Genomic DNA, 225,406 nt, shown 5'->3' on the forward strand with positions numbered 1-225,406 from the left:
TCCTGGTCCCCGCCCTCAACCGCAGGGAACGGCTGTACGGCTTCGGCTTCTTCTTCACCGCCGTCCCGCTGTTCCTCGCCGGCTGCCTGGCCGGCTGGTTCGTGCTGCCGCACATGGTCGGCGTGCTCACCGGGTTCGCCCCGCAGCAGGATGCGGCGATCGTGCAGGCGAAGACCTACTTCGACTTCGTGCTCAAGCTCATCGTCGCGATCGGCGTGGCGTTCGTGCTGCCGATCGTGGTGGTGCTGCTCAACTTCGTCGGCGTGCTGCGCGCATCCACCATCGTCCGCTCCTGGCGGGTGGCCGTGATCGCCATCGCGCTCTTCACGGCCATCGCCACCCCGGCGGCCGACGTGCTCTCGATGGTGGGCCTGGCCGTGCCGATGGTCGCGCTGTTCTTCGCGGCGGCCGGGGTCGCCGCCCTGCACGACAGACGCGCGGATCGGAAGGCAGCCGCGATCCTCGCATCCACCGTCCCCGAACTGGGCTGACGCCCGGCTCTTACCCGAAACCCGACGCAGTACCTCACCTCACCCGGAACACATCGCAGTGCCAACAGGAAAGGAAGGAACGCTATGTCACGCCCAATTTCGGAGATCCGGCAGCATCCCCACCGCAGGAGAGCGGGGCTCGCCGCCCTGGCCGCGGCGGCCACCGCTGCCGCCATCGTCATGCCGATCGCACCGGCCGACGCCGCGCCCACCGATCCGCCTGGCGCCTTCAGCACCGCCGACATCTCGGGGAGCCCTGTCTCGCCGTTCGCCGCGTATCGCATCCCCGCGCTCGCATCCATCGGCGGCGGCGTCGTGCTCGCGGCGTGGGACGGCCGCCCAGGGAGCGCGGCCGACTCCCCCAACCCCAACTCGATCGTGCTGAAGCGCAGCACGGACGGAGGCCAGACCTGGGGTCCGCTCAGCACGGTGCGCGCCGGGGTGACGGCCTCGCCGAAGAGCGGTTACAGCGACCCGAGCTTCGTCTACGACGCCGTCGCCGGAAAGGTCTTCCTCTTCTCCGTCTATTCGAAGGACCAGGGCTTCGGCGGCAGCACGTTCGGCAACGACGACGCGAACCGCCAGGTCATCAGCGCCCAGGTGTCCGAGTCGGACGACGCGGGCGTCACCTGGAGCGGGCCACGGCTGATCACCTCGGTGGTCAAGCCGGGAACGAGCACCACGAGCCCTGTCGCCGGTGATGTGCGCAGCATGTTCGCGAGCTCGGGAGAGGGCATCCAGCTCCGCTACGGCGCCCACGCCGGCCGGCTGATCCAGCAGTTCGCCGGGGATGTGCGCCAGGCGGACGGCACCAACGCCATCCAGGCGTACAGCGTCTACTCGGACGACCACGGAGCGACCTGGCAGCGCGGCCAGTTCGCCGGGACGAAGATGGACGAGAACAAGGTGGTCGAGCTCTCAGACGGCCGCGTGCTTCTCAACTCCCGCGACAACGCGGGCGGCGGATACCGCAAGGTCGCCGTCTCGACCGATGGCGGCGTCACCTACGGTGCGGTCAGCCAGGACACCGAACTGCCGGACCCGACCAACAACGCGTCGATCACGCGGGTGTTCCCTGATGCGCCGTCCGGCAGTCCGGAGTCGAAGATGCTGCTGTTCACCAACACCGCATCGCAGTCCGCCCGCTCGAACCTCACAGCACGCGTCTCGTGCGACGACGGCGCGACCTGGCCGTTCGCCAGGCAGCTCAACGCCGGATTCTCCGGCTACTCGACGGCCACCAGGCTCAGCCCCGGCCAGTTCGGCGTGCTGTACGAGTCGAGCGCATCCACGGCGATGAACTTCGCCCGCTTCGACGACGCGTGGCTGAACGCGGCGTGCGACGGCGTCAGCACGCTCGCGAAGCTGACGATCGCCGGCGCGCGGACGGACACCGCGCGCGATCTCAGCGCGTCGCCGTACGTCGCAGGCGAGGCGCTGCCGTATGCGTTCACGGTCTCGAACCACGGCTCCGCAGCGTCGACGGTCGCACCGACGAGCGGCAATTTCTCGCCGCTGGTGCCGAGCGGCGCGGGAAACTGCCGGTACATCGGGCTCACCGGCGGCGGCGCATACACCTGCTCGACACCCCGGCACACCGTGACGGCTGCCGAGGTGTCGCAGGGCTACGTCGTGCCGGACACGACGTGGAACGCGTCGGGCGACTCCTCAGGCACCACGCGCGTCCTCGGTCTGCCGGTCGCTCTGCAGGACGGCATCCGATCGGGCACCGCGACGATCGGAACGGCGGCCATCTCCGGCGCGCGCTCCGACGGCGAACGCGACGTGACCAGCGCGCCGTACGCGACGGGCGACCAGGTCGGGTATACCTTCCACGTCACGAACACCGGCACGTCCACCGTCGCCGTTGTGCCGACAGCGGGAGCCTTCAGCCCGTTCCTGCCGAGCGGCGCCGGCAACTGCCGGTACACCGCGCTGGCGCCTGGCGCGTCGTACGTGTGCTCGACGCCGAAGCACACCGTCACCGCGGCGGAGGCCGCGCAGGGCTACTTCGTGCCGGACACGTCGTGGACGGTGACCGGCCCGTCCGGCAGCGCGAGCGGGCGTCTCCTCGGCGCGCCGGTGAAACTGTCCTGAGTCCGCACACTGGTTCGCGGGGCCGGGATGCGCATCCCGGCCCCGCGAACCCGGCCCCGCGAACCCCCAGCCCGCGCGCATCCGACCCCCAGCATCCCGGGCGTAGGCTGAACGGGTGACAGCAACAGCGACCACGCCCCGGACATCGAGCGCCACGGCTCTCCTGGTCGAAACCACCCCCATCGACGACGTCCGCCAGCTCATCCCGTTCCTCGACGCCAGGCACCCTCTGCTGTGGCTCCGCAAGGGAGAGGGGATCGCAGGGATCGGCGAGGCGCTCCGCCTGGAGTTCTCCGGCAACGACAGGATGCGGTCCGCCGCCGCCGCATGGCGCGAGGTCGTCTCGCAGGCGTCCGTCACCGACGGCATCGGCAAGCCAGGCACCGGCCTGGTGGCGTTCGGCACCTTCGCCTTCGACGACGACAGCGCCGCCCCGAGCGTGCTCATCGTTCCCGAGTTCGTCATCGGACGGCGCGACGGCCGGAGCTGGATCACCCGCATCCGCCCGGCCGACGACGCGGCCGCGACCGGGGCCGGGTCCGGTCCGTCCGCCCTGCCGCATCCGACCCCCTTCGGCGACGAGTACCGCCTCTCCCTCCTTCCCGGCACGCTCAGCAAAGACGGCTACAGGGCCGCCGTGCAAGCCGCCGTCGACCACGTCATGCGCGGCGACCTCCGCAAGGTCGTCGTCGCCCGCGATCTCACCGGCCACCTCCCCCACGAGTCCGATGTGCGCCGTGCGCTGGTGGAGCTGGCCCTCGGCTACCCGGAGTGCTGGACGTTCGCCGTCGACGGCCTCGTCGGCTCCTCGCCGGAGACACTGGTCCGCGTCGACCACGGCACCGTGAGCGCCCGCGTGCTCGCCGGCACCATCTCGCGCGGCGCCGACAGCGTGAGCGACCACGACGCCGCCGTCACCCTCGCGAGCAGCACCAAAGACCAGGACGAGCACCGCTATGCGGTCGCCAGCGTCGTCGACGCCCTGCGCGAGCACAGTGCCGACCTCGCGGCGAGCGACCTGCCGTTCACGCTCAAGCTCCCCAACCTCTGGCACCTCGCCACCGACGTCCAGGGCACCCTGAGCGACGGGTCGAGCTCGCTCGATCTCGTCGACGCCCTGCATCCGACCGCCGCTGTGGCCGGCACGCCGACCCGGGAGGCGATGGCCGTCATCCGCGAGCTGGAGCCGTTCGATCGTGGCAGGTACGCCGGTCCTGTCGGCTGGGTCGGCGGAGACGGCGACGGCGAGTGGGCCATCGCGCTGCGCTGCGCGCAGGTCTCCGAGTCGGGCGACATCACGGCATATGCCGGTGCGGGAATCGTTGCCGACTCGGACCCGGAACGCGAGCTCGCGGAGACCACGATGAAGTTCCGGCCGGTGGTCGAAGCCTTCGGGTAGTCAGCTCGGCACCTGGGTCAGGATGCGGCGAGCCTGGCCTTCTCGGCATCCACATCGTAGTCCGCGGGCGGCCAGTCGAGGTCCATGCCCTCCAGGGCATGGATGAGAAGGTGCTGCACAGCGAGCCGCGCGTACCATTTGCGGTCGGCCGGCACCACGAACCACGGTGCGTGCTTCGTCGAGGTCCTGTCGAAGACCACCTGGTATGCGGCCTGGTACTCGTCCCACAGCTCGCGCTCGTCCACATCCCCCGGGTTGTACTTCCAGTGCTTCTCCGGCCGCTCCAGGCGATCCGCGAGGCGTGCCCGCTGCTCGTCCTTGCCGAGATGCAGCATCACCTTGACGATCGTCGTCCCGCTCTCCGCCAGCTCCTTCTCGAACTGGTTGATCGCGCCGTACCTGCGCTCGATCTCGTCGGCGGGCGCGAGCTGCCGCACCCTCCCGATCAGCACGTCCTCGTAGTGCGAACGGTCGAACACGCCGAGCTGGCCAGCGGCGGGCACCTCGCGGTCCACACGCCAGAGGAAGTCGTGAGCCAGCTCCTCCTGGGTCGGCTTCTTGAAGCCCTTGTACCGCACACCGCCCGGGTTCACAGCGCCGACGACGTGCGAGACGATTCCGCCTTTGCCCGCTGTGTCCATGGCCTGGAGCACGAGCAGCAGCCGCCGGTCGTCGCCCACTGTCCCCGCCGCGTACAGGCGCTCCTGCAGGTCGGCGAGGATCGCAGCCCCCTCTGCGAGCGCGGCCACCCCCTCCGACTTGCCTCCGTCGAACCCCGGCTTGCCGCCCGTGTCCTGCTCATCCAGCCGGAAGCCTTCCCCGACGCCGAGCAACTCGACGGGCTCGGTGGTCCAGTACTTTTCACGTCCCACAGTGACCTCCTCGTTCGCGTGCGGTCCATCGTACGGTCACGGTGCGCGATACGGGCACGGCGCAGCCGAATCCCGCACTGCATCGTCCGTCAGCGACGGGATGCGGTGTCGACGACCGGCTCGAACGCCGACGCAGGATAGAACACCACCGCAGGCTCCGAGCCGCCGGGGAACGCGTGCTCGAACTCCGCCTCCGACGCGGCGTCGTCGAACGAGACGTCGAGGATCTCCCTCCACCGCCCGTCAGCCATCTGCTGCACCGTGGCCTCCCAGATCACTCCCGGTGTCTGCTTCGCCTGCAACCGGAAGTGGATGCCCACCGCGCGTCGACGCTTCAGCAGCGAGAGCAGACCGCGGTAGACCGCGAACCGCTCCACGGTGGCGAACCACGGCTCCAGGCTGTGCACGAGCACATCCGCGTTCCACAGGATCGTCGTCGCGAATCCCGCCCTCGACTGGTACACGTCGACCGCGATCACCCCGGCGATGCGCCGGAGTGTCTGCCGCAGCGTCCCCCGGGTGATGCCGTCCTGAACGGTGCTGTGCAGGTAGAACGGGACGCTCGGCTGTGGGCCGAGGCTGCCGGAGCGCAGCGCAGCATGGTCGACGATGGTCTGGCCTCCGCCGAGGTACGCGGCGAGCTCGTGCAGCAGCGCGGCGACGCGCGCATCCGGTGGCTCTGACTCGATCGCCTGCGCGGTGTCCGCGTACGCCGTCGACTGGTGCAGGGCGCCGAGTCGGAACCCGACGGGGAGCATCGGGCCGGCCTTCACGGTCACGAAGCCGTCTGCGCCGGACACGCGCCGCACCGGATTCTCCCTGCCGTCGATCCGAGGGACGATGTCGAGCACGTGCTCGATCGCCAGCACCCGGACCTCGTCGGGGATGCGCACCCGGCCGAGTGGCGTGCCTGCCACCACGAGATGCGACACGGTGAACCCGGCCCGTGCTGCGCGCACCGCAACCTGGGCGGCCACCATGCCGCCGAGGCTGAACCCGGCGAGCAGCACGGGCTCCCCCGGCCGGATGCCGGCCGCACGCATGGTCTCGATGGCGGCGCGGGTGACGGTCGGCTCCTGCTCAGCGCCGATCACCAGGTCGGCGGTGAGGTCGTTCGGAGCTGCGCCCTGTCGAGGGTGCCACGACTTGGTGCTGGGGAACTGCACGATCCAGTGGCGCAGCCCGTGCGCATCCACCCGGTGCACCACGCGGATGAGGGCGACATCGGCGCGGTCGTCGAGGTCGGGGTCGCACAGGTCGTCGATCTCGCGCTGGCTGAGGAAGATGTCGCGCAGGCTCCGGATACTGTGGCGACGCAGCGCGCCCGCCGCCAGCCCCGGATAGCCGAGTGGGTCTGGGTACGGTTCGAGCTGGAGGCCGAGGAGAGCCGCCGGCACGTCGACCAGGGTCGGCGACGGCGTGTACTCGTGCGGCGCGTGCGGATCGCGCCACCAGTCCAGGAAGTCGCGGATGTGCGGAAAGGCCGACGCGAGGAAGTCGTCGTAGCGGAGGAGATCCGCGTCGTGGCCGTCGCGCAGCAGGCCGCGGCGGCGGCCGAGGTTCACCACCTTGAGGAGCACGGCGCGCAGCGTGAACACGGCGACGTACGGCCGTGCACGCCAGCGCGCGGAGAAGAGGCCGGCCACGCTCGCCAGCAGCAGGAGCGGCCCGAACACGACGCCGGCCAGACGTGCTGTGCCGCCGACGATGCGCGGGGCGAGCGCCAGGTAGAGCGAGCTGCCGACCAGGCGACGCGCCCGCTTCCCCGCCGGAGGCCGGAGCACGAACGGATACGGGATGCGCTGCAGCCGCTCGATCGCGAACCACACCCAGGCGACCGCCGCCCACACCAGCCAGACGACGAGCACGACGACCGCCGCCAGCACACCGAGCGCGAGGAGCACGAGCGCGGCGACGACCGCGAGCGGGATCGCCACGATGAGCCAGAGGACGAACAGCGCCGTCCCCGCCGCGCTCCGTCCGCGCCACGTGTGCGGTGGGATCTGCGGCAGCATGGCGTCAGCCTAACCCGCACCCTCCGACAGGCCCGCTCGCAATGTATGCATTGGCGCGGTTTTGCTAGCGCAGCGCACGACCAGACCACTAGCGTGTGCTCTGACGCCGCACGGAGCGGCGCATTGGAAGGAATGTCGGACCATGTGGAACAACTTCTGGAACGTCATCTGGCTCATCTTCTGGGCTTTCGCGTTCGTCGCGTACCTGTTCGCGTTGTTCGCGATCATCGGTGACCTGTTCCGCGACCGCAAGCTCAACGGCTGGTGGAAGGCGCTCTGGATCATCTTCCTGATCTTCCTTCCGTTCCTCACCGCCCTCGTCTACCTGATCGCGCGGGGCCGTGGCATGGCTGAGCGCCAGGCACGGGATGTGCAGCAGGCGCAGTCGCAGGCCGACGACTACATCCGCACGGTCGCTTCCACCTCCCCCGCCGACGACATCGCCAAGGCGAAACAGCTCCTCGACCAGGGCGTCATCACGGCCGGCGAGTTCGACGCCCTCAAGGCGAAGGCCCTCGGCAACAAGTTCTGAAGAGCACCCCGTAACCGCGCGGAGGCGCGGCGTCCCGGCCAGCAGGGATGCCGCGCCTCTGTTGTTTTCAAGCCCGATACGCTATATTTGTATCTGACATAGCAGACTTCACAGCGGAAGCACCTGCATCCATCACCACAGCGCCCGGGGTTCCAGGCGCTCCGATCCCACATTCGCGACATTCGTGTTCTCGTTGGCTTGAATTCGTATCCGGCGGATGTAATATTCATGTATGCCTGTACCCATTACGGAGACCGTCAGCCCTCGACGGCTCATCAGAGACGAAGTTTTCCTTCGCCTGCTCGACGCGATCGTCGACGGCGATCTGACCCCCGGCGAGCAGCTCTACGACGCTGAGATCGAGAAGTGGGTCGGCGTCTCCCGCACTCCGGTGCGCGAGGCACTGAACCAGCTCGCATCCATGGGCCTCGTCGAGATCATGCCGCAGAAGCGCACGCGGGTCACCCCGATCGACTCCGTCCGCCTCCGCGGGCTCATCGAGACGGTCGGCACCCTCCTGCGCGGCGTCGTCCGCGACTCCGCCGACCTCCTCACCGCCGACGACAAGGAGACGCTGCGCGCGTTTGCCGCGAGGGCGAACAGCGGAGACGACCTCAGCGAACTCGTCAAGGACAACTCGTTCTCCACCGACTTCATCAACGTCTACGTGCGCAGGCTCGACAACAAGACCGTCGCCCGCCTGCTCAGCCGCCACCTGCCCGAGATCCGCCGCGCGCTCGTCGCCGCGCCGAGCACGAGCGCGTTCGAGGCCGGGCTGCCGTACCTCACGACCATCGTGGATGCGTCGATCGCCGGAAACGCCGACAAGGCCGCGGCCGCCGTCGACGACTACTGGAACAAAGCACTCTCTCAGCTCGTCGACGAGTTCGCCGCGCTCGAGAAGAAGGAGAACTGATGCCGCTCCCCGTCAAAGACACCGCACCTGTCGAGCGCCAGCTCCTCCGCGACGTCGTCTACAACCGTCTCTACGACGGCATCCTCGACGGAACCCTCGAGCCGGGTGAGACCCTGCTCGACGAGAAGCTGACCGCCTGGCTCGGCGTCTCCCGCACCCCGATCCGCGAAGCGCTGATGAAGCTCGCCGAAATCGGGCTGGTCGAGATGGCCCCCAACCGGTACACCCGTGTCGCGCCCATCGACATGCGCGCGATCGACGAAGCCGTCTACATCTCCGGACTCCTGCACGAGCAGGCGGCGCGCAGTGCCGTCCCGAACCTCAGCAGCGCAGCGGCAACCCGCCTCGACAAGCTGGCCAAGGATGCGAAGAAGCTCGCCAAGTCCGGCGACCACCCCGCGCTCGGGCACACGCTCAACGAGTTCTTCCTGGAGTTCGAGCGGAACACGGGCAACGACGTGCTGGTGAGCGTCAGCGAGGGCCTCAGCCCCCAGTTGCTGCGCTACATCACGGTGTGGCAGCGTCCGTTCGACACCGACGACCTCCCGGCACGCGTCGCGGAGATCGCCGCCGCCGCCAAGGAGCGCGACGGCGACAAGGCCGGCGACCTCGTCAAGGCGCTCTACGCCCCGTCCCACGCGCAGTTCCTCGCGGACTACCGCCGCACCGACGCCGAGATCGACGACACCCCCATCGTCTGACCCGCCGTCCGCATCCATCGAGTCCGGACCTGTTCACCCGAAACGCCGTGTCCAGGGGTGAACAGGTCCGGACTCGATCGCGTTAGACGCGGAAGTCGACCGCCGAGCGCCCGCCGACCACGGAACGGATGTACGCGGCGACGCGCTGGTGATCCGGATGCTCGACGTAGCGCTGCAAGGCGGCCTCGTCGGCGAAGTCGCTGATCAGCACGATGTCGAAGTTGTCGGCGCTCAGCGCATCCACTCCCACCTCGAGCGCGAGGATCTCCGGGATGGTCGCCGGCAGCGATTCGAGCCCCGCCTTGACGGCAGCGCGCTGCTCAGCACGCTCGGACTCGTCCGAGGTCGCAAGCTTCCACGACACGACATGGCGAATGGTCATCGGACCTCCAGGAGAGCGGTGCGGAGACGAGCCGGATCGACGCGCCAATAGGTGTGGACCCTGCCGTCGACGAGCACGACGGGGATGTCCTCGACGTACCGCGCGTGCAGCTCAGGGTCCTCCAGGATGTTCTGCTCGTCGACCACGACGGTCGGCGCGCCCTGCGGCAGGTCGCCGATCACGGCGCCGATCACCTCGCGGGCGTCGTCGCAGAGATGACAGCCCGGCTTGCCGATCAGGGTGAGAGAGACGCTGGACACGCATCCAACCCTAGCCGGATGCGCGGTGGCCGACGGAGACGCGTTCGTCGCGCGGGCAGCAAAAAGCGTCGGACCCGAGGGGACCGACGCTTGAGCTGCAGACTCGAGGTCTACTTCTTGTTGCGACGCTGGTGGCGCGTCTTGCGAAGAAGCTTGCGGTGCTTCTTCTTCGCCATACGCTTGCGACGCTTCTTGATAACGGAACCCACGTAGACCTCACAAAGTTAGGGGGCAGGCCGCGGAATGCGCGGCGACACAAGGCACTAGTCTACCCGACGTCACGCGGTGTCGGCGACGTGGTTCTCCAGAGCCTGGGTGACAGCCGATTCCGGAACCCGGAACGACCGCCCGAAACGGATGGCGGGCAGTTCGCCGGAGTGCACGAGACGGTACACGGTCATGCGGGAGACACGCATCATGTCGGCCACCTCTGCGACCGTCAGGAAGCGCACATCCGAGAGATCGCGTGCCATTCTGCCTAGTCCTTCTTCTGCTGTCATGGTACTCGTGTGACACGAGTGGTGACACGAACTCTAGAACCCGGCAGGGGTCGCAGACAAGTGGACGGCGAGCGGAGGTGCCGCCGGGCTCAGTCGCGGCGCCACTTGCGCGGCGTCACCCGCTCCACCGCGGTCGTCACCCGGTGGCCGGTGTCGGCGAGCACCTTGCCGACCGTGCTCGCGAACTCACGGGTCTCCTCGGCGAGCTGATCCTCGATCGCCGCGAGGTCCACATCGGATGCCGTGAACGGAATGACCCAGTCCTCCACGGCCTCGAGCGGTGCCGCATCCAGCCGGTAGTAGCGGTGCTGGCCCTCCTCGCGCACCGAGACGAGCCCGGCCTCGCGCAGGACTTTGAGGTGTTTCGACACGGTCGGCTGGCTCAATTCCAGGGTCGACACGATCTCGGAGACGGATATCTCCCCCGAGGAATGGACATCGTCGACGTGCCGGTCGAGAAGGACTCTCAGGATGTCGCGTCGCGTCGCATCCGCGATCACGTCAAAGATGTCGGCCATCACCCCAGGCTAGTCACTCGCCCAGCGGAGTACCATGTCCCAAGCTGTCGGCGGGAGGAACGGTCATGCGAGCGACACAGATGTCCGGGCGCATCGGCCTCGGGCCGGGCGGCCGCATCCGCGACGCTGTCAACGGCTTCGCCAGCAGGAGCCCGTCGCGATTCGCGATCCTCGTCTTCACGCTGCTGATCCTGGTCTTCACCCTCCTGTTCTCGCTGCCGATCGCGACGACGGAGCGCTCGACCACCCCGCTCGCCGACGCACTCTTCACCGCGGTCTCGGTGATCTGCGTCACCGGCCTCTCCACGGTCGACATGGCCACCCACTGGAGCGTCTTCGGCCACCTGCTGGTGTTCTTCGGCGTGCAGATCGGCGCGGTCGGCGTGCTGACGATGGCGAGCATCCTCGGCCTGGTCGTGTCTCGCAAACTCGGTCTCCGCGCGAAGCTGATGGCCGCGAGCGACAGCAACCCGCTGCGCATCCACGCGGGCCCGGTCGCCGAGGGCCAGGCGGTGCGACTGGGCGAGGTGGGCAAGCTGCTCATCACGGTGGCGCTCAGCATGGTGGTGATCGAGGGCGTCGTCGCGCTGCTGCTGTTCCCGCGGATGCTGATCGCCGGGGTCCCGTTCGGCACCGCGCTGTGGGAGAGCGTCTACTACTCGGCGATGGCCTTCACGAACACCGGGTTCTCGCCCAACGCGGAGGGTCTGACGCCATACGCGGAGGACTTCTGGTTCCTCGGCGCGCTGATGATCGGCGTCTTCCTCGGAGCGATCGGCTTCCCGGTGATCCTCGCCATCGCCACGAACCTGCGCAAGAAGCGCCGCCGCTGGTCCATCCACGTCAAGCTGACGCTGCTGACCTCGGTGATCCTGCTCGTGGCCGGCGCTGCGCTCTACATCGTCCTCGAAGCCGACAACCCCAAGACGTTCGGCCATCTGGATGCTGGCCACACAGTCTTCCAGTCGCTGTTCCTGTCGACCATGGCCAGATCGGGCGGGTTCTCGACCGTGCCCATCGACGACCTGCACGGGTCGAGCCTGCTGGTGACCGACATGCTGATGTTCATCGGCGGCGGGTCCGCATCCACTGCCGGCGGCATCAAGGTGACGACGCTCGCGGTGCTGTTCCTCGCTGCGTTCGCCGAGGCGCGCGGGGTGGAGTCGATGGATGCGTTCCGTCGCCGCATCCCGATCGACGTACTGCGGCTGTCGGTGGCGGTGGCGCTGTGGGGTGCGACGATCGTGGCGGTGTCGAGCATCCTGATCCTGCAGATCACGAAGGCGCCCCTCGACCATGTGCTGTTCGACGTGATCTCCGCGTTCGCCACCTGCGGCCTCTCCACCGGGCTCACCGAGAAACTGCCGGACGCCGGCGTCTACGTGATGGCGGCCACGATGTTCTGCGGACGCGTTGGTACAGTGACTCTCGCCGCGGCGCTCGCCCAGAGCCAGCGCAAGCAGCTGTACCAGAACCCGGAGGAGAGGCCGCTCGTTGGTTGACAGGATCAAGCACAACGCCCCCGTCCTGGTGATCGGTCTCGGTCGCTTCGGCGCCGCGACCGCCGGGGAGCTCGACCGTCTCGACCGCGAAGTGCTCGCCATCGACACGGACGCAGGGCTGGTGCAGAAGTGGGCGGACAGGGTCACGCACACGGTGCAGGCCGACGCGCGCTCGATCGAGACGCTGCGCCAGATCGGCGCGGAGGACTTCTCGATCGCGGTGGTCGCCGTCGGCTCGTCGATCGAGGCGAGCGTGCTGATCACGGCCAACCTGGTCGACCTCAAGGTGCCGCAGATCTGGGCGAAGGCGATCTCTCAGTCGCACGGCAAGATCCTGGAGCGCATCGGCGCCAACCACGTGATCTACCCGGAGGCGGAGGCCGGCGAGCGCGTCGCCCACCTGGTGTCCGGGCGGATGCTCGACTTCATCGAGTTCGACGACGACTTCGCCCTCGTGAAGATGTACCCGCCGAAGCCCATCCGCGGCCTCACGCTCACCGAGTCGGGCGTGCGCACCAAGCACAAGATCACGGTCGTCGGCGTCAAATCCCCCGGCAAGCCGTTCACATACGCGACGGCGGACACCGTGGTCTCCAACCACGACCTCATCATCGTCTCCGGCTCCTCCTCCGACATCGAGCGCTTCGCCGCCCTCGACTCCTGACCCGCGCCTCCCCCGCCTCCCCCGCTCGCGCCCCCGGCCCGCCCGCGCGCGCGCAGCAATCGAGCCCAGGCTTTTTCACCGCAAACTCCCTTCCAACGGTGAAAAACCCTGGGCTCGATAGCTGGGCTGTGGATAAGTGCGAAAAGGGTTCGGGGACGCGACAAGGTGGGTGGATGCGAGAGCCGAGAGAGATACGTCACCTGGTCCCGGATGCGGGGTTCACCGTTGCGCACGCACGTTCCGCGGGGGTCTCGCGCGGGCGGCTGTACCGGGGCGACCTGCAGCGGCCGTTCCACGGGGTGCGCAGTCGGTCAGCGGACTTCGACGACCATGTGCAACTCTGCGAAGCGTTCTCAGCGCGAATGCAGCCGGGCGAACACTTCAGCCACGCCTCAGCCGCCGTGCTCCACGAACTCCCACTCCCAGCGCACGCGGCGCCCGTCGACGTGGAGGTCTCGGTCTTTCTCCCACAGCGTCCACCGAAGATGCGCGGCGTCGTGTCGCACGAGCTCGCCGCCACTGGGCATCGGGTCGTTCGCGCGCAGGGGCTTCCCTGCATTGCGCCCGAAGACGTCTGGGCGCAACTGTCCGGGCGGCTCGCCATTCCGGATCTGGTGGTGATCGGCGATCTACTCGTCACTGGCGATGAGCCGTACTCCGGCATCCCGAGCAGCCTGAGTCGCAACGACCTCGAGCGGGCGGTGCGTCACCACGGGCGGAGGCGCGGAGTCCGGAATCTTCGTCAAGCGCTCGAACTCGTACGGTTCGGCTCGCTGTCACCGCAGGAATCGCGGTTGCGGGTTGCTATCGTCCAGGCGGGGCTCCCCGAGCCAGAGCTGAATTTCCGCGTGCGCGATGGCGCAGGACGGTTCGTCGCCATGGTTGATCTGGCTTACCCGGCCAAGCGGGTCGCAATCGAGTACCTGGGCGACATCCACCGCACCGACCGAGAGCTCTACCAGTCCGACATCGCGCGCAGGGAGCGCCTCTCCGAGGCAGGCTGGACGCCCATCTTCCTTACCTCCGCCGACCTGCATCCAGTGCACCCGCGCGCCGTCGCCACCCTCCGCGCGGCGCTCTCACGCAATCGAGCCCAGGCTTTCTCACCTTAAGAGCGCGATTTGCGGTGAAAAAGCCTGGGCTCGATTGCTGCGGGCTGCGGGGCGGGGGCGGGTCAGGAGGCGGCGAGCTCGCGGGAGCGGGCGAGGGCGGCGTCGGTTGCGCGCGTGAAGAGGCCGGCGAGGTCGGCGTCGGCGAGCACGGCGATCGCGCGCTCGGTGGTGCCGCCGGGGCTCGTGACGCGGCGGCGGAGCTCGGCCGGGTCCTCGCCGGAGGAGACGAGGAGTTCGGAGGCGCCGAGGAACGTACCGTTCACCAGCGTCGCCGCCTGCTCGGGCGTGAAGCCCTTGGCGATGGCCGCGGCGGTCAGTTGCTCGATGAGGAAGAACACGTACGCGGGGCCGGAGCCGGAGATGGTGCCGAGCGCATCCAACTGCGACTCCGGCACCTCGACCACCTCGCCGACCGTCTCGAACAGGGTGCGCACCAGGGCGAGGTCTTCCTGTCGCGTGCGGTTGCCGCCGCTGATGCCGGTCACGGCCTTGCCGACGACGGCCGGTGTGTTCGGCATCGAACGCACGACGGTCACCGTCTCGGGCAGCAGCGATTCGAACGTCGCCGTCGTCACGCCGGCCGCGACGCTCACGACCACGGCGCCAGGGGTGAGGGATGCGCCGATCTCGCGCAGCAGATCGGGCACCATCGCTGGCTTCACGGCCACGATCACGATCTCGGCGCCGTCGACGGCGAGGCGGTTCGCGTCCGCCTTCTCCTCCGTGGCGTATGCGGTCACGCCCGCGGTTCCGGAGAGCTCTGCGGCGCGCGCCGCGGAACGGTTGGTCACCCGGATGCCACCGTCGACGGTGACACCGGGCGCGAGGAGGCCGCTGAGGATGGCGCGACCCATGGAGCCCGCCCCGAGCATGGCGATCGTCGGAAGCGTGACGTTCTGCGTGTCGGTCATGCCGCCATCCTAGGATGTTGCCATGAGCGCATCGGGTGGAACCAGGGCAATCGTCGCGGCCTTCGCGGCCAACCTCGGAATCGCCATCACGAAGTTCATCGCGTGGGCGTTCTCCGGCTCGTCCTCGATGCTCGCGGAGGGCGTGCACTCGGTCGCCGACTCCGGAAACCAGTTGCTCCTGCTGCTCGGCGGACGCCAGGCGAAGAAGAAGGCGGACAAGGAGCACCCGTTCGGCTACGGCCGCGAGCGCTACGTCTATGCGTTCGTCGTCTCGATCATCCTGTTCTCGGTGGGTGGCGTTTTCTCGCTCTACGAGGGCTTCGAGAAGCTGACCCACCCGCATCCCCTGGAGAACTGGTGGCTGCCGCTGCTCGTGCTCGTCATCGCGATCGGTCTCGAATCATTCTCGCTGCGCACCGCCGTGCACGAGTCCCGCCCGCACAAGAAGAACCTGTCGTGGCCGCAGTTCATCCGCCGCGCCAAGGCGCCGGAGCTGCCCGTCGTTCTCCTCGAGGACGTCGCCGCCCTCACCGGCCTGGTGTTCGCGCTGCTCGGCGTCGGGCTCACGATCATCACGGGCAACGGCGTGTGGGATGCGATCGGCACCCTCCTCATCGGCGCGCTGCTGATCGTCGTCGCGATCGTCCTCGGCATCGAGACCAAGAGCCTCCTGGTCGGCGAGGGCGCCAGCGACGAAGACACCGCGGCAATCGAGAGGGCGATCCTCGACGGCGACGAGGCGGAGCGCATCATCCACATGAAGACGCTGTACCTCGGCCCGGACGAGCTCCTGGTCGGCGTGAAGCTCGCGATCTACGGCGAGCGCAGACTGTCCGACGTCGCCGCGGCGATCGACTCCGTCGAGCGGCGAATCCGTGCGGCCGTTCCAGCGGCGCGCGTCATCTACGTCGAACCGGACGTCTGGATCGACCCCAACGAGAAGCATCCAGCCACCGACACCATCGTCATCAAAGGACTCGAGTGACCAAGCGCGCCGTCGTTCTGCAGCACGACCCGACCATCCACCTCGGCAACATCGGGCCCGTCCTGGTGGAGCACGGCTACGAGGTCCGCGTGATCGACGCCACGACCGAAGACCTGTCGGCAGTGGATGCGGACGCAGCCGACCTTCTCGTCGTCCTCGGCGGCGAGATGGGCGCGTATCAGACCCGCGAGTTCCCTCATCTGGCGCACGAGCAGGCGCTGATCAGGCAGCGGCTCGACGCCGAGCGCCCGACGCTCGGGGTGTGTCTCGGTGCGCAACTGATGGCAGGGGCCCTCGGCGAGCGCGTCTACAAGGGCGGCACGAAGCAGGTCGGCTTCCGCCGGGTGGAGCCGACCGCCGCGGGAGCAGAGTCGCCGATCCGGCACTTCGACGGCGTCCCGGTGGTCGAGTGGCACGGCGACACGTTCGACCTCCCGGAGCGGGCGACGCTGCTGGCGTCGTCGAGCGACTACTCGAACGAGGCCTTCGCGATCGGTGACTTCGCGCTCGCTGTGCAGTTCCACCCGGAGGTCACGGACGAGATGCACGAGCGCTGGGTGTCCGACGGGTACAACGAGCTCGACGAGCTCGCCATCGACCCGGACGCGATGCGCCGCGACCGAGAGCAGTATTCGAGCGCGATGCAGGCGGCGTCGACGGCGGCGTTCTCGGAGTGGCTGGCGCGGCTGCCGTAGGCGGCGTGCGCGCTGGGCGGGATGCGGGCGGCGCGGGAAACGCCGGATGCTCGCTCAGCGCTTGGCGCGGAAGAAGTCCAGCAGCAGGTCGGCGCAGTCCTCCGCCAGCACCCCGGCGAACACCTCCACCCGGTGGTTGAGCCTGCGGTCGCGCAGCACGTCGTACACCGACCCCGCCGCCCCCGCCTTCTCGTCCCACGCGCCGAACACCACAGTCGGCACCCTGGCCGCGAGCACGGCGCCCGCGCACATCACGCACGGCTCGAGGGTGACGACGAGCGTGCATCCCTCGAGGTGCCAGTCGTCCCTGGATGCGGCCGCCTCGCGCAGGGCGAGCACCTCCGCGTGCGCGGTCGGATCGTGGTGCAGCTCTCGCTCGTTGCGGCCCGTGCCGATGACGGTTCCGTGCTCGTCGACGACCAGCGCGGCGACGGGAACGTCCCCCGTGTCGAAGGCGAGCCTGGCGTCGGAGATGGCGCGACGCATCCACTGCTCGTAGTCGTCGGGGACGGCCAGGCTCACGGGGGCTCCTCGCGGGGGAATCGTCGGTTAGCCTTGAGCCTATGCGAGTGCACGTTGCCGACCACCCCCTCATCACCCACAAGCTGACGGTGTTGCGCAACAAGCACACCCCGTCTCCGGTGTTCCGCGCCCTCACGGAGGAGCTCGTCACGCTGCTCGCGTACGAGGCGACCCGCGCCGTGAAGGTGGAGCCCGTCGAGATCGAGACGCCCGTGACCACGACCGTCGGCGTCACTCTCAGCGAGCCGCGTCCGCTCGTCGTGCCCATCCTGCGTGCCGGGCTCGGGATGCTCGAGGGCATGGTCCGCCTGATGCCGACCGCCGAGGTCGGCTTTCTCGGGATGGCCCGCAACGAGGTCACCTTCGAGCCGACCACGTATGCGGAGCGCCTGCCGGACGACCTCTCCGACCGCCAGTGCTTCGTGCTCGACCCGATGCTCGCCACGGGCGGGTCGCTCGGCGCGGCCATCGAGTTCCTGTTCAAGCGCGGCGCCGTCGACGTCACCGCCATCTGCATCCTGGCAGCTCCGGAGGGCATCGCCGCGCTGGAGAAGGCGACGGAGGGCCGCGACGTGACGATCGTGCTCGGCGCCCTCGACGAGCGCCTCAACGAGAACGGCTACATCGTTCCCGGCCTCGGCGACGCCGGAGACCGCCTCTACGGCACCGTCTGATCCCACGCAATCGAGCCCAGGCTTTTTCACCGTAAGAACGCGATTTGCGGTGAAAAAAGCTGGGCTCGATTGCTTCGGCACGGGGCGGAGGGGGCGGCGGGCGCGACAGGGTCAGCGCAATATTGCGTAATGATTTGACACGAGGCGACACGGGGCGCTTTACTTCAATGCATGACTGACAACTCGCGTACCCTGACCTCCTTCGAGGCCCCTGGGGATGCCGGCATGATGATGCCCGGCCGCGACTCGGTCATGTGTTGCCGAATGTGTCGCTAATCTGACGACCCTTCGCCGAGCCAGCCAGCCGCCGACCCACTGAGTCGGGACCGCGCTGACACGCTCCCCGGATGCGCCACACGCACGCATCCGCTCACCGCCCGCTCCAGGGCCGACACACACTCGCGAATCCTCGCACCCCGCCACCTACCTGTACACGTCGAACGCATCGACGCCACCGGGGACGCCGTATCCGGCAGGGGATTCACCGCATCATCGCAAAGGACTCATCCCATGTCTCTGGCAACCATCGACTCCGCTTACGCCCCCAGCCGTCACCTCGCCGCAGCGCCCGCTCCCGCCACCGCCATCCAGGCGCAGGCCGCAGCACCCGCAGCTCCCGCCGCCCAGATCCGCGCCGTGCCGAACGGCACTGAGGCCCGAGGATTCGTCCTCTACGTCGGCATCGACGAGGCCAAGGCCGCCGCAGCGGGCACCGACCTCGGCCGCATCGTCGACGCTCTGAAGCGCCTCACCGCCGAGATCGCCCCGTCCGCCGAGACGTACGCCGCCGTCGCCCTCGCTCCGGAGGGCGCAGGCGGACGCGACGTGGATGTGGTCCGCCTCGCCCTGCAGGACCCGGCCGCCATCGCCAAGCACCGCCACCAGGCGGCGCCGGACGAGGACGAGGACCGCGCATCCGGTGGCGTCGTGGTCGACATCTCGCGCAAGCGCCTCATCCTCGACAATCAGACCGCCGCGCTCACCTACAAGGAGTTCGAGCTGCTGCAGTACCTCGTCCTGCGCGAGGGACGCACCATTGAGCGCGCCGAGCTGATCTCGTCGCTGTGGGGCTCCGCCGACGACGAGGTGCCGAACGAGCGCACCATCGACGTGCACGTCCGCCGCTTGCGCTCCAAGCTCGGCCGCTATGAGGACATCGTGCGCACGGTTCGCGGTGTCGGCTACCGCTTCGACCGGCACGCCGACGTCTCCATCCGCCACGCCTCCGCCCCGTCGCCCGACCTCTTCTAGGCCGCGAAGCCATCGAGCCGGGACTTGTGCACGGCGCCACCCGGCGTGTCGCGTGCATAAGTCCCGGCTCGATTATTTGGGTCAGGCCGAGCGCTGGTAGGCGCGGAAGGCGGAGGTCGCGAGGGCGGCCATCACGACCGTGAGCGCTGCCAGCAGGCCGACGTGACCCCAGAGCGACGACCAGTCGGGATGCGCGCTGAGCGCCTGCCGACCGACGATCACCGCCCACTCGAACGGGTTGTACGCAGCGACGTTCTGCACCCACTCCGGTGACAGCTTGGTGTTCATGATCGCCGAGCTGAGGAACATCAGCGGCAGCGTGATGAGCTGCGAGATGCCGATCAGGGCCGTCTGCTCCCGCGCCAGCAGCGCGACGGCGTTCGACAGCGAGCAGAACACCGCGGTCAGCAGCACCACCGCGAGCAGCAGCAGCACGATCCCGACGAACCCGCCCTCGAACCGCGCACCGGCCCAGAACGCGATCCCGAGCACGACGAGCGACTGCACCACGGCGAGGATCGACTGGTAGACGAGCGTCGAGACGATCATCGCCGGCCGGCTCGTGGGCGAGGTGAGGAACCGGTCCATCACGCCGCGCTGCATGTCCTGGATGTACACCGTGCCTGACCAGGCGCTGCCGAACAGCGCCATCATCATCACGATGCCCGGCGTCAGGAACTCCAGGTAGCTCTGCCCGTTGCCGAAGCCGGGGATCTGCACGACCGCCTTGAAGAGCTGTCCGAACAGCAGCAGCCAGATGATCGGCTGCACCAGGTTCATCACCAGGAAGACGGGCATCCGCCACGCCGCCCGCAGCAGCCGTGCGGTCAGCACAGCGGTGTGGGTGAAGAACGACGGCCCCGACGCCGTGCGCTCCGAGTGGATGCTGGTGGGTGCGATAGCGGTCATGATGCGTTCTCCAATGCTGCGTCCTGCGCGGTCTCCTGAGCTTTCGTGAGGGTGCGGCCGGTGTGCCGCAGGTAGACGTCGTCGAGACTCGGCCTCGCGACGGTCGCCGACGCGACGGCGACGCCGGCCGCGTCGAGCGCGGCGAGCGCGTGCGGGAGCGTCGCGGCGCCGCTGTCGGCGCGGGCGCGCAGGGTGCGGCCGTCCCCGCCGATCTCGCTGAGCGCATCCACTCGCCGGAGGGCTTCGAGGGCGGCGAACGGGTCGCCGTCGCCGGTCAGCTCGACGATGATCGCGTCGCCGCGGAGGTCGTTCTTGAGCTCCTCCGGGGTGCCGGCGGTCACCACCGTTCCCCTGTCGACGATGGCGAGGCGCTTGGCGAGCCTGTCCGCCTCCTCCAGGTAGTGCGTCGTGAGCAGCACGGTCATGTTCTCGAACGCGGTCATCCGCTCGATCTCCGCCCACAGCTCTGCGCGGGCCTCTGGGTCGAGGCCGGTGGTCGGCTCGTCGAGGAACAGCACAGCGGGCCGGTGCATGAGGCCGATCGCCACGTCCAGCTTGCGGGACATGCCGCCGGAGTACGTCTTGACCTGACGCGTCGCGTGCTCGGTCAGCGCGAACCGGTCGAGCAGCTCGGCGGCCCTGGCACGCGCATCCCGAGCGGACAGGCCCTGCAGCCTGCCCGCGAGGACCAGATTCTCCGCGCCCGTGTCCATCGGGTCTGCGACCGACATCTGCGCCACGAAACCGATCGACCTGCGCACCCTGCCCGGATGCTTGACCACGTCGATTCCGGCGACGAGCGCGCGGCCGGAGTCGGCGCGCGTCAGCGTCGAGAGGATCTTGATGGTGGTGGACTTGCCTGCGCCGTTCGGGCCGAGCAGCCCGAAGACGGTTCCGGTCTCCGCGGTGAAGCTGAGGCCGTCGACGGCGTGCACGGGCGGCTTGCCCCTGCCGCCGCTGTAGGACTTCCTGAGGTCGTCGGCGATGAGCGCCGACGGGTATTCGGTTGCCACGATGGCTTCCTTTCTGAGTGAAGCCGTTCGTGAGAGACCTGCGCGATACCATTGGAGATGGACCCTCGGTGACTGTTGACGCAGGTTCCTCACGGAACGACTGGGGTTTGGATGGCCGGAGAGTTGCCGCTCTCCGGCCATCGGTTTTCGAATGCGATGGTGCGGTACTACGTGCCCAGCAGGTCGGCCACCTCCTGCCCGAAGTCGCCTGCCGACACCCTCTGCTGGATGTCGGCCATGCTGAGTCCTTGGTGGAGGAGCGCGTGCAGCCCCACCCACATCTCCAGGCCGCTGAGCGACCGGTCCCGGATGCGCGCGGCGAGGCCGGCGATGTACGCGCGTTCCGCATCCAGTACCGCCTGCCGGTAGTGGAACTCGACCATGAACAGCTCGGGGAGGTCGTCGCCGATCTCGTCGAGCTGACGGTGGCGGGATGCGATCTCGTCGTCGAGCCGTTCGACCCGCTTGTCGAGCAGCTCGAGGGCGGTCTGCGGCGGGAGCATCGGCAGCAGTGAGAGTCCTGTCTCGATCGCCGGGTACTCCTTCACCGGCGTGTCGATGAGCTCGCGCAGCCACTCGTCCGCCTCGCGGCGGCCGGACTCGGTGATCTCGTAGACGATGCGCTCCGGGCGGTTGCCCTCCCGCTCGGTCTGCGTCGCAACGATGAAGCCGTGCTTCTCCAGCGACTTGATGACCGCGTAGAGGGAGCCGAAATTGAGGCGGATGCTGTCTTCTTTACCGCGCTCGCGCATCGAGGTGGTCATCTCGTACGGGTACATCGGCCTCTCCCACAGGCAGGACAGCACCGCCAGGGCCAGCGGGTTCGAGATCGCTCGTTTGGTCATACTCACCTCCGAATACTTTGTTTAGAGTATTCGCTTTGGAGTGATCTGTCCAGAGCGTCTCGCGCAAACAAGAAAAGCGGACCTCCCCGACGAGGATGTCGGGGAGGTCCGCTGGTGCGCGCTGGGCTCAGGCCTTGCTGTTGCGCCTGATGAAACCGATGATCGCCGTGATCACGAAGAAGACGAGGCCGAGGATCGCGAGCCAGAGGAGACCCTTGATGGCGAAGCCGAGGAAGGCCAGAACGGCCCAGACGACGAGCAGAACGATGATAAGGGCGAGCATGTTGTACGGATTCCTTCTCTGTTGGGGGTTCGGGGATCAGCGCGCGGAGGACGCGCGGAACGTCCATCCGGCACGCGGGGCAGGTTCGGGGGCCGACCAGGTCCGGTAGACGGCGAGCTGCGCCTCAGCGAGGGTGTCGAAGACGCCGAGGTCGCGGCCGGTGCTGCTCGTGGCGACGAAGCCGTCCCGGCTGTGGTCGACCATCCCGAGGTAATCGGAGGGGGTCTCGGCGACCCACAGCCCGGCGGTGGGGATGCGCCAGCTCACGCACTCTGTGCCGGTGGCCGCGAGGGCGGGCTCGTCGGCGGATACCGAGCGTGTCGCCAGGGAGGGGCCTTCTGTCGCAATCGTCATCATCTGCCCTTTCGAGCGTTCTCGTAGTGGATAACTAGATCCTCTAGCTAGTTTGCTGACGAGACAAATTCGGGCAGGGGGGTTGATTCGCGGCCGCAGATACGCTATTAGCTCCGCTCATGGATATTTCAGCATGTGGGTAGCTAGACGATCTAGTAATACGCTAGCCTCGATCACGTCGCCGATCGGGCGCACGAAAGGACGGGGAGAGTCATGGGTGTGCTGGTGTACGACGGACAGGGCTTCGAGTTCGACGACCGCGCACTCGCGCACATCCAGGCGGTCATCACGGTCAAGCTCCGCCGCAGGGAGCCCTTCCTGCTGAGCTGGTCCACCGCCCAGTCGGCTCCGGCGCGACACTCGGTCTGGATCGACAACGCCATCCCCCTCCGCTACGAGTTCAACCGGGATGCCGGCGACCGCCTCGACGACGCCTGGCTCGGCCAGTTGATGGACATGGCGAGCCGTTCGGCCGGCGTCGTCGTGCCCCAGGACCTCGCGGAAGTCACCTCGCTGCCGCAGCACAGGCGCCGCCCGACGACGTCCAGAGCTGCCGCATCCCCTGCCGCGCGGACGACTACCGCGGTCGCCGTCTGATGTCCATCGCTAGATTGTCTAGCTTGTAGTTGGTCTATCATCTAGGGCATGACGACGAACAAACCGGGTTCGACGCCTCACTACTGGTACGGACAGGAGGCGGAACGGCAGCGCGCCGTGACCGTCCTCGAAGCGATGCGGGCATACGGCGCGGCCGACGCCGCCATGCAGCGGCGCTCGGAGCACGCGATGCGGATGAGCGAGAACGACATCACGGCGCTGCGCTACCTCCTCCGCGCCAACGAGCGCGGGGTGAGCGTCGGCCCCAAGGAACTCGCCGACTACCTGGGCGTCCAGAGCTCATCGATCACGATCCTCCTCGACCGGCTCGAGAAAGCGGGCCACGTCCGGCGTGAGCCGAGCCCGTTCGACAGGCGCGCGCTGATCATCGTCCCCACCGTGCCGACCGATGAACTGCACAAGGCCATCCTCGGCGACATCAGGGAAGAGCTGATCGACGTAGCCGGAACGCTCTCGGAGAAGGACGCTGACACGATCGTCGAGTTCATCGACCGCCTGCGCGACGCGATCGACCACATCGACACCGCCGCTCCGTCGAACGCCAGGGCGAAGCGCTGACACCGTGGCGACTTCGTCACGCGGACGCCGCCGACACGCCGGGTAAACTGGCGATCGTATGCCCGAACAACCCTGGTACGAAACGGCGCCGGCCAGTTCCGTTCGCCTCCTCCGCTCACTGCGCACCTATCGCGCCGCCGAGCAGGCGATGCGTCGCCGCACCCGCGAGTCCATGAAGATGGGCGAGGCCGACCTCCGCGCGCTGCGCTTCCTGCTCAGGACCGAGGCGGAGGGGAGGCTGGCGACCCCCAACGATCTGGCCGTGCTGCTCGGCATGAAATCCTCGTCGATCACGATCATGCTCGACCGGCTCACCGCATCCGGCCACATCCGTCGCTCCGCGCATCCAACCGACAGGCGGAGCATCGTCATCACGGCGACGCCGGGAGCGGATGAAGAAGTGCGAGAGACGCTCGGCGACATGCACCGCAGACTGCTGGCCGTAGCCGCTTCCCTCGACGAGGACGACGCCGGGGTCGTGACGGCGTTCCTCGGCAGAGTCACCGCATCCCTCGACCGGATGAACGAGCCGGGTGGCTCCACTGCGGGGCACATAGAAAACTCGCAGCAAAAATAACGAACAGATAACTAGATCCCGTTACCTCTTCGTTATATAGTTCAAGAGCGTTAGTTGTTTGCTGTGGCAGCCAACGCGGAATGTGATTGCAGGACACTCTTGGTGCAAGGGAGAGGGCCGGCCGCTAGCCTCTGCGGCCGGCCCTCAATCTCTTAACGAGAGGGCACGCATCCCGTGCTGGCACGGATGGAACTGTCACCGGTTGGTGGAAGGATGCGAATGCATCGAGCATTCGTCATCGAGGAGGCAGCAGCATCATGCGTACGGACGAGCGAGTAGGCACCGACGAACGCGACCGCGCCAGACGGGCCTCCGCCCGCGTCAACGCCGTGAGCGCGTGGGAGTCGCTGTTCCGCGCCCAGGTCGCCGTGATGCGCACGCTCGCCGCGGAGTTCCCGACCAGAGACATCTCCTTCAACGAGTACGACGTGCTGTTCAACCTGTCCAGGCAGCCCGACCGTTCGCTCCGGCTGCGCGACCTGAACAAGCACGTGCTCCTCACCCAGCCGAGCGTCAGTCGCCTGGTCGACCGCCTCGTCTCGCGCGGGCTGGTCGCGAAATGCCCAGAGCCGTCGGATGCGCGCGGCACGGTCATCCGCATGACGGACTCCGGCTTCGAGATGTTCAGACGGGTGGCGGTCGAGCACATGCGCACGATCACCGAGCGCGTCGGAGGGCGCCTCGACGCCGACGAGCTCGACCGTCTGGCCGAGCTCTGCGACAAGCTCCGCGCGGAGTGACGACAGCCGATCGACGCTCTCCACATTCCGAGACTGTCCACAACCTGACGAGTGTCCCGGGGAAACCGCCAATGACGCCGCGTATCATGACGCCATGAAATCTTCGGGTCGCAGCAGATGGGGATGGGCGCCCGCGCTCCTGGGGTTCGTGGCGCTCAGCGCTGTGGCCGGCGTGCTCGGCGCCGCCGCCGTCACACCGGCCGTGGCTCTCACCGGGTCGGCCGCCGACTCCACCATCGGCGTCTTCGACGGACTCCCCGAGTACATCAAGGTGGAGCCTCTCGCGCAGGCGTCGACCATGTACGCCAAGTCCGGCGGCAAGGACGTCCCGATCGCGACCTTCTACTCGCAGAACCGCGTCGAGGTCGGCTGGGACGACATTTCGCAGAACCTCAAAGACGCCGCCATCGCCACAGAAGACCCACGGTTCTACGAGCACGGCGGCGTCGACGTCACCGGCACGATCCGTGGCGCGATGCTCACCGCGCTGCACAAAGACGTCCAGGGCGGTTCGTCGATCACCCAGCAGTACGTCAAGAACATCCTGGTGCAGCGCTGCGAGAACAAGCAGCCGGACGTGACGGCCACGGCGGCCGTGCAGAAGAAGCAGCTCACCGCATACGAGTCCTGCTACAACGACGCCACAGAAGTCGACCCCGTGCGCAAGCTCAAGGAGATGCGGTACGCGATCGGCCTCGAGAAGGAATACACCAAGAACCAGATTCTGCAGAGCTACCTGAACATCGCACTGTTCGGCGGACGGACCTACGGGGTCCAGTCCGCGTCCGAGTACTACTTCGGCGTCTCTGCGAAAGCTCTCAACCTGCAGCAGGCCGCGACGCTCATCGCGATCCTCAACAACCCGGACAACCTGCGCATCGACCAGCCGAACAACAAGGAGAACGGCGCGGCCGACGGATACAAGGCCACCCTGGAGCGCCGCAACTACGTTCTCGACCGGATGCTCGCCAACGGCAAGATCACGAAGGCGGAGCACGACGCGGCCAAGGCTTCGAAGGTCGAGCCGAAGATCTCTCCCGTGCAGAACGGTTGCATGACCGCCCAGCAGTTCAACGCGGCGTTCTTCTGCGACTACGTCGAGCGCCAGATCGAGAACAACGCCATCTTCGGCAAGACGAGCGACGACCGCACCAGCTTCCTCAACCGCGGCGGGCTCAAGATCTACACCACCCTCAACCTCGACCTGCAGGGCGCTGCGCAGGCGTCGATCGCCGCGTACATCCCCCCGGCCAGCCCCTACCTCGACCTCGGATCGTCCAACGTCTCAGTCGAGGTGGGCACGGGACGCGTCGTCACGATGGTGCAGAACAGGCCGTACGACAACACCGCCGACCCTGCGCCGTCGACCACGGCCGTCAACTACAACACCGACTATGTCGACGGAGGCTCAGAGGGGTTCCAGACGGGATCGGCGTACAAGGCGTTCGACCTGCTCGAATGGCTCCAGGAGGGGCACTCCCTCTACGAGTCCGTCAACGGAACGCAGCACCTGTTCCCGCAGTCCGCGTTCCACTCCAGCGATCCGTGCAACGACATCGGCGGAGCGCCGTGGCCGGTCTCCAACGACGAGGGGGAGTCGGTCAGCAGCACGACGGTGATGAACGCGACAGCTCAGTCGATCAACACGATCTTCGCGCAGATGGCGACCAAGCTCGACCTCTGCGGCATCAAGCAGCGCGCGCAGGATCTCCTCGTGCACGGGGCGGACGAAGAAGCCAACCGATTCATGGCCAACCCGTCGTCGGTCCTCGGCACCAACTACATCGCTCCCCTCACGATGGCGACCGCGTACGCGGGCATCGCCAACAACGGCGTTGCGTGCAGCCCCATCGCGATCGACAAGATCCTGAACGCCGACGGCACCGAACACGCCGTGCCGAAGACGCAGTGCTCGACCACCCCGATCGACCCGAGCGTCGCGGCCGCGGCGATTTTCGCCCTGCAGGGCGTTCTGCGCGGCGGAACGGCCACCTCGGCCAACCCGAATGACGGCATCCCGATCTTCGGCAAGACCGGCACGACGGACGACTCGCTCGAGAACTGGCTCGTCACCTCGACCACGAAGGTCGCACAGGCCACCTGGGTCGGCAACGTGGAGGGGGCGGTCGCGCTCCGCAGCCAATCCTTCAACGGCATCGGAGGCGGAAACGTCAAATTCGCGATCGCGAAGCCGATCCTGCTCGCGCTCAACGCCGCGTACGGCGGCACCGCGTTCCCGTCGCCAGACGCGAAGTTCACCAAGGCGCCTGTCGCACCCAAGCCCCCGACGCCCACCGCTCCGGCCAACCCCGCCCCGCCGGCGACCGGAGGCAACGGCGGCGGCGCCGGGAACGGCGGGCAGGGGAACGGCGGAGCCAATCCCCCTGGGCGCGGCTGACGCATCCCGCGCTCGGATCGTCCCGGAATGATGCCGAGGACGCGCCCCGGAACTGATATTGGAATTCCGGTTTTTATACCCTGATTTGCCTTCCGCGACCACCGGCGCCTCACCTATGGTTATCGCGTGGGACGTACACCAGACCCCAGTCGAAAGCCAGAGCTTTTGGGCCGCATCATGGAATATGTTGCGACCGAGCCGCTCTCCCGCATGACCTTCCGCAGCCTGGCGAGCGCGCTCGGCGTCAGCACGTACTCGTTCATCTACCATTTCGGTTCCCGCCAGCAGATGGTCGACGCCATCCTGGAGGAGGCGGTCCGCCAGCAGTCGGAGCCCACCGTGGGCGTCGACATCGTCGCCTTCGACCGCGAGCAGTTCGCCGACTGGTATCGGGCGGCCTTCCGCCGCTCGCTCAGCGAAAGCAACCGCACCAGCCTCCGCCTGCAGTTCGAGGCTGGAGTCCTCGAGCCGATAGACCCTGACCTCGGCACGCGCATCACCAGTTCGTTCCGCGACTGGCTCGGCGTCGTGCAGCGCTGGCTCACCGCCAACGGCGTGGAGAAGAAGCGCGCAGCGGTGCTCGCCCGCTGGCTCGCCGACACGGCGACCGGACTCCGCTTCGGCTACTTGATGACCGGCGACCGGGAGAAGACGGAGTCTGCGTTCGATGTGTTCCTTGGCGCGTACCTGCGCGAGGCCGTCGGCGCGTAGCGCTGCGAACAGCGGCCTCGTCCGGCAGTCGCGTCAGCCCTCGCGCTCCGCTACCGCCTTCACACCGGCGAGCATCGTCGTCCAGTTCTCCCTGGCGTGCGTCGCCGCCTCCACCGTCGGGTTGTTGTCCTGATCGAGAGTGACGTGCGTGCCGTTCGGCGTCTCATCCAGCTCGAACCGGAGGGTGTGGTAATTCTCCGGCACGTCCTCCGCTCCGCTGAGCGGGCTGAAGTGCGTGAGCACGATCCGGCTCGGCTCCTGCAACTCGATCACGCGCCCGTGATCCTCGAAGCTCTTCCCCTGCCATTCGCCGCGCCAGACGATGCGGCTGCCGATGCGCCAGTCCGACTCGATGTCGGCGCCGAACATGATCTCGGGATGCGCACCGTTGGACGTGAGCACCCGCCACACCGCAGACCGCGGCGCACGCACATCCACTTCGGCTCGCGCGACATAGCTGCCCATGACCGTCTCCTCGGCTCTGCTCGCCCGGAGCGCCAGCGCGCCCTGGGCCGTTGGGCAACATCAGACACCCGCGGGAGACTTCTGGCAAGCTACGCGTCGCGGGAGAGCACGAGCGCCTGCCAGGGCGCGAAGGTGCCGGTGACGCCACCCTGCGCATCCGGGAGGTTGCTCAGCACGGTCGTGGCGGCGGCCCACTCGCGTGCATCCGGAAGCTCGAACTCCGCCCGCTCGCCGGTGAGGTTGACGAGCACGAGCAACTGCCGCTGCCCGAGCGTCCTCGTGTACGCGAAGACCTGTGGATGCTCGGGCAGCACCATCTCCAGCGTCCCGTTGGACACCCGGTCGTCGTCGTGCCGCAGGGCGATGAGGCTGCGGTAGTAGTTGAACACCGAGTCAGGGTCGCGACGCTCCGCCGCCGCGTTGACCTGACGGAAATTCGGGTTGACCGGAATCCACGGGGTGCCTGTGGTGAATCCGGCGTTCGGCGCATCCGACCACTGCACCGGGGTGCGGGCGTTGTCCCTGCTGGTGGTGCGCAGCGCGGCGAGCACCTCGTCGGCCGGGGTGCCGAGCACGTCGACCGCCTCGGCGTAGTGGTTGAGCGTCTCGATGTCGCGGAAGTCGCCGATGCCGCTGAACGGCACGTTCGTCATCCCGAGCTCTTCGCCCTGGTACACGTACGGCGTGCCCCGCTGGAGGTGCAGCACGGTCGCGAGCGCCTTGGCCGACGGGATGCGCGCCGCCCCGTCATCGCCGAACCGGCTGACGACGCGCGGCTGGTCGTGGTTGTTCCAGTAGAGGCTGTTCCAGCCGCTCTCGGCCAGCCCGTCCTGCCACTTGGCGAACGACCGCTTCAGGTCGAGCACGCTGGCCGGCCGGTGATCCCATTTGCCGCCCGGCCCGTGATCGAGGTCGACGTGCTCGAACTGGAACACCATGTCGAGCTCGCCACGCGCTGGGTCGGTGAAGAGCTGGGCCTGATCGATGGTCACGCCGGGCATCTCCCCCACGGTGAGGTACCGGTCGTCGCGCCCGGCGAACACCCGCTCGTGCATCTCGTGCAGGAACTCGTGGATGCGCGGCCCCTGCCCGTAGAACGGGTAGCCGTCGCCGTACAGCGCGCCGGGCGGGACGACGCCGTCCGGCAGGTCCTGCACCTTGGAGATCAGGTTGATGACGTCCATCCGGAACCCGTCGACGCCGCGGTCGAGCCACCAGTTCATCATGTCGTAGACCGCATCCCGGACCTCGGGGTTCTCCCAGTTGAGGTCGGGCTGCTTGCGCGAGAACAGGTGCAGGTAGTACTCACCGCTCGCCGGATCGAGCTGCCAGGCCGGACCGGAGAAGAACGACCCCCAGTTGTTCGGCTCGGCGCCCCGCTCCCCCGGCGCTTTGCCGTCGCGCGGCGGCCGCCACCAGTACCAGTCCCGCTTGGGGCTGTCCGGCCCCTGGGCGGACTCGACGAACCAGGCGTGCTCGTCGGAGGTGTGATTGACGACGAGGTCCATCACGAGCTTCATGCCGCGAGCGTGCATCTCCTGAAGCAGCTCGTCGAAGTCGGCGAACGTGCCGAACGCCGGATCGATGGCGCGGTAGTCGCTGATGTCGTAGCCGTTGTCGTCGTGTGGCGACGCGTAGATCGGCGACAGCCAGACCACATCCACGCCGAGCGCATCCAGATGGTCGAGGTGGTCGATGATGCCCCGCAGGTCGCCGATGCCGTCGCCGTTGCTGTCAGCGAAACTCCGGGGATACACCTGATAGACGACGGCGGACTGCCACCATTTCTCGCTCATCTGCTCACATTAGCCGGTGGATGCGATGGGTCGGGCGATCCAGGCTAGCACGATTCGACGTCGAGAAGAATACCAGTGATGAAATGTAAAGTTACCCATGCCAATTGACATCACTTTGGGAGCACACGTGAATCGAATACTCATACGCACGGCAGCCTTCGCCGCTTCAGCGCTGCTTTTGACCGGGCTGGCGACCGCCACCGGGGCGGCGGCCGCCCCGACGGTCGAGGTCCACGCTGCCGAATACGGCAAGGGATCGACCTGCACGGCGGCGGACACCTGCAGCATCCACACTGCTCTGAGCACAGCTGTGACGCTCGCGAAGAAGGGGCAGCGCCCGACGGTGCTGCTCCACAAGGGCACCTACCGACTCACGAAGGGCATCGAGCTCGGCCCAGAAGCGGCGGGCGTCAGCATCCAGGCGGCTGGAGACGGAGAGCCCATAATCGATGGCGGCCTCAAGGTCACGAACTGGAAGCCGGCACCCGAGGTGGGCGATGGCGTGTTCAAGGCGCAGCTTCCTGCCGACACCGCCGTGTTCCGTGAGCTGTACGACTACGGCGTGCGCGGCGTTCTCGCCCGCTACCCGAACCGGACGGACGAGGTGACAGCCGGACCGTACCTGCGGCTTCCTGCGCAGCCGGAGGCGACGTCGCCCGCAGCGTGCGAGGCATCGGGCAGGTTCGCCCCGTGCGAACTGACCATGCCCGCGATTCCCTCGGACAGCGTGTCCGGCGAGTGGTGGCACGGCGCGCAGTTGGTCAAGATCGACCACTGGCGCTACAAGGAACTGAACATCGCTTCGGTCGCTCCCGCCGGCGGGAACAACACCCGCGTCGGCTTCGCCGGAGAGACCAAGGCTGCTTACGCACAGGGCGACTTCCACCGCCTCTGGGACAACACCGAACCGGTCGGCAGCCCATACTACTTCCAGGATTCCCTCGCCTTGCTGGACGATGCGCGCGAGTGGTTCTACGACCAGGAATCGCGCGTGGTCTATTACAAGTCGGCCAAGGGCATCGCACCGGACAACGGCGATGTCATCGTTCCCCAGGTCGAGAAGCTGCTCGCGGTCTCGAACACCAGCGACATCACGGTCAGCGGGATCACTTTCCAGCACTCGAACTGGGCGGCACCGAAGACAGTGGGTTACGTAGCCTCGCAGGGGGCGCAGCCGCAGTGGACGCCGAAAGCCGAGACCCCCGTCCCCGGCGCGGTGAACGTCACCAGCGGCACGGACATCACGCTCAGCGGCAACTCGATCCGCCGCACCGGAGCACACGGCATCACGGTGGAGGGCACCAGCGCCACGCTCACCATTGCGGACAATCGGATCTCCGACACATCGAGCGGCGGCATTTCGCTCTACGCCGGCATCTCCCACGAGCTGCGGACCCATGACACCCTCAACACCGCCCGAGTGACAGGGAACGTCGTCCAGGACACCGGGAAGCACTACGCCGACGGCCCCGGAATCTTCGGCTCGCACGTGTGCGACACCCGCATCGAGAACAACGATGTCAGCTATACGAAGTTCTCGGGCATCACGGTGGGTCTCCTCGGCGCGACACTGAACGAGACGAAGAAGGACGGACGCTGCATGATGCCGGGGCAGCTCAGCAGCCCCGAGCACTACAACACGGTCAGCAAGAACCGCATCTCGAACTCCATGATGCTGCTCGACGACGGCGCCGGAATCTACCTGATGGCACGGAATCCCTTCATGCGCGTCGAGGAGAACTACATCTCCGGGGTCCAGCGCAGCGTCTACGCGGGCAACAACAACCTCCCCGGAATCTATCTCGACGGAACCAGTTGGGAGATGACGGTCGCCAAGAACGTTCTCGATATCGGCGACACCAACGGTTTCTACATCAAGCCGGAGAACACCCTCGGCAACGTCATCCGGGACAACTGGCACACCGGCCCGTCTGGGAAGCTGGACCAGGACGGTCTCACGGCCTCGGACAACGAGGCCGTTCCCGATGCCGCGTGGCCGGATGCGGCCCTCGAGGTGATCGCGCAGGCCGGACTCACCGGAGGGAGCGCCCTGCCGCGTCCGCTCACCGTCACGTCTCCCGCACCCGGTTTCCCGGTGTATGAGGACAAGCCCGTCTTTGCTGGGCAGGCTCAACCAGGGAACACCATCCAGCTTCGATCGAAGACGGACTACCTTTTGGGCGAGGCAACGGCTGACGAAGATGGACGCTGGTCGATACGTGTAAACGAGGCGCTCGGCGTGAACACCGAACAACATCGCGTGATCGTGAACGAGTGGCGGCCCGGCACTGACGTGAAGACGGAACTCCCGACCGATCAGCGCGTGGTGACGTTCACCCGGCTCGCTCCCGTTGTGATCACCTCGCCGGTTGACGGCCGCAACCAGTTCGCTCAGGCCACGTTCACGGGCACGGCGGCCCCCGATGCCACCATCGAGGTGCGCGGCGCGCGCGACAACAAGGTGCTCGCCACTGCCACGGTCGACGCTGCGGGCAACTGGTCCGCCCGTGTCCCTGACGTTTCCGTCGCACCGGGTCAGCCGTACTCGTACAGTGCGCTCGAATTCGTCGGTACGGCGCGGGTCAGCACGGACACGGTGTCGTACACACGTCTCAAGGCCGACCAGTTCCAGCCGTTGGTCTTCACCTCGCCCACCTCGACAACCGACAAGCGGCCAGTGATCACCGGCACGGGCGAACCGGGCTACACCGTGAAGGTCACTGGTTCGGCCGGCGGCCATATCGGCACGACGGTGGTCGGTGCCGACGGCACCTGGGCAGTGCAACCCTCCTTCGACCTCGGGGTGGGCGGGTACGACCTCCTCGCGTACCTGTGGATCGAGCGCGTCGTTGAGCAGAAGGTGCACTTCCTGTTCTCCGTCACGAAAGGCTGATTGAGTAGCTGACCACACGAGGCGGGAGTGGGGTGCGCCTGGCGCCCGGCCCCCGCTTCGTGCTGTCAGCGGTGTCGCAGGCCCATGAGGAACCGACTCGCCGCGAGTGAGAAAATGCACCCATGCATCCCACGGCCCGCGCCGGGCTCTCCGCCCTGATCACGGTCGCGGCTGCCGCGGGCGCCTGCGCGACCATGTGGTGGATCGCCGTAGCGGTGGGCGGCGGGTACGGGACGGCGGTGCTCGCGACCGTTGTCGCGCTGACGCTGTCGCGGCGCACGTTCACTTCGCGGGCGGAGTTCGCCAGGTCGTCTGCTCTGCTTCCGGTGATCGGGCTGGTCGCGGCCGGGGTCGGGTGGCTGCTGGTCGCGGTCCCTCCGGTGGGAGCGGCGGCGTTCGTGGCAGGGATGAGCGTGCCGATCTGGATGCGGCGGTTCGGCGACAGGGTCGCGCGGCTGGGCGCTCTGCTCACCCTGCCGTTCACCGCCATCCTCGTCGCGCCGGGCGCCGCGGTGCAGACGGGGCGGTGGTGGCTGGACCTGCTGGTGCTGGTGGGCGCATCGGTCGTCGCGATCGCGTGGGTGGCGGTGGCGCGGGAGGTCGGTGTGCTGGCAGGCGTGGCGGTGGCGAGGGATGCGCTCAGCCCCGCACCCACGCCGCCCGCTCCCGCCGCTCCCTCCGCTCCCGCCGATCCCTCCGCTCCCGCCGCTCCCTCCGCTCCCGCCGCTCCCTCCGCTTCCGCGCGCCGTCGCCGACTCCCCGCCAGCACACGCATGGCACTGCAGCTGGCCGTCGCTCTCGCCGCCGCCTTCATCGCCGGATGGCTGCTATTCCCCGATCACGCGATGTGGACCGTGCTGACGGCGTTCATCGTCTGCTCCGGGAACCGCGGGCGGGGCGACGTCCTCTACAAGAGCGCGCTGCGGGTGGCCGGAGCGCTCGCCGGAACGGCGGTCGCTGTCGCTCTCTCGTTGGTGGTCGAACCGACCGGGCTGCTCGCCGTGGTCGTCATCTTCGTCGCCCTGTTCGTCGGCACCTGGCTGCGCACGTACAGCTACGCGTTCTGGGCGCTCGCCGTCACACTCGCCGTCGCCCTCCTTCAGGGTGTCCTGGGGGTCACCCCGACCGGGCCGTCCGTCGGTGCCGTCCTCGGCGAGCGCATCCTCGCGATCGTCGCTGGCGCCGTGCTCGGCATCGCGGCGAGCTGGTTCGTGCTGCCCGTGCGCTCGGAAGACGTCGCGCGCAGGAGGTTCTCCGAGATGCTCATCGCGCTCGGAGCAGTGTTCTCAGCGGACCGTGCCGACGCGCCGGTGAGCGCGCGGGTGGCCGCATTCCGCGCATCCATCGGTCGCGTGGAACAGCTCGCGCCCGCCCATCGCGCCCACCGGATGGTCGCCGGGAAGCGGACGGCGAGGGTCATCGACTGCATCGAGGCGGCACGCGAGCTTCCGGCAGCCGTGGATGCACGACTCGCGTCCGCGGGCTCGAGCTCGGGCTCGAGTCCCGCCGATCCTGCGGCGTCGTCCCGGCTACGTGCGGCGATCGGCCAGGCCAGGCGGAGCCTCGCCGCCCCGACGGACTTCGCCGTCGTGCACGCCGCGCTCCGCGACCTCACCGCCGAACTCAGCGGACAGGGCCGCACCGGCCCCGGCGAGAGCGGCCCCGGCGGGCGCAGCCCGAACGCCGGACGGTAGCCTGAACCCATGCTCACGCCGCCGATCACGCCGAAGAAGCCGACAGAACGCATCCATCACGGGGACGTGTACATCGACGAGTACGAGTGGTTGCGCGAGAAAGACGACCCGGCCGTCGTCGCTCACTTGCACGAGGAGAACGCGTACACGAACGCGCGCACCGAGCACCTGTCGCTGCTGCAGGAGCAGATCTTCGAGGAGATCAAGGGGCGCACCCGCGAGACCGACCTGAGCGTGCCGACCCGCGAGGGCGACTGGTGGTACTACACGCGCACGGTCGAGGGGAAGCAGTACGGCATCCACTGCCGGGCGCCGATCGCGGCGGCGGACGACTGGGAGCCGCCCGCGCTCGACGAGGACGCGCAGCGCAACGGGCTGCCAGGGGAGCAGATCCTGCTCGACGACAACGAGCAGGCGGAAGGGCACGAGTTCTACTCGCTCGGCAGCTTCGACGTGAGCGCCGACGGCACGCGCCTGCTGTGGGCGGTCGACACGGAAGGCGACGAACGGTACACGATCCGGGTGCGTTCGCTCGTGGACGACGGGGTCGAGTTCCCCGACGAGATCGAGGACACCGCATCCGGTGCACTGTTCGACCAGAGCGGCGAGTACATCTTCTACACGACCGTCGACGACGCGTGGCGGCCGGACACCGTGTGGCGGCACAGGGTCGGCGACGAGCCCGGCGCGGACGACGCGCAGGTGTTCCACGAACCGGACGAGCGCTACTGGATCGGGGTCGGCCTGACCCGCAGCCGCGACTTCCTCGTCATCGAGGCGGGCTCCAACATCACCAGCGAGGCGTGGCTGCTGCGGTCGAGCGACCCCACCGGCGAGTTCGCCGTGGTCTGGCCGCGGAAGGAGGGCGTCGAGTACGACGTCGAGCACGCCGTGGTCGGCGGGCGCGACCGGCTGCTCATCGTCCACAACGACGACGCCGTCAACTTCGAGCTCGTGAGCGTGTCCGCCGACGACCCGCAGGGCACGCGCCGTGTCCTGCTCCCCCACAACCCGCAGGTGCGGCTCGAAGGAGTGGATGCGTTCCGCGACTTCGTTGCGGTCGAGTACCGCCGCGAAGGGCTCACCCGCGTTGCCGTCGCGTGCGTCCCGGAGGACGGCGCGGCGGCGGCCGATGGAACCGGCGACGACACCCTGCACGAACTGCACTTCGACGAAGAGCTCTTCACCGTCGGCGCAGGCGGCAACCCGGAGTGGACCCAGCCGACGCTGCGGCTCGGCTACGGCAGCTTCGTCACGCCGTCGACCGTGTACGACTACGACGTCCGCACCCGCGAGCTCCGGATGCGCAAACAGCAGGCCGTCCTCGGAGAGTTCGACCCAGCGCTGTTCGAGCAGAAGCGCGAGTGGGCGACGGCGAAGGACGGGACGCGCATCCCGATCTCGCTGGTGTACCGGCGCGACCTGGTGACACCGGGCGAGCCGGCGCCGCTCGTGCTGTACGGCTACGGGTCGTACGAGGCGAGCATGGACCCGTCGTTCGGCATCCCGCGCCTCAGCCTCCTCGACCGCGGCATCGTCTTCGCCATCGCCCACGTCCGCGGAGGCGGCGAACTCGGACGGCTCTGGTACGAGCACGGCAAGAAGCTCCACAAGAAGAACACCTTCACCGACTTCGTCGACAGCGCGCGCCACCTCATCGACACCGGCTGGACGTCGCCGGACCGGCTCGCGGCTCAGGGCGGAAGCGCGGGCGGGCTGCTGATGGGCGCGGTCGCGAACCTGGCGCCGAAGTACTTCTCCGGCATCCTGGCCGAAGTGCCGTTCGTCGACCCGCTCACGAGCATCCTGGACCCGTCGCTGCCGCTGACCGTGATCGAGTGGGACGAGTGGGGCGACCCGCTGCACGACGAAGAGGTGTACGCGTACATGAAGTCGTACTCGCCGCTCGAGAACGTGCACGAGACGCACTACCCGCGCATCCTCGCCGTCACCAGCCTCAACGACACCCGTGTGCTGTACGTCGAGCCGGCGAAGTGGGTGGCGAAGCTGCGCGAGGTCGGCGCGGACGCTCTGCTCAAGATCGAGATGGCCGCCGGTCACGGCGGGGTCTCCGGCCGTTACTCGGCCTGGCGAGAGCGCGCCTTCGCATACGCCTGGCTCGTCGACGCGGTCGGCGCCCACCCCTCCGGCGAGTAGCGACGCCATCGAGCCCAGGGTTTTTCACCGTATTCTCGCGTTTTGCGGTGAAAAAGCCTGGGCTCGATTGCGCGGCTAGCCGAGGTCGTCGGGGTCGCGGCCGGTGCGCTCGCCCGACTCGAGGGCGGCGATGACGGCGAGGTCGTCGGCGTCGAGAGCGAACGAGAAGACGTCGAGGTTCTGCCGGATGCGGTCGGGCGTGACCGACTTCGGGATGACGACGTTGCCGAGCTGGACCTGCCAGCGGATCACCACCTGCGCGGGCGTCACCCCGTGCTTCTCGGCGATGCGCGCCAGCGGCTCGTTGCCGAGGATGCGACCGCGGGCGAGCGGCGACCACGCCTCGGTCACGATGCCGTGCGCCTCGTCGTACGCGCGCACCTCGGCCTGCGGCAGCCACGGGTGCAGCTCCACCTGATTGACGGCGGGAACGGTGCCGGTCTCGCGGGCCAGCCGTTCGAGGTGGTGGATGTGGAAGTTGGCGACGCCGATCGACCTGGCTCGTCCCTCATCCCGGATCGTCTCGAGCGCACGCCAGGTGTCGACGTACTTGTCGTGCTTCGGCGCCGGCCAGTGGATGAGGAAGAGGTCCACCGTGTCGAAACCGAGCCGTTCGAGGCTCTGGTCGAAAGAGCGAAGGGTGCTGTCGTAGCCGTTCTGGTCCCACCACACCTTCGTGGTCACGAACACGTCGTCGCGGTCGAGTCCGCTGCGGCGCACGCCGTCGCCGACGCCGCGCTCGTTCGCGTAGAACGCGGCCGTGTCGATATGCCGGTATCCGGCGTCTAGGGCGGTGAGCACCGCATCCGCCGTCTCGGCCTCCGGGATCTTGTACACGCCGAACCCGAGCTGCGGGATGCGGTTGCCGTCGTTGAGAAGGAGGTCCGGGATGCTCGCCATGGGTTCATTCTCCCGCGTCTCAGGGGTACGAGTGGTGTCGAACGAAGGAGAGAGACATGGCAATGGACGGAAAAAGGGTCGCGTTCCTGGTGGCGTCGGAAGGCATCGAGCAGGCGGAACTGGTCGAGCCGTGGAAGGCGGTCGCCGACGGCGGAGGCACGCCGACCCTGATCTCGGAGAAGGCGGGCGAGGTGCAGGCGTTCAACCACTTGACCCCGGCCGACACGTTCCCGGTCGACGTGACGCTGGCCGACGCTTCGGCAGACGATTACGACGCTCTGATGCTGCCCGGCGGGGTGGCGAACGGCGACACCGTGCGCACACAACGGGATGCGGTCGCCCTGGTCGCGGCGTTCGCAGCGGCCGGCAAGCCGGTCGGCGTGATCTGTCACGGCGGCTGGGTGCTGGTGGAAGCGGGCGTGGTCGCCGACCGAACTCTCACGAGCTGGCCGAGCTTGCAGACCGACTACCGCAACGCGGGTGCCCGCTGGGTGGACGAAGAGGTGGTGGTGGACGACGGGCCGTTCACGATCGTTTCGTCGCGGAAGCCGGACGACCTGCCCGCGTTCAACCGGGAATTCCTGGGCGTGATCGGCGGGTAGCGCGGGGGGGCTCAGGTGCCGCGGGTAGCGCGCGGCGTCGTCAGGGCGCCGCGGGCGGGGTGACGGGCGCGGTCGGCGGAGTGACGGGGGCGGTCGGCTGGACCGGCTTCCAGGCGACCAGCCAGGTTGCGGCGATCGGGCCGAGGAGTAGTCCGAGGACGAACCACGTCCAGCCGGAACGGCCCCTCGACTGGGCGAGGCCGCCCGTGATGATGGCGAGCCACAACCAGACGACCGGTATCAACGATTCCATCCGGCGATGCTAGCGGACCTCCTAGGTGAGTGTTCCCTGGCAATGGCGGCGATTCCCCTTGCAGCATTGCGGAGGGTGCGGGAGCGTGGGCGACTCCTGGAACCAAACGGAAGGAGAGCACATGCTCACCCTGACAGAGAACGCCAGCACAATCGTCAAGACGCTCACCGAGCAGGCGCCGCAGGACGACGCGGGACTGCGCATCAGCAGCAGCAACCCGCAGCACACCTCGTTCGCGGCCGCCGTGGCACCCGCGCCGGAACCGGCGGATCAGGTGGTGGAGACGGGCGGGGCGCGCCTCTTCCTCGAAGAGGAAGCAGCCGTCGCGCTCGACGACAAGATCCTCGACGCTCAGGTGGATGACCAGGGCGCCGTCAGCTTCGCGATCGGCGCGCTCGCGTAGCGAGACGACACGCGCACGTGCCGCGAACGCGGTGCGCACGAAACGGCTCCCGGTGATGATGCGCCGGGAGCCGTTTCTGTGTCAGCGTGGCCGCGCCGGTCGTCAGGGTGATGGCGGGGTCGGCGGCGCCGGAGGTGCGGGCGGCTGCGTCGGCGGCGCCGGAGGTGCGGGCGGCTGCGTCGGCGGAGCAGGCGGCTGCGTCGGCGGAGCGGGCGGCTGCGTCGGAGCGGGCGGCTGCACCGGCTGCGTCGGCGGAGCGGGCGGCTGCGTCGGCGCGGCGGGCTGCGGTGGCGCGGGCGGCGCACCGGGCTCAGGGGCGGGCGTTGGCGGCACCGGAGCGGGCGTCGAGGGGGACGCGTACAGCGGTTGGCCGCCTGCCGGGCCTGCGTACGGCATCGGGGACTGGGGCCAGCCGTAGTCGCGGGGCGGAAGCCCTGGTCCGGGCACGACGGGGACGTATCCGGGCACCTCGGCGTCCGGGCGGTCGAAGCGGGCGCCGGCCGGGTTGGGCGGCAGCAGCGTCATGACGAGGATCGCGATTCCGCCGAGGCTCGGGATGAGGAGCAGCAGCAGGAGCCAGCCGCTCAGGTTCACGTCGTGGAGACGGCGCGCGGCGAGGGCGAGGCCGGGGATGATCACGGCAAGACCCCACGCCACGAACAGGATGATTCCGATGGCGATGCCAGGGCCAGGGACGCCTCGTCCGTTCTCGTCGATGCTCGACCCGACCGCAGCGCCGAGAAGAAGGATCACATAGAGCACGAGGCCGATGACGGCGTTTGCGAGGGCCCACCACCAGTACTCGCTGCGGCTCGCCCGTCCGTCGAAGCGGGCGTACTTCTTCCAGAACCGCGTGAAGGCGACGCCGAATGGTGCGCCGTAGTACGGGGCCCAGAGTGGAACGGTCGGATTCATGATCAAACCCCCTCCGACCGGCACCGTCACAGTGCCGGTCGGGGACAGCCTAGTGCCCGGCCGAACGGTCCTCTCCTGCGAGTTCGGCCACGTTCTCCGGGTTTCCGGATTCGTCGTCCTGCGGCTCCGCCGCGGCGGCGGGAGCCCCGCCCTGCACTCCGCCCGCTTCGAGGAGTTCGGCGTCGGCCTCAGCGTCCTCTCCGCGGAACTGGGTCATGTACAGGTCGTAGTACGCCCCTCGACGGGCGAGCAGCGTGTCATGGTTGCCCTGTTCGACGATCGCGCCGTTCTCCATGACGAGGATGGTGTGCGCATCCCGGATCGTGGAGAGTCGGTGGGCGATCACGAACGACGTGCGATCGGTGCGGAGTGCGGCCATCGCCTGCTGCACCAGCAGCTCGGTGCGCGTGTCGACCGAGGACGTGGCCTCGTCGAGGATGAGCAGCGAGGGGTTGGCGATGAAGGCGCGCGCGATGGTGATGAGCTGACGCTCTCCCGCCGAGACGCTGCCGCCGTCCGCATCGAGAACCGTGTCGTAGCCTTCGGGGAGCTGGCGGACGAATCGGTCGACCATCGTGGCCTTCGCCGCGTCGATGACCTCGTCGTCTGTGGCGTCGAGGCGGCCGTACCGGATGTTGTCTCGGATCGTGCCGCCGAACAGCCACGCGTCTTGGAGGACCATACCCACCTGCTCGCGCAGCTCGGCCCTGGACAGCTCGGTGATGTCGATGCCGTCGAGCAGGATACGGCCGGAATCGAGCTCGTAGAACCGCATCACGAGATTGACCAGCGTGGTCTTGCCCGCGCCCGTCGGCCCGACGATCGCGACCGTGTGACCGGGGTCGACGGAGAGCGACAGGTCCTCGATGAGCGGCGTGGTCGACGAGTAGCTGAACGAAACGCGGTCGAACTCGACGTGACCGTCCGTGCGCTCCGGCAGTTCCGCCTTGACGTCGTCCGGCTCTTGCTCGTCCGCGTCGAGGAATTCGAACGTGCGCTCCGCCGAGGCGACACCCGACTGCAGCATGTTCGCGATGCCCGCGACCTGGCTGATCGGCTGCGTGAACTCGCGCGAGTACTGGATGAACGCGGTCGCGTCGCCGAGCGTCATCTGCCCCGTGGCGACGCGGAGGCCGCCGACGACGGCGATCATCACGTAGGACAGGTAGGAGACGAACGTCATGGCGGGCATGATCGTTCCCGACACGAACTGCGCTCCGAAGGACGCGCGATACAGCTTCTCGTTGCGGTTGTCGAACTCGGCGAGCATCACCTCGTCTCGGCCGAAGGCTCGAACCAGTTCGAGGCCGGAGTAGGACTCCTCGATGTGGCCGTTCAGCGTTCCGGTGTTCTTCCACTGCGCTGCGAACAGCTTCTGCGACCGCGAGCCGATGACACCCGCGATCACGCCGGACAGCGGGAGTGCGATGAGGGCGATCAGCGCCAACTGCCACGACACGATGAACATCATGATCGTGATGCCGAGCACGGTGAGCACCGACTGCACGAGCTGCGAGAACGCCTGCTGCAGTGCCGCCTGGATGTTGTCGACGTCGTTCGTGACCCGCGACATCAGGTCGCCGCGCTGGCGGGTGTCGAAGTAACTGAGCGGCAGGCGGTTGAGCTTGGTCTCGATGTCGGCGCGCAGCCGGTAGACCACGCGCATGACGAGCGCGTTGAGAACGTAGCCCTGCGCCCACATCAGGAACGAGGCGACCAGGTAGATGGCGAGCACGATGAAGATGAGACGGCTCAGCAGCACGAAGTCGATGCCCTCACCGGGGACCGGCTTGGTGGTGGCGAGCATGTCGGCGAGCTGATCGTTGCCCGCGGCACGCGCCTGGGCGACCTGCTGGTCCAGCGGAACGTTGGCGGGAAGGTTGGCACCGATCGCGCCGCGGAAGATCACATCCATCGCCGATCCGAGGATCTTGGGCGCGATCACCGTGAGGATCACCGAGACCACGACGAGCGCGACCACGAACGCGAACTTCACGCGCTCCGGCCGGAGCAGGCCGAGCAGGCGGCGCAGCGATGGCCAGAAGTGCTGCGCCTTCTTGGCCGGCGTTCCGCCGAACATATCGCCGTCGGCCTCGGTCGGGGTGTATTCGAAGTCCTCGACCTCGGGGGCGGTCACGTCGTCGCGTTCGAGGACGTCGTCTGCGCGCTTGTCGCGTGCCATCTCAGGCCACCTCCAGGCTCAACTGCGATTCGACGATCTCGCGGTAGGTCTCGCTCGTTTCGAGGAGATCGTCGTGGGTTCCCCGGCCGACGATGCGGCCGTCGTCGAGCACGATGATGGTGTCCGCCTCCCGGATGGTCGACACGCGCTGTGCCACCACGATCACTGCGGACTCCTTGGTGGCGTCGGCGAGCGCCGCGCGGAGGCGCGCGTCCGTCGCGACGTCGAGGGCGGAGAACGAGTCGTCGAAGAGATACACCTGCGGTCGGGACACCAGCGCTCTGGCGATGCAGAGGCGCTGGCGCTGACCCCCGGAGACGTTCGTGCCGCCCTGGGAGATGCGCGCATCCAGGCCGCCCTCCTTGGCACGCACGAAGTCGTCGGCCTGCGCGACGCGCAGGGCCTCCCACAGCTCGTCGTCCGTCGCATCCGGGCGCCCGAAGCGCAGGTTGGACGCGATCGTGCCGGAGAAGAGGTATGGGCGCTGCGGGACCAGCCCGAGGACGCCTGCGAGCTGCGCCCTGGTGAGCGCATCCACCCGCACGCCGCCGACCGTCACGGTTCCCTGCTGCGGCGTGTAGAGGTTGGGGACGAGATTCACCAGCGTGGTCTTGCCCGCTCCGGTGGAGCCCACGATCGCGGTCATGCGTCCCTGCTCGGCGACGAAGTCGATGTCGCTCAGCACCGGCTTCTCAGCGCCGGGGTAGCCGAAGGTCACTCCGCGGAACTCGACCCGGCCGGACGACGGCAGCGGCGCATCCCCGGTGGACCCGGCGTCGGACGGCTCGGTGGAGAGCACCTCGTCGATGCGCCCGGCGCAGACGACGGCACGCGGAATCATCATGACCATGAAGACGCCCATCATGACGGCGGTGAGGATCATGAGGAGGTACTGCAGGAACGCGGTGAGCGAGCCCACCTGCATCTGGCCCGCATCCACTCGCTGCCCGCCGAACCACAGGACGGCGGCCGTCGCGAGGTGCAGGATGACCATGATGATGGGGAACATCAGGACGAAGATGTTGCCGACCTTGACGGACACCCTGGTGAGCGCGAGGTTGGCCTCTGCGTAGCGCTCGGACTCGAACGGCTCGCGAACGAACGCACGAATGACGCGGATGCCGACGATCTGCTCCCGCAGCACGCCGTTGACCTTGTCGATGCGGTCCTGCATCTCGCGGAACAGTGGGAGCAGCATCACCACGAGCACGCCGACCACCAGGAACAGCACGGGCACAGACACCCAGACGAGCCAGGACAGCCCGAGGTCTTCGCGCAGCGCCATGATGATGCCGCCGATGCACATGATCGGGGTGGACACCATGAAGTTGAGGGTCATCAGCACGAGCATTTGCACCTGCTGCACGTCGTTCGTGTTTCGGGTGATGAGCGTCGCCGTTCCCCAGCGGCCCACGTCGAGTGCGCTCAGCGAGTCGACCTTGCGGTACACCTCACGGCGCAGGTCGCGCCCGACCGCCATCGACACCTTGGCGCCGAAGTAGATGCCGCCGACCGCTGTCACCACCTGGGCGAGGCACACGACCAGCATCGTCATGCCGGTGTTCCAGATGAAGTCGGTGTCGCCGCTGACGACGCCCTTATCGACGATCTGCGCATTGAGGCTCGGCAGGTAGAGCGCGGCGATCGTGGACAGCAATTGCAGCACGACCACCCCCACGATGCCCCAGACATAGGGGCGCGCGTGACGCAGGGTCAGACGGAGCAGGATCACAGTTCTCCCAGGTGGCTTATTTTCAGTACCCGAGAAGTTTGGCAGACGCCTCCGACATTCGTGACACTGGACCTGAAATTTGCGGCGTCGCATTTTTCGCCGCCGAATTGCACGTAAAACGCTGTACTGAAGAGAGGTCTACGAGCGCAGCGCCTCGATCACGCCCTGCACCCGCCGCGCCCGGGTCTCGTCGCTTTTCGCGCCCTCGATCGCCGTGGCGTGCGCGCGCTGCTTGCTGTACGAGAGGGCGGACCACGCGTTCGCCGCATCCTGGTCGTCCGCGAACGCCGCCGCGAGCTCGGCAGGGATCGCGACCGTGCGCGGGGCGTCGTCGACCTCGAGAGTGACCTCGACCTCATCCCCTGCTCCCCGGCCGGTGGCCGCCCGCGTCTCAGCATTGAACGAGATGAGGAAGCGGCCGCCCATGGACGCGATGGTGTTCCGGTAGGTGTACCCGCCGTCGATGGTGACGACGACCGGCACGCGCTTGCCGCGATCGAAGCCCAGCACGACCTCCTCCGGCACGACGATGCCGACGTTGTTGCCGCCTGCGCCCAGCAGAGTGGTTCGGAAGCTGACCACGGTCATTCCTTTCGTTGCACAGCCATCGCTTGAGCGATCTTCTGCGAGATTACACGCGCGGCGGGTGCCGCGGCTCAGCGCTCGAGGAACTGCGCCAGGCTGAGCGGCGGCGTGCCCGTGACCCTCTCCACGTCGTCCGTCACCCGCCCCAGCTCGCCTGCGGCGATCGCCGTGTATGTGGACACCCACGCGTCGTACTGCCATTGCGGCGCATCCCACTGCCTGCGCGAGGCGTACGCCTCCTCGACGGTCTCGTCGTGGAAGCGCACGGGCGTGCCCCGACGAACGAGGTGTATACGACGTGTCCGACCCCCGCATCCCGAGCTGCGTCGATGAACGCGCGATGCTCGGCCAGCCGCTCGGCGTTCTCGGCGGCGGAGACCATGAACAGGGTCTCGACGCCGTCGAGCGCGCGCAGCGACGCCTCCCTGTCCGAGTACGCGAACGGCAGCACAGTGGATGCGGGCAGCTTCGGCGCCCTGGACGGGTCGCGCACCAGAAGGCGCTGCGCCACCCCCGCATCGGCGAGCATCCCGGCGACGTAGCCGCCCAGAACGCCGGTGGACCCGGTGGTGGCGATGGTCGGGGCTTTCAGGTCGCTAGTGGCGCTGCTGGTGCTGCTGGTGCTGCTGGTGCTCATGATGCCAGCGTATGGAGGCCGCGACGGGCGCGGAAGGGCGCACTTCCCGGTGAGTGGGGTGCGGGAGGCCGGAATCGGCGTATCCTCGCGGCATGGTCACCGACGACCCGATCCGCACCGACCCGGAGAACTACCGCCTGCTCTGGGAGAACGAGTTCGTGCGCGTGCTCGACTACACGGACACGCCAGGGGTCCGCACCAACGACCACGACCACCCGAATAGCGTGCTGGTGGCGCTGACCGATTTCGACCGGCACCTGCGCACACCGGACAGGGAACGATCCGTGCACCTGGGTGCGGGCGATGCGGTCTGGCTCCCCGCGCAGCGGCACTCCGGCGAGAACGTCGGCTCGACGCCGACGCACACCATCCTGATCGAGCTCAAGGGGGATGCGGCGGGCGTCGCCGGCGGGGAGAGCGTGGGGCCGAGCGCGGCGAAGTGACGCCGCGGCGGCCCCGGTCAGTTCACGCGGCGTCCCACGCCACCGCGACGTCGAGCACCCAGACGACGCCGAACCGGTCTTTCAGCATCCCGTATGCGGGCGAGAACGCCGACGGGCCGAGGTCCTCGAGCACAGTCGAGCCCTGGGCGAGGCTTTCCCACAGGGTGGCGATCTCGTCCGCGGAATCGCCGCGCACCGAGACGAACACCGACTTCTCGCCCTGGTCGTACGAGACGCTCGCCGGCACGTCGTACGCCATGATCTGGAAGCCGTCCGCGCCGACCACCTGGCCGAACTTGATCTGATCCGCGTCCGCTGGCGTCTCGGCGGAGTGGGCGTCGGCGTTGCTGACCAGGATGAGCCGGCCGCCGAAGACCGCGTGGTAGAACTCGAGGGCCGCCTTCGCGTCGCCGCGGAAGTTGAGGTGGGGTGTGGTGATGACGGACATGTCTGCTCCTCGCTGACGGTGTTGCCCGGACCATCCGGACGCTGCCCACTCTCACAGCAGTAGAGGACAGTTGCGGTCCTCTACTCGATCTACGCTGGACCCATGACAGCGACAAGCTCCCGCCTCCTCGTGCTGCTGTCGCTGCTCCAGGCACGGCGGGACTGGCCAGGGCAGGCCCTCGCCGAACGGCTCGCCATCAGTCCCCGCACGGTGCGGCGCGACGTCGACCGGCTGCGCGGGATGGGCTACAGCATCCGCGCCACCAAGGGGCCGGACGGCGGCTACCGCCTCGCCCCCGGCACCGACCTCCCTCCCCTGCTCTTCGACGACGACCAGGCCGTTGCCGTCGCCGTCGCCCTGCAGGCGGCGACGGTCAGTGGGGTCGGCATCGAGGAGGCCGCGGTCAGAGCGCTGACCACGGTGCGGCAGGTGATGCCGTCCCGGCTGCGACACCGGCTGGATGCGCTGCAGTTCACGGCGATGCCCAACGCGCTGAACGCCGGCGTCGAGCCGGTGTCGACGGAGGTGCTGCTGGCGCTGTCCACGGCCGTCGTAGCGCGGGAGACGGTGCGGTTCGACTACCGGGTGGGGGATGCGGTGGATCGGGATGCGGTGGCGGTGGATGCTGCCGCCACAGAAGACTCGTCTCCCCACCCCACCGCCGTCGCATCCGGCCTTCCCCGCCGCGTCGAGCCGCACCACCTCGTCGTCTCCGGAGAGCGTTGGTACCTCGTCGGGTGGGATCTCGACCGCGACGACTGGCGCACCTTCCGGGTCGACCGGATCACCCCGCGCATCCCGAACGGTCCCCGGTTCTCGCCGCGGGAGCTTCCGGGAGGGGATGTGCGCGCGTTCGTGTCCGCCCGGTTCAAGGGTTCTGAGACGACGAACGACTGGCCGTGCCGTGGCAGCGCGGTGCTGCACCTGCCCGCGGCCGAGGTGCTGCCCTTCGCGGGCGACGCGGCGGTGGACGACCTCGGCGACGGGCGGTGCCGCATCCACGCGGGGTCGTGGTCGTGGGTGGCACTGGCGGCGTCGCTCGGCCGGTTCGACGCGGTGCTGGCGGATGTGCAGCCATGGGAGCTGCGGGAAGCGTTCGGGGTGTTGGCGGGGCGGTATGCGGCGGTCGCGGACTAGCGGGGCCGGCGCGCGCTGCCGGAGTTCTCCGGGCCGCGGAGCAGCCGAAGAGACGAGTTCAGGTATGCGGCGGCGACCGCGAGGCAGAACACGACCGCCAACACGTAGAGTGGCGCATCGTCGAGTGCGACGGCTGCGCTGACTCCGGTGGACATCGCCTGCAGGACGAAGACGCCCGCGAGCACGAATCCGGCGGTCGGTTTCGACGTCATACGCCACGCCTGTCGAGAGGACTCGCGGTCTTCCCCCTCGCCGCGAAACAAGCGTGCGCCGGCCGCGATCACGACGCAGAGACTCACGCAGTAGAGGAGGCCCAGAAAACGCGACCGCCGCGACCGCCCGTCAACGACAAAACCCCCGCCGAAGCGGGGGCCGTGTCTACTGTCTCAACCAGTGTGCGCCCGGAGGGATTCGAACCCCCAACCTTCTGATCCGTAGTCAGATGCTCTATCCGTTGAGCTACGGGCGCAATGCCTTCGAACATTCCTGCTCGCGGGCCGGATTAGAGCTTACATGACCTCGTCCAGTACCGCCAATTGGCGCTTCAGGGCCACCTGGCGGTAGGACGTCTCGATCAATTCTGCGACCTCTTTCCACACCGAATCGGGCGCAGCCTGGTCGATGTCGATGCCCAGCCAGCCGGATGCGCCCCAGTATTTCGGCACGAAGAAGCGCGGGTCCTCGTGGAAGGCGCGCGCCTCGTCCTGGTCGGGTTTGAAGACGAGCGAGTACGGGCGGGCGAGGCCGCTCCCGGCGAGCGCGAAGACCTTCTTGCCCGCGCGGAACGTCGGACGGCCCCACGCTGACACCTCGACCGCTTCGGGGAAGCGCAGACAGATGGCGCGCATCCGGTCGACGAAGGGGTCGCCGGGTTCGAACAGTTCCGGGTGGTCCATCAGGCGAGGGTACCGCTCAGGCGAACACCTCGTCGAGGAAGCAGACCAGCGCACGCCAGCTTCGCGCATCCGCCGTCGGCCGGTAGCGATCGGTGCCGGGGATGGTGAACGCGTGCGGTGCGCCTGAGTATGTGGTGACCTGCCAGTCGACGTGCGGGGCTCCGCGCAGCTCGTTCTCGAACGCGACGACGGCCTCCGGAGGGACGACGGGGTCGTCGCCGCCGGTGAGAACCAGGAGGGATGCGGCGATCGCCGCCGCGTCGGACGGCTCGTGCGCGATCAGCCCGCCGTGGAACGACACCACTCCCCTGGCCGGCGCGCCCGTGCGCGCGAACTCGATCGCGGCCGTCCCGCCGAAGCAGTAGCCGATCACCGCGAGGCGGGCGGGATCGACGGTGGCGTGCTGCTGCAGCACCGTGAAGCCGGCCGCGACCCTGGTGCGCAACAGCGCCAGGTCGCGGTAGTACTTCCCCGCCTCCTCCGACGCCGCGTCTCCCTGCGGGCGCACGCCGACACCGTACAGGTCGGCGGCGAACGCCACGTAGCCCAGGCGCGCGAGCATCTGGGCGCGCATCTTCACCGTGTCTCCGACGCCGTGCCAATCGTGGAGCAGCAGGACGGCCGGACGGCGTTCGTCGGCCTGCGCATCCCGCGCAAGATAGCCCTCGAGGGCGACCCCCTCGTGCTCGTAGAGGATCGTCTCCGCCTCGATCACCGTGTGGTCCCTGATCGGCACCTGAGCGAGCAGGGCTTCGTGGGCTGGCGAGAGGGGCGACGGGGAATCGAACGTCACAGCGGGCTCCAGAGTCATTCGCTACACACGCGCCGGACGTCGCCTGCGGCCTGGCCTGCTGTGGCTCGAACGCGGAAATGCGCGCGGAAGCCCGAAGGGTGCGGGTCGGGATCCCACGACGTCAGCCTACCTCGGGTTCCCTTCGCACGCGACGGACGTACGATGGGCGCATGGCCACGGAGTTCAGCAACGAGACGGATGCGAAACGGTACGCGATGCGCATCGACGGCGAGCTGGTCGGCGTGCTCGACTACAGCATCCTGGGCGGTTCGATCTCGCTGACGCGGGCGTTCACCGCGCCGGCGAAGCGGGGAAACGGGTATGCGGCACACCTGGTCGAATACGCCGTGAACGACATCGAGGCGAACACCGAACTGAAGATCGTGCCGATGTGCTGGTACGTCGCCGACTGGTTCGAGGCGCACCAGGAGCGGTCAGGGCTGCTCGCGCGCCGGGCCGGCTGAGCGCGTGCCACACAGGACGGCCGCCAGAGTCACCCGCTTCGGCGACGCCGACGTCGTAGCTCTCGTCGACGAGGAGGTGCGCCCTCCCCGCGGCACCGAGGTCGTCGTGCGCGTCACGCACTCCTCTCTCGGCGCGACCGACGTGCTCGCGCGCCGCGGCGGCTATGTCTTCCAGCCGTTCGCCGGTTTCGTCACCGGCTACGACTTCGTCGGCGTGCTCGAAACAGAGTCGGCGGTGTCCGCGGTGCTCGGGATGCGCGCGGGCGACCGCGTCGCCGGAGTCCTCGCCCGCATGGGCGCGCACGCGACCCGCATCGTGGTCCCCGCGTCGCTGCTCACTCCGGTGCCGGACGCGCTCGACTCAGCGGTCGCGGCGACGGCTCCGCTCGACCTGATCACCGCCTGGCACGCCCTGCAGCTCGCAGCGGTGGATGCGGGAGGCAGCGTCCTGGTGCAGGGCGTGACCGGGCCGGTCGGCTCGTATGCGGCGCAGCTCGCCAAACGCGACGGGCTGACCGTGTTCGGCAGCGCATCCACTCGGTCCAGGGCGGCGGCGGAGGCGCTGGGAGCGACGTTCGTCGACTACACCGACCCGCTCTGGGCAGCGCGCGTGAAGAACGCCAGCGACGGAGGCGTCGACGCCGCGATCGACCACACAGGGTCACCGGACGTGCTGGACGCCCTCGGGCCGCACGGCACCTGGGTGCACACGGCGTTCGTCGGGCGGCGCGGTCACGAGCGCGCGGACTCGCTGCTCGGGTCGCTCTCGTCGACGGCGCACCGCTGGGGCGGGCAGCGGCAGCGCGTGTGCTCGGTGCCCGGTCTGGTCCTGACCAGGCGCAACGACTACCGGCGCAGCCTCGCCTCACTGCTCGGGATGCTCGCGGCCGGCGACCTGACGGCGCAAGCGGTCGACGCCATCCCGTTCGAGCGGGTGTGGGATGCGCACAGGGCGGCGGACACGGCGGAACGCGGCCGCAAAGTGGTCGTCACGATGCCGGAATGACCAGCGGGGCGGCTCTTGCGCGCGGCGCGACGCCTCCCCCGGCGCGTGTGGGAGGGATCGCTCGCTCCCACACACGCATTCGGGTAAGTAGCCGGCGCTGCCGAAGGGCCCCTAAATTCCCCGGCGGCACGCACCAGCCGACCCCTTAAGCAAACAGCTTTCCATACCGGTCGGTCAACCCGCTCGTGCGAACCGACACCATCGAGCCCAGGCTTTTTCACCGTAAACGCGCGGAATGCGGTGAAAAAGCCTGGGCTCGAATGCGTGGATCAGGCCGCGGGAGGCGCCGGAGGCGCAGGCGGCGTCGGGGCTGCCGGTGCGGCAGCGGCCGGTGCGGCAGCACCGGGGTGCGCGAGCGCGCGGGCCTTGAGGTGCGCGAACTCCTCCTGGGTGATGACACCCTGGTCGAGGAGCTGCTTAGCCTTGGCGATCTCGTCGGCCGGGCTGGAGCTCGCGACCGTGCGGATGTAGTCGTCGGTCGCGCTCTGCACCTGCCGCGCTTCCTTCTGGCTGCGCTCGGCCATGCCGGGCCCGCGAGCGATCAGGTAGACCAGCGCGGTGAGGAACGGCACGAAGATCAGGAAGATGATCCACAGCGCCTTCCACCACCCGTTGAGCTTGTGGTCGCGGAACAGGTCACCGATGATCGCGAAGAGCGCGAACAGGTAGGCGATGAACGCGAAGCTCCAGAAGAAGAGCCAGATGATGTTCCAGAAGTTGTCCCACATGATTTCCCCACCCTCCGTAGCCCAGACCGAAGCGTGCCTGGGTATGCGCTGAGAGTAGCGCGGGGCGTTCTGTGCGTCTAGACCGTATGTCGCGCGTCTGACGGCGTCGTAGCGGCGCCGTGCCGGTCAGCGACCGGACTCGCGAGCGTCGCGTGCCGCGCTGAGGTCCGAGTACGCCCGGTCGGTCTCGCGGCCGACGCGCTGCCCGCGAGCCTGCAGCGCCGCCGGAAGCCACTCGCTGAGCACGAACCGGCGACGACGCGGGATGCGCTCGACCGCGTTCGTGGTGCGGGTCGCGCCTGCGATCCATCCGTGTTCCATTCCCTGTGTGAAGATTCCCTGAGCCATGACATTAACGTTACGGAGGAAAAGATTCGGCCACGAGATGGCTTTAGGTCTTCCTTCGCAAAGATTCGGCCACTATGCTTCTGGCATGATCCGCTCCGTCGCAGTGCCGCTCATCGACGACTTCGCCATGTTCGAATTCGGCGTGGTCTGCGAGGTCTTCGGCCTCGACCGCAGCTACGCGGGAATCACCCCGTTCGACTTCCGCATCTGCGCGATCGAGCCCGGCGTCCCCATCCCGAACCCGACAGGCGCGTCGATCATCGCACCGTACGGACTGGACGCGATGGACGACGCCGACCTGATCGCGGTGCCGGCAGCGCGCATCCGCGACGACTACCCGGAGGAACTGCTGGACGGCCTGCGGCGCGCAGCCGAACGCGGGGCCATTCTGCTGAGCGTCTGCTCCGGCGCGTTCATCCTCGGTGCCGCCGGACTGCTCGACGGACGCAAGGTCACCACGCACTGGCGCTACGCGGACGCCCTCGCCCGCCGCTTCCCGGCGGCCGACGTCGACCCCGACGTGCTGTTCGTCGACGACGGCAACCTCATCACCAGCGCTGGAACCTCGGCCGGGGTGGATGCGAGCCTGCACCTCGTTCGCCGCGAGCTCGGCAGCGCGACGGCCAACACCATCGCCCGCAACATGGTCGTGCCTCCGCAGCGCGACGGCGGCCAGCGGCAGTACATCGAGCGGCCGGTGTCCGACTGCACAGACGACACCTTCACCGAACTGCTCGACCACCTCTCCGACAACCTCGACGAGAACCACACGGTGAGCGCGCTGGCCGATCGCGTGCACATGTCGACTCGCAGCTTCTCGCGGCGCTTCGTGGCGGAGACAGGGGTGTCGCCGATGCAGTGGCTGACCACCCAGCGCATCCTGCACGCCCGGCTGCTGCTGGAAACCACCGACCTGCCGGTGGACGAGGTGGCGAGACAGTGCGGGTTCGCGAGCGCGACGCTGCTCCGCCACCACTTCGACGCCGAGGTCGGCGTCGCACCCACGCGTTACCGCGCCGCCTTCACCCAGCGCGAGTCCGTTCCGGTCGGCTGACCCCGCAGCCGCGTCCGCGGCAATCGAGCCCAGACTTATTCACGACTGACCACGGCGTGTCGCGTGAATATCTGCGGGCTCGATAGCTTCTGGCCGCGACGCACTACGGGCGCCCGGCGCGGCACCGGTGACCCTGAGTGCCCGCACCGGAGAAGAGGCGCCGGCGGGCGCGCCATAACCCCCGTGACGGCGTCGGCCCTAAACCGGCGCCTCGTGTCCAGAATCCTAGCATTAACCGGTCGTACGGTTTCTTGCCTGGGCCGGAGTCTGCGGGAGGTCGTCGCCGCGGTAATGACGGATCCTGCGCCAGTTCCGAACGGCAAGTTGGATGCAGATCGCCACCGTGAGCACACCGCACACGATCACACCCCACGCACGCGGATTCTCGCCCTGCGTCGGGATGGCGACGGCGAGCGCCGCGGTCGCGATCACCGTCACGACGGCGAGCGCGATCCCGATGCCCACTCCGCGCCAGGCCCTGACGCGATCAATACGGTCGCCCATTCACCGGAATTTACTCCCGGAACGAGGTGAACGCCAGGTGAACGCGCGGTGAAAATTCTGTGCGCACACGAAACGGCCGGACCGCGCTTCCGGTCCGGCCGTTCGCCGTGCGTTCCGAGTGCTACTCCTTGAAGGCGTCCTTGACCTTCTCGCCGGCGCCCTTGAGGTCCGCCTTGGTCTGGTCCGCTTTGCCCTCTGCTTCGAGGCGCTCGTTGTCCGTTGCCTTGCCTGCCGCTTCCTTGGCCTTGCCCCCGGCCTTCTCGGCAGCGTTCTGGATCTTGTCGTCGAGTCCCATGACGATCCTCCCTTTCTCACGCGTTCGCGTCGGCAGTACTGCCGACCTGTCTTCGACGCTCCCACGCCTTGCCGGGAGGCACTACCCCCTTGCCAGCATTCTCGGAGTATGCCAACCCCTTCCATGCACGCTCCGACGCGAAGAGGATGGCAGTCGTGAGCACCAGCAGCTATCGCCTTCAGATCTCGCCCGACTTCACCCTCCGCGACGCCGCCCAGATCCTCGGCTACCTGAGGAGGCTCGGGGTCGGCTGGGTGTACCTCTCCCCCCTGCTGGAGGCTGAGCCAGGCTCCGCCCACGGCTACGACGTCGTCGACCACTCCCGCGTCGACGCCGCACGAGGCGGGCCGGATGCGCTGCTCGCGTTCAGCGACGCCGCCCACCGGCGCGGCCTGCGCGTGCTCGTCGACATCGTGCCGAACCACATGGGCATCGCGACCCCTGCGCTGAACGCGTGGTGGTGGGATGTGCTCGGCAACGGCCAGGACTCGGCGTTCGCCGGCCATTTCGACATCGACTGGGCCGCGGGAGGCGGGCGGGTGCGCATCCCCGTGCTCGGGCAGGACGACGACACCGCCGAGCTGCGGGCGGAGGACGGTGAGCTGCGATACTACGAGCACCGGTTCCCCATCGCCGCCGGAACAGAGGGCGGGACGCCGGCCGAGGTGCACGACCGCCAGCACTACGAGCTGGTCTCCTGGCGCAGCGCCGACCACGACCTCAACTACCGCCGGTTCTTCGCGGTGAACACGCTCGCGGGCATCCGGGTGGAGGACGACGCCGTGTTCGACGCGTCGCACGCCGAAATCGGCCGGTGGATGCGCGACGGACTCGTCGACGGCCTCAGGGTCGACCACCCGGACGGTCTCGCCGACCCCGGCGGCTATCTGGAGCGCCTGGCAGCGCTGGCGGAGGGGCGGCCGGTGTGGGTGGAGAAGATCCTCGAGGGCGATGAGCGCATCCCGGACTGGCCGGTGAGCGGCACGACGGGATACGACGCGCTCGCGCTGATCGACCGCGTGTTCGTCGATCCCGCAGGCGCCGAAACGCTCACCGACCTGGCCGGGGATGCGGAGACAGTGTGGGCCGCGCTCGTGCACGACAGGAAGCGGGCGGTCGCCGACGGCATCCTGAACTCGGAGGTCCGGCGGATCGCGCGCCTGCTCGACCCGTCCGAGGCGGGAGCGCAGGACGCCACCGTCGACGCCGTCGCGGAACTCGCCGCCTGCTTCCCCGTCTACCGCAGCTACCTCCCGTTCGGCCTCGATCACCTGCACGCGGCACGGGATGCGGCACTCGCCTCCCGCCCCGACCTCGCCGATGCTCTCGCCCGCGTCGTCCAGCGCCTGGCGGACCCCGCCGATCCGGCGGCCATGCGGTTCCAGCAGACCAGCGGCATGATCATGGCCAAGGGCGTCGAAGACAACGCGTTCTACCGGTACACGAGGCTCGTCTCGCTCACCGAGGTGGGCGCAGACCCCGCCGAGTTCGCCGTGCCGGTGGCCGAGCTCCACGAGCGGCAGCACGATCGGCAGGAGCGCCTGCCGGAGTCGATGACGACGCTGAGCACGCACGACACCAAACGCGGGGAGGACACCCGCGCCCGCATCAGCGCACTGGCCGAGATTCCGGAGGCGTGGGCGCGGTTCCTGCGGGAGGTCGCGGCCCGCGCATCCATCGGAGACGCCTCTCTGGAGGACGGGCTGTGGCAGGCGGCGGTCGGCGCCTGGCCGATCTCGCGGGAGCGGCTGCGCGAGTACGCGCTGAAGGCTGCCCGCGAGGCGGGCACCGGCACGTCGTGGACGGACGGCGACCAGGAGTTCGAGGGGCGTCTGCTCTCGCTGGTCGACGCGGCGTACGACGACGACATCGTGCGCGGGGAGGTCGAGGCCATCTCCGCACGGATCGACGCGGCCGGGGCGTCGAACGGCCTGGGCGCGAAGCTCGTGCAGCTTCTCTCGCCGGGGATGCCGGACGTCTATCAGGGCAGCGAACGCTGGGAGCAGTCGCTGGTCGACCCCGACAATCGGCGGCCGGTCGGCTTCGACGTCGCGGATGCGCTGCTCGCCCGCATCGACGACGGCTGGCTGCCGGACATCGACTCGTCCGGCGCCGTCAAGGTGCTCGTCACCTCCCGCGCCCTGCGGTTGCGCCGCGACAGGACCGAGCTGTTCACCACGTACCGTCCTGTCGCAGCGACGGGCGCGCGCGCCGACCATGTGATCGCGTTCGACCGCGGAGGCGCGATCGCCCTCGCCACCCGCCTGCCGATCGGCCTCGCCGCCGCGGGAGGCTGGAACGACACCGCCATCGACCTCGGAGGGCGACGTATGCGTGACGAACTGACGGGTGCAGAGCACGCGGGCACGGCCCGGCTGGCGACGATCCTCGAGCGCTACCCCGTGGCGCTGCTGGTGGCGCTGTGAACCGCCGGTTCCCGGTGTGGGCGCCGGACGCATCCACGGTCACGCTGGTGGTCGAGGGCGCGGACGACCGGCCGCTCGCCCTCGGAGAAGACGGCTGGTGGTGGCTGGACCAACCGCTCCCCGCCGTTCGCGGACCGCTCGACTACGGCTTCGTGGTCGACGGCGACGGGCCGCATCCCGACCCCAGGTCGCTCAGGCAGCCGCGCGGCGTGCACGCGCTCAGCCGCGAGTTCGATCCGTCGGAGTACGTGTGGGAGGACGCGGAGTGGCGCGGGCGCGACCTGCTCGGAGCGGTGATCTACGAACTGCACATCGGCACCTTCACGCCGGACGGCACGCTCGACTCCGCCATCGACCGGCTCGACCACCTCGTGACGCTGGGGGTGGATGCGGTGGAGCTGCTGCCCGTCAACGCCTTCAACGGCGAGCACGGCTGGGGCTACGACGGCGTGCTCTGGTTCGCGGTGCACGAGCCGTACGGCGGACCGGCCGCGTACCAGCGGTTCGTGGACGCCTGCCACGCGCGCGGACTCGCCGTGATCCAGGACGTGGTCTACAACCACCTCGGCCCGAGCGGCAACTACCTGCCGGTGTTCGGGCCGTACCTCGGCGACGGCCACAGCACCTGGGGCGCGTCCGTCAACCTCGACGGGCCCCAGTCCGACGAGGTGCGGCGCTACATCGTCGACAACGCGCTGTACTGGCTGCGCGAGATGCACGTCGACGGGCTCCGGCTGGATGCGGTCCACGCCCTCCACGACGAACGCGCCGTGCACATCCTGGAAGAGCTGGCGACGCAGGTGGACGAGCTGAGCTCCGAGCTCGGGCGACCGCTCGGCCTGATCGCCGAGAGCGACCTCAACGACCCGAGGGTGATCCGCGACCGCGCGCGCGGCGGGTACGGCATCACGGCGCAGTGGGACGACGACGTGCACCACGCCATCCACAGCAACCTCACCGGGGAGACGACGGGCTACTACGCCGACTTCGCAGGACCTGGCTCGCTCGCCACGGTGTTCGAGCGCGGGTTCTTCCACGACGGCACCTGGTCGAGCTTCCGCGAGCGCCACCACGGGCGGCCACTGGATGCGGACATCCCGCACTCCCGGCTGGTCGCGTTCAGCCAGGATCACGACCAGATCGGCAACCGCGCGGTCGGCGACAGGCTCACGGCCACGCTGAACCAGGGGCAGCTCGCCGTCGCGGCCACGCTGACGCTGCTCGGGCCGTTCACGCCGATGCTGTTCATGGGAGAGGAGTGGGGAGCGACGACGCCGTGGCAGTTCTTCACGTCGCATCCGGAGAAGGAGCTCGGAGAAGCGACGGCACGCGGCAGGATCGCGGAGTTCGCCAAGATGGGCTGGGACCCCTCCACCGTGCCGGACCCGCAGGATCCGGAGACGTTCGAGCGCTCCCACCTCGACTGGGCGGAACCGGAGCGGGCGGAGCACGCCCGGCTGCTCGCGTTCTACCGCGACCTGATCGCGCTCCGCCGCGACCTGCCGGTGGATGCGCGCGCGACCGCCATCACGGCCGACGGCGACGTCTTCGGGTTCAGCAGGGGCGGGATGCGCGTGCGGGTGAGCCTGAGCGGCACCAGCCTCGGCGCCGCCGTCGGCTTCGGCGCCGCAGAGCCGGACGCGGTGCTGGCGTTCGACGACGCAGTGCGGGTGACGAGAGCGGATAGCTGACGGCGGGGCGCCTGTCAACGGGTGGTGACGGCCGCGAATGTCTAGATAATCTAGCTATTCACCACGATGGGCGAGGCGGGCATGAGCACAACCGAACACCGAGCAGGACGCGCGTGACCGAGTACACCTCCCGGCGGTATCCGCTCGGAGTCACCCTGGTCGACGGGGGCGCGAACGTCGCCGTCTACAGCGAGCACGCCGACGCCGTCACCGTCTGCATCTTCGCCGAAGACGGCACGGAGACCAGGACAGAGCTCACCAAGCGCACCGCGCACGTCTTCCACGGCATCGTCCCTGGCCTCACGCCAGGCACCAGGTACGGGCTCCGGGTCTCCGGCCCGTGGGACCCGGCGTCCGGCCTCCGCTTCAACGACGCCAAGGTGCTCCTCGACCCGCACGCCCGCGCCGTCACCGGCGCGTTCGACTCCGGGCAGGCGGTCTTCGGGCACGACCTGAACGAGCCGGAGCAGCTCGACAGGACAGACGGTGCGGGCCACGTCGCCCTCTCCGTCGTGGTCGATCCGCACTCGTTCGACTGGGGCGACGACCGGCCGCCCGCGACCCCGCTGGCCGAGACGATCGTCTACGAGACCCACGTCAAGGGCTTCACCAAGCAGCTCGACGCGGTTCCGGAGGAGGTGCGAGGCACCTATGCAGGACTCGCGCATCCCGCGGCCATCGAGAAGCTCACCTCGCTCGGCGTCACCGCCGTCGAACTGATGCCCGTGCACCAGTTCCTGCAGGATGCGCACCTCGAGGAGAAAGGGCTGCGCAACTACTGGGGCTACAACACCATCGGCTTCTTCGCCCCGCACAACGAGTACTCTGCCTCCGGCGACGCCGGTGAGCAGGTGGACGAGTTCAAGAGCATGGTGAAGGCGCTGCACGCCGCTGGGCTCGAAGTGATCCTCGACGTCGTCTACAACCACACCGCGGAGGGCAACGATCTCGGCCCGACGCTGAGCCTCAAGGGCATCGACAACCCGTCGTACTACCGGCTCGTCGAGGACGACCCCGAGCACTACTTCGACACCACGGGTACGGGCAACAGCGTCAACGTCAGCCACCCGGCCGCACTGCAGCTCATCATGGACTCGTTGCGATACTGGGTCACCGAGATGCACGTCGACGGTTTCCGGTTCGACCTCGCCACCACCCTCACCAGGCAGGGCGGCGACGCGAGCGTGCACAGTGCCTTCCTCGCCCTCGTGCAACAGGACCCGACCCTCGCGCAGGTCAAGCTGATCGCCGAGCCGTGGGACACCGCGGGCTACCAGGTCGGCGGCTTTCCCGCGGGATGGTCGGAGTGGAACGGGAAGTTCCGCGACGACGTGCGCGACTTCTGGCGCGGCACCGACGGGATGCTCGCCACGCTCTCGCAGCGCGTGCTCGGCAGCCCGGACGTGTACGAGGACTCCCGCCGCTCCCCGCTGTCGAGCGTCAACTTCGTCACGGCGCACGACGGCTTCACCCTCGCCGACCTGACCAGCTACGACGAGAAGCACAACGAGGCCAACGGCGAAGACAACGCGGACGGCGAATCCGACAACCGGTCGAACAACAACGGCGTCGAGGGCCCGACCGACGATCCGGCGATCCTCGCGCGACGCACCAGGCAGCGGAAGAACTTCCTCGCCACCGTGCTGCTCTCCGCTGGCGTCCCGATGGTCCTCGGCGGGGATGAGATGGGCCGCACCCAGCAGGGCAACAACAACGCGTACTGCCAGGACGACGAGATCTCCTGGTTCGACTGGGCGAACCAGGACACGGAGCTGCGCGACTTCACCACCGCCCTCATCCGGTTGCGTCGTGCCGAACCCGCGCTGCGGCCGGACTGGTACCGGCAGGGTCCGGAGACGGATGCGCCGGACACCGTGCACATCGTGCGCGCCGACGGGGAGCTCTTCGCCGACGAGGACTGGGACGTCGCCGATGCGAAATCCATCGCATTCCAGTTGCGGCATACGGGAGCGGACAGCTTCCTGCTGTTGCTCAACGCGTCGGAGAACGGGGTCGAGTTCGCGCTGCCGGAGACGGACGGCGCCGCATGGGAGCTGGAACTGTCGAGCGACCCCGAACTGTCGCTCGAGCATCCGGAGACCCTGATCGTCGGCCACACCGCGTTCGCGCTGCTGCGCTCGAAGGTGGAGTGATGACCGAGCTTGAGGTCCCTGCGCTCCTCGGCCGGTACAGACCGCACACCCTGATCGGGCGAGGCGGGGAGGCGCGCGTGTTCCGCGCGACGGACGAGATCCTCGACCGCGAGGTGGCCATCAAGGTCTACCGCGCCGGCGGCGAGGAGGAGATGCAGCAGTACCGCAGGGAGCAGGGCGCCCTCGCGCGCCTCAGCCACCACGGGATCGTGTCCCTCATCGACGCCGGCGTCGACTACTCATCGCTCGACGACCCGCGGCCGTTCCTGGTGATGGAGCTCGTCGCGGGGACGGACCTGCAGACCGCCATCGTGCAGCGCACCCTCACGGTCAGGGAGATCTCCGAGATCGCCTACGACGTGTCCGAGGCGCTGGAGTACGTGCACGCGAACGGCGTGGTCCACCGCGACATCAAGCCGTCCAACATCATGCTCGTGTCCTACGGCACCACCAGCTTCCGGGCGCGGGCGCGGATCACCGACTTCGGCATCGCCAGTGGGATCTCGGGACCGGAGCCGGAGGAGTCAGGGGCCACGACGGGAACCGCCGCGTACCTCAGCCCCGAGCAGGCGTCCAGGGAGCACGCGACGCCCGCGAGCGACGTCTACTCCCTCGGGCTCGTGCTCCTGGAGTGCTTCACCCGCACAGTGACGTTCCCCGGCACGGCGGTCGAGTCTGCGCTCGCGCGGCTGGGCGTCGACCCGCCCATCCCGAGCGACCTCCCGGGGGACTGGACGGCACTGCTGACCGCGATGACCGCGCGCGACCCTGCGGCGCGGCCCGGTTTCGCCGCGCTCACCGCCGCCTTCCGCGACGCCGTCATCTCCTCCGACCCCGTCCCCGCCTCCGCTCCCGTCCCCGCCTCCCCGGTCATCGAGCCGGGGGTTGTGCACGCCGACAGCGGCGTGTCGCGTGCATAACTTCAGGCTCGATCGCTGAGCAGGCCGCGGATCGTCTCGGGGACGGTCTCGTCCTGGAGGGACGTGGTGTCGCCGAGGGGGCGGGCGTCGAACAGGTCGACGAGGAGACGGCGCATGATCTTGCCGGAGCGCGTCTTGGGCAGGTCGGGAACGATGACGATGTGGCGCGGCTTCGCGATGGCGCCGATCTCGCGCGTCACCTGATCCCGCAGCACCTGCTCCGATGGCGCATCCCCGCTCGGCACCACGAACGCGGCGACGGCCTGCCCGGTGGTCGCGTCGTCAACGCCGACCACCGCCGCCTCGCCGACCTGTGGATGCGCGACCAGCGCCGACTCGATCTCGATCGTCGACAGGCGGTGCCCCGACACGTTGATCACGTCGTCCAGCCGTCCGAGTAGCCAGATGTAGCCGTCGTCGTCCACGGCCGCGCCGTCTCCGGCGAGGAAGTAGCCCTGCGCGGCGAACGCCCTCCAATACGAGTCGCGGTAGCGCTCCGGGTTGCCCCAGACGGTCCTCGCCATCGACGGCCAGGTGCCGTCGATCACGATCGAGCCGCCGGAGCCCCGCGGCACATCCACGCCGTTCTCGTCGACGACGCGCACGGTCACGCCCGGCACAGCGTTGGTCGCCGACCCCGGCTTCAGCGCGGTGACGCCGGGAAGCGGTGCGACGATGGCCGAGCCGGACTCCGACTGCCACCAGGTGTCCACCACGGGAGCGCTGCCGGCGCCCAACTGCTCGCGGAACCAGACCCACGCCTCCGGGTTGATGGCCTCGCCGACCGTGCCGAGCAACCGGATGCTCGACAGATCCCAGCCGTCGCCCAGCCCGTCGGGGAACCAGGTCATGAAGGTGCGGATCAGGGTCGGGGCCGTGTAATACGTCGTGACGCCGTAGCGCTCGATGATCTCGAAGTGCCGTCCGGCGTGCGGCGTGTTCGGCGTGCCCTCGTAGATGACGGAGGTGGCGCCGTTGGAGAACGGGCCGTAGAGCACGTAGGTGTGGGCCGTCACCCAGGCGAGGTCGGCCGTGCACCAGTACACGTCCGTCTCTTTCGCGTCGAACAGCGCCCAGTGGCTCCACGACGCCTGCGTGAGGTAGCCGCCCGTGCTGTGCACGACGCCCTTCGGCGTGCCGGTCGTGCCGGAGGTGTAGATGATGAAGAGCGGCGCCTCCGCGTCGAAGTACTCCGGCTCGTGCGTGTCCGGCGCCGCATCCACCACGTCGTGCCACCAGACGTCGCGGCCGTCCTGCCAGGGGATGCCCGGGGTCAGATCGCCGGTTCGGCGCACCACCAGCACGTGCTCGATGGCGTTGTCGCCCTCCACGGCGGCGTCGGCGTTCGCCTTCACCGGCACCGCGGTGCCGCGGCGGAACTGGCCGTCGGAGGTGACAAGCAGCTTCGCGCCGGTGTCCTCCACCCGGAAGCGCAGCGCCTCGGCGGAGAACCCGCCGAACACCAGCGAGTGGATCGCCCCGACCCGGGCGATGGCGAGAGTGATGACGATCGTCTCCGGGATGACGGGGAGGTAGACGACGACGCGGTCACCCTTCCCGATTCCGAGCGCTGTGAGCGCGTTCGCCGCCTTCGCCACGCGGCGCTGCAGCTCGGCGTATGTGATCGTCTCCGTGTCTCCCGGCTCGCCGACGAAGTCGATGGCGACCCTCTCGCCGTTGCCAGCATCCACGTGTCTGTCGACGCAGTTGACGGCGGCGTTCAGCCTGCCGCCGGCGAACCACTCGGCGCGCGGGATGCTCAGCTCGCCGTCCGCCCGCACGGTCGCCGGCTCCCAGGTGTGCGCCGTGTGCCAGGGTTCCGCCCAGTCCAGTCGTGCGGCCTGCCGCTCCCAGAACGCGACGGCGTCGCGGGCGTCGTCGAAGGCTTCCGCCCCGACGTTGGCCTGCGCGGCGAAGGCCTCGGACGGCGGGTACAGCCGAGACTCCCGGCCCAGATTCTCGATGGTGGAGGTCACCTCTCCGACGCTAGCGGGGTGCGGCGACGGCGACGGCGGTGGGCGTAAGCGGGCGTAACGCTTGACCATCCGGAGAGAGTGAGTGTACAGTCACTCACATGACACCCAGCTCGCGCTCCACCCTCTCGACCGCTGAAGAGCGGCGCGAGACCGTGATCGCCAGCGCCATCGAGGTCTTCGGCGCCTCCGGATACAGCAGCACGCCGATCTCGGCAGTCGCCGAGCACGCACGCATCTCCACGGCGTACGTGTTCAAGCTGTTCCCCGGCAAGGAGACCCTGTTCGTCGCAGCCCTCGACCGGTGCTTCGACCGGATCGAAGAGGCACTGGAGCACGGCGCGGCGGCGAGCGCTGGCCCGTCGCCCGCAGAGATCCTCTACGCGATGGGCGACGCGTACGCCGACCTCATCGCCGACCGCTCGCTCCTCATGCTGCAGGTGCACGCGCAATCGGCCGCCTCAGTGCCGGAGATCGGAGCGGCGCTGCGACGCGGCCTCGCCAGGGTCACCCGCTTCGCCAAGACGCGCTCCGGCGCGCCGGACGACGAGGTGCAGCGTTTCATCGCCTTCGGGCAGCTCTGCCACCTCATCGTCACCACAGGCATCGACGGCGACTCGTCCGACTGGGCGCGCATCGTCACCGCCGGCATCCGCCACCCGTAGCCACCCGCCCCATCCGGCCCGTATCCCCTTTTACCCACAAGAGTGATTGATCAGTCACTCACCATCGAAAGGCACTGCTCATGTCCATCGCAACCGCATCCGCCCCCGCCCCGACCCGCAGCCCGCACCGCTGGTGGGCGCTCAGCGTGCTCGCCCTCGCCCAGTTCCTCGTCGTGCTCGACGCCTCCATCGTGAACATCGCGCTCCCCGCGCTCGGCGCCCAGCTCCAGCTCGGCACGGCGGCGCTCGCGTGGGTCATCACGGCATACGTGCTCCCGTTCGGCGGGCTCCTGCTGCTCGGCGGACGCCTCGCCGACCGGTTCGGCCATCGCCGCATGTTCCTGGTCGGCGTCGCCGGATTCGTGGCAGCGTCGGCGATGGCGGGGCTCTCCGTCAGCGGCGGGATGCTCCTCACCGCCCGAGCACTCCAAGGCGCTTCCGCTGCGCTCCTCGCCCCGGCGTCGCTCGCACTGGTCACCCAGCTCTTCGTGACAGGCGCCGACCGCGTGAAAGCCCTCGGCGTCTGGGGAGCCGTCGCCGGCATCGGGAGCGCCGCGGGCGTACTGCTCGGCGGAGTCCTCACCGCGCTTCTCGGCTGGCAGGCCGTGTTCTTCGTCAACGTGCCCGTCGGCATCGTCGTGCTCGCCGTCCTGCCGTCGCTCGTCTCCCGCGACCCGTCCGGCGAGCGTCGGCGCATGGACGTCGCCGGCGCCGCCACGATCACCGCGGGACTCACCGCCCTCGTCGCCGCCCTGAGCTTCGCCGGGCAGCTCGGCTGGGCCAGCCCGGTGACCATCGGCGTCTCCGCCGCCGCCCTGGTGCTCCTCGCCGCGTTCGTGCTGGTCGAGCGCCGGGCCGCGCATCCACTCGTGCCGTTCCGCTTCTTCCGGAATCGCGACGCCGCGACCGGCAACATCGTGATGCTCCTCGCCGGAGGCGCGACCACGGCCCTGTTCTTCGCCCTCTCCGTCTACCTGCAGGACGTGCTCGGCTACGACGCCCTCACCGCGGGGATCAGCCAGCTCCCGCTCGCCGGGGCCCTTGTGGTGGTCGCCGCCGTCGTGCCGTCCGTGGTCGCCGGAGTCGGCGTGCGGCCGACGCTGGTCACGGCACTCGCCGTGTTCGCCGCGGGGATGCTCTGGCTCGCCGCGGCCGGACCGCACGCGTCGTTCGTCGGCGGCCTGCTCGGCCCGAGCATCCTGATCGGCGTCGGCCTCGGCGCGGGATTCGTCACCGCCACCCAGCTCGCGGTGGACGGCGCATCCGCAGACGACTCCGGCCTCGCGAGCGGCCTGGTCAACACCAGCCAGCAGATCGGCGGCGCGCTCGGTCTCGCCGTCCTCGGCACCATCGCGGCCGGCCGCACGGCCACCGGGCTCGCGGCGGGCGCGTCCACGGCCACCGCGCTCTCCGACGGCTTCTCCTGGCTGTTCGTCGGAGCCGCCGCCCTCGCCGCGACCGGGGCGGCCGCGACCGTCCTGCTCCGACGCCGCTGAACAGGAGCATGATGGGCTCCATGGATGCTGTCGACGCCCTCAACGAGATCGCCTTCTGGCTGGAACGGGAACTCGCCCCGACATTCAAGGTGCAGGCGTTCCGCAGGGCGGCAGGCACCATCGCTCCGCTCAGCCAGGACGAACTGCGCGAGCGGGTCGCAGACGGCCGGTTGAAGCGCACCAAAGGCATCGGCGACCGCACCTTCCAGGTGATCTCGCAGGCGGTGGACGGGCTGGTGCCCGACTACCTGGCCGACTTGCGGGAGCGGAACGCGCATCCACTGGCCGAGGGAGGGGATGCGTTGCGAGCCGCCCTGCGCGGCGACCTGCACGCCCACACCGACTGGTCGGACGGCACCACCCCCATCGAGGCCATGGCAGCAGCGGCGGCGACCCTCGGCCGCGAGTACCAGGCGATCACCGACCACTCCCCCAACCTCACGGTCGCCAACGGGCTGAGCGCCGAACGCCTCACCGAACAGCTCGACATCATCGCGGCGCTCGACACAGGACCCGTTACGCTGCTCACCGGGATCGAGGTGGACATCCTGGAGAGCGGCGAGCTCGACCAGACGCCTGAGCTGCTCGGGCGGCTCGACGTGGTGGTGGCGAGCGTGCACTCCAAGCTGCGCTCCGACCGGGCCACGATGACGGCCAGGATGCTCGGCGGCATCCGCGACCCGCACACCAACGTGCTCGGGCACTGCACCGGGCGGCTGGTCAGCGGCTCGCGCGGCACGCGGCCGCCGTCCGAGTTCGACGCAGAACGGGTGTTCGCGGCGTGCGCGGAGAACAGCGTGGCGGTGGAGATCAACTCACGGCCGGAGCGGCAGGACCCGCCGGACGACCTCATCCAGGTGGCCTTGGCAGCGGGATGCCTGTTCAGCATCGACACCGACGCTCACGCCCCCGGCCAGCTCGACTTCCTCGCATACGGCGCAGCCCGCGCCGCCGCCAACAACGTGCCCCTCGACCGCATCATCACCACCTGGCCCCTCCCCCCGCCTCCGCGACTGGCTCGCCCCCGCATGATCGAGCCGGGACTTGTGTACACCTGACACCGGCGTGTCGCGTGCACAAGTCCCGGCTCGATGGCTGGGCGGCAGGGGCGGGGCCTGGGGCCGGGCGGGGCGGGGGCAGAAGGGGGTCAGTTGCCCCAGGCGGAGGCGGGGGCCTTGACGAGCTGGACGGGGGCGGTGCTCCAGTGGGAGCCGTTGCCGTAGTGGCTGGTGGCCCACGGGGACGCCCAGATGGCGGCGGCCGTGGCGTCGGCGGACGTGCCGGCGGTGAGACCGGCGACGATGCCCGGGTATCCACGCTGCAGGTTCTTAGCCGCGTACTCGGCCGCGGTGGTGAGGTCGGGGTAGCTGCCGAGGCCGGCGCCACCGCCGGAGCCGTAGCCGTTGTTGAGCGGGTTGTTGCGGTTCCACCAGTCGGGCGGCCCGTTCTCCTGGCGCATCCAGCGCAGCATCACCTGCACGTTCGCATCGGTCTGCGGCCAGCCGCCGAACATCAGCACCAGCTTGGCCCAGTCGGCGTTCGTGCCGTTGTTGCTCAGGGTCTGCACGCCGTCCGTCGCCGAGAGCTGGTCGCGGGAGACGACGGGGGCGGCGATGGTCGCATCCACGTCGATGCGCTGCTGCGGGGTGTGCGCCGGCGCATCCTGGCCGGGCGCGAGCATGGTGGCAGGGGCGGCCAGCGTCGCCGCGAGCGCGGCGTCCGTCGGCACGATCGAGAAGCCGGTGACCAGCGCGATGACCGCCAGCGCGACGCCGATCCTGTGGTGGACGGGCGACCTCAGCTCGGAGACCGGAACGGCAGCACGACGGACCGCCGAGCGGCGGCCATGACTGCGGGAGCTGGTGGATGCGGACTGCATACCCGTTCGAGGGTAGCAAAGGCCCGTGGAAAGGTCACCGGAAAACGGGATTCGCGGTGTGCACCGGCCTGAGAGAACGGCGAGATCGATCTCTCAGCCGCGAAAGTACACGGCGGTCTTCCGTCCGGCGACCTCGTGCACCTCCACCGGTGTGTCGAACAGTCCGCTGAGCAGTTCCGAATCCATCATGCCCTCCGCTGTGCCGGATGCGACGATCGAGCCGTCGCGCATCGCGACGATGTCGTCCGACCAAGCGGCCGCGAAGTTGATGTCGTGCACGACGATGACGACGGTGCGCCCCAGGTCGGTCGCCACTCTGCGCAGTTCGGCCATCATCAGCACCGCGTGCTTGATGTCGAGGTTGTTCAGCGGTTCGTCGAGCAGGATGTATTCGGTCTCCTGGGCGAGGACCATCGCCACGAACGCGCGCTGCCGCTGGCCACCGGAGAGCTGATCGATGAAGCGCTCGGCGTAGGGTTCGAGGCCGAGGAAGCCGATGGCACGGTCGACCGCCTCATGGTCGGCCGCCGACAGCCTTCCCGCAGAGTGCGGGTACCGGCCGAACCGCACGAGCTCCCGCACCCGCAGCCGAGCGGTGAGATGGTTCTCCTGTCGCAGAATCGCCACGGTTCTGGCGACGGCCCGGGGATGCGCGGAGTGCACATCCAGGCCGCCGACCGTCACCCGGCCGGTGTCGGGAGACGTCAGGCGCCCGATGACCGTCAGAAGAGTGGACTTGCCTGCGCCGTTCGGCCCGACGATGGAGGTGACGCGGCCCGCCGCGATGCGGCCGTCGACAGGTCCGAGGACCTGCTGCTTGTCGTACGACACGGTGACGTCGCTGAATTCGATCACAGGCGACCCTTCTTCAGGAGCATGACGAGGAACAGGGTGCCGCCGACGAACTCCAGCACGAGCGTCACGTAACCGGCCGTCCGGAACAGGTGCTGCAGCACGAATTGCGCCGAGACCAGCGCGAGGATTCCGATCAGCACGGTCATCGGGAGCACGAACCGATGCTCGTGGCTGCCCGTGAACTGGTAGGCGAGGAGAGCGACGAGGAAGCCGAAGAACGTCATCGGCCCCACCAGCGCGGTGGAGAATGCGGTGAGAACGGCCACGGCGACGAGGATGCCGGTGAGCTCGCGGCGGTGGTTCATCCCGAGGCCTGTCGCGAGGTCGCGCCCGAGCAGCAGAACGTCGAGACGACGACGCCTCAGCCAGACGACGACGCCGACGGCGGCGCAGACGACGAACGCGACGGGAAGATGCGCGGGGCTGACGCTGCTGAGCTGGCCGAACAGCCTCGTCTCCAGCTTGTCGAAGTCCGCGGGAGCCAGCATCCGCTGCAGGAAGGACGAGACGCTCTCGAACGCCATCCCCAGCACGATGCCGACGAGCAACAGCAGGGGAAGGTTCGCGAACCGCCCGCCGAACAGCCAGCGGAACAGGACGACGGCGAACGTCACCATCAGCGCAGACTGCACGAGGATGCGAGGCAGGCCGTCCGTCCTCGCGAGCGCCTCGCCGCCGAAGACGAAGGCGAGCGAGGTCTGCATCAGGACGTAGAGCGCATCGAGTCCCATGATCGACGGCGTCAGAATGCGGTTGTCGGTCGCGGTGTGGAACAGCACGGTCGCCACGCCCTGTGCGAATGCGACCACGACGATGGCGCCGAGCACTGTCGCCCTGCGCTCAACGGCGAAGGCGAAGCCGCCACGGATGAAGAGGAAGAGATAGGCGGCGGACACCAGCACGACGAGGACCGAGCACAGCACGATCCTCCCGCCGGGCGAGAGGCGGATGCGCGACCGTCCGCTGCGAGCACGTCGGCCGGGTGCGCCGCGGCGAAGCGCGGGGCGACTAGGCGAGAGCACGGCGTCGCATCCTGAGCACGAGAAGGATGAAGACCGCGGAGCCGACGACGCCGAGCACGAGGGAGACGGGCACCTCCAAGGGAGCAACCACCACGCGACCGACCGTGTCGCAGGCAAGGATCAGGATGGCGCCGAGCACGGCCACCCACGGCAGGTTGCGGCGCAGGTCGTCCCCGAGGCCGATCCGGACGATGTTGGGGACGACCAGACCGAGAAACGGCAAGAAGCCGACGACGACCGAGGTCACCCCCGTGGCCGCGGCGACCAGCGCGCAGCCAAGGAACACGACGCGCTCGTAGCGGAGCCCCACGTTGGTCGCGACGTCCTTGCCGAGACCGGCGACCGTGAAACGGTCGGCGAGCAGATAGGCCACCACGGCGACGGCCGCGACCGCCCACAGCGGTTCGTACTGGCCGCGCACGATGCCGCTGAACCCGCCCGAGCGCCACGCCGTGAGCGTCTGCAGAAGGTTCGCCGAGATCGCGACATAGCTCGTCACCGAGCCGACGACGGCCCCGAGCATGATCCCGACGATCGGGACGATGACGGTCGTGCGGAGCGACAGCCGCCTGACCACGAGAAGGAACAACAGCGTCCCTGCGAGGGCGAACGCGGTCGCGGTCGACATCTTCACGAGCACCGGCGCGCTCGGGAAGACGATGAGCGAGACGAGGAAACCGAGGCCAGCCCACGCGCTGGTTCCCACCGTTGTCGGTTCGACGAACGCGTTCTGGGTGATGAGCTGCATGATCACCCCCGAGAACGACATCGCGACCGCCGCCAGAACGAGCGCGGCCGTGCGCGGCACGCGCGAGATGAAGAACATGTTCCACGCTTCGGCCGCGGCGCCGGTGTCCACGCCGGAGCCGGAGACGAGCTTGGCGACCGTGATGTCGTAGCCGCCGACCGAGAGAGACAAGACGATCAGACCGCCGAGGATCACCACCGCGGTGGGACCCGCAGCACCCCGGAGGAGGCGGCGGCGGACACGTCCCACGCCGCCGCTCTCCGCGGAGGGAGGTCCGCTCACGAATCGAGAGCGGCCGCGAGCTGCGTGAATGCGGTGGTGTACGCCTGGATGCCTTCGTCGAGGTAGAAGCTCGACGCCAGGTAGACCACGTTGCCCCGCGTGAGGAAGGTGGTGTTCGCGAAGGCTTCGTTGCTCTCGATGAGCTCTTTCGCCGGCGTCGCGTCGTCGGCGGTCGCCGCATCCCGGTCGAGCACGATGACCCACTCCGGGTCGAGCTGGGCAATCGTCTCCGGCGCGAGCCCCGAGTCGTTGTGCACGGCGGTCGATGACTGGTTGTCGGCGGAGAGGACGTTGACGAGGTCGACACCGTCGAGGAGCCTTCCGATTCGGCTCGCACCGTTGTCGATGTGGCCACCGCTGACCACGGCGAGGAACACGGACTGACCCGTCGCGCTCGCGGCCGCCTTTGTGTGAGCGGCCTCGAACGCGGCGATGATCTTCTTCGCCTTCTCCTGCTGCCCGAAGATCGCTCCCAGAGTGGCCGTCTGCTTCGTGAGCCCGGCGAGGTAGCCGTCCTTCGCGGTGTCGCTCGGAGCGATGTCGATCGTCGGCGCGATCTTCTCGAGGTCCTTCTGGTGGCTCTCGAACCGGCTGCCGCCGATGATGAGGTCGGGTGCTGCTTCGCTCACCGCTTCGAGGTCCGGCTCGCGGTGGGAGCCCGCATCCAGGATCGGGTCGGCCGACCACGACTCGAAGCCGCTCGCCGGAAGCAGCGGCTTCGGCACGGCGACCGGGGTCACGCCCAGTGCTTTGAGGGTGACGAACGACGTGTTGTCGAGTGCCGCCACGCGCGTCGGCGTGGCGGGAACCTCCACGGTGCCGGTGTTGGTCTCGACGGAGATCGTGCTCGCCCCGGCCTCGGCGGCGGGCGTGGCGGCCGCGCATCCGGCCAATCCGACAGCCACGGTGGACAGGATGACGGCGGCGAGGACTCGACGGCGAGCGCCGGAGAGAACGGAGGGGACGTGAGACATAACACTCTTTCGCGTCGTATTTCTTTAGGTTAGCCTTGCCTAAAGTAATGACGGACGACGTGGTCGTCAAGGCGCGAACGCGCAATGAGTGAATAACATTTCAGAATGCGTGTCGAGTTGAACCCACCCTGTTCGACGTAGAGGTAGGAGAACGAGTGCCGAGGAGGCGACGATGAAGTATCTGCTGACGATCTACAACACCGATGAGTTCGTGACCAGGATGGAGACCGACCTGAAGGACGAGTTCGAGGCGGCGCATCAGGACCTGCAGCGCGAGCTCACCGCGAGCGGGGAACTGGTCGACACCGCCGAACTGAGCGTGACAGACGCACGCGTGGTGCGCACGGACAGCGACGGCGGCAGGAACGTCACGGACGGACCGTTCACCGAGAGCAAGGAGTTCGTCGGCGGATACTACCTGGTCGACGTCGCGTCGATCGAGCGGGCGGTGGACCTGGCGGCACGATTCGTCGAGGCGCGCTTCGCGCCCGTCGAGGTGCGCAAGCTCGGGGCGTAGCTAGCGCATCGAGGCGGCGGCCGGGCAGTCGAACGGGTCGCGAGCGGACAGGCCGACGCGGTTCAGGTACTCGATCACGATGCCGTAGGAGTTCATCAGGGTCGTCTCGGTGTACGGGATGTTCTCGGTGTGGCAGTGCTCGCGGACGATCGCGGCGGCCTTGCGCAGGTGCGGCCTGGCCATGCTCGGGAACAGGTGGTGCTCGACCTGGTAGTTGAGCCCGCCGAGCAGGCCGGTCATTCCGAAGCCCACGACGTTGCGGGAGGTGAGGACCTGGCGACTCAGGAAGTCGACCTTGACGCCCCGGCCGATCAGCGGCATCCCCTTGTGGTTCGGGGCGAAGCTCGCACCCATGTAGAGGCCGAAGACCGCGAGCTGCACGCCGATGAACGCGAACGCCATCCCGAGCGGAAGCAGCCAGAAGATGGCGCCGAAGTAGAGGCTGAACCGGATGGCGAGGAAGGTGAACTCCTTGGCGCGGCCGTCCACCTTGCCGCGCTGGAACAGCGTGCCGAACGAACGGCCGTGCAGGTTGAAGCCTTCGAGCAGCAGCAGCGGGAAGAAGAGGTAACCCTGCTTGCGCGTGATCGCGGCGATCAAGCCCTTCGCCTTGGCGGCGTCCTCCTCGACGAACGAGATGGTGTCTGTCTCGATGTCCGGGTCTTTGCCGATGGTGTTCGGGTTGGCGTGGTGCCTGGTGTGCTTCGTCATCCACCACGAGTAGCTGATGCCGACGACCAGGGTCGCGAGCATCCGGCCGAGGCGGTCGTTCATCGGGCCCGAGTTGGCGATCTGGCGGTGCGACGCCTCATGGGCGAGGAACGCGAACTGGGTGAAGATGAGGCCGAGGGCCGCGGCGATGAGGAGCTGGAACCAGCTGTCGCCGAGCAGGATCATGCCGGCGACGGCGCCGCCGAGAGCCAGCACGAGACCGGCAGCCACCAGCGCGTAGAACAGGCGAGCCCTGCGCAGCAGACCCTGGTCGCGCACGGTGTTCAACAGGATCTTGAAGCTCTGCGTGACCGGAGGCGCCGCGTCGATGCGGGGCCCGGTGCGACGGATGGGGCCGAGCGTGGAGGCCGAGGGTGCGGACGTAGGGGCGAGCGTAACCATGGGCAGGCCGTTCGGTCGGATCGACTTCCCAGCCAATATGGTGGTGGGCTGCACGCCCGGATGGCCTAACCATATCCCGGGGCGCCTGAGAGCCGCGGTCGCCCCAGGCGAATCCCCAGCCTTCGCGGCGGGGGTTGATTCTTCAGGCCGATTCCCTGCGCACCAGCTCGGTCGGAACCGTGATGGCGGCGAAGTCCCCTCCGTCGATCTGCTCGAGCAGCATCCGCACCATCTCGCGGCTGATGCGGCCGAAGGGCTGCCGCATCGTGGTGATCGTCGGCGAGGACTGGACCGCAGCCGGCGAGTCGTCGAAGCCGGCGACGGCGACGTCCTCAGGGACGCGCCTGCCGCTGTCCTCGATGACGGCGATGGCGGCCGCGGCCATGCGGTCGTTGGCCGCGAAGACCGCATCCACGTCTGGCCGGCGTTCGAGGAGCGTGCGCATCGCCGCGGCCCCGCTCGCCCGGCCGTAGTCGCCCTCGACGATGAGCGATTCGTCCACGTCGTCCCCGAGCGCAGCCCGATAGCCGGCCAGCCGGAGCTGGCCGCCGGAGGTGTCCTGCGGTCCGGCGATCGTCGCGACGACCCTCCTGCCCTTGTCGCGCAGATACTCCACCATCGTGCGCGCGCCGTGCTCGTCGTCCGCGGTGACGTAGCCCATCTTGCGCTCGAACCCGAGCGGGATGCCGCAGGCGACCGCTGGAAGTCCGAGCTTGTTGATCGCGGAGACGAACGCCTGCCCTCCGCTGTGCGACGACACCAGGAGCACCCCGTCCACCGAGCCTGCCGCGATGAAGTCGAGCGCTCTGCGCTGCTCGTCCTCCGCCGCGGCCATGATCAGCACGAGCGACACGTCGCGTTCGGCGAGCGCGTCCGCCGCCCCGCGCATCAGGATGGAGAAGTTGGGGTCCTCGAACAGCAGGTCGTGCGGCTCGGTCAGCAGGAACGCGATCGAGTGCGCGCGATTCGTGGCGAGGCTCCTGGCCGCCGCGTTGATGCGGTAGCCCGTCTTCTTGATCGCCGCGGTGACGGCGGCGTGCGCATCCGGGCTCACCCAGTGGCCCCCGTTCAGCACCCGGGAGACGGTTCCGCGCGACACCCCTGCCGCGTCTGCGACGTCGTTGATCGTCGGGCGCCTCTTGGGCGGGTCGGTGGCCATGACTGAATTCTAGGGATGCGCGGGCGCGGTCAGGCCTTCACCGCACCCGCGGCGAGGTCCACTCTCCAGAACCGCTGCAGCAGCAGGAACAGGATCACCAGCGGAACGATCGACAGCAGCGCGCCGGTGATGACCAGCGTGTACAGCGCGGGGACGGTCGCGCCCTGGTTGAGCAGGCCGGACAGGCCGACGGTGATCGGGAACAACTGGTCGTTGCCGAGCATGATGTACGGCAGCATGAAGTTGTTCCAGATGGCGACGAACTGGAACAGGAAGATCGTCACCAGCCCTGGCGCCATCATCGGCAGCGCGATCCTGGTGAAGATCCGCATCTCGCCTGCGCCCTCGGTACGTGCGGCCTCGACCACGTCCGTCGGCACGGCCGCCGCCGCGTAGATGCGGGCGAGGTAGATGCCGTACGGGCTGATGAGCTGCGGGAGGAGCACCGACCAGTACGTGTTGGTGAGCCCGATCTGCGCCAGCAGGAAGTACTGCGGGATGGCGAGGATCACACCGGGCACGAGCACGCCCATCAGCAGGATGGCGAACACCTTGCCCTTGCCGGGGAAGTCGAACTTCGCCAGCACGTAGCCGCTCAGCGCGGAGATGTAGCTGGAGACGAGCGCGCCGACACCGGCGTAGAGCGCGGTGTTGAGCATCCACCGCCAGAACAGTCCGTCGCGGTACTGCGTGAGGGCGACGATGTTGTCCCAGAGGTGCGTGCTCGGCGCGAAGGTGAACGTGGAGAACAGCTCGGAGCCGTCCTTGGTGGATGCGGTGATCACCCAGAGCACCGGCAGCAGGCAGTAGACCGCACCGAGCAGCAGCACGGCGGTGCCGAACGCGCTGGGGCGCTCCGCTGCGCTGCGGTCGCGGCCTCTGCCCCGACCGCCTGGCGGGGCGAGCGACGGAACGGCCTGCGGTGTGATGGTGGCGGTCATGTCAGTCCTCCTGACCGAAGGCGCGCCGCTGAACGACCCGCAGGAAAAGGAACGAGAGGGCGAAGGTGCCCAGCGCGATCAGCACGCTGGTCGCCGCCGCGGAGTAGATGTCGCCGCGGACGAACGCGTCGCGGTAGACCTTCATCAGCGGGGTCCAGCTCGACGAGATGGAGTTGGTGAGCGGTTTGAGGGTGGTCGGCTCCGCGAACACCTGCAGTGTCGCGATGATCGAGAACAGGCCGGTCATGATGAGCGACGGCAGTACGATCGGCACCTTAATGCGCCAGGCGATCTGCACCTCGGACGCCCCGTCGATCCGTGCGGCCTCGTAGATGTCGCTCGGGATGGCGCGAAGCGCCGTGTAGATGACGATCATGTTGAAGCCGACACCGCCCCACAGCGCGATGTTCGCGACGGCGAAGATCACGAGGCCCGAGCTCAGGATGTCCGGCGGCGTCATGCCGACCGCCTTCAGCACGTAGGCGAACGGGCTGACCGACGGGAGGTAGAGGAAACCCCAGAGCAGGGAGCTGATCACCGCGGGCACTGCGTATGGCAGGAAGATCGACACCCGGCTGAACCGCACGGCGCGAGAGCGGCGGGAGTCGAGCAGCAGGGCGAACACGAGTGCGAGCCCCAGCATGACCGGGATGAGGATGGCGCCGTAGAGGAGGACGCGGAGGACGCTGGCCAGGAACTCGGGGTCGGTGACCGCATCCACGTAGTTGTCGAGCCAGGCGAACTGCAGCTTCTTGCTGCCGGAGCCGAGCCCGAGGCCTTCGACCTTGACCGTCTGGAACGACATCACGACGGTGTACAGGATGGGGGCGGCCATGAACAGGGCGAAGAGCACGATGGCCGGGGTGAGCATCGCGTACGGGATGGCGACGCGTTTGGCGCGGGTGATGGTGGTGGTCACGGTTGGTCCTTTGCTGTGCGAGGTCAGGCGGACGGGAGGGCGAGCCGCCCTCCCGTCCGCCGACGACTCATTTGACGGTGAAGCCCGACTTGACCAGGTCGTTCTTCGTGGTGGCCTGCATCGTGTTCAGCGCGGCCTCGAACTGGGCGGGATCCTTCGACTCAGCGGCCTTGGCGAACGCGTCGGTGTACGCGCTGTATGCGACGTTGACGTTCGGGCCGTAGGTGAACGACGCCACGTCCTTCGACGACTGCGCCGCGATCGACCAGAAGTCGGCCTGATCGGCGAAGAACGCCGGAGGGGTGCTGAGAGCTGCGGACGAGTTCACGTCGGCCGGGTAGATGTTCGCGACCTGCGCGAGCGCCTTGACGGCCTCGGGGTCGGTGTTGAGCCAGGTGATGAATTCCATCGCCTGCTTGGGGTGCTTCGACTGCGCAGTGACCGCCGTCGACGATCCGCCCCAGTTGCCGCTGGACGGCTTCGACGCATCCCAGTCGGGGAGGGGCGCTGCCGCCCACTTGCCCTTGGTGTCCGCCGCGTTGCCCTCGAGGACGCCTGGACCCCAGACGGAGCTGACCCAGCCGACCTGCGTGCCGTCGTTGAGAGCGGTGTTCCAGGCGGGGGTGTACATCGGGTTGTTGTCGATCACGCCCTCGTGCACGAGGCCGCCCCAGAAGTCGGCGACCTTCTTCGTCGCCGCCGAGTCGATGTCGACGCTCCAAGCCTTGCCGTCGATGCCCCACCAGGATGCGCCGGCCTGCTGCGAGAGCCCGGCGAACCATCCGGGGTCGCCGGAGGAGAACGTGCCGAGGAACTTGGTGGGGTCGGCCTGGTGGATGGTGCGCGCATCCTGTGCGTACTCGTCCCAGGTCTTCGGAGCGCTGAGCCCGTACTGGTCGAAGATGTCCTTGCGGTAGTAGAACATCATCGGGCCGGAGTCCTGCGGGACCGCGTACACCGAGTCGCCGCCGAGGGTGACGGCATTCCAGGTGCCGTCGGTGAAGTCTTTCTTGAGGTCGCCTGCTCCCTGGTCCTTGAGGTCGACGAGCGCGTCGGCGGAGACCAGGGTGGGGATCTTCTGGTACTCGGCCTGCATGATGTCCGGCGCTCCGCTGCCCGCCTTGATCGCGGTGAGGAGCTTGGTCACGGCGGCGTCTCCGCCGTCCTGCTTGTTGACGGTGATCTGGATGTCCGGGTGGGACTTGTTCCAGATCGCGGCCACCTTGTCCATGTTGGGCGCCCAGGCCCAGTAGGTGAGTTTGACGGGTCCGGAGCTGTCGCCCCCGCTTCCGCTGGAACTGCAGGCTGCTGTGGTCAAGGCCAGGGCTGCTGCCAGGGCGACAGCGCCGACCCTCAGTGATGTTCGCAAGATCTCTCCTCGTTGAGTGCGGCTGTGAGCGGTTACAGTAACGCACATACATTTGCACCTTGTCAATTCTTCTTGCCCATAACACGCGTGAGTATTCCGGTGTGCTATACCTGGGAGCGCACACAGTCAGGAGAAGCAATGACGCTGTCACCACAGCCCACCACCACGCCAGCCCCGCACACCGCCCGCCTCGGTTGGCCGCGGGGAACCGCCGACCTCCGCTACGGCGGCGACTACAACCCTGAGCAGTGGACCAGAGAGACCTGGCTCGAAGACATCGAGCTGATGAAACAGGCGCGGGTGAACCTGGTGAGCGTCGGCATCTTCAACTGGGGTCTGATCGAGCCCCGCGAGGGCGAGTACGACTTCGCACAGCTCGACGAGATCATGGACCTCCTGGCCGGAGCGGGCATCGACGTGGACCTCGGCACGCCCACCGCATCCCCGCCCGCCTGGTTCTGGAAGACGTACCCCGACTCCCGTCCCGTCACCCGCGACGGCGTGCCGCTCGGCTTCGGCTCCCGCGGGATGGCGTCGCCCAGCTCGCCGCACTACCGCAGAGCGGCCGCCGCCGTCACCGAGCAGCTTGCGCGCCGCTACGCCGACCACCCGGCGCTCGCCATGTGGCACGTGCACAACGAGTACGGCGCACCGGTCGGCGAGTCGTACGACGAGCACTCCGTCTCCGCGTTCCGAGGCTGGCTTGCTGCGCGCTACGGCACGATCGACGCCGTGAACAGCGCGTGGGGCACCGCCTTCTGGGGTCAGCGCTACCAGGACTGGTCGGAGATCGACGCGCCGCGCCTGGCCGCCACGGTCACCAACCCCGCCCAGCGACTCGACTTCGCCCGCTTCACCTCCGACGCGCTGCTCGAGTGCTTCGTCGCCGAGCGCGACATCATCCGGGCACACACCCCGCAGCTCGCGGTCACCACGAACTTCATGGCGTCGAGCTGCCCGTCGATGGACTACTGGAAGTGGGCACGCGAGGTCGACGTCGTCTCAAACGACCACTACCTCACGGCCGAGCGCGAGGACAGCCACATACTGCTGGCGATGGATGCGGACCTCACCCGCTCCCTCGCAGGCGGACGGCCGTGGATGCTCATGGAGCACTCCACCTCCGCCGTCAACTGGCAGCCCCGCAACCTGGCCAAGCGGCCGGGCGAGCTCGCGCTGAACAGCCTGAGCCACTTCGCGCGCGGGGCGGACGCGATCATGTTCTTCCAGTTCCGCGCATCCCGGTCGGGGGCGGAGAAGTTCCACTCGGCGATGCTTCCGCACGCCGGCACGGACTCTCGCGTCTGGCGAGAGGTGACGGCACTCGGCGACGACCTCGCCTCCCTCGCCACGATGCGCGGCAGCACCGTGGATGCACGTGTCGCCATTCTCTGGGACTGGGAGTCGTTCTGGGCGCAGGACCTGGAGTGGCGGCCATCGGTCGACCTCCGGCACCGCGAGCGCATCGAGGCGTACTACACGGCGCTCTGGCAGCTCGGCGTGACCGTCGACTTCGTGCATCCGGAGGGCGACCTGTCCGGGTACGACGCCGTGATCGCGCCGAGCCTGTACGCGGTCACCTCGCGCGGCGGGCGTGCGCTGACCGACTACGTGCGCGGCGGAGGGCACCTGCTGGTGTCTTTCGGAAGCGGGCTGGTCGACGAGTTCGACGCCGTGCATCCCGGTGGCTTCCCCGGACCGCTCAGCGAGCCGCTCGGGCTCACGATCGAGGAGCTGCTGCCGTTCCGCTCCGGTGAGACGGCCGGGCTCGACACCGGAGGGACCGCGACCGTGTGGGCGGACGACATCCGCATCGACGGCGCCGACGTCATCACGCGGTTCGCCGACGGGCGCGCCGCCGGCGAACCGGCCGTGACGCGGAACGCGTTCGGCGCTGGGGTCGGCTGGTACGTGTCGACGCGCCCGGACGCCGACACGCTGCGCGCTCTCGTCGCTCGCGTGCTCGGCGAAGCGGGCGTGGAGGTTCCCGGCACGCCGGAGGGGATGGAGGTCGTCGAGCGGTCAGCGGGGAACGCCGGCTACCGCGTGTACCTGAACCACACCGACGCCGACATCACGGTCGCCGCCTCCGGTCGCGACCTCCTCAGCGGCGACGCCGTCACCGGCTCGCTCACCGTCCCGGGGCGCTCCCCGCGCATCCTCGCGCTCTAGCCGCCATCGAGCCCAGGCTTTTTCACCCTAAGACGCGCTCTTAAGGGGAGAAACCCTGGGCTCGATTGCTTGGGAGTTGCGGAGGAAGAGGATGATCCAGGAGAAGATGAGGATCGCGGCGACGAGCTCGACGGCCGTGAGGTTGTAGTAACCGGTGGCGAAGAAGACGGCGAGCACGACGACGACGCCCACGTAGACGTAGCCGAGCAGGATGAAGACCCGCGGCATCGCCGGCACCCACCAGCGCAGCCCGACGACGAGGGCCGCGAACACCACGGCCATCCCGGTGGCGACACTGTTGTGCACGACGAAGAACCGGTCGACGGGGAACACGCCGACGCAACCGAGGAACACGCCGATCAGCACGAACGCCCAGCGCACCAGATCCCTGCCGCGTCTGCTCGCCGCATCCGGGGTCGCGATGCCCGCCGTCGCCACGCGCGCGATGATGACGACGATCGCGCCGCCGACGATCAGTGTCAGGTTGAACGCGAACGCGGACAGGTCGTCCGTCATCCCGAGCGCTGACAGGTTCTTCTGCCACCACAGCGGGTCGGATGAGCTCAACATGCTCGTGAAGACGCCGACGACGAGGAACACGGCGAGCACCAGCGAGAGCAGCATCGACGTGAGCTGAACGGCCGTCAGGAAGACGACGTATGCGGTGAGCGCCAGGGCAACGCCCGCCAGCACCGCCCCCGGCAGCGTGAACACGACGGCGCCGAGGAAACTGCGCTCGACCACGTCCGAGATGGCCGTCCAGCCGAGCAGCGCGATCAGTCCGACCGCGACGGAGAGCGCGGCCACATCGAACACGGCTAGGTGCAGCGGCGGATGGGCGCCCGCATCCCGTTGCGGGAGGACCCCGACCAGGATGCGCCCGAGCGCGAACACGACCGCCGCCGTGACAGCGCCGCCGATCGCGGCGTACTCGCCGATCGAGCCGCGGCCCGAAATCGGAAGATCCCTGTTCCAGAACACGAACAGGGCCACGACCCCGCCGAGCACGAAGACGGCGGCGCCGACGAGCAGCGCGGACGACTCGATCGACTCGACGGTGCCGATCGGCCGCCGCAGGATGCGCGACAGGGGATGCGCACGCTGGCGCTGGTCGTGCGCTCGCGGGGCGCCGAGAAGCGGTTCCCGAATCGACGACGGGGTGGACAACGGCTCCTGGGTCGACAACGGGTCCCCTCTCGGCTCGCTCTGAGCGTCTTGGATGCGAACTTAGGGCGCGGGCGACCGGAGGGGAACGCGCACATCCGCGCCGCCCTCCTCGGTGAGCCTGTCGCGCACCTTCACGAGCATGGGCGCCGGCACGAACCCACCGGCCAGGAGCGCTTCGCCCTGGCGGAAGCCCGGCGCGTGCGCGAGCAGCGACGGGGGCGCGAACCCGAAGATCGTGCCGAGCTCCTCCAGGTCGAGCGGGGAGCTCATCCGCATGAGGGCGAGGTTGTCGCACTGGGAGATGATGTTCGGGTGCACTTTCGACGGCCGTTGCGTCGACAGCAGCAGCCACAGGCCGAACTTGCGTCCCTCGGCGGCGATCTGGATGATCCGCTCCCGAACCGCACGCTGCAGCGGCCGGTCGTCGTCGGGCGAGCAGAGGTTGTGCGCCTCGTCGATGACGATGAGCAGCGGACGCCTGGACTCGCGTTTGGCCCACAGGTCGTCGAGCACGGCGAGCGCGATCACCAGGTGCTCGTCCGGGTATGCGAACCCGCCGAGGTCGAGCACGGTCGCATCCGGTCGTTCGTCGAGGACGTCGGTGACCGCATCCCTGCCCTCGGCCCAGACATCCCAGTCGATGAGCCGCAGGTTCTCGATGCGCCGTCCGAGCTCTTCCGCCGCAGGGTCATTGGAGGCGAGCAGCGCCGGGACGATGCCCTCCGGCCGTTGCGCCTCGGTCTTGACGTCGAGGTGGACGAGCGCGTTGTACTCGGCGCGGTCGTCGATCGGGTCGAGCCGCAGCACGGCCGCCTTCGACCGCATCGGGAAGTCGATGAACCTCGCCAGCAGGGGATTCTCGGCGTCACCCGGCCGCAGCACCCTGATGTCCTTCGTCGCCAGCTCCCGCTCGTCGTCGGTGTCGACGGCGGTGCGCAGTTCGCGGAGCCGGACGAAGTCGCCGTTCGGGTCGAAGATGACCATCGGAAGCTCGGTGTCGACAAGCAGTTGCTCGAGCAGCACACCGAGCGCGTACGTCTTGCCGGAGCCACTCTGCCCGCACCAGAAGGTGTGCCGGTTGAACCGGTGCGCCAGCAGGCGCGCACGCACATCCCCGACCCCGATCAGCGAGCCGACGTCGAGCGTGGCCTTGGCCGCACGGAAGATGAGTTCGACCGCGTCGTCGTCGGCGGTGTCGACGCTCGCCCAGGCGAAAGGATGCGTGGAGCCGGTGTCGAGAGAGCCGTCCGGTCGGCGCTCCCCCAGGAGTTTGCCCGTGCCGGCGAGGGCGTCGTCTCCGTCGAAGTCGAGGTCGTCCACCTGGCCGAGCTGCTCGCCGCCCGCGGCGGCCGCGGGGACGGAGCCGCCTCCGTCAGCGGCGGCCACGCCCGCGCCGTCGCGCAGCGTCACGAACCCGCCGGGCACGAACGGCGTGCCCACCGGACTGCGGAAGCGGAACTGCCTGCCGTCGAGCGAGGTGGCGACACCTTCTGGCGCTGTGGTCACGCCCTGAGCGTATGGCCGCGCATCCCCCACCGGCAAGACCCTCCGACGCGATCGAGCCCAGGCTTTTTCACCGTGAAAACGCGTTTTGCGGTGAAAAAGCCTGGGCTCGATTGTGTGGAGCGGTGGGGCTAGACGGTGCGGGGGGCCTTGGCGAGGTTGGCCTCGAGCTCCTCGCGGTTCTGGCGCACGACGTATGCGGGGCGGTCGCGCTCGACGCGCCAGCTCTCCGACAGCGGCCCCACGTTGACGGCGTCGTAGCCGAACTCCTCGTAGATGGAGGCGACGAGGGCTGCCGCATCGTCGAAGTCGCTCGCGGTGGCGAGCGCACGCCGGTTCGGGGTGCCCGCGGGCGACCCGGTGGTCTGGATGTCGCCTGCGCCGATGTGGTTGAAACCCTTGGCGACCTTGGACTCCGGCAGGTGCGCCTGCAGCAGCCCGCTGACGGTGGCGGTGCCGTCATCGAGCTCGGCGATGTGCCCGTCGCGCTCGAAGTAGTAGTTGTCGGTGTCGATCACGATCTTGCCGGCGAGCGGCTCGACGGGAATGTCCCCGAGCGCCCTGAGCGGCACGGTCACGACGACGAAGTCCCCGGCGGCCCCCGCCTCCGCAGCGGTCGCCGCCGTGGCGGACGGCCCGAGATCGGCGACGAGGTCGGCGAGCGTCTCGGGCCCGCGCGAGTTCGCGATGGTGACGGTGTATCCGTGCTCGATGAACGTGCGTGCGAGAGCGGTGCCGATGTGGCCCGCTCCGATGATTCCTACGTTGGTCATGCCGGGTGCAACGTGGATGGTGCGCGGGAATTCCGGGCTGTCAGGAACCTGGACGTTCTCTCACGGATGGGTCACGGACCGTCGGGCAGGTTCTCGCAGACGATCCGGCTTTCACACCACCGGCTAGGCTCCGTGCTGTGATCCCCCGCACGTCCCACACCTCCGCCGCCGCATGATCGACGGCGAGGCGCTGGCGATTCTGCTGCTGATCGCGCACGGGGTGCTGGTGATCCTCGCCGCCGTCGTCGTGTCTGCGAACCGGCGGCCGTCCGCGGCCATCGCCTGGCTGCTCGCCGTTGTGTTCCTGCCCGTGCTCGCTCTGATCGCGTTTCTGCTGGTCGGGCGCACGCGGCTGCCGGCGCGAAGGCGTGCGGATCAGGCGTTCGTCACCGGTCGGATGCGCGAGCGCGTGCCGAGCCTGGCAGCGGTCGGCCATCGAGAACAGTGGCCGGCGTGGCTGCCCGGCGTCGTCGCCATGACGGAACGGCTCGGCGCGCTGCCGATGGTCGGAGGGAACACGGTCGAGTTCATCGAGGACTACACCGGGTCGTTCGATGCGATGATCGCCGACATCGACGCCGCGGAGCGGTTCGTGCACGTCGAGTTCTACATCCTCGTCCGCGACGACACGACCGCGCCGTTCTTCGACGCGCTCGCTCGCGCGGCAGCGCGCGGCGTGGACGTGCGCGTGCTGTCCGACCACCTCGCGGGGTTCCTCAACCCCGGCAGGAAGACGACCATGCGGTTCCTGGCCGCCCACCGCATCCACTGGCACGGGATGCTCCCCCTCCGTCCCCTGCGCGGACAGTGGCAGCGTCCCGACCTCCGCAACCATCGCAAGCTCGTCGTCGTGGACGGGCGAGTCGGGTTCACCGGTTCGCAGAACCTGGTCGACGCCAGCTACAACAAGAGGAAGAACGTCGCGCGTGGGCTGCACTGGCTTGAGCTCATGGTCCGGCTGGACGGCCCGGCCGTGCGGGAGCTCGACGCCGTGTTCGTCACCGACTGGTTCAGCGAGAGCGGGGAACTGCTGCCGCTCGACGAGTCACCGGTGACCGTCGCATCCGGAGCCGACCGCTTCGACGTGCAAGTGCTGCCGAGCGGGCCCAGCTTCGACGCCGAGAACAACCTCAAGCTGTTCGCCGCCCTGCTGCACAAGGCGGAGCGGCGCATCAGCATCACAAGCCCGTACTTCGTGCCGGAGGAGTCCATCATGCTCGCGCTCGCCACAGCGGTGGCACGCGGCGTGCAGGTGGAGCTGTTCGCGTCGGAGGTCGGCGACCAGGCGCTCGTCTACCACGCGCAGCGCTCGTACTATGAGGCGCTGCTGCGCGCAGGCGTCCGGGTGTTCCTCTACCGCACCCCCACCGTGCTGCACTCGAAGCACTTCTCCATCGACGACGACGTGGCCATCGTCGGATCGAGCAACATGGACATCCGCTCGTTCAGCCTCAACATGGAGGTGTCGGTGCTCATCCACGGGAGGGATGCGGTGGACAGGCTGCGCGAGGTCGAAGACCACTACCGCACACAGAGCCGCGAGCTCACGCTGGCCGAGTGGCGGGCCCGACCCGTGCTCGAACGCGTCGCGGACAACGCGGCGCGGCTGACGTCGGCGCTCCAGTAGCCGACCCCGCCCGGATGCCGTGCCCGTGCATCCATTGGGGAGCGGCCCAGCTCGGCGTACGCTGCTTGCATGGCAACACTCGAGGACACCAGAGACGTTTTGCACCGCCTCATCTCCGGGGAGACCGGGCTGGAGGCGATGCTCGAGGCACGACCGAGCTGGTATGGACGGCTGCTCACCGGGCTGACACTCGCCATCGGCGACGACCAGATCGTCTACCTCGGCGCCGCTCTCGAACAGTCGGAACTGGGGTTCACCTTCCGGGTCGGCGCGTTCACACCGGACACGATCGCGGTCGGCGAAGCACGAGGAGGCGCGGTCGGCGAGGCGTCGGTGTCGACGAAACTGCAGCGCAGGGCCGATCTGGTGCGCCTCGAGATCGGCGGTGGAATCCCGGCGTTCGACCCGACCGAGTTCAGCGAGTGGCCCGGCAAGTTCCGGCTGAAGGCCACCTACGGGTCAGGACTGGAGCTGACCATCCCGTCGAGCGTGGTCGACACCGATCAGAAACGTGCGTCGCTCGACCACATCCTGGACGGGCTGCGCAACGACCTGAAGCACTGACCGCCGCCGACGGTTGTTGCCAGGGGCGAGGACGCACCCGCCGTTCCGTCCAAGGCGCGGACCGCAGCAGAACCGTCCGAGCCGATCGTCGCAGGTGCCGATGAAGAACGTTGTGTCTCGCGCGATATGGCGCAACGAGAGGAGTCTGCGGATGGCGCACAACGCGAGCGGCGCTCGGGGCGTGCTCGACCGACTGCAGCAACTAGCCCACATCACCGAGGATCTCTGTCTCGGTTCCCAGCTCGCTGGGGGCCGGAACAACAGCGTCTTCGACGTTCTCGGTGCCGCGGAGCCTTTGTGCATCAAGCTCTACAGTCCCCAGCGAATCGAGAACTTCTCTCGCGAGGCCGCAATGCTCGCTGTCCTGCAGAACTGGATGCCCCACAATGCTCCTCGTCTGTTGGCTGCGTCAAAATCCGACGCCGGTTTGCTGATGTCGAAGCTCCCCGGCAAACCGCTCGTCGGGCCGGACGTGAACGACGGCGTTGCGACTCAGATCCTCGAGGTGCTTGACACGCTGTACTCGGTGGACGTTCGAAGCGCTGGACTCCTTGAGGTGCCCTGGTCGGCTCAGAGCATGTACGAACGCGTCAACCTGATGATCCTCGATTCGGTCGGGGCGGATATCGCATCCGTATGGCGCAGAGGCGCCGAACGATTGGGGATCGTCGACCTCCTTTCGCCGGACTTTCGTCGCCCGTGCATTGGCAGGGGCGACCCGGCGCTCGACAACATTTTGTGGGACGGAGTCACAGTAGCTCTCGTCGATTTCGAGTACGGCGGAGCCACTGACGTTTCACACGAGGTGGCCGAATTCCTTGAGCACCCGCAGCAACGATCGCTGCCTACAAACTTCGGACCGAAATTGGTCAGCGAACTATTGAGCTCGGATGACGTTCCGGCTTTGATTGCATCGCGTTGGTTGCTTCGATCCTTTTGGACCGTTCGCTTGCAGGGTGCCGGTAGTGGCCCCCTCCTTCAACGGCTCGCGGAACTCGAACCGATCCTTGGTCGGCAACCAGGTTGAGCTTGAACCGCAAGACCTGGAGAGCGGCCTCCGCCGCGTCGGTGGGCGCGGTCGGCGACAATAGGGTGTGCACAATCTCGGACTCCTCTTCGACGTCGACGGGCCCATCGCCAGCCCGATCACCAGGACCATCAACATCCGGAGCATCGTCACCGACCTCGTCGCGATGACCGCCGCCGGGGTGCCGATCGCGTTCATCACGGGTCGCTCCGGGGACTTCATCCGGCACCAGGTGGTCAGGCCGCTGCGGGAGGCCGGTCTCGGTGACGCCCTGGAGGAGCACGGCGCGCGGATGTTCGGCGTATTCGAGAAGGGCGGCGCGTGGGCCGCCATCACCGGGGACGGGATGGGCGAGGTCACCGTCGACGAGTCCGTGGCGTTCGCGGCGGACGCGGTGGATGGCATCCGGAATCTGGTGCGCGAACGCTACGCAGACACCATGTTCTTCGACGAGACGAAGCGCGCCATGATCTCCGTCGAGCAGCGCACCGACGTGGATGCGGACACATACGCCGACGCGCAGGCCCGCTTCCAGGACGACGCGTTCGAGCTGCTCACCGGCCTCGGCATCGGCCTCAGCTATGGCGAGCGCACGGCGCAGGATGCGCAGGGCGAGCTGCCGTTCCGCATCGACCAGACGATCATCTCCACCGACATCGAGTCGGTGCTGCTCGACAAGGACCGCGGCGCCCAGCGCGCCATCGACTACTTCGCAGGGCTCGGCCCGCTGCCCCGCCGCTGGCGGTCGATCGGCGACTCCCGCAGCGACTACAAGATGGCCGACTACGTGCACGACGCCGGCTTCGACGTTGCCCACGTGGATGTTCGGCCGGCCGACGGCATCCTGGACCGGCCGTACGACGTGATCACCATCGGCGACGCGATCCACGACGACGCGGGGGCGGAGTTCCTGGCGCACTGGCGGCGGGAGCTGGGGCTCGCTTCGTCGTGAGGCACGGGCACGAAGGATCTCCGCCGGCTAGGTGATGCTGTTCACTCCGTGCGTGTAATCGAGGTCCGAGGTGATGCGCGTGATTCCGCGTTCGACCTGTTCGGCGACCAAACCTGCGAGGGTGGTGTTGCTGACGGTGGCTCCGCCCAAATTGAGAGCGAGCTCGACAGTGGTCGCTTCTGTGGCGACCCATCGGGTGGACCGCGTGACGGCGTTGTTTCCGTGAACGATCGGCGGGAGCATCGCGTTCAAGAGCTGGACCGCTGCCTCGTGCACGAAAGCGTCGATGTAGCTCATGGCGTCGTCCGTCGCGTCCTCGAACCCTTTGCCGACCCCTTCGATCAGCTCTGCCAGGTTCCGGTACGCGAGGTCGGCGTGGTTCGAGACGTAGTCGGGCACGCGTCATTTCCCTTTCATGGAGGTTTGGCCGTAGATCGACGCCCACTGCTCGTCCTGGTCGGCGGCGTTGAGAACGGCTGCGCTGATACCTTCGAAGAGTTTGTGCACGGTGTCGATGTGGTCGTCGATTCGCCGGTTCACGGCGTCGACGGCGTCCTCGTCGATGTTCTCGTACACACCGAGCCGGTGGGTTGCCACGCAGTTCTCGATGTCCGCCTCGGTGATGTACGGGAGGTCGAGTGCTGTGCGCTTGGCCTCGTCGAGGTCAAGCTGCATGCGCGGAATCAGCCCGCTGTTCGTCTCCTTCACCTTCGTCAGCAGTTCGTCCGTTCTGAGGATCGTGGCCGCAAGTGCCGTCGCCGCCATCGTGTCCACCGCCACCAGGAGGGCGGACACGGACCGCCCGACCGATGCGCCGACAGCCGGATTCTGCACCACCGTCAGGAGTCCTGCGAGTGCGGCGGCGGGGGCCGCGCGTACGCTCTCCGGAAGCGCACCCAACAGGTTCTCTGTGATCTCGAACGTGGAGCGTCCGTCGACGCCCGCGCCGGTGATGGCGCCGTCCGCGTCGAAGTGGAAACCCGTTTCAAGGTTGTGATAGTCCATGGCGGCCAGTCCGCGTTCGCCCGACACGTAGCTGGCCGCACCAGTCCCGTTGCCACGGACGTTGCCGATCACATCCCACTCATTCACGAAGTTGCGGAACGGGTTGGTGCCCGCGGCAATCTGTTCCCGCAGCCAGTTCTGCGATTCGCGGGACATCGCGTCCCACGGATCGGGTGCGTTGAACGTCGTCGCTGACCAGTGCAGTTCTCCCGCGACGTACAGTGCGAGATAACCGCCCAGCGAGTGCCCGACCGTGGAGAACGTCGCATCGGGATACTGCTCCCGCACCTCTGCTCGGATGCTCTCGGCGTAGGCCAGAGCCTGACCTGCCTGCGTCGCGGTGGCGGTCTCCCCACCGATCACAATCTGCGCATCCGCGCTGATGTCCGCATGGTGCCCCGGATTCGTCCCCGCGAACGACACACACACGTGCGAGAAGTCGGGAAGCCCATCGACAAGCGGCGCGACGGCGATGGCCTGGAGACCGGTCACTGGATCACTGACCGGATCAGAGATCACCACGTACCGCGGATCTCCGGCAGGAAATTCTGCTCCCTTCGCTGCCGGAGGTTTCCTCCACAAGGGGTCTACGTCATATGCGGCCTTTGCGATGCGCGCGAAGTCTTCCTCTGTAGTCACTGGAACACCTCTGACGTGCCATCGCTGTAAATCACAGTCACCCCTGTCGCGCCAGGCGCATCCGGTGCTATCGAAGGCAAGCCGTCTCCGATTGACATGAAAGTCCCGAGGATTTCGTTGTACTTTCTTCCCGCAACGGTGACGATCGCATTCGCTCCCCACGAACCAGAGCCGTCGACGCTCCCCCTGTCGGTGTACTCGATCACCTCCAGTGCGGGATTGGGATATTCCTCCACGAACTTCACCGCGACTTTTCGCTGATTCGCCAAATCGGTCTGCATCTGTTTCGCCTTACCTACTCCGAACAGCGAGCAACCACTGAGGCCGACGCTGACGCCGACGGCAATCGCGATGGCGGTGAGCAGCGCTGTGACTCTACGATTTGCCCGTTGCACCATTCGCTAAACGCTATCGGTCAGGGCTCTGAAATTACAATGTCGAATTTCAACGACGCGCCCGGCGACGCAGGCCGCTACTCTTCCTGCCGCCTGCGGAACGCGACCATGTTCATCCGGTTGCCGCAGCGCACACTGCAGAAGCGCTTCGAGCCGTTGCGGGACAGGTCGAGCAGCAGGCCGGTGCAGTCGTCGGCGGCGCAGACGCGGAGGCGGCCCGTCTCGCCGGAGCGGATGACGTCGACGAGGGCGAGCGCGACCTCGACCCTGATGCGTTCAGCGAGGGGCGCATCCTGTGCGGTGGCGTGCAGGTGCCAGTCGAAGCCGTCGTGGCGCATCAGGTACGGGCGCGCGTTCGCGTCGGCGAGCATGGCGTTGACCTCGGCCGCCGCGTCGTCGCGGGAGAGCGACCAGGTGCGGCGGAGGCGCTCGCGGGTCTCGTGGACCTCGCGCAGTTCGGCGGCGTTCCTGTCGATGCGGCCGGAGTACTGCTGGGCGATCACGAAGTCGGCGACCTGGTCGGCGGTCGCCAGCTCGTCCTCTCCGCTGCGGGATGCGCTCGGCACCGTGTTGCAGAGGGCGACGGCGAAGACCAGAGCATCCTCGGTGTCAGGGGCAAAATGCAAGTTGACTCCTTATTCGCGACAAGACTAGCGTCAGGAGCATCATCCATCTAGACCCTGACCAGGATTCGCCATGAAGCGCAGCCAGACCTCGCTCGGACTTCTCATCGCCGTCATCTCCGCGGCCACCTTCGGACTGTCCGGCGCGTTCGTGAAACCGCTGCTCGAGTCCGGCTGGAGCCCGGCCGCCGCCGTCACGGTGCGCGCACTGACCGGTGGCATCGTGCTCGCGCCCGTCGCGGTCCTGCTGCTGCGCGGGCGCTGGTCCGCACTCTGGCGCGGACGCTGGCGGGTGCTCGGGATGGGGCTGGTGGGCGTGGCCGCGACGCAACTGCTCTACTTCGCCGCCATCCAGCGCATCCCGGTCAGCACCGCGATCCTGATCGAGTACATCGCGCCCCTCCTGCTGGTCGCTCTCGCCTGGGCGCGGACCAGGCGGGCGCCGAAAGCGGTGGTCATCATCGGCTCGATCGTGGCCGTCAGCGGACTTGTCATGGTGGTCTCGCCGGACGGCTCCGGCGGCATCGACCCTCTCGGCCTGGCGCTCGCCATCGCCGCGATGGTCGGCTGCGCGGCCTTCTACCTGATCGCCGCGCGTCCGAGCGACGGGCTTCCGCCTGTGGCCCTCGCATCGACCGGGCTGCTGATCGGCGGCGTCGCCCTCGGGGCTGTCGGCGCGACGGGCCTCGTGCCGTTCCAGGTGAGCTTCTCCCCCGTGCAGTTGTTCGGCCAGCAGACGCCGTGGTGGATCCCCATCCTGGTGATCGGGGTCTTCGCCACGGCCATCGCGTACGCCGCCAGCATCACGGCCACCGAGATTCTCGGTTCCCGTCTGGCGTCGTTCACCGGCCTGCTCGAAGTGGTGGCGGCGACGTTCTACGCCTGGCTGCTGCTCGGCGAGAGCCTGGGACTGCTGCAGTTCATCGGTGGCGCACTGATCCTGGTGGGGATCGGGTTCGTGCGCTCGGAGAGGACGGAGGCCGAGCAGGTGGCGGTCGCTGAGGCGCCGACCCACCCGCTCGGCCAGACGATTCAGGTGGCCCAGACGACTCAGGTGGCCCGGCCGACTCAGGTGGCCCAGCCGACTCAGCCGGCGGCGAGCTCCAGCGCCGTATCCGCCCGCTCTGCGCTGCCGTCGGAGAGGCCGCGGTCGATCGAGCGACGGTAGGCCAGCCAGAGCACGATCCCGACGAGGAACACGATGCCCTCGGTGACCGTCAGCGCCCAGATGATCCCAGGCAGGCCGAACCAGAGGTTGCCGAGCAGCACGATCGGGATGAACAGCACGCCCTGCGTCACGGACATCACGGTCGCAGCCAGCGCCTTGCCCGTCGCCTGGAAAAGCGAGGTGATCAGACCGGCGAAGCCGTTCGCGATCATCGCCACGAGCTGCGCCGTGAGGATGCTCACCCCGATCGCCAGGACCGCGCGGTCGGGCACGAACGCTGTGAACACCTGGTCGCGGAAGACGAAGACGAGCACCGAGAACAGCACCCCGACGCCGCCGACCACGACCCCGGATGCGCGGAGCGCCGAGAACAGGCGCGCCCTGTCGCCCTTGCCGTACGCATAGGCGAGCAGCGGGAGAACGCCGAGCGTGACGCCCATCAGGAGGAACTCGGGAACCTGCGCGATCCGCACCGCGACGCCCATCGCGGCCAGCGGGCCGTCGCCGTACGCCGCGGCCAGGTTGTTGAGCACCAGCGAGGTCACGATCAGGAACGACGCCTGCAGCAGTTCGCCGACACCGACACCGAAGACCGGCTTCAGCACGGACGGCGACAGGGTGAACCAGCGCGGCGCGAGGCTGACGTTCTCACTGTTGCGCTGCAGCCAGACGACGAAGTAGATCACGACGCCGAGGTTCGACAGGCCCATCGCGAGCGCGGCGCCCGCGACGCCCCAGTGCAGCATCAGGATGAACAGCACATCGAAGAGGAGGTTCGCGATCGTGGAGCCGATGAGGCCGATCATGACCTGACGGGATGCGCCCTCCGCCCTGACCAGTTGCTCAAGACAGAACGCCGCGGCGAGCACGGGCACGAAGGCGAGCATGACGGCGACGTATGCGCTGGTCGCGGGGACCGCTGACGCATCCGCGCCGAGCAGGGTCACCAGCGGGTTCAGCAGGAGCAGGCCGACGGCGCCGAGGACCACCCCGGCGATCACGGCGCCCCAGACGGCGAACGACGAGACGTGCTTGATCTGGGCCGCCTTCTCCGGCTCGTGCTCTGCCGCGCCGAGCAGCCGCGAGATGAGGGCACCGCCGCCGACGCCGAACACGCCGCCGACCGCCATGACGAGACCCAGGATGGGCGTGCCGAAGGTGACGGCGGCGAGGAGCGCGTTGTCGTGGAGCGAGCCGATGAAGCCCGCGTTGATGACGTTGTAGACGGCGCCGACGATCATCGCCGCCGCCATCGGCACGCACAGGTGCACGAGGGCGCGGACGATGGGCGCCGAGGAGAGGTACCAGCGGTTGCTGCCGACAGCGTCGGCGGTGGTTTCGGGAGTCGTGGTGTTCATGACTGCTCCTTTCCGGGCAGGGTGGAGCGCGCGCCGACGAGACGTCGGAGCGACGGTGGGAAGAGGGGATGCTGCCGGGCGGCGTGCCGGGGTTACCGGGTGGGGCGGGGCAGGACGGAGGTGATCTTGGTGAGCAGGGCGAACAGCGTTGCCCGCTCGTCCTCGTCCAGCGGGGCGAGGATGGTCTCGTCGGCGGCGGCCATGGCCTCCTCGAAACCGGCGATGAGGGCGGCGCCCTCTGCCGTGGCGTAGACGCGCTTGCTGCGCTCATTGCCGTTCTCGGTGCGGCGCTCGATGAGACCACGCTTCTCGAGCCCCTGCAGAAGGCTCGAGACGCTTGCCGCACTCGTGCGGGTCAACTGCGCGATGTCGCGCTGGATGGCACCGGGGTTCTGTTCGAGAAAGCCGAGCGCGAAGGCCTGCTCGTGGGTGAGCTCGCGTGCGCGAATCCACTCATCGCCGGCCTGACGCTGCGCCCAGCCGATCCACCTGACCAACTGGAGGCTGCTCTCGAACATGCTGTCTGGTGCTTCCATGATCAGAACTCTAACTGTTTGAGTTCTAACTGTCAAGCATCAAAGTGTTTGGTGTTGCGATCCCGAGTAGCGTCGTGCCATGACTGTCCCCACCGACGACGAAATCGTCGTCACCGACGGCCGGGCGTCCACGACGAGCCGTCTCTACCACTGGTTCCTCGACCACCTCGCGAAGTTCCCCGGCCGCGTGACGGCCGTGACGTTCGCCGCGGGAGCGGTGGTGACCGTGGCTGTCGTCCTGATCGACGGAGACGGCGACGCGACCACGATCGTCTCCCTCATCGCGACGCTGTGGGCGCTGTTCTTCGCGGTCATGATCTACCTGCTGACAGCCCGCGACACCGACAAGGTCCTCGACCAGATCGCCGACCTCCACGAGCAGCTCGCCACCGCGCTCGCTGCGCCGGAGGAGGAGGAAGAGGAGAGGCCGGAGGAGGAGGCGCCGCAGGAAACGGACGCGGAGACGACGGAGGAGCCCTCGCTCCCGGAGCCGCCAGGGCACGAGCGCCCGGCGGCCCCGGCAGCACGCCCCGTCCGGCCCGGCCAGCGCGCGCATCCACAGCCCCGGCTGCTCGAAGGCGAGGCCGCGATCGTGGCTGCGGTGCCAGGCGAACTCCTCGCGGCCTGGACCTCCGCCACCGGAAAGGCCCGCGACGCCCTCTCCCGCGCCTGGACCCGCGACCCGCGCTCCGGTCAGCAGTGGGTGCTGGAGACCGCGGACCACCAGCGCTGGGTCGTCTTCTCACGAGGCGCACGAGGCGTCGGCGTCATCCCCCTCGATGCGACCAGTCGCGCTCGCCTGCGCCGCTCACGCGGGGCCTGAGCTCTGCCCGCCCGATCAACCACAGCACGTCGCGACCGAACGACTCCAGCAACAGGAGCAGCGACGCCCCGACGAGCACCGCATCCACTCCCGGCAGCAGCCCGGAGGCGGCGAGCGCCAGGGCGATCCCCGCCGCCGCTGTCACCACCTTGCGCCAGTAGCGGTATGGAAGCTGCCTGCGCATCCACGGGACGGCCCAGCCGACCATCACGAAGAGGTAGCGCATGGCGCCGATCGCGAGCACCCAGAGCCCCAGGCTTCCCGCGACGTATGCGCTGAGCACCAGCAGGAGGAACGCATCCACCTCCATGTCGAAGCGGGCGCCGAGTTCGCTCGCCGATCCCGTGCTGCGGGCGACCCAGCCGTCCACAGCGTCGAGCGCGAGAGCGGGCACCACCAGCGCGATGAGCAGCCAGACGGGGATTGCGGCGAAGGCCGACGCGACGACGAGGCCGGTGACCGCGCCGACGAGCGACGAGCGGAGCGAGGTGACGATGTTCGCCTCGCCGAAGCGGGAGGCGCCGCGCCGCCGGAGCCCGGCGATGAGCAGCGCGTTCGAGACGACCAGGTAGGTCGCGGTGGCGATCCATCCCAGCGCCGGGAGCGGCGTGATCGCGTCGGCGACGGCGCAGGCGACGAGCGCGAGCACCGCGCCGAGCACGGCCCATCCGGCTGCTACCCATCCGGCTGCGACTCGTTGAACCCTTTTCACGTGCGCCTCGTGTCTTCCCTGTATGGCACCTGTTCGTTAACACGCCACGCGCGCACAGATGGTTCATCGAGGAGGGGACGTGGTGGAGGCAACCGCATTCTGGACCGAACGTCCTGGCTCCGGGTCGCTGCGGAGCGAGCCCGTCGCAGAGCCAGGCGACGGCGACGTGCTCGTGCGCACGCTGCACACCGCCGTGAGCAAGGGCACCGAGTCGACGGTGTTCGGCGGCCACGTGCCGGTGAGTGAGTACGACAGGATGCGCGCCCCGCTCCAGGACGGCGACTTCCCGTGGCCGGTGAAGTACGGCTACCTGAACGTCGGCACCGTGGAGCACGGACCGTCCGGCCTCCGGGGCCGCCTGGTGTTCACGCTGTTCCCGCACCAGTCGGCGTTCGTGGTGCCGGCCGATGCGGTCGTGCCCGTACCCGAGGGCGTGCCCGCCAGGAGGGCGGTGCTCGCCGGCGCCGTCGAGACCGCGGTGAACGTGCTGTGGGATGCGGCGCCGCTGCTGGGCGACAGGATCACGGTGGTGGGCGCCGGAATGATCGGCTGCAGCGTCGCCAGGCTCGCCCAGCGCATCCCCGGCGTCGAGGTCGTGCTGGTGGACGCCGACCCGTCGCGGCGCGCCGTCGCAGAACGGCTCGGAGTCGGCTTCGCCCTGCCGGAGGACGCTCCGCGCGACCGCGACCTGGTCGTCAACGCGAGCGGGTCGGAGGCGGGGCTGCGGCTCGCCCTGGAGACCGTCGTCGACGACGGCGAGGTGATCGAGGCGAGCTGGTACGGAGACCGCCCGGTCACCCTCACACTCGGCGCCGACTTCCACGTCAGGCGCCTCACCATCCGGTCGAGCCAGGTGGGAGCGGTCGCCCTTCGACGGCGAGCCAGGCGAACCACCCGCGACCGGCTGACGCTCGCCCTCGACCTCCTGCGCGACCCGGCGTTCGACGCACTGCTCACCTCCGCATCGTCGTGGCGGGAGCTCCCCCAGGTGCTGGCCGCGCTCGCCGAGGGTCGCACCGCCGACATCTGCCACACCATCGACTGGACGGACGCCTGATGCCATACACCGTGACCGTGCGGGACCACCTGATGATCGCGCACAGCTTCACCGGCGAGGTGTTCGGCCCCGCCCAGCGGCTGCACGGCGCCACGTTCGTCGTGGACGCCACGTTCGGCGCCGACGACGTGGATGCGGACGGCATCGTGGTCGACATCGGCCTGGCGACCGCTGCGCTCGGCGAGATCACCGGCTCGCTCACCTACCGCAACCTCGACGACGAGCCGGAGTTCGCCGGGACGAACACCACCACGGAGGTACTCTGCCGCGTCATCGCCGACCGGCTCGCCGCCCGCGCGGCCGACGGCGGGCTCGGCACGAACAGCATCGCCTCCGTCTCCGTCACCCTGCACGAGTCCCACATCGCGTGGGCGAGCTATTCGAGGCCGCTGTGAGCGCGCCCGCATTCTTCGCGGTCCCTGACGCTCTCGACGACCCGGAGCGCGTGAGCGGAGGGAACGTCTACGACAGGCGCGTCCGCGATGCGCTGCTCGCAGATGGCTGGGACATCAGAACCCTCCCGGTCGCGCAGACCGACGGCAGCCTGGCGCACACGCTCGGGCGGCTCCCTGACGACGCCGCGGTACTGATCGACGGCCTGCTCGTCGGCCGCGAACCGGCCGCGATCGTCGCGCACCGCCACCGCCTCCGGATGCTCGTGCTCGCCCACATGGTCGCTGCAGAGCTCGGCGACGACGAACGCGACGCCCTGCGATCGGCGGTGTGCATCATCGCGACGAGCAGGTGGACGCGCGCCGAACTCATCGCGCAGGACGCGGCCGACCCGCGGAGGATCGTGGTCGCCCACCCGGGAACCGACGCCGCGGACGCCACCGTGCCGTCCGCATCCGGCTCCCGGCTGCTCTGCGTCGCCGCCGTCGCAGCGCACAAGGGACAGGACCTGCTGGTGACGGCGCTCGCCGGTGCGGCCGACATCGACGGCTGGTCGTGCACGTTCGCCGGGTCGCTCGCGACGGAGCCGGAGTTCGCTGCCGCCGTGCGGGCTGTGGCCGTCGCGGGCGGGATCGCCGACCGGGTCGCGTTCCGCGGCGTGCTCACCGGCCGCGCGCTCAGGGAGACGTACGCCGCGGCCGACCTGGCGGTGCTGCCGTCCCGCAGCGAGAGCTACGGGATGGCGGTGGCCGATGCCCTGGCACACGGCATCCCGGTGCTGACGACCGGGGTCGGAGGCATCTCCGAGGCCGTCGGGGACGGCCGTGCCGCGATGATCGTGCCGCCGGACGACCCGTGGGCGCTGGGGCTCGTGCTGCGCCAGTGGTGGGCGGACCCTGCGCGACGACAGGGGTTGCGCGCGGCTGCGATGGATGCGCGGGGCTCGCAACCGAGCTGGGCCGCCGCCACGCAGGCGGTGGCGGCTGCGCTCTCGGCGGCGGCCCATGCTCCTGTGCCGCCCGCGAGGACAGGAGCGGAGGTGCGATCGTGAGCGACATCCTCGACGTCAGCAGCGACTGGCTGGCACTCCGCGAGGCCGAGGACGGGCGGGCGCGTTCCGGAGACCTCGCACTGGCCATCCCTCCGCTGCTCGGCGACGGCCCGCACACGGTGCACGATCTCGGCAGCGGCACCGGCTCGATGATGCGCTGGCTCGCTCCCCTGCTGCCCGGCGGCCAGACCTGGGTGCTCCACGACTGGAACGCGAACCTCACCGACCGCGCGCTCGACGCGCCTCCCCCGCTCGACCGCGACGACCGCCCCGTGCGCATCCGCACCAGGGTCGGGGAGCTCGACCGCCTCGGCGCCGACGACCTCCGCGGGGCCTCCCTGGTGACGGCCTCCGCGCTGCTCGACGTGCTCACCGCGGCGGAGGCGCACGCCATCGTGGATGCGTGCATCCGGGTGGGAGCGCCGGCGTTCGTCTCGCTCAGCGTGACCGGCGAGGTCGAGCTGCGGCCCTGGGATGCGCTGGACAAGCGCGCGAGCGACGCCTTCAATGCGCACCAGCGCCGGGAGGTGCACGGCAGGAGGCTCCTCGGACGCTACGGCGGTCCGATCGTGCGCGGCCTGTTCGAGCAGGCGGGCTGGAACGTGCGGCAGGCCCGCACGAGCTGGCGCCTCGACGACAGCGAGCCGCAGCTCCTGCGCGAGTGGTTCGACGGCTGGGTCGACGCTGCGGCGGAGCAGTCCCCCGAACTCGGCGACGCGCTGGCCGGTTACCGGGCGTCGCGGCACGAGCAGCTCGACCGCGGCGAGCTCTCCGCCGTGGTCTACCACCTCGATGTGCTGGCGTGGCCACGCTGATGGCTGAGATCGTCGCATCCGCGGTCGCGCCCGCATCCGCGCCAGCGCCACGGCGTCGCCCGGTCGGCGGACGGTGGCGCGCGCCCGTGCCGGCCGTCGTGCGCTCGCGGTGGTTCGGCGTGACCACCCGCGCGATCGTGGGAGCGGGCGTGCTCGCCGCCATCGTCGCGCACGTCGGCACCGGACCGTTCCTGCACGGCCTGCAGAGCCTCGACGTGGCAACGGTGGGGGCGGCGATCGTGCTCGCCGCCGTGGCGACGGCGGCGGCGGCCTGGCGGTGGGTTGTGATCGCGCGCCGCCTGGGCGTCGGCCTGCCGTGGACGCGTGCCGTCGGAATGTACTATCGGTCGCAGTTCCTCAACACCGTGCTGCCCGGCGGGGTGGTCGGCGACGTGCACAGGGCCGTCGACCACGGCCGCAGCGCGGAGAGCCTCGGCATGGCGGCACGCGCCGTCGCGGTGGAGCGCACGGTCGGTCAGGCGGTGCAGGTCGTGATCACCCTGCTGGTGATCGTCGCCGGGGGCGCGGGATTCGGCGGCGCGGCGTTCGGCGGCGCGGCGTTCGGCGGCGTCGTCCTGCCCGCGCTCGGCATCGGAGCCGCCGTGCTCCTGATGGCCGCCGCCATCGCTGCCGTCGCGAGCGCCAGAGTGCGGAATGTGCTCCGGCGGGAAGCGGCGGAGCTTCGTGTCGGCCTCGGGTCGCCGTGGGCAGCCGCGCAGGCGGTGGGCGCATCCATCGTCGTCTGCTGCTGCCACATCATCACGTTCGCCATCGCCACAGCGGCGGTCGGCGCCGATGTGCCTCCGCTGCGGATGCTCACGCTCGCGGTCGTCGTGCTGCTCGCGGCGGCCATCCCGCTCAACCTCGGCGGATGGGGTCCCCGCGAGGGGGCCGCGGGCTGGGCGTTCGCCGTCGCCGGATTCGGCACAGCGGCCGGGGTCTCCGCGGCCACGCTGTTCGGCGTGCTCGCGATCGTCTCGCTGGTGCCCGGCGTGTTCGCGGTCGCGCTCGCCGCCATCGTCCAGAGGAGGAAACGACCGTGACAGCCACCCCGTACGTCACTCTGAGCTGCGCCGTCTCTCTCGACGGGTACCTCGACACGGCGCGTCCACCGAGGCTCGCCCTCTCCAACGCGGAGGACTTCGACCGGGTCGACCAGGTGCGGGCGGACAGCGACGCGATCCTGGTCGGCGCGCGCACGATCCGCCTCGACAACCCGCGGCTGCTCGTCCGCAGTGCGGCGCGCCAGGGTCGGCGCACGGAGTCGGGGCTCTGGCATTCGCCGTGGAAGGTGACCGTCACCGCCTCCGGCGACCTCGACCCCCGCTCGGCCTTCTTCACCGAAGGAGACACGACCAAGCTCGTCTACTGCCCGCGCGGGGAGGAGCGGCGCATCCGGAGACGGCTGGGCAGCGCGGCCCACGTCGTCGCCCTGGGCGACGAGGTGCGGATGGCCGACCTGCTGTCCGACCTCCGCGACCGCGGCGTGCTGCGGCTCATGGTCGAAGGCGGGGGGACGACGCTCACGCAGTTCCTCGCTGACGAGCTGGCCGACGAACTGCAGCTCGCGATCGCACCCGTCTTCGTCGGCGACAGGCGCGCGCCGCGGTTCGTCGGCGACGCCCTGTTCCCGTGGACCGGAGAGCGCAGAGCGGCCCTGGCGGAGACGCGCACGATCGGGGACGTGGTGCTGCTGCGGTATGCGCTGTCCAGCCGGTTCGAGCAATCCGCGCGGGCGGACCGGGCGGCCGAGGTCGTGTCTGCAACTCCGGGGAGGCGATGATGCCCCGCCCGCGCCGTCGCACCGCGACGACCAGGACGGTCCTCTCCGCCATCACCCTGTTCATCGCATCCCTCGCTCCCGGGCTGATCGCATCCTGGTCGCCGCTCGCGCTCCTGCGCATCCCCCTCGATGCCGTGGTCGCCCTGGTGGTGCTCGTCCTCCTCCCCTGGCGCGCTGCCCGCCGGATCGTCGCCGTGCTCACCGCGACACTCGTCGTGCTCTCGATCCTCGGCGCCGCCCTCGACCGCGCGTTCACCACCACGGTCGGCCGCACGTTCGACGTGGTGACCGGCTGGCCGGAGCTGTCCGACGGCTACGGGGTGGTGAGCGACTCCACCGGTCCCGTCCTCGCTGTGCTCCTGGTCGTGCTGTTCGGCATCGCCGCCATCGCAGCGACCGTCGCCGTCGCGGCGTCGCTCCTGCACCTGGCCGCCGTCCTCGGACGGCGTCGAGCGCCCACCCTGATCGGCGCCTCCGCCGTCGCCGCGGGCTGGCTCGCGCTCGCGCTCGTCGGCGCCCAGCTCGTGCCCGGCCAGCCGGTGGCCGCAGCCGACACACTCTCCGAGACCGCCGCGAAGGTCGACCAGGCCGCCGCCGCGGAGCGCGACCAGGCCGCGTTCGACCGGGCGGGCGCGACGGACCCGTATGCGCAACTCCCCGCATCCGATCTGCTCACCGGGCTGAAAGGGAAGGACGTCATCATCGCGTTCGTGGAGAGCTACGGGCAGGTGGCGGTGCAGGGCACACCGTTCTCCTCCGGGGTGGATGCGGTGCTCCGCCACGGCGACACGCAACTCGCGTCGCACGGGTACTCCGAACGCAGCGCCTTCCTCACCTCGTCGACGTTCGGCGGCATCAGTTGGCTCGCGCACGCGACCCTGCAGACCGGCCTGTGGGTCGACTCGCAGCAGAAGTACGATCAGGTCACCTCCGGTCAGCGGCTCACCCTCAGCGACGCCTTCCGCCGCGCAGGCTGGCGCACCATCAGCGACGTCCCCTCCGACACCAAGCCATGGCCGGTCGGCAGCTCGTTCTACCACTACGGCACGCAGCTCAACGCGACCAACGTGGGATACAAGGGACCGAAGTTCAGCTATGCCAGGGTGCCGGACCAGTACACGCTCGCCTACTTCCAGCAGCACGAACTCGCCCGGCCGCACGCCCCGCTGATGGCCGAGATCGACTTCGTCTCGTCGCACACCCCGTGGACACCGCTCCCGCATCCGGTGCCGTGGGACGCCATCGGCGACGGCTCGATCTACGACCCCCAGCCCGCGCAGGGCCTCCCGCCGAGCACCGTCTGGCAGAGCCAGCAGCACGTGCAGGAGCTCTACGGCCAGTCGATCCAATACACGATGGGCTCGCTGGTCTCGTTCCTCACCACATTCGACGACCCCAACCTCGTGATGGTCGTCCTCGGCGACCACCAGCCCGCGAGCGTCGTCAGCGGCGCCGGCGCCAACCACGAGGTGCCCGTGAGCATCATCGCCAAAGACCCCGCCGTCACCCAGCGCATCTCCTCGTGGGGCTGGCAGCCGTCCATGCTTCCGTCGCCCACGGCGCCGGTCTGGCGGATGGATGCGTTCCGCAACCGGTTCCTCTCGGCATACGGGGGATGAACGCGTGAACCTCCGGCGCATCCACTTCGTGTTCTCCCCGTGGTCCCCATCCACCAGCACCCACCGGAAGCAGGTACACCCATGAACGACAGCGGCTCGGCCCTCAGGGTCCTGCGCATCATCAGCGCGATCGTGCTCCTCGTGATCGCCGCCATCCACATCTTCCTGATCTTCGACGGCGTCGGCGGCCTGCTCGGCGTGCTCTTCGTGCTGAACGGCATCGCCGGCATCGTCCTGGCACTCGGGATGCTCTTCTTCCGCGGCAGACTCCTCACGCTCGCGACCGTGCTCAGCCTGCTCTTCGTGATCGCGAGCCTCGCCGCGCTGCTGCTCGCGCTGACCGTGGGGCTGTTCGGCATCACCGAGTCGTGGGACTTCACGCTCGTGCCGGAGACGGTGATCGTGGAGGCGATCGGGGTGGTGGTGCTCGCGCTGACGACCGCGAGCGCACTGCGCCCACTGCGCCGCTAGGCGGGCGCACGAGTCGTGCACATCGCGCGGTGCGGCGGTCGGGCACCGCACGATTCGCACGAGCTGACGGGGGCCTCCACCGATCGGCGCCCGGTTCCAGCCGACTGGTTGATCCGCGGCGCGCTCCCGCTCGCGACGCTGGAGACATGACAAACGCACACACCGTCACCTCGTCCACCGTCCCTCCGGAGGCCGCGGCAGCCCGCCGCGCGGCCTTCCTTCCCGTCCTCGTTCTCCTGGCCGCGTTCACCGCGGTCAGCCTGGCGATGCTCGGCGTGCTCATCGCGCAGAGCGCCATGGGGATCGCCGTCGACACCGCCGTCTGGATCCGCTGCTCGCTGGTGTTCGCCAGCGGAGTCGTGATGCTGCTGATCGCACGCAGCGCATCGCGCGGGTCGCGTGCCGCGTGGGTGCGCATCCGCATCATCAGCCCGATCGTGCTGGTCGCCGTGATCGTCATCGTGTCGATCCCCGGCTTCCTGCCGGACTGGGTGCGGATCGAGCAGGCGCTGTGCGGACTGCTCGTGCTGCCTGCGGCGATCCTGCTCAACCGGCCGCGCATGGGGCGGCACTTCCCGCAGAGCGCGTAGGGTCTGCCTATGATCGATCCGCGCTGGCGGACCGTGCTCGCGGTCGCCCCGTATCTGGTGCTCGCGATGCTCGTCGCGTTCGCACTCGGGATGCAGTGGCCCGACCCTCGGCACCTCGTCCCGGAGCTCGCGCTCTGCGTCCTCTATGCGGCGCTGGTGCTTGTGCTGCGCGACCTGCCGACGCCGTGGCGCGGACGCCCGGCGGCGATCGCGGTGCTGATGCCGTGCCTCATCCTGATCAACCTGGCGCTCGTGCTGTACCAGGGCTGGTTCGCGTTCCTCACGATCTCCACGTTCTCGATCGCGTACTCGCTCGTGCCGTGGCCGTGGGAACTCGTCGCGGTCGGTGCCACCGCTGTCGTCGCGGGGCTGGCGCAGGCGTCGAGCTTCAGCGAGAACGCGGCGGGCACGATCGGCCGGGTGCTCGTGGTGGCGCTCAACGTCGTGGCGATGTGCGGGCTCTCCTGGGGGCTGCGGCTGTCGCAGCAGCAGCTCGAGGTGACGGCCACCGAAGCGGAACGGGCACGCCTCGCGCGGGAGATCCACGACACGCTCGCGCAGGGTTTCGCCGGGATCGTGACCCAACTGCAAGCCGCAGAGCACGCCGCAGACGACGCGGCCCGCGGCCGGCACACCGACGCCGCCCTCGCGCTCGCCCGCGACGGCCTCGCCGAGGCACGACGCTCTGTGCAGGCTCTGCGGCCCGCCGCCCTCGACGCCGCTGGGCTGCCGGAAGCCATCCGCGAGACGGCACGGCGCTGGTCGCGGCGCACGGGCATCCCGGTGGATGTGCGCACGACGGGTGCCGCCCGCCCGCTGGCAGTGGATGCGGAGGTCGCGCTCCTGCGCACAGCCCAGGAAGCCCTCGCCAACGTCGAACGCCACGCGGATGCGCAGAGCGTCGCGCTCACCCTCGCGCACGACCAGCGCGGGGTGCGGCTGGAAGTGCGCGACGACGGCCGCGGGTTCGACGCGGAGCCGCGGCTCGGCGGGGCTGGGAGCGCGGGCGCGGGGAGCGCGGGCGACGCGAGCGCGGGCGACGCGGGCGCGGCAGAGACCGCAGACCCCGGCGGCGGCTACGGCCTCATCGCCATGCGGGAGCGCATCACCGCCGTCGCGGGCGAACTGATCGTCGACTCGCATCCCGGCCGCGGCACCTCCATCCGAGCAGAGGTGCCCCGATGACCCCCGTGCGGCTGCTCGTGGTTGACGACCATCCCGTGGTGAGGGATGGCATCGTCGGCATGGTGTCCTCCGACCAGGACATCGAGGTCGTGGGCGAGGCGTCGGACGGCGCAGAGGCGGTCCGCCTCGCCCGCTCGCTGCAGCCGGACGTCGTGCTCATGGATCTCCGAATGCCGGGAACGGACGGCGTCAGCGCGATCCGCGAGCTCCGGCGCCTCGGCGTGCCCAGCCGGATCGTCGTCCTCACCACCTACGACTCGGACGCGGACGTGCTTCCGGCGATCGAGGCCGGAGCAACCGGCTACCTGCTCAAAGACGTGCCGCGCGACGACCTGGTCCGCGCCGTCCACGCCGCAGCGAACGGTCACTCGTCGCTGGCGCCGTCCGTCGCATCCCGGCTGGTCGACCGCGTGCGCACCCCGGAGGCGAGCCTGCTCACCCCGCGCGAGCTGCAGGTGCTCGCCCTGGTGGCCGACGGCGCCACCAACCGCGAGGCGGGCGTGGGGATGCACGTGAGCGAGGCGACCGTGAAGACCCACCTCCTCAGCGTCTACGGCAAGCTCGGCGTCGGCGACAGGGCGGCGGCGGTGGCGGAAGGGTTCAGGCGGGGGCTGCTGTAGCCCCTAACCGTCCGACGCACACCGGAACCCGATGTGCGTCGTCGCCGAGTCCTCCGACTCCGGGGAGCGCGCCGCGGGGCGGTAGCGGAGGCAGTAGTCGGGCGAGCACAGGTGGGAGCCGCCTTTCAGCACCCGGCGCGGGATGCCGGAGCCCGGTTCTGCGCTGCCCGGGGCGAGGAGGCTCGGGCGGGCGCCCGCATCCACTGCTGCCGCGGCCGAATCGGGCGGAAGGTGACGGGGCGTGTAGTAGTCGGTGGTCCACTCCCAGACGTTGCCTGTCGTGTCGAAGAGGCCGTAGCCGTTGGCGGGGAACGTCATCACCGGGGAGGTTCCCACAAAACCGGATGCTCCCGTGTTGCTGTACGGGAAGCTGCCCTGCCAGCGGTTGACCATCAGCGCGCCGCCAGGCCGTTCGTCGTCTCCCCAGGAGAAGCGCGCCCCGTCGAGGCCGCCGCGGGCGGCGTACTCGAACTCGGCCTCGGTCGGCAGGCGGCGGCCTGCCCAGGCCGCGTATGCGGACGCGTCCTCAAAGCTCACCTGAACCACGGGATGCGCGGGGCGGGAGACGACGGCGTCGAACTCCCCCGGGCCGAACGGGAAGCGCCAGTACGCCCCTGCGCCCCAGCGCCACCACTGCCGCCAGTCCCGCAGGTCCACCGGGCCTGAGGTCGGCGTGAACACCATCCCGCCCGGCACGAGGTCGGCGGGGTCGGCTCCGGGGAAATCGGCGGGGTCGAGCGGGCGCTCGGCCACCGTGACGTAACCGGTGTCCGCGACGAACGCGGCGAACTGCTCGTTCGTCACCGGGTGCGCGTCGAGGAGGAACGCGTCCACCGTGCGCAAGTGCACCGGCTGCTCGTCCGGGTAGAACTCGGCGGAGCCCATCCGGAACGAGCCGGCGGGGATCGGCACCATCGTCGTCGGATGCGCGCTCACCGTCGGTTCGGGCATCCGGATGGGCTCCGTCCTGTTCAGTCGCGTGCCATCGCAGCCGCGTAGTGCGACTCGACGTCGATGTATGCGTCGTCCGCGATGTCGAAGACGACTTTCGTGATGGTACCGCCCTCGAACTCGAACCGGGAGCCGGTGTACTGGCTCGACACCGCATCCCCGCTGTCGTAGCCGATGCACAGGCCCTCTCCGCAGAGCGAGAAGTGACCGAGCACCGTGCGGATCTCCTGTTCGCCCACCTTCTGGTCGTCGATGTACAGCGCCAGCGGGCCGATGCCCTCGCGATGTTCGCCCATCCTCTGCTTCGTGAACTCCACGCCGATGATGTGCTTGCCCGGCCCGGGGACCGGCGCCGAGATCACATCCTCCGGCGGGATGCCGAGGAAGTTGTAGACGTAGTTCACCCGGCCGTCCTTGATGAACATGGCGTGGCCGCCGAACCGGGAGCCGTGGGCGAAGATGACGCCCTGGCTGTCCGGCGTGAGGTCGACCTCGGCGAGCACCTTGTACGAGACGCCGTGCGTGTTCGCCGCGGAGCGCTCCGGCACCTCCGACGTGTCGGGGTAGTACGTGTACTGCCCACTCGGCGGCACAGGCACCTTGAACTCCATGCCGACGAACGTCTCGAAGTCCTTGGCGTTGCCGATGATCTGGAGGTCGTTCAGCGGAAGGACGAAGTTGCGCTTCGCCTCCTCCAGCCACAGCGCCTTCAGCTCCTCCAGCCTGGCCGGGTCCTCTGCAGCGAGATCGTGCGCCTCCGACCGGTCGACGTCGGTGTGGAAGAGCTGCCAGGTGTCGTTCGCGAAACCGCTCATCCCACTGGTCGGGCCGTGCTCGGCGACAGCCTTCCATCCCTTGTGCCAGATGCCGCGGCTGCCGAGCATCTCGTAGTACTGCGTCTCCTTCGTCGTCGGCCCGTCGACCTCGGCGTTGAATGTGTACGTCATCGGCACGCCGTCCAGCGGGCGCTGCTCGACCCCGGCGTACGTGTCCGGCATCTCGACGCCGCAGACGTCCAGGATGGTCGCGACGATGTCGGTCGAGTGGTGGTACTGGTTGCGCACCTCCCCCTTCGCCGTGATCCCGGCAGGCCAGTGGATGACCAGGGGATCGCAGACACCGCCCTGGTACGTGTAGCGCTTGAACATCCGGTACGGGGTCGAGAACGCGGTCGCCCACCCGGTCGGATAGTGGTTGTAGGTGTTCGGCGAGCCGAGCTCGTCCACCATCGTCAGGTTCTGCTGCTCGTCGTCCGGGTAGCCGCCGAAGATCTTGCCCTCGTTGACCGACCCGTTCGGGCTGCCCTCACCGGATGCGCCGTTGTCCGCGCAGTAGATGATGAGCGTGTTCTCGAGCTGGCCGCTCTCCTCCAGGTAGTCGACGATGCGGCCCACCTGCGCGTCCGTGTACTCGGAGAACCCCGCGTACACCTCCGCCATCCGGGAGAACATCGCCTTCTCCTCGGCGTCGAGCTCCGCCCACGGCCGCACCTCGTCGGTCTGGGTGTACGTTCCGGGCGGCATCGGGTTGATCTCCGTCAGCTCGGTGCCCTCCGGCAGCAGGCCGCGCTCGATCATCCGGGGCAGCACCCACTCGCGGTAGGCCTCGTAGCCGTCGTCGAACACGCCCTTGTACTTGTCGATGTACTCCTGCGGAGCGTGGTGCGGTGCGTGGTTCGCGCCAGGGCAGAACCACAGGTACCAGGGCTTGTCCGGCTCGGTCTGCTTCACGTCGCGCAGCATCCGGAGCGCCTGGTCGGCGAGGTCCTTCGACAGGTGGTAGCCCTGCTCGGGAAGGTAGGGCTGGTCGATGTAGTGGTTGTCCTCGGCGAGGGACGGGAACCAGTTGTTGGTCTCTCCACCGATGAAGCCGTAGAAGCGGTCGAAGCCCTGCGCCAACGGCCAGTTCTTCTTGGATGCGCCCGCCGTCCACTCGTCGATCGGCACGTTGTGGTTCTTGCCGACCCAGAAGGTGGCCCAACCCGCATCCCTGAGCACGTTCGCCATCGTCGCGTTCGACGGCGGGATGTGCGAGTTGTAGCCGGGGAATCCGGTGCTCGACTCTGAGATGGTCGCGAAGCCGTTCGCGTGGTGGTTGCGCCCGGTGAGCAGAGTGGAACGCGTCGGAGAGCACAGGGCCGTCGTGTGCCACTGGGAGTATGTCAGGCCGCCCGCGGCGAGCCTGTCCATCGTCGGCATCTGGATGCGCCCTCCGTACGGCGACCACGCCGCCTGCCCGGTGTCGTCGTAGAGCACCAGCAGCACGTTCGGAGACCCCTCTCTGGCCTTCGGCGGGAGGAACGCCTCCCAGTCCGCCTCCGAGTCGCGCACATCGAGTTCGATCTTGCCTTGGAATTCTCTTGCCACAGCCGTACCCCTGTCTTCGTACCCCACGATTCAGCCGGATTCAGGTCGAATCTAGCGCCGCGTGTTCGTCCGCGTATAGGGGTGTGAACAGCGACTCCCCGCACCACTGAATCCGAGTCGATATCCGGCAAACGGATGCGGTTTCCACTGCAGAAGCACCCGAACTGCTCCGTAATCCTCCGTCACCGATTCGGATTTCGTCGCGGATGGGCTTACGATGACACGTCTTGCCTGCAGCAAAGGAGCTCGCGTGTCATCCACTTCAGCACCCACCGCGTTGCGACGATCGCTCGGCCTGTGGGCGATCGTCGGTCTCGGCCTCGGCTACATGACTCCGATGACCGTGTTCGACACCTTCGGCATCGTGACCGGCGAGACGAACGGCGTCGTCCCCTCCGCCTACCTGTTCGCGCTCGTCGCAATGGTCTTCACCGCCGTGAGCTACGGCCGGATGACCAGGGTATTCCCCTCGGCGGGGTCCGCGTACACCTACGCGTCGGAGACCATCCACCCGAACGTCGGCTTCCTGGTGGGCTGGTCGTCGCTGCTCGACTACCTGCTGCTTCCGCTCGTGAACGCCCTCATCGTTCGTCTCTACCTGGAGTCGTTCTTCCCACAGGTGCCCGGCTGGATCTGGGTGGTCGGCTATGTCGCCGCCATCACGGCGATGAACCTGTTCAGCATGTCGTCCACTTCGCGCGTCAACGGCATCCTCGTGGTCTTCCAGATCGTCCTGATCGGGGTGTTCGTGGCGCTCACCTGGACCGCGCTGAACTCGGGCGCCGGAAACGGGACCGCGTTCAGCCTGACGCCGCTGTTCCACTCCGGCGTGCACCTGGCCGCGGTGATCGGCGGCGCCACGGTCGTCTGCTTCTCGTTCATCGGCTTCGACGCCATCACCATGTACACCGAGGAGGCCAAGGACGCCAGAACGGTTCCGAGGGCGATCGTGCTGGCGCTGATGATCGGCGGCGCGATCTTCTTCACCGCCGCCTGGTTCGCGCAGTCGCGCTTCCCCACCCTCGCCGGCTTCCACTTCACCGACGACACGCTCCCCGAGATCGCGCTCAAGACCGGCGGCCTGCTCTTCCAGATCCTGTTCATCTCGGCCGCGGTCGCCGCAGCGGTCGCCTCCAGCCTGGCGTCGCACGCGAGCGTGTCGCGCATGATCTACGTGATGGCGAGGAACGGCAACGGACGACTCTCGCGGGGTCTGTCGTACATCCACCCCCGCTTCCGCACCCCGGCGACCGCCGTGTTGCTGGTCGGCGCGGTGTCGCTGCTCGCGGCGGCGTTCACGCTGGAGTTCGTGTCGTCGATGATCAACTTCGGCGCGCTGATCGCGTTCACGGTCGTGAACGCGACCGTGATCATCCACTTCGCGATCCGGCGCGGCGAGCGGCACGGCGCCAGGCAGATCCTGCGCAACATCGTGCTCCCGGCGATCGGGATGGTGCTCACCGGCGTGCTCTGGGCCAATCTCCACGTGGATGCGCTGACGTACGGCCTGATCTGGCTGACGGTCGGGATCATCACGCTGCTCGTCGTCACCCGCGCCTTCCGGAGGCGCCTCGGCGTGAAGCTGGAGGAGGACGGCGAAGCGGCCATCATCACCCGCGAGGGCGCACCGCACCCCTAGACGCGCATCGCCGGGGATGGTTAGCCTTCGAGCACACTCGCCGTGTTGCGTGGTGTATTGGAGGGGATCGACATGGCAACACGACCGCTCGCCGGGCTCACCGGACGCAACGCGGTGCGCGAGATCGTCTCCGGCGTCACGCTGCTGGCCATCGCGGTCCCCCTGAACATCGGATACGCGCAGATCGCGGGGCTGCCGGCGACGGCCGGGCTGTACGCGCTGGTGCTCCCCGGCATCGTGTGGGCGCTCCTCGTGTCATCCCGTCAGCTCGTCGCGTCTCCGGATGCCGCTGCCGCCGCCCTGGTCGCATCCTCCATCGGCGGGCTCGCCGTCGCCGGGAGCGCCGACTACATCACGCTCGCGCTCGCGCAGGCCCTCATCTGCGGCGTCATGTTCCTGCTGTGCTCGTTCTTCAAGCTCGGCTTCCTCGCCGACTTCCTGTCGAAGCCGATCCTCGTGGGGTTCGTCGGCGGTCTCGCACTCGACATCCTGGTGTCGCAGGTGGCGAAGATGCTCGGGGTGAAGATCGACTCCGGCGGCGAGTTCGTGGACAAACTGGTCGGCCTGTTCACCGGGCTCGGCCACCTCAACCCGTGGTCGCTGCTCATCTCGCTCGGCGCACTGGTCATCCTGCTGGCCGGGCGGGTGCTGGCGCGTGCGGTCCCGTGGGCGCTGGTGGTCCTGGTCGTCGCGACCGTCGTCGTCGTGCTCAGCGGCGCGGAAAAGGCGGGCGTCTCCGTGCTCGGTCCCGTCGACGCCGGGCCGCCGAAGCTGACCTGGCCGGTGATCGACTGGTCGATGTGGCTGGCCCTCATCCCGTCCGCCATCGCCCTGACCGTCGTGACGATGGGCGAGGGCCTGCTGGTCTCACGGTCGTACGGCGAGAAGCGCGGATACCCGACGAAGCCGGACAGGGAGCTGTTCGCGTTCGGTGCCGCCAACCTCGCCGCCGGCGTGGCAGGCGGCTTCGCCGTCGGCTCCTCCACCTCCCGCACGGCCGCAATGGACCAGGCAGGGTCGCGCACGCAGCTTCCGACCATCGTCACCGCGATCGGCACGCTCGCCCTGCTGATCTTCGGCACGGCACTGCTGGAGCACATCCCGTCTCCGGCCATCGGCGCGATCGTCGCGGTCGCCGTCGTTCCGCTGCTCGGGATCGCGGACTTCACGAAACTGTGGCGGCAGGACAGGTTCGAGTTCACCATCGGCGCCGTCTGCTTCCTGGTGACGCTGTTCGTCGGGTCCATCGCGGGAATCGTGGTCGCGTTCGTGCTCGCGGTGATCAACGTGACCCGCCGAGCGGCGGCCCCTGCCATCGACACGCTCGCCGCCGACGGCGACCAGCAGAGCTCCCTCCTCGACGCCGCGGAGCCTGGAACGGCGACCGCGCCCGGCATCGTCGTGGTCCGGCTGGCGGCGCCCCTGTTCTTCGCCAACGCTGAGACGTTCGGCAAGGCTGTGCGACGCGCGGTGCTCTCCGTCGACGGCGTCGAGCATGTCGTCCTCGACATGGAGGCCGTGACGGACGTGGATGTGACGGGCGCGGAGGCATTCACCGGCCTGCACGAGTGGCTGACCGCACGACATCTCGATCTCGGGCTGACCAGGCTCCGGCCCGGCCTCGGCGACCGGATGCGGCACCTCGGTCTGCTCGACGGCGTCACCGTCTACGACACCAACCGGGATGCGCTCGCCCAGCTTCCGCCTCCGCGAGAGCAGGGAGGCGCCCGTCGTGCAGACGCCTGACAGAAGGAGACGGCCATGCCCCAGGTAATCGGAGCGATCCTCCCGCTGGCGATCGGCATCGCGATCAGCCCCATCCCGATCATCGCGGCCATCCTGATGCTGCTCTCGCCGCGCGCGAAGAGCACGGGCGTCGGCTTCCTGCTCGGCTGGGTCGTCGGCATCCTGGTGGCCGTGACCCTGTTCGTCCTGCTCTCGGCGGTCCTGCCGGAGAAGGACCCGGACGCGTCGCAGCCCATCGTCGGAACCATCCAGCTCGTGCTCGGCGTGCTGCTGCTCCTGCTCGCGATCCGGCAGTGGCGGTCGCGGCCGAAGCACGGCGAGGAGCCCGCGCTGCCGAAGTGGATGAGCGCCATCGACTCGATGAACACCGGCCGGGGGTTCGCCCTCGGCTTCATTCTGGCGGCGGTCAACCCGAAGAACCTCCTGCTGGCCGTCAGCGCCGGCGTCACCATCGGCTCCGCCGCACTGTCGGTCGGCCTGACGATCCTGGCCGTCGCGATCTTCACGGTGATCGCGGCCGTCTCCGTGGCCGCCCCGGTGATCGCCTACCTCGTCGCCTCCGACCGGATGCGCGGCCCGCTCGACGCTCTGCGCGGCTGGCTGGTGCACAACAACGCGACTGTCATGGCCGTCCTGCTGCTCGTCATCGGCGTCGCGGTGGTCGGCAAGGGCATCGGAAGCTTCTAGGCGCGCCGGATGACCGCCACCCCGACAAGGAGATCGCGGCTCTGGCTGCTGCCGACGCTCTCCGGCTACCAGAGGTCGTGGATCGGCCGCGACGTGCTCGCCGGGATCTCCGCGGGGGCCGTCGTCGTGCCGCAGGCGATGGCGTACGCGACCATCGCGAACCTCCCCGTGCAGGCGGGCCTCTACACCTGCATCGTGCCGATGATCGTGTATGCGCTGCTCGGCGGGTCCCGCGCCATGAGCGTCTCCACCACCTCCACGATCGCCACGCTCACCGCGACCACCCTCGTCTCGGCCGGGGTGGTCTCCGGTTCGGACGACATCCCGCGCGACCTGGTCACGCTGACCCTGCTCGTCGGCGCGATCCTCGCGGTGGCGAGGCTGCTGCGACTCGGATCGCTTGTGGAGATCATCAACAAGCCGACCCTGCTCGGCATCCAGGTGGGCGTCGGGGCGACGGTCGCGCTCGGCCAGCTTCCGAAGCTGCTCGGCGTCTCGGAGACGACGACCGGCAGCGGGTTCATCCGCTCGTTCATCGCCGTCGTCGAGGCGGTGCCGCAGGCCAACCTCGCCACCGTGCTCCTGTCCACCGGCTCCGTCGCGACCCTGTTCATCGTCAAGCGCTTCGCCCCGCGCGTGCCCGGCCCGCTGATCGTCGTGGTGGCGGGGATCCTGCTCAGCGCGTTCGCCGGGCTGCCGGAGGCGGGCGTCGACCGCATCGCGCCCGTCACGCAGGGCATCCCGCTCCCGGCGTTTCCGTCGTTCCAGCACATCCTCGCCCTCATCCCGGGAGCGTTCGCCATCGCCGTGATGGCGTTCCTCGAGACAACGGCCGTCGCCAGGGGCATCCGCGACGCGGGCGACAGGGCGATCGACAACAACCAGGAACTCCTGGCCGACGCGGCGGCCAACCTGGTCGGCGGCTTCTTCCAGACGCTGCCCGCCGCCGGCGGCTTCTCGCAGAGCGCGGTCAACCGGGCCGCGGGAGCGCGCTCCCAGATCAGCGGTCTGGTGACGGCGGCGCTCGCCCTCCTGGTCGGGCTGTGGCTCGGCCCCGTGGTCAGCCTCCTCCCCCAGGCGACCCTCGCCTCCCTGGTGTTCGTGGCCGTGTTCGGCCTGATCGACGTGCGCAGCCTCGCCCTGCTGTGGCGGATCAGCCGCCGCGACTTCGCCGTCGCCATCGTGACGATGGCCGTGGGGCTCGTCGCCGGGCTGCTGCAAGCCGTGGTGGTCGGGGTGGTGCTGACTCTCATCCTGCTGCTGTCCGCGCTGAACAAGCCGCGCATCCGGGTGGTGTCGCCGACGGAGGAGCAGCTCGACGTCACGCTGCTCGCCCCGCTATACACGGGGAGCACGCTGGGCACGGAGCAGGCGATCCTGCAGGCAGTGGATGCGGCCCCCGGCACGCGCCGTGTGACGCTCGACTGCTCCGTCCTGCGGGATATCTCGGCGACCGTCATCGACGGCCTCCGCGACCTCGACCGCGAGCTGGCCGGTCGCGGCATCGCACTCACACTGACCGGCTTCGCCCCCGCAGTGCTCACGGTGCTGGAGCGCACGGACTGGTTCCGGACGCTCCGCGAGGCCGGCCGCGCCGACTGAGCGGCGAGGTCAGGCGGTCGCCGTGCCCGCGATCTGCGTGTTGAACGGCAGGAACGGCGTGTGCAGCCGGTACCGGTCCACCTCCACGGTCGCGAACCCGGCCGCACGGACCGACCGCTCCAGATCGCGCTCGCACGAGCATCCCTCGAACGTCCAGCCCCACGGGCGCCGGAACAGCCGCTGTGCCGCTCTCGTCGGGGTGCCGTCCTCGGCTGCGACATGCTCGACGAACCGGAACGTGCCGCCCGGCCGCAGGATTCGCCGCACCTCGGCGAGCGCCGCATCCGGATCGTGCACGGAGCACAGGACGAGCGACGAGATCACGGTGTCGACGCTGCCGTCAGGGAAGCCCGTCGACTCGGCGGTGCGCTCGCGCAGGTCGAGGCGCACGCCCCGGCGACGCGCCGCCTCCCGCAGCCTGCCGTGCATGGCGCGGTTCGGCTCGACCGCGACCAGAGTGGCGCCCTCCGGAAGGTACGGGAGGTTCGCGCCGACTCCCGAGCCGAGCTCGACCACCTCGGCGGGCAGGTCGGAGAAGACGCGCAGCTTGCGGTCGCGGAGGCTGCGCTCCAGGTACGGCCCCATGACCTGGAAGAAGGCTGCGTTGAAGCGGCCGCGACCGGCGTGCTGCTCGAACGGGGTGGGCGTCGTGGTGTTCGTTTCCGTCATGCCTCCAGCGTGCGCGGCGCGGAGGCGGCGGTCAGGCGTGGAAGTACCCCAGTTCGTGTGCCCGAGCACGACGTTCGCACGATGTTCGCGCGCCGCTCAGTCCGCCGCGCGGTCGTGCGCGGCGGCGTACCACGCCGCGATCTGCGCCCTCGACCGGAAGCCGAGCCGCAGCCGGATGCGCTCCACGTGGCCCTCCGCCGACCGTTCGCCGATGCCGAGTCGCTCGCCGATCTCGCGGTTCGTGCATCCTGCGCTGATGAGGGCGGCGACCTCGGTCTGTCTGGCGGTCAACCGGCCGGCGCCCGTCCGGGATGCACGCAGCCCGAGGAAGCGCCGGACCGACGTCACGATTGCGTGCGCGTCCCCCGCCCACGGCAGGTGCGATCGCCCAGGCAGGACCACGAGCTGTGCTCCGGCGATCCCGTCCGCGAGCGCCGCCGCCTGCGCGACGGGCGCCGCCCTGTCGTGCTCCCTGTGCACGACCAGCGTGGGGGCGCGCACCCCGGCGAGCACGTCGGAGACGTCGAGCCCGTAGCTGAGCTCGAGGAGCGAGCGGGCGGTCACGGCGTCCGACGACGCGCGCTGATACCGGCCGAACGCCGCCCGGGTGGTGGCGGGCGCGTCCGGCGCGAAGATATCGGTGAGCACGTCGGAGCCGAGCCCCCAGTGCGACTCGACCAGCCCGAGCACGCCGTCGCGCACCTCCGGCGTCGCGATGGCCGAACCGGACACCCAGCCCCCGTAGAGCACCAGCCTGCGCACGGACTCCGGATGCGCGGCCGCCCACGCCGCCGCGACCGGCGCGCCCAGGGAGACGCCCATCAGGTCGAACGGCTCCTGTCCGAGGGTCGCGGCGAGAGCCGTCACCTGCTCCAGCTCGCGTTCCAGCGACGGCGGACGGTCTGCGGGGGCGGACAGCCCGCATCCCACCCGGTCGTAGCGGACAAGCCTGCACCCCTCGGCGAGCGCTTCGTAGAAGGCCCGTTCCTCCTGCAGCTCCCAGCTCAGCTCGAGCTGGCTGAGCCAGCCGGAGACGTACAGCAGCGGCCGCCCGGAGCCCACCGACGCGAACGCCACGGTGGCGCCGTCGCTCGTGGTCAGCCTTCCAATGCGTTGCTGCATGGCACCATTGTGGTCCTCGTCACTTTTCCCTCGCTCGCGCGTGCTCTCGCGGCGGTTCGCCGGCGCTCGTGTTCACCAGCTTCCAGCGCTCGAACTCGTCGAGCTGCCGATGGATCTCGACATATTCCCCGCCCGGCAGCTTCACGATACGGCCGGTCTCGACGCCGTGCAGCAGGAGTCCGGCGTCCTTCTTCTGCAGGGCGAGGCAGACCCTGCGGGTGACCGCGAACGCGGCGAGCGGTGCGAGCACCACGGCGAGCTGGAAGGCGAGGACGACCGTTTCGACGCCCACGTGGAACTGGATCGCGATCAGATCCGCGCTCGCCGCACCCCACAGCACGCCGTAGAACACGATCCCGGCGACCCCGATGCCGGTGCGCGTCCGGGTGTTGCGCGGGCGATCCAGGATGTGGTGCTCCCTCCTGTCACCCGTGATCCGTTCCTCCACGAACGGGTAGAGCAGCACCGCGACGAGATACCCGCCGATGACGGCGAGCGGCACCAGGATGGCCAACGTCCAGGTGCGGCCGAGCCAGACGAACTCCCAGCCGGAAGGAACGAGGCGGAGCGCCCCGTCGAGGAAACCGGTGTACCAGTCCGGCTGGCTGCCCGCAGACGCATCGCCGGCCGACGACGGACCGTAGAGCCAGATCGGGCTCACGGTCACGGTCGCCGCGATCAGGAACAGCAGGGCGGCGACGATCGCGAACAGCCCGCCGGCTCGGACGGCGGCGTTCGGCAGCACGGGCACCCCCGCCACCTTCCGCTCGGTCGCGCCGGGCGCCGCGAACTGCGCCGGGCGCTGCAGGTAACCGATCCGGATGCGCCACACCAGCAGCGCGACGATGGCCGCCGGCACGATCAGCACGTGGACGGGATACAGGTGCTCGATGATCTGCCCGGGGAACTCGCCGCCGAACAGCAGCGCGGAAACCCACGTCCCGATCACGGGGATACCGAGCACGATGCCCTCCACGATGCGCAGCCCCGTGCCGGAGAGCATGTCGTCCGGCAGGGCGTACCCGCTCCACCCGCCGACCAGCGACACGATGAGGAGGAGGAACAGCAGCACCCAGCTCAGCCGCCGCGGCCGCCGGAATGCGCCGGTGAAGAACGTGGTCAGCAGTTGCAGGATGAGCGACGCCGGCAGCAGCAGCGCCGCCCAGTGGTGCACCTGACGCATCAGCAGTCCGCCAGGCACCTCGAACGAGATGTCCATGGTCGACCGCATGGCCTTCGACATCGTCGCCCCGTCGAGCGGCGCGTATGCGCCCGCGTAGACCACCTGCGTGCTCGATGGCGCGTAGAAGAACATCAGGAAGACCCCGCTGACGAACACCACGACCACGCAGGCGAGCGACACGACGCCGAACAGGTTCGTCCAGTGCAGCGTGATGTGCCGCTGCCTGAGCTCCGCGGCGAGCGCCGTGAGCCGACGGCCGAGCGCGCTCCTGGTCGCAATGGCCGTCGCTGCACGGTCGGTCAGCGACTCTTTCGTCCTGGCGGCGGAACCGCCACCCACTCCGGGAATCCTTCGCACGACGACCTCCAGTCTCACTCGTAAGACAGTGGAGACGGCGGGAATGTGACAGTCGGGCGGAAACGGGCGCGACGTGCACGCCTGGTCACTCCGCGGTGGGCCCGGCGTCCTTCGCGCGCTTCGCGCTCTTCCGCTGCTCGGCGTCCGCCTTCATCAGTTGGCGGGTCTCGCCCAGGTCGCCGATGGCCGCCCGCCAGATGCGTGCGCGCGGATCGGCGTCGACCAGCACGGCGCGACCGAGCAGGGTGAGCGGGATGGCGAGGATGGCACCGATCGGCCCGAGGACCACCGCCCAGAACAGCACAGAGAAGAAGGTCAGCGTCTGGCTGAGCGCGACCGCGTTCCCGACGACCTTCGGCTGCACGACCGACTGGACGACGGCGTTGATCACCCCGTAGATGACCACGATCGCGATCACCGTGCCCCAGCCGCCCGTGAGGTAGCCGAACAGCAGCGGCGGCACGATGGCGATGAAGTAGCCGACGTTCGGGATGTAGCTGCACAGGAAGGCGAGGATCGCCCACAGCAGGGCGGCCGGCACCCCCAGGAGCCACAGCGCGATGCCGTTGATGACGCCCTGCACGATGCCGAGCACTGTCGTCACCACCATGTAGCGGCGCACGTTCCGCGCGAACGCGGACAGCGCATACACGAGGTTGGGCTTCTTCGGCTGGAGCTGACGGAGCAGGGTCGGCGCGTACGCAGCGTCGGCGGGCATGAGGATGAGCATCGTCAGTACGACCACCCCGAACGACACGAGGCCGAACGCTCCGCCGAGCAGCCCGGTGAAGAAGTCGAGGAAGTGGGCGGGGTCGAACCCGGCCGTCACCGCCTTCACCTCGTCCGGCCCGATCCCGATGCTCTGCAGCCATGCACCGAACTGCGCGCCGAACTCCGCGAGCTGGGCCTGATACGCCGGCAGCATCCCGATGAAGTCGGCGAGCGCGAGGAGCAGCAGCCCGGCGAAACCGGCGAGCAGTGCGAATGTGGTCAGCGCGACGGCCCCTGTCGCGACGCCGGCAGGGGTTCCGTGCCTGGTGAGCCATACCCGCACAGGCTGAGCGCAGATCACGAGCACGAGCGCCAGGAGCGCCGGGGCGAGGATGCTGCCGATGGCGTGCATCCCGACCGCGATCACCACGGCGCAGGCAAGTCCGAGCAGGATGCGCACCCCGCGTCCTGCTGGATTGTCCTGCTGGTCTGCGTCGGCGTCGGCGGGCGGGGCCGCTTCCGGAGCGCGCGGACGCCGGTGGAACGGCCACCAGGCGCGACGTTCGCTCATCGGACTCTCCCTCCCGGCATTGGCGGTGAAGAAAGCTGCGTGGTTGGAGGCTATTGCGGTGTGGTCCGGGTGTCTAGGAGCGGACGGCCGCCGCCCCCTAGTAGCTGAGCAGTTCGGAGAGACCCTTCTGCAGTTGCAGCACCGCGATCACCAGGAGGAGCGCCGCGTTGAGCACGTGCGTGTTCCCCGCCACCCAGGTGCGAACGCGGGCGAGCAGCGGCTCGACCGCCTTCCCTCGCACGAGCACGAGCACGGCGGGAACGACGATCGGCAGCGCTCCGACGACCCCGAAGATCGCGAGTGTCCAGATCGACTCCGGCGCTGTCAGCGCCAACCGGATGTCGAGCCCCGCGATGATCGCGCACGAGGCGTCGACCGGGTTCAGGATGAACAGCCCGAGACCGAGGACGAACGCGCGCGGGACGGTGAAGTTCTCCACCGTGCGCAGCCAGCCGGGCAACTGCGGGGCGGCCCTGGTCACATCGGCCGGGGTGCGCGCCGCCGCCATCGCCACGATGTGCGCTTTGCCTCGCCGGTACACCCAGATCGCGCTGAGCAGCAGGATGACCGCGAGCAGGATGCGCACCACGGGAACCCAGAGCGGCGGCACCGACTTCTCGTGGACTTCGAGCGCACCGAACACGAGGTAGCTGATCGCGAGCACTAGGCCGATGCCCACCGCCCAGCCGAGCGCGAACACGACGCCGTTGATCCGCGCGCGACGCGAGACGAGGATCGCGATGAGCGCCATGATCGCGAGCGGACTGAGCAGGATTCCGAAGCCGAGCGGCACGAGGGAGAGCAGGAGCTGGCCCACGTCACAGCTCCCCTGGTGGCATCAGCGGCGTGTCCGGCAGCGCGGACGTGATCACGACGCGTCTGTCCGCGAACGCCGCTGCGAGCGCGTCGATGACCGCTGATCGCACCTGCGGCCCGTGCGACGGATGGTGCCAGAACCGCACGGCGTACACCGTCCTGCTCGGCTCGACGGCCGTGGTGAGCACCTGCACGGTCTCACGGCGGTGCACACCGTCCGCGTCGTGACAGACCGTTCGGATGCGCTGCGCCGTCTCGTCGTCGCCGCTCGCCTTCCCGGCCGCTCTCGCGATCCTGACCTGCAGTTCGCTCCGCTGCTCTCCCGTCTCCGACTCGTTGACGAACGGGCCGCTGAGCACCACGCTGTTCGGGATGTGCACGGTCCGGCCGTCGAGGGTGCGCACGGTCACCGACCGGCCGTTCAGCTCGTGGACAGTGCCGGTGTATCCCTGGATCGTCACCCGGTCGCCGACGACGAACGGGCGCCGCGTCTGCAGGATGACCCCGGCGGCGAAGTTCTCCGACACTCCCCGCAGCGCGAGCACAGCGATCACCGCGACGATGATCGCCAGCGCGATCACGGGCTGGATGGGGGCGCCGAGGAACGCGATCGCCACCCCGACGCCGAGCAGGATGATCGCGAGCCTGACCGACCGGGCGATCCTGGCGCGCACATCGTCCGTGACCCCGGGCAGCTTCCGCAGGAGCACCGCCGTGCCCCGTTTGGCGACGATTCCGAGCACGACGCCCGCGACGACCGAGATCAGCGCGAAGACGATGTCCCAGGTGTCCAGGCCGGAAAGGAATCCCGCCGCATCCGCACCGCTGGGGGCCGCCGCCGTCATGGACATGAACCTAGCCCGCGTCTGCCGCGACCGTCTAGTGTCCTCGAAAACCCCCACTAGAGGAGATAGAACGCGCCCTCTACCATGCAATCAAGCGCAGTAGCGAAACGACCCGAACTGATCGGACGGAGCACTGATGGCCACATTCGAGATCCCGCTCGGCAACACGCCGAAAAAGGGCGAAGACATCCATCTCGTGCGCTGGGCCCAGACGGATGAGGGCTGGTGCCCGGAGACCGTGCTCGCGACGTATGTGGCCAGCACACACGACGAGTGGATCGTCGACACGTCCGGTGAGCAGCGCAGGCTGCGCCGGGACCAGTGGTTGCAGTTCGCCATGTGGCGCTAGCTGTCCGCCATGGAACCGTCAGAGTCCGCCCATCCCGCCGACACGATCGTCGCGATGACGATAGCGGACTACGTCAACATCGACGCGAACGGCAAAGCCAACCTCGTCGGGGCGGGAATCCGCGTGCTCAGCCACGAGTCCGGCACCTCCGCGTCGTCCCCGTTCGCCGTGTGGGTGACGCTCAGCCTCGCGGACGCGCCGGCGCATCCGGTGATCGTCGAGCTGGTGCTCGCCGCGCCTGACGGCACCAGCGTGCGTCTCGACGACACGGCGGGACGGCCGAGCGAGATCCGGATCACCCAGTCGGCCACCTTCGCCACGATGACACCCCTCGACCTCCCCGACGCCCACCTGCCGCCGATGCACGTCCTCGCGGCGAACTTCCCCAACGGCCTGCACTTCGCGCCCGGCCGTCTCTACCGCTGGCAGGTGGAGGCCGACGGGGTGATCGCCGGGACGTATCCGTTCTATGTCGCCGGGGACGAGTGACCTCGGCTCCGCCGTGCGTCAGAGACCGGTGAGCTGGAGCAGGATCGCCTGCTGGGCGTCCAGGGTGGGCAGGGGCAGCCCCGCCTCGACCAGCACCCGGCCACTGACGGCGAAGCCGTCGCCTGTCGCCTGGACGAGCCACGCGGGCGGGTTCTCGTGGAGTGAGGCGCTTCCGATCTCGTCGCGGACCAGGATGCGGTAGCTGCGGTCGGTGTCGAGACCGGGGAGCCGGACGCGGCCGGACTGCACAGGAGCGGAGGTGCCGAGTCTGGCCCAGGAGTAGACGGCCTGCGAGCGGTCGGAGGAGACCACGCCGGTGAGGACGCTCTCCTGGTCCGCCACGTCGCCGCGCACGAGGTCGCCGCTGTGGAGGAGAGGACGCAGTTCCTTGTAGAGGGCGGCGAACGCTGTGACCGTGTCGAACTCCTCCGGCGTGAGGCGCGTCAGGTCGGTCTCGATCCCGGCGTGGCCGAACAGCGCCGTCGCGAGCCGGAACGAGAGGCTCGTCGCGCGGTGGGTCGTGTGCGCGTGCTCGGCGCCGACGTGACTTCCGATCAGTTCCAGCGGGATGAGCTGCGCCGTCCAGCGCTGGATGTTCTGGCGCTCGACAGGGTCGTTGCAGTCCGAGGCCCACACGCGGTCCGTGCGTTCCAGGATGCCGAGGTCGATGCGGCCGCCGCCGGACGCGCATGACTCGATCTCCAACGCGGGGTGCCGCCGCTTCAGCTCGTCGAGCATCCGGTAGAGGGCCAGCGTCTGCTCGTGCACGCCGGCGCGGTCGCGGTCGTTGCGGAGGGCGGCTTCGTGCAGCTCGCGGTTGTGGTCCCACTTGATGTAGTCGATGCCGTACTCGCCGACGAGGGCGTCGATCCTGCCCAGGATGTGCTCCCAGGCATCCGGGTGCGCGAGGTTCAGCACGTACTGGTGCCTGATCGCCGCGCCGACGCCGTCGGAGGGTGCGAGGATCCAGTCGGGATGCTCGTGGGCCAGCCGGGAGCCGAGGTTGATCATTTCCGGTTCGAACCAGAGGCCGAACTGCATCCCGTGCTCGCGCACCGCATCCACCAGCGGCCAGAGCCCGTTCGGCCACACCTCCGCGTCCACGGTCCAGTCGCCGAGCCCGTTCGTGTCGTCGCGGCGTCCGGCGAACCAGCCGTCGTCGAGGACGATGCGCTCCACGCCCACGCGCGACGCGGCCTGGACGAGCCGTTCGAGCGTCTCGATGTCGTGGTCGAAGTAGACGGCCTCCCACGTGTTCAGCGTCAGGGCGCGCGGCGAACGGGGATGCGTGTCCCGCGCACGCAGGGTCTTGTGCAGCGCGCTCGCGACCCCGTCGAGCCCGTCGGCCGACCAGAGGAACGACACGACGGGCGAGCGGTACTCGTCGCCGGCGCGCAGCGTGACCTCTCCCGGCAGCAGCAGCTCACCGGCGCCGAGGACGGAGCGGAAGGCGCCTGCGCCCTCCGGAAGCTGCTCCACCAGGTAGCGCTGGTTGCCCGACCATCCGGCGTGCACCGCCCAGACCTCACCGGAACGGAAGTCGAAGCCGCTCGTGCCTGCGAGCAGGAGGTACGGCGAGTCGAGGCTCGACCGGCCGCGGCGGCTCTCGCGCAGGCGCGTCCCGACGTCGATGGCGCCGCGCTGCGGGCTGCGCTCGCGCGACCACTTGCCGGTGAAGTCCAGGTATTCGGTCGCGCGGTCCGGCAGGGGCAGCAGGGCGGTGACGGCCGCGAGGTCGTAGACGATCTCGGCGCCCGACTCGTTGGCGATGGCCGTGGTGACCCCGAGCACACCGAACGGGTTGAGCCGGTAGCCCACTGTGGCGACGAGCCCCGTCCGTCCGTCCCGAAGCGTGATGTCGAGTTCGCCCGCGGCCTCGTCGGCGCGGTAGGAGTCGAGGACGAACCGGGCGTACGGACTGCCGTCGCGGATGACGCCCTCGATCGCGGGCGTCCCCGACCAGGCGTCCGCCTCGGTCGGGACGATCGTGAGGTCGCGCGGCTCATCCGTCGAGTTGTGCGTCGCGGACGGGCTGGCGCTCATCGCCAGCGCGGCGAGGTCGTCGAGGCCGAGTTCGCCCAGGTCGGCGCCCCAGTGCAGCACTCTCGGACGCGGCCGCGCGAGCTCGACGATGAGCGCGGCGCCGCCGCCGCGGAGGGAGATGGTCGGATTCGTCATGTTCATGGGGACTCTATGTTCTCACCTGACGACAACCTCACAACCGGTCCGGAATCACCCTGTCGGCGCGAACACCACCCGCCGCCCGCTCTGCACCGCGAGGTCCAGCGTCGCCGCATCCGCCCCCGCCGTGGTGACCACCGTGTCGAAGTCGGCGATGGATGCGATGCGATACGAGCCGCTGCCGGGGAACTTGGTCGCGGTCGCGACCAGGATCGCGCGGTCGGCGGCCTGACGCATCCTGCCCTTGATGCTCGCCTCCTGGGTGAGGTCGGTGACGACGGAGCCGTCCGGCTTGACCCCTGTGCTGCTGATCACGGCGACGTCGGCGCGCACGAGCGCGAGCGACTCCTCGGTGAGCGGGCCGACGAGGGTGCGGGGCTTCGAGCCGACCATCCCGCCGAGCAGCACGAGGGAGACGGTGTCGTCGTCGCGCAGGGCGTCGAGCACGGCCAGGCTGTTCGTGATCACGGTAACCGGACGTCCGCGCAGGTGCCTGGCAAGTCGCAGAGTGGTGATGCCGATGTCCAGCAGCACGACGTCGCCGTCCGCGATGAGTGCGGCGGTCGCGACGGCGATCGCCTCTTTCTCGCGGGTGTCGTCGTCGAGCTCGCCGCCTGTCGTCGGCTCCTCGCTGGGCGGGACGGTCGCGCCACCGTGCACGCGCCGGAGGCGCCCGGCGAGTTCCAGGCGCTCGAGGTCGCGCCGGATGGTCGTGCCGCTGACCACGAGCAGCCGCGCGAGCTCTTCGACGGTGACGCTGCCCACGGCGTGGAGCCGTTCGACGATCGCAGCCTCTCGCTGATGTGTCAGCATTCTCGACCCTTTCGCGGATGTGAACACCCACAGTCTCGCGGTGCTCATTTGCGCTCATATTAACGCCAAATGAACAGTCTCTAGCGCTCATTTGAAACCTAACGCGCAGCTATCGCCAGGAACGCTCAGCCCGGTTAGCGTGAAACCGTTCGCTCCGATCACCGGCGCGAACGCTCCCCCGACACCCTTCCCTCCAGGAGTGCTCCGTGAAATCCCCTCGCCTGATCGCCTCCGTCGCAGCCATCGCTGCCGTCGGACTCGCCCTCACCGGCTGCGCGCAGAGCAGTTCGGCCGCGTCGTCCACCGACGGTGCAGACAAGAAGCTCACCGTCTTCCTCAGCGCGGACACCAACATCCAGGATCTCTGGCAGAAGACGCTCATCCCGGCGTTCGAGAAGGCCAACCCCGGATACACCGTCTCCGTCGACTTCGACCTGCACGGCCTGCACGACCAGCAGACCGTCGCCAAGCTCACCGCCGCGACCATCCAGAAGAAGGACCCAGGCTACGACCTCGTCGACGCCGGCTTCGTGTCGCAGGTGGCCGCATCCGGTCTGCTCGAGAAGGTCTCCGGCACCGAGGTCCCCGGCCTGAAGGACGTGCCGAAGGACCTCGTCGCAGGCGGCGGCAATGGCGGCATCCCCTACCGAGGCTCCAGTGTCGTCCTCGCATACGACACCAAGACCGTCGCCACCCCGCCGAAGACGCTGGACGACCTGCTCGCCTGGATCAAGGCCAACCCCGGCAAGTTCACCTACAACTCGCCGGACACCGGCGGCAGCGGCCAGTCGTTCGTCACGACCGTGCTCGACCAGAACGTCTCCGCCACCGACCGCACCAAGCTGGTCACCGGCTCCGCGCCGGAGGTCGAAGGAGACTGGGACAAGGGATTCGCGACCCTCGCCAGTCTCAACCCGTACGTGTACCAGAAGGGCGTGTACCCGAACGGGAACAACCAGGTGCTCGACCTCCTCTCCAGCGGCCAGATCTCGATCGCCCCTGTCTGGAGCGACCAGTTCGTCACCGGCCACAAGAACGGCCAGATCCCCGCGAACATCGCGTACACCCAGATCTCCGACCCATCGCTGACCGGCGGGGCGAGCTACCTCGGCATCCCCTCCGCCTCCCCGCGCAAGGCGGGAGCGGAGAAGCTGGTCTCCTGGCTGCTCACCCCCGACGCCCAGGCGCTGGTGGCCGACAGCATCTCCGGCTACCCGGTGATCGCGCTCGACAAGCTCCCCGCCACCGTGCAGGACCTGTTCAAGGACGCCGACATCGCGAACCTGCGCCCGGCGTACTTCGCCACCACCGCCGCCGACCTGAACAAGGCGTGGGCACAGAAGGTCCCAGGCAAGTAATGGCCACCGCCACCGCCGACCGGGCGGCCACCACCGCGGTTCGCAGCGCCCGCCGGGCGCCGCGGACCGCGGTGACCGGCTTCCTGCTCGCCCTCCCTCCCGTCGTCGTGATTGCGCTGTTCGTCGGCGTGCCCGTCGTGCTCGCCCTGGCATTCAGCGTCGGCTTCACGGGCGGCCTCAACTCCGTGATCGCCGCGGTCGGCCAGAACGTGCACCACGCCGACGGCGCCCTGCCGACCTTCGCCGCATACGGCGACGTGTTCGCCACGGAGGCGTTCTGGCAGGACCTCGGGCTGACGCTCGGGGTGACCGTCGCCAGCACGGCCATCGTGGTCGTGCTCGCCGGAGGGATCGGCCTGTCCCTGCGCCTGCACGGCGGCCGGCTCGCCAGGCTGCTGTCCGCGGTCGCGATCGTGCCGCTGTTCATCCCGGTGGTCATCGCCTCCTGGGCGATCCTCACCTTCTACTCCGCCGACGGCTTCCTGCGCAGCCTGCTCGCGCAGGTCGGCATCGACGGACCGGTCTGGGCGTACTCGGCCACGGCGATCGTGATCGGCTCGGCATGGACCTCCCTGCCGTTCGCCGTGCTCATGATCGTCTCTGGGCTGCAGTCGGTGCCGGATGCGCTGATCGAAGCAGCACGGGATGCGGGCGCGGGCACCGTGCGGATCGTGCGCACCATCCTGCTTCCGATGAGCGCCGTGCCGATCGTCATCGCGGTCACCTTCACCGCCATCGGCGTGATCGGCTCGTACACGGTGCCGTACTTCACCGGGCCGAACGCGCCCACCATGCTCGGCGTCGCGCTCGCCAGCTACTTCACCTCGTACAACCAGCCGCAGCAGTCGCTGGTCATGGCGTTCGTGGTGTTCATCGCCGCCGCGGGCATCGGTGCGCTCTACGTGTGGGCCAACTTCCGCAGCGCCCGCCGCGAGGGGAGGATCTGATGCCGCGTTCGTTCTCCGCCGTGCTCCGCGCATCCGGTGCCTGGCTGTTCGCGATCGTGCTGCTGGTGTTCGTGCTCGGCCCGCTCGTCTGGCTGGGAGCGCACGCGTTCGCGGACACCTGGACGTACCCGCACCTGTTGCCGGACTCGTGGACGCTGCGCTGGTGGGCGACCGTGTTCGGCGATCCGTCGCTCGGCGCGTCCATCCAGAACTCTCTGCTCATCACGCCGATCGTCGTGCTGTTCTCCGCGGTCGTGTGCCTTCCGGCCGCGTACGCGTTCGCCCGGTTCGAGTTCCCCGGGCGCCGCCTGTTCCTGATCGGTCTCTTCGCGACCAACGCGTTCCCGCGCATGGGCCTGTTCGCAACGCTCGCGTCCCTCTATTACGCGCTCGGTCTGATGAACACGATCGCCGGGGTAGTCGTGGTGCAGTTGCTCGGCACGATCGTGTTCATGACCTGGATCCCCGCCGCGGCGTTCTCGGCCGTGCCGCGGTCGCTGGAGGAGGCGGCGCGCGACGCCGGCGCATCCAGGACTCGCGTGTTCTTCACCGTGACGCTGCGGCTGGCTCTCCCCGGCATCCTGGTCGGCGCGGTGATGGCGTTCCTCGCGGCGTTCGACGAGGCGCAGGGCACCTACCTCGTCGGCGCGCCAGACATCCTGACCATGCCGACCGAGATGTACAGCCTGGTCCTCAACTTCCCCAAGCAGGTCGCTGCCGTGTTCTCGATCCTGCTCGCCATCCCCTCGGTGGTGCTGCTGCTCGCCGTGCGCAAGCACGTGATGGGCGGCCAGTTGGCCGAGGGCTTCCAACTCAAATGAAGGAGCACTCCGTGACCTCCCCCTCCCCCGCCGCGACCGACGGCCTGCGCCTCACCGGGCTCAGCAAGACGCTCGGCGGCCGCACCATCATCGACAGCCTCGACCTCGCCGTGCAGCGCGGCGAGCTGGTCTCCCTGCTCGGGCCGTCCGGCTGCGGCAAGACCACGACGCTGCGGATGATCGCCGGGTTCCTCGGGCCGGACGCCGGGAGCATCGCGATGGCCGGCCGCGACGTCACCCGCCTCGGTCCGGACAAGCGCCCGAGCGCGATGGTGTTCCAGAATTACGCGCTCTGGCCGCACATGACTGTGGCCAAGAACGTCGCGTACCCGCTGCGCCTGCGCCGCCTGTCGCGCTCGGAGGTCGCCGACCGGGTGGATGCGATGCTCGCCCTGGTCAACCTCCTCCACCACCGCGACTCCCGTCCCCCGCGCATTTCGGGCGGCGAGCAGCAGCGCGTCGCCCTCGCCCGCGCCCTGGTGCAGGAACCGGACGTGCTGCTGTTGGACGAGCCCCTCAGCAACCTGGATGCGAAGCTGCGCGTGAAGGTGCGCGAGGACATCCGCGACCTGCAGCAGCGTCTCGGGATCACCACCGTGATCGTCACGCACGACCAGGAGGAGGCGCTTTCGATCTCCGATCGCGTCGCGGTGATGAACGCCGGCCGCATCGAGCAGTTCAGCACGCCGACAGAGCTGTATGCCCGCCCGGCGACGGAGTTCGTGGCGACCTTCATCGGCGCGCTCAACCGCTTCGACGGGTCGTTCGACGGAACACGCGTTGTCGACGGCCAGGGCGTGGTCGGCATCCGGCCGGAGGACGTGGTGTTCTCCCAGGCTCCGCGCCCGGGTGGGATGCGTGCCGTGGTCGAGCGGGTGGTGCCGCACGGGCACTTCCACGAGCTGCGGCTGCGCCGCGACGATGTCACGCTGAACGCGTATGTGTCCGGCCTGCCGCCGCGCCTCGGAAGCGTGGGGTTCGCCACCATCGAGTCCGCGCTCCTCTACCGCGATGGTCGTCTGGTCGAGCGCGCAGAGGCGGTCGTGGCATGACCCCGCACGCGTCCGCGCACCGCGGCGACTCGTCCGTCTTCCGCGAGAACACCCTCCCCGCCGTTCGGTCGGCGATCGCCAAGGGCGCCGAGGTCGTGGAGATCGATGTGCGGATCACGGCGGACGGCGACGTGGTGGTGCTGCACGACCCGACCCTCGAGCGGCTGTGGAACGACCGCCGGCCGATCGACGCGGTGCCGACGGCCGACCTCGCCTCCTTCGGCGGCGCCGACGACCGGCCGCCCCTGCTCGCCGAGGTGCTGCCGCTCTTCTCCGTGACGGCGAGCCGGCTGGTGATCGACATGGACGACGCCCGCTTCGCAGCCCCCGCACACGCGGTCGCAGCCGCGGCATCCGGGGTCACGGTCGACTGGTGCGGCGACCTCGACGGGATGCGCGTGATCCGCTCACTCGACGAGCAGGCGCGGATCTGGCTGCCCTGGCGAGCGTTGCGGGTTCCGACAGCGGCCGAGCTCGCCGAGCTGGCGCCGGTGACGGTCAACGTTCCCTTCCCCATCGCCGACGCCGCCTTCGTCCGCGGCGTGCACGATCTCGGCCTGCCCGTCACCGTGTGGACGCTGGACGATCCGGACGACATCGCCCGCGCCTTCGAGCTCGGCGTCGACTCCATCACCACGAACAGGCTGGACCAGCTGCAGGCGATGATCGCGACCCACTCGACGGCCTCCCGGATGCCGGAGCTGCTTCGATGAGCCGAAACGAAATGAGCCCCGCCGAACTGCTCGCTGCCCGATCGCTGGCGCTCGACCTCGGCGCCTGGGCCGCCGCCGAGACACGCTCGCACCGGGTCACCTCGATCTCCACAAAGGCCGACCCTGCGGACCTCGTCACCGAGCTGGACCGTTCCATCGAGCTCCGGGTGCGCGAACAGGTGCTCGCCCGCTTTCCCGACCACGCGTTCGTCGGAGAAGAGTACGGTGGCGCCGCCGTCGCAGCACACCCCACCTGGTACCTCGACCCGGTGGACGGCACGACGAACCTCGCCAACGGCATCCCGTGGACGGCGTTCTCGCTCGCCATGGCCATCGACGACAGCCCGTTGGTCGGCGTGGTCGCCGACCCGTGGCACCACGTCGTCTTCGATGCGATCGCCGGACAGGGCGCGCGCCGCAACGGTGAGGCGCTCCGGGTGGCCAGCGGCGCATCCACCGGTCCTGCCCCCGCCGGACCCTCACCGCTCGGCGGCGGTGTGGTCGGCAGTGAGCTCGCCGGGCACCGGGCGTGGCCGGGGATGCGCGAGCTCGCGCACCGTCTGACCGACGCGTACTGCACGCTGCGCGTGATGGGCTCCGGCACCCTCACCCTGCTCGGCCCGGCTGCCGGACGCGGAACAGGGGCGATCATCCACCGCTTCAGCCCGATCGACCACCTCGCCGCGACCCTCATCGCGCACGAGGCGGGCGCCGTCGTGCTCGGGCAGGACGGCCGCAGCACGCTGTTCCCGGCCGACGGTGGCGTGCTGGTAGGGGCTCCGGCTGCGGCGGAGGAGTTGTACGGGATGTGGGAGGCGGCGCTGCAGGCGGCGGCTGTGACGGCCTGACCGGCTGACCGCCCGACAGCGCAGCCGCTCCCCTCTCCGTCCTGCGGGTGCGTCACTCCGCCCCGACGAGCCTCCCCATCAGGTGCGCATCCAACGGGCGGTCGGTGCCGAGGACCACGCGGACGTGCGCTCCCGGCTGGTCGACAGGGCCGAGGCGCTGGCCGCGGAGGTCGCAGATCGTCTGGCCGCGGCCGGGGCCGTGGGTCGTATCCACCATCACGTCGACCAGCGGTGCGTTGGTGGCCGTGATGCCGCCGACCGCGATCGCGGCGGCGAGCGGGTCGTGCAGCGCGCTGCTGCGCCGGCCGTAGAGCTCGACGTAGAAGTCGAAGTAGAAGTCGAGCATCTCGCCGACGGCGCGGGCGACGGGGCGGTCGGAGTCGAGGAGCTGTGTGCGGTGCGTCTCCTCCAGCGTGTTCTCGACCGTGACGTCGAGCGGCACCAGCACGACCGGCCATGGCGCGGCGAACAGCTCGGCCGCCGCCTCCGGGTCGTTCCAGATGTTGGCCTCGGCGACCGGGGTGACGTTGCCAGACGCGTACGCCGCGCCGCCCATGGCGGTCACCTCGACCACGCGTGACGGGAGCGTCGGGTCGAGGCGCAGGGCCAGGGCGATGTTCGTCGTCGGTCCGACCGTGATGACCTCGAGGCGGCCCTCGTACTCGTGCGAGAGGCGCACGAGCAGGTGGGCGGCGTCCTCGTCGATCGCGGTGAGTCCGGACTCCGGAAGCTCGACGTCGCCGATCCCGTTCGCGCCGTGCACGTGGGGCGCGCCGCCCTCGAAGGCGCGCGTCAGGGCGTCGTGGGCGCCGACGGCGACGGGGATGTCGTGGCGACCGGCGAGCGCGAGGATGCGCAGCGTGTTCTCTGCGGCCTGAGCCGCGCTCACGTTGCCGCTCACCGTGCCGATTCCGACGAGGTCGATCTCCGGCGACGCGAGAAGGTACGCGAGGGCGAGCGAGTCGTCGATGCCGGTGTCGCAGTCGAAGTAGACGGGACGGCGTGGGGTGTCGGTGGTGGTCATGCGTGGTGCTCCGTGTTTCTGGTGTGGTGCGGGGTATCCGGCCGAGCCGGACACCCCGCGACGGTGGTGCGACGAGGACGGCGGTGCGACTAGACGGTCTGCCCGCGGCGCGGCGCGATGAACAGGCTGGCGATCAGGGCGAGGACGGTGATCCCCACGCTGATCCAGAGCGCGATTCCGTACCCGGCGATCGTGCCCTGGGCCACGAAGGGGGCCACGATGCCGATGCCGAGGCTCGCTCCGATGCCGAAGCCGGCACCGTTCAGGCCGGGCAGCGCGGCCGGGGCGTCCGGAGGGGACAGCAGCACGCCGAGCCCGTTGATCGTGGTGAGCACGAGGCCGTTGTACGTGAGGCCGAGCAGCGCGATCATCGCGAGGACGACGCCCTGGTTCTGCGGCAGCAGGCTGATCACGACGAGGGCGACGATGCAGAGCACCATGCCGATGCGCAGGATGCGGATCCAGCCCTGCCTGCCCGCCAGCCAACCGGAGAGCGGTGCGGCGAACACGCCGATCAGCGCGGGCGGCGCGAGGAACAGCAGTGCGGAGGTCGCGGCGTCGAGACCGAAGCCGACCTTCGCGTCCTGGCTGAGCAGCACCACCGTGAAGTTGATCACCGCGAACACGCCGGACAGGGTCAGGATGGTCGTGGCGATCACCGGCCAGACCTGACGGGAGCGCAGGTGCTCGACGGCGATCAGCGGCGTGGTGCGCTTCTTCTCGACGAACCAGAACGCCACGAGCGAGACGACGGTGCCCGCCAGGTAGAGCAGCGTGATCGGCGCCGTCCAGCCCGCGGACGACCCCTGCGAGACGAAGAACGTGACGCAGACGAGCGCGATCGAGAGCACGGCTGCGCCCCACCAGTCCATGCGTCCCGCTGAGACCGGCTTGGAGGTCTTGGGCACGACGAGGAGCACGCAGGCCAGGGCGACCAGGCCGACGAGGAAGATCACCACGAAGATCGATCGGAAGCCGAAGTTGTCGGCGAGCAGGCCGCCGAAGTAGCCGTCGACACCGCCGACGCCGCCGTTCACCGCCGTGATGATGCCGAGTGTCGTGCCGAAGACCTTGGCGCTCATCCGCTCGCTCAGGATCACGTAGGAGAGCTGGAACGCCGCGCTCGACGCACCCTGCAGCGCGCGGCCGACGAGCAGCACGGGGAGGCTCGGCGCGAACATGCAGAGCAGCGTTCCCGCCGCCAGCACCACGAGCACGAGCACGAGCGCCTGCTTGCGGCCGATGAAGTCGCTCCAGCGCGACAGCACGACGCCGCCGATGGCTCCGGCGAGGAAGAACAGCGACGACACCTGCGACACCGCGCCGACATCCTCGTGCAGGTCGCGGGCGATGTCGGGCAGCGCCGGGGTGATCATGCTGGCGTTGAGCTGGAACGACAGCACACCGAGGATGAGCGTGGCGACGAGCGCGACGGCCTTTCCTCCGCGCAACGGCGGAGCCGATGGATGTGCGGCTGCCGTGGCAGCGCTGTCGAGCGTGGGGGAACTCACGGGGCGACTCCTTTGTCTGACTGTTCGGGGTACAGGGCCGTGTGGAGCACGGCGGGTACGATGTTATACCTCTCCGGTGCGACATGCGAACCACTGGTGATTTTCGTGGTTGAATATGGGAGACCTGACGAGCGAGGGAGCCTGCGAAATGACTATGACCGTCGACCAGTTCCTGGAACGGAACCTCACCACCACGGTCGGTCAGCCGCTGCGCGTGGCCGTCTACTCGCGTATCGCAGAGGGCATCCGCGGGCACGTCTTCCCGCTCGGCTCCGCACTCCCCCGAGAGACGGAGCTCGGCGCATCCCTCGGGGTCAGCCGCACGGTCGTGCGCGAAGCGCTCATGCTCCTGGAGGAGGACGGGCTGATCGTCACGCGGCGCGGGGTCGGGCGGTTCGTCGCCACGAGCATCCCGAGGGTCGGCCTGGAGGAGCTGCGCCCGTTCGAGCAGGCGCTCTCGGACGGAGACGGCCGCGTCGTCGTGCGCCCGGTCGAGTTCGCGATGCAGCCGACCACCGACTTCGTCTCCAACAAGCTCGCCATCGACCTCGCAGCGAACACCTGGTTTCGCGAGAGCGTGATCGAACGCGACGGCGAGCCCATCGCCATCGTGCAGGAGCACTTCCCCGCCGGCCGCTACCTGAGCGATGTCAGCCCGGCGATCGCCGAGCACCTGGATGCGGCCGCCGCGGCCCCCGCGACGCTCCTCGCCGAGCTGATCGAGCGCGTCGGCCCGGTGTTCGGCTCCGGCGTGTGCCAGATCGCCGTGAACGTGGCGGGAGCGTCCCGAGCGAAGCTCCTCGACCTGGGAGCCAACGACCCCGTGCTCATCCTCACGCAAACCGCCGAGATCGATGGGACGCCCATCTACCTCGCCAAGTGCATCGTGTCGTCGCGGGTCGCCCACCTTTCCGTGGTGCAGGCCTCGCAGGCCTGACCGCCCGCATCCCCGCCGTCCCCCGCATCCCCGCCGTCCCCCGCATCCCCCGCAGCAGAGAGACCCCACCAGCGTGCAGAAACTCACCGTCGTCGGCAGCGTCAATGTCGACCTCACCGCCATCACCAGCCGCCTGCCGGAGCCGGGCGAGACCATCGGCGGCGGCCGCCTGCGCCGCGACGCTGGCGGTAAGGGCGCCAACCAGGCAGCAGCCGCAGCCCGCCTGGGCGCCGAGGTGCGCATGGTCGGAGCGGTGGGTGACGACGCCGACGGCCAGTGGATGCGCACAGCGCTCGCGGACGCCGGGGTCGACACCACGCACATCGCCTCGGTGAGCGAGGCGACCGGCACCGCCCTCATCGTGGTGGACGCCGCCGGCGAGAACCAGATCGCCGTGTGCGAGGGCGCCAACGCGCTGGTCGAGCTCGACGGCGTCTCCTTCGCCGACGACGAGACGGTGCTCGCCCAGCTCGAGATCTCGATGGAGCTCGTCACCCGCCTGGCCGAGACGGTGCCGGGCTACCTGGCGCTGAACGCCGCCCCGGCGCAGCCGCTGCCCCGCGCCGTCCTCGACCGCGTCGACCTGTTCATCGTCAACGAGACCGAGTACGCGCTGATGCCGGAGCTCAGGGATGCTCCCCTCGTCGCGGTCACCTACGGCGCGAAGGGCGCCGCGCTGCTCGAACGCGGCGAGACGATCGCCTCCGTGCCCGCCGTCGCGACGACCCCGGTGAACTCGGTCGGCGCCGGCGACGCGTTCTGCGCAGCCCTGACGCTCGCCCTGCGCGAAGGGTTCAGCCCTGTCGACGCGCTCACCACCGCCTGCGCGGTCGGCGCAGCAGCGGTCGCCGACCCGTCGTCGCAACCCGCCCTCGCGCCGCTGGCCGCGTACGCAGCCTGAGCTAGAGGTCGCTCGGCCCGTGCAGCGGCGGCGGGCTCACCCGGAAGAAGCGGGTGCGCCACAGCAGGTACGCCACACCGATCGCCACCCACACCCCGCCGACGATCATCGCGCTCGGCTCCAGGCTGAACCAGAGGGCCACGTTGATCGCCACGCCGAGGCCGGGGAGCACCAGGTAGCCGATGGCCGCACGCCAGCCGCGCTTCTTCACGAACCGGAGGTAGGTGAAGATCACCGACAGGTTCACGAAGATGAACGCGACGAACGCGCCGAAGTTGATGAGGGATGCTGCGCGGCCGAGGTCGAGGAACACGGCAGAGCAGGCCAGCGCGGCGATCAGCAGCACGTTCGCCGCCGGAACGCCCGCGCGGTTCAGCGAGCCGAAGAAGCGCTTGGGGAGCGCGCCGTCCCTGCCCATCGCATACAGCAGCCGCGCAGCGCTCATCTGCTGGGTGATGCCGCAGCCGAGCACGGCGACCATGTAGCCGCCGATGAAGACGGCCTGGAACGCGGCGCCGCCGATGTACTTCGCGATCTCCGGCGACGCCCCGACGATGTTTCCGACCTTCGCCACATCCGGGAACAGCGTCTGCATCGCGTAGGTGACCGAGACGAAGAACACCCCGGCGACGGCGACGATGATGAGGATCGCCCTGGGGATGTCCCTCCGCGGCTTCTCCGCCTCCTCCGCCAGCGTGCTGACCGCGTCGAATCCCAGGAACGACAGCGCGAGGATGGCCGCTCCCGATGCGACGGCCGGGAGGTCGAGGCCCGGCGAGAAGAACGGCGTCATCGAGAACGATGCGCCGTTCGCACCCTCCACGATGTTCTTGATCGTCAGCGCGACGAACGCCACGGCGACGACCACCTGGATCACCACCAGGATCACGTTCACCTTCGCCGCGATCTGCACCCCGATCAGATTCAGGACGGTGCAGATGACGATGGTGGACAGGATCCACACCCACGACGGGATGCCGGGGAACGCCGCTGACATGTAGATCGCCGACAGCAGCGCGTTGATCATCGGCAGCAGCAGGTAGTCGAGGGTCGCCGCCCAGCCCACCAGGAAGCCGATGTGCGGGTTGATCGCCTCCCTGGTGTACGTGTACGCCGAGCCGGCGAACGGGAACACCTTGACCATCCTGGAGTAGCTGAGCGCCGTGATCAGCACGGCGACGAGCACCACGAGATAGGCGAGAGGGACGTGCCCGTGGGTGACGTCGGCCACGATCCCGAACGTGTCGAAGACCGCGAGCGGCGCCATGTACGCCAGCCCGAGGAACACGATGTGCCGGAGCTTGAGGGTTCTGCGGAGGCCGGGAGCACCCGCTGCCGGAGGCGCTTCTGCGGTGCGGGAGGGGGCGATGGCCGGGTCGAGCTGGGACATGGGGTTTCCTTCGCGACGGTGGGAGGAACGGATCAGTGGGCGGCGGTCGCCGTCTCGGCGGCGGTCGCCTGGGCGTGGGTCGCCGAGCAGTGCGCGAGTCCGCCGTAGACGGACGGGACAGTGGATGCGGTGGCCGCGTCGTGCACGACCTCACCGCCCACGATGGTGAGGTCCGCCCGCTGATCGAGCAGGCCGGACGGGTCGCCTTCGTGCGTGTACAGGTCGTCGGACCAGGCGACGACGTCGGCTTTCGCGCCGACGCGGATCACCCCGAGGTCGTGCTCGGAGTGCCAGGCCCACGCACCCTCGCGGGTGTAGCCGCGGATGGTGTCGTCGAGGGAGACGCGCTCGTGCGGCGTCCACGCATCCCGGCCGTCGAGACCGGCGCGGGTGAGGGCGGAGTAGAAGCCGACGAGCGGGTCCATCTCCCCCACCTGCCAGTCGCTGGACAGGGCGACGTGCGCGCCGGACGCCATCAGGGAGCGGATGCGCCACGCCCTGTCCCAGCGCTGCTCGCCGACGTTCTCCATCCAGGTGCCGGCGACGAGGTCCGGCGAGCAGTGCCGCGGCTGCATCGCCGCGGTGATGCCGAGGGCCGCGAAGCGCGGGAGGTCGTCCGGGTGCAGGCATTCGACGTGCACGATGCCGTGGCGGCGGTCGACCGTGCCGTTGGCGCGCGCGGCGTGCTCGATCGCATCCAGGGCCAGCCGGATGCCGCCGTCGCCTGTCGCGTGCGTGTGGGTCTGGAAGCCGAGCCGGTCGAGTTCGGTGACGATCCTGGTCAGCTCTCCGAGCGGCGCGCTGGGGTGGCCGCGGTGACCTGGCCGGTCGGCGTAGTCGTCGAGCATCCAGGCGGTGTGCGGTTCGATCACGTCGTCGGCGTAGAGCTTGACGGGGCCGAAGCGGAGGAGGTCGTTCTGCGGGGCGGAGTCGACCGCGTCCCGGAGTTCTCGCCGGAAGGCACCGTCGGCGTCGATCGGGTGGAACAGCGCGGCGATCACGCGCGAGCTCAGGCGGCCCTCTGCCTGCGCGCGGTAGAGCAGGTCGATCTCGGCGAGCGGAACCTGCGGCTCGACCACAGTGGTGATGCCGCTCGCGGTCGCGAGCCCGAGGCTGCCGATGAGCTTGCGGTAGCGGCGCTCAGGAGAGTACATCGGGATGTCGCGCTGCAGCCCGGCGAGCCCGGCCGCGGTCATGGCGCTGGTGTAGAAGTCGGTCACCCACCCCGTGGCCGTGCCGTCGCCGCGGCGCTCTGGACGACCCCAGGGGATGTCGCCGCCGTCCGCGATCCCGAGGATGCGCATGGCCTTCTCGTCCAGCCACACCGAGTGCTGGTCGTAGGTGGTGACGAAGATCGGGCGGTCGGTGAGCCCGGCGAGGTCGTCGGCGTTCGGGCGGCGGCCGGAGACGATCGAGTAGACGGCGTTCTCGGCACAGATCCAGTCGAGGTCGGGGCGGCGCTCCGCCAGCTCGCGGATGCGGCGGCGCACCTCGTCGAGCGTGTCTGCGCCTTCGAGGCTGACCGCATCCTGATCGAAGCCGAGCAGCAGGTGGTTGTGACTGTCGATGATGCCCGGCGTGACGGACGCGCCGCCGAGGTCGCGGGTCTCCGCGGCGGCAGGCGCGTCCTCGACGGTGCCGACGTAGCTGATCCGCCCACCGGTGATCCCGACGGCCTCTGCCCAGGGATGGGCGTCGTCGAACGTGCGGACGGACGCGTTGGTGAGGAGCAGGTCGGTCACGGATATCCCTCTCGGCGGTGAACTGGATCTATTCTTTGACGTTTGTGTCAAATAATTCCGAAAGTGTGTCACGCCGATCGGATAGTGTCAAGGAATGGCCAGACCGCGCAGGCAGGAGGAACGCCGCGCCGACCTCGTGGAGGCGGCGCTCACCGCCGTCTCCGAGCACGGCCTCCGCTCCCTCTCGCTCGCGGACGTGGCCGAGAAGGCGGGCCTCACCCGCGGCGCGATCCTCTACTACTACGAAGACCTCGACGCCCTCCTGGTCGAAGCGCACCGCGCCGGACTCGAACGCTTCTGCGACCACCGCGACGCCGTGGTCGCCGCCATCGCGGAGCCCCAGCTCCAGCTCGCCGCCGCCATCCGCGAGGGCCTTCCCAGCGGCCCGGACGACGCCCTGATGCGCCTCCTCTACGAGTTCGACGTGCTCGCGGGAACGTCGAAGCTGCACGACGACCTGGTCGAGAAGATGTACCTGCGCCAGCTCGCCACATACACCGCCATCCTGGAGCGCGGGACCGCATCCGGAGCATTCGCCCCCCGCCTCGACGTGGCGACGCTGGCGATGAACCTGGTGGCGCTGGAGGATGCGTACGGGCTGCACATCGTGGCGGGGAACAGCCTGATCACGGTGGAATCGGCGGAGGCGGCGATGACCGCGGCTGCCGCGGGGCTGGGAGCGCCGACGCAGGTGTGAGCCGGGCGCAGGCGGCGCGACCCTATCCGCGATCCGGCAGTACCGTCGTGCGCATCACCGTCTTGCTCTTGCCGATGTGCCGCTCGAACGTGAAACCCGCCTTCTCGAACATGGCGCGTGTGCCGTTGTGGAGGAACGAGGACGACGTCCTCGTGCCGGGCGCGAGTTCGTTTGGGAACGAGACGACCTCACCGCCGCCCGCCCGCGCGATCAGTTCGAGCGCGCCATCCAGAGCCTCCCTGGCCACCCCGGAACGCCGGTGGTCGCGGTCGACGAAGAAGCAGGTGATCCGCCACGGCGCCGGTCTGCTTTCTCCTGCGTCGTACTCCTTGCGGTGGTAGATGTGCGGCAGTTCGGCCGGGCTCCCGTACTCGCACCACGCGATGGCGTCGTCGCCGTCGAAGACCAGTGCGGCGTGCGCGACACCCTCCTCCACGAGGCGCCGCTTGAACGCGGGGCCGTCGTACTCGCTCTTGACCGTCTGCTCGGTGTCGCCATGGAACCACGAGCAGTAGCATCCGCCCCACACCCCGTTGTGCTTCTGGGCGAGCGCCAGCCACGCCGGGAAGGTCTCGGGCGTCAGCGGTTTGATCACGTGGGATGTCGGCACCCGATCACACCTTCCTTCGAGGCTGCGCGGGCTCCTACCGGTCGGCGGATGCGAGCAGGAGCAGTCTCAAAGTACTCCTGCGCCGTCGCACATTCGAGGCTCAGGTGCGGTGAGGACCGCGCATCCCACTGTGCGCGCTCTACGGGCCGGTGAGGTCGAGCTGCGGAGGGTGGGTCATGATGGGGAATTCGGGAGGCGGCGGCCAGATGGTGGGTCTCGAGCCACTCCCAGACTCGCCGGAGGATTTGCTCGCGGACCGAGCCGCTGCGCGAGCCGCCTCTTCCGCCGCAGCTCGCGCAGCGGCTTCGGCAGCGGCGCGATCGGCAGCCTCCTGCGATGCGGCGAGGTCGTGCGCGCGTGCGACGAAGGCCAGCAGCTCCGCCTCGACGGTGGCCCCGGCGTCCGCGGCCGTCCGTGCCACACCCGCGGCGGCCGTCAGCGCCGCGCGGGCGGCGGCGTCCGCTCGCGGATATGTCGTGAGAAGTGCCGTACCGGCGGTCTCGAGCGGGTCGATGGCGGGACGGTCGCCGGACTTCTCCGCACCCGTAACGAGCTGGGCCAGCAGCGCCTTCGTCGCGTCGCGCTGGCTGTCCGCCTTCCGGAGGGCGGCGCGTGTGGCGTCGAGCCAGGCCGTCTCTCGTCGCGTCTGCCTCTCCACCGTGATGGCCGCCGCAGTGAGTTCGTCCGTCGCAGCGTCGGTGGACGCCGTGGCCTCCTGCTCACCTGGCGCCTCACCCGGTCTCTGTGCCAGGGCTCGCCCAATGTCGACCGCGACCGCATCCAAGACGGCGTGATGCGAGGTCGGCAGGACACCGGCGGGACTGGATCGCAGGGTCTCCACTGTTCGGGAAAGGCCGACGAGGACCTCTGTCGCATCCGCGAATCGGAGCTTCACGGCGGAGAGCTGATCTGTCAGCCGATCCAAGCGCGAGCCGGCGGCCTCGTAGCGGTCCACCGCAGCACCGTGCGCGGAAGCCGCCGATATGGGCACCGCGACCGCTGCTGCAACAAGAACGAGAGCCACGACGATGGTCGAGGTCACCCGGATGGGCGAGCCGAGAAGGCGCTTGACGGAAACGCTCAGCGCATCCCGTATCGCGAACGATGCCACCTACGCCTCCCGGTAGACGGACCAAACCGTCCTCGCTACTCTGGCAGATCCCTCAGGCGACAGCAAAGCCCCCGATCACGCAGCCGCGGTGGGGCCCCCGACCGAGGCGCACTCGCGCTGGACGATGTAACCCCCACCCTCTCGAGCCTGTCCCCCAAAGTGCCCACTTGTCGGCGAAGCGAGGCGGCCGAGAGCATGTCCACCGGGGGAACAGGGGGTTCCTCCATGACCAATGGGGGTTTGAATGAGTTCATCGACTGTCGGCAGTTCCCGAGCCACGGGCCTGTCTCGACCACGGATCATCGCCGCGTTTGCAGCGGCATTCGTCGCTGCGTTCCTATTCGGCTTCGTACCGAGCGCCGCCAACGCTGGTACAGCGAACAGCGCGACCGGGACGTTCACGACCAACGGCGTCGGCTACCAGAACTACGCGAGCGTGCGCACCTCCGCAGGGTCCGCACTGGCGTACACGTATACCGGCCCGCGCACGACATCGGTCGCGTCGGGGTGGGTCGGCTCCCGCGGGCGGCTGTTCACCGGAGGCGGCGCTCTGAGCTGTGAAGGCTCGAACAGCTTCAGCAGCGTCACGCTCGGTGCAGGCGCCTACTGGTCGGGCACCTCGTGCACCCGGGGCGGCGCAGGGAACTGGTACAGCTATGGCGTCTCGTCGACGTACACCGGCAGCGGGTACGCCACCACGTACACCTTCCAGAGCCCGCAGCAGAGCTCCTAGACACGAGAGGAAAAGAACACTATGAACACGATCAAGTCCACTCTCGTCGTCCTTGGAGCCGCCGCCTTCGCGACGGTGGGGCTCGCTGCCGGTGCCGCGTTCGCGGACGGAATTCCTGCGGTGCCCGCACCGCGCGGCCTGGTCGCCGCCGACGGCACACCGACAACGCCGAAGGCAGAACCGAAATTCACAGCCAACGCTCGCGGCTTGACTTTCGGATCGGCGATGAGCGCAACGTCTCCGGCGAACGAGCCCGACCTCATTCTCGTGGTCGCCACGAACGGGCTCGAGGGGTACGTCCTCAAGTCGGACCTCCACAAAGCGGAAGGAACCGGATTCGCCAGCCCTGCTGAGGCTTTGGCCTGGCAAGCTTCCGTTCAGGGGAAGGACCAAACCCTTGCCGTTTACACATCCGACGGCAGCACCGTGATCGGGGAGTTCGTCGTCACGGCCACCTCGGGGGCGGTCGTCCAGAAGTAGCGAGAGACGGAGGAGGGGCACGCAGCCGGATCGTCGGTCGCGTGCCCCTTCTGCGGTGCTTGGAACCAACACGGAACTGCTGGACATTACAGGGTATGAACGCCGAACCGACCGACCTCGACCTGCTCAGGCAGGCCAGTGCCGGCGATGGCGATGCGTTCGCCCGACTCTTCCGCCGTCACCGCGACCGGGTGTTTCGACACACGCTGAGGTTGGCCAGCACTCCCTCGGACGCGGAGGACCTGGTCGCGCTGACGTTCGCCGAAGTCTGGCGCAAGCGAAACCGCATCAGTTCGGACGACGCATCCATCCTCCCGTGGCTGCTCGTCACCGCGTCGAACCTGGCACGAAACAACGTGCGAGCGTTCCGACGGCACCAGGCACTCCTCGCCAAGATGCCAGCTCCGGAGCCGATCGCCGACCACAGCAGCGACGTCTTGGATCGCCTCCAACACGACGACATCGCCGCCAGGGTCCGGGAATCGTTCGAACGCCTCAACGACCGGGACCGCGAGATCTTGAGTCTGTGCGTCCTGGAGGAGCTGAGCACCCAACAGGTCGCCAACCTTCTCCGCGTGCCGCCCGGCACCGTGAAGTCCCGGCTCTCGCGCGCACGGAGCCGTCTCGCGGACATCGTCTCGATCGACCTCTCCACCGAAGAGATCAGGAGCATGCAATGACCATCGTCTTCGATCCCAAGCGCAGCGAAGCCCTCGAAGCAGCCCTCGCCGCAAAGGTCCGTTTCGACACGAATCCGGCACAAGTACGCCGGGTCCACCGGCAGCGATGGGCGCTCGGCGGAGCCGTCACCGCGGGAGCGGCACTCAGCGTCGCCGCGTCGGCGGTCGTCATCGGCCTTCCCGGATGGACCGCCCTTCCCAGCACCGACCCGAGCGCGTCGCCCTCGTACGCGCCGGTCCCCGACTGGCCGAAGAACGCCAACGGGCAAACCTACGGCGCACAGGGGTCAAGTCCCGTCGCGCCCGACCTCATCGAAGTCCAGGGCGAAGACGCGAACGGCAAACCGGTAGACGGCTACGTTTTCAGCCGGGACCTCACGCGCGCGGAGAACGGCGGTCCGGAACCGACATCGCCAGCTCAAGCGCTGAAACAACAACAGGAGCGTCTGAAGAACTATCCGAACGGGCAATGGCTTCCGGTCTACAAGAGCGACGGCGAAACCCAGATCGGTCGCTTCCTCGTCGGGCCAGGGAACTGAGATGGCCGGGCGGACATCAGAGCGAGCTGTCGCTGCGAGGCACGACTACCTCTCCAGATTCCAACCGGCGCCACCGTTGGTCGCGTCCGGCTCGATACTCCGCGCGCATGACAAGGGGCATTTCGGCGCGGATTGAGGACGGTGCCCGCCGCCCGGTGCCTGGGGGTAGGCGGCGGCGGGCACCTACCGACCCGATGGAGTTCAACAACGGGAACGGCTGCACAAAAGTGTGGCACCCACGAAAGAGAAGGGCATCTCATGTTCGCAACTCGAATGATCGATCCGGCGGCGCTGGAACTGCCGCCAACCCAACCGATCGACATGACGCAACTCATCGACCAGGCACTCACCCAGCGCAATTAGGAGAGGCCCCGCCTGAGCGGAGCCGTTCCTTGAGGCCGGAGACCTGAGATCAATACTGAGACCACGTGAGATGGCCCCCGAGTGCGGAGACGGTGGGATTTGAACCCACGGTGCCCTGTAAAGGGCACTCCACCTTAGCAGGGTGGTGCACTAGGCCGAACTATGCGACGTCTCCTGAGCGCCCGTATGACGGACGCACGACAGCCATCATAACGGACGATTCAGGCCGGGTCGGACACCGGGTTCTCAGGGTGCGGGAGGCGCATCCCCGATCAGGCGCCGAGGTTCTGCATGTTCGGGATGCTGTGCATCATCGACGAGACGAGGGAGATGCCCCACGCGAACGAGATGATGAGCGACAGGATGTAGAGGCCGATCGTGACCCAGATCGGGGCGAGGCCGCGGCCGGGGGCGACGCGGCGGACGATGACGCTGCGACCGATCACGTAGACGAGGCCGCTGAGGAACGTCCACGCCCAGTGGAACGGGCGGACGACGCCGGCGCGCTCCAGCTCGCGGTAGTCGAGCCAGGAGAAGACCACGCTGAGGGCGTATGCCAGGAAGCCGACGCCGACGAGGACGAAGTACATGGGGCCGAACATCCCGAGCGGGCTGCCGTTGTAGACGTAGCTGCCGTCGGAGCTGGTGACGAAGTCGAAGTGCGGCTGGTAGAACGGCAGCAGCACCACGCTCAGGAACGGGAGAGCGACGACCAGCCAGATGTAGACGTTGTAGACGCGTGCACCGTCGGCCAGGCGCGGCCGAGTGGGCGCGTAGGTCTGGCCGTACGCGGGCTGCTGCGCGTAGACCGGCTGCTGCCCGTATGCGGGTTGCTGCGCGTACGCGGGCTGCTGCACCGGCTGCTGCGCCGCTCCGGTCAGCGGCGCATAGTGCGCCGTCCACTGGGCTCCGTCCCACCAGCGCAGTTGCTGTGCGCCGGTCGGGTCCGGATACCACCCGGCCGGGACGGGTGCGTTGGTGTTGCTCATGCGTGCGGCTCCGCTTCTGCGGCTCGTCCGGCCGCCCGGCTCGTATGCTACCGCCGCGACCTATGGATGCGCGCACGAGTCGTGCGAAACGCGCGGTCCGGCGGCCGCGCACCGCACGTTCCGCACGAAGCGACCCCTCGGCGACCGGGCGGCGGCCGGGCACGAGTCGTGCGAAACGCGCGGTCCGGCGGCCGCGCACCGCACGTTCCGCACGAGGCGACCCCTCGGCGACGCGCACGAGTCGTGCGCAACGTGCGGTCGGGCGGGCGCGTCAGCGCCCGCTCGCCGCGGCCGCGGCGCGCGCGAGCACGGCGTCGACGGGCGCGTCGATGTCGATCGTCGCGCCGCGCTCGTCTGCGGCGAGCGGTTCGAGCGTCGCGAGCTGCGAGTCGAGGAGCGCGGCGGGCATGAAGTGGTCGGTGCGGCCCTCCATGCGGGCTGCGAGCACGGCGCGCGATCCGGCGAGGTGGATGAACACCGCGCCGGGCGCCTCGCTCGCGATGAGATCGCGGTACGCCCTCTTCAAGGCGGAGCAGGCGATCACCAGGCCGCCGTCCGCCTCCGCCAGAGCACGGCCGACGGCGCGGAGCCACGGAGCGCGGTCGGCGTCGTCCAGCGGGGTGCCACCTGCCATCTTCCGCACGTTCTCGATCGGATGCAGCGCATCCCCGTCCACGAACGGCACCCCCAGCTCGTGCGCGATGAGGGCGCCGATCGTGCTCTTGCCGGAGCCGGACACCCCCATCACGACGACGCGCACCGGCGCCGCGGCCTCTGCGGTCACCAGTCGTGCATGGAACCGTCGAGGAGACGGTTCACCGGCAGGTAGGCCGCCTCGTACGGGAACGACTGGGCGACGACGTCGTCGTAGTCCACGCCGAGCCCGGGCGCATCGCTGGGCGCGAGCATCCCGTTCTCGAAGCTGTACGTGGTGCGGAAGACCTCGTGGGTGGTCGGACTGTGCTTCATGTACTCCTGGATGCCGAAGTTCGGGATGGCGATGCCGAGATGGATGGCGGCGGCCAGGCCGACCGGCGAGACGTCGGTGGGGCCGTGGACCCCGGACTTGATCTGGTACACCGAAGCGTAATCGAAGATCCGGCGCAGCCCGGTGACGCCGCCCGCGTGCGTGATGGGCGAGCGCACGTAGTCGATGAGCTGCTCCTCGAACAGTTCGCGGTAGTCCCAGATCGTGTTGAACACCTCGCCGATGGCGAGCGGCGTCGTGGTGTGCTCGCGCACCCGCCTCAGCACGGCCTGGTTCTCCGCCGGCGTCACGTCTTCGAGCCAGAACAGGTCGTACGGCTCCAGCGACTTGCCGAGCTTCGCCGCCTGGATGGGCGTGAGCCTGTGGTGGGCGTCGTGCAGCAGCGGCAGCTCGGGGCCGAACTCGTTCCGGACCGCCTCGAACACCGTCGGCGCGTGCCGCAGGTATGCGCGGGTGTCCCACGACTCCTCCACGGGCACGGCGCTCCGCCGCGCCGGTTCGTAGTCGTAGCGCGCGTCGGACCCCGACCCTGCTCCCGCCGCGGCGTTCTGGCTCGACGCGACCCCGTACACGGACGGCAGCCCCGGGATGCCCGTCTGCACGCGCACGGCACGGTAGCCCTCCTCCAGGTGCTCGGTGATCGAGTCGAACAGCTCGGGCAGCTCTGCGCCGGATGCGTGACCGTAGACCAGCAGGCCCTCCCTGCTCCGCCCGCCGAGCAGTTGGTAGAGCGGCAGCCCAGCCGCCTTCGCCTTGATGTCCCAGAGCGCGGTGTCGACGGCGGCGATCGACGCCATGGTCACCGGGCCGCGACGCCAGTACGCGCCGCGGTACAGGTACTGCCAGGTGTCCTCGATCTGGTGCGCGTCCCTGCCGATCAGCAGCGGCACCACGTGCTCGCTCAGGTAGGCGGCGACCGCGAGCTCCCGGCCGTTGAGGGTGGCGTCGCCGAGACCGGTGAACCCGTCGTCGGTGGTGATCCTCAGTGTCACGAAGTTGCGGCCGGGGCTCGAGACGAGAACCTCGGCGGAGGTGATGCGCATGTCAGTGTGCTCCTGTCGGTAGCGGTGGTTCGGTGGTGGCGCCGGTGCGCAGGTGCGCGATCCGGCTCTGGATGAGGTCGGTGACCGTTGCGTCGCCCGCGAGGTCGGGCGCCAGCTCGGTGAGGACAGCGGCGGCGAGCGCCGCGTCGTCTGTCGGGTTCGCGCTGAGCCGCGCGGCGAGCTGTGCCGCGGCAGGGTCGCGCACGTCGCCGGCGAGCAGGTGCAGCGCCCAGGCGGCGAGCACCCCGGCCTGCGCATCACCCGGCGCGCGCCCTGCCGCCAGCCGCGCCCGCAACGGGTCCAGGATGCGCGGCCCGAGCTTCTGCGAGCCGTCCGACGCGATCTGCGCCAGCCGGTGCTCGATGCGCGCGTTGCCGAAGCGGTCGCGGAGGGCGGAGAGGGCCGCATCCACGGTGTGCGCGTCGAACGGAAGCTCGGTGCGCGCCTCGGCCCAGAGCGCTTCGAGGTCGGCGACGATGGCGTCGTCGCCCATCGCCTCCGCGATGGTGGCGTGGCCGCGCAGCAGTCCGCGGTATGCGAGCAGGGAGTGACCGGCGTTGAGCAGCCAGAGCTTGCGGCGCTCGTACGGCTCGATGTCGTCGACGAACTGCGCGCCGACCGCATCCCAGTCCGGACGCCCCGCGGGGAACGCGCCGCTCAGCACCCACTCGCTGAACGGCTCGGTGACGACCGGGGCCGCGTCGTCGTAGCCGGTGAGGCGAGCTGCGGTCTCGCGGTCGGCGTCCGTGGTGGCCGGGGTGATCCTGTCGACCATCGACGACACGAACGAGACCGATGCCTCGATCCACGCCGCCAGCTCTGCGTCGACATCGCGCGCGAGGCCGAGCACCGCATCCCGTGCCACCTCGCCGTTGCCGGGCAGGTTGTCGCAGCTCACCACGGCGATGCTGCCGGCGCCCGCCGCGCGACGAGCACGCAGCCCGTCCACCAGCCGGCCGGGGGCAGTGGATGCGCCCTCCCCCGCGGCGAGCGACGCCCGGTCGGCGTCGAGCGCCTCCGCGGGCGGACGGTAGCCGGCCTCCGTGACAGTGAGCGTCAGCACCGCGACAGCGTGGTCGGCGACGGCCGCACGCCAGCGCGCGGTGTCTCCTCCGTCCGCCACGGTGCTCAGCGCATCCACGATGGTCGCAGAGTCGGTGTCGGGACCGCGCTCGATCAGCGTGTAGACCGCGTCCTGCGCCGCGAGCACGCGCGCGGCTTCCGGACTCCGGCCGGTGAACGCCGCGATCCCCCAGCCGGCCTCGCCCGCACGGTCGCCGCGCTCGTTCGCCCGCTGGGTGTACCAGGCCTGGTGGGCACGGTGGAACGCGCCGAGGCCGAGGTGCACGATGCGGACGGGGTGACGCTCGGAGCGCGGCGGCGGTGTCATGCGCGCGCCGCGACCAGCGAACGCGTGCTGGCCTCGACCTCGCGCAGGTACGCCAGGTTGTCGCGCGTGCGCTCGGCGAGCGGGAGCTCGGTGGAGAAGTCCTCCGCCGTGACCCAGCCGTCGTAGCCGAAGGCGTGCAGCGCCTCGAAGTACGCCTCGACGTCTCCGGCGCCCGTGCGCAGAGGAGCCCACTCGTGGTGCCAGCGCACCGTGCCGTCCGCCTCCGGCTCGCCCGGCAGCCACGCGACGTTCTTCACGTGCACGTGCGCGAGGTACGGGCCGAGCAACTGGAATGCGGCGAGAGTCGCCTCCTGCCCTTCGATCACGAGGTTCCCGAGGTCGTGGATCACGCCGACCGTCTGCGGGTCGATGCCGCCGACCAGCCGGAACGCGGCGGAGGCCGACGGCGTGATGGTCTCGTGGTGCAGCTCGATCAGCGCCTTCACGCCGAGCTCGCCCGCACGGGCCGCTGCCCGCTCGACGTCGCGGCGGGCGGAGGCGAACAGCTCGCGGTAGTCATCGCCGGAGTCGGTGCGCGGCACGGTGACGCGCACCTGCCGTGCGCCGAGAGCGGCGGTGGCGGCGAGCATCCTGTCCACGTTCTCGTGGTCGTCGCAGCGGGCGTAGCCGCCGATGCCGGAGAACTCCAGGCCGGACTCAGCGGTCAGTCGCGCGATCTCCGGCACGGACTCTTCGAGCCCCGTCAGCGGCCAGGTGGAGCGGTTGCCCGCCCAGAAGCCGGGCGGGGTGGCGTCGTCCTGGTCGATGACGCGCCACTCGATGCCGTCCCAGCCCTGCGCTGCGAGCGTCTGCGCCGCCTCCGTGGGGGTCCAGTCGGGGGTGGATGCGGTGAACACCGAGAACTTCATCGGTCAGGCTCCTGTCGTGACGGTGATGTCGTCGAGCGCCCCGGAGAGCACCTCGTCGAACGCGATCGGCCGGCCGAGGGTGGCCGACAGGTAGATGGCGCGCACGACGGCGAGGGACACGAACGCGTCCTCGACCGTCACGCCGGGCGCGCGGTGCTGCTGGATCGCATCCACCACGTCTTCGTACTGGCGCAGGTGGCCCACGATGAAGCGGTCGGCGCCGCGGTCTCCCCCGCGCACCTCGCCCGCCTCGACGAGCTCGGCCGCACGGTTCACCACGCTGGCGCCGCTCGCGTCGAACGCCGCGGCATCCGCGGTGCCGAAGTACTCGAGCTGGTCGTCCTCGATGATGGCCGAGCCGCGGTCGCCGTGCACATGGATGCGCACCGAGCCCCCCGGGTACGCGGCGGTCGTCGCGTGCACCACGGCGAGCGCGCCGGACTCGAACCGCACGGTCGCGACCGCGATGTCCTCGACCTCGACGCGCTCGTGCGCGAGGAGCGCCGTCTGCGCGACGACCTCGACCGGCCTGCCGAGGAACCAGACGAGCAGGTCGACGGTGTGCACGCCCTGGTTCATCACGGCCCCTCCGCCGTCGAGCTCCCAGGTGCCGCGCCACTGGCCGGAGTCGTAGTAGTCCTGGCTGCGCCACCAGGCGACGGATGCGATCCCGCTGGTCACCCGGCCGAACGCACCGCTGTGGGCCGCGTCTGCGACGACCACGGAGGCGGGGTCGAACCGGTGCTGGCTGATCACGGAGACCACCAGACCGCGGCCCTCCGCCTCCCTGGACAGCTCCAGGATGCGCCTGGCTCGCGCCATCGAGACGTCGAGCGGCTTCTCGATCACCACGTGCTTGCCCGCGGCGAGCGCTTCTTCCGCGAGCTGCACGTGCAGTCCGCTTGGGGTGCAGATGACGACGATGTCGACATCGGCGGCGGCGACAGCGGCGGGAAGGGTCTCGAACTCCGCGGGGCGCTCCCCGCCGAACTCGGACACGATCTGGTCGGCGAGGGCGCTGGCGGCGGCGGGGACCGCATCCACCAGGGCGGTGATCGCCAGGTCGGGGTGCCTGGCGATGGCCCTGGCGTGGTTGAGTCCGATGATGCCGCAGCCGACGATGGCCACGTTCAGGCGAGAGCTCATACGAGCGTCACTCCAATCTGGTCGGTGAGACGGCGGAGCGCGCGGCCCGCGCGGCCGAACGCCTCCGGGCCGGAGAAGCCGCCCATGTTGTTCACGTCGGCGAGGTGGGGTTCCAGGGACGCGAAGCCGGTGTATCCGTCGTCGCGGAGCGCGGTGAGGGTGGCGAGCACCTGCCCGTCTCCCTCCCCTGCCGGGGTGACCTCGCCGGTGGCGCTGACGGCGTCCTTCACCTGCAGGTACTCCAGGTGCGGACGGAGGGCGGCGTAGCCGTCGTCGAACGGGAAGGCGACGCCGACCTGCACGAAGTTGGCGCTGTCCCAGGCGAGCCGCAGATTCGGCGAGCCGACCGTCTCGACGATGTCGAGGCAGCGCTCGGGCGTGTCGCCGTAGATGTCCTTCTCGTTCTCGTGCAGCAGCACGACATCGGCGGCCTCCGCCGCATCGGCGAGGGCGCGCATCCGGAGCATCACGTCGTCGCGGATGCTCTCGACGGCGACATCGTCCCCGCGATAGTAGGAGAACAGCCGGATGTAGCGCGCGCCGAGACGCTTGGCCGCTGCGATGGCGCGGCCGAGTCGTTCCACCTCGTGCTCGACGGGGAGGGACACATCCACTTTGCCGATGGGCGATGCGATGGCGGAGACGCCCATCCCCCGCTCGGTGAAGATCCCGGCGAGCCGGTCGAGCTGTTCGTCGTCGAGGTCGACGATGTTCACGCCCCAGGCGCTGCGCACCTCGATGTGGTTCGCACCGAGGGCCTGCAGCACCGCGACCTGGACCACAGGGTCCTGGTCGATCTCGTCGCCGAAGCCCGACAGGGCCCAGCTCACCGAATCTTGAGCGTTCTGGCTCACTTCACTCCTCCAGAGGTCAGGCCACCGACGAGGTAGCGCTGGAACACGAGGTACAGAACGACCACGGGCACGGCGCAGATGAGGGACGCCGCCATCATCTGCCCGTAGAGCGGGATCGCGCCACCCTCTTGCGTCGCCCCGAACACCTGCAGCGCCACGGCGGCGGTGCGGGTCTCGGGGTTGGTCAGCACGGATGCGAACAGCACGTCGTTCCAGCCGAGCAGGAACGCGAAGATGCCGGAGACGACGATGCCCGGCCAGCTCAGCGGCACCACGATGCGGGTCAGGATGCGCCACGACGACGCTCCGTCGATGCGCGCCGCCTCTTCGAGCGCCTTGGGCAGGCCGCGCAGGTAGGTGACCATGACCCAGGTCGAGAACGGGAGGGCGAACGTCAGGTAGGTGATGAACACCGCCCAGCGCGTCCCGATGATCTGAACCCCGAGCAGGCTCGCGGTCGACGAGAACAGCACGAACACCGGCAGCAGCATGAGCGTGCCGGGGATCGACTGCAGGCCGAGCAGGCCGCGCAGGAAGGTCAGGCGCCCGCGGAAGTCGTAGCGGACCAGCACGTACGCGGTCGCGACGGCGAGGAACGCACAGACGATGGCGACTGCGACGCAGACGATCACGCTGTTCATCAGCCCGGTGCCGAGGTCGACCGTCGTCCACACCTTGAGGTAGTTGTCGAGGTGCAGCTCGGTCGGGAAGAACGCGCCGCCGGCGACGGCGACGTCGGAGTTGATCGAGGCGAACAGCATGTAGAGCACAGGGCCGAGCACGATCACCAGCAGCACCGCGATGACCGCGATGAGCAGCGGGCGCGGCAGCAGCCGGGTGATGTCGGCCGAGGACGGCTTGACGGCGGTCATCGCTGCTCCTCTTCTCCCGAGTCGAGTTTCACGGCCCGCAGGTAGATGAACAGCGGGATGGCGATGAGCACCAGCGAGCAGATCGCCATCGCGGCGCTCAGCCCGAACCGGAAGCTCTGGAAGCTGGTGACGTACGTCAGCACCGGCAGCACGTCGACGTCCTGCGGCGCTGGCACCCCGAACAGCACGAACGGCAGCGTGAACGCGTTGATGTTGTGCAGGAACGCGATGATGAGCGCCAGCAGGATCGGACCGCGCAGGTACGGCAGGATCACCGAGCGCAGCTTGATCCACCAGGTGGCTCCGTCGATGGCCGCCGCCTCGTGCACCTCGTGGTCCACCGACTGCAGTCCGGCGAGGACGAGCAGGTAGAAGAACGGCCACGACGTCCAGATCTGCACGACGATGAGCGACCAGTAGCTGAGCGGGCCGTTGAGGAACAGCCCGGTGTGGATGCCCATCGCGCCGAGCGTCGAGTCGACGACGCCGCCCGGCTGCAGCATGGTGCGCCAGAGCGTGCCGACCACGAACGCGGGGAGCACGTACGGGATGAGGAACAGCGAGCGGACCAGCGCCCGGCCGCGGAACTTGTTCTGGGTGGCGAGGGCGGCGGCGAGACCGATCGGCATGGTGACGACCGCCGCGATCAGCGCGAAGGAGACGCTGATGCCGATGGAGCGCAGCAGCGACGACGAGACGATGGCCTCGACGTAGTTCTGCAGGCCGATGAACGGAGCCTGCAGCCAGCTCTGCAGCGTGTACTGGTCGAGGTCGAGCGTGGACATGATCGCCGCGACGATGAGCGGCACCACGATGATGACCAGCATGAGGATGCCGCCGGGGAGCAGCATCCAGAGCGGCCGGTTGCGCTCGTACTTCCGCTTGCGGCGCGGTGTGGCGTGCTGGTCGTTCCGGCCGGGGCGGCCGCCCGCGGGGGTGTTCCCCGCGGGCGAGCCGCTCTCGTGGCCGGTCGCGCCTTCCGGCGCGGCCAGGGTGGGGTTGGACATGATCGGTTCCGGCTACTTGGCCTTGTTCAGCGAGCTCTGCGCGGTGTCCTGCGCCGTCTTGAGCTTGGCCTCGAGATCGGAGGACGACACCGACCCGCTCGACAGCGACGGGATGGACTGGACCACCACGTTCACCAGGGCGAGCTGGGTGTCGCCCCACGCGCCGCTGAACGGAGTGCCGTACGCCTTGGTGCCCGCGTCGAGGATCGGCGCGATGAGCTCGTTGCCGTTCTCGATCTGCTTGGCCGCATCGGCGTTGGTCGGCAGATCGCCGAACGTCTTGGTGTACTTCACCTGGTTGTCCGTGCTGGTGAGCATCTTGACGAGGGCGAAGGCGAGGTCCTGGTTCTTGGAGTACTTCGCCACCACCATGTTGTCGCCGGAGATGATCGTCGCTGCGGCCTTCCCGTCGCTCGGGAGCGTGGTCGCCCCCGGCGGGATGGTCGGCATCACGGCGTACGCGTACTTGCCGGCGACGCTCGACTTGTCGAGCGAGACCTGCGACGACGAGGAGACCATCGGCAGGAACGCGGCCTTGCCGTCCGCGAAGGCCGCGACGGCGTTGGCGTTCTTCCAGCCGATCGCGGCGGGGTCGACGACCTTGTCGTCGGTGAGCCAGCCGAAGTACGTCTCGTACGCCTTCTTCACGGCGTCGTCGTCGATCGTGGCCTTCTTGCTCTTCAGGTCGAGGATGGTGTTGCCCTGCTGCATCGACATCGCCCAGACGAACTTCCACGGGTCGAAGCTGTCCGCGTACGCGACGGCCATGCCGTGCACGTCGCCGGAGGTGAGCTTCTTCGCCTGGTCGGCGAGCCCATCCCAGGTGTCCGCCGGCTTGTCGATGCCTGCCGCCTTCAGGAGGTCCTTGTTGTATGCCATCACGAACGGGCGGCTGAGGAACGGGATGCCCACCTCGTTCTTCTCGTCCGGCCCGGAGATGCCGAGCGTGGCCGGCACGAACCGGTCGCGGCCGCCGACCTTCTTCCAGTCGTCGTCGGTGAGCTTGACGAACGCGCCCGTGGAGTATGCGGTGGGGGTGAACGTGGTGCCGAGGTCGTAGATGTCCGGGCCCTGGCCGCTGAGCACCGAGGTCTGGATCTTGGTCAGCTCGTCGTTCGCGGACGCGAAGGTCTCGAACTTGACGGTGGCTCCCGTCTCCTTCTCGAACTGGGCGGAGACATCCTTGAACCACTGCTGCTGTTCGGTCGGGTAGAGCGAGTTGGCCGCGATCATGACGTCGAGGGTCTTGCCCTTGCCGTCGACCTTCCCGGAGGTGGAGGAGCCGGTGCTCCCCGACGAGGAGCAGCCGCTCAGTGCCAGGCCGATGACGGCCAGGCCGGCGACCGCGCCGAGCGCGATGCGAGATCTCATTCGTGACTCTCCTTTGAGACAGGGACGTGAGTGTCAGCACCCTCTGCTGGTGCAGGGAGGATGGTTGCTGAGGACTCTAAACAGCGCGGCAAGGTTGCTGCAACCGATTGCCATAATTTGCCATCGTGTGCTGAGATGTCGTCATGCAACCTCTCGCCGGAGCGGGGTCGGATCGCCCAGCCACCCTCGCAGACGTGGCGGCGGCCAGCGGCGTCGCCACCTCGACGGTCTCGCGCGCCCTCTCCAATCCCGGCCGGGTGAACGCCATCACCCGCGAGCGCATCGAGCAGGCAGCACGCGAGCTCAACTACGTGCCAAACTCGCAGGCCAGGGCACTCACCAGCGGCAAGACCCGCGCCATCGCCGTGCTCGTCTCCGACGTGACCAACCCGTTCTACTTCGGCATCATCCGGGGAACGCAGCAGCAGTTGAAGGCCGCCGGGTACACCCAGATCCTGGTCGACACCGAGGAGTCGGACGAGCTGGAGGACGGGATGCTGCACAAGCTCCGCCGCTCCTTCGACGGCGCGATCCTGGCCGCATCCCGCCTCACCGACAGGCGGCTGACCACGCTGGCGCAGGAGATCCCCCTGGTCGCGATCAACCGGCAGACCCGCGCCGTCCCGCACATCTTCATCGACACCCCGAGCGGCATCGAGCAGGCCGTCGGCCACCTCGTCTCCCTCGGCCACACCCAGCTCTGCTACGCCTCAGGACCAGAGACGTCGTGGTCGAACGAGGGTCGCTGGCGGGCCATGGTCAGGGCGGCGGAGCGCTACGGCGTCACGGCAACCAGGCTCGGCCCGTTCTCCCCGCGCCAGTACGCGGGCGCCGCTGCCGCCGACGCCGTCCTGCACGCGGGCGTCACCGCCTGCATCGCGTTCAACGACCTGCTGGCCATCGGGATGCTCGCCCGCTTCCGCGAGCGCGGCGTCGACGTGCCTGGCGACGTGAGCATCGTCGGCTGCGACGACATCTTCGGCGCCGACTTCTGCAACCCGCCGCTCACCACGCTCACCGCTCCGATCGAGCAGGCGGGGCGCACGGCGGTGTCCATGCTGCTCGCCAGGCTCGACGAGCAGAGCACGCTCGGGACGCGCCAGGGCGCCACCCTCCCCACCCACCTCACCGTGCGGTCCTCCACCGGGCCGGCGCGGAACTGAAAGGACGCCGATGACCACGCTCGCCCCGCATCCAGACCGCCTGTTCCCCGCCGACCCGGCGGAGCGCGACCTGGCCAGGCGCCTGCACGCGGCGGTCGCCGACGCACCCATCGTGTCGCCGCACGGGCACGTGCCGGCGGCGATGCTCGCCGACGACGAGCCGTTCGGAGACCCGTCTGCGCTCCTCATCACGCCCGACCACTACGTGACCAGGATGCTGCACGCGGTCGGCGTTCCCCTGGACGAGCTCGGCCTGTCCCGCGACGGCGCAGCACCGACCGCCTCCGGGAGGGAGATCTGGCGTCGCCTCTGCGAGAACTGGGACGTCTTCCTCGGAACCCCGGTCCGGTTCTGGTTCGAGTCGGAGTTCAGCGAGGTGTTCGGACTCACCGAGCAGCCGTCTGCGGCGAGCGCGGACGCCCTCTACGACCAGCTCTCCGAGACGCTGACCCGCCCGGAGTTCCGTCCGCGGGCGCTGTTCGACCGGTTCCGCATCTCGGTGCTCGCGACCACGGACGACCCGGCAGACGACCTGGCCGCCCACCAGCGCCTCCGCGACGACCCGACCTTCACCGGCCGCGTCGTCCCCACCTTCCGCGCCGACCGCTACATGCACCCGGACGAGCCGACCTGGCGCGGCAGACTGGATGCGCTGGCCGACCGCGCGGACATCGACACCTCCACATACCCCGGCCTCCTCGCCGCCCTGCGTGCGCGCCGCCAGGCGTTCATCGCCGCGGGAGGCACCGCGACGGACACCGGCGTGATCGACGCGGGGAGCGAGCCGCTCTCGGAGGCGGAGGCGTCACGCATCCACCTGGCCGCCATCGCCGGCAGCCTGACCGCCGCGGAGGCCGTGGCCTACCGACGCAACATGCTCTACCGGCTGGCCGAGATGGCGGCCGACGACGGCCTGGTGATGCAGTTGCACCCGGGCGTCATCCGCAACCACCACCGGCCGACGTTCGACGCGTTCGGGCCGGACACCGGCCACGACCTGCCGGCCGTGGGCGGTTTCACGGTGCCGCTCACGCCCATCCTGCGCGACTTCGGCACCAGCTCGACCTTCCGGATCGTGCTGTTCACGGTGGACGAGACGACGTTCTCGCGCGAGATCGCGCCGCTGGCGGGCTTCTACCCGAGCGTGTACGCGGGTGCGCCATGGTGGTTCATCGACACCCCCGCCGCGATCCTGCGCTACCGCCAGGCCATCACGGACAGCGCTGGTTTCACGAAGACCAGCGGCTTCATCGACGACACGCGGGCGTTCTGCTCCATCCCGGCCAGGCACGACATGTCACGCCGAGTGGATGCGTCGTTCCTCTCCTCCCTCGTGGTCACCCACCAGCTCGCGGAGGAGGACGCGTTCGCCATCGCACACCGCCTCGTCGACGACATCCCCCGCTCCACCTTCCGCCTCGGCTAGGCGTCGAGGAGTTCCAGCAGGCGGGTGGTGGTGCGCCAGGTGCGCACGGTCATCTGCTTGAAGACCGGCATCGCCATCAGACGCTGGATGCGGGTCTTGGTCGCGAGCGCCTTGGTGCGCGAGAAGTAGAGCGCGCCTGGCCCCGCGGTCATGCGGTCGACGCCGTCGCGCAGCTCGGGGAGCTGCGCCATCACCTCGTCGGCGGTGAGCGGGTGTTTCAGGAAGAACACCTCGCTGCGGAGTTCGTCAGACCCGTGGTCTGCTGGGGCGGCAGCGACCGTCGCCGCCAGTTCGTCCCTCGACCGGGCGATCACGGTGATCGGCGCATCCAGCCGGTGTCGCAGCATCGCCTCGACCGCGGCCTCCAGGCGTTGGCCGCTCTGCGGCTGCGCCTCGAACAGCACGTTGCCGCTCTGGCTGTGGGTGCGGACGCTCTCGTACCCCGCCGCGCGGAAGTCCTCCGCGAGTGCGGCCATCCCGATCAGGTTCGTGCCGCCCACATTGATGCCGCGCAGCAGGGCGACGTATCCGGCCATGCGCTCATGATCGCACCGACGACCGGCTCTGCGCGAGCCTCTGCGGCTCCCGCAGGAACTCCTCCCACGTCCGCTCGCCGCGCAGCGCCCCCTCCTCCGCCAGGTTCTCGCCTGCGCGGTATGCGCGTCCGACGCCCCCGGGGATGCGGACGGGCAGGCTCGGGCGCAGTCGCCGCCCGTCGGCCTCGGCGTACGCCGCCGCCAGCTCCCGGATTCCGAGCACGTCCGGTCCCGCGATGTCGGCGACGCGCCCTGCCGGGTCTCCGAGCGCGAGTTCGGCGAGCCTGGCAGCGACCTCGTCGCCGTGCACCGGCTCGAACCGCAGCCCGCCGGGTGTCGGCAGCAGCGGCAGCTTCGCCATCCCCGCCACGATCGGGAGCACGAAATCGTGGAGCTGGGCGGCGCGCAGCACGGTCCACGGCACGCCGGATTCCGCGATGATCCGCTCAGCCTCCGCCTTGGCGCGGAAGTACCCGATCGGCATCCTGTCGGCCCCGACCACCGAGATCAGGACGAGGTGCCGCACCCCGGCGGTCCGCGCCGCGGCGGAGAGCACGCGGGCGGCGACATCGTCGCCTTTCGCCCCTCCCGCGAGGTGCAGCACGACTCCGACCCCGTCGAGTGCTGCGGTGAGTCCCGCGCCGGTCACGGTGTCCCCTTGGACATGCTGGATGCCCGGCTCATCCGGGTGCGCGTGCCTGGAGAGGATGCGGAGGTCGCGGCCCGCCGCGCGCAGCAGCGGCACCACACGACCGCCGATGTTGCCTGTGCCGCCGGTCACCAGCAGTGGAGCATTCATGAGTGGTTGCCTTCCCTGTCACAGTCGAGGGTGTTCCCTCGTCGACATTCCGACGATCATGAACGAGGAGATGTGACATGAGCGACCAGAAATCCTTGGCGAGACGCTTCGAGACCGAGCGGCCGAGACTGCGCGCCATCGCGGCCCGCCTGCTCGGTTCGACGGCGGACGCGGACGACGCGGTCCAAGAGACCTGGCTCCGGCTCGAACGCACGGACGTCGCGAGCATCCAGAACCTCGAAGCCTGGCTGACCACGGTCGTCTCCCGGGTGAGCCTGGACGTTCTCCGCGCCCCGCGCCGCGCCCGCGAGCACTCGTGGCAGGTCGAGCCCTGGCGGGACGAGCCGGTCTCCGCCGACCTCGACCCCGCCGACCTGGTGGAGAAGGGCGATCGCATCAGCACTGCCCTGCTCGTCCTCCTGGAGACGCTGAACCCAGCCGAACGCATCGCCCTCGTGCTGCACGACGTCTTCGGCCAGCCGTTCGACGAGGTCGCGACCGTACTCGACACGTCACCAGCGGCCGCACGCCAGCTCGCGTCGCGCGCGAGACGCCGGGTGCGCGGAGCATCCCCCCCTCCGCCCTCGGAGCGCCGCAGCACCAGACGGATCGTGGATGCGTGGCTCGCCGCCGCGCAGGACGGCGACCTGACCGCGCTCCTCTCCCTGCTCGACGCCGACGCCGTGCTCCACGCCGACTACGGCGCATCCACCCAGCTCGTCGACGGCGCGCGGTCGATCGCGGAGCAGGCCGTGCTCTCCGGCCGGCTGGCCGCCCACTCCACCCCCATCCTGATCGGCGGCCGCCCCGGCGTCGCCGCCGTGCTGAACGGCACCGTCGCGTCGATCATGGCGTTCGACATCGTCGGAGGCCGCATCGTCGCGCTGGACGTGCTGGCGGACCCGGCGCGGCTGCGGGAGCTGGGGGTGGAGGCGGTGCTCGCCGGCTGACCTCAGGATGCACTCCGTCCTCAAAAGTGCAAGAATGCACTCTATGCCAGAAAGTGCAATCTCCCAGCGCGAGCGCCGCAAGGCGGAGACCGCGCGCGGGCTCAAGGATGCATCGCGCCGCCTCACCATCGAGCGGGGGCTCAGCGGGTTCACCATCGAGGAGTTGTGCGAGGAGGTCGGCGTCTCGCGGCGCACCTTCTTCAACTACTTCGCGTCCAAAGAGAACGCCGTCATGGGCGTGCCCGTCGACGTGGACGAGTCCGGCGCTGCCGAGAGGTTCGCCGCCGCCGGGGCGCGCGGCTACGGCAGCCTGGTCGACGACCTGCTCGAACTGCATCTCGACCGGTGGGCGTTCGGCGGCATCACCGCGGAGGAGGTCCACCAGCTCTTCGCGGCGTTCGAGCGCGAGCCGCGTCTGCTTCATCACATGCTCGAGCTGGCGAGCAGAGGCGAGCGCGACGACATCGAGCTCGTCGAGCGCAGGGAGGGACTGCCGGCCGGAGACCTCCGTGCCGCCGCCGCCGTGCAGCTCGTCGGCGCTGTGCTGCGCGCGAGCGCGGAGGAGTTCTTCCGCACAGACGACGCAAGCGACTTCCCCACCCTCATGCGGCGGCGCCTCGACGCCGTCCGCGACCTGTTCGCCTGACCTGGCCCCACGACCCACCCCGCGCGACCCACCTCACCCCACCCAGATCTCACCCCACCCAGACCTCCCCCACACCGAACGGACCACATGACCGCCATCGCTCCCGCGCCGATGCTGCTGACCAAGCGGCGCATCTGGATCATCTTCAGCGCCCTCATCGCCGGGATGCTGCTCTCCAGCCTCGACCAGACCATCGTGTCGACCGCCATGCCGACCATCGTCGGCGACCTGGGCGGCGTCGAGAACCAGGTCTGGATCACCACCGCGTACATTCTCGCCACCACCATCGTGATGCCCGTCTACGGCAAGCTCGGCGACGTCATCGGGCGGCGCTGGCTGTTCATCATCGCCATCGCGGTCTTCACCGCCGCCTCCATCGGCTGCGCGTTCGCCTCCGACTTCTGGATGTTCGTCGTGTTCCGCGCGATGCAGGGCCTGGGCGGCGGCGGGCTGATGATCCTCTCGCAGGCGATCATCGCCGACATCGTCCCCGCCAACGAACGCGGCAAGTACCTCGGACCGCTCGGCGCCATCTTCGGCCTCTCCGCCGTCGCGGGTCCGCTGCTCGGCGGCTTCTTCGTCGACCACCTCACCTGGCAGTGGGCGTTCTACATCAACATCCCGGTCGGAATCGCCGCGTTCGTGATCGCGCTGCTCGCCCTCAGACTGCCGAGCAAGCGGGCGACACAGCCGATCGACATCCTCGGCATCCTGTTCCTGTCGATCGCCACGACCTGCCTGATCTTCTTCACCGACTTCGGCGGCGACAAGACGCACGGCTGGGGTTCGCTCGCGACGTGGGCGTGGGGCATCGGGATGCTGCTGGCGGCCGTCGCGTTCGTCATCACCGAGGCGAGGGCGAAAGATCCGATCATCCCGCTCAGCCTGTTCAAGAACCCGATCTTCATCAACGCCACCGCGATCGGGCTCGCGCTCGGCATCGGGATGTTCGCGGCCATCGGCTTCGTTCCCACCTTCCTGCAGATGTCGTCCGGCACGTCGGCGGCCGCATCCGGTCTGCTGATGATCCCGATGATGGTCGGCCTGATCGGCACCTCGATCCTGTCCGGCGCCGCGATCACCAAGACGGGGCGCTACCGGCTCTACCCGATCCTCGGCACGATCATCACCGGAATCGCCATGGTGTGCATGACGACGCTCGCCGCATCCACGCCGATCTGGCTGATCTGCGTGTACCTGTTCGTCTTCGGCGCGGGTCTCGGCCTGATCATGCAGGTGGTCGTTCTCGTGGTGCAGAACGCGGTTCCCGCCGCGCAGATCGGCACCGCCACCTCCACGAACAACTACTTCCGCGAGGTGGGAGCCGCGCTCGGCACGGCCGTGTTCGGCACCCTGTTCACCACGCGCCTCACCGAGAACCTGACCGACGTGTTCACCAAGGCGGGCGCCTCGGCCACCGACGCGGCCGGCGCGACGGCGACGCTCAGCCCCGAAGCGCTCAACAAACTGCCGGAGGCGGTGCACACCGGCGTCGTGAACGCGTACGCCGACGCGCTCGCCCCGGTGTTCTGGTATCTCATCCCATTCATCGCGGCCGCCTTCCTGCTCGCACTGTTCCTCAAGCAGATCCCGCTCTCCGACCAGGCCGGACTCGTCGCGCGCGGCGAGGCCATCTCCGGCGAGGAGGCGGAACGGCTCGAAGCGGAGCAGCGCGGACGGGTGCAGCCGGAGAGCGAGCGCCTGACTCCCTAGCGCACGCCGCGCATCCTGTTATCGTCGGTGCATCCGGCGAAGGGCGGGCAGGTGTCAGGAGTGGGGAACGAGCGGCGGTCGCGCATCCCGATCGAGCTCACGATCAGCGTGATCCTGAGCTATCTGGTCGGCGTGCTGCAGATCCTGGCCGGGATCGCGCTGATCTTCGTGCGCTACGCGGACGGGCTCACGGCGGTGGAGCGAACGGTCGTCACCATCGTCGGCGCGTGCACGATCCTGCTCGGGCTGCTGGTGTGCGCACTCGCGTCAGGGCTCACGCGCGCCAGACGGGATGCGCGACTGTTCCTGACCATCCTGATCTCGATCACGATCGCCCTCGGGATCGTCGTGCTGGTCTCCGACGGAGAGGTGACCACGTTCCGCATCGTCGACCTGGTGATCTCGGCCGCGGTGATCATCGTGCTGTGGACAGGGCGCGTCGCTCGCTCCTTCGCACATACCGCCGATGAGCGAACCGGATGATCTCGATCAGCCCGACGCTCACCGCGGAGAAGAACAGCACCAGCGCGGCCGTCACGATCGACGGGTCGACCAGCACGAGGAAGTCCCTGGCGATCGGCACGGAGTAGACCAGGATCAGCCCGGCCATCATCGCGCCGATGATGAGGATCTTCCAGCCGTCGATGGGCCGGGACAGCACCACGAGCACCCACAGCCCGACGATGGTCAGGATGAGCGTCGAACCGGTGCGCAGCTCCGCCTCCGGGATGCCCGCCTGCGTCGCCGACCACGAGTACGCGAGCAGCATCAGCGCGATCACCGCGCCAGCGGGGGCGGCGAACGAGAGCGAGCGCGCGAGGAAGCCGGGGATGTAGCGCCGCTTGTTCGGCATCAGCGCGAGGAAGAAGGCGGGCAGGCCGATCGTCAGGCCGTCGATGACGGAGAGCTGGCGCGGCAGGAACGGGAACTGCAGCAGGAACACCCCGAACAGCGCGGCGAGCGCCGTCGCATACGCGGTCTTCGTGAGGAACAGCATCGACACGCGCTCGATGTTCGCGATCACCTGCCGCCCCTCCGCCACCACGCTCGGCAGGTGGGAGAACCGGCCGTCGAGCAGCACGATCCGGGCAACGGCCTTCGTCGCTGCCGCGCCGGACTCCATAGCGATGCCTATATCCGCCTCTTTGATGGCGAGGGCGTCGTTGACCCCGTCCCCTGTCATCGCGACCGTGTGACCTGCCGCTTTGAGGGCGACGACGATGGCCTTCTTCTGGTCGGGCGTGACGCGGCCGAAGACGATGTGCTCCTCGAGCACCCTGGTGAGCTCGGCCTGGTCGTCGGGCAGCGAGCGGGCGTCGTAGCCGTCCGGCGCATCCAGCCCCACCTGCCTGGCGATGGCGGCGACGGTCTGCGGGTTGTCCCCGGAGATCACCCGCACGCCGACGCCCTGCTCGGCGAAGTAGCGCAGGGTCTCGGCGGCGTCCGGCCGGATGCGCTCCCGGAAGGTGAGCAGCGCCACAGGGACCAGCTCGCCCGGCAGGCGCTCGTCGTCTCCCAGCGGCTGCGTGCTGTGCGCGAGCACGAGGGTGCGGCGACCGGATGCGGCGAGCTCGGCCGAACGGCTGCGGAGCCGGTCGTCGGGGAACACCATCTCGGGGCCGCCGAGCACCCAGCTCCCCGGCGCATCCGCGGTGCCGGGGCCGCCCGCATCCCCGAACGACACAGCACTCCACTTCCGCGCCGACGAGAACGGGATGCGCCCGGTCGGCCCCCCGTCGACCGGATGCGCGTACTCCGCGACCAGACAGCGCGCGGTCGCGTTCGCATCCGGTTCCGTGCCGTACCAGGCGAGCACCGACCGCCAGCCGTGCGGTTGCGTGTCGGACAGCAGGTGCTCGGCGTCGAACTCGATGTCGCCCTCGGTCAGCGTTCCGGTCTTGTCGAGGCAGATCAGGTCGACGCGGGCGAGGCCCTCCACCGCCGCCAGCTCCTGCACCAGCACCTGACGCCGCGCGAGCTTCACCGCGCCGACCGCGAATGCGATGCTCGTCATCAGCACCAGCCCGAGCGGGATCATGGCGACCACGGCCGCGATCGTGTTGACGGCCGCCTGGCGCCAGGCGCCCGTCGAGAACGTCTCCGACCAGCCGCCGAGCGCGATCACCTGCGCGTTGAAGACCAGCAGCGCGATCGGGCCGACCACCCAGGTCACCCAGCGGAGCACCCTGTCGATCGAGGAGCGCAGCTCGCTCGCGACGAGGGAGAACTTCTTGGCCTGCGCCGACAGCTTGTTGGCGAACGAGTCGGCGCCGACCTTGTCGACCAGCGCCGTCCCCTCCCCCGCCACGACCACCGAGCCGGACAGCACCTCGTCGCCCTGCGCCTTGTCGATCGGGTCGGACTCGCCGGTCAGCAGCGACTCGTCGAGCTGGAAGTGCCCTGCCTCCACCACCCGCGCATCCGCGGGGACCTGGTCTCCTGCCCGCAGCACCAGCAGGTCGTCGAGCACGACGTCCGAGACGGCGATCGACGCCTCCTCACCGTCGCGGCGCACCCGCGCGTTCGGCGCGTGCAGCACGGCCAGCTTGTCGAGCGCCGCCTTGGCCCGGAACTCCTGCACCGACCCGATGACGGTGTTGGCGATAGCGCTCAGGCCGAACAGCGCGTCCTGCCAGCGGCCGAGCACCAGCAGCACGAGGAAACAGGCCGCGATGATGCCGTTGAACAGGGTGAGCACGTTCGCCCTGACGATGCTGCCGACGCTGCGGCTCGCGTCCTGCCGGAACGCGTTCGTGCGCCCGTCGGCGACCCGCTCCGCCACCTCGGCCGAGGTCAGGCCGAGGCGTTCGTCTGTCGCGATCCCGTCCGGCATTGCTCCCCCTCACCGAGCGAATCGGGCGCGCCCCGTGTGCAGAATGCTAATCGTTCGGCTACGGGCCTCCAAGATCCGCCGGCCGGATGTGCCCTCGCGGGTCTAGGGTGAGGCCATGAAGCGCAGTTGGCCGTTCATCGTCCCCGGCGTGGTCCTCGGCCTCGTCGGCCTGGTGTGGACCCTGCAGGGCCTCAACGTGCTGCGCGGCTCTGCGATGAGCGGGTCCTCGCTGTGGGGAACCATCGGCCCGATCGTACTGGTGGTCGGGCTCGCGCTGATCGTGGTCGGCGTCGTCCGAAGCCGCCGCACGCAGTGACCGGCTAGAGCCGTCGTCCCGTTCCGGCCACGACGCGCCGGTGCAGCACCACAAGTCCCGCCGACGCGAGCAGGGCGAGGACGGCCGGGATGACGAACACCAACGGCAGCCCGATCGTGCCGGCCCCGATGCCGCCGGCGAGGCCGCCGAGCGCCGAGCTGAGCGCGGGGGCCGTGATGAAGATCGCGGACGCCGTCGCGATGGCGCTGGGGAGCAGCCTCTGCGCCACGATGATCCCGAGCCCGGCGAACACACCCCAGACGCCGCCCATCAGAATCTGACCGGCGAAGAGTCCGGCCGCCGACGCGGTCGTTGCGAACAGCAGATTGGCGCCGACGCCGAAGAGCGCCCCGACGACCATGAGCGGCAACATCCCGGTGCGGCGAGCGACGACGACGGCCAGCGGCATGAGCGCGAGCTCGACCAGGGGCTGGATGCCGATGATCGCTCCGCTGAGCGCGCCGGGGAAATGGAGCTGGTCGTTCATGTAGATCGGCAGGTAGGCGTACTTGATCGGTTCCCCGGCGTAGACGAGCACGTACAGGCCGGTGAATGCGAGGAGCGGCAGCATCGCCCGAACCGGCACGTGCGACCGCACCACGGTCGCGGCGGACTCGTGCGTGTCGGTGGTGGGGACCGCATCCACTCGTTCGCGCAGCGTTCCGATGGGCAGGAGCTGCGCGACGGTGCAGACCGCCGTCGCGATCAGCGTCACCCGCAGACTCGTCTGCGCGGCGAGGTACGACCCGGCGACGGGGCCGATCACCCAGCCGAACGTCAGCGCCATCCGCACGATGGAGACCACGCCGTCGCCGACCGGTGTGGGGTCGGCGGCGAGCTCGTCGTGGATGGCGGCGAACAACTGCGATGCCGCCGCCCCCGCGAAGCCGAGGACGACGGCGCTGACGACGAACGGCATCCAGAGCTGGCCGGAGAACGCGATGGCGAGCCAGCCGACGCCGCCTGCCACCGCGCACAGCCGGAAGAGGCCGAGTCTCCGGCCGGTGCGGTCGGAGCGCCGTCCGATCAGGTAGCCGGCGACGGGGGCGGTGAGATTGGTGAGGTAGTACAGGCCGGCGACGGTGAGCGAGCTGCCCAGGTCGTTGACGAGGAACTGCGCGATCTGCGGTGCGGCGGCCGACGTCCCGAGACCGGAGAGGAAGAGGGCGAGCGTCGCGCCGCGATACAGGGGGCTCTGCAGCACGACCCGCACGGCGGACGGGCTGCGGGTGAGCTGGTCGGTCATCGAGGCGCGTCTCCGTTGGCGTGGGCAAAAACCATTAAGTGAATGGTTTTCTGCGATGCTATGCGCTCGGGCCGGATGGCGCAACCGCGTGCGGGTGCAGGCGAGCGTGGGCGTGGGCGTGGGCGTGGGCTAGAGCTTGCTTCCTCAGTGTTCTGGCCAACCCGCGTAGAACGACTCCACGGCCGCATCGAAGCCGGTCCCGCTCGAAACGGAGTCGCGCCCGCGGAGGCGATGCGGTCGAACCCGAGGATGTCGATCTTGTTCGCAATCGCAGACGCACTGAGAGTCGAGCCGGAGGAACTGCTCCGTCGTTAGTGCCCGAGTTGCGCCCCTTCCTCGACCAATTTGAACAGCCCAGGTCAGGCGCGCAGGGCGACTCCGCCTTCCTTTGCGACATGTTTCCGTTGAGAATGTTTCACTCTGCTATGGTTTGCCTACTCAGTTTCTGATTTCAGATTCAGGACTGGCTCAACGGAGAGGAAGTGCCATGGCACGTTGGATGACAGTCGCTGCCGGGGTGGCGGTCGCATGCATCGTCGGAGCTACCCTGACGGGCTTCGCACCTACCGAGGAATCGGGGATCGAAGAGGTTCCAACCGACCTCCAGGGTTTTGTCTTCGTCGCAAACGAGACGGTTTATGACCCCGAAACCCTCGAAGAAGTCGCCACGATGGACGAGTATGTCGAGGCTTATGAGGATGCCGGGATCGAGGTCGATTCGAGCAACGCTGAGGCAACCGACACCTCGAAAGCGAACCTCGGCTTCGCTCCTCGACTCACGACGACGCAGTTTGTGACGGCTTCTGTTCGGACACCTCGGGTCAAGATGGAGGCTCCCGGGTGTTCGGGGCAGGACCAGAACCGGAGTCTTCAGCGATACTCCAGGGGTGCCAAAGGTGGCGCAGCCCGCGGCGTCGCGGACTTGCGGTGCGGAAACAACTCCTGGGGTTGGCGTCACGTCGACTACCAGCACCGCACGCACTGGGCGAACAAGGTCGCCGGGTCCGGGGCAAGCTGGAACGACTTCGCTCGATGGGCGATGGGGTCCGCTCTCAACGCTCCCGCCTCAGCGCCCTACGACTCCAGTCGGCGCACCTACGCATACACGGCTCCCATCCAGGTGTGGGTCAATGGCAAACTGAAGACCCAGTTCAACACCGTCGTCCCAGTGACCAACGGCGACGGATGGCGGATCATCACGGCATACCCGGCAGGATAGCGATGGCACAAGCAGAAGCGGAACGACTCCTCGCCTGGGTGAAGGAGAACAACCCGCAGATTGTTGACGTTCATCTACCGACGCTGCACGTCACGGTGCGAGCGGGCGATGGGAAAGCTGTCGTCTTCCGGCTCAGCCCGGAGATCGTCGCACGCGCAAAGAAGGATGCCCCTCACGCGGACTTGCAAGGGTACGGCGGACTTCTGCTCATCCAGATGGACGAAGCGATAGCGACCGCGCCGCACAGCGCACGCTTCGTGCAGACCGAATCGGGTTTCGTTCCTGCTGACCGCTGATCGGAATCCACGAACGGCGACACGAGCCCCGGATTACCTTCAGGTAGTCCGGGGCTCGTCGCCTTCTTCGAGAGGATCGTCGCTGGCCCATAAGAAGCGTTGAGCGCGCACTGGATGACGTGACAACGAGACGATTCAGCGCGCCCCGAAAACGGCCAGAGACGGGCATCAGCGATGACTATTTCAACTTGCTTTCGGGGTGCATGAACCAACCTGCACTGCCTAAAGAGGGTGCCGTCGCGGAGTTTTGGCGTTCGCTCTAACCTTGTACATGAAAAACATGGCCCTAGACGCCTACGTTCACGTCCTCAGCATCCCGCCCATCGGCGGGATGCTTTGTTTAGCGCGATGGCGCAACCGCACCCACCGGCTTCTCGTCCGTCCCCTTGATCACCCAGTACACGACCGCCAGCGCGAGCACCCCGACCACGGGAGCGAGGACGTTCGCGACGGCGGGACCGACGGACGCGTGGCCGACGGCGAACACCGAGACGTCCCACAGGCCGTGGAGGAGCATCGCCCAGATCAGCGAGCCGGTGACACGCCGCACGATGTAGAACGCGGTGCCGGATGCGAACGCCATCAGCACCTGGATGAGGGTGCCGCCGAGAGGCGCCCCGAGCGCGGTGTTGACGAGGTGCATCGCGCCGAACAGGACACTGGAGAGTGCCCACACCCAGCCTTCCGGCAGCCGCGAACGGAATGCCGTGAGCACGAGACCCCGCGCCATAAGCTCCTCGTTGAAGCCGACCAGGACACCCAGGGCCACCAGCGCGATGATGAACGAACCGTCGAACTTCGACCAGTCCGTGTTGACGAGGTTCGCGAGAGCGACCAGCAGCATCAGGATCGGCACGAAGATGGGCCACTTGTGGTGCGACCGCTTCCGCTCGAAGATCGCGGGCCGCCACCAGCCGAGCAGCGACGTGGTGATCGCGAGCAGCACAGCGGCGACCGCGAGGTCGACCACCGCGCCCTTCCAGGTCTCCTCCGCCGAGGCGCCGATCCGGGTGTACGGAACGCCCATCAGCTTCGTGACCAGGAAGATCACGACGACGTAACCGGCCCAGATGGCGAAACCGATCCAGAGTCGGGGGTGGATGCGCATGGCGGGCCTTCCTGGTCTGCTAGCCGAACACCAGGTACGTCCCTGACTTTCCGGGCTCGGTCAGAGTGAACATCGGCGTGAGGTCGGTGCGTCGCACGAGCTCCAACTGCTGGGTGAACAGCTCGCTCGTGACGAACACGACCATATCGGCCTCCCACTCGCGAGCGAACCAGGCGCGCAGTGCGGCGAGGAGCCGCTCATCCATCCGCGTGGCCATTCGCGTCCGCCGCACCCAGAAGTAGACGACGAGGTCGACCTCCGCCCACGGTTCGCCGCCGAGGGGTGTCACCGTGGCCTTCGCCAGGAAGGACGCCCCGGTGGGGAAGATGTAGACGCAGCCCAGACATTCGTCCCCGGCCGGGTCGATCACGGTGTACGTGAGGGCGCGCCGGTCGTTGTGGCGCTCCTCGAGACCGGCGAGGTCCGCGCGGTTCGCCTCGACGGTGAAGTCGTCCTCCGGCCAGGTCGACTGCTCCCACAGCCTCAGGTCGTCCCGCGTCTCCATCAGCGCGGCATGGTCGCTCGCCGCGTCGTCCGCCACGATCGGGCGGAGGACGAACTCCGCTGTCGTCAGGCCCGCAGGGATGGGGCCTGCCACATGGGTGTCGGGCGCTCCGCTCTGCTCACTGGTCCCCGTCTCACTGGTCCCCGTCTCACTGGTCACCGTCGAATTGCACCATCAGACCCGGGCAGGCGCAACCATGCCACGCGTCGGGAGCCTCCGGCTCACGCCGCCGAGCGTTCGGCGGCTGGACGGCGACGCAGCGACGGGTCGCCGACCTCCGGCCCGCGGTAGACCATGTCCAGCGCGCCGATGCTCTCGCCGGGCGGCACGATCGCGTCGATCCGGTCGAGCACGTCGTCGGAGAGCGAGACCTCCGTGCCGGCGAGCGTGTCCTCCAACTGCTCCATCGTCCGCGGCCCGGCGATCGCGGAGGTGACCCCGGGATGCGCGATGGCGAACGCCATGGCGAGGTGCGTCAGCTTCACGCCGGACTCGTCTGCGAGCTTCACGAGCTCCTCGACGGCCGCCAGCCGCCGTTCGTCGCGGAAGTGGCGCATCCCCGTCCTGGTGGAGCGGAAGTTGTCGTTCTCCTGACCTGCCCGGTATCTGCCCGTCAGCGTGCCGCCCGCGAGCGGGCTGTAGACGAGCGTCCCCATCCCGTAGCGTTCGGCGACCGGCAGGATCTCGCGCTCGATCTCGCGGTCGAGGATCGAGTAGTTCGGCTGCTCCGTGCGGAAGCGTTCGAACCCGCGGCGTTCCGCCATCCACTGCGCCTCCACGATCTCCGATCCGCGCATCGAGGAGGAGCCGATCGCGCGCACTTTACCCTGGCGGACCAGGTCGGTGAGCGCGGAGAGCGTCTCGTCGATGTCCGTCTCCGGGTCTGGCCGGTGGAGCTGGTAGAGGTCGATGTGGTCCGTCTGCAGGCGCCGGAGCGAGCGCTCGACCGCCTGCATGATCCAGCGACGGGATGCGCCGCGGTGGTTGAGGTCGTCGTCGACCGGCCCCCAGAACTTGGTGGCGAGCACGACGTCGTCGCGGCGGCCCTTGAGCGCTTCGCCGACGACCTCCTCGGAGTCCCCGTAGCGGTCGGCGGTGTCGACGAAGTTGATCCCAGCGTCGAGCGCACGGTGGATGATGGCGATCCCCTGCTGGCGGTCGGGATTGCCGAGGGAACCCAGCATCATCGCGCCGAGCGCGTACGGGGTGACTTTGATGCCGGTGCGGCCGAGAGTGCGGTACTGCATGATGCCTGCTCCTTGCGTTGGGGGATGCTCGTGGTGCCGGAGGCGGCAGTGCTCTAGAATCGAGCAACCGGAACATCACTCCGGTTAGTATCCGATCATAAACGGAACATGGTTCCGTTTAGCTCACTCTACGCGGAACAGTGTTCCGATCACAAGAGAGACCCTGTATGCCGACCCGCGAGACCCCCGCCGCGCTGCCCGAGCGGCCCCGGATGCGCGCCGACGCCCGCCACAACATCGACGCCCTCGTGCTCGCAGCGAAGGCGGTGTTCGCCGAATCGGGCGTGGATGCGCCCGTGCGGTCGATCGCCGAGCGCGCCGGTGTCGGCGTCGGCACGCTGTACCGGCACTTCCCCCTGCGCTCCGATCTCATCTCCGCCGTGTTCCGACGCGAGATGGACGCGTGCGTCGACGCGGCCGCCGAGATCGAGGCCGGCTTCCCGCCCGGCGAAGCGCTCGACCACTGGATCATGCGCTACACCGAGTTCGTCGCCACGAAACGCGGTCTCGCCGCCGCCCTGCACTCCGGCGACACCGCGTACGAACCGCTCGCGGAGTACTTCTCGACGCGCCTCACGCCCACGCTGGCGCGCCTGCTGGCCGCTGCGACCGCATCCGGGGATGTGCTGCAGCGCGTCGAGCCTGCCGAGTTCCTCGGCGCGGTGGCGAACCTCTGCCACGGTGCCGGTCCCGCCTCCACTAGCGGCTCTGGTCAGGCCGAGCGGATGGTGCGGCTGCTGCTCGCGGGGTTGCGGACGAGCGGCGACTGACCGCCGTCGTCCACAACGGAACGACCTTCATCGGCGGGATCTCTTCTTCTCCGGGGAAATCGCAAAGTTGAGTACGGCCTTCACACGGAGAGGCCGGCGCATCCTGTCGCGGTGCGCGCGTAGCCCAGGATGAGTTCCCGAGCGCGGCGCGGGCTGGCCGAACGGTTGCCGCTGATGATGTGCAGTTCGTAGGCGTCTTCCAGGGCGACGAGGTTCTGCGCGATGTCGATGATGGGGCCGGCGAGCACGAAGTGGCCCTGGGCCACTCCCAACTGGAGGGTCGCGAAATACAGAGCCACCTGTCGCTCGTACAGCGCCTGAAGCAGAGGACCGGCTGTGGGCCGGCCACGCCGGAACAGGTCGATGTCGTGCATCGCGATGACGAGGGCGTCGTCCTCACTCCGCGGGACGCCGGCGTCGACCATCGCCACGAGCTGCTCACGGGCGTCGGCGATGTCAGCGAGAGCCTGCAGGCGCGTCGTGTAGAAGCGGTCGCAGGCCCACGTGTACACGTCGTCGATCAGTTGGTCGAGGTCGTTGAAGTGATAGTGGACGGTGCCCGTCGAAACACCGGCCCGCTCCGCCACATCCTGAACGCGCAGGTTGGCGATGCCGCGATCGCGGATCGCGTCGAGAGTCGCGAGGATGAGCTGGTCGCGACGCTGCACCGTCTTCTTCGCGTTGGCCATACGCTCATCCTCGCAGGCGGCGGTCACGGCGCAAACTGTGCGACGCGGCCTTCCGCGATCAGACGGGACACCCGCTCCACCGGCAGCCCCTTCACGTCCTGCCGATGGCCGACCATGTCCTCGCCTGCGACGAGGACATTGAGCACCGCCTCCTCTGTCGCCTCGACGACGCCGGTGTAGAGCGGGTCGATCCGGCCCCAGGGCACCGAGTGCAGCCGGTCGAGCTCGACGGCCTCGCCCTCGGCGGGGAAGCGGCTGGCGAGAGCACCCCGGTTCGCCGTCGAGAACGCGAGAAAGACATCGCCGGAGAAGTGCGATCCGGCCGTGCCGGTGCGCGCGAGCCCCAGGGAGACCCGGCGTGCGAGCGCCGTGCACTGTCCCGGCAGGAGCGGCGCGTCCGTCGCGACCACGACGATCACGCTGCCGGCACCCTGCGGGGGCCGGTCGGAGGTGAGGCCTGCGCCGGTCTCCCGTGCAGCCTCCGTTGTCAGGGTCTGCCCGACAGGAACGCCGCGTACGGTCAACTCGCTCATCTCGCCGAAGTTGGCCTGCAGGAAGACGCCGACCGTGTATTCGGCGTCGCCGATCTCGACGCGGCGAGACGCCGTGCCCGAGCCCCCCTTGAAGCCGTAGCAGATCATGCCGGTGCCTCCGCCGACCGCGCCCTCGGCGATCGGCCCGCCGTGCGCGTCGTTCAGCGCGTCGACGGCGTGGTGAGGGCGGACATGCAGCCCGTTGATGTCGTTCAACCGTCCGTCCCAGGTCTCGGCGACCACAGGGAGCAGCCACTGATCGGCAGCGCCAGGAACCGTGTCGAGCATCCACCGGATGGCACCTTCGTGTGCCGCTCCGACGGAGTGGGTGTTCGTAATCAGCACGGGGGTGCCCAGGCTGCCGGACTCGGCGATCCACACCGATCCGGTCATTTCTCCGTTGCCGTTCAGCGAGTGCACTCCGGCAGCGACCGGGTCCGCCGCGCCAGACCGCCCGCGCGGCAAGATCGCCGTGACCCCGGTGCGGACGATCACGCCGTCGCGCTCGTCGCTGAGCGTGCTGTATCCGACCTCCACGCCGGGCACATCGGTGATGGCGTTGTTCCCGCCGGGGCGCCCGCTGTCGACGAGTCCGTTTTCGCGTGCGCGGGTCATGCGTCCTCCAGTTCCTCATCGGCTGCAGCCGGGAGCGTCCAGCGGTCGGGCTTGCCGCGCAAATACACGAGGTAGTAAACCACTCCGACGACGAATATGCCGAGGGCGACCAGGACAGGCACCCAGTCCGCGATGACGGACATCACCAGGATGACCACGGTGGCGACCGTCATCAGGATGGGCGCGACCGGCCACAGAGGCATACGGTACTCGGCACTGTCGGTCGAGTGGTTGATGCGGCCCACCAGGGCTGCGAGACCGACGAGCGCATAGAGGATGACAATGCCGGCGCTCGTGGCGACGAGCAGCACCGGGAAGGGCACGAGCCACAGGCAGAGGGCAGCGACGACGCCGACGATGATCGTCGCGACGACCGGCGTCTTCAGCTTCGGATGGATTCTGCCGAGTGGCCGGTTGATCGCGTCCGGCCACGAGCGATCCCGTGCCGAGGAGAACAGTGTGCGGCCGAACTGCAGGATGATCGCAAGCACCGCGTTGATGACGGCGATCGCAATGCCGACGCTGACGAGCGTGTTGACGACGGAACCCGCGCGGTCCGTGAGGAACTCCGTCATCGGCGAGGGCGAAGCCACGAGCTTTGCCATGTCGTCCGTTCCAAGCAGCACCGCGATGAGCGGCACCAGCTCCGCGATCACCGCGATGGCGAGCGACCAGAGAATCGCCCGGCCGATCGTCGAGCGCGCGTTCTTCGTCTCTTCTGCGTAGTAGACCGCGGCACCGTACCCGTTGAACGCGAACAGCGCGGTCGAGGTGTATGAAACGATCAGCCCGGCTGCCGCCGGGACGAGAATGCCGCCCGGTCCGCTCGTCGTCGCGGTCCAGAGCACCGAGATCGGCTGGCTGACATGGAGGAATCCGACGAGGGTCAACACGACCAGTGCGGCGATTTCGAGCAGCAGGAAGATGCCGGTCACGAGCGCGTTCGTGCGGATACCGAAGCAGGCGATCACGGTGGTGGCGAGGATCACGACGATCCCGACCCATCCACCGCCGAGCGCGCTGGAGAGCACGCCCAAGTACTGGCCGGCGCCCGAGGCGATGACGCCGATGATGAGGATGCCGCTGACGAGGTTCATCAGGAACAGTCCGAAGCCCCACGGCTTGCCGAGTGCCCGCGCGACGAACGCGTACTCGCCGCCCGTGATCGGGAACGCGCTGGAGAGTTCGGCGTAGCAGAGAGCGACGAACATCCCGACGATGCCGGCGATCACGAACGCGAGCGCCGACGCCCCGCCGATCCCGTTGATCACGGCTGGCACGATGATGAACACACTGGATGCGGGTGTGACCGCCGACAGGGTGATCAGGATGTTCTCCTTGAACGTCAGCCCTCGCGAGAGTTGCTGTTCGTACTTCGCCGCGTCGGGAACCGTGCCGGGTGCCTTGGCTCCCATCGCCTCGGCCGCTTCGCCGAGGTCGCCCTGCAGTGCTTCGCTCATCGTCGAGCCTTCCAGTCGGTGGGTAACTGACTGCCGAGTCAACTCTTTCCAGCCCGTTAAGTCAATGATTAAATGCTCACCGCGACGAAATCTGACCAGTGCGTCAAGCTTCGCATTGGAAAAGCCGTCCCCACCACTCCGGCTGGCAGGGGATCTCCGACGCGCGCTACACTCGCGACATGCGGATCGTCGTGGCGGGCACGCACGCCAGCGGGAAGAGCACGCTCATCTCTGATTTCGTCCTCAGGCATCCGGAGTTCGCGGTCCTGCCCGATCCGTTCGAGCTCGTGGACGAGGCGTGGGACGCCCCGGGCGCTGGCATGTTCGCTGCCCAACTGCGCATCGCCGCAGACCGCCTCCTCGACGACGATCTCGGCAAGGACGTCATCGCGGAACGCGGACCCGTCGACTTCCTGGCGTACCTCCTCGCACTGGCCGAGTTGTCGGGGGTTCCGGCCATGGACGATCTCGTCGAACGGGCGACGGCCCTGACCACCGCAGCGCTCGACCGGGTCGACGTGCTGGTGGTCCTCCCCCTCACCGCGAGCGACCCCATCCACGTCACCGCCGACGAAGACCCCGAGCTTCGGGCCGCGATGAACGACATCCTGCTGGAGCTCGTTGACGACCCGGCCGTCATCGGCGACCGGGTGACGGCGGCCGAGATCACCGGCGACCCCGCCGCGCGGCTGGCCGCGCTGGAGGCGGTCGCCGGCCTGGCACCGCGCGACCGGCGCTTCTAGAGACATCCGGCGAAGCTCGGGCTAGGACTCGCGTCTGACGGCGTAGTCCGACTACTCGACTTTCACCGTACGACCCGGCCGTGTTGTTCAGTCGAAGATGACCGTGACTTTCTCGGCTGCGCCGGGGGTCGCTGCCAGGGTCAGGGCGTCGAGGGCGCGGTCGAAGGGGATGCGGTCGCTGACGATGAGCTCGTATTTCTGCCAGTTCTCGACGATGTCGTCAGTGACCTCGAAGATCTCGGTGGGGTATCCCATCGCGAACACGACAGTGAGTTCGGTGGCGAGGATCGCACCGAAGTCGAGTTCGACCGGCTTCTTGTGCACGGCGACGATCGCGAGCGTTGCGCCGCTCTTGGCGCTGGCCGCGACGGTCTGCGGCACCACCGCAACGCCCGCCGCGTCGAGGTAGATGTCTGTACCGGGCCGGGAACCGCGCACCATCGGCGTCGAGGCGTCACCGTGGAGTTCGACCAGACGGGCGGCGACGTCCTCGGTCGCCGAGTTGATGACCGCGTCCGCGCCGACCTGCAACGCCTTCTCCAACCGCTCGGGCAGCACGTCGATCACGACGATGTGTCGCGCGCCTTTGCGTCGGTAGCCGAGTAGTGCGCCCAGGCCGATCGGCCCTGCACCGAAGATCGCGACAGTGTCGCCGGCCTTGACACCACTGCGGTTGACCGCGTGCAGCGCGACAGCCATCGGCTCGTTGAGCGCCGCGACCTCCCACGGCACGTGGGCCGGAATCGTCTTGAGCTGAACACCGGGCCGATAGTCGCGGACCACGACGTAGGGGCTGAGAGCACCTTGCGCTCCCCCGGAACCGAGCAGGCCGTCACTGAACTTCATGGTGTCGATGACCACATGGTCTCCGACCGCGACGCCGGTGACGCCCTCGCCGATTGCGACGACTTCAGCGGCCGGCTCGTGCCCGAGGGGTGTCGCCCCTTGGCGGGGCGGGATGCCACCGATCTGCGTGTAGAACGCGTCGGAACCGCAGATTCCGCACGCCTTGACCTTCAGAAGCACCTCGCCCGCACCTGCGGTCGGCTGGTCGATCTCGACCCACTCCGCGCGGTTGGGACCGGTCACGTTGACAGATTTCACGGGGAATCCTCTTTCGTCGGGACGGCTTGTCGGGCTGGTCGCCGAAGGCCATGGCTATTAAACTAACACTGTTCGGAAAATAGCTGAGAAGGGGTTCGATGCCGAAACGCGGACGCGGCAGGCCGAAGAGCACGTCGCACGACGATATCCGTGACATCGCTTTCACCCTCTTCGCCGCCAAGGGCTATGCCGCAACCTCGCTGTCCGAAATCGCGGAAGCAGCGGATGTGAGCCGTACGACCCTGTTCGCCTACTTTCCAGCGAAGCGCGACCTTGTGTGGGATGAGGTCGACGAGCGACTCGTCCTGGCGCGGGAGTCGCTGGGGACCAACCGAGCACGCTCCGTTGTCGACGCGGTCGTGGACGCGATGGTTTCCGTCGCATCCCATGCTGCCGACGAGCACGCCGCCCTCGCCAGGCGTTACCGCGTCGTTCGCGACGACGCAGAACTGCGCGCGGTCGCGGCGCTGCGTTGGGAGGAGCTCGCAGAACTGCTCGCTGAGGGAGCCGCCCAATCGGCGCCCCCCGCGGATCGAAGACTCGTCGACCATGTCGTGCGAGCCCTCATGGCCGTCGCCGCCCGCTGCACCGACGAATGGTCAGCGCTCCCAACAGCGACCGAGAGCCTGGATGAATACACGGCGCGCCATCTTCGGCCGTTCGCCGACGCGCTGCGACCCCTTCTCGCGTAACTCGAAGGACTCATCGACGAGAAGCAGGTGCGCAAGTATTCGTGCTCGATCTGTGCGCAACACATGCGCAACCTGTGCGTAAAAATACGCCTACGATCAGCTATTTAATGCTGCGGAGGGCGTGGGATTCGAACCCACGAGACATTTCTGCCCACCAGTTTTCAAGACTGGCTCCATCGGCCGCTCGGACAGCCCTCCTGGCGCCGGCGCAAACCGGCGTCGCCCGATTCTAACGGACGGGGGGAAGCGCGCCGGGCACGGCCCCGCGCATCCCGTTCCGCTCGCCTAGTCGGAGAACGGCTTGGAGCAGGTGCGCTGGTCGGCGGTCTGGCCGTGGACGTCCGACGGCAGGTCGACCGCGCCGGACGAGGACTGCGTCGGAGCGTCCGTCGACGGCGTGCCGGTGGCCGGGGTGCCCGTTGCAGGAGCGCCGGTGGCGGGAGCGCCCGTGGCAGGCGCGTTCGGGTCGGCCTCGGAGCCGACGCCGGTGTCGCCGGTGAGCGTGATCGGCTGGTCGTTCTTGAGCGCTGTCATCAGCGTGTCCGCCGCGTCGGTGCTCGGCGCGACGCCGTCGCCCTCGTAGTGGTTGGGGTACTGCACGAACACCATCTGGGTGAGGTCGATGTTCTTCAGCGCCGCGGCCATCGAAGCGATGGTGGTCACGTTGTTCAGGCTCTCGGAGAGCTCGATGTTGGTGGTCGCCGCCTTCGCGAGGCCGTAGACCTTCACCGGGTTGGAGAGGGTGTCCGCGCTCTTGATCGTGCGCACGAGAGACGAGAGGAAGACCTGCTGGTTGCTGATGCGGCCGAGGTCGGAGCCGTCGCCGACGCCGTGGCGGGTGCGGAGGAAGGCGAGCGCCTGCTGGCCCTCGAGCGTGTTCTGGCCGGCCTTGACATCCAGGCCCGTGTACGGGTCGTTGATGTCGCCCGCCACGCAGACGGGAACACCGCCCACCGCGTTGGACATCTCGATCACGCCGTCGAACTCGATGACGCCCGCGTACGGGATGTCGAGCCCGGTCAGCTTCTGCACCGTGAGAACCGTGCAGGCGAGACCGCCGTAGCTCAGGGTGTTGTTGATCTTCTGCTTGCTCATCGCGTCGAAGCTGCCGCCCTTGGGGTCCGGGCAGGACGGGATGGAGACGTACATGTCGCGGGGGAAGCTGATGACCGTGGCCGTCTTGTGGTCGGCGGAGACGTGCAGCAGCATCGTCACGTCGTTGAGCACCTCGCCGCGCTCACCGTACGCCGCATTGCCTCCACCGCTGTCGCTTCCGGCGAGGAGCACGTTGAACGCGCCATTCATCGCGCCGACCTGCGGCACGACCTCTTTGCCCTTGGCGTCGACGAGCTTCACCGACGGCTTGAGGCCGGCAGCCACATCCCACACCGCGTATGCGGCGACGGATGCGGTGCTCACGCCGACGACGGCGACGATCGCTGCGAGCATCCCGAGCAGGAAGCGGAGCGGGTGGCGCTGCGTGAGCCGACCGTGGCGTGCGATGCTCGGACCAGCCGACACTTCTTTCGCACGCGCCTGGGCGCGGGTGGGCAACTCGCTCATTCACTTCCTTCGATGAAATCAGGGGTTTTACGCGCTCAGAGTCGGCGCGCACTGCCCTCCAGATTTACAGATCAGCCTGGCAAACCTCTGGACAGCCACGCCGGAAATGCTGATCAGAACCACGTTGAGTGGGATCAGAGCGAGTCGAGCAGCCGCGCGAGACCGTCTTCGACCACCGGCTCCGTCACCCGGTTCGCGACGGCTTTGACGTCGTCCGGAGCCTGGCCCATCGCGACGCCGAGGCCCTCCTGCGCCGCCCAGGTGAGCATGTCGATGTCGTTCCTGCCGTCGCCGACCGCCACCACCCGCGACAGCGGGATCCCGAGCTGCTGACGCACCCGCTCCAGTGCGGTCGCCTTGTTGACGCCGTCCGGTGCGATGTCCAGCCACGCGGTCCAGCCGATCGAATAGCTCACCTTGTGCAGCCCCATCCGCTCCACGATGTCGAGGAACTCGTCCTCGTCGTGCTGCGGCGAGACGACGACGACACGGGTGGCGGGATGCGCGGACAGCTCCTCGAAGGAGACCTGCACAGCGTTCACCAGCTCCCAGTCGGTCATGCCCTCGGTGTAGCGGCGGAACCCTGTCGCGTCCTCCACCATGAAACTGCCGCTCGGAAGATACGGCCGGATGGTCTCCAGCACCTCCGTCGGGTCGAACACCTCGACGAACTCGCGCCGGTAACCCTCATCGACGGTGTCGTCGCGCTGCATCGTGAGAGCGCCGTTCGCGCAGACGACGTATTCGCTGGTCAGCCCGAATGTCGCATGGATGCCCATCGCCGTCTCCCAGCTCCGGCCGGTGGCGAGCATGACTTCGTGCCCGGCGTCGCGGACGCGGGCGACAGCATCCCGGACGGCGGCGCCGATCGTCTCGTCCTCGTGGATCAGGGTGCCGTCGACGTCGAGTGCGATCAGCAGGCGGCCGTCGGCGGCCTGGTCGGTGGCGCTCACCGTGCGATCGGCTCCAGGATCTCGAGCCCGCCCAGGTATGGGCGCAGCGCCTCCGGCACGACAACGGAGCCGTCGGCGCGCTGGTGCGTCTCCAGCAGAGCGACGATCCAGCGTGTGGTGGCGAGAGTGCCGTTCAGGGTGGCGACCGGGCTGGTCTTGCCGCTCTCGGTGCGGTACCGGATGTCGAGGCGGCGGGCCTGGAACGTGGTGCAGTTGGAGGTGGACGTGAGCTCGCGGTACGCATCCTGCGTCGGCACCCACGCCTCGACGTCGAACTTGCGGGCGGCGCTCGACCCCAGGTCGCCTGCGGCCGTGTCGATCACGCGGTAGCTGAGCCCGAGGGCCTGCAGCATCTCCTCCTGATGCTGCAGCAGGCGGGCGTGCTCGGCCTCGGCCTCCTCCGGGAGCGTGTAGACGAACATCTCCAGCTTGTTGAACTGGTGCACCCGGATGATGCCGCGGGTGTCCTTGCCCGCCGAGCCCGCCTCACGGCGGTAGCAGGTGGACCAGCCCGCGTAGCGCAGCGGCTCCGTCACATCCACGATCTCGTCGGCGTGGTATCCGGCGAGCGCCACCTCGCTCGTGCCGGTGAGGTAGAGGTCGTCGGCCGGGAGGTAGTAGATCTCGTCGGCGTGCGCGCCGAGGAAGCCGGTGCCCTGCATGATCTCCGGCTTGACCAGCGTCGGCGTGATCATCGGGATGAACCCGGCGCCGACCGCTTTGTCGAGCGCCATGTTCATGATGGCGAGCTCGAGGCGGGCGCCGACGCCGCGCAGGTAGGAGAAGCGCGCGCCGGAGACCTTGGCTCCGCGGGCCATGTCGATCGCGCCGAGCAGTTCGCCGAGTTCCAGGTGGTCGCGCGGCTCGAAGTCGAACGTCGGTTTCTCGCCGACCGTCTTGAGGAGCACGAAGTCGTCCTCGCCGCCGGACGGGACGCCGTCGATGATCGGGTTGCCGATGCGGCGGAGCACATCGTCGAAGCGCTTCTCCGCCTCGTTCGCTGCGGCCTGCGCCTCCTTCACCCTCCCGGCGAGGCTCTGCGCCTGCGCGACCAGTTCCTTCTTCTCCTCCTTGGGAGCGGCGGCCACCTTCTTGCCGAAGGCGTTCTGCTCAGCGCGCAGCTCCTCGAACGCCGAAATGGATGCGCGGCGCTCCTTGTCGGCCTGCAGCGCCTCGTCGACGACCTCGACGGAGTCGCCCCTGGCCTCCTGCGAACGCTTGATGACGTCGGGGTGCTCACGGAGAAGAACTGGATCGATCACGGGTTCAGCTTATCGAGGCGGCGCTGGAGGTTCGGGGCGTTCGCCGTGGAAACAGGTAGCGTGAGCTTCGTGAACGATCGGGGAGCGGGGACGGCGGCAAAAGCAGCCGTCGTCTACAACCCCATCAAGGTGGACGTCGCCCGGCTGAGATCGGCCGTCGACGCGGCCGCGACGAGCGCTGGCGTGCGCGACGTCCTCTGGCTCGAGACAACAGCGGACGAGGGCGGTCAGCAGCAGACACGGGATGCGCTGGCGGACGGGGCGACGCTGGTCCTGGCCGCGGGAGGCGACGGCACGGTGCGCGCCGTCGCAGAGGCGCTGCGCGACAGGGACGCCGACCTGGCGATCATCCCGTCCGGCACTGGCAACCTGCTGGCCCGCAACGTCGGCATCCCGTTCGCGCGCCTGGAGGACGCCTGCGCGGTCGCATTCGGGGGTGCGACCAGGCGGATCGACCTGGGTGTCGCATCGATCACGGCGAAAGACGGCGGCATTCACGAACACGTGTTCCTCGTGATGGCCGGGCTCGGCATCGACGCGACGATGATCGCCAACACCCGCCCCCGCCTGAAACGCCGCCTCGGCTGGCTGGCATACGTGGATGCGGGCTTCCGCGCCCTCCCGAAGGCGCAGAAGGTCCGCGTCAGGTACACGCTCGATGGCGGGACCACCCGCACCGCGCGGGTGAGCACGATCCTGGTCGCCAACTGCGGCAGCCTGCCGGGCAACATCGAACTCATCCCCGACGCGGCTGTCGACGACGGCGCCCTCGACATCGCGGTTCTGCAGCCGAAGTCGCTGTTCGGCTGGCTGCTGATCTGGCGCAAGGTCACCTGGGAGAACCGCGTCCTGCGCCGCAGCGCCGTCGGTCAGAAGATCATCCGCTTCACCGATCGTGCGATCCGCACCGAGCTGACCTATCTGCGCGGCGCGTCCGTGCGCCTCACCGTCGAGCGCCCCGAGCCGTTCGAACTCGACGGCGACGGCTTCGGCGACGTGATGGCCGTCGGCCTCACCGTCGACCACAAGGCCCTGCGGGTCCGGGTCCCCGCCTAGCCAGCCGTCGAGTCCGAGCGCGTTCACACCACCGGACGGCGCGTCGCGGGATCTTCTTCGGACTCGATGGATGCGGGCGGGCGGCGCGACGACAGGAGGGTCAGCCCCAGCAGCACCACGAGTGTGGCGAGGCCGACCGTGATGAGGGGACCGGCGAGCATCCACCCCAGTTGGCTGAAGACGAGGCCGGTCACGTCGGCGCCGGACGTCGGGTTCGTGTACGAGGTGAAGACCGACATCACGTAGAGCAGGATGCCGAGCGCGACCAGGCCGGCACCGACCAGCCACAGCGTGAGCACGGCGCGGTTGCGGCGCGGGGAGAAGTCGGTCGTCTCGAGGATGCCGCCCCTGCGCACGGGGAGCACGTCGGGCGTCGCTGGACCGTACGCGGCGAGTTCGGCGTCCGCGCGCTCGCGTTCGACCTCGATCTCCCAGGAGTCGGGGGCGACGACGGCACGGGATGCGGGCGCCTCCGTGACCGGGGATGCCGGCGCTGGCGCCGCGGCAGCCGAGAATGCGGGCGAGGTCGCGGCCCTCTGCGAGCTCGGCGGGATCGGTGGCCAGACCGGCGCGGGGTCCGCCACCGTCGCTGCGGCTGCTCCTGCCGTCGCGGGGGCTGGGCGCTCCGCGCCGCGCTGTCCCGGCCGCTCGAACGGCGTCGGAGCCGCTGGGGCGTTCTGGCCGGTCGCGGCGGCGCTCGCGGTGGCGCTCGCCCCCGCATCCCGCACCCGGGTGCGCGGCCGCTCCCCCGGCTTCGGCTGATACCCGCGCTGAAACGCCGGGTCGTAGCGCGGGTCGAAGTCGCCGCGCTCTGCGGTGTCCCGGTTCGCGTCGTCCACGGCCATCGTGCCTGCTCCTCGCTCGGAACTCACAACTCTTCTGGCTCGCAGCCTACCCCTGGGCGGGCGCGCTGTCCGGGGTGGTGAGCGACGCGAGCCAGTCCCGCGCCTCGGTGAAGACCTCGTCGCGGTAGCGGCGGTCGTAGTCGACGGAGACCTTGTCCGCGCGCGGGTACGAGCCGAGGAAGATCACGGCCGGGCTGAACCGGCGGAGGCCCAGCAGCGCATCCGCCACCCGTTCGTCGTGGATGTGGCCGTCCGCATCGATCACGAACCGGTAGCGGCCGAGGGCGTCGCCGATCGGGCGGGACTCGATGAGGCTCAGGTTGATGCCCCTGGTCGAGAACTGCTCCAGCAGGTCGAGGAGGGAGCCGGGCCGGTCGTCTGGGAGCTCGGCGATGAGGCTGGTCTTGTCCGCCCCGGTCGGCGCTGGGACGCTCCGCTCCGTGCTGACGAGCACGAACCGCGTGACCGCGTTCGGGTTGTCGCCGATGTTCTCGGCGAGCACGGTGACGTCGTGGTGGTCGACGATTCCGGGCGGTGCGATGGCGGCGTCCGCCGTGCTGCCCTCGAACAGGGATGCGGCGGCCGCGACGTTGCTCGACGCCGGCAGGTGCCCGTGCGCCGGCAGGTGCTCGTCCAGCCACAGGTGGCACTGGGCGTACGCGACGGGATGCGCGTTGATCGTCTTCACGTCGGCGAGCGTGGTGCCCGGCCTGGCGACCAGCACGAAGTTGACGGGGACGAGGTACTCGCCCACGATGCGGAGCCCAGGGACCGTGGCCAAGGCATCCTGAGCCACGGACACGCCGCCCTCGATGGAGTTCTCGATCGCGATCATCGCGGCGACGCTGCGGCCGGAGACCACGTCGGCGAGAGCCTCGCCAACGTTGTTGACCGAGCGCCAGTGCTTGCCCCGAGCCTCTGGCACCTGCGCCAGCGCCGCCTCGGTGAACGTGCCGGACGGGCCGAGGAAGCTGTAGACCTCGTCGACGGACGCTGGCAGTTCGGCGGTGGGCTCGGCGGGATCGACGGCGTCTGGCATGGCGATCAGCTTAGCCAACCCCATTCCTCACAGAACGAAGTTCTCCACAACCTTGCGCAACCCGCTGGCGCAACGCATCCCGAGTGGAAGGATGGGTGCCATGAACGAACGAGCTGGCACCCCCGCACAGGCCTCCGACCTGGTCGACGTCGATGCGCTCCGGCGCGCGTACTACGAGCTGAAGCCGGATGTGAGCATCCCGGAGCAGAGGGTGGTGTTCGGCACGTCCGGCCACCGCGGCAGCTCCCTGAACACGGCGTTCAACGAGAACCACATCGCCGCCACCACGCAGGCCATCGTGGAGTACCGCGCATCCAAGGGCATCACGGGGCCGCTGTTCCTCGGCGCGGACACGCACGCGCTGAGCGAGTTCGCGACGACCACGGCCCTCGCCGTCCTGGTCGGCAACGAGGTGCGCGTGCTGGTCGACGAGTTCGACGACTGGGTGCCGACGCCGGCGCTGTCGCACGCCATCCTGCGCTACAACAGGGCCGGCCACTCCGATCAGGCGGACGGCATCGTGGTCACTCCGAGCCACAATCCGCCCGCGGACGGCGGCTTCAAGTACAACCCGCCGCACGGCGGACCAGCAGACACGGATGCGACGAGCTGGATCGCCAACCGCGCCAACGAGCTCATCGCCGACGAGATGCGCGGCGTTCGCATGAGCGAGCCGAGCGCGGTGGAGACGTACGACTTCCGCGGAACGTACGTCGACGACCTCAAGAACATCATCGATGTGAAGGCGATCCGCGACAGCGGCATCCACATCGGGGCCGACCCGCTCGGCGGGGCGAGCGTCAACTACTGGGCGGCCATCGCCGAGCGCTACGACCTCGACCTCACGGTCGTGAATCCGACGGTCGACCCCACCTGGAGCTTCATGACGCTCGACTGGGACTCCAAGATCCGCATGGACCCGTCCAGCCCGTCCGCCATGGCGTCGGTGCTCGCGCACAAAGACGACTACGACATCCTCACCGGCAACGACGCCGACGCCGACCGGCACGGCATCGTCACGCCGGACGGCGGCCTGATGAACCCCAACCACTACCTCGCGGTCGCCATCGACTACCTCTACCGCACGCGCACAGAGTGGCGGAAGGACGCAGCGGTCGGCAAGACCCTCGTCTCCTCCTCGATCATCGACAGGGTGGCCGAGTCGCTCGGTCGCCGCCTGTGGGAGGTGCCGGTGGGCTTCAAGTGGTTCGTCCCCGGCCTGATCGACGGCTCGGTGGGCTTCGGTGGCGAGGAGAGCGCCGGCGCCAGCTTCCTCCGCTTCGACGGCTCGGTCTGGACCACAGACAAAGACGGCATCCTCCTGGCCCTGCTCGCCAGCGAGATCCGCGCGGTGACCGGCAAGACGCCGTCCCAGCTCTACGCGGAGCTCACCGAGAAGTTCGGCGACCCCGTCTACGAACGAGTGGATGCGCCCGCCAGCCCCGCAGAGAAGTCCGCCCTCTCCAAGCTCGACGGCGAAGCGATCACCGCCACCGAGCTCGCGGGCGAGCCGATCACCGCCAAGCTCAGCCGCGCACCCGGCAACGACGCAGCCCTCGGCGGCGTCAAGGTCGAAACCGCGAAGGCCTGGTTCGCCGCCCGCCCGAGCGGCACGGAGAACGTCTACAAGATCTACGCGGAATCCTTCGACGGCGGCGACAACCTGCGCGAGGTGCAGGAGGAGGCCAAGCGCATCGTCTCGGAGGCGCTGGCGGGAGCGTAGCCGAGCCGCGTAGGTCCGTCCGGCTCAGCGCCCGCCCAGCGGCACCGAGGCGGTCGGGCCCACGCGGCCGTCGCCCGCGTAGCGGACCTGCACGGTCCACCGGCCGATCCCTGCCCACCAGGGGAGGTCGCCCTCCCAGTGGCCGCTGGCGTCGAGGGTGAGCGTTGACCACGAGCCGGAGGCGGCGAGACGTCCTTCGACCTGGGCTCCTGGGAGGCCGGTGATCGTGAGCCTGGTGCCGTCAGCGCGGCCGTCGAGCGTGAGGTCGGGTGCGTCGAGGTCGACCGTCACGGGTGCGGCCGGGGAGAGCTGACCCTGGGCGTCGGTCTGGGTGACCGACAGCGCGGTCGTCCCGGTCCCGAGGTCGGTGAGCGGCGGCGCCGTCCAGGCGCCGCTCGCGTCCGCCGTGGCCGTGACCGTGACTGCGCCTCCGGCCGCCGTGATCGCCACCGTCACCCCAGGCGCGGCCGTGCCTGACAGGATCGGGAAGTAGCGGCCGCCCGCGGTGTCCACGTTCGAGACGACCGGCGCAACGGGCGGCGCGGGACGCCTGTCGATCAGCAGCGTGAGGGTCGCCGCTGTCGATGTGCCGTCCGCCGTGGACTGGACGACGGAGAGCGTGTGCGTGCCGTCCTCGAACGCGCCGAGCGGGATCGTGAGCGTCCACGCTCCCGACGCGTCCGCCGCCGAGGTCGCTGCCGCGGTGCCGTCGAGCGAAGCGGTCAGCGTGGCGTGCGACGCGCCCTTTCCTCTCACGTCCAGCGTTGCGGCCGAGGTCTTCACGGCCGCCGTGGGCGACGGGGAGACGATGACCGGCGCATCCGGAACCTGGGGTGTCGGAGTCGAGGTGGGCGACGGCGTCGAGGTCGGAGTCGGAGTCGACGACGGTGACGACGACGGTGACGGCGACGGGGTCGGGGTCGCTGTCGGCGCGGGTGAACGCGTCGGCGTCGGCGCCTCCGGACCACTGCTCGCGGGGGCGGGTTGTGACCCGTCAGCGATCGGCTGGTCTGCCGGTGCCGGATCTGCCGGTGCCGGGTCGACGGGCGCCGGAACCGCGGGAACCGGGGTCGGCGTCGGCAGCGCGCCCGGAGATGCGGCTGGCGTCACCGTCGCGGGCGACACGGGCGACGATGGATGCGCGGAGCTCTCCGCTGCGGCCGGCGCCTCCGCCGGTGCGTTCGCGACAGCGGCGAAGACAGCGACTCCGGCCACGACGATGGCACCGACCACGAGGCCGGCACCGACCAGAACGGCCGTGCCGGACACCGCACCCGCGCTGCCACCGACCCCGGCCACTCCCGCGCCACCGCTCGCCGCACCGCCGCTCGCCGCACTCCCACCAGACGCACTCCCACCGGACGCACTCCCACCGGCCGCACTCCCACCGGACGCACTTCCACTCGCCGAAGCACTCCCCGACGCCCCGGCACCGCCACCAAGCGTCCCGACCCCGCCAAGGGTCGCTGCCGTCGCCGCGCCGCCTGCGCCGCTCGTCGACAGCCACGCCGTGTACGCCACCGCGCCGCCGACTCCCGCGGCCAGCGGTAGCAGCGCGAGCCCCACCTGACGGTTGGCCTCGCCGGCGTCGCGGGCGGCCGTCGTGCAGTCCGCGCATCCATCGAGGTGCTGCTGGATGCGGGCGCTCGTGCGTTTGGCGGCCTTGCCGCGCAGGTGGGCGCCCAGGTGGTCGATCGTCCACCGGCACTCCGAGTCGGCGGGGACAGACGCCAGGTGGGCCTGGATCCAGGCCTGGCGGAGACCTTCGCGCGCCCGGTAGGCGAGGGCGGCCGCCGAGTTGGCGCTGATGCCGAGCAGGGGGGCGAGTTCGCGCGGGGCCAGTCCCTCCACCTCCGTGTACCAGAGCACCTCCTGCCACTCTGCGGAGAGGGTGCGGAACGCCGTCATCGCCAGCGAGCCGTCGAGGGCGGCGAGTTGCGCATCCTCGCTGAAGCGAGGGTCCTCGATGAGGTCGGCGTCGTCGACGGGGATCTCGCGGCGCGCCCGTCCCCAGCCGGCGGCGGTGTTCCTGATCGTCGTGAACAGGTACGGCCGGAACGCGGCCGTTGGCCCGCCGCCCGACTCGATCGCCTTGAAGATGCGCGCGAACGACTCGGAGACCAGGTCGTCGGCGTCGAGGGACGGACTGTGCGAGCGCGCGACCGCCAGCCCTGCGGAGGCGTGGCGGCGCCACAGTTCCCCGTAGGCGTCGCGGTCGCCAGAGCGCGCCTGCTCGACGAGCTCCCCATCTGAACGGCCTGCGACGTCTCGTCGCGCGCCGAAGAGCGCTCTCGCCATGTGTTTCAACCTCCGGGTACAGGTGATGCAGCGAACCGCGCCCCTTCGGGAGGGCGAACGGTCCCAACGGAGGAGAGACGGACCGAACCCGCGATCATGATGCGATCTCGGCGAATTCTCAGAAATGCGCCTCGCGGGATGCTCCGTCCCGGCTCGTACGGCCTCCGGCTGCTACTGCCCGTTCTCCCTGCGCACCAGGTCGTCCAGCGCCTCGAAAGCCCGCGCAACTCCGGCGCACCGCTGCACGTCGCCGGACATGGCGAGTTCCGCGGCGATCAGCGAGACCCTGCTGCGCGCATCCACGAGCCCGCGCAGGTAGGCGTCACGCTCTGCGGCGGTTCGCACATCGTTGACGAGCTCGCCGCTGCGAGCAGCGCCCGCGAGCCTGCACTCGATCGCCGGCACCACCACGCTCAGGTCGCGAAGCGACTCGGAGAGCAGCACGATGCCGTCGCAGTCGTCCACGTATCCGCCCGCCAGCCCGACGAGCACGTTTCCGTGACGAGACCAGCGGACCAGTTCTCCGACAAGGGGATGATCGACGGCCGGCACGATTACACCGTCGCGCTGGCGAGCGCGGCCATCAGGCTGAGCAGGGCGATGACAGCGACGGCGACACCGGCGCCGACGACGATGGATGCGCGCCAGCGCTCGACAGCGGACACGGACGCCAGCTCGGCCGCCTCCAGGCGCGCGTCATCGAGTTCGGCTCTGAGCTCGGCGAGCGTCTTGCGCTGCTGGCCGAGCACGTACGGAGCATCGCCGTCCGGGATGGTCATCGGGTACCTTCATCGCTTCTGGGGTCATCCGACGGCCACCGGCCGCCGTCACACGAAGAGACGCAGAATCGTCGCGCCGATGACGCGGCACTCCGAAGAAATACCGCTATGACGAAATACAGTTACGGCGAAATGCAGTTACGGCGAAATGCAGTTACGGCCAAACCGCTACGGCCCGTAGCTCGTGCCGCCCGGCACACCGAAGAACTCCTCCAGCGTGGTCACACCGGTCTGGTGGAGCTGGGTGGCCAGCGGCACGCCGATGTAGCGGAAGTGCCACGGCTCGAACGTGAAGCCGGTCACCGGCACCTTGTCGGCCGGGTAGCGCAGCAGGAAGCCGAACCGCCACGCGTTCGCGGCGAGCCACTCCCCCTGCGGCGTCTGCGCGAAGCACGCGGAGAGCGAGCACTTCGCCGGGACGGCGCTGATGTCGACCGCCAGGCCGGTCTGGTGCTCGCTGCGCCCAGGCCGCGCCGTGTCGGTGTCGGCGAACGCCTGACCGTTTCTCGCGACGTCGTCGTTGTACACCCGCACCTGCGAGTCATACGAGCGGTATGCACTCTGCACGGAGAAATCGAGACCGGCTTCCGTCTTGCCCGCCGCGAACAGGGAGACCAGTGCGGTGGCCACCTCCTGTCGCATCGGCTGGCGGTTCACGTACTGCACCTCTGGGTACACGAGGTCGGCCGGCACGTACTCCTGCGGTTTCAGAGCGCGAGCCTTGTTGACGACGACCCAGGTGCTCGCCGGGTCGTCGATCGACTGCGCGGTCTTGTCGAAGCCGACGATCAGCGGAGTCGGCGTCTCCGACGGCGTCGGGCGGGACGGCGCCGGGGACTGTGTCTGGCGCGGCGGCTTCGCGTGCGGGGAGCCAGAGCGACGTGGATGTTCGGCCGCCGTCGCCCCGCCTGTCGCGCATCCACTGAGGGTCGCGGCGACGATCAGCGCGCCACCGAGCAGTGCGGCAGCGGTCGCAGGCGCTCTGCGTGTCCGAAGGTCCCCCAGGTTCACGCGCTGAGCCTAACCCGTCGCTGCGTCGGAGTACGGGCACGAACGGCCGAATCGCAGCACTCGCCCAGCACCTGTGCAGGTGAGGCAGAGCGCTGGCGGAGCCGCAGCGGAACCGCTCAGCAGGCTACTTGGAGAGGCTCCAGAAGTGGCCGACGGCTCCCGGGTGCTCGACCGTGATCGTGTTGTCGAGGTCGCGGTAGTCGGTGTCCTCGTTGTGGCCGACCATCTTGATCACGATCTTGCCGTCGACGTGCTCGACTGCGGAGACGATCTGCACGTGGTCGAGGGAGTCGTTGTCGTTCCAGTCGAACATCACGATGTCGCCGACCTTGATGTTCTGGCGCTGGTCGAGCGGGTACTCGGTGAGTCCGAGGGATGCGGCGTTGGCCTGGAAGTACGAATCCATCGCCGGCACGTAGCCCCAGGCGGGGCTCCAGTCTGCCGCGGCGTTCTTGTTGTACCACTCGTCGTTCATCTGCCAGCCGCGAGCGATGAGCGTCTGGCTGACGAAGTTGGCGCAGTCGCCGCCGACCGGGTTGAGGTCGCCCCACTCGGCGGTGTTGTAGTTCTTCCAGTACGTCATCGCGTACGCGAGCTGCTTGTCGACCGGCGTTGCCACTCGGTAGTCGTAGGCCTTGTCACTGGATGCGATGGCTTTGCCGTTCTTGCCGGTGAGCGCCACATCCACTGACCCCGCCTGGAAGTTGGCGGCGGGAGGAACCACGGCGACGACCTTGCTGTCGCTGGTGTGGGTGACGGTGGCCTGCTGGCCGCCGATCTGGACGCTCTTCACCTCGTCGAGGTTGCTGCCGGAGATGGTGACCGTGCCGGAGCCGGAGACGCTTCCCGCGGCGGGCTTGATGGTCGAAATGCTGGTTCCCTGCGTGGTCGGGGTCGCTGCGCCCGCGACGGCTTTCGTGACGGGCGAGGGCTCGCCCGCGCATCCGGTGAGGATGAGCGCGGTGGCCGCGGCGAAGCCTGCCACTGCGAGGAGGCGGCGGGAGGAGGAGGAAGGGGACTGGCGGTGCATAGGACCTTCAGATCGATGGGGGCGTCGGATTCGGGTCTCCGTCCACGGTACGCCTCATTCTTAGGCGTGACCTGTGCGGGGGTCAGGTGTTCGCCGAATCCGTTCTATACATCCGCATGAACGTGCGGCAGGGCGGCCGGCGTTCGCCCGTGGCGAACGTTTACCGATGACAAGTACTTCACGTTGCTGAAACACTCGCACTGGGTGTAACTTTGCACTCTCCGCAAATTTCTTTTGTGCCCCCACACCGGTGTGACTCCCGTGGCTCGGGCGTCCCCACTCAGACTCTCGACTCGGAGATTCATGTCAAGCCAAGCATCCGCGGCCCCGGCCGCACCGAGGAACGCGATCATGACGCACCGTCAGATCCTGTTCGTCATTTTCGGCCTCATGGCCGGTATGTTCCTGTCAGCACTCGACCAGACCGTCGTCGGAACCGCCATCCGCACGATCGGTGACGACCTGCACGGCCTCAGCCAGCAGGCCTGGGTCACCACGGCCTACCTGATCGTCTCCACGATCGCCACACCGATCTACGGCAAGCTCTCCGACATCTTCGGTCGGCGCCCGCTGTTCATCCTCGCCATCGTGATCTTCGTCGTCGGCTCGTTCGCCGCGTCGTTCTCCACCTCGATGATCGAGCTCGCGGTGTTCCGCGCCATCCAGGGCCTCGGCGCCGGTGGCCTGATGTCGATGCCTCTCGCGATCATGGGCGACATGCTCGCCCCGCGCGAGCGCGCCAAGTACCAGGGCTACTTCCTCGCCGTCTTCGGCATCTCCAGCCTCATCGGCCCGCTCGTCGGCGGCCTGTTCGCCGGCGCGAACGAGATCCTCTGGATCGCCGGATGGCGCTGGGTGTTCCTCATCAACGTGCCGATCGGCGTCGTCGCGCTCATCATCGTGCTGCGGTTCCTGCACCTGCCGAAGCGGGACCGCGGCTCCGCCCGCATCGACTGGTGGGGCGCGACAGCGGTCGTCGTCGCGCTCGTCCCGCTGCTGCTCGTGGCGGAAGAGGGCCGCGACTGGGGCTGGGGCAGCGCAGGCGCCATCGCCTGCTACGTGATCGGCGCCATCGGCATCCTGGCCTTCATCTTCATCGAGATGGCCATGAAGGACGACGCGCTCATCCCGCTCAAGCTGTTCCGCTCCTCCACCTTCTCGATGGCCACCATCATCGGTGTGTTCGTCGGCTTCGGGATGTTCGGCGCCATGCTGACCCTGCCGCTCTACCTGCAGCTCGTGCTCGGCGCGACGCCCACGGAGTCCGGCCTGCAGATGCTCCCGATGATCCTCGGTCTCATGATCTCCTCGATCGCGTCCGGCCAGATCATCTCGCGCACCGGCCACTACCGGCAGTTCCCGATCATCGGGACGGCGCTGCTGTCCGGCGGCTTCTTCTACCTGACGTTCCTCAAGTTCGACAGCTCGTACTGGTTCATCGCCGGCGCCATGCTGCTCATCGGCCTCGGCCTCGGCCAGCTCATGCAGACGCTGACCATCGCCAGCCAGAACTCGGTCGGCCTGAAGGACATGGGTGTGGCGACCAGCGCATCCACGTTCTTCCGTCAGATCGGTGGAACGCTGGGCACGGCCGTGCTGCTGTCGCTGCTGTTCACGGTGATGCCAGGGAACATCCAGACGTCGCTGAGCGACAAGCAGACGCTGACCAACGCTCTGGATGCGGCGCTCACCCCCTCGGTGGCGAGCGCTCCGGAGAACAAGCAGATCATGGACACGATCTACACGAAGATCGTGACCCCGCTCGAGGCCAACGCACAGAAGGCCGCGCACGACGCGGGCGTCGCTCAGCTCGTCGCCAAGGGCGTTCCCGCCGATGTCGCCGCTGCGCAGGTCCCCGCGGCGCCGATCGACTTCTCGAACGCCGACCAGCGTTCGCAGGTCGTCGACCAGGCACTGCCTGCCGTTCAGGCGAACCTGAAGAAGTCCAGTTCGGCCGGTGGCGCGAGCCTCGACGACACGTCGTTCCTGAACGGCGCCGACAAGCGGCTCGCGAAGCCGTTCCTCGTCGGATTCAACCAGTCGGCCATCGAGGTCTACTGGGTGGCGCTGATCGTGGTCCTGATCGCGTTCGTGCTCACCTGGTTCTTCAAGACGCCGCCGCTGCGGGCCAAGTCGGCTCTGCAGGAGGCAGCGGACAACGCGGCGGACGCCGCCGATGCCGACGCCAAGGCCGACCGCGAGCGCGTGCTCGCGGGGACCACGGCGTCGGAGGCCGACGAGGAGCTCGACACGGGCATCCTCGCCCACCGCGCGGCCGACGACTTCGGCGCCCTGATCGAGCCGGGAGCCGACACGGCCTCCCTGCGCGCGCAGCGGCCGAATCCGGCGACGGACTAGGTCGTGTCGGTGGCCGCGGAAGCGGCCACGCAGGCATCGCGTCAGCAGCGGCCGTCGCCCTTTCGGGCGGCGGCCGCTCTGCGTTATGGTGCCGGGATGGGCGGCCGAGGCGACATGAGCGGTGACTCGGGTCGCACATCCGGAGTGCCCCGCATCACGCAGGCGGAGCTGACCTCCCTGCAGGCGACGCTGGTCGCCTCACTGACCGGTCGCGTGCTCGAGATCGGTGCAGGAAGAGGCGCGAACTTCGACGCCCTCTCCCCCGAGGTCGACTGGACCGGTCTCGAACCGGTAGGTCGATTCCGCACTACACTGGCCGAGCGCGCAGCCGGCCACGGCAGGCATCGTCCGCCAGCGGATGCCTGCGCCGAGCGCCTGCCCGTCGACGATGGCAGCGTGGATGCGGTGCTCGCCACGTTCGCGCTCTGCTCGGTAAGCGACCTTGGCGCCGCCCTGAGCGAGGCCCGTAGAGTGCTGCGGACAGGAGGGCGCCTCGTGTTCGTGGAGCACGTGGCGAGCCTGTCCGGCCCCGTGCGCGGGATGCAGTCGCTCGCGTCCCCGATCAGCGCCGCGCTCGACCACGGCTGCCACTGGAACCGCGATCCCGTGGCCGCTGCCGCGAAGGGCTTCGTCGCAGACGAAGTCCGCCGGGTGCACGTGTCAACCGGCGTGCTCGGCCTCGCGGTGTCCTGCGTCCTCTACGACGGCCACCGCACGTAGCCGACTCCGTTCGGACGGAAGTCGCGGCCGCCACGCCGCGCGGAACTCCGTTCGGACGGAACTTCCGGCCGCCGCCGCGCGGAACTCCGTTCGGACGGAAGTCACCACCGCGCCGCGCAGAACTCCGTTCGGACGGAAGATCCGGCTGCCGCCGCGGGGAACTCCGTTCGGACGGAGTCGCGACGGCCATGCCGCGCGGAACTCCGTTCGGACGGAAGGTCCGGCCGCCGCCGCGGGCGGTCCGGCTGGTAACGATTCGGTCACGACCGACGAGCTCCGAGCACCGCCGCGGGCGGGCGCGGAGGTGGCTCCCGCGCATCCCGAGGCCGCGGAATTGTTGGGCGAGACGCGGAATCGGGGCGCGACCGGCCGCCGGGATCGCATTTCCCCGGAAAGACGCGGATGAGAGCGCGACCACGGTTGCGCTTGACAGCCGCCGCAATGCCTGCATATTCTCTCTGTCAACCCGTGAGAGCGCTCTCACAACACCAGGTGAGAGCGCTCTCATCGGCACCACACCAGACCACGCACACAAGGGAGTGACCGTGAAGTTCTCACGACGCACCAAGGTTGTCGCCGCCGTTGCAGGCGCCGCATCCTTCGCCCTCCTCGCCGCAGGATGTTCATCCAGCGGTGGAGACGGCGGCAGCAGCTCGAACCCGATCACGTTGACCGTCACCACGTTCGGCACGATGGGATTCGACAAGCTCTACTCGCAGTACGAGAAGGAGCACCCGAACATCAAGATCAAGGCGACCAACATCGACACCGGTGACAACGCCCTGACCGACTGGCAGACCAAGGAGGCGGCCGGAAGCGGCCTCCCCGACGTCCAGGCCGTCGAAGAAGGCTGGCTCAGCAAGGTCATGCAGGTCTCCACCGACTTCAACGATCTCAAAGACTACGGAGCCGACAAGATCAAGGACCGCTGGGTCGACTGGAAGCTCAAGCAGGCCACCGACAAAGACGGCCGCATCATCGGCTACGGCACCGACATCGGGCCGGAGGGCCTCTGCTACAACGGCAAGCTGTTCGCAGCGGCCGGACTGCCGAGCGACCGCGACTCCGTCGCCAAGCTGTTCGGCGGCGACAGCGCCACCTGGGCGGACTACTTCAAGGTCGGCGAGCAGTACAAGGCCGCCACAGGCAAGCCGTTCTACGACCAGTCCGGCTTCCTCTGGAACGCCATGGTGAACCAGCAGCCGGAGGGCTACTACACCAAGGACGGCAAGCTCAACATCGAGGACAACTCCACGCTCAAGGGCCTGTGGAGCCAGCTCGCCGGTGGAGCTGCTGCCGGCCTCTCCTCCAACCAGACCCAGTGGGACTGGGGCAAGGGTAAGGCGTTCACCGACGGCTCGTTCGCCACGTTCGTCTGCCCGGGCTGGATGCTCGGTGTCGTGCAGGGACAGGTCAAGGCAGGCGGCGGAGACGCATCCACCGGCTGGGACTTCGCCAACGTCTTCCCCGGCGGCGCAGCCAACTGGGGCGGATCGTTCTTGACGGTCCCGAAGCAGTCGAAGCACCCCAAGGAGGCCGCTGACCTCGCCGCGTGGCTCACCACCGCCAAGACGCAGGTCGCCACCTTCCAGGCGGCAGGCACCTTCCCGTCGGTGACCGCGGCGCAGTCCGACCCCGGCGTGACCGGTGAGAGCGACCTGACGAAGTTCTTCAACAACGCACCCGTCGGCCAGATCCTCGCCGAGCGCGCGAAGGGCGTCGTCGCCCAGTACAAGGGACCGGACGACTCGGTCATCCAGTCGCAGGTCTTCGGCCCGTCCGTGCAGGAGCTCGACTCCGGCAAGGCCAACGGCGACCAGGCCTGGGCCAACGCGATGAAGCTCCTCAACCAGCTCGTCGTCAACAAGTAACCACCAGCACCGATCGGGCCCCTGCCGCGCAGGCGGTGGGGGCCCGCACCTGGGGAGAACCAGCGCATGACCTCCGTGACAACACCGCCGGCCGCCACAGACGGCACGAACCGGCGCGACAGCAAGACCAGCGGCAGCGACCGCCGCCGCCAGGATCGGGATGCGCGCCGCGCCCTGACCTTCGGCCAGAAGGTGAGCCGCTTCGACGTCAAGGCGTCCCCCTACCTCTACATCGCACCGTTCTTCATCCTGTTCGGCCTGGTCGGACTGTTCCCGCTCGGCTACACGTTCGTCGTGTCGCTGAACAAGTGGAACCTCCTCACCGGTCCGGGCGAGTGGGTCGGCTTCGGCAACTACATCGCCGAGCTGAACGACCCGTTCTTCTGGAACTCGCTGTTCAACACCATCAGCATCTTCCTGCTGTCCGCCATCCCGCAGCTCATCGGCGCCGTGCTGATCGCCGCGATCCTCGACCAGAACATCCGGGCCAAGACCTTCTGGCGGATGAGCGTCCTCATCCCGTACGTGGTCACCCCGGTCGCGGTCACCCTCATCTTCTCCAGCGCGTTCGACGAGAAGTACGGCCTCATCAACAACCTGCTGCAGTCCGTGCACCTGTCGCCGATCAACTGGAAGACCGAGACGTTCCCCGCTCACATCGCCATCGCCTCGATGGTCAACTGGCGCTGGACCGGCTACAACGCCCTCATCCTCCTCGCCGCCATGCAGGCCGTGCCGCGCGACATCCACGAGTCGGCCGCCCTCGACGGCGCCGGGGCGTTCCGCCGCTTCTTCTCGATCACGCTGCCGAGCATCCGGCCCACGATGATCTTCGTCATCATCACGGCGACCATCGGCGGTCTGCAGATCTTCACGGAGCCCAAGCTGTTCAACCCGTCGAGCGCCGTGCCCGGAGGCCCGCAGCGGCAGTACCAGACCACCGTGCTCTACCTGTGGGACATGGCTTTCAACCGGCAGAACTTCGGCAAGGCGTCCGCCATCGCGTGGCTGCTGTTCATCATCATCGTGCTGTTCGGGGTGCTGAACTTCCTCATCTCGCGGCGCATCGCATCCACCGAGTCCCGGATGAGCGCCAAGCGCACCAGACGTCGGCTGGCCGCTCAGCGCGCCACGGCAGGGGCGGGTGACGCGGGAAGCGGGTACCGAAACGACTCGGCCACCGAGGGCGATCTCGCCCTGGTCGCCGCCAGCGAGGAGAAGAGATCATGACCGCCACCGTCGACCGCGACAGCTCCGCCGAGCAGCGCTCACCACGGGCGGCCGCAGCGAAGACACGCGCCCCCAAGCCCCGGCAGAACAAGCGTCGTGCGCTCGGCATCGACCGTCGGCCCGGCTTCCTCACCTACGGTCTGCTGATCGTCGTCTTCATCGGCGGGGTCTACCCGCTCTGGTGGTCGGTGGTCGCCGGGTCCAGCCCGAGCAGCGTGCTCACCTCCACCTATCCCCCGCTGCTTCCCGGCGGCCAGTTCTGGACGAACGTCGCGCAGGTGCTCGACACCGTGCCGTTCTGGCTGGCGCTCGGGAACTCGCTCATCGTCTCGAGCATCATCACGATCTCGGTCGTCGGGTTCTCGACGCTCGCCGGGTACGCGTTCGCGAAGCTCAGATTCCGCGGCCGCGAGGGCCTGATGGTGTTCGTCATCGCCACGCTCGCCGTGCCGACCCAGCTCGGCATCATCCCGCTGTTCATGGTGATGAAGCAGTTCGGCTGGACGGGCACCCTGGGTGCGGTCATCATCCCGACCCTGGTGACCGCGTTCGGCGTGTTCTTCATGCGGCAGTACCTGGTCGACGTGATTCCGGAGGAGCTGATCGAGGCTGCGCGCGTCGACGGCGCCAACATGATCCGCACCTTCTGGCACGTCGGCGTCCCCGCCGCCCGGCCCGCGATGGCGATCCTCGGCCTGTTCACGTTCATGACGGCGTGGACCGACTACCTCTGGCCACTGCTGGTCGTACCGCAGAACCCCACCCTTCAAGTGGCGCTGAGCCAGCTGCAGTCGGCGAAGTACGTCGACTACTCGATCGTGCTCGCCGGTGCCGTCATGGCGACCATCCCTCTGCTCATCCTTTTCGTGCTCGCCGGAAAGCAACTGGTCTCCGGCATCATGGCCGGCGCGGTGAAAGGCTAAGAATGACGTTTCAGACCAGCGACTGGCCTGACGGTTTCCTCTGGGGGTCGGCGACCGCCGCTGCCCAGATCGAGGGCGCGGCGCACGAAGACGGCAAAGAGGACTCCATCTGGGATCACTTCGCGCGCATCCCGAATGCCGTCGCGGGCGGAGACACCCCGGAGATGGCCGTCGATCACTACCACCGGATGCCGGCCGACGTCGCCCTGATGAAGGAGCTCGGCCTGCAGTCGTACCGGTTCTCGATCTCCTGGGCGCGCGTGAAGCCGGGCGACCGCTTCGTGAACCAGGCCGGCATCGACTTCTACAGCCGCCTGGTGGACGAACTGCTGGATGCGGACATCCTGCCCTGGCTGACGCTCTACCACTGGGATCTCCCGCAGGCGCTCGAGGACGCGGGCGGCTGGGCGAACCGCGACACCGCATACCGGTTCCGCGACTATGCCGCAGCGGTCTACGACGCGCTCGGAGACAGGGTGAGCCACTGGACGACGTTCAACGAGCCGCTCTGCTCCTCGCTGATCGCGTACGCGGCGGGCGAGCACGCCCCTGGCAGGCGGGAGCCGCGTGCCGCCCTGGCCGCGCTGCATCACCAGCACCTCGCGCACGGGCTGGCGACGCAGACGCTGCGCGAGAAGGCTGGCGCGACCGCTGGCGCGTCCGCGGGTGCGTCCGCGGGTGCGTCCGCGGGTGCGTCTGCTCTCCGCGTCGGGATCACGCTCAACCTCACGAATGCCGTTCCGAACGACCCGGCCGATGCGGCAGACCGCGAGGCGGCACGCAGGATCGACGGTCTCTGGAACCGGATGTTCCTGGAGCCCCTGCTGCTCGGCAGCTACCCGGACGATGTCCTCGACGACGTGCGCGAGCACCGCTTCGACGAGCTCGTGCAGGACGGCGACCTGGCCACCATCGCACAGCCGCTCGACTTCCTCGGCGTGAACCACTACCACGACGACAACGTCTCCGGGCATCCCCTGCCGGTGGATGCGCCGCAGGGCCTCACCCCGACCGACCGGCCGAAGTCGTCGCCGTTCGTCGGCAGCGAATACGTGACGTTCCCGTCGCGCCACCTGCGGCAGACCGCGATGGGCTGGGAGGTCAACCCCGACGGCTTGCGCACCCTGCTCGTGCGGCTGGGCCGCGAGTATCCGACCCTTCCCCCGCTCTACATCACGGAGAACGGTGCAGCGTACGACGACACTCTCGACGCGGACGGCCGCATCCGCGACACCGAGCGCGAGGCGTACATCCTCTCCCACGTGGATGCGGTGCGCGCCGCCATCGCGGAGGGCGCCGATGTGCGCGGCTACTTCGTGTGGTCGTTCCTCGACAACTTCGAGTGGGCGTGGGGCTATGAGAAGCGGTTCGGCATCGTGCGGGTGGACTACGAGACGCAGGAGCGTACCGTGAAGGACTCTGGCCACGCGTTCGCGAGGCTGATCGCGGAGACCAGGGGGCGCGTCGGCTCTAGCATGGGTCTTGCGGTAGAAAGGTGACCCGATGACGTCGGAGCAGGTGGACGGTCGGCCTGTGCCCACCCTCGAAGCGGTGGCGGCGCGCGCCGGTGTCTCGCGCGCGACCGTGTCCCGCGTGGTGAACGGCTCGACCAAGGTCACTCCCGAGGTCACGGAGGCGGTCACCAAGGCCATCGCCGACCTCAACTACGTGCCCAACCGCGCCGCCCGCTCCCTCGCCTCCCGCCGCACCCAGGTGATCGCCCTGGTCGTGCCGGAGTCGACGGCCAAGGTCTTCGCCGACCCGTTCTTCGCATCCATCGTCCAGGGTGTCGCGCTGCACCTGGCGGACACCGAGTACACGCTCAACATGGTGATCTCGTCCGAGCTGAACCCGGACAAGACCCGGCGCTACCTGATGGGCGGCAACGTCGACGGCGCGCTCGTCGTCTCCCACCACTCCGGCGACCATTCATACGCCCAGCTCGGCTCCACGCTGCCGATCGTCTACGGCGGCCGCCCGGTGAGCGAGACGGAGCACAATGCCTCCTTCGTCGACGTGGACAACGTGGCGGGCGCGGCAGGCGCGACCGAGCACCTGATCGGCCGCGGCCGCCGCAGCATCGCCCTCATCACCGGCCCCCAGGACATGCCGGCCGGCGTCGACCGCTACACCGGCTGGCGGCGGGCAATGGATGCGCACGGCCTCGACACCACGCTCGTCGAGTACGGCGACTTCTCGCCCGTCTCCGGCATGGAGGCGATGCGCCGTCTGCTCGCCCGCAACGTGAAGATCGACGGCCTGTTCGCCGCCAACGACCAGATGGCGGCTGGCGCATACTCGGCGATCCACGACGCCGGGCTGAGCATCCCCGGCGACATCGCGGTCGTCGGCTACGACGACGACTACTTCGGCCTCACGGCGACGCCCCCGCTGACCACCGTGCACCAGCCATCCATCGGCCTCGGAGAGACGATGGCGAGGGTGCTCGTGCGGCGGATCGAGGGCGAGCCTGTGGACAGGGTGACCCTGCTGCCGACGGAGCTGGTGGTGCGGCAGAGCTCGTAGGGGGGCTTTAGCCGCATCCCCACGAGGCGTCTCACTCGGAAGTGAGCGCGCTCTCTGGCCTATGGCCTGTCCGAACACGGTGACGGTGCACGAGCACCGCGGCTCCGCCCCCGATGGCGACGCTGGCCAGAGCGGCGACAGTGGCGATGGGCGGCGCTCCCGTGGCCGCCAACTCATCTGTGACTCCAGCCGTCGCCAGCGCGGGCTCTTGAACCTCCTCTACGGGAGGTGGCACGGGCGGAAGGACGGCGGGCGTCTGCGTTGATGAATCGGTTGGTTCCGAGGTCGGGGGCGCAGTGCCGGGGTCGAGAACAGTAAAGGTCACTCCCTCGACCTCCGTCGCGAACATCATGTCGAGGTACCTGCTATGCATGACCACCCCGTAATCCCCGGGCGTTGCGTCCACGGGAACGACGATGTCGACGTCGAAACGCCCCGTGGCTTTGTCGAAGGGTATGTCGATCGAAAATCCACCCAGCCATGCCGTTGCGACCGGACGAAAGTCGAGACTGATACCCATTGACCTCGTGCTTTCTCCGACCACATGCAGCCGGCCGCCCGGCAGCGCCTCGAGCGGGCTCACCGTGATCTCCTCGACGTATTCGATCCCCTCCCACGAGCCGGGGACCTCCTCCGGCGGAGCGCCCGGAACCTGATCGGCGTGCGCGGGCATCGCCACAAATGCAGCGGTTATGGATGCTGCTGCGACCGCACCGCAGATCGCAAGTCGAGCGGTCCCGTTCCGCAACAATGTCTGGACATCCACATACCAAACATTTTTCACATTAATGTTGTACACCTAGCGAGCATATCCACGGCCGCACGCCCGAACAACGGAGTCACATGAAATCCAGCGCCCTCGCTCGGACAGCTTTGGGTACCAGCGCCCTCCTCATCGCGGGGTTCGTCACCCTTCCCGCGCCGAGCGCGACCGCGGTTCCCGGCGACGAACGCGGAGATTGGTTCGTCGAGGACGCTCAGCTGAGACGAGACGTCGGCGCCCCAAAGCCGCCCGGCACCACGCAGAGCCGAGCGGTCACACTCGACGCAGACGCCGCCGTGCGCGCGGTGGTGGCAACCTCCTCGCTCGCTCGTGCGGAGCCAGGCGAGCGACTGATCGTGCCGAAAAGGGGTGACCTCTCACTGACGCTGTTCGACGGGGAGCGGCTGACGGTCGAGGTGTCCGAAGTCGCTGTGACGCTCGACGTCGCGAGCACGGAGTCGGTTCCGACAGTGGAGGTGATCGGCACCGAGAAGCGCGCCGGCACCATTGCGTCGACGGTCGCGTTCACCTTCATCCCCGATGCGTCAGGGGACTATGTGCTTCACGGAGGAATCGAACGCGACAGCCAACCGCGAGTGGAGCTCGACCAACCCAGCCGAGGAGTGGTCCGCCTCAATGAGATCGGTGATCCCCCGGCGCGCCCGATCGACACCGACGACGCCATTCTTGCCCCAGAGTCCGGCGACGCGGCCATGGCAACCCCGAAAGAGGGGGGCAGCCGAGCAACACCCGCCATCACGATCATTGACCTCCTCGTCGGGTACTCCAGCTCGTTGGACGCGTCGATGAACTCGCGAGCGGAGATCACCCAACGCATCGCGGAAACGAACACCGCTCTCGCCACCTCCGGGGCAAACGTGCGCGTGAACCTCATGTCCATTGCTCCCGTTCCCTACGTACAACATCCCAGCGATATGCACGTAGACCTTGATCGTTTGCAAAAGAAATCAGGGAGTCTCGACCTGCTTCACGCGCAACGCGATGCGATCGGCGCGGACCTGGTTGCCTTAGTCGTGCCAAACACCACAGCCTCGGCCTGCGGGATCGCCTGGGTGCCGCGCGCTGGTGGAGCAGCGGATTATGGCCTCAGCGTGACGGCACAAGAGTGTTTCCACCAGCACTCCCTCGCTCACGAGCTCGGTCACAATCTCGGCAGCCAGCACGACCACAACAACGCCACGACAAAGGGCGACCCCTACCTGTTCAGTCACGGCTACCAGGTCCCGGGCGTGGCCAGGGACATCATGTCCTATGCGTGCCCGAAAAACGATTGCAAGCGCTTCCTCCAGTACTCCAACCCCAGCGTGAACTTCCTCGGCACCACCGTCCCGTCCGGGACCGCCACCGCCGATGCCGCGCGCAGCTTCAACCTCATGGCCCCTGTCATCGCCAACTACCGCACCAAGACGAAGGTGACCCGCCTCTCCGGCGCCGACCGTTACGACACGGCCGCCGCCATTTCGCGGCACGGCTTCACGGACCCCGCCAAGGTTTCCACCCTCGTCGTCGCGACCGGCACCGACTTCCCCGACGCGCTCTCCGCCGCGCCGCTCGCCGCGAAACTGGGCGGCCCGCTCCTGCTCACGCACCCGAGCGGCCTGCCTGCCGCGACCGTCACCGAGATCAAACGGTTGAAGCCGTCGAAGGTCGTCGTGATCGGGGGCGCGACCGCCGTTCCGGCCGCCGTCGAGAGCGCACTCAAGGGGCTCGTCGCCGCGGGAGGCAGCGTGCAGCGGATCTCCGGCGATGACCGGTACAGCACCTCGGTCGCGATCGGGAAGTACGGCTGGGGTTCGTCCGCGACCGCGTTCGTGGCGACGGGCCTCGACTACCCGGATGCGCTGTCCGCCGGGGCCGCGGCCGGGAAACTCGGCGCTCCCGTTGTGCTCGTGCCCGGAACGTTCGCCGCAGCCCCCGCCGTCACCACCAGCTATCTCACCGGGATCGGCGTGAAGACCGCATACATTGCCGGGGGGATGACCGTGGTGTCCGCGGGCATCGAGAACGCACTGAAAGCCAAGCACACCGTCGTCCGTTACGCGGGCACGGACCGGTTCAACACATCCACCCTGATCGCCAAAGCCCACAACACCCCGGGCGGCAGCATGTATCTCGCCAGCGGACTGAACTTCCCCGACGCACTCGCGGGCGCTGTCATCGCCGGACGGCAGAAGGCACCGCTCGCGCTGTCGCCGCAGAACTGCGTACTGAGAACCCTCAACGACGTGCAGCGTGACATCAAACCGTCCGAGGTCGTGCTCCTCGGTGGGGCAACACTGCTCTCCGAAGCGGTGCAGCAGGGCAACATCTGCTGACACAGGGTGTTCGGCGGTGGGCACGCGCGGCCAGGAATACAGCGGCCCTGCGACGCCGCCCTGCGACGCGACGTATTCAAACGCCCCTGAGGGCCGCCCTACGCCAGCGCCCGGAACACCCGGTTCCCCAGCACCGCGAGCACGAATCCCGTGGCCACGATCGCAGCCACTCCCCCGGCGTACGCCACGAACAGGTGCTGGCCCGTGCCGTCCTGCGCGGAGAAGTAGGTGACGAGCAGCGCGACGATCGCCCCGGCGACGCACACCACCGCGATCCAGAGCAGCGGCCACAGCTTGGTGCGCACAGGGCGTTCGGCGGTGGGCACGCGCAGCCAGGAGTACAGCAGCCCGGCGACGCAGCCCCAGAACGCGACCACGAGCATCCCCGCCACCACGTCGCTCGGCCGGTGCCACTGCTCCACCAGTGTGGATGCGCCGGCCGCGATCGTGAAGACAGAGCCGATCACCGCCGCGAGCGGGCGGAAGCGCGGGGACGCGACCAGGAAGACGACGAGGGCCGCCGACGCCGCCACGGTGGTGTGGCCGGACGGCAGCGAGTTGGCGAGGCCGACATCCACGCCCTTCGACGGGCGGCTCAGCACGGTGTACTTGAGGAGCTGGGTGCTGCCGTTGGCGAGCGCTGCCGCCGCGACCGCCACGAAGAAGACCGCCCAGTTGCGGCGGAACGCCACGATCGCGAGGGCCGCGATGCAGCCGAGGATCACCGAGGCGGCAGGCAGGGCGTTGAGGAAGGTGTGGGCGAACTCGATCAGGTCGCCCTTCCACACGTCGGCCCCGGCGAACGCCCGCTCGTCGATGACCTGGCCCATGTAGCTCTGCACGAACACCAGGTAGACGAGCGCGAACACCACCGCCGTGCCGAGCGCGCCCCAGAGGAAGGGCAAGGGGCGGAGCGCGGTTCGCATAGTGCCCCAGCCTCCCATACCGTTCTTGGTGTTCTCCGGACGGCGGCTCCGGGGTGTCTGGAATCCGTATCCAGTGGATGCGCGTGCGCGCCCTTACGCCTCCACGAACCGCACCGCGGGCTCCGCCGCCGCGAACCGCGACCGCATCACGCCGATGGCGTCCGGGTTGCTGTCGACCAGCAGGAAGCGGCGGCCGAGGGCCGACGCGACCGCGCCGGTCGTGCCGCTGCCGGCGAAGAAGTCGAGCACCCAGTCGCCCTCGCGGCTCGACGCCTGCACGATGCGGCGCAGGATGCCTTCCGGCTTCTGGGTGGGGTAGCCGGTCTTCTCCCGGCCGGTGGGCGAGACGATGGTGTGCCACCAGACATCGGTCGGCAGTTTGCCCAGCTCGGCCTTCTCGGCGGTGACCAGGCCGGGCGCCATGTACGGCTCGCGGTCGACGGCGGAGGAGTCGAAGAAGTAGCCTGCGGGGTTCTTCACGTAGACCAGGATCGTGTCGTGCTTGGTCGGCCACTTGTTCTTCGACTTGGCGCCGTAGTCGTATGCCCAGACGATCTCGTTGAGGAACGACTCCCGGCCGAACAGCGCATCCAGCAGCACCTTGGCGTAGTGGGCCTCGCGGTAGTCGAGGTGCAGGTAGAGCGTTCCGTGGTCGGCGAGGATGCGCCACGCCTCGATCAGGCGCGGCTCGAGGAACGACCAGTAGTCGTCGAACCGGTCGTCGTAGCGCAGCAGGTCGCCCTTGATGCGCTCGTAGCTTCGGCCCTTGAACCCGGTGACGCTGCCAGCGCCGCCGGACGAGCGCACCGAGGTGGTGCTCCGCCTGGTCTGCGACCGGCCGGTGTTGAACGGCGGGTCGAGATAGATGAGGGTGAACGACTCGTCGGGGAGCCCCGCCACGACGTCGAGGTTGTCGGCGTGCACGACGGTGCTCGGCGCATCCGGATGCCAGGCGCCGACCGCATCCGCGCCGACCGCATCCGCAGCGACCGCATCTGCAGCGACCGCGTCCGCAGGGGCCGCATCCGCGGTGGAGTCGTCCAGCATTCCACCATTCTCGCAGTCTGTGCGTCGCGACGCTGCCGGGTTACCCTGGCGGCATGAGTCTCACCGTGGTGAAGCAACCGGAATCGTCCCGCTACGCCCTCCTCACGGACGGCGAACAGATCGGCGTGGCCGAGTACGAACTGCGCGACGACGCGATCGTGTTCACGCACACCGTCGTCGACGAGGAGAAGCGGGAGAAGGGGATGGCGTCAACGCTGGTGCAGGAGGCGCTTGACGACGTGCGCGCCAACACCGACCTGCGCGTGGTCGCCACCTGCCCGTACGTGCGGCACTGGCTCAGGGAGCATCCCGAGTATCAGGACCTGCAGTCCCGCTAGGCGCCACGTCGATCCGGATGCGCCCTCCCTCCCAGATGCCCTTGTCGCCGTCGCCGGGCAGCGGGGCCGGGGCCGGCAGCATCGACTGCCGGTCGAGTTCGACCTGAGCCTCGTGACGGGTGGGGGCGAAGACCTCGTCGCCGATGCCGACGATGCTGCTCGACGAGCCGCCCGTCTTGCGCGTCTTGTCGGAGAAGTCGATCCAGCCCAGCTTCGACGCGATGACCACGAGCACCACTGCAGCGACGATTCCGCCGACGATCCACCAGTTCACGCGGGTCAGGGTACCCGAACGCGCTGGGAATGTCCCCCTTTCGAGGGTGAACCGGCCCCGGATGCTCGCACAGGCAGCACGAGCAGGGCACCGGTGACGGGGTGGTCGATGGTCTCCACCGGATGCCCGTAGACGGCGCTGAGGCGTTCGCCGGTCAGCACGTCGCGCGGGCTTCCGTCCGCGACCACGGCGCCGTCGGCGAGCAGCACGATCCGGTCGGCATACGCGGCTGCGAGGTTCAGATCGTGCAGCACAGCGAGCACGGCGGCCCCGTCTGCGGCGAGGCCGGAGGCGAGCGCGAGCACCTGCTCCTGATGGCCGATGTCGAGCGCGTCGGTCGGTTCGTCGAGGAGGACGATGCGACAGCGCTGCGCGAGCACTCTGGCGAGCGAGACGCGGGCGAGCTCTCCACCGGAGAGGGTGGTCACATCGCGGTCGGCGAGGTGGGTGGTGTCTGTGCGGGCGAGGGCGTCGGCGACGATGGCGTCGTCGTCGCTGTCGCCGTCGTCGTCCTCATCCTCCGGCGGCCGGACGCGCGCCCACGGCATCCGCCCCATCGCCACCACGTCGCGCACCGGGTAGGAGAACGACACGCCCTTCTGCTGCAGCAGCACGCTGCGCAGCCGGCCGAGCTCCTGCACCCGGATGCGCGCCACGGGTCGATCGTCGATAGTCACCGTGCCGGAGTCCGGCGTGACATCCCCGGCCAGCACCGAGAGCGCCGTCGACTTACCCGCGCCGTTCGGGCCGATCAGGGCGACGAGCTCGCCGGGGCGCACGGCCAGGTCGACCTCGGACAGCAGCGCGCGGCCGTCGACGGTGAGGGTGACGCCGCGCAGCTCGGCGCTCATGCCGCACCCTCCTTCGCCGCGATCGTGCGGCGCAGAAGCACGAAGAACACCGGGCCGCCGACGAGGGCGGTGAACATCCCGATCGGAAGGTCGGCGAACGGGACCACAGTGCGCGCCGCCAGGTCGGCCGCGCTGATCAGGAGCGCCCCGCCGAGCGCGCTGGCCGGGATGAGCGCCGCGTGCGCTGGGCCGATCAGCAGCCGCAGCAGGTGCGGGATTATCAGGCCGACGAACGCGATGATGCCCGCGAACGACACGGCGACGGCGGTGAGCAGGGCCACGAGCAGGATCGCGACCAGCCGCACCCGTTCGACGGGGACGCCGAGGTGCCTGGCGCTCCGCTCCCCCAGGGCGAGCGCATCCAGTCGCTTGGCGAGTAGCCACGCGCATCCCACGCCGACGATCAGCAGCGGGAAGGTGACGGCCACCGCCTGCCAGGTGGCGCCGTTGAGGGAGCCGAGCTGCCAGAACATGATCTGCTCACGGCTGGCGGTGTCCGCCTGGAACACGAGAAACGCGATGACGGCGTTCGCGACGGCGTTGATCGCGATGCCGGTCAGCACCAGCATCAGCACTTGGGTGCGCCCGCGGGCGCGCGACAGCACGTAGACGAGCACGGTCGTCAGCACACCCATGATGAAGGCGGCGGCGGGGATGCTCGCCGGACCGAACTGCTGCACATCGAAGACGATCACGGCGCACGCGCCGACCGCGCAGCCGGCAGAGACGCCGACCACGGCAGGCTCGGCGAGCGGGTTGGCGAAGACGCCCTGCATCAGGGCGCCGGCGACGCCGAGGGCAGCGCCGACGACGATGCCGAGCGCGACGCGCGGGAACCGGATGTTCCAGAGGGCGCCGTCCGCATACGTCGCCGCGCCGGTCGCCGCCTGCCCGATCCCGATGCGGCGGCCGATGGATGCGACGATGTCGGCGGGCGAGAGGGCGAACTGCCCCACGGAGGAGGAGACCAGCACGGCGAGCAGCAGCAGCACGAGCAGCCCCGCGATCACCGGGACGCGGCGGCGGCGAGCGCGGGCGACGGCGCTGACGCGCACGCCCTCGCGCACGCCCTCGCGCACGCTCACGCCCGCGCCCGCGCGCGGCGGCGCCTCCGCCCGCGTCACTTCCCGGCCCCCGGCCGGTACAGCGCGTCGGCGAGCGACAGCAGCACGGCGGGCGTCGTCGGCCCGAACGACATGAGCTGCCCGTCGTTCATGTCCACGATCCTGCGGTGCTGCCCCGCGGCGGTGTCCGCGACGCCCGGCCGCTGCAGCAGGCCGTCGACGCCGCCCGTGGAGGCGAGGCCGTCGGTCATCATGAGGAACACATCCGGGTTGGTCGCCAGCAGAGCTTCGCTGTTCGCGGGCTTCGCGCCCGCGATGCCCGCTTCGGTGGCCACGTCGACGGCGCCGAGCGCCCCGATGAGGTCGTCGGCGCCCATCCCCTTGCCGAAGAGGAAGAACACGCCGGCACGGCCGCGCACGTAGAGCAGGGCGGCGCGCAGTCTGTCGTCTCCGGTCGGCGCCATCGCGGCGATGGTCTTCTTCGCCGCAGCGAGGTCGCCGGCGACGCGCTGCGCCAAGCGTTTGCCGTCCGCGTCGAGCCCGACCGCGTGCGCGACCGTCTCGATCTGCGACCCGATGGTCGCGATGCTGCGCTCCGGGTCGAAGAACACCACGGAGACGCCGGATGCGCGGAGCTGGTCCTGCACGTCGCGCGGCCCGAGCGTCGTGTCGGTGAGCACCAGCGTCGGGTGCAGGGCGAGGATCGCCTCGCCGTTCAGCTCGTGGCCGTTCTGGGTCACCAGCGGGAGCTTGCTCATCACGCTGAGCGTGTTCGACGCCCCACGGCCGACGAGCCTGTCGCCCATCCCGAGGCCGACGACCGTCTCGGCGAGCGTGCCGTAGACGTCGAGCGCCAGAATGCGGCTGGTGTCGGAGACCGTGACCCTCGTGCCGGACGCGTCCTCGACCGTCACGGGCAGTTTCGGCTTCGGGGTCTTCGTGACGGGGACCACATCGGCGACGGTGGCCGCGGTCGACGGGCCGGTGATGGTGCGCGGGTCGGAGAGACCGGCGCGCGCATCCGTCGCCGGTGCTCCTGTCGTTGCGGCTGGTGCGGGGGTCGACGCCGATGTCGCGGCCGTCGTGCCGCATCCCGAGAGTGTCGTCACCACCGCGACCACGGCCGCAAGCCGCAGCAGCCGGGCGGAACGCCCCGCTCGCCGACGCCCGCGGGCGGAGCCGGCGGCCCCGCCCACGAGTGCTCCAGTGCGAGAGGTCACGCCTGAGCCGCCGCCCGAGTGGATGCGCGACGGCGAACGGCCACGACAGCCGCGACGCCGACGAGGATCATCAGCCCTCCGAGCAGCGGCCAGTTGCCCGCGTCTCCGCCTCCTGTGGTGGCGAGGTTGGCCGCGGTCGCGCTGTCGCACGGGACGGTTGCCCCGAGCGGCAGGCTGAACGACACCGGGTCGAGCGCTGTGCCGGCATCGTAGAACCCGGCGAACGCGGTGGCGCCCGCCGCGGTGAGAGTGGCAGGGGCGTCCGTCGCCGTGACACGCGAGCCGGATGCGCCGCCGCTCAGCGCGACGGACGCGAACGCGATGCCGGAGTGGTCGCTGGCCGCGCCGCCCATGTCGGTCGAGTGGACGTCCGCGACGATGGTGGCCGTGTTCGGGCCTGTCACCTTCACGGCGACGTTGGACAGCACCAGGTTGAGGACGCCGTTGTGGCCCGAGAACGCGACACTGCCGGGGAAGCGGGCGATCCCCTTGTCGTCCGCGGTGTTGTAGCTGCCGGAGCCGTTGCTCCAGCCGTACTTCCCGTCGGCGTACGTCACGCCGGACAGGCTCCACGAGCCGTTCGCGATGCCGCCGGAGATGTAGTTGCGGAAGCTCGACTTGAGGCCCCAGCTCAGCGTCGCGTCACTGATGGAGCGGGCGACGCAGACGGGCTCGGCCGGGGCTGTCGGCGTTGCGACGACGACAGGGTCCGGGACGGTCGGGACGGTCACGATCGGCGGTGCCGTCACGGTGTGGCTGACCGGCGCGGCCGTCGAGGGGGCGAACGCGGAGGGGTCGGCGGGCGTGAACGTCGCGGTCAGCGAGCGGGAGCCCTGCGGCAGGGTGGAGATGCGGGTGGTCGCCGCGCCGTCGCGCAGCACGAGGTTGCGTGCGACGACGGTGCTGCCGTCCAGGATGCTCACGGTTCCGTCGGCCTTCGGGGAGACGGCGACCGTCACATCCACGCCGGAGCCTGAGGTCGAGCTGGCCGACGACGTGGTGATGGTCAGAGTGGTCGCGACCGGTGTCACGGCGGGGACGGCGAACGCGATGGGCGTGTACGTGTCCTGCGTGCGGTCGGCCGAGCCGTGCGCAGCGAACGTGTAGACGCCGCACTCCTCGGTGGAGCAGTCGACCTGGCGGCCGTTCGAGGTGAAGACCTGGGCGATGCCGGTCAGGGTGCTGGTGAAGGCGCCGTCCGCGCCGATGGTGCGGACCCAGGCGACACCCTGGAAGAGCGAGGCGGTGAGGTTCCACGACGGCTCGCCGACGGCCGACTTCGGGCCGACGCCCACGTACACGCCGGGAACGGCGCCGCCCGTCTGGGCGAAGTTCGCGCCGGTGACCGTGATGGAGGCGCCGGCCGGGTCGAGCCCTGTCGCCGGGGCGACGGTGACGGAGGCGGGGGTCGGAGCGCCGACCGCGGTGACAGTGACGGTGACGGCGGACGCGGTGGATGCGGCGAAGGCACTGCTGTCGGCCGGGGCGAACGCCGCGGTGATCGCGTGCGCGCCAACGGCGAGGCCGCTGGTGCTGAAGGTCGCGGCCGAACCGGAGACCGTGCCGGTGCCGAGCGTGGCCGACCCTTCGCGGAAGGTGACCGTTCCCGCGGCGGCCGGGCTGACCGTCGCCGTGAGGGTGACCGGCGAGCCGTCCGTGACGCTCGCCGCGCTCGACGCCAGCGCGAGCGTGGTGGTGGCGGGCGGAACGGGTGCGTATGCCAGCGGGGTGATCGAGTTCTGGCTGGTGTCGCTCATCCCCTGGCCGTGGCCCTTGGACGTGTAGACCGCATACGTCGGGATGGATGCGCTGGCCGCCGGGACGGTGACGGTCACGGAGAACGTGCCGTCCGCGTTCATCGGCGCAGTGCGGCCCGACGGGCTGGTGCCGTCGACGTTGCCCGGTGCGATCCAGATAGTCTCGCTGCTGATGAGGCTGCTGGCGCCGAGGTAGAAGCCGGGAAGTCCCGTCGGGCCGACGCCCAGGTAGATGCCCTGGGTGCTGGGGGTGAAGCCGCTGCCGGTCAGGGTGATCGTGCCGCCTGCTGCGGGGATCTCCTGAGCGGACACGGTCGGGCCCGCCGCGTGCGCCGGGGTGGCGACGGCGGTGACGCCGAGGGTGGCGATGGCGGTCGCGACCAGCGCCGCGAGCAGACGCGCGCCGCGTCTCTTCGCCGGTGCTTGCGCAGGGGTGGACGGGGAACTCATCGATCTCATGGCGCTCCTGTGAGCGGAACGGCGCGGCCGTTCCGCTGGACTCGGGACTGGTGTGGTTAGGTAAGGCTCAGCTAACTAAGCTTTGCCTAACCTAACAACGATCCCGCCTCACACGCAATCGAGCCCAGGCTTTTTCACCGCAAATGCGCGTTTTAAGGTGAAGAAGCCTGGGCTCGATGGATGCGCGGGAGGGGCGGGAGGAGCGGGAGGGGCGCGGGGCTAGGGGACGCGGTAGAGCCAGCCGGGGGTGCCGAACTTCTCGGCGACGAGCTTTTCGGCGGCGGCGTACTCCTCGGGGGTGATGTCGCCAGGGGTCGCGCCGTAGAGCTGGGTGAAGGTCTGCTTCATGCGGTCGATGATCTCGGCGCGGGTCATGCCGGTCTGGCTGCGCAGCGGGTCGACGCGCTTCGCCGCGCTGGTGATGCCTTTGTCGCTGATCTTCTCCCGGCCGATGCGCAGCACCTCGGTCATCTTCTGGCCGTCCATGTCGTAGCTCATGGTCACGTGATGCAGAACGGCGCCGGAGCCGAGACGCTTCTGCGCAGCCCCGCCGATCTTGCCTTTCGGGCTCGTGATGTCGTTGAGCGGCTGGTAGAACGCGTCGATGCCGAGCGACTTGAGGGCGACGATCGCCCACTCGTCGAGGAAGGCGTAGCTGTCGGCGAAGCTCATCCCCTGCACCAGATCGGCCGGAGCGTAGATCGAGTACGTGACGACCGAACCGGCCTCCATGAACATCGCGCCGCCGCCGGAGATGCGCCGCACTACGTCGAAGCCGTACTTCTGGGCGTTCTCCGCATCCACTTCGTTCTTGACCGACTGGAAGCTGCCGATGACCACGGCGGGCTCGTCCCACTCCCAGATGCGCAGGGTCGGTCCGCGACGTCCATCGCCGACCTCGGTGGCGAGCACCTCGTCGAGCGCCATCTGCATCACGGGCGGCACCGCCTTGGAGTGCACGATCTGCCAGTCGTAGTCGCGCCAGCTCGTCGCGCGGGCGAGCGAGCGTCGCACGGCGACGGCGACGGCCTCCGGCGAGAAGCCAAGCAGCGTCGCCCCCTCGGGCAGCGCCCCGCGGACGGCGGCGGCGATGGTCGCGGCGTCCGCCTCGGCCGGGAGGCCGTTCACCGAGCGGTCGATCGCCTCCAGGGCGGTGTCCGGCTCGAGGAAGAAGTCGCCGGCAAGGCGGAAGTTCGCGAGTCTGCCGTCGATCACCTCCAGGTCGACGACGACGAGCTTGCCACCAGGAACCTTGTATTCACCGTGCATGGCTACAGCCTAGATCGCCAGGGCGCGCTCCGGTTCGAACGGCTACACCCGCGACGGGATGCGCGCATCCAGCCAGGCGGTCAGGTCGGCCATGACCTCGGCCTTGTTGGTCTCGTTGTAGATCTCGTGGCGCGCGCCGGGGTAGACGATCGTGGTCACGTCGGTGAGCCCGGACCGCTGCCGGTACGCCTTCTCCAGCCTGCGGGCGCTGGCCTCGCCGCCGAGCGGGTCGTCTCCTCCCACCTGGATGAGCAGCGGCAGGTCGCGTGCGAGCGAGCGGGCGGGACGACCGAGCAGCCGGGAAGCATCCGCAAGCCCGAACAGCTTCGCGATCGGGGTGAGCGTGGTGAGCGGGTCGTCGACGAACGCCTGGGCGACGGCGGGGTCGCGGCTCAGCCATTCGGCGCCCGTGGTGCCGAGGTGGGCGTGCCGCTTGTTCAGGTCGCCGCTGTTCATCGAGCCGAGCACGCGGTACGCGGTTCCGGAGAGCACCGCGGCGTCGTAGTCGCTGCTGTGCTCGTTGAGGATCATCTGGCCCATCAGCGAGCCCCAACTGTGGCCGAAGAACACCAGCGGGAGGTCGGGGTTCTCGTCGCGGATGAGGCGCGAGAAGGCGCGCAGCGCATCCACTGTGGCCCGCAGGCCGCCGACGCCGAGCCTGCCGAGCCGGGTGGCGTCGCCTTTCCACTGGGCCATGCCGGTGCGGCCGTGACCGCGGTGGTCGTCGGCGTAGACGGTGTAGCCGTTCGCGTTGAGGTGCTCGGCCAGCAGCCGGTAGCGGCCGGCGTGCTCGCCGACGCCGTGCGCGACCTGCACCACCGCCCGCGGCGTCTCGACCGGGTACACGTCGTAGGTGATCTCGACGCCGTGAGCATCTTCGTAGCTGGGCACGTCGTCATTCTGGCGCACGCCGGCGGCGAACGGGATTTATTTAGCAAGACTAATTTGTTAGGCTAACGATATATGGCTCAACGACTCTCCACCCACGACCTCAGCACCGCCGTCCGCATCGCGGTGGCGCGGCTGTCCCGTCGGCTCAGGGCGGAGAAGGCCGACGACGAGCTCAGCGACACCCAGACCTCGGCGCTGGCGTTCCTGGTGCGAGAGGGCTCCGGCACGATCGGTCAGCTCAGCGAGCACGAGCGCGTCAAGCCTCCGTCGATGAACCGCACGATCAACTGCCTCGAAGAAGCCGGGTATGTGCGGCGCACCCCGGACGCCGACGACGGCCGCAAGGTGGTCGTCGTTCCCACCGAGGAGGGTCGTGCGCTCATCGCCGAGACCAGGCGGAGGCGTGACGCCTGGCTGCACAAACGGCTTCGTGAGCTGACTCCCGGGCAGCGGGCCACGCTGGCCGATGCGGCGGCCATCCTGCGAGAGCTGGCCGACTCGTGAGTGCCATGTTCCGTTCCCTGTCCGGCGTGAACTACCGCATCTGGGCGGCCGGGGCGATCGTCTCCAACGTCGGCACCTGGATGCAGCGCACGGCCCAGGACTGGATCGTCCTCACCCAGCTCACCCACAACAACGCGGCGGCCGTCGGCTTCGTGATGGCGTTGCAGTTCGGGCCGCAGTTGCTGCTGCTCCCCGTCACGGGATGGGCGGCCGACCACCTGGACCGCCGCAAACTGCTCATGGCCACGCAGGGGGCGATGGGCGCGCTGGGTCTCGGGCTGGGCATCCTGACCGTCACCGGGGTCGTGCAGCTCTGGCACGTGTATGTGTTCGCGCTGCTTCTCGGCTGCGTCGCGGCGTTCGACGCCCCTGCGAGGCAGACGTTCGTCTCCGAGCTGGTGGCCGGGCCGAACCTGTCCAACGCCGTCGCGCTCAACTCGGCGTCGTTCAACATGGCGCGCCTGCTCGGACCCGCTGTCGCCGGCCTGCTGGTCGCGGTCGTCGGCGCCGGCTGGGTGTTCCTGATCAACGCGGCGACGTTCGGCGCCGTGCTGCTGTCGCTCAAGTTCCTGCGGGTCGAGAAGCTGTACCGGTCGGAGCGCGCGAAGAAGCAGCGCGGCGGCCTGGTCGAGGGCTTCCGGTATGTGCGGCGGCGTCCGGACATCATGGTGATCCTCGTGATGGTCTTCCTGATCGGCACCTTCGGCCTCAACTTCCCGATCTTCATCTCCACGATGTCGGTGTCGGTCTTCCACGCGGGCGCCGGCGAATACGGCCTGCTGTCGTCGATCATGGCGATCGGCTCGGTGGTCGGCGCGCTGCTGTCCGCCCGCCGCGAGCGGCCGCGCGTCGCGCTCTTGTTCGCCGGCGCAGCCTTCTTCGGCTTCGGCTGCGCGCTGGCCGCCGTGATGCCGGACTTCTGGCTCTTCGCACTGGCGCTGATCGTGATCGGCGTCTCGTCGCAGACCCTGATGACCACGGCGAACGGTGTCGTCCAGATGACGACGGACCCGCAGCTCCGCGGTCGGGTGATGGCGATCTACATGGCGATCTTCATGGGCGGAACCCCCGTGGGTGCCCCGATCGTCGGCTGGGTCGCCGACACGTTCGGCCCGCGCTGGGCGATGGGAGTGGGCGCCGCGTCCGGTTTCGCCGCGGCGATCGTCGGCGTCTTCTACCTGATCAAGTACCGCAGCCTGCGCCTCCGCTTCACCTCGTGGCGCCCGCGCTTCACGCTCTCGCCGCGCGAGGCAGCGCGCAAAGACCTCGCCGACACCGAGGCGACCGCCGCCCGCGCCTCCTGACCGACGCAATCGAGCCCAGCCTTTTTCACCGCAATCGCCCGTTTTGCGGTGAGAAACCCTGGGCTCGATTGCGTCGGTCAGGCGGGGTTGGGCGCGTAGGCGACGGGCGGGTGCGTGGCGAGCACCAGGGCGCGCAGCGCCTCGAGGTCGCCGCGCACCAGGCCGTGCGCACGCGCCTGCACCAGCACGTTGCCGATCGCCGTCGCCTCGACCGGACCGGCGAGCACCGGCACCCCGCAGCGGTCGGCGACGAGCTGGCAGAGCAGGCGGTTGCGCGCTCCGCCGCCAACGATGTGCACGGTGTCCACGGGCCGCCCGGACAGCGCCGACGCGGTTCGCACTGCGTGTGCGAACGCCTCGGCGAGGCTCTCCACGATGCTCCGCACGTACTCGACCGGCCCGTTCGGCGCCGCCATCCCGCGCTCAGCGCACCACGACGCGATCCGTGACGGCATGTCGCCCGGAGCCAGGAAGCGCTGGTCGTTCGCGTCGAACACCGGCACCGGCGTTGTCAGCGCCTCCGCCCGTTCCAGCAGTTCCACCAGGTCGGCATCGATCCCCGCCCCGCGCCAGCTCCGGATGCACTCGCTCAGCAACCACAGCCCCATCACGTTGTGCAGGAATCTGACCCGCCCATCCACCCCGCCCTCGTTCGTGAAGTTCGCCTCCCGCGCGGCCTCGCTGAGCACCGGCCGGTCCAGTTCGAGGCCGACCAGCCCCCACGTCCCGCAGGAGATGTACGCCGCGTTCTCCGACTGCAGCGGCACGGCGACGACCGCCGACGCGGTGTCGTGCGAGCCGACCGCCGTCACCACCGGCCCTCCCCCGCCGCTCGCGAGACCATCCGTGCCCACGCTCGGGATGCGCAACTCGCCACGCACACTCGGCAGCAGCGGCCCGAGGACGGTCCCCGCATCCACCACCGGCCGGAACAGCCCGCGCGGCAGGCGCAGCGCATCCATCAGCGCCGTGTTCCACGCTCCGTCCGCGCCGAGCAGCCCCGTCGTGGACGCGTTCGTGCGCTCCGCGACGCGCTCGCCGCTCAGCCAGTACGCGATCAGGTCCGGGATGAGCAGCATCGAGTCGACGCCGTCGAGCCGTCCGGCCGCGCGGTCGACCGCGAGCTGGTAGAGCGAGTTGAACGGGAGATACTGCAGCCCGTTCTGCCGGTACAGCTCGTCGGCGGGCACGCGCGCGTGCACCAGCGGCGTCCCGGCCGCCGCCCGCTCGTCGCGGTAGTGGTACGGGATGCCCTGGAGCACCCCGCTGCGCAGCAGCCCGTAGTCGACGGCCCACGCATCCACCCCGACGCTCACGATCCCCGGCTCGGCGCGCAGCGCATCCCCCAGCCCGTCGACGACGTTGCGGTACAGCTCCGCGATGTTCCAGTGCAGGCCGGGACGGTCGCCCTCCCAGAGGGTTACGGGCGTGTTCGGGAACCGGGCGGCCTCGGTCAGGTCGAGGGTGTCCGGCCCGACCCTCCCGATCATCACGCGCCCGCTCGTCGCTCCGAGGTCGACGGCGGCAACGGCACCCGCCGCACCCGCACCCGCACCCGCACCCGCACCCGCGCTCATCGCAAGAACGCCGCCGCCACGCCAGCATCCACCGGGATGTGCAGCCCTGTCGTGTGGTCGAGGTCGGACGAGCACAGCACGAACACCGCATTCGCGACGTGCTCCGGCAACACCTCGCGCTTGAGCAGCGTGCGCTGCGCGTAGTACTGGCCGAGCTCCTCCTCCGGCACCCCGTAGACCGCGGCGCGCTTCGCCCCCCAGCCGCCCGCGAAGATCCCGGAGCCGCGCACGACGCCGTCCGGGTTGATCCCGTTGACGCGCACGCCGTGCTCGCCGAGCTCGGCCGCGAGCAGCCGCACCTGGTGCGCCTGGTCGGCCTTGGTCGCCGAGTACGCGATGTTGTTCGGCCCGGCGAAGATCGAGTTCTTCGACGAGATGTAGACGATGTCGCCGCCGAGCTTCTGGTCGATCAGCACTCTGGCCGCGGCGCGCGAGACGAGGAAGGACCCCTTCGCCATCACGTCGTGCTGCAGGTCCCAATCGGCCACCGTCGTCTCCAGCAGCGACTTCGACAGCGACAGCCCGGCGTTGTTGACCACCAGGTCGAGGCCGCCGAACGCCAGCAGGGACGCATCCACTGCCGACTGCACAGCGCGCTCGTCCGTGACGTTCGCCTGCACGCCGACGGCGACGTCCGTCCCGCCGATGGATGCGGCCGCGTCCTGCGCCTTCGCGAGGTCGAGGTCGGCGATGACGACGCACGCACCCTCGGCCGCGAGCCTCGTCGCGATGGCCTTGCCGATGCCGGATGCGGCGCCCGTCACGAGCGCGACCCGACCGGCGAGCGGCTTGGGCTTCGGCATCCGCTGGAGCTTCGCCTCCTCCAGCGCCCAGTACTCGATGCGGAACTTCTCCGACTCGTCGATCGGCGCGTATGTCGACAGGGCCTCGGCCCCGCGCATCACGTTGATGGCGTTGATGTAGAACTCTCCGGCCACGCGCGCGGTCTGCTTGTTCGCGCCGTAGCTGAACATCCCGACGCCCGGGATGAGCACGATCGCCGGGTCGGCTCCGCGGATCGCGGGCGACTCGTCCGTCGCGTAGCGGTCGTAGTACGCCTGGTAGTCGGCGCGGTACGCCGCGTGCAGCTCCTCCAGGCGGGCCACCGAATCCTCCACGGAGGCGTCCGCCGGCAGGTCGAGGACCAGCGGTTTCACCTTCGTGCGCAGGAAGTGGTCAGGACAGGACGTGCCGAGGGCCGCCAGCCGTGGATGCTCGGACCGCGCCAGGAAGTCGAGCACCACCTCGGCGTCGCTGAAGTGCCCCACCTGCACGCGGTCGGTCGACGCGAGCGCCCGCAGGTGCGGCGCGAGCGCCGCCGCCTTCGCGTGCCGCTCCGCCTCCGGCAGTGCCGCGTAACCGTCCAACACGGTTCCGAACGGCTCGTCCCGCCCGTGCGCAGCGATGTACGCCGCGGCTGTCTCGATGATCCAGAGCGAGTTCGCCTCTGCCTCGTCGCTCGTGCCGCCCCACGCGGTGATGCCGTGGCCGCCCAGGATGCAGCCGATCGCATCCGGATGAGCCTCCTTCACCGCAGCGATGTCGAGCCCGAGCTGGAAGCCGGGACGCCGCCACGGCACCCACACCACGCGACCGCCGAAGGCCTCCGCCGTCAACCGCTCACCGTCGGCCGCTGTCGCGAACGCGATGCCGGAGTCCGGATGCAGGTGGTCGACATGCGCCGCATCCACCAGCCCGTGCATGGCCGTGTCGATCGACGGCGCGGCACCGCCCTTGCCGTGGAGCGTGTAGTCGAACGCGGCGACCATCTCGTCCTCGCGGTCGACTCCCGGATACACGCCGGTCAGGGCGCGCAACCGGTCGAGCCGCAGCACCGCCAGCCCCGCCTCGGTCAGCGTGCCGAGGTCGCCGCCGGAGCCCTTCACCCAGAGCAGTTCCACCGGCTCGCCGGTCACCGGATCGGTCTCGATCCCCTTGGCCGACGTGTTGCCTCCGGCGTAGTTGGTGTTGCGCGGGTCGGCGCCGAGGCGGTTCGACCGTGCGATGAGCGCTTCCGCCGCTTCGTTGGCCATCAGGCGCCCCACCCTGCCTGGGTGCCGCCGACCCGGTCGGCCTCGATCTTCTCCTGGTACCCGGATGCGGCGTATGCGGCCATCGGGTCCGCGGGGAGTCCGCGGGACTCGCGCCACTCGGCGAGCGCGGGGCGCACATCCGTGTAGAACGCATCCATCAGGATGCCGTTGCCGCCGAGCACATCGCCCGCCGCCTGGGCGGCGGAGAGCGCATCCCGGTCGATCAGCAGGGCGCGCGCCGTCATCTCCTGCACGTTGAGCACCGACCGGATCTGGCCGGGGATCTTCTTCTCGATGTTGTGGCACTGGTCGAGCATGAACGCCACGTCCGGGTTGTTGAGCCCGCCGCCGCGCACGACCTCCGCGATGATCCGGAAAAGTTGGAACGGGTCCGCGGCGCCGACGATCAGGTCGTCGTCGGCGTAGAACCGCGAGTTGAAGTCGAACGAGCCGAGCTTCCCGAGACGGAGGAGCTGGGCGACGATGAACTCGATGTTCGTGCCGGGAGCGTGGTGTCCGGTGTCGAGGCAGACGTACGCCTTCTCGCCGAGCGCGACGGTGTGCGCGTAGCTGGTCCCCCAGTCCGGGACGTCCGTGTGATAGAACGCCGGTTCGAAGAACTTGTACTCGAGCACCATCCGCTGGTCGTCGCCGAGCCGTGCGTAGATCGCGGCGAGCGACTCGGCCAGCCTGTCCTGCCTGGCCCGGATGTCGTCCTGGCCTGGGTAGTTGGTGCCGTCAGCCAGCCAGATCTTGAGGTCGCGCGAACCGGTCTCGTCCATCACGTCGATGCAGCGGAAGTGGTGGTCGATCGCCTTCTGCCGGACGGCCGGGTCGCTGTGGGTCACCGATCCCAGCTTGTACGCGTCGTCCTGGAACGTGTTCGAGTTGACCGTGCCGAGCGAGACCCCGTGATCCTCGGCGTGCTTGCGCAGATCCGAGTACGAGTCCACCACATCCCACGGGATGTGCAGCGCCACCGTCGGGGCGAGACCGGTGTGCTTGTGCACCTGCGCGGCGTCCGCGATCTTCTCGAACGGATCGCGCGGCGTGCCGGGCGATCCGAACACCTTGAAACGGGTGCCCGAGTTGCCGAACGCCCACGAGGGCAGCTCGATCGCCTGGGCGGCGAGGTCCGCTGAGATGGCGGTGAGGTCAGTCATGGTGCCTGTTCATTTCTCTGATGCGCTGGCGGCCGCGGCGAGCGCCGGAGCAGCGAAGGGGACGGTCGCCGAGACGGGGCCGCCGGTGAGCGGCCGGTCGTCCTGGCCGGGAAGTCTGAGCACGCCGCCGACACCGGCCGGCAGCTCGGCGTCGACGGTCAGCTCGTCGCCTGTCACGCTCCAGCGGACGGCGACGCGGCCGTGCGGGGTCTCCAGCGTGGTCTCCGCTTCGGTGATGCCCCCGCCCGGCTGCGGGGCGACGAGCACCTGCGCGTATCCGGGGGCGAGCGGCGCGAGCCCGCCGACGACCCTGTGCATCCAGTCGGCCACGGCGCCGAGCGCGTAGTGGTTGAAGGAGGTCATCTCGCCCGGGTTGATGGTGCCGTCCGGCAGCATCGAGTCCCAGCGCTCCCAGACGGTGGTCGCGCCCATGGTCACCGGGTAGAGCCAGGACGGGCACTCGCGCTCGAGCAGGAGCCGGTACGCCGCATCCAGGTGGCCGGTCTTCGTGAGGGCGTCCGTGATGAACGGCGTGCCGGCGAAGCCCGTCGAGATGCGGTAGCCGGCCGCGGCGCTCAGCTCCGCGAGCCGTTCGCCCGCGACGACCTCATCGGATGCGTCGAGCAGCCCGAACACGATGGCCAGCGCGTAGACGGTGGTGCAGTCGCTCTTCACGACGCCGCCGTTCACGTACTCCCTGTTGAAGGCAGCGCGCAGCTCGGAGGCGATCGTCTCGAACTCCGCCTGCTCTGCTGTGAGGCCGAGCAGCGCCGCCGACTCGGCCACGATCCGCGCCGAGTGATACGCGCACGCGGTCGCCACCACGCCCTTGTCCGCCTTGGCCTTGGCCGGGTCCTCCGGCGGCGCGTCGGGGTCGAGCCAGTCGCCGAACTGGAAGTTGCCGTCCCAGACCCCGGCGGGCGAGAGCAGCGAGTGCACCCGGCGGACGTGGCTGGACATGGAGCCGAACTGGCGACCCAGCACCTCCTGGTCGCCGTACGCCTGGTAGAGCGTCCACGGCACCCAGACCGCCGCGTCGCTCCAGATCGCGGTCGAGTCGACCGGCCCGAACTCGGTGGGGGCGTCGCTGTCGAGGTACTTGAGCACATCGGGGATGACGAAGCCGACGATGCCGTCGTGGTGCTGCTGCTCTGCGTCCAGGTCGATCAGCCAGTCGGAGAGGAACGCATCCACGTCGTAGAGGAATGCCGCGGTCGGCGCGAAGGCGGCGATGTCGCCCGTCCAGCCGAGTCGTTCGTCGCGCTGCGGGCAGTCGGTCGGCACGTCGACGAAGTTGCCGCGCATCCCCCAGACCACGTTCTCATGGAACTGGTTGAGCATCGGGTCGGAGCTGCGGAAGGTGCCGATGCGCTCCAGGTCCGAGCCGATGGCGACGGCTGTGAGGTCCTCCGGCTTCAGCTCGCCCGGCCATCCCGTGACTTCGGCATAGCGGAAGCCGTGGAACGTGAACGTCGGCTCGAACACGTCGTCGCCGCCGCTCAGGATGTAGCGGTCGGTGGCGAGCGCCGTGCGAAGCGGCCTGGTGCCCAGCTCGCCGTGCTCCAGCACTTCCGCGTGCTTGATCGTGACCTCTGCGCCCGACTCGCCGCGCACCGAGACGCGCACCCAGCCGACGAGGTTCTGACCGAAGTCGACCAGCGTCTTGCCGGACGGCGAGGTGGTGATCTCCGCCACAGGCAGCGCGTTCCAGCGGTGGACGCGCGGTCCGACGTACGGGGTCAGGATCGCGGTGTCGAAGTCCAGCGCGTGCACGCCCACCCAGCCGTCCCCCGCGAAACCGGAGGAGAGCCAGGCGTCGTCGCGGAGGCGGGCGTCTATGGTCTCGCCGTCGTAGAGGTCGTTGGCGAGCACCGGACTCGGTCCTGCGGTCCAGGAGCCGTCCGCATCCGTCGCGATGGTCTGGGTCGACCCGTCTGCGAAGGTCAGCACCAACTGGGCGAACGCGCCGAGCTCGGAACCGTAGAAGGCCGAGCGTCCCGACCAGCCGAGGCGGCCGCGGAACCAGCCGTTGCCGAGAGCGAGGCCGAGCACGGCGCCCTGACCTGCATCGTCGCCCTGACCTGTGCCGCCCTGACCGATCAGGTCGGTCACGTCGTAGCTCGCGTAGCGGAGTCGCCACTCGTAGCTGCTCCACCCCGGCGTGAGCAGGTCGTCGGAGACCGCGCGCCCGTTGAGCCACGCCTCCACAACGCCGAGTGCGCTCAGCGTGAGGGTCGCGTCGGTCACGGCGCCGTGGCCGCCGTCGACGGTGAATTCGCGGCGGAGCAGCGGCGCTCCGTCGAAGTCGTTGTCGGCTGCGATCATGCGAGCTTGCCAGTTCATTGATTTCTCTCCAGAGGTTTCGTTCGTTGTCACGGTGGTGTCAGCCCTTGACGGCGCCGCTGGTGATGCCGGCGACGATCTGTCGGTTGAAGAAGATGTATGCGATGAGCGGTGGGATGGTGATGAGGAAGATGGCCATGAAGAGCAGGTTGTAGAAGCTCAGGTTCTGGCCGGAGAAGGTGTAGAGCGCGAGCTGGACGGTCACGTTCTGGTCGCCGGGGAGGAAGTACAGCGGCCCGGCGAAGTCGTTGAAGACGAACACCGACTGCACCACGATCACCGTCACGACCACCGGCCGCAGCAGCGGCAGCACCACCCGGAAGAACAGCCGGATCGGGCCGGACCCGTCGAGCACGGCGGCCTCATCCAGCTCGCGCGGGATGTTGCCCACGAACGCCCGGAACAGCAGGATGCAGAACGAGAGCCCGAAGGTGGCCTCGACCAGGATCATCCCCGGCATCGTGCCGAAGAGCTGGAGGCCCTGCAGCACCCAGATCGTCGGGACGACGGCCGGGGGGACGATCAGCCCTGCCAGCACGAAGAAGTTGACCACCGGCCCCCACTTGCTCTTCTTGCGGGCGAGCACGTACCCGGCCATCGCCGACAGCACGACCATGATCGCGACCGACCCGACGGTGAGCACCGCGCTGTTGATGATCGCGCGCCAGATCACGCCGTCGTTGGAGATCAGCGTCTCCCAGAAGTTCTGGAAGAACAGGAACTGGGACGGCCAGGAGAAGGCGAGGTTCGAGGCCTCGGCCGGGGACTTCGCCGCCTGCAGCAGCACGAAGATGAACGGGACGAGGAAGACGACGACGGAGACGACGATCGCGACGACGCCGACGATCCAGGCCCTGGTGCGCTCGCGGGTCACAGCTCCACCTGCTTTCTGTTCAGGAAGTACGACAGCGGCACCATGATCACGGTGACGACGAGGAAGAGCACCACGTTGCCCGCGGTCGACAGCCCGTAGAAACCCGCCTGGTACTGCTTGTAGATGACGGATGCGATTACATCGCTGGTGAAGCCCGGCCCGCCTCCCGTGGTGGCCCAGATGATGTCGAACGACCTCAGACCGCCGATCAGCGACAGGATGATGACGGTCGCCGTCGCGCCCCTGCTGAGCGGGATCGTGATCTGGCGCAGGATCTTCCAGGAGCTCGCGCCGTCGATCTTGGCCGCCTCGAAGTATTCGTTCGGGATGGCGACGATGCCCGCCATGAAGATCAGCGTTGCGATGCCGACGCCCTTCCAGATGTCGACGCCCGCGATGGAGTACAGCGCGAGGTTCGGGTCGGTGAACCAGCCGGGCTGGGGAAGCCCGAAGAAGCCGAGGACGGCGTTGACCATCCCGTGGAACGGGTCGAGGAGCGACTTCCACATGATGCCGACGCCGATGGTCGAGAGCAGCACGGGAAAGAAGACGACGGCGCGGAGGTAGCCGCGGCCGACGATCGGGCCGGTGAGCAGGATCGCGAGGAAGAAGCCGATGATGACCTTGGCGCCCGAGGTGATGACCGCGTAGATCAGGGTGTGGATGAAGCTCGTGTACAACTGCGGGTCGCGGAAGAACTGGACGAAGTTGTCGAAGCCGATGAACTGCGAGTCGAAGAGCGACCAGCGGGTCAGCGAGAAGTAGAACGACGAGAACGTCGGGATGGCGAAGAACACAACGTAGAGCGCGACCGCCGGGATGAAGAACCAGGTCGGGTAGTACGACTTGATCGGTCGCCGCTTCTTCTGCGGCGGATGAAGCTCCGTGATGATGTCGGCCGCTTGTATCGCGGTCGCCGGATTGGCCGTCGACATGTTTTACTCCTCGTCGAGTTCAGTGCGGTGGTGCTGTGGTGCTGTGGTGCGTTGCGGGGCCGACGGCTGTGCGGCCATCGGCCCCGCGTCACGACGCTGTCAGGTGCGTCGCTCGTGGTCCAGGGCTACCAGCCTTTGAGCCCGAGCTGCTGCGCCTGCGCCTTCACGTCGTTGTCGTAGAGCGCAGCGCCCGCCTTGGCATCGGTGATGCCGGAGCCGACCTGGATGAGGATCTTCTCCAGGTTCGGTCCCTTGATCGGGGAGAGGAACTCCAGCGCCAGGCCGGTCTGCTTGGCGTCCTGGTACTTCAGCTCATCGGCTACCAGCGCCGGAGCGTCGGACGGGAGCTTGCAGGTGCTGATCGCGAACGGACCGGCCGGAACGCCTGCCGAGTTCTGCACGTCGCATCCCTTCGGTGAGTTGATGAACGCCACCAGCTTCTTCGCGGCGGTCAGCTTGTCGCCCGTCGTCGACTTCGGGATGTACGCCCCACCCGGCTCCCAGACGGTCGCCTGCGGCTCGCCGGCGTCGGACGGCATCGCGAAGTAGCCGATGTCGTTGACCTGGTCCGGGTTGCTCTGCAGCACGTTGCTGATCACGGCGGTGATCATCGGGTACTGGGCGCCCTCGCCTGTCGCGAGCATCTTGAGCGCGTTCACGTTGGTGAGCGACGCATAGTCCTTGTTGAGCAGACCCTTGTCGAAGACCTCCTGCGTGTGCGTGAAGCCCGCGAGCGCCGGCGGGTTGACGTACTTCGCCTTGTTCTCGGTGTACTTCGTCGCCCACTCAGGGTCGGCCTTGCTGACGTTCGCGAAGTCGGCCAGCACGAAGAGCTGGCTGGTCCAGGTGTCGCCGTACGACTGGATGACGGGGACGATGCCCGCGGCCTTGATCTTCTCGCTGTTGCTGATGAAGTCTGCCCAGGTCTTGGGGACGCTCAGCCCGAGCTTCTCGTAGACCTTCTTGTTGTACATGACGCCGCCGTTGAAGGTCGTCCCCGTCGGAGCGCCGTACGTCCCCTTCGACGTGCTGACGGTCTTCTTGAAGTCGTCGGTGATGTTCTTCACCCAGGCCTCGTCGGTGAGGGGCTGGAGCTGCGTGTCCGGGTTGAGCGCCTGGAACAGCGACCCGGAGTTGTAGAGGAAGACGTCGTCCATGGTTCGCGTCGACAGGCGCGTCTTGATCAGGTTGTCCCCGTCCGTGCCTGCCGGGCGGGTGTTCACCTTGACCTTGATCGACGGGTTCTCTTTCATGAACCCGTCTGCGATGGCCTTGGCGAACTTGGTGGCGGCCGGGTCGTTTCCTCCGGCCATGAGGGTGATGGACGATCCGCCGCCGCCGCTTGACGAGCAAGCGACGAGGGTGGCGGCCAGCACGGCCGCGCTGGCGACGGTGGCGGCAATGCGAGATGCCGTCCTTCGAGAGAACATGAATACCTCCTTGTATTGGCGTTGCAGGTCCCAGGAGTGCGCGCTGGGTTCGCATTGAAACGCTTCATTTGAAGATAGGTGCACTCGGCCGGGTCGTCAATGACGACTTGTAACGATTCAGTAACGCCGGATGCGGGCGTCCGGTTCCCAGCGCTGGCGCGGAACTCGCCGAGCGGCTAACGTTCAACGAATCGGACACGCGTGCGGAAAGCGGTTCCACCCGCTGAACCGCACGGATATTCGATTCAATGTCCTAAACTGCGATCGGGAGGGCGATCATGGTGTCTGCGAGCGTCAAGGATGTGGCGGCGCTGGCCCGCGTATCCATCGGAACCGTCTCGAACGTGCTGAACCGCCCGGAGATCGTCTCCCCTGAGACGGTCGAGCGCGTCACGCTGGCGATGGAGAAGCTGTCGTACGTGCGCAACGAGGCGGCCAGGCAGCTCCGCGTCGGCCACAGTCACGCGCTGGGCCTGATCACCCTCAGTGGCGGGAACCCGTTCTTCACCGAGCTGACCACCGCGGCGGAGGACAGCGCGGCAGAAGCGGGGTTCTCGGTCATCGCAGGCAACAGTGACGAGAAGAAGGAACGCGAGTCCGGCTATCTCACCCTGTTCGAGGAGCTGCGGGTGCGCGGAGTGCTCATCTCCCCGGTGGGGAACGTCGCACCGAGGCTGCGCCGGATGCGCGAGCGGGGCATCCCCTCTGTGCTGGTCGACCGGGTGAGCAAAGACCTGTCGATCAGCTCGGTCTCCGTCGACGACGTCGCGGGCGGCACGCTCGCCGTCCAGCACCTGCTCGAGACGGGGCGACGCCGCATCGCTTTCGTCGGCGGGCCGCAGGAGATCCGCCAGGTCAGCGACCGCCTCCAGGGTGCCCGCCAGGCCGTCGCGGCGCATCCAGGTGCCGCCATCGAGGTGATCGCGCTGCCTGCGCTCACTGTGCAGGAGGGCCGCCGGGCCGGCGAGGCCATCGTCGAGCGGTCGCCGGGCGAGCGGCCGGATGCGATCTTCGCCGCCAACGACCTGCTGGCCATCGGCCTGCTGCAGGCCCTGTCCATCCAGGGCAACATCGCGATCCCGAACGAGATCGCCCTCGTCGGCTACGACGACATCCTCTTCGCGAGCGCGTCGGTCGTACCCCTCACCTCGATCCGGCAGCCGAGCCGGCTGATCGGAGAGACGGCGGTCCAGATCCTGCTCGAAGAGGCCGACGACCCAGACCTCGAGCCGCGCCAAATCCTCTACCAGCCCGAACTCGTCGTCCGAGCAAGCAGCGCGCTCTAGCCTCACACCCTCCCAGCCCCACCCCTGCCCCCGCCCCTGGCCTGCTTCCCCAACCCCAAAACTCCGTCCGGAAGGACATCTCGCCCCACCTCGCCTCGATCTCCGTTCGGACGGAGTTCTCGGCGGCGTGTCGCGCGCACCCTCCTGCCGGATGCGCGCCTGCCGATTCTCGCCTCGTTTCATTGAAGCGATTCAAATATCGGCGGATCTGGGTTATGGTGAGCCCGCAAAGACGCATCGACCGAGAGGGACGCCGTGACCGCGCCACCGTTACGAACGCCACTGAATGCTTTCACTGCCGCGAGCGGCACAGGGAGGCGTGGCGATGCTGCACCATGACCAGGCCGTCGAACGCTACCTCGCCCGCGAGAGCGCCCGGCCGGACACCCTCGGGATCGTCGTCACCGGATCCGTCGCGCGAGGCACAGAGCGGCCAGACTCCGACGTCGACCTCTACCTGATCGTCACGGAGGACCGCTGGGCGGAGGCGTACGCGGCGGAGCGGCTGATGTACACCGAGCAGGAGGGCATCGACTACGACGGCGGCTACTTCGACGTGAAGCTCGCCACCCTCTCCTACCTCGACGACGCCGCCGAGCGCGGCGACGATCCCGTGCGCGACTCGTTCGCCGCATCCCGGATCGTCTTCAGCCGTGTCGACGACCTGGATGCGCGGATCGCCCGCATCCGACCCGCCGACGACGAGTGGGATGCACGGGTCGCCTCGTTCCTCGCCCAGGCACGGTTGCACGGCGGCTACTTCCTGCAGCAGGCGCACGCGAGCGGCGACCAGTTGCTCCTTCGGCACGCGTCCGTTCACTTGGCGACGTCGGCCGCGCGTGCGCTGCTCGCCGCCAACCGCGTCGTGTTCCCCGGCCCCAAGTACCTGTCGGCGCTGGTCGCCGGTCTCGAACGCAAGCCGAGCGACTTCGATGCGCTCCTGACGGCCGTGATCGCCGACCCGACCCCGGAGACCGCGGATGCGCTGCTCGCCTCCCTCGAATCGTTCGCCGGGAGCCTCCTTCCGCGCGACAAGACGCTCTCCCGTTTCGTCCTCGACAACGAGCTCGCGTGGCGCTACCGCACCAAACCTCCCGAGTACTCCTGACCGCCTCTCCCGTTCCGCGGGCACGAGTCGTGCGAAACCCGCGGTCCCCGCGGCCGCGACCGCACCCTTCGCACGAGCCACCGCGCACCAACCGACGACGATCGCGACGACGCGATCGGAAAGCAGGTAGACGATGACGACCACCACGACCACGACCACCACCACCACCGCCACACGCGACGACCGCGCTGTCACCTCCTCCCCGCCGAGCGCCTTCGGCGGCATCGGCTGGCGCGCCCACTGGATCGGATCGGAACCGCTCGGCGACCTCAGCACCGCGGCGTTCGGCGCAGACGGCCCCCGCGCCCCGTTCCACCGCACGATCTTCCGCCGCACCGTCGAGCTCGCGTCCGCGCCGGCGGAAGCCCCGGCGCGACTCACCGCCGACTCCCGGTATGTGCTCCTGGTGAACGGCGCAGAGGTGGGGCGCGGCCCTGCCAGGTCGCAGCCGCGGCGGCAGCGTTTCGACGAGTACGACCTGGCCCCGCACCTCGTGCCGGGCAGCAACACCATCGCCGTGCTCGTGACCTTCTACGGCAACGCCACCGCGTTCTGGCAGCCCGCCGTCGCGAACGGCGGCCTCGGTCTGGATGCGGTCCTCGCGTTCGAGGCCAGGCTCGGCGACGCCTGGCTGGTCAGCGACGGCGACTGGCGCGTGCACCGGTCGACCGCGTGGACGTCGCCCGACCTCGACGGCCTCGACGGCGTCC

At 69.0% G+C, this 225,406-nt stretch carries 217 protein-coding genes, 3 tRNA genes and 2 pseudogenes (2 of these 222 only partly in view); 102 read left to right on the forward strand and 120 right to left on the reverse strand.

All coding sequences use genetic code 11. The features are described from left to right. From tatC to ACYVGI_RS17795, 3 genes are all read left to right on the forward strand, one after another. Window positions 1-491, forward strand: partial view of a twin-arginine translocase subunit TatC gene (tatC, locus tag ACYVGI_RS17785; RefSeq protein ID WP_460633916.1) — the 3' portion only. 271 nt of this gene lie to the left of the window's left edge; only the last 491 of its 762 coding nucleotides appear in the window; its start codon lies off the left edge, out of view; its stop codon occupies window positions 489-491. An 84-nt stretch (window positions 492-575) separates the two neighbouring features. After that, on the forward strand, window positions 576-2,588 hold the full coding sequence (locus tag ACYVGI_RS17790) for a sialidase family protein (RefSeq protein WP_460633917.1): 2,013 nt from the start codon (window positions 576-578) through the stop codon (window positions 2,586-2,588). Between the two features lie 115 nt (window positions 2,589-2,703). Further along, the gene (locus tag ACYVGI_RS17795; RefSeq protein WP_460633918.1) at window positions 2,704-3,987 is read left to right on the forward strand and encodes an isochorismate synthase; all 1,284 of its coding nucleotides are present in this window, start codon (window positions 2,704-2,706) and stop codon (window positions 3,985-3,987) included. Between the two features lie 17 nt (window positions 3,988-4,004). Here the strand turns inward: ACYVGI_RS17795 and ACYVGI_RS17800 are convergent, their stop codons facing one another. Further along, window positions 4,005-4,859: a polyphosphate kinase 2 family protein gene (locus ACYVGI_RS17800; RefSeq protein ID WP_460633919.1), complete on the reverse strand. Its 855-nt coding sequence runs from the start codon at window positions 4,857-4,859 to the stop codon at window positions 4,005-4,007. A gap of 89 nt (window positions 4,860-4,948) precedes the next feature. Next, window positions 4,949-6,874: a hypothetical protein gene (locus ACYVGI_RS17805; RefSeq protein ID WP_460633920.1), complete on the reverse strand. Its 1,926-nt coding sequence runs from the start codon at window positions 6,872-6,874 to the stop codon at window positions 4,949-4,951. 142 nt (window positions 6,875-7,016) lie between these two features. On the opposite strand from ACYVGI_RS17805, the gene ACYVGI_RS17810 reads away from it, so the two are divergent. From ACYVGI_RS17810 to ACYVGI_RS17820, 3 genes are all read left to right on the forward strand, one after another. Continuing rightward, complete coding sequence (locus ACYVGI_RS17810; protein ID WP_460633921.1) at window positions 7,017-7,406, forward strand: SHOCT domain-containing protein; 390 nt, start codon at window positions 7,017-7,019, stop codon at window positions 7,404-7,406. A 232-nt stretch (window positions 7,407-7,638) separates the two neighbouring features. Beyond that, window positions 7,639-8,322, forward strand: a complete 684-nt coding sequence (locus ACYVGI_RS17815; protein ID WP_460633922.1) for a GntR family transcriptional regulator — start codon at window positions 7,639-7,641, stop codon at window positions 8,320-8,322. Further along, window positions 8,322-9,023 (forward strand): GntR family transcriptional regulator, encoded by a 702-nt coding sequence (locus ACYVGI_RS17820; RefSeq protein ID WP_460633923.1) that lies wholly within the window; start codon window positions 8,322-8,324, stop codon window positions 9,021-9,023. The genes ACYVGI_RS17815 and ACYVGI_RS17820 overlap by 1 nt, the downstream gene beginning before the upstream one ends. Window positions 9,024-9,105: 82 nt before the next feature. On the opposite strand, the gene ACYVGI_RS17825 is transcribed toward ACYVGI_RS17820, so the two are convergent. The 5 genes from ACYVGI_RS17825 to ACYVGI_RS17845 form a co-directional block, all read right to left on the reverse strand. After that, on the reverse strand, window positions 9,106-9,405 hold the full coding sequence (locus tag ACYVGI_RS17825) for a Dabb family protein (RefSeq protein WP_460633924.1): 300 nt from the start codon (window positions 9,403-9,405) through the stop codon (window positions 9,106-9,108). After that, window positions 9,402-9,665: a glutaredoxin family protein gene (locus tag ACYVGI_RS17830; protein WP_460633925.1), complete on the reverse strand. Its 264-nt coding sequence runs from the start codon at window positions 9,663-9,665 to the stop codon at window positions 9,402-9,404. Before ACYVGI_RS17830 ends, ACYVGI_RS17825 begins: the two co-directional genes overlap by 4 nt. A 110-nt stretch (window positions 9,666-9,775) precedes the next feature. Continuing rightward, a complete protein-coding gene (locus tag ACYVGI_RS17835; protein WP_003792170.1) occupies window positions 9,776-9,874 on the reverse strand; it encodes a 30S ribosomal protein bS22 in 99 nt (32 codons plus the stop codon). 69 nt (window positions 9,875-9,943) lie between these two features. Beyond that, on the reverse strand, window positions 9,944-10,138 hold the full coding sequence (locus tag ACYVGI_RS17840) for a helix-turn-helix domain-containing protein (protein WP_085368762.1): 195 nt from the start codon (window positions 10,136-10,138) through the stop codon (window positions 9,944-9,946). A 116-nt stretch (window positions 10,139-10,254) separates the two neighbouring features. Continuing rightward, on the reverse strand, window positions 10,255-10,683 hold the full coding sequence (locus ACYVGI_RS17845) for an ArsR/SmtB family transcription factor (RefSeq protein ID WP_055889783.1): 429 nt from the start codon (window positions 10,681-10,683) through the stop codon (window positions 10,255-10,257). A gap of 65 nt (window positions 10,684-10,748) precedes the next feature. On the opposite strand from ACYVGI_RS17845, the gene ACYVGI_RS17850 reads away from it, so the two are divergent. The 3 genes from ACYVGI_RS17850 (at window position 10,749) to ACYVGI_RS17860 (ending at window position 13,961) form a co-directional block, all read left to right on the forward strand. Further along, a complete protein-coding gene (locus tag ACYVGI_RS17850) occupies window positions 10,749-12,185 on the forward strand; it encodes a TrkH family potassium uptake protein (RefSeq protein WP_460633926.1) in 1,437 nt (478 codons plus the stop codon). Continuing rightward, window positions 12,178-12,849, forward strand: coding sequence for a potassium channel family protein (locus ACYVGI_RS17855; protein WP_055889775.1), 672 nt, complete (start codon window positions 12,178-12,180; stop codon window positions 12,847-12,849). The genes ACYVGI_RS17850 and ACYVGI_RS17855 overlap by 8 nt, the downstream gene beginning before the upstream one ends. 485 nt (window positions 12,850-13,334) lie before the next feature. After that, on the forward strand, window positions 13,335-13,961 hold the full coding sequence (locus ACYVGI_RS17860) for a hypothetical protein (protein ID WP_460633927.1): 627 nt from the start codon (window positions 13,335-13,337) through the stop codon (window positions 13,959-13,961). Between the two features lie 62 nt (window positions 13,962-14,023). On the opposite strand, the gene proC is transcribed toward ACYVGI_RS17860, so the two are convergent. Then, window positions 14,024-14,872, reverse strand: a complete 849-nt coding sequence (gene proC / locus ACYVGI_RS17865; RefSeq protein ID WP_460633928.1) for a pyrroline-5-carboxylate reductase — start codon at window positions 14,870-14,872, stop codon at window positions 14,024-14,026. 22 nt (window positions 14,873-14,894) lie between these two features. Here proC and ACYVGI_RS17870 point away from each other — a divergent pair, with 22 nt between their 5' ends. Together ACYVGI_RS17870 and ACYVGI_RS17875 are read left to right on the forward strand one after the other, a co-directional pair. Then, window positions 14,895-15,857 carry a cation diffusion facilitator family transporter gene (locus tag ACYVGI_RS17870; RefSeq protein ID WP_460633929.1) on the forward strand — a complete coding sequence of 321 codons (963 nt, stop codon included), beginning with the start codon at window positions 14,895-14,897 and terminating at the stop codon, window positions 15,855-15,857. Further along, window positions 15,854-16,552, forward strand: coding sequence for a glutamine amidotransferase (locus ACYVGI_RS17875; protein ID WP_460633930.1), 699 nt, complete (start codon window positions 15,854-15,856; stop codon window positions 16,550-16,552). The genes ACYVGI_RS17870 and ACYVGI_RS17875 overlap by 4 nt, the downstream gene beginning before the upstream one ends. A gap of 54 nt (window positions 16,553-16,606) precedes the next feature. On the opposite strand, the gene tadA is transcribed toward ACYVGI_RS17875, so the two are convergent. Beyond that, window positions 16,607-17,074: a tRNA adenosine(34) deaminase TadA gene (gene tadA, locus ACYVGI_RS17880; protein WP_460633931.1), complete on the reverse strand. Its 468-nt coding sequence runs from the start codon at window positions 17,072-17,074 to the stop codon at window positions 16,607-16,609. Window positions 17,075-17,115: 41 nt separating this feature from the next. On the opposite strand from tadA, the gene upp reads away from it, so the two are divergent. Then, window positions 17,116-17,748, forward strand: a complete 633-nt coding sequence (upp, locus tag ACYVGI_RS17885) for a uracil phosphoribosyltransferase (protein ID WP_055889760.1) — start codon at window positions 17,116-17,118, stop codon at window positions 17,746-17,748. A gap of 510 nt (window positions 17,749-18,258) precedes the next feature. Beyond that, window positions 18,259-18,999: a winged helix-turn-helix domain-containing protein gene (locus tag ACYVGI_RS17890; protein ID WP_460633932.1), complete on the forward strand. Its 741-nt coding sequence runs from the start codon at window positions 18,259-18,261 to the stop codon at window positions 18,997-18,999. Between the two features lie 81 nt (window positions 19,000-19,080). Here ACYVGI_RS17890 and ACYVGI_RS17895 read toward each other — a convergent pair whose 3' ends face one another. The 5 genes from ACYVGI_RS17895 to ACYVGI_RS17915 all read right to left on the reverse strand — a co-directional run bounded on the left by ACYVGI_RS17895 (window position 19,081) and on the right by ACYVGI_RS17915 (window position 22,403). Beyond that, complete coding sequence (locus ACYVGI_RS17895; RefSeq protein WP_460633933.1) at window positions 19,081-19,908, reverse strand: ABC transporter permease; 828 nt, start codon at window positions 19,906-19,908, stop codon at window positions 19,081-19,083. Further along, the gene (locus tag ACYVGI_RS17900) at window positions 19,905-20,921 is read right to left on the reverse strand and encodes an ATP-binding cassette domain-containing protein (RefSeq protein ID WP_460633934.1); all 1,017 of its coding nucleotides are present in this window, start codon (window positions 20,919-20,921) and stop codon (window positions 19,905-19,907) included. The genes ACYVGI_RS17895 and ACYVGI_RS17900 overlap by 4 nt, the downstream gene beginning before the upstream one ends. Window positions 20,922-21,088: 167 nt before the next feature. After that, a complete protein-coding gene (locus tag ACYVGI_RS17905; protein WP_460633935.1) occupies window positions 21,089-21,766 on the reverse strand; it encodes a PadR family transcriptional regulator in 678 nt (225 codons plus the stop codon). A 127-nt stretch (window positions 21,767-21,893) separates the two neighbouring features. Further along, window positions 21,894-22,049 carry a hypothetical protein gene (locus ACYVGI_RS17910; RefSeq protein ID WP_460633936.1) on the reverse strand — a complete coding sequence of 52 codons (156 nt, stop codon included), beginning with the start codon at window positions 22,047-22,049 and terminating at the stop codon, window positions 21,894-21,896. A 36-nt stretch (window positions 22,050-22,085) separates the two neighbouring features. Beyond that, window positions 22,086-22,403 carry a hypothetical protein gene (locus tag ACYVGI_RS17915; protein WP_460633937.1) on the reverse strand — a complete coding sequence of 106 codons (318 nt, stop codon included), beginning with the start codon at window positions 22,401-22,403 and terminating at the stop codon, window positions 22,086-22,088. 213 nt (window positions 22,404-22,616) lie between these two features. Between ACYVGI_RS17915 and ACYVGI_RS17920 the strand changes: the two genes are divergently transcribed. The 6 genes from ACYVGI_RS17920 to ACYVGI_RS17945 all read left to right on the forward strand — a co-directional run bounded on the left by ACYVGI_RS17920 (window position 22,617) and on the right by ACYVGI_RS17945 (window position 28,005). Further along, the gene (locus tag ACYVGI_RS17920) at window positions 22,617-23,000 is read left to right on the forward strand and encodes a DUF7882 family protein (protein ID WP_460633938.1); all 384 of its coding nucleotides are present in this window, start codon (window positions 22,617-22,619) and stop codon (window positions 22,998-23,000) included. Between the two features lie 48 nt (window positions 23,001-23,048). Then, the gene (locus ACYVGI_RS17925; protein ID WP_460633939.1) at window positions 23,049-23,579 is read left to right on the forward strand and encodes a MarR family winged helix-turn-helix transcriptional regulator; all 531 of its coding nucleotides are present in this window, start codon (window positions 23,049-23,051) and stop codon (window positions 23,577-23,579) included. Window positions 23,580-23,637: 58 nt separating this feature from the next. Beyond that, window positions 23,638-24,156 (forward strand): MarR family winged helix-turn-helix transcriptional regulator, encoded by a 519-nt coding sequence (locus ACYVGI_RS17930; RefSeq protein ID WP_460633940.1) that lies wholly within the window; start codon window positions 23,638-23,640, stop codon window positions 24,154-24,156. A 257-nt stretch (window positions 24,157-24,413) separates the two neighbouring features. Further along, window positions 24,414-24,896: a MarR family winged helix-turn-helix transcriptional regulator gene (locus ACYVGI_RS17935; RefSeq protein ID WP_460633941.1), complete on the forward strand. Its 483-nt coding sequence runs from the start codon at window positions 24,414-24,416 to the stop codon at window positions 24,894-24,896. 94 nt (window positions 24,897-24,990) lie between these two features. Then, entirely contained in the window at window positions 24,991-27,294 is a 2,304-nt protein-coding gene (locus ACYVGI_RS17940; protein ID WP_460633942.1) for a transglycosylase domain-containing protein, read from the forward strand. A 177-nt stretch (window positions 27,295-27,471) separates the two neighbouring features. Further along, entirely contained in the window at window positions 27,472-28,005 is a 534-nt protein-coding gene (locus ACYVGI_RS17945) for a TetR/AcrR family transcriptional regulator (protein ID WP_460633943.1), read from the forward strand. A gap of 33 nt (window positions 28,006-28,038) precedes the next feature. Here ACYVGI_RS17945 and ACYVGI_RS17950 read toward each other — a convergent pair whose 3' ends face one another. Both ACYVGI_RS17950 and ACYVGI_RS17955 read right to left on the reverse strand, forming a co-directional pair. Continuing rightward, entirely contained in the window at window positions 28,039-28,470 is a 432-nt protein-coding gene (locus ACYVGI_RS17950; RefSeq protein WP_460633944.1) for an SRPBCC family protein, read from the reverse strand. 89 nt (window positions 28,471-28,559) lie between these two features. Continuing rightward, the gene (locus ACYVGI_RS17955) at window positions 28,560-30,266 is read right to left on the reverse strand and encodes a glycoside hydrolase family 13 protein (RefSeq protein WP_460633945.1); all 1,707 of its coding nucleotides are present in this window, start codon (window positions 30,264-30,266) and stop codon (window positions 28,560-28,562) included. Window positions 30,267-30,393: 127 nt separating this feature from the next. On the opposite strand from ACYVGI_RS17955, the gene ACYVGI_RS17960 reads away from it, so the two are divergent. From ACYVGI_RS17960 to ACYVGI_RS17970, 3 genes are all read left to right on the forward strand, one after another. After that, the gene (locus ACYVGI_RS17960; protein ID WP_460633946.1) at window positions 30,394-33,159 is read left to right on the forward strand and encodes a right-handed parallel beta-helix repeat-containing protein; all 2,766 of its coding nucleotides are present in this window, start codon (window positions 30,394-30,396) and stop codon (window positions 33,157-33,159) included. A 122-nt stretch (window positions 33,160-33,281) separates the two neighbouring features. Then, window positions 33,282-34,853: an FUSC family protein gene (locus ACYVGI_RS17965; protein WP_460633947.1), complete on the forward strand. Its 1,572-nt coding sequence runs from the start codon at window positions 33,282-33,284 to the stop codon at window positions 34,851-34,853. A gap of 9 nt (window positions 34,854-34,862) precedes the next feature. Beyond that, on the forward strand, window positions 34,863-37,010 hold the full coding sequence (locus tag ACYVGI_RS17970) for a S9 family peptidase (protein ID WP_460633948.1): 2,148 nt from the start codon (window positions 34,863-34,865) through the stop codon (window positions 37,008-37,010). A gap of 75 nt (window positions 37,011-37,085) precedes the next feature. Here the strand turns inward: ACYVGI_RS17970 and ACYVGI_RS17975 are convergent, their stop codons facing one another. Next, window positions 37,086-37,910 carry an aldo/keto reductase gene (locus ACYVGI_RS17975; RefSeq protein WP_460633949.1) on the reverse strand — a complete coding sequence of 275 codons (825 nt, stop codon included), beginning with the start codon at window positions 37,908-37,910 and terminating at the stop codon, window positions 37,086-37,088. Between the two features lie 56 nt (window positions 37,911-37,966). Between ACYVGI_RS17975 and ACYVGI_RS17980 the strand changes: the two genes are divergently transcribed. Further along, the gene (locus ACYVGI_RS17980) at window positions 37,967-38,512 is read left to right on the forward strand and encodes a DJ-1/PfpI family protein (protein WP_460633950.1); all 546 of its coding nucleotides are present in this window, start codon (window positions 37,967-37,969) and stop codon (window positions 38,510-38,512) included. Between the two features lie 40 nt (window positions 38,513-38,552). Here ACYVGI_RS17980 and ACYVGI_RS17985 read toward each other — a convergent pair whose 3' ends face one another. Continuing rightward, window positions 38,553-38,765, reverse strand: coding sequence for a hypothetical protein (locus tag ACYVGI_RS17985; protein WP_460633951.1), 213 nt, complete (start codon window positions 38,763-38,765; stop codon window positions 38,553-38,555). Between the two features lie 121 nt (window positions 38,766-38,886). On the opposite strand from ACYVGI_RS17985, the gene ACYVGI_RS17990 reads away from it, so the two are divergent. After that, window positions 38,887-39,168 (forward strand): Fe-S cluster assembly protein HesB, encoded by a 282-nt coding sequence (locus ACYVGI_RS17990; RefSeq protein ID WP_460633952.1) that lies wholly within the window; start codon window positions 38,887-38,889, stop codon window positions 39,166-39,168. Window positions 39,169-39,270: 102 nt separating this feature from the next. Here the strand turns inward: ACYVGI_RS17990 and ACYVGI_RS17995 are convergent, their stop codons facing one another. From ACYVGI_RS17995 to ACYVGI_RS18020, 6 genes and pseudogenes are all read right to left on the reverse strand, one after another. Next, window positions 39,271-40,083, reverse strand: coding sequence for a DUF805 domain-containing protein (locus ACYVGI_RS17995; RefSeq protein WP_460633953.1), 813 nt, complete (start codon window positions 40,081-40,083; stop codon window positions 39,271-39,273). A gap of 49 nt (window positions 40,084-40,132) precedes the next feature. Further along, the gene (locus tag ACYVGI_RS18000) at window positions 40,133-42,265 is read right to left on the reverse strand and encodes an ABC transporter ATP-binding protein (RefSeq protein WP_460633954.1); all 2,133 of its coding nucleotides are present in this window, start codon (window positions 42,263-42,265) and stop codon (window positions 40,133-40,135) included. Between the two features lies 1 nt (window position 42,266). Further along, window positions 42,267-43,997 (reverse strand): ABC transporter ATP-binding protein, encoded by a 1,731-nt coding sequence (locus ACYVGI_RS18005; protein ID WP_460633955.1) that lies wholly within the window; start codon window positions 43,995-43,997, stop codon window positions 42,267-42,269. A gap of 138 nt (window positions 43,998-44,135) precedes the next feature. Then, window positions 44,136-44,585, reverse strand: a complete 450-nt coding sequence (locus tag ACYVGI_RS18010; RefSeq protein WP_460633956.1) for a YdeI/OmpD-associated family protein — start codon at window positions 44,583-44,585, stop codon at window positions 44,136-44,138. Window positions 44,586-44,653: 68 nt separating this feature from the next. Next, the gene (locus ACYVGI_RS18015) at window positions 44,654-44,848 is read right to left on the reverse strand and encodes a hypothetical protein (protein ID WP_460634163.1); all 195 of its coding nucleotides are present in this window, start codon (window positions 44,846-44,848) and stop codon (window positions 44,654-44,656) included. Between the two features lie 59 nt (window positions 44,849-44,907). After that, window positions 44,908-45,219 (reverse strand): annotated as a pseudogene (locus ACYVGI_RS18020) (hypothetical protein); the annotation flags it as partial. Window positions 45,220-45,311: 92 nt separating this feature from the next. Here ACYVGI_RS18020 and ACYVGI_RS18025 point away from each other — a divergent pair. Further along, entirely contained in the window at window positions 45,312-45,662 is a 351-nt protein-coding gene (locus ACYVGI_RS18025) for a cytoplasmic protein (RefSeq protein ID WP_460633957.1), read from the forward strand. A 22-nt stretch (window positions 45,663-45,684) separates the two neighbouring features. Here ACYVGI_RS18025 and ACYVGI_RS18030 read toward each other — a convergent pair whose 3' ends face one another. Next, window positions 45,685-46,110 (reverse strand): VOC family protein, encoded by a 426-nt coding sequence (locus tag ACYVGI_RS18030; RefSeq protein ID WP_460633958.1) that lies wholly within the window; start codon window positions 46,108-46,110, stop codon window positions 45,685-45,687. Window positions 46,111-46,212: 102 nt separating this feature from the next. Here ACYVGI_RS18030 and ACYVGI_RS18035 point away from each other — a divergent pair, with 102 nt between their 5' ends. Next, entirely contained in the window at window positions 46,213-47,247 is a 1,035-nt protein-coding gene (locus tag ACYVGI_RS18035) for a helix-turn-helix transcriptional regulator (RefSeq protein ID WP_460633959.1), read from the forward strand. Here ACYVGI_RS18035 and ACYVGI_RS18040 read toward each other — a convergent pair. The 4 genes from ACYVGI_RS18040 to ACYVGI_RS18055 all read right to left on the reverse strand — a co-directional run bounded on the left by ACYVGI_RS18040 (window position 47,244) and on the right by ACYVGI_RS18055 (window position 48,936). Next, complete coding sequence (locus ACYVGI_RS18040; protein ID WP_460633960.1) at window positions 47,244-47,459, reverse strand: hypothetical protein; 216 nt, start codon at window positions 47,457-47,459, stop codon at window positions 47,244-47,246. The genes ACYVGI_RS18035 and ACYVGI_RS18040 overlap by 4 nt on opposite strands. Window positions 47,460-47,643: 184 nt before the next feature. Beyond that, a tRNA-Arg gene (locus ACYVGI_RS18045) sits at window positions 47,644-47,716 on the reverse strand. Between the two features lie 40 nt (window positions 47,717-47,756). Beyond that, window positions 47,757-48,143, reverse strand: coding sequence for an MmcQ/YjbR family DNA-binding protein (locus ACYVGI_RS18050; protein WP_460633961.1), 387 nt, complete (start codon window positions 48,141-48,143; stop codon window positions 47,757-47,759). 16 nt (window positions 48,144-48,159) lie between these two features. Next, window positions 48,160-48,936: a dienelactone hydrolase family protein gene (locus ACYVGI_RS18055; protein WP_460633962.1), complete on the reverse strand. Its 777-nt coding sequence runs from the start codon at window positions 48,934-48,936 to the stop codon at window positions 48,160-48,162. A gap of 170 nt (window positions 48,937-49,106) precedes the next feature. On the opposite strand from ACYVGI_RS18055, the gene ACYVGI_RS18060 reads away from it, so the two are divergent. After that, a complete protein-coding gene (locus ACYVGI_RS18060) occupies window positions 49,107-49,400 on the forward strand; it encodes a GNAT family N-acetyltransferase (RefSeq protein ID WP_460633963.1) in 294 nt (97 codons plus the stop codon). Window positions 49,401-49,404: 4 nt separating this feature from the next. Then, entirely contained in the window at window positions 49,405-50,406 is a 1,002-nt protein-coding gene (locus tag ACYVGI_RS18065) for a zinc-binding dehydrogenase (RefSeq protein ID WP_460633964.1), read from the forward strand. A 269-nt stretch (window positions 50,407-50,675) separates the two neighbouring features. Here ACYVGI_RS18065 and ACYVGI_RS18070 read toward each other — a convergent pair whose 3' ends face one another. Both ACYVGI_RS18070 and ACYVGI_RS18075 read right to left on the reverse strand, forming a co-directional pair. After that, a complete protein-coding gene (locus ACYVGI_RS18070) occupies window positions 50,676-51,134 on the reverse strand; it encodes an SHOCT domain-containing protein (protein ID WP_460633965.1) in 459 nt (152 codons plus the stop codon). A 126-nt stretch (window positions 51,135-51,260) separates the two neighbouring features. After that, complete coding sequence (locus tag ACYVGI_RS18075) at window positions 51,261-51,455, reverse strand: hypothetical protein (protein WP_460633966.1); 195 nt, start codon at window positions 51,453-51,455, stop codon at window positions 51,261-51,263. A 112-nt stretch (window positions 51,456-51,567) separates the two neighbouring features. Between ACYVGI_RS18075 and ACYVGI_RS18080 the strand changes: the two genes are divergently transcribed. Next, window positions 51,568-52,536, forward strand: a complete 969-nt coding sequence (locus tag ACYVGI_RS18080) for a helix-turn-helix domain-containing protein (protein ID WP_460633967.1) — start codon at window positions 51,568-51,570, stop codon at window positions 52,534-52,536. A 231-nt stretch (window positions 52,537-52,767) separates the two neighbouring features. Here the strand turns inward: ACYVGI_RS18080 and ACYVGI_RS18085 are convergent, their stop codons facing one another. Both ACYVGI_RS18085 and ACYVGI_RS18090 read right to left on the reverse strand, forming a co-directional pair. Next, on the reverse strand, window positions 52,768-53,040 hold the full coding sequence (locus ACYVGI_RS18085; RefSeq protein ID WP_460633968.1) for a hypothetical protein: 273 nt from the start codon (window positions 53,038-53,040) through the stop codon (window positions 52,768-52,770). Between the two features lie 121 nt (window positions 53,041-53,161). Next, a complete protein-coding gene (locus ACYVGI_RS18090) occupies window positions 53,162-53,335 on the reverse strand; it encodes a CsbD family protein (RefSeq protein ID WP_055889541.1) in 174 nt (57 codons plus the stop codon). A 146-nt stretch (window positions 53,336-53,481) separates the two neighbouring features. On the opposite strand from ACYVGI_RS18090, the gene treY reads away from it, so the two are divergent. The 4 genes from treY (at window position 53,482) to ACYVGI_RS18110 (ending at window position 60,525) form a co-directional block, all read left to right on the forward strand. Beyond that, the gene (gene treY / locus ACYVGI_RS18095) at window positions 53,482-55,761 is read left to right on the forward strand and encodes a malto-oligosyltrehalose synthase (protein ID WP_460633969.1); all 2,280 of its coding nucleotides are present in this window, start codon (window positions 53,482-53,484) and stop codon (window positions 55,759-55,761) included. Beyond that, window positions 55,758-57,452 (forward strand): malto-oligosyltrehalose trehalohydrolase, encoded by a 1,695-nt coding sequence (gene treZ / locus ACYVGI_RS18100; RefSeq protein WP_460633970.1) that lies wholly within the window; start codon window positions 55,758-55,760, stop codon window positions 57,450-57,452. The genes treY and treZ overlap by 4 nt, the downstream gene beginning before the upstream one ends. 113 nt (window positions 57,453-57,565) lie before the next feature. After that, entirely contained in the window at window positions 57,566-59,605 is a 2,040-nt protein-coding gene (gene glgX / locus ACYVGI_RS18105; protein WP_460633971.1) for a glycogen debranching protein GlgX, read from the forward strand. After that, the gene (locus tag ACYVGI_RS18110; RefSeq protein ID WP_460633972.1) at window positions 59,605-60,525 is read left to right on the forward strand and encodes a serine/threonine-protein kinase; all 921 of its coding nucleotides are present in this window, start codon (window positions 59,605-59,607) and stop codon (window positions 60,523-60,525) included. Before glgX ends, ACYVGI_RS18110 begins: the two co-directional genes overlap by 1 nt. A 2-nt stretch (window positions 60,526-60,527) precedes the next feature. Here the strand turns inward: ACYVGI_RS18110 and acs are convergent, their stop codons facing one another. Next, window positions 60,528-62,501: an acetate--CoA ligase gene (gene acs / locus ACYVGI_RS18115; RefSeq protein ID WP_460633973.1), complete on the reverse strand. Its 1,974-nt coding sequence runs from the start codon at window positions 62,499-62,501 to the stop codon at window positions 60,528-60,530. Between the two features lie 98 nt (window positions 62,502-62,599). Between acs and ACYVGI_RS18120 the strand changes: the two genes are divergently transcribed. From ACYVGI_RS18120 to ACYVGI_RS18130, 3 genes and pseudogenes are all read left to right on the forward strand, one after another. Beyond that, the gene (locus ACYVGI_RS18120; RefSeq protein ID WP_460633974.1) at window positions 62,600-63,163 is read left to right on the forward strand and encodes a TetR/AcrR family transcriptional regulator; all 564 of its coding nucleotides are present in this window, start codon (window positions 62,600-62,602) and stop codon (window positions 63,161-63,163) included. An 80-nt stretch (window positions 63,164-63,243) separates the two neighbouring features. Further along, entirely contained in the window at window positions 63,244-64,659 is a 1,416-nt protein-coding gene (locus tag ACYVGI_RS18125) for a DHA2 family efflux MFS transporter permease subunit (RefSeq protein WP_460633975.1), read from the forward strand. A gap of 20 nt (window positions 64,660-64,679) precedes the next feature. After that, a pseudogene (locus tag ACYVGI_RS18130) lies at window positions 64,680-65,691 on the forward strand (PHP domain-containing protein). A 115-nt stretch (window positions 65,692-65,806) separates the two neighbouring features. Here ACYVGI_RS18130 and ACYVGI_RS18135 read toward each other — a convergent pair. From ACYVGI_RS18135 to ACYVGI_RS18155, 5 genes are all read right to left on the reverse strand, one after another. Next, window positions 65,807-66,538: a hypothetical protein gene (locus ACYVGI_RS18135; RefSeq protein ID WP_460633976.1), complete on the reverse strand. Its 732-nt coding sequence runs from the start codon at window positions 66,536-66,538 to the stop codon at window positions 65,807-65,809. Between the two features lie 93 nt (window positions 66,539-66,631). After that, entirely contained in the window at window positions 66,632-67,393 is a 762-nt protein-coding gene (locus ACYVGI_RS18140; protein WP_460633977.1) for an iron ABC transporter ATP-binding protein, read from the reverse strand. Then, window positions 67,390-68,316, reverse strand: coding sequence for an iron chelate uptake ABC transporter family permease subunit (locus ACYVGI_RS18145; RefSeq protein ID WP_460633978.1), 927 nt, complete (start codon window positions 68,314-68,316; stop codon window positions 67,390-67,392). Before ACYVGI_RS18145 ends, ACYVGI_RS18140 begins: the two co-directional genes overlap by 4 nt. Window positions 68,317-68,401: 85 nt before the next feature. Then, the gene (locus tag ACYVGI_RS18150) at window positions 68,402-69,412 is read right to left on the reverse strand and encodes an ABC transporter permease (RefSeq protein ID WP_460633979.1); all 1,011 of its coding nucleotides are present in this window, start codon (window positions 69,410-69,412) and stop codon (window positions 68,402-68,404) included. A gap of 29 nt (window positions 69,413-69,441) precedes the next feature. Further along, window positions 69,442-70,419: an ABC transporter substrate-binding protein gene (locus tag ACYVGI_RS18155; RefSeq protein ID WP_460633980.1), complete on the reverse strand. Its 978-nt coding sequence runs from the start codon at window positions 70,417-70,419 to the stop codon at window positions 69,442-69,444. A gap of 172 nt (window positions 70,420-70,591) precedes the next feature. Between ACYVGI_RS18155 and ACYVGI_RS18160 the strand changes: the two genes are divergently transcribed. Further along, complete coding sequence (locus ACYVGI_RS18160) at window positions 70,592-70,936, forward strand: YciI family protein (RefSeq protein ID WP_460633981.1); 345 nt, start codon at window positions 70,592-70,594, stop codon at window positions 70,934-70,936. Here the strand turns inward: ACYVGI_RS18160 and ACYVGI_RS18165 are convergent, their stop codons facing one another. From ACYVGI_RS18165 to ACYVGI_RS18185, 5 genes are all read right to left on the reverse strand, one after another. Next, on the reverse strand, window positions 70,937-72,049 hold the full coding sequence (locus ACYVGI_RS18165) for a fatty acid desaturase family protein (RefSeq protein ID WP_460633982.1): 1,113 nt from the start codon (window positions 72,047-72,049) through the stop codon (window positions 70,937-70,939). 142 nt (window positions 72,050-72,191) lie between these two features. Further along, window positions 72,192-73,208 carry a LacI family DNA-binding transcriptional regulator gene (locus ACYVGI_RS18170; RefSeq protein WP_460633983.1) on the reverse strand — a complete coding sequence of 339 codons (1,017 nt, stop codon included), beginning with the start codon at window positions 73,206-73,208 and terminating at the stop codon, window positions 72,192-72,194. A gap of 29 nt (window positions 73,209-73,237) precedes the next feature. After that, complete coding sequence (locus tag ACYVGI_RS18175) at window positions 73,238-74,149, reverse strand: carbohydrate ABC transporter permease (protein ID WP_460633984.1); 912 nt, start codon at window positions 74,147-74,149, stop codon at window positions 73,238-73,240. A gap of 1 nt (window position 74,150) precedes the next feature. Then, a complete protein-coding gene (locus tag ACYVGI_RS18180; RefSeq protein WP_460634158.1) occupies window positions 74,151-75,020 on the reverse strand; it encodes a carbohydrate ABC transporter permease in 870 nt (289 codons plus the stop codon). A 115-nt stretch (window positions 75,021-75,135) separates the two neighbouring features. Continuing rightward, the gene (locus ACYVGI_RS18185; protein ID WP_460633985.1) at window positions 75,136-76,437 is read right to left on the reverse strand and encodes an ABC transporter substrate-binding protein; all 1,302 of its coding nucleotides are present in this window, start codon (window positions 76,435-76,437) and stop codon (window positions 75,136-75,138) included. 138 nt (window positions 76,438-76,575) lie between these two features. Here ACYVGI_RS18185 and ACYVGI_RS18190 point away from each other — a divergent pair, with 138 nt between their 5' ends. After that, entirely contained in the window at window positions 76,576-78,609 is a 2,034-nt protein-coding gene (locus ACYVGI_RS18190) for a beta-galactosidase (RefSeq protein WP_460633986.1), read from the forward strand. 27 nt (window positions 78,610-78,636) lie between these two features. Here the strand turns inward: ACYVGI_RS18190 and ACYVGI_RS18195 are convergent, their stop codons facing one another. The 3 genes from ACYVGI_RS18195 to ACYVGI_RS18205 all read right to left on the reverse strand — a co-directional run bounded on the left by ACYVGI_RS18195 (window position 78,637) and on the right by ACYVGI_RS18205 (window position 82,052). After that, window positions 78,637-79,794: a hypothetical protein gene (locus ACYVGI_RS18195; RefSeq protein ID WP_460633987.1), complete on the reverse strand. Its 1,158-nt coding sequence runs from the start codon at window positions 79,792-79,794 to the stop codon at window positions 78,637-78,639. Window positions 79,795-79,836: 42 nt separating this feature from the next. After that, window positions 79,837-81,282, reverse strand: a complete 1,446-nt coding sequence (locus ACYVGI_RS18200; protein WP_460633988.1) for an ATP-binding protein — start codon at window positions 81,280-81,282, stop codon at window positions 79,837-79,839. Window positions 81,283-81,410: 128 nt separating this feature from the next. Continuing rightward, a complete protein-coding gene (locus tag ACYVGI_RS18205) occupies window positions 81,411-82,052 on the reverse strand; it encodes an NADPH-dependent F420 reductase (RefSeq protein WP_460633989.1) in 642 nt (213 codons plus the stop codon). A gap of 172 nt (window positions 82,053-82,224) precedes the next feature. On the opposite strand from ACYVGI_RS18205, the gene cls reads away from it, so the two are divergent. The 4 genes from cls to ACYVGI_RS18225 all read left to right on the forward strand — a co-directional run bounded on the left by cls (window position 82,225) and on the right by ACYVGI_RS18225 (window position 86,222). Continuing rightward, window positions 82,225-83,679: a cardiolipin synthase gene (cls, locus tag ACYVGI_RS18210; RefSeq protein WP_460633990.1), complete on the forward strand. Its 1,455-nt coding sequence runs from the start codon at window positions 82,225-82,227 to the stop codon at window positions 83,677-83,679. A gap of 69 nt (window positions 83,680-83,748) precedes the next feature. Next, window positions 83,749-84,243 (forward strand): hypothetical protein, encoded by a 495-nt coding sequence (locus ACYVGI_RS18215; protein ID WP_460633991.1) that lies wholly within the window; start codon window positions 83,749-83,751, stop codon window positions 84,241-84,243. Between the two features lie 151 nt (window positions 84,244-84,394). Then, window positions 84,395-85,270 carry an aminoglycoside phosphotransferase family protein gene (locus ACYVGI_RS18220; RefSeq protein ID WP_460633992.1) on the forward strand — a complete coding sequence of 292 codons (876 nt, stop codon included), beginning with the start codon at window positions 84,395-84,397 and terminating at the stop codon, window positions 85,268-85,270. A 67-nt stretch (window positions 85,271-85,337) separates the two neighbouring features. Next, complete coding sequence (locus tag ACYVGI_RS18225) at window positions 85,338-86,222, forward strand: hypothetical protein (protein ID WP_460633993.1); 885 nt, start codon at window positions 85,338-85,340, stop codon at window positions 86,220-86,222. Between the two features lie 27 nt (window positions 86,223-86,249). Here the strand turns inward: ACYVGI_RS18225 and ACYVGI_RS18230 are convergent, their stop codons facing one another. The 4 genes from ACYVGI_RS18230 to ACYVGI_RS18245 form a co-directional block, all read right to left on the reverse strand. After that, window positions 86,250-86,621: a hypothetical protein gene (locus tag ACYVGI_RS18230; RefSeq protein ID WP_460633994.1), complete on the reverse strand. Its 372-nt coding sequence runs from the start codon at window positions 86,619-86,621 to the stop codon at window positions 86,250-86,252. 3 nt (window positions 86,622-86,624) lie between these two features. After that, a complete protein-coding gene (locus ACYVGI_RS18235; protein WP_460633995.1) occupies window positions 86,625-87,719 on the reverse strand; it encodes a hypothetical protein in 1,095 nt (364 codons plus the stop codon). A 143-nt stretch (window positions 87,720-87,862) separates the two neighbouring features. After that, window positions 87,863-88,264, reverse strand: a complete 402-nt coding sequence (locus ACYVGI_RS18240; RefSeq protein WP_460633996.1) for a hypothetical protein — start codon at window positions 88,262-88,264, stop codon at window positions 87,863-87,865. 74 nt (window positions 88,265-88,338) lie between these two features. Then, complete coding sequence (locus tag ACYVGI_RS18245; protein WP_460633997.1) at window positions 88,339-88,887, reverse strand: CGNR zinc finger domain-containing protein; 549 nt, start codon at window positions 88,885-88,887, stop codon at window positions 88,339-88,341. 70 nt (window positions 88,888-88,957) lie between these two features. Here ACYVGI_RS18245 and ACYVGI_RS18250 point away from each other — a divergent pair, with 70 nt between their 5' ends. Beyond that, complete coding sequence (locus ACYVGI_RS18250; protein ID WP_460633998.1) at window positions 88,958-90,052, forward strand: DMT family transporter; 1,095 nt, start codon at window positions 88,958-88,960, stop codon at window positions 90,050-90,052. Here ACYVGI_RS18250 and ACYVGI_RS18255 read toward each other — a convergent pair. Beyond that, window positions 89,971-91,410 (reverse strand): MATE family efflux transporter, encoded by a 1,440-nt coding sequence (locus ACYVGI_RS18255; protein WP_460633999.1) that lies wholly within the window; start codon window positions 91,408-91,410, stop codon window positions 89,971-89,973. The two genes, ACYVGI_RS18250 and ACYVGI_RS18255, sit on opposite strands and share 82 nt — an antisense overlap. A gap of 92 nt (window positions 91,411-91,502) precedes the next feature. Then, window positions 91,503-91,946, reverse strand: coding sequence for a MarR family winged helix-turn-helix transcriptional regulator (locus ACYVGI_RS18260; protein WP_460634000.1), 444 nt, complete (start codon window positions 91,944-91,946; stop codon window positions 91,503-91,505). A 79-nt stretch (window positions 91,947-92,025) separates the two neighbouring features. Here ACYVGI_RS18260 and ACYVGI_RS18265 point away from each other — a divergent pair, with 79 nt between their 5' ends. Continuing rightward, complete coding sequence (locus ACYVGI_RS18265) at window positions 92,026-92,769, forward strand: hypothetical protein (protein ID WP_460634001.1); 744 nt, start codon at window positions 92,026-92,028, stop codon at window positions 92,767-92,769. Here the strand turns inward: ACYVGI_RS18265 and ACYVGI_RS18270 are convergent. After that, entirely contained in the window at window positions 92,714-93,430 is a 717-nt protein-coding gene (locus ACYVGI_RS18270; protein WP_460634002.1) for a CDP-alcohol phosphatidyltransferase family protein, read from the reverse strand. The genes ACYVGI_RS18265 and ACYVGI_RS18270 overlap by 56 nt on opposite strands. Before the next feature lie 130 nt (window positions 93,431-93,560). On the opposite strand from ACYVGI_RS18270, the gene ACYVGI_RS18275 reads away from it, so the two are divergent. The 11 genes from ACYVGI_RS18275 to ACYVGI_RS18325 all read left to right on the forward strand — a co-directional run bounded on the left by ACYVGI_RS18275 (window position 93,561) and on the right by ACYVGI_RS18325 (window position 103,065). Next, entirely contained in the window at window positions 93,561-94,538 is a 978-nt protein-coding gene (locus tag ACYVGI_RS18275; RefSeq protein ID WP_460634003.1) for a zinc-dependent alcohol dehydrogenase, read from the forward strand. Next, window positions 94,538-94,933, forward strand: a complete 396-nt coding sequence (locus tag ACYVGI_RS18280) for a 6-pyruvoyl trahydropterin synthase family protein (RefSeq protein WP_460634004.1) — start codon at window positions 94,538-94,540, stop codon at window positions 94,931-94,933. Before ACYVGI_RS18275 ends, ACYVGI_RS18280 begins: the two co-directional genes overlap by 1 nt. Further along, window positions 94,930-95,982, forward strand: a complete 1,053-nt coding sequence (locus tag ACYVGI_RS18285; protein ID WP_460634005.1) for a glycosyltransferase family 4 protein — start codon at window positions 94,930-94,932, stop codon at window positions 95,980-95,982. The genes ACYVGI_RS18280 and ACYVGI_RS18285 overlap by 4 nt, the downstream gene beginning before the upstream one ends. Next, the gene (locus tag ACYVGI_RS18290; RefSeq protein WP_460634006.1) at window positions 95,979-96,797 is read left to right on the forward strand and encodes an SAM-dependent methyltransferase; all 819 of its coding nucleotides are present in this window, start codon (window positions 95,979-95,981) and stop codon (window positions 96,795-96,797) included. The genes ACYVGI_RS18285 and ACYVGI_RS18290 overlap by 4 nt, the downstream gene beginning before the upstream one ends. Beyond that, window positions 96,797-97,840, forward strand: coding sequence for a lysylphosphatidylglycerol synthase transmembrane domain-containing protein (locus tag ACYVGI_RS18295; RefSeq protein WP_460634007.1), 1,044 nt, complete (start codon window positions 96,797-96,799; stop codon window positions 97,838-97,840). Before ACYVGI_RS18290 ends, ACYVGI_RS18295 begins: the two co-directional genes overlap by 1 nt. Next, on the forward strand, window positions 97,837-98,580 hold the full coding sequence (locus tag ACYVGI_RS18300; RefSeq protein WP_460634008.1) for a RibD family protein: 744 nt from the start codon (window positions 97,837-97,839) through the stop codon (window positions 98,578-98,580). The genes ACYVGI_RS18295 and ACYVGI_RS18300 overlap by 4 nt, the downstream gene beginning before the upstream one ends. Continuing rightward, entirely contained in the window at window positions 98,580-100,199 is a 1,620-nt protein-coding gene (locus ACYVGI_RS18305) for a CDP-alcohol phosphatidyltransferase (RefSeq protein ID WP_460634009.1), read from the forward strand. Before ACYVGI_RS18300 ends, ACYVGI_RS18305 begins: the two co-directional genes overlap by 1 nt. 81 nt (window positions 100,200-100,280) lie before the next feature. Next, complete coding sequence (locus tag ACYVGI_RS18310; RefSeq protein WP_460634010.1) at window positions 100,281-100,670, forward strand: hypothetical protein; 390 nt, start codon at window positions 100,281-100,283, stop codon at window positions 100,668-100,670. 146 nt (window positions 100,671-100,816) lie between these two features. Then, complete coding sequence (locus ACYVGI_RS18315) at window positions 100,817-101,260, forward strand: hypothetical protein (protein WP_460634011.1); 444 nt, start codon at window positions 100,817-100,819, stop codon at window positions 101,258-101,260. Window positions 101,261-101,269: 9 nt separating this feature from the next. After that, window positions 101,270-102,445, forward strand: a complete 1,176-nt coding sequence (locus ACYVGI_RS18320) for a sensor histidine kinase (RefSeq protein WP_460634012.1) — start codon at window positions 101,270-101,272, stop codon at window positions 102,443-102,445. Next, window positions 102,442-103,065, forward strand: coding sequence for a response regulator (locus ACYVGI_RS18325; protein ID WP_460634013.1), 624 nt, complete (start codon window positions 102,442-102,444; stop codon window positions 103,063-103,065). Before ACYVGI_RS18320 ends, ACYVGI_RS18325 begins: the two co-directional genes overlap by 4 nt. A gap of 3 nt (window positions 103,066-103,068) precedes the next feature. On the opposite strand, the gene ACYVGI_RS18330 is transcribed toward ACYVGI_RS18325, so the two are convergent. Both ACYVGI_RS18330 and ACYVGI_RS18335 read right to left on the reverse strand, forming a co-directional pair. Continuing rightward, window positions 103,069-104,016, reverse strand: coding sequence for a formylglycine-generating enzyme family protein (locus ACYVGI_RS18330; RefSeq protein ID WP_460634014.1), 948 nt, complete (start codon window positions 104,014-104,016; stop codon window positions 103,069-103,071). Window positions 104,017-104,036: 20 nt separating this feature from the next. Beyond that, a complete protein-coding gene (locus ACYVGI_RS18335) occupies window positions 104,037-106,382 on the reverse strand; it encodes an arylsulfatase (protein ID WP_460634015.1) in 2,346 nt (781 codons plus the stop codon). Between the two features lie 250 nt (window positions 106,383-106,632). On the opposite strand from ACYVGI_RS18335, the gene ACYVGI_RS18340 reads away from it, so the two are divergent. The 4 genes from ACYVGI_RS18340 (at window position 106,633) to ACYVGI_RS18355 (ending at window position 112,056) form a co-directional block, all read left to right on the forward strand. Beyond that, entirely contained in the window at window positions 106,633-108,021 is a 1,389-nt protein-coding gene (locus ACYVGI_RS18340) for an APC family permease (RefSeq protein ID WP_460634016.1), read from the forward strand. A 72-nt stretch (window positions 108,022-108,093) separates the two neighbouring features. Beyond that, the gene (locus ACYVGI_RS18345; RefSeq protein WP_460634017.1) at window positions 108,094-109,767 is read left to right on the forward strand and encodes a SulP family inorganic anion transporter; all 1,674 of its coding nucleotides are present in this window, start codon (window positions 108,094-108,096) and stop codon (window positions 109,765-109,767) included. A gap of 15 nt (window positions 109,768-109,782) precedes the next feature. Further along, window positions 109,783-110,454 carry a GAP family protein gene (locus ACYVGI_RS18350; protein ID WP_460634018.1) on the forward strand — a complete coding sequence of 224 codons (672 nt, stop codon included), beginning with the start codon at window positions 109,783-109,785 and terminating at the stop codon, window positions 110,452-110,454. Between the two features lie 9 nt (window positions 110,455-110,463). Then, window positions 110,464-112,056, forward strand: a complete 1,593-nt coding sequence (locus tag ACYVGI_RS18355) for a SulP family inorganic anion transporter (RefSeq protein WP_460634019.1) — start codon at window positions 110,464-110,466, stop codon at window positions 112,054-112,056. 9 nt (window positions 112,057-112,065) lie between these two features. On the opposite strand, the gene ACYVGI_RS18360 is transcribed toward ACYVGI_RS18355, so the two are convergent. The 6 genes from ACYVGI_RS18360 to ACYVGI_RS18385 form a co-directional block, all read right to left on the reverse strand. Next, entirely contained in the window at window positions 112,066-112,725 is a 660-nt protein-coding gene (locus ACYVGI_RS18360; protein WP_460634020.1) for a class I SAM-dependent methyltransferase, read from the reverse strand. A gap of 96 nt (window positions 112,726-112,821) precedes the next feature. After that, window positions 112,822-113,847, reverse strand: a complete 1,026-nt coding sequence (locus tag ACYVGI_RS18365) for an alpha/beta fold hydrolase (protein WP_460634021.1) — start codon at window positions 113,845-113,847, stop codon at window positions 112,822-112,824. A gap of 19 nt (window positions 113,848-113,866) precedes the next feature. After that, the gene (gene qcrB / locus ACYVGI_RS18370) at window positions 113,867-115,369 is read right to left on the reverse strand and encodes a cytochrome bc1 complex cytochrome b subunit (protein WP_460634022.1); all 1,503 of its coding nucleotides are present in this window, start codon (window positions 115,367-115,369) and stop codon (window positions 113,867-113,869) included. A 103-nt stretch (window positions 115,370-115,472) separates the two neighbouring features. Continuing rightward, window positions 115,473-116,669, reverse strand: a complete 1,197-nt coding sequence (locus ACYVGI_RS18375) for an AI-2E family transporter (RefSeq protein WP_460634023.1) — start codon at window positions 116,667-116,669, stop codon at window positions 115,473-115,475. A 97-nt stretch (window positions 116,670-116,766) separates the two neighbouring features. After that, complete coding sequence (locus ACYVGI_RS18380; RefSeq protein WP_460634024.1) at window positions 116,767-117,486, reverse strand: GAP family protein; 720 nt, start codon at window positions 117,484-117,486, stop codon at window positions 116,767-116,769. A 1-nt stretch (window position 117,487) separates the two neighbouring features. Next, window positions 117,488-118,330, reverse strand: coding sequence for a mechanosensitive ion channel family protein (locus ACYVGI_RS18385; protein ID WP_460634025.1), 843 nt, complete (start codon window positions 118,328-118,330; stop codon window positions 117,488-117,490). Window positions 118,331-118,466: 136 nt separating this feature from the next. Between ACYVGI_RS18385 and ACYVGI_RS18390 the strand changes: the two genes are divergently transcribed. Together ACYVGI_RS18390 and ACYVGI_RS18395 are read left to right on the forward strand one after the other, a co-directional pair. Further along, window positions 118,467-118,679 carry a hypothetical protein gene (locus ACYVGI_RS18390; protein WP_460634026.1) on the forward strand — a complete coding sequence of 71 codons (213 nt, stop codon included), beginning with the start codon at window positions 118,467-118,469 and terminating at the stop codon, window positions 118,677-118,679. Window positions 118,680-118,688: 9 nt separating this feature from the next. Next, window positions 118,689-119,168 carry a hypothetical protein gene (locus ACYVGI_RS18395; protein ID WP_460634027.1) on the forward strand — a complete coding sequence of 160 codons (480 nt, stop codon included), beginning with the start codon at window positions 118,689-118,691 and terminating at the stop codon, window positions 119,166-119,168. Between the two features lie 18 nt (window positions 119,169-119,186). Here ACYVGI_RS18395 and ACYVGI_RS18400 read toward each other — a convergent pair whose 3' ends face one another. Together ACYVGI_RS18400 and ACYVGI_RS18405 are read right to left on the reverse strand one after the other, a co-directional pair. Further along, window positions 119,187-121,346: an alpha-galactosidase gene (locus ACYVGI_RS18400; RefSeq protein ID WP_460634028.1), complete on the reverse strand. Its 2,160-nt coding sequence runs from the start codon at window positions 121,344-121,346 to the stop codon at window positions 119,187-119,189. Between the two features lie 54 nt (window positions 121,347-121,400). Then, window positions 121,401-122,162 carry a DeoR/GlpR family DNA-binding transcription regulator gene (locus ACYVGI_RS18405; protein WP_460634029.1) on the reverse strand — a complete coding sequence of 254 codons (762 nt, stop codon included), beginning with the start codon at window positions 122,160-122,162 and terminating at the stop codon, window positions 121,401-121,403. A 206-nt stretch (window positions 122,163-122,368) separates the two neighbouring features. Here ACYVGI_RS18405 and ACYVGI_RS18410 point away from each other — a divergent pair, with 206 nt between their 5' ends. From ACYVGI_RS18410 to ACYVGI_RS18435, 6 genes are read left to right on the forward strand one after another with little or no spacing between them, the layout of a single operon-like run. Beyond that, a complete protein-coding gene (locus tag ACYVGI_RS18410; RefSeq protein ID WP_460634030.1) occupies window positions 122,369-123,520 on the forward strand; it encodes an extracellular solute-binding protein in 1,152 nt (383 codons plus the stop codon). Continuing rightward, window positions 123,520-124,467: an ABC transporter permease gene (locus ACYVGI_RS18415; RefSeq protein WP_460634031.1), complete on the forward strand. Its 948-nt coding sequence runs from the start codon at window positions 123,520-123,522 to the stop codon at window positions 124,465-124,467. The genes ACYVGI_RS18410 and ACYVGI_RS18415 overlap by 1 nt, the downstream gene beginning before the upstream one ends. After that, a complete protein-coding gene (locus tag ACYVGI_RS18420; RefSeq protein WP_460634032.1) occupies window positions 124,467-125,288 on the forward strand; it encodes an ABC transporter permease in 822 nt (273 codons plus the stop codon). Before ACYVGI_RS18415 ends, ACYVGI_RS18420 begins: the two co-directional genes overlap by 1 nt. Beyond that, entirely contained in the window at window positions 125,285-126,340 is a 1,056-nt protein-coding gene (locus ACYVGI_RS18425) for an ABC transporter ATP-binding protein (protein WP_460634033.1), read from the forward strand. Before ACYVGI_RS18420 ends, ACYVGI_RS18425 begins: the two co-directional genes overlap by 4 nt. Beyond that, on the forward strand, window positions 126,337-127,053 hold the full coding sequence (locus ACYVGI_RS18430) for a glycerophosphodiester phosphodiesterase (protein WP_460634034.1): 717 nt from the start codon (window positions 126,337-126,339) through the stop codon (window positions 127,051-127,053). The genes ACYVGI_RS18425 and ACYVGI_RS18430 overlap by 4 nt, the downstream gene beginning before the upstream one ends. Next, a complete protein-coding gene (locus tag ACYVGI_RS18435; RefSeq protein WP_460634035.1) occupies window positions 127,050-127,901 on the forward strand; it encodes an inositol monophosphatase family protein in 852 nt (283 codons plus the stop codon). The genes ACYVGI_RS18430 and ACYVGI_RS18435 overlap by 4 nt, the downstream gene beginning before the upstream one ends. 52 nt (window positions 127,902-127,953) lie before the next feature. Here the strand turns inward: ACYVGI_RS18435 and ACYVGI_RS18440 are convergent, their stop codons facing one another. Both ACYVGI_RS18440 and ACYVGI_RS18445 read right to left on the reverse strand, forming a co-directional pair. Continuing rightward, window positions 127,954-128,925 (reverse strand): nucleoside hydrolase, encoded by a 972-nt coding sequence (locus ACYVGI_RS18440; protein WP_460634036.1) that lies wholly within the window; start codon window positions 128,923-128,925, stop codon window positions 127,954-127,956. An 89-nt stretch (window positions 128,926-129,014) separates the two neighbouring features. Beyond that, on the reverse strand, window positions 129,015-130,436 hold the full coding sequence (locus tag ACYVGI_RS18445) for an MFS transporter (RefSeq protein ID WP_460634037.1): 1,422 nt from the start codon (window positions 130,434-130,436) through the stop codon (window positions 129,015-129,017). Between the two features lie 148 nt (window positions 130,437-130,584). Between ACYVGI_RS18445 and ACYVGI_RS18450 the strand changes: the two genes are divergently transcribed. Next, entirely contained in the window at window positions 130,585-131,373 is a 789-nt protein-coding gene (locus tag ACYVGI_RS18450) for a GntR family transcriptional regulator (protein ID WP_460634038.1), read from the forward strand. Between the two features lie 73 nt (window positions 131,374-131,446). Beyond that, window positions 131,447-132,274 carry a PfkB family carbohydrate kinase gene (locus ACYVGI_RS18455; protein WP_460634039.1) on the forward strand — a complete coding sequence of 276 codons (828 nt, stop codon included), beginning with the start codon at window positions 131,447-131,449 and terminating at the stop codon, window positions 132,272-132,274. A 1-nt stretch (window position 132,275) separates the two neighbouring features. Here the strand turns inward: ACYVGI_RS18455 and ACYVGI_RS18460 are convergent, their stop codons facing one another. Together ACYVGI_RS18460 and ACYVGI_RS18465 are read right to left on the reverse strand one after the other, a co-directional pair. After that, the gene (locus tag ACYVGI_RS18460) at window positions 132,276-133,664 is read right to left on the reverse strand and encodes an APC family permease (RefSeq protein ID WP_460634040.1); all 1,389 of its coding nucleotides are present in this window, start codon (window positions 133,662-133,664) and stop codon (window positions 132,276-132,278) included. Window positions 133,665-133,696: 32 nt separating this feature from the next. Next, window positions 133,697-135,406: an amidohydrolase gene (locus ACYVGI_RS18465; RefSeq protein ID WP_460634041.1), complete on the reverse strand. Its 1,710-nt coding sequence runs from the start codon at window positions 135,404-135,406 to the stop codon at window positions 133,697-133,699. 94 nt (window positions 135,407-135,500) lie between these two features. On the opposite strand from ACYVGI_RS18465, the gene ACYVGI_RS18470 reads away from it, so the two are divergent. Continuing rightward, on the forward strand, window positions 135,501-136,103 hold the full coding sequence (locus tag ACYVGI_RS18470; RefSeq protein WP_460634042.1) for a TetR/AcrR family transcriptional regulator: 603 nt from the start codon (window positions 135,501-135,503) through the stop codon (window positions 136,101-136,103). 22 nt (window positions 136,104-136,125) lie between these two features. Here ACYVGI_RS18470 and ACYVGI_RS18475 read toward each other — a convergent pair whose 3' ends face one another. Continuing rightward, window positions 136,126-136,713 carry a GNAT family N-acetyltransferase gene (locus ACYVGI_RS18475; protein ID WP_460634043.1) on the reverse strand — a complete coding sequence of 196 codons (588 nt, stop codon included), beginning with the start codon at window positions 136,711-136,713 and terminating at the stop codon, window positions 136,126-136,128. Window positions 136,714-136,852: 139 nt separating this feature from the next. Beyond that, window positions 136,853-137,824: a hypothetical protein gene (locus ACYVGI_RS18480; protein ID WP_460634044.1), complete on the reverse strand. Its 972-nt coding sequence runs from the start codon at window positions 137,822-137,824 to the stop codon at window positions 136,853-136,855. A 244-nt stretch (window positions 137,825-138,068) separates the two neighbouring features. Here ACYVGI_RS18480 and ACYVGI_RS18485 point away from each other — a divergent pair, with 244 nt between their 5' ends. From ACYVGI_RS18485 to ACYVGI_RS18500, 4 genes are all read left to right on the forward strand, one after another. Continuing rightward, window positions 138,069-138,557 (forward strand): hypothetical protein, encoded by a 489-nt coding sequence (locus ACYVGI_RS18485; protein ID WP_460634045.1) that lies wholly within the window; start codon window positions 138,069-138,071, stop codon window positions 138,555-138,557. Window positions 138,558-138,578: 21 nt separating this feature from the next. Then, window positions 138,579-139,037 carry a hypothetical protein gene (locus ACYVGI_RS18490; RefSeq protein ID WP_460634046.1) on the forward strand — a complete coding sequence of 153 codons (459 nt, stop codon included), beginning with the start codon at window positions 138,579-138,581 and terminating at the stop codon, window positions 139,035-139,037. A gap of 95 nt (window positions 139,038-139,132) precedes the next feature. Next, window positions 139,133-139,717: an RNA polymerase sigma factor gene (locus tag ACYVGI_RS18495; RefSeq protein WP_460634047.1), complete on the forward strand. Its 585-nt coding sequence runs from the start codon at window positions 139,133-139,135 to the stop codon at window positions 139,715-139,717. After that, on the forward strand, window positions 139,714-140,256 hold the full coding sequence (locus ACYVGI_RS18500) for a hypothetical protein (protein WP_460634048.1): 543 nt from the start codon (window positions 139,714-139,716) through the stop codon (window positions 140,254-140,256). The genes ACYVGI_RS18495 and ACYVGI_RS18500 overlap by 4 nt, the downstream gene beginning before the upstream one ends. 447 nt (window positions 140,257-140,703) lie before the next feature. Here ACYVGI_RS18500 and ACYVGI_RS18505 read toward each other — a convergent pair. From ACYVGI_RS18505 to ACYVGI_RS18555, 11 genes are all read right to left on the reverse strand, one after another. Continuing rightward, window positions 140,704-140,794, reverse strand: a tRNA-Ser gene (locus ACYVGI_RS18505). Window positions 140,795-140,891: 97 nt separating this feature from the next. After that, entirely contained in the window at window positions 140,892-141,608 is a 717-nt protein-coding gene (locus tag ACYVGI_RS18510) for a DUF2510 domain-containing protein (RefSeq protein WP_460634049.1), read from the reverse strand. A 271-nt stretch (window positions 141,609-141,879) separates the two neighbouring features. Further along, window positions 141,880-142,392, reverse strand: coding sequence for a gluconokinase (locus tag ACYVGI_RS18515; protein ID WP_460634050.1), 513 nt, complete (start codon window positions 142,390-142,392; stop codon window positions 141,880-141,882). Then, window positions 142,389-143,639, reverse strand: a complete 1,251-nt coding sequence (gene manD, locus ACYVGI_RS18520) for a D-mannonate dehydratase ManD (protein WP_460634051.1) — start codon at window positions 143,637-143,639, stop codon at window positions 142,389-142,391. The genes ACYVGI_RS18515 and manD overlap by 4 nt, the downstream gene beginning before the upstream one ends. A gap of 1 nt (window position 143,640) precedes the next feature. Continuing rightward, a complete protein-coding gene (locus tag ACYVGI_RS18525; RefSeq protein WP_460634052.1) occupies window positions 143,641-145,029 on the reverse strand; it encodes a mannitol dehydrogenase family protein in 1,389 nt (462 codons plus the stop codon). After that, on the reverse strand, window positions 145,026-145,898 hold the full coding sequence (locus tag ACYVGI_RS18530) for a sugar phosphate isomerase/epimerase family protein (RefSeq protein ID WP_460634053.1): 873 nt from the start codon (window positions 145,896-145,898) through the stop codon (window positions 145,026-145,028). Before ACYVGI_RS18530 ends, ACYVGI_RS18525 begins: the two co-directional genes overlap by 4 nt. 3 nt (window positions 145,899-145,901) lie before the next feature. After that, complete coding sequence (locus tag ACYVGI_RS18535; RefSeq protein ID WP_460634054.1) at window positions 145,902-147,044, reverse strand: Gfo/Idh/MocA family protein; 1,143 nt, start codon at window positions 147,042-147,044, stop codon at window positions 145,902-145,904. Beyond that, window positions 147,041-147,874 (reverse strand): sugar phosphate isomerase/epimerase family protein, encoded by an 834-nt coding sequence (locus ACYVGI_RS18540; protein WP_460634159.1) that lies wholly within the window; start codon window positions 147,872-147,874, stop codon window positions 147,041-147,043. The genes ACYVGI_RS18535 and ACYVGI_RS18540 overlap by 4 nt, the downstream gene beginning before the upstream one ends. A 20-nt stretch (window positions 147,875-147,894) precedes the next feature. Further along, window positions 147,895-148,770 (reverse strand): carbohydrate ABC transporter permease, encoded by an 876-nt coding sequence (locus ACYVGI_RS18545; RefSeq protein WP_460634055.1) that lies wholly within the window; start codon window positions 148,768-148,770, stop codon window positions 147,895-147,897. Further along, entirely contained in the window at window positions 148,767-149,777 is a 1,011-nt protein-coding gene (locus tag ACYVGI_RS18550) for a carbohydrate ABC transporter permease (RefSeq protein ID WP_460634056.1), read from the reverse strand. The genes ACYVGI_RS18545 and ACYVGI_RS18550 overlap by 4 nt, the downstream gene beginning before the upstream one ends. A 12-nt stretch (window positions 149,778-149,789) precedes the next feature. Continuing rightward, a complete protein-coding gene (locus ACYVGI_RS18555) occupies window positions 149,790-151,148 on the reverse strand; it encodes an ABC transporter substrate-binding protein (protein WP_460634057.1) in 1,359 nt (452 codons plus the stop codon). A gap of 143 nt (window positions 151,149-151,291) precedes the next feature. On the opposite strand from ACYVGI_RS18555, the gene ACYVGI_RS18560 reads away from it, so the two are divergent. Beyond that, window positions 151,292-152,311: a LacI family DNA-binding transcriptional regulator gene (locus ACYVGI_RS18560; RefSeq protein ID WP_460634058.1), complete on the forward strand. Its 1,020-nt coding sequence runs from the start codon at window positions 151,292-151,294 to the stop codon at window positions 152,309-152,311. Window positions 152,312-152,321: 10 nt separating this feature from the next. Next, window positions 152,322-153,737, forward strand: a complete 1,416-nt coding sequence (gene uxaC / locus ACYVGI_RS18565; protein WP_460634059.1) for a glucuronate isomerase — start codon at window positions 152,322-152,324, stop codon at window positions 153,735-153,737. Here the strand turns inward: uxaC and ACYVGI_RS18570 are convergent. Together ACYVGI_RS18570 and ACYVGI_RS18575 are read right to left on the reverse strand one after the other, a co-directional pair. Further along, window positions 153,734-154,273, reverse strand: coding sequence for a DUF1697 domain-containing protein (locus ACYVGI_RS18570; RefSeq protein WP_460634060.1), 540 nt, complete (start codon window positions 154,271-154,273; stop codon window positions 153,734-153,736). The genes uxaC and ACYVGI_RS18570 overlap by 4 nt on opposite strands. A 4-nt stretch (window positions 154,274-154,277) precedes the next feature. After that, complete coding sequence (locus ACYVGI_RS18575; RefSeq protein WP_460634061.1) at window positions 154,278-155,072, reverse strand: SDR family oxidoreductase; 795 nt, start codon at window positions 155,070-155,072, stop codon at window positions 154,278-154,280. A 77-nt stretch (window positions 155,073-155,149) separates the two neighbouring features. Here ACYVGI_RS18575 and ACYVGI_RS18580 point away from each other — a divergent pair, with 77 nt between their 5' ends. The 4 genes from ACYVGI_RS18580 to ACYVGI_RS18595 all read left to right on the forward strand — a co-directional run bounded on the left by ACYVGI_RS18580 (window position 155,150) and on the right by ACYVGI_RS18595 (window position 158,864). After that, complete coding sequence (locus tag ACYVGI_RS18580) at window positions 155,150-156,022, forward strand: sigma-70 family RNA polymerase sigma factor (protein ID WP_460634062.1); 873 nt, start codon at window positions 155,150-155,152, stop codon at window positions 156,020-156,022. Between the two features lie 43 nt (window positions 156,023-156,065). Then, window positions 156,066-156,668, forward strand: a complete 603-nt coding sequence (locus ACYVGI_RS18585) for a TetR/AcrR family transcriptional regulator (RefSeq protein WP_460634063.1) — start codon at window positions 156,066-156,068, stop codon at window positions 156,666-156,668. An 87-nt stretch (window positions 156,669-156,755) separates the two neighbouring features. Continuing rightward, window positions 156,756-158,381, forward strand: a complete 1,626-nt coding sequence (locus tag ACYVGI_RS18590; protein WP_460634064.1) for an MDR family MFS transporter — start codon at window positions 156,756-156,758, stop codon at window positions 158,379-158,381. Between the two features lie 51 nt (window positions 158,382-158,432). Continuing rightward, window positions 158,433-158,864 (forward strand): hypothetical protein, encoded by a 432-nt coding sequence (locus ACYVGI_RS18595; RefSeq protein ID WP_460634065.1) that lies wholly within the window; start codon window positions 158,433-158,435, stop codon window positions 158,862-158,864. On the opposite strand, the gene ACYVGI_RS18600 is transcribed toward ACYVGI_RS18595, so the two are convergent. Then, window positions 158,797-161,214 (reverse strand): HAD-IC family P-type ATPase, encoded by a 2,418-nt coding sequence (locus ACYVGI_RS18600; RefSeq protein ID WP_460634066.1) that lies wholly within the window; start codon window positions 161,212-161,214, stop codon window positions 158,797-158,799. The genes ACYVGI_RS18595 and ACYVGI_RS18600 overlap by 68 nt on opposite strands. Window positions 161,215-161,329: 115 nt before the next feature. Between ACYVGI_RS18600 and ACYVGI_RS18605 the strand changes: the two genes are divergently transcribed. Beyond that, a complete protein-coding gene (locus tag ACYVGI_RS18605; protein WP_460634067.1) occupies window positions 161,330-161,530 on the forward strand; it encodes a hypothetical protein in 201 nt (66 codons plus the stop codon). Window positions 161,531-161,534: 4 nt separating this feature from the next. Here the strand turns inward: ACYVGI_RS18605 and ACYVGI_RS18610 are convergent, their stop codons facing one another. After that, entirely contained in the window at window positions 161,535-162,776 is a 1,242-nt protein-coding gene (locus ACYVGI_RS18610) for an MFS transporter (protein ID WP_460634068.1), read from the reverse strand. A 499-nt stretch (window positions 162,777-163,275) separates the two neighbouring features. Here ACYVGI_RS18610 and ACYVGI_RS18615 point away from each other — a divergent pair, with 499 nt between their 5' ends. Both ACYVGI_RS18615 and ACYVGI_RS18620 read left to right on the forward strand, forming a co-directional pair. Next, entirely contained in the window at window positions 163,276-163,995 is a 720-nt protein-coding gene (locus ACYVGI_RS18615) for a hypothetical protein (protein WP_460634069.1), read from the forward strand. Window positions 163,996-163,997: 2 nt separating this feature from the next. Then, window positions 163,998-164,291 carry a hypothetical protein gene (locus ACYVGI_RS18620; RefSeq protein WP_460634070.1) on the forward strand — a complete coding sequence of 98 codons (294 nt, stop codon included), beginning with the start codon at window positions 163,998-164,000 and terminating at the stop codon, window positions 164,289-164,291. 340 nt (window positions 164,292-164,631) lie between these two features. Here ACYVGI_RS18620 and ACYVGI_RS18625 read toward each other — a convergent pair whose 3' ends face one another. From ACYVGI_RS18625 to ACYVGI_RS18635, 3 genes are all read right to left on the reverse strand, one after another. Continuing rightward, on the reverse strand, window positions 164,632-165,399 hold the full coding sequence (locus ACYVGI_RS18625; RefSeq protein ID WP_460634071.1) for a lysostaphin resistance A-like protein: 768 nt from the start codon (window positions 165,397-165,399) through the stop codon (window positions 164,632-164,634). 19 nt (window positions 165,400-165,418) lie between these two features. Beyond that, the gene (locus ACYVGI_RS18630; RefSeq protein WP_460634072.1) at window positions 165,419-166,063 is read right to left on the reverse strand and encodes a GNAT family N-acetyltransferase; all 645 of its coding nucleotides are present in this window, start codon (window positions 166,061-166,063) and stop codon (window positions 165,419-165,421) included. A gap of 62 nt (window positions 166,064-166,125) precedes the next feature. After that, entirely contained in the window at window positions 166,126-167,151 is a 1,026-nt protein-coding gene (locus ACYVGI_RS18635) for an aldo/keto reductase (RefSeq protein ID WP_460634073.1), read from the reverse strand. Between the two features lie 167 nt (window positions 167,152-167,318). Between ACYVGI_RS18635 and ACYVGI_RS18640 the strand changes: the two genes are divergently transcribed. Next, a complete protein-coding gene (locus tag ACYVGI_RS18640) occupies window positions 167,319-167,921 on the forward strand; it encodes a TetR/AcrR family transcriptional regulator (RefSeq protein ID WP_460634074.1) in 603 nt (200 codons plus the stop codon). A gap of 80 nt (window positions 167,922-168,001) precedes the next feature. On the opposite strand, the gene ACYVGI_RS18645 is transcribed toward ACYVGI_RS18640, so the two are convergent. From ACYVGI_RS18645 to ACYVGI_RS18655, 3 genes are read right to left on the reverse strand one after another with little or no spacing between them, the layout of a single operon-like run. Further along, window positions 168,002-168,610, reverse strand: a complete 609-nt coding sequence (locus ACYVGI_RS18645; RefSeq protein WP_460634075.1) for a TetR/AcrR family transcriptional regulator — start codon at window positions 168,608-168,610, stop codon at window positions 168,002-168,004. Window positions 168,611-168,633: 23 nt separating this feature from the next. Further along, on the reverse strand, window positions 168,634-169,758 hold the full coding sequence (locus ACYVGI_RS18650; protein ID WP_460634076.1) for a DmpA family aminopeptidase: 1,125 nt from the start codon (window positions 169,756-169,758) through the stop codon (window positions 168,634-168,636). Further along, window positions 169,755-171,218, reverse strand: coding sequence for an APC family permease (locus ACYVGI_RS18655; RefSeq protein WP_460634077.1), 1,464 nt, complete (start codon window positions 171,216-171,218; stop codon window positions 169,755-169,757). The genes ACYVGI_RS18650 and ACYVGI_RS18655 overlap by 4 nt, the downstream gene beginning before the upstream one ends. Window positions 171,219-171,397: 179 nt before the next feature. Between ACYVGI_RS18655 and ACYVGI_RS18660 the strand changes: the two genes are divergently transcribed. Further along, window positions 171,398-171,961, forward strand: a complete 564-nt coding sequence (locus ACYVGI_RS18660; RefSeq protein ID WP_460634078.1) for an AAA family ATPase — start codon at window positions 171,398-171,400, stop codon at window positions 171,959-171,961. Between the two features lie 87 nt (window positions 171,962-172,048). Here ACYVGI_RS18660 and ACYVGI_RS18665 read toward each other — a convergent pair whose 3' ends face one another. Next, entirely contained in the window at window positions 172,049-173,065 is a 1,017-nt protein-coding gene (locus ACYVGI_RS18665; RefSeq protein WP_460634079.1) for a zinc-dependent alcohol dehydrogenase, read from the reverse strand. 98 nt (window positions 173,066-173,163) lie between these two features. Between ACYVGI_RS18665 and ACYVGI_RS18670 the strand changes: the two genes are divergently transcribed. Next, window positions 173,164-173,757: a TetR/AcrR family transcriptional regulator gene (locus ACYVGI_RS18670; RefSeq protein ID WP_460634080.1), complete on the forward strand. Its 594-nt coding sequence runs from the start codon at window positions 173,164-173,166 to the stop codon at window positions 173,755-173,757. Window positions 173,758-173,870: 113 nt separating this feature from the next. Here ACYVGI_RS18670 and ACYVGI_RS18675 read toward each other — a convergent pair. The 4 genes from ACYVGI_RS18675 to serS form a co-directional block, all read right to left on the reverse strand. Continuing rightward, window positions 173,871-173,955: transfer RNA gene (locus tag ACYVGI_RS18675), tRNA-Ser, on the reverse strand. An 87-nt stretch (window positions 173,956-174,042) separates the two neighbouring features. Continuing rightward, entirely contained in the window at window positions 174,043-175,320 is a 1,278-nt protein-coding gene (locus tag ACYVGI_RS18680; RefSeq protein ID WP_460634081.1) for an LCP family protein, read from the reverse strand. Window positions 175,321-175,454: 134 nt separating this feature from the next. Continuing rightward, window positions 175,455-176,273 carry an HAD family hydrolase gene (locus ACYVGI_RS18685; RefSeq protein ID WP_460634082.1) on the reverse strand — a complete coding sequence of 273 codons (819 nt, stop codon included), beginning with the start codon at window positions 176,271-176,273 and terminating at the stop codon, window positions 175,455-175,457. Further along, on the reverse strand, window positions 176,270-177,535 hold the full coding sequence (gene serS, locus ACYVGI_RS18690) for a serine--tRNA ligase (RefSeq protein WP_460634083.1): 1,266 nt from the start codon (window positions 177,533-177,535) through the stop codon (window positions 176,270-176,272). The genes ACYVGI_RS18685 and serS overlap by 4 nt, the downstream gene beginning before the upstream one ends. 69 nt (window positions 177,536-177,604) lie before the next feature. Here serS and ACYVGI_RS18695 point away from each other — a divergent pair, with 69 nt between their 5' ends. Continuing rightward, window positions 177,605-178,591, forward strand: coding sequence for a diacylglycerol/lipid kinase family protein (locus ACYVGI_RS18695; RefSeq protein WP_460634084.1), 987 nt, complete (start codon window positions 177,605-177,607; stop codon window positions 178,589-178,591). Between the two features lie 23 nt (window positions 178,592-178,614). On the opposite strand, the gene ACYVGI_RS18700 is transcribed toward ACYVGI_RS18695, so the two are convergent. After that, entirely contained in the window at window positions 178,615-179,436 is an 822-nt protein-coding gene (locus ACYVGI_RS18700) for a hypothetical protein (protein WP_460634085.1), read from the reverse strand. 46 nt (window positions 179,437-179,482) lie between these two features. After that, window positions 179,483-180,475, reverse strand: a complete 993-nt coding sequence (gene pheA, locus ACYVGI_RS18705) for a prephenate dehydratase (protein ID WP_460634160.1) — start codon at window positions 180,473-180,475, stop codon at window positions 179,483-179,485. Between the two features lie 100 nt (window positions 180,476-180,575). Between pheA and pgm the strand changes: the two genes are divergently transcribed. Beyond that, complete coding sequence (gene pgm, locus ACYVGI_RS18710; protein ID WP_460634086.1) at window positions 180,576-182,198, forward strand: phosphoglucomutase (alpha-D-glucose-1,6-bisphosphate-dependent); 1,623 nt, start codon at window positions 180,576-180,578, stop codon at window positions 182,196-182,198. A 24-nt stretch (window positions 182,199-182,222) separates the two neighbouring features. Here the strand turns inward: pgm and ACYVGI_RS18715 are convergent, their stop codons facing one another. The 5 genes from ACYVGI_RS18715 to ACYVGI_RS18735 form a co-directional block, all read right to left on the reverse strand. Next, window positions 182,223-184,496 (reverse strand): sigma-70 family RNA polymerase sigma factor, encoded by a 2,274-nt coding sequence (locus ACYVGI_RS18715; RefSeq protein ID WP_460634087.1) that lies wholly within the window; start codon window positions 184,494-184,496, stop codon window positions 182,223-182,225. A gap of 171 nt (window positions 184,497-184,667) precedes the next feature. Next, window positions 184,668-185,048, reverse strand: a complete 381-nt coding sequence (locus ACYVGI_RS18720; protein ID WP_460634088.1) for a hypothetical protein — start codon at window positions 185,046-185,048, stop codon at window positions 184,668-184,670. 2 nt (window positions 185,049-185,050) lie between these two features. Continuing rightward, window positions 185,051-185,275, reverse strand: a complete 225-nt coding sequence (locus ACYVGI_RS18725) for a hypothetical protein (protein ID WP_460634089.1) — start codon at window positions 185,273-185,275, stop codon at window positions 185,051-185,053. Between the two features lie 168 nt (window positions 185,276-185,443). After that, window positions 185,444-186,286 (reverse strand): M15 family metallopeptidase, encoded by an 843-nt coding sequence (locus tag ACYVGI_RS18730; protein ID WP_460634090.1) that lies wholly within the window; start codon window positions 186,284-186,286, stop codon window positions 185,444-185,446. A gap of 124 nt (window positions 186,287-186,410) precedes the next feature. Then, window positions 186,411-187,316: a DUF1287 domain-containing protein gene (locus ACYVGI_RS18735; RefSeq protein WP_460634091.1), complete on the reverse strand. Its 906-nt coding sequence runs from the start codon at window positions 187,314-187,316 to the stop codon at window positions 186,411-186,413. A gap of 351 nt (window positions 187,317-187,667) precedes the next feature. Here ACYVGI_RS18735 and ACYVGI_RS18740 point away from each other — a divergent pair, with 351 nt between their 5' ends. The 7 genes from ACYVGI_RS18740 to ACYVGI_RS18770 all read left to right on the forward strand — a co-directional run bounded on the left by ACYVGI_RS18740 (window position 187,668) and on the right by ACYVGI_RS18770 (window position 196,944). Further along, the gene (locus tag ACYVGI_RS18740) at window positions 187,668-189,674 is read left to right on the forward strand and encodes an MDR family MFS transporter (protein ID WP_460634092.1); all 2,007 of its coding nucleotides are present in this window, start codon (window positions 187,668-187,670) and stop codon (window positions 189,672-189,674) included. Window positions 189,675-189,788: 114 nt separating this feature from the next. Continuing rightward, complete coding sequence (locus ACYVGI_RS18745; RefSeq protein ID WP_460634093.1) at window positions 189,789-190,394, forward strand: class I SAM-dependent methyltransferase; 606 nt, start codon at window positions 189,789-189,791, stop codon at window positions 190,392-190,394. A gap of 545 nt (window positions 190,395-190,939) precedes the next feature. Further along, window positions 190,940-192,265 (forward strand): ABC transporter substrate-binding protein, encoded by a 1,326-nt coding sequence (locus ACYVGI_RS18750; RefSeq protein WP_460634094.1) that lies wholly within the window; start codon window positions 190,940-190,942, stop codon window positions 192,263-192,265. A gap of 66 nt (window positions 192,266-192,331) precedes the next feature. Then, complete coding sequence (locus ACYVGI_RS18755) at window positions 192,332-193,495, forward strand: carbohydrate ABC transporter permease (RefSeq protein ID WP_460634095.1); 1,164 nt, start codon at window positions 192,332-192,334, stop codon at window positions 193,493-193,495. Further along, window positions 193,492-194,418: a carbohydrate ABC transporter permease gene (locus ACYVGI_RS18760; protein WP_460634096.1), complete on the forward strand. Its 927-nt coding sequence runs from the start codon at window positions 193,492-193,494 to the stop codon at window positions 194,416-194,418. Before ACYVGI_RS18755 ends, ACYVGI_RS18760 begins: the two co-directional genes overlap by 4 nt. A 2-nt stretch (window positions 194,419-194,420) precedes the next feature. Next, on the forward strand, window positions 194,421-195,917 hold the full coding sequence (locus tag ACYVGI_RS18765) for a GH1 family beta-glucosidase (RefSeq protein WP_460634097.1): 1,497 nt from the start codon (window positions 194,421-194,423) through the stop codon (window positions 195,915-195,917). Window positions 195,918-195,921: 4 nt separating this feature from the next. Continuing rightward, entirely contained in the window at window positions 195,922-196,944 is a 1,023-nt protein-coding gene (locus tag ACYVGI_RS18770; RefSeq protein WP_460634098.1) for a LacI family DNA-binding transcriptional regulator, read from the forward strand. Window positions 196,945-196,975: 31 nt separating this feature from the next. Here ACYVGI_RS18770 and ACYVGI_RS18775 read toward each other — a convergent pair whose 3' ends face one another. Continuing rightward, complete coding sequence (locus tag ACYVGI_RS18775; protein ID WP_460634099.1) at window positions 196,976-197,743, reverse strand: hypothetical protein; 768 nt, start codon at window positions 197,741-197,743, stop codon at window positions 196,976-196,978. 44 nt (window positions 197,744-197,787) lie between these two features. Here ACYVGI_RS18775 and ACYVGI_RS18780 point away from each other — a divergent pair, with 44 nt between their 5' ends. After that, the gene (locus tag ACYVGI_RS18780) at window positions 197,788-200,043 is read left to right on the forward strand and encodes a cell wall-binding repeat-containing protein (RefSeq protein WP_460634100.1); all 2,256 of its coding nucleotides are present in this window, start codon (window positions 197,788-197,790) and stop codon (window positions 200,041-200,043) included. Between the two features lie 98 nt (window positions 200,044-200,141). On the opposite strand, the gene ACYVGI_RS18785 is transcribed toward ACYVGI_RS18780, so the two are convergent. Together ACYVGI_RS18785 and ACYVGI_RS18790 are read right to left on the reverse strand one after the other, a co-directional pair. Continuing rightward, the gene (locus ACYVGI_RS18785; RefSeq protein ID WP_460634101.1) at window positions 200,142-200,969 is read right to left on the reverse strand and encodes a phosphatase PAP2 family protein; all 828 of its coding nucleotides are present in this window, start codon (window positions 200,967-200,969) and stop codon (window positions 200,142-200,144) included. Between the two features lie 93 nt (window positions 200,970-201,062). After that, the gene (locus tag ACYVGI_RS18790; protein ID WP_460634102.1) at window positions 201,063-202,016 is read right to left on the reverse strand and encodes a DNA-methyltransferase; all 954 of its coding nucleotides are present in this window, start codon (window positions 202,014-202,016) and stop codon (window positions 201,063-201,065) included. A 53-nt stretch (window positions 202,017-202,069) separates the two neighbouring features. Between ACYVGI_RS18790 and ACYVGI_RS18795 the strand changes: the two genes are divergently transcribed. After that, a complete protein-coding gene (locus ACYVGI_RS18795) occupies window positions 202,070-202,354 on the forward strand; it encodes a GNAT family N-acetyltransferase (protein WP_460634103.1) in 285 nt (94 codons plus the stop codon). Here the strand turns inward: ACYVGI_RS18795 and ACYVGI_RS18800 are convergent. The 7 genes from ACYVGI_RS18800 to ACYVGI_RS18830 all read right to left on the reverse strand — a co-directional run bounded on the left by ACYVGI_RS18800 (window position 202,314) and on the right by ACYVGI_RS18830 (window position 210,139). Further along, window positions 202,314-202,628: a hypothetical protein gene (locus ACYVGI_RS18800; protein ID WP_460634104.1), complete on the reverse strand. Its 315-nt coding sequence runs from the start codon at window positions 202,626-202,628 to the stop codon at window positions 202,314-202,316. The two genes, ACYVGI_RS18795 and ACYVGI_RS18800, sit on opposite strands and share 41 nt — an antisense overlap. 5 nt (window positions 202,629-202,633) lie before the next feature. Further along, window positions 202,634-203,479 (reverse strand): heme ABC transporter ATP-binding protein, encoded by an 846-nt coding sequence (locus ACYVGI_RS18805; RefSeq protein ID WP_460634105.1) that lies wholly within the window; start codon window positions 203,477-203,479, stop codon window positions 202,634-202,636. Beyond that, window positions 203,476-204,564 (reverse strand): FecCD family ABC transporter permease, encoded by a 1,089-nt coding sequence (locus ACYVGI_RS18810; protein ID WP_460634106.1) that lies wholly within the window; start codon window positions 204,562-204,564, stop codon window positions 203,476-203,478. Before ACYVGI_RS18810 ends, ACYVGI_RS18805 begins: the two co-directional genes overlap by 4 nt. A gap of 35 nt (window positions 204,565-204,599) precedes the next feature. Further along, window positions 204,600-205,763 carry a heme/hemin ABC transporter substrate-binding protein gene (locus tag ACYVGI_RS18815; protein ID WP_460634107.1) on the reverse strand — a complete coding sequence of 388 codons (1,164 nt, stop codon included), beginning with the start codon at window positions 205,761-205,763 and terminating at the stop codon, window positions 204,600-204,602. Further along, window positions 205,760-207,979 carry an HtaA domain-containing protein gene (locus ACYVGI_RS18820; RefSeq protein ID WP_460634108.1) on the reverse strand — a complete coding sequence of 740 codons (2,220 nt, stop codon included), beginning with the start codon at window positions 207,977-207,979 and terminating at the stop codon, window positions 205,760-205,762. Before ACYVGI_RS18820 ends, ACYVGI_RS18815 begins: the two co-directional genes overlap by 4 nt. Window positions 207,980-208,198: 219 nt before the next feature. After that, window positions 208,199-209,248 carry a lipoate--protein ligase family protein gene (locus tag ACYVGI_RS18825; protein ID WP_460634109.1) on the reverse strand — a complete coding sequence of 350 codons (1,050 nt, stop codon included), beginning with the start codon at window positions 209,246-209,248 and terminating at the stop codon, window positions 208,199-208,201. Window positions 209,249-209,290: 42 nt separating this feature from the next. Next, complete coding sequence (locus ACYVGI_RS18830; protein ID WP_460634110.1) at window positions 209,291-210,139, reverse strand: alpha/beta fold hydrolase; 849 nt, start codon at window positions 210,137-210,139, stop codon at window positions 209,291-209,293. A 72-nt stretch (window positions 210,140-210,211) separates the two neighbouring features. On the opposite strand from ACYVGI_RS18830, the gene ACYVGI_RS18835 reads away from it, so the two are divergent. Then, a complete protein-coding gene (locus tag ACYVGI_RS18835; protein WP_460634111.1) occupies window positions 210,212-210,643 on the forward strand; it encodes a MarR family winged helix-turn-helix transcriptional regulator in 432 nt (143 codons plus the stop codon). Between the two features lie 5 nt (window positions 210,644-210,648). Continuing rightward, complete coding sequence (locus tag ACYVGI_RS18840; RefSeq protein WP_460634112.1) at window positions 210,649-211,947, forward strand: MFS transporter; 1,299 nt, start codon at window positions 210,649-210,651, stop codon at window positions 211,945-211,947. A 77-nt stretch (window positions 211,948-212,024) separates the two neighbouring features. Here the strand turns inward: ACYVGI_RS18840 and ACYVGI_RS18845 are convergent, their stop codons facing one another. The 7 genes from ACYVGI_RS18845 to ACYVGI_RS18875 all read right to left on the reverse strand — a co-directional run bounded on the left by ACYVGI_RS18845 (window position 212,025) and on the right by ACYVGI_RS18875 (window position 222,302). Beyond that, window positions 212,025-213,524, reverse strand: coding sequence for a rhamnulokinase (locus tag ACYVGI_RS18845; protein WP_460634113.1), 1,500 nt, complete (start codon window positions 213,522-213,524; stop codon window positions 212,025-212,027). Continuing rightward, window positions 213,521-215,557, reverse strand: coding sequence for a bifunctional aldolase/short-chain dehydrogenase (locus ACYVGI_RS18850; protein WP_460634114.1), 2,037 nt, complete (start codon window positions 215,555-215,557; stop codon window positions 213,521-213,523). Before ACYVGI_RS18850 ends, ACYVGI_RS18845 begins: the two co-directional genes overlap by 4 nt. Beyond that, on the reverse strand, window positions 215,557-216,720 hold the full coding sequence (gene rhaI, locus ACYVGI_RS18855; protein ID WP_460634115.1) for an L-rhamnose isomerase: 1,164 nt from the start codon (window positions 216,718-216,720) through the stop codon (window positions 215,557-215,559). The genes ACYVGI_RS18850 and rhaI overlap by 1 nt, the downstream gene beginning before the upstream one ends. Before the next feature lie 9 nt (window positions 216,721-216,729). Then, entirely contained in the window at window positions 216,730-219,063 is a 2,334-nt protein-coding gene (locus ACYVGI_RS18860; protein WP_460634116.1) for an alpha-L-rhamnosidase, read from the reverse strand. Between the two features lie 40 nt (window positions 219,064-219,103). After that, window positions 219,104-219,937, reverse strand: a complete 834-nt coding sequence (locus tag ACYVGI_RS18865; RefSeq protein ID WP_460634117.1) for a carbohydrate ABC transporter permease — start codon at window positions 219,935-219,937, stop codon at window positions 219,104-219,106. Continuing rightward, on the reverse strand, window positions 219,934-220,872 hold the full coding sequence (locus ACYVGI_RS18870) for a carbohydrate ABC transporter permease (RefSeq protein ID WP_460634118.1): 939 nt from the start codon (window positions 220,870-220,872) through the stop codon (window positions 219,934-219,936). Before ACYVGI_RS18870 ends, ACYVGI_RS18865 begins: the two co-directional genes overlap by 4 nt. Window positions 220,873-220,997: 125 nt before the next feature. Further along, on the reverse strand, window positions 220,998-222,302 hold the full coding sequence (locus ACYVGI_RS18875; protein WP_460634119.1) for an ABC transporter substrate-binding protein: 1,305 nt from the start codon (window positions 222,300-222,302) through the stop codon (window positions 220,998-221,000). A gap of 278 nt (window positions 222,303-222,580) precedes the next feature. Here ACYVGI_RS18875 and ACYVGI_RS18880 point away from each other — a divergent pair, with 278 nt between their 5' ends. The 3 genes from ACYVGI_RS18880 to ACYVGI_RS18890 all read left to right on the forward strand — a co-directional run. Further along, window positions 222,581-223,588, forward strand: a complete 1,008-nt coding sequence (locus ACYVGI_RS18880) for a LacI family DNA-binding transcriptional regulator (protein ID WP_460634120.1) — start codon at window positions 222,581-222,583, stop codon at window positions 223,586-223,588. Window positions 223,589-223,913: 325 nt separating this feature from the next. Further along, entirely contained in the window at window positions 223,914-224,696 is a 783-nt protein-coding gene (locus tag ACYVGI_RS18885; RefSeq protein WP_460634121.1) for a nucleotidyltransferase domain-containing protein, read from the forward strand. Window positions 224,697-224,829: 133 nt separating this feature from the next. Then, window positions 224,830-225,406, forward strand: partial view of an alpha-L-rhamnosidase-related protein gene (locus ACYVGI_RS18890; RefSeq protein ID WP_460634122.1) — the beginning only. 1,979 nt of this gene lie beyond the right edge of the window; the window shows 577 of its 2,556 coding nt (coding positions 1-577); its start codon is at window positions 224,830-224,832; its stop codon lies off the right edge, out of view.

It is taken from the genome of Leifsonia lichenia (assembly GCF_054780215.1).

Bases quoted from the DNA above. Each gene is read 5' to 3' on its own strand.
- ACYVGI_RS17995 (WP_460633953.1), bottom strand. From the start codon at position 40,083: ATGAATCCGACCGTTCCACTCTGGGCCCCGTACTACGGCGCACCATTC.
- ACYVGI_RS18850 (WP_460634114.1), bottom strand. From the start codon at position 215,557: ATGGCCAACGAAGCGGCGGAAGCGCTCATCGCACGGTCGAACCGCCTC.
- ACYVGI_RS18155 (WP_460633980.1), bottom strand. From the start codon at position 70,419: ATGTCTCACGTCCCCTCCGTTCTCTCCGGCGCTCGCCGTCGAGTCCTC.
- ACYVGI_RS18190 (WP_460633986.1), top strand. From the start codon at position 76,576: ATGACGCTGTCACCACAGCCCACCACCACGCCAGCCCCGCACACCGCC.
- manD (WP_460634051.1), bottom strand. From the start codon at position 143,639: ATGCGCATCACCTCCGCCGAGGTTCTCGTCTCGAGCCCCGGCCGCAAC.
- ACYVGI_RS18560 (WP_460634058.1), top strand. From the start codon at position 151,292: ATGCAACCTCTCGCCGGAGCGGGGTCGGATCGCCCAGCCACCCTCGCA.
- ACYVGI_RS18590 (WP_460634064.1), top strand. From the start codon at position 156,756: ATGACCGCCATCGCTCCCGCGCCGATGCTGCTGACCAAGCGGCGCATC.
- ACYVGI_RS17860 (WP_460633927.1), top strand. From the start codon at position 13,335: ATGCGCGGCGTCGTGTCGCACGAGCTCGCCGCCACTGGGCATCGGGTC.
- ACYVGI_RS18250 (WP_460633998.1), top strand. From the start codon at position 88,958: ATGAAGCGCAGCCAGACCTCGCTCGGACTTCTCATCGCCGTCATCTCC.
- uxaC (WP_460634059.1), top strand. From the start codon at position 152,322: ATGACCACGCTCGCCCCGCATCCAGACCGCCTGTTCCCCGCCGACCCG.
- ACYVGI_RS17890 (WP_460633932.1), top strand. From the start codon at position 18,259: ATGTCTCTGGCAACCATCGACTCCGCTTACGCCCCCAGCCGTCACCTC.
- ACYVGI_RS18215 (WP_460633991.1), top strand. From the start codon at position 83,749: ATGGCAACACTCGAGGACACCAGAGACGTTTTGCACCGCCTCATCTCC.
- ACYVGI_RS17910 (WP_460633936.1), bottom strand. From the start codon at position 22,049: ATGCTCGCCCTTATCATCGTTCTGCTCGTCGTCTGGGCCGTTCTGGCC.
- ACYVGI_RS18415 (WP_460634031.1), top strand. From the start codon at position 123,520: ATGGCCACCGCCACCGCCGACCGGGCGGCCACCACCGCGGTTCGCAGC.
- ACYVGI_RS18070 (WP_460633965.1), bottom strand. From the start codon at position 51,134: ATGTGGGACAACTTCTGGAACATCATCTGGCTCTTCTTCTGGAGCTTC.
- ACYVGI_RS18470 (WP_460634042.1), top strand. From the start codon at position 135,501: ATGGCCAGACCGCGCAGGCAGGAGGAACGCCGCGCCGACCTCGTGGAG.
- ACYVGI_RS18260 (WP_460634000.1), bottom strand. From the start codon at position 91,946: ATGGAAGCACCAGACAGCATGTTCGAGAGCAGCCTCCAGTTGGTCAGG.
- ACYVGI_RS18860 (WP_460634116.1), bottom strand. From the start codon at position 219,063: ATGAACTGGCAAGCTCGCATGATCGCAGCCGACAACGACTTCGACGGA.
- ACYVGI_RS18240 (WP_460633996.1), bottom strand. From the start codon at position 88,264: ATGGTGCAACGGGCAAATCGTAGAGTCACAGCGCTGCTCACCGCCATC.
- ACYVGI_RS18135 (WP_460633976.1), bottom strand. From the start codon at position 66,538: ATGCAGTCCGCATCCACCAGCTCCCGCAGTCATGGCCGCCGCTCGGCG.
- pgm (WP_460634086.1), top strand. From the start codon at position 180,576: ATGAACGAACGAGCTGGCACCCCCGCACAGGCCTCCGACCTGGTCGAC.
- ACYVGI_RS18350 (WP_460634018.1), top strand. From the start codon at position 109,783: ATGCCCCAGGTAATCGGAGCGATCCTCCCGCTGGCGATCGGCATCGCG.
- ACYVGI_RS18390 (WP_460634026.1), top strand. From the start codon at position 118,467: ATGGCCACATTCGAGATCCCGCTCGGCAACACGCCGAAAAAGGGCGAA.
- ACYVGI_RS17905 (WP_460633935.1), bottom strand. From the start codon at position 21,766: ATGACCAAACGAGCGATCTCGAACCCGCTGGCCCTGGCGGTGCTGTCC.
- ACYVGI_RS18205 (WP_460633989.1), bottom strand. From the start codon at position 82,052: ATGACCAACGTAGGAATCATCGGAGCGGGCCACATCGGCACCGCTCTC.
- proC (WP_460633928.1), bottom strand. From the start codon at position 14,872: ATGACCGACACGCAGAACGTCACGCTTCCGACGATCGCCATGCTCGGG.
- ACYVGI_RS18460 (WP_460634040.1), bottom strand. From the start codon at position 133,664: ATGTCCCAGCTCGACCCGGCCATCGCCCCCTCCCGCACCGCAGAAGCG.
- ACYVGI_RS18170 (WP_460633983.1), bottom strand. From the start codon at position 73,208: ATGGCCACCGACCCGCCCAAGAGGCGCCCGACGATCAACGACGTCGCA.
- ACYVGI_RS18375 (WP_460634023.1), bottom strand. From the start codon at position 116,669: ATGAGCGAACGTCGCGCCTGGTGGCCGTTCCACCGGCGTCCGCGCGCT.
- ACYVGI_RS18430 (WP_460634034.1), top strand. From the start codon at position 126,337: ATGACCCCGCACGCGTCCGCGCACCGCGGCGACTCGTCCGTCTTCCGC.
- ACYVGI_RS17975 (WP_460633949.1), bottom strand. From the start codon at position 37,910: ATGGCGAGCATCCCGGACCTCCTTCTCAACGACGGCAACCGCATCCCG.
- ACYVGI_RS18320 (WP_460634012.1), top strand. From the start codon at position 101,270: ATGATCGATCCGCGCTGGCGGACCGTGCTCGCGGTCGCCCCGTATCTG.
- ACYVGI_RS18650 (WP_460634076.1), bottom strand. From the start codon at position 169,758: ATGACCCGCGCACGCGAAAACGGACTCGTCGACAGCGGGCGCCCCGGC.
- ACYVGI_RS18405 (WP_460634029.1), bottom strand. From the start codon at position 122,162: ATGCTGACACATCAGCGAGAGGCTGCGATCGTCGAACGGCTCCACGCC.
- ACYVGI_RS17815 (WP_460633922.1), top strand. From the start codon at position 7,639: ATGCCTGTACCCATTACGGAGACCGTCAGCCCTCGACGGCTCATCAGA.
- ACYVGI_RS18700 (WP_460634085.1), bottom strand. From the start codon at position 179,436: ATGGCCGTGGACGACGCGAACCGGGACACCGCAGAGCGCGGCGACTTC.
- ACYVGI_RS18530 (WP_460634053.1), bottom strand. From the start codon at position 145,898: ATGAAGTTCTCGGTGTTCACCGCATCCACCCCCGACTGGACCCCCACG.
- ACYVGI_RS18025 (WP_460633957.1), top strand. From the start codon at position 45,312: ATGGTCACCGACGACCCGATCCGCACCGACCCGGAGAACTACCGCCTG.
- ACYVGI_RS17915 (WP_460633937.1), bottom strand. From the start codon at position 22,403: ATGACGATTGCGACAGAAGGCCCCTCCCTGGCGACACGCTCGGTATCC.
- ACYVGI_RS18125 (WP_460633975.1), top strand. From the start codon at position 63,244: ATGTCCATCGCAACCGCATCCGCCCCCGCCCCGACCCGCAGCCCGCAC.
- ACYVGI_RS18090 (WP_055889541.1), bottom strand. From the start codon at position 53,335: ATGGGACTCGACGACAAGATCCAGAACGCTGCCGAGAAGGCCGGGGGC.
- ACYVGI_RS18755 (WP_460634095.1), top strand. From the start codon at position 192,332: ATGACCTCCGTGACAACACCGCCGGCCGCCACAGACGGCACGAACCGG.
- ACYVGI_RS18680 (WP_460634081.1), bottom strand. From the start codon at position 175,320: ATGAGCGAGTTGCCCACCCGCGCCCAGGCGCGTGCGAAAGAAGTGTCG.
- ACYVGI_RS18820 (WP_460634108.1), bottom strand. From the start codon at position 207,979: ATGAGATCGATGAGTTCCCCGTCCACCCCTGCGCAAGCACCGGCGAAG.
- ACYVGI_RS17870 (WP_460633929.1), top strand. From the start codon at position 14,895: ATGAGCGCATCGGGTGGAACCAGGGCAATCGTCGCGGCCTTCGCGGCC.
- ACYVGI_RS18620 (WP_460634070.1), top strand. From the start codon at position 163,998: ATGGCACAAGCAGAAGCGGAACGACTCCTCGCCTGGGTGAAGGAGAAC.
- ACYVGI_RS17920 (WP_460633938.1), top strand. From the start codon at position 22,617: ATGGGTGTGCTGGTGTACGACGGACAGGGCTTCGAGTTCGACGACCGC.
- ACYVGI_RS18525 (WP_460634052.1), bottom strand. From the start codon at position 145,029: ATGACACCGCCGCCGCGCTCCGAGCGTCACCCCGTCCGCATCGTGCAC.
- ACYVGI_RS18490 (WP_460634046.1), top strand. From the start codon at position 138,579: ATGAACACGATCAAGTCCACTCTCGTCGTCCTTGGAGCCGCCGCCTTC.
- ACYVGI_RS18265 (WP_460634001.1), top strand. From the start codon at position 92,026: ATGACTGTCCCCACCGACGACGAAATCGTCGTCACCGACGGCCGGGCG.
- ACYVGI_RS17850 (WP_460633926.1), top strand. From the start codon at position 10,749: ATGCGAGCGACACAGATGTCCGGGCGCATCGGCCTCGGGCCGGGCGGC.
- ACYVGI_RS18660 (WP_460634078.1), top strand. From the start codon at position 171,398: ATGCGGATCGTCGTGGCGGGCACGCACGCCAGCGGGAAGAGCACGCTC.
- ACYVGI_RS17980 (WP_460633950.1), top strand. From the start codon at position 37,967: ATGGCAATGGACGGAAAAAGGGTCGCGTTCCTGGTGGCGTCGGAAGGC.
- ACYVGI_RS18000 (WP_460633954.1), bottom strand. From the start codon at position 42,265: ATGGCACGCGACAAGCGCGCAGACGACGTCCTCGAACGCGACGACGTG.
- ACYVGI_RS18010 (WP_460633956.1), bottom strand. From the start codon at position 44,585: ATGACCGTGGTCAGCTTCCGAACCACTCTGCTGGGCGCAGGCGGCAAC.
- ACYVGI_RS18635 (WP_460634073.1), bottom strand. From the start codon at position 167,151: ATGCAGTACCGCACTCTCGGCCGCACCGGCATCAAAGTCACCCCGTAC.
- ACYVGI_RS18085 (WP_460633968.1), bottom strand. From the start codon at position 53,040: ATGGGCGACCGTATTGATCGCGTCAGGGCCTGGCGCGGAGTGGGCATC.
- ACYVGI_RS18585 (WP_460634063.1), top strand. From the start codon at position 156,066: ATGCCAGAAAGTGCAATCTCCCAGCGCGAGCGCCGCAAGGCGGAGACC.
- ACYVGI_RS18295 (WP_460634007.1), top strand. From the start codon at position 96,797: ATGGCTGAGATCGTCGCATCCGCGGTCGCGCCCGCATCCGCGCCAGCG.
- ACYVGI_RS18365 (WP_460634021.1), bottom strand. From the start codon at position 113,847: ATGCAGCAACGCATTGGAAGGCTGACCACGAGCGACGGCGCCACCGTG.
- ACYVGI_RS18780 (WP_460634100.1), top strand. From the start codon at position 197,788: ATGAAATCCAGCGCCCTCGCTCGGACAGCTTTGGGTACCAGCGCCCTC.
- ACYVGI_RS18555 (WP_460634057.1), bottom strand. From the start codon at position 151,148: ATGAGATCTCGCATCGCGCTCGGCGCGGTCGCCGGCCTGGCCGTCATC.
- ACYVGI_RS18500 (WP_460634048.1), top strand. From the start codon at position 139,714: ATGACCATCGTCTTCGATCCCAAGCGCAGCGAAGCCCTCGAAGCAGCC.
- rhaI (WP_460634115.1), bottom strand. From the start codon at position 216,720: ATGACTGACCTCACCGCCATCTCAGCGGACCTCGCCGCCCAGGCGATC.
- ACYVGI_RS18255 (WP_460633999.1), bottom strand. From the start codon at position 91,410: ATGAACACCACGACTCCCGAAACCACCGCCGACGCTGTCGGCAGCAAC.
- ACYVGI_RS18360 (WP_460634020.1), bottom strand. From the start codon at position 112,725: ATGACGGAAACGAACACCACGACGCCCACCCCGTTCGAGCAGCACGCC.
- ACYVGI_RS18175 (WP_460633984.1), bottom strand. From the start codon at position 74,149: ATGACCGCCACCATCACACCGCAGGCCGTTCCGTCGCTCGCCCCGCCA.
- ACYVGI_RS18345 (WP_460634017.1), top strand. From the start codon at position 108,094: ATGGCAACACGACCGCTCGCCGGGCTCACCGGACGCAACGCGGTGCGC.
- ACYVGI_RS18715 (WP_460634087.1), bottom strand. From the start codon at position 184,496: ATGGCGAGAGCGCTCTTCGGCGCGCGACGAGACGTCGCAGGCCGTTCA.
- ACYVGI_RS18050 (WP_460633961.1), bottom strand. From the start codon at position 48,143: ATGGACCACCCGGAACTGTTCGAACCCGGCGACCCCTTCGTCGACCGG.
- ACYVGI_RS18615 (WP_460634069.1), top strand. From the start codon at position 163,276: ATGACAGTCGCTGCCGGGGTGGCGGTCGCATGCATCGTCGGAGCTACC.
- ACYVGI_RS17965 (WP_460633947.1), top strand. From the start codon at position 33,282: ATGCATCCCACGGCCCGCGCCGGGCTCTCCGCCCTGATCACGGTCGCG.
- ACYVGI_RS18795 (WP_460634103.1), top strand. From the start codon at position 202,070: ATGAGTCTCACCGTGGTGAAGCAACCGGAATCGTCCCGCTACGCCCTC.
- ACYVGI_RS18280 (WP_460634004.1), top strand. From the start codon at position 94,538: ATGCCATACACCGTGACCGTGCGGGACCACCTGATGATCGCGCACAGC.
- ACYVGI_RS18040 (WP_460633960.1), bottom strand. From the start codon at position 47,459: ATGACGTCGAAACCGACCGCCGGATTCGTGCTCGCGGGCGTCTTCGTC.
- treY (WP_460633969.1), top strand. From the start codon at position 53,482: ATGGCAGTCGTGAGCACCAGCAGCTATCGCCTTCAGATCTCGCCCGAC.
- ACYVGI_RS18030 (WP_460633958.1), bottom strand. From the start codon at position 46,110: ATGTCCGTCATCACCACACCCCACCTCAACTTCCGCGGCGACGCGAAG.
- ACYVGI_RS18670 (WP_460634080.1), top strand. From the start codon at position 173,164: ATGCCGAAACGCGGACGCGGCAGGCCGAAGAGCACGTCGCACGACGAT.
- ACYVGI_RS18435 (WP_460634035.1), top strand. From the start codon at position 127,050: ATGAGCCGAAACGAAATGAGCCCCGCCGAACTGCTCGCTGCCCGATCG.
- ACYVGI_RS18770 (WP_460634098.1), top strand. From the start codon at position 195,922: ATGACGTCGGAGCAGGTGGACGGTCGGCCTGTGCCCACCCTCGAAGCG.
- ACYVGI_RS18845 (WP_460634113.1), bottom strand. From the start codon at position 213,524: ATGAGCGCGGGTGCGGGTGCGGGTGCGGGTGCGGGTGCGGCGGGTGCC.
- ACYVGI_RS17825 (WP_460633924.1), bottom strand. From the start codon at position 9,405: ATGACCATTCGCCATGTCGTGTCGTGGAAGCTTGCGACCTCGGACGAG.
- ACYVGI_RS17945 (WP_460633943.1), top strand. From the start codon at position 27,472: ATGGAATATGTTGCGACCGAGCCGCTCTCCCGCATGACCTTCCGCAGC.
- ACYVGI_RS18760 (WP_460634096.1), top strand. From the start codon at position 193,492: ATGACCGCCACCGTCGACCGCGACAGCTCCGCCGAGCAGCGCTCACCA.
- ACYVGI_RS18060 (WP_460633963.1), top strand. From the start codon at position 49,107: ATGGCCACGGAGTTCAGCAACGAGACGGATGCGAAACGGTACGCGATG.
- ACYVGI_RS18875 (WP_460634119.1), bottom strand. From the start codon at position 222,302: ATGTTCTCTCGAAGGACGGCATCTCGCATTGCCGCCACCGTCGCCAGC.
- ACYVGI_RS18510 (WP_460634049.1), bottom strand. From the start codon at position 141,608: ATGAGCAACACCAACGCACCCGTCCCGGCCGGGTGGTATCCGGACCCG.
- ACYVGI_RS18580 (WP_460634062.1), top strand. From the start codon at position 155,150: ATGAGCGACCAGAAATCCTTGGCGAGACGCTTCGAGACCGAGCGGCCG.
- ACYVGI_RS18495 (WP_460634047.1), top strand. From the start codon at position 139,133: ATGAACGCCGAACCGACCGACCTCGACCTGCTCAGGCAGGCCAGTGCC.
- ACYVGI_RS17925 (WP_460633939.1), top strand. From the start codon at position 23,049: ATGACGACGAACAAACCGGGTTCGACGCCTCACTACTGGTACGGACAG.
- ACYVGI_RS18835 (WP_460634111.1), top strand. From the start codon at position 210,212: ATGGCTCAACGACTCTCCACCCACGACCTCAGCACCGCCGTCCGCATC.
- ACYVGI_RS17935 (WP_460633941.1), top strand. From the start codon at position 24,414: ATGCGTACGGACGAGCGAGTAGGCACCGACGAACGCGACCGCGCCAGA.
- ACYVGI_RS18605 (WP_460634067.1), top strand. From the start codon at position 161,330: ATGAAGCGCAGTTGGCCGTTCATCGTCCCCGGCGTGGTCCTCGGCCTC.
- ACYVGI_RS18840 (WP_460634112.1), top strand. From the start codon at position 210,649: ATGTTCCGTTCCCTGTCCGGCGTGAACTACCGCATCTGGGCGGCCGGG.
- ACYVGI_RS18120 (WP_460633974.1), top strand. From the start codon at position 62,600: ATGACACCCAGCTCGCGCTCCACCCTCTCGACCGCTGAAGAGCGGCGC.
- ACYVGI_RS18080 (WP_460633967.1), top strand. From the start codon at position 51,568: ATGATCCGCTCCGTCGCAGTGCCGCTCATCGACGACTTCGCCATGTTC.
- ACYVGI_RS18485 (WP_460634045.1), top strand. From the start codon at position 138,069: ATGAGTTCATCGACTGTCGGCAGTTCCCGAGCCACGGGCCTGTCTCGA.
- ACYVGI_RS17990 (WP_460633952.1), top strand. From the start codon at position 38,887: ATGCTCACCCTGACAGAGAACGCCAGCACAATCGTCAAGACGCTCACC.
- ACYVGI_RS18550 (WP_460634056.1), bottom strand. From the start codon at position 149,777: ATGTCCAACCCCACCCTGGCCGCGCCGGAAGGCGCGACCGGCCACGAG.
- ACYVGI_RS17790 (WP_460633917.1), top strand. From the start codon at position 576: ATGTCACGCCCAATTTCGGAGATCCGGCAGCATCCCCACCGCAGGAGA.
- ACYVGI_RS18740 (WP_460634092.1), top strand. From the start codon at position 187,668: ATGACGCACCGTCAGATCCTGTTCGTCATTTTCGGCCTCATGGCCGGT.
- ACYVGI_RS18640 (WP_460634074.1), top strand. From the start codon at position 167,319: ATGCCGACCCGCGAGACCCCCGCCGCGCTGCCCGAGCGGCCCCGGATG.
- ACYVGI_RS18110 (WP_460633972.1), top strand. From the start codon at position 59,605: ATGACCGAGCTTGAGGTCCCTGCGCTCCTCGGCCGGTACAGACCGCAC.
- ACYVGI_RS18610 (WP_460634068.1), bottom strand. From the start codon at position 162,776: ATGACCGACCAGCTCACCCGCAGCCCGTCCGCCGTGCGGGTCGTGCTG.
- cls (WP_460633990.1), top strand. From the start codon at position 82,225: ATGATCGACGGCGAGGCGCTGGCGATTCTGCTGCTGATCGCGCACGGG.
- ACYVGI_RS18790 (WP_460634102.1), bottom strand. From the start codon at position 202,016: ATGCTGGACGACTCCACCGCGGATGCGGCCCCTGCGGACGCGGTCGCT.
- ACYVGI_RS18160 (WP_460633981.1), top strand. From the start codon at position 70,592: ATGAAGTATCTGCTGACGATCTACAACACCGATGAGTTCGTGACCAGG.
- ACYVGI_RS18165 (WP_460633982.1), bottom strand. From the start codon at position 72,049: ATGGTTACGCTCGCCCCTACGTCCGCACCCTCGGCCTCCACGCTCGGC.
- ACYVGI_RS18885 (WP_460634121.1), top strand. From the start codon at position 223,914: ATGCTGCACCATGACCAGGCCGTCGAACGCTACCTCGCCCGCGAGAGC.
- ACYVGI_RS18545 (WP_460634055.1), bottom strand. From the start codon at position 148,770: ATGACCGCCGTCAAGCCGTCCTCGGCCGACATCACCCGGCTGCTGCCG.
- ACYVGI_RS18825 (WP_460634109.1), bottom strand. From the start codon at position 209,248: ATGCACGGTGAATACAAGGTTCCTGGTGGCAAGCTCGTCGTCGTCGAC.
- ACYVGI_RS17985 (WP_460633951.1), bottom strand. From the start codon at position 38,765: ATGGAATCGTTGATACCGGTCGTCTGGTTGTGGCTCGCCATCATCACG.
- ACYVGI_RS18035 (WP_460633959.1), top strand. From the start codon at position 46,213: ATGACAGCGACAAGCTCCCGCCTCCTCGTGCTGCTGTCGCTGCTCCAG.
- upp (WP_055889760.1), top strand. From the start codon at position 17,116: ATGCGAGTGCACGTTGCCGACCACCCCCTCATCACCCACAAGCTGACG.
- ACYVGI_RS18725 (WP_460634089.1), bottom strand. From the start codon at position 185,275: ATGACCATCCCGGACGGCGATGCTCCGTACGTGCTCGGCCAGCAGCGC.
- ACYVGI_RS18305 (WP_460634009.1), top strand. From the start codon at position 98,580: ATGCCCCGCCCGCGCCGTCGCACCGCGACGACCAGGACGGTCCTCTCC.
- ACYVGI_RS17840 (WP_085368762.1), bottom strand. From the start codon at position 10,138: ATGGCACGCGATCTCTCGGATGTGCGCTTCCTGACGGTCGCAGAGGTG.
- ACYVGI_RS17950 (WP_460633944.1), bottom strand. From the start codon at position 28,470: ATGGGCAGCTATGTCGCGCGAGCCGAAGTGGATGTGCGTGCGCCGCGG.
- ACYVGI_RS18330 (WP_460634014.1), bottom strand. From the start codon at position 104,016: ATGCCCGAACCGACGGTGAGCGCGCATCCGACGACGATGGTGCCGATC.
- ACYVGI_RS18395 (WP_460634027.1), top strand. From the start codon at position 118,689: ATGGAACCGTCAGAGTCCGCCCATCCCGCCGACACGATCGTCGCGATG.
- ACYVGI_RS17845 (WP_055889783.1), bottom strand. From the start codon at position 10,683: ATGGCCGACATCTTTGACGTGATCGCGGATGCGACGCGACGCGACATC.
- ACYVGI_RS18870 (WP_460634118.1), bottom strand. From the start codon at position 220,872: ATGTCGACGGCCAATCCGGCGACCGCGATACAAGCGGCCGACATCATC.
- ACYVGI_RS18440 (WP_460634036.1), bottom strand. From the start codon at position 128,925: ATGACCACCACCGACACCCCACGCCGTCCCGTCTACTTCGACTGCGAC.
- ACYVGI_RS18880 (WP_460634120.1), top strand. From the start codon at position 222,581: ATGGTGTCTGCGAGCGTCAAGGATGTGGCGGCGCTGGCCCGCGTATCC.
- ACYVGI_RS18220 (WP_460633992.1), top strand. From the start codon at position 84,395: ATGGCGCACAACGCGAGCGGCGCTCGGGGCGTGCTCGACCGACTGCAG.
- ACYVGI_RS17930 (WP_460633940.1), top strand. From the start codon at position 23,638: ATGCCCGAACAACCCTGGTACGAAACGGCGCCGGCCAGTTCCGTTCGC.
- ACYVGI_RS18655 (WP_460634077.1), bottom strand. From the start codon at position 171,218: ATGAGCGAAGCACTGCAGGGCGACCTCGGCGAAGCGGCCGAGGCGATG.
- ACYVGI_RS18400 (WP_460634028.1), bottom strand. From the start codon at position 121,346: ATGACGAATCCGACCATCTCCCTCCGCGGCGGCGGCGCCGCGCTCATC.
- ACYVGI_RS18535 (WP_460634054.1), bottom strand. From the start codon at position 147,044: ATGAGCTCTCGCCTGAACGTGGCCATCGTCGGCTGCGGCATCATCGGA.
- pheA (WP_460634160.1), bottom strand. From the start codon at position 180,475: ATGCCAGACGCCGTCGATCCCGCCGAGCCCACCGCCGAACTGCCAGCG.
- ACYVGI_RS18075 (WP_460633966.1), bottom strand. From the start codon at position 51,455: ATGGAACACGGATGGATCGCAGGCGCGACCCGCACCACGAACGCGGTC.
- ACYVGI_RS17820 (WP_460633923.1), top strand. From the start codon at position 8,322: ATGCCGCTCCCCGTCAAAGACACCGCACCTGTCGAGCGCCAGCTCCTC.
- ACYVGI_RS18625 (WP_460634071.1), bottom strand. From the start codon at position 165,399: ATGCGCATCCACCCCCGACTCTGGATCGGTTTCGCCATCTGGGCCGGT.
- ACYVGI_RS18420 (WP_460634032.1), top strand. From the start codon at position 124,467: ATGCCGCGTTCGTTCTCCGCCGTGCTCCGCGCATCCGGTGCCTGGCTG.
- ACYVGI_RS18310 (WP_460634010.1), top strand. From the start codon at position 100,281: ATGAACGACAGCGGCTCGGCCCTCAGGGTCCTGCGCATCATCAGCGCG.
- ACYVGI_RS18355 (WP_460634019.1), top strand. From the start codon at position 110,464: ATGACCGCCACCCCGACAAGGAGATCGCGGCTCTGGCTGCTGCCGACG.
- ACYVGI_RS18785 (WP_460634101.1), bottom strand. From the start codon at position 200,969: ATGCGAACCGCGCTCCGCCCCTTGCCCTTCCTCTGGGGCGCGCTCGGC.
- ACYVGI_RS18805 (WP_460634105.1), bottom strand. From the start codon at position 203,479: ATGAGCGCCGAGCTGCGCGGCGTCACCCTCACCGTCGACGGCCGCGCG.
- ACYVGI_RS18600 (WP_460634066.1), bottom strand. From the start codon at position 161,214: ATGCCGGACGGGATCGCGACAGACGAACGCCTCGGCCTGACCTCGGCC.
- ACYVGI_RS18735 (WP_460634091.1), bottom strand. From the start codon at position 187,316: ATGCACCGCCAGTCCCCTTCCTCCTCCTCCCGCCGCCTCCTCGCAGTG.
- ACYVGI_RS18450 (WP_460634038.1), top strand. From the start codon at position 130,585: ATGACTATGACCGTCGACCAGTTCCTGGAACGGAACCTCACCACCACG.
- ACYVGI_RS18180 (WP_460634158.1), bottom strand. From the start codon at position 75,020: ATGCTCACCCCGGCCATCGTGCTCTTCGCCCTGTTCATGGCCGCCCCC.
- ACYVGI_RS17940 (WP_460633942.1), top strand. From the start codon at position 24,991: ATGAAATCTTCGGGTCGCAGCAGATGGGGATGGGCGCCCGCGCTCCTG.
- ACYVGI_RS18425 (WP_460634033.1), top strand. From the start codon at position 125,285: ATGAAGGAGCACTCCGTGACCTCCCCCTCCCCCGCCGCGACCGACGGC.
- ACYVGI_RS18765 (WP_460634097.1), top strand. From the start codon at position 194,421: ATGACGTTTCAGACCAGCGACTGGCCTGACGGTTTCCTCTGGGGGTCG.
- ACYVGI_RS18645 (WP_460634075.1), bottom strand. From the start codon at position 168,610: ATGGCCAACGCGAAGAAGACGGTGCAGCGTCGCGACCAGCTCATCCTC.
- ACYVGI_RS17805 (WP_460633920.1), bottom strand. From the start codon at position 6,874: ATGCTGCCGCAGATCCCACCGCACACGTGGCGCGGACGGAGCGCGGCG.
- ACYVGI_RS18325 (WP_460634013.1), top strand. From the start codon at position 102,442: ATGACCCCCGTGCGGCTGCTCGTGGTTGACGACCATCCCGTGGTGAGG.
- ACYVGI_RS17895 (WP_460633933.1), bottom strand. From the start codon at position 19,908: ATGACCGCTATCGCACCCACCAGCATCCACTCGGAGCGCACGGCGTCG.
- ACYVGI_RS18575 (WP_460634061.1), bottom strand. From the start codon at position 155,072: ATGAATGCTCCACTGCTGGTGACCGGCGGCACAGGCAACATCGGCGGT.
- ACYVGI_RS17970 (WP_460633948.1), top strand. From the start codon at position 34,863: ATGCTCACGCCGCCGATCACGCCGAAGAAGCCGACAGAACGCATCCAT.
- ACYVGI_RS18315 (WP_460634011.1), top strand. From the start codon at position 100,817: ATGACAAACGCACACACCGTCACCTCGTCCACCGTCCCTCCGGAGGCC.
- ACYVGI_RS18570 (WP_460634060.1), bottom strand. From the start codon at position 154,273: ATGGCCGGATACGTCGCCCTGCTGCGCGGCATCAATGTGGGCGGCACG.
- ACYVGI_RS17810 (WP_460633921.1), top strand. From the start codon at position 7,017: ATGTGGAACAACTTCTGGAACGTCATCTGGCTCATCTTCTGGGCTTTC.
- ACYVGI_RS18745 (WP_460634093.1), top strand. From the start codon at position 189,789: ATGAGCGGTGACTCGGGTCGCACATCCGGAGTGCCCCGCATCACGCAG.
- ACYVGI_RS18385 (WP_460634025.1), bottom strand. From the start codon at position 118,330: ATGACGGCGGCGGCCCCCAGCGGTGCGGATGCGGCGGGATTCCTTTCC.
- ACYVGI_RS17955 (WP_460633945.1), bottom strand. From the start codon at position 30,266: ATGAGCGAGAAATGGTGGCAGTCCGCCGTCGTCTATCAGGTGTATCCC.